Origin of the sequence: Larkinella rosea (assembly GCF_003858635.1) — a bacterium.
GTDB classification, from domain to species: domain Bacteria; phylum Bacteroidota; class Bacteroidia; order Cytophagales; family Spirosomataceae; genus Larkinella; species Larkinella rosea.
In genome coordinates, this window is record NZ_RQJO01000007.1 from 471,968 (window position 1) to 702,653 (window position 230,686).

The 230,686-nt window shown below is 50.9% G+C and carries 198 protein-coding genes (2 of these 198 cut by a window edge); 100 read left to right on the forward strand and 98 right to left on the reverse strand.

Going from position 1 to position 230,686, the window contains the following annotated elements; genetic code table 11:
• Window positions 1–2,401 carry the 3' portion of a putative Ig domain-containing protein gene (locus EHT25_RS02230; protein ID WP_124869991.1) on the forward strand. Its footprint begins 452 nt before the window's first position, so 2,401 of the gene's 2,853 nt are visible here — the last part of the coding sequence; its start codon lies beyond the left edge, outside the window; it ends in the stop codon at window positions 2,399–2,401.
• Window positions 2,402–2,579: 178 nt separating this feature from the next.
• Window positions 2,580–3,335, forward strand: coding sequence for a DUF5602 domain-containing protein (locus tag EHT25_RS02235; protein WP_124869994.1), 756 nt, complete (start codon window positions 2,580–2,582; stop codon window positions 3,333–3,335).
• Window positions 3,336–3,440: 105 nt separating this feature from the next.
• Here EHT25_RS02235 and EHT25_RS02240 read toward each other — a convergent pair whose 3' ends face one another.
• Entirely contained in the window at window positions 3,441–3,755 is a 315-nt protein-coding gene (locus EHT25_RS02240) for a hypothetical protein (RefSeq protein WP_221622233.1), read from the reverse strand.
• Window positions 3,756–3,964: 209 nt separating this feature from the next.
• Between EHT25_RS02240 and EHT25_RS02245 the strand changes: the two genes are divergently transcribed.
• The 3 genes from EHT25_RS02245 (at window position 3,965) to EHT25_RS02255 (ending at window position 6,269) form a co-directional block, all read left to right on the forward strand.
• Complete coding sequence (locus tag EHT25_RS02245) at window positions 3,965–4,174, forward strand: hypervirulence associated TUDOR domain-containing protein (RefSeq protein ID WP_124869997.1); 210 nt, start codon at window positions 3,965–3,967, stop codon at window positions 4,172–4,174.
• A 200-nt stretch (window positions 4,175–4,374) separates the two neighbouring features.
• On the forward strand, window positions 4,375–5,520 hold the full coding sequence (locus tag EHT25_RS02250) for a glycoside hydrolase family 5 protein (protein WP_124870000.1): 1,146 nt from the start codon (window positions 4,375–4,377) through the stop codon (window positions 5,518–5,520).
• Window positions 5,520–6,269, forward strand: a complete 750-nt coding sequence (locus EHT25_RS02255; RefSeq protein ID WP_124870003.1) for a pseudouridine synthase — start codon at window positions 5,520–5,522, stop codon at window positions 6,267–6,269. The genes EHT25_RS02250 and EHT25_RS02255 overlap by 1 nt, the downstream gene beginning before the upstream one ends.
• On the opposite strand, the gene EHT25_RS02260 is transcribed toward EHT25_RS02255, so the two are convergent.
• The 4 genes from EHT25_RS02260 to EHT25_RS02270 all read right to left on the reverse strand — a co-directional run bounded on the left by EHT25_RS02260 (window position 6,253) and on the right by EHT25_RS02270 (window position 10,863).
• Entirely contained in the window at window positions 6,253–7,545 is a 1,293-nt protein-coding gene (locus EHT25_RS02260) for an acetyl-CoA hydrolase/transferase family protein (RefSeq protein WP_124870006.1), read from the reverse strand. The two genes, EHT25_RS02255 and EHT25_RS02260, sit on opposite strands and share 17 nt — an antisense overlap.
• A gap of 156 nt (window positions 7,546–7,701) precedes the next feature.
• A complete protein-coding gene (locus EHT25_RS32555; RefSeq protein ID WP_185731258.1) occupies window positions 7,702–7,848 on the reverse strand; it encodes a hypothetical protein in 147 nt (48 codons plus the stop codon).
• A gap of 5 nt (window positions 7,849–7,853) precedes the next feature.
• Entirely contained in the window at window positions 7,854–8,285 is a 432-nt protein-coding gene (locus tag EHT25_RS02265) for a hypothetical protein (protein WP_124870009.1), read from the reverse strand.
• A gap of 199 nt (window positions 8,286–8,484) precedes the next feature.
• The gene (locus tag EHT25_RS02270) at window positions 8,485–10,863 is read right to left on the reverse strand and encodes a TonB-dependent receptor (protein ID WP_124870012.1); all 2,379 of its coding nucleotides are present in this window, start codon (window positions 10,861–10,863) and stop codon (window positions 8,485–8,487) included.
• 95 nt (window positions 10,864–10,958) lie between these two features.
• Between EHT25_RS02270 and EHT25_RS02275 the strand changes: the two genes are divergently transcribed.
• The 5 genes from EHT25_RS02275 (at window position 10,959) to EHT25_RS02295 (ending at window position 15,174) form a co-directional block, all read left to right on the forward strand.
• The gene (locus tag EHT25_RS02275) at window positions 10,959–11,636 is read left to right on the forward strand and encodes an endonuclease III domain-containing protein (RefSeq protein ID WP_124870015.1); all 678 of its coding nucleotides are present in this window, start codon (window positions 10,959–10,961) and stop codon (window positions 11,634–11,636) included.
• 55 nt (window positions 11,637–11,691) lie between these two features.
• Window positions 11,692–12,765: an endonuclease/exonuclease/phosphatase family protein gene (locus EHT25_RS02280; RefSeq protein WP_124870018.1), complete on the forward strand. Its 1,074-nt coding sequence runs from the start codon at window positions 11,692–11,694 to the stop codon at window positions 12,763–12,765.
• Between the two features lie 96 nt (window positions 12,766–12,861).
• On the forward strand, window positions 12,862–13,890 hold the full coding sequence (locus tag EHT25_RS02285) for a sensor histidine kinase (RefSeq protein ID WP_124870021.1): 1,029 nt from the start codon (window positions 12,862–12,864) through the stop codon (window positions 13,888–13,890).
• Entirely contained in the window at window positions 13,890–14,657 is a 768-nt protein-coding gene (locus tag EHT25_RS02290; protein WP_124870024.1) for a LytR/AlgR family response regulator transcription factor, read from the forward strand. The genes EHT25_RS02285 and EHT25_RS02290 overlap by 1 nt, the downstream gene beginning before the upstream one ends.
• Before the next feature lie 139 nt (window positions 14,658–14,796).
• On the forward strand, window positions 14,797–15,174 hold the full coding sequence (locus EHT25_RS02295) for a DUF4890 domain-containing protein (protein WP_124870026.1): 378 nt from the start codon (window positions 14,797–14,799) through the stop codon (window positions 15,172–15,174).
• A gap of 93 nt (window positions 15,175–15,267) precedes the next feature.
• Here EHT25_RS02295 and EHT25_RS02300 read toward each other — a convergent pair whose 3' ends face one another.
• On the reverse strand, window positions 15,268–16,068 hold the full coding sequence (locus EHT25_RS02300) for a carboxypeptidase-like regulatory domain-containing protein (protein WP_229311408.1): 801 nt from the start codon (window positions 16,066–16,068) through the stop codon (window positions 15,268–15,270).
• A gap of 252 nt (window positions 16,069–16,320) precedes the next feature.
• Between EHT25_RS02300 and EHT25_RS02305 the strand changes: the two genes are divergently transcribed.
• Window positions 16,321–17,556: a DUF4374 domain-containing protein gene (locus tag EHT25_RS02305; protein WP_124870029.1), complete on the forward strand. Its 1,236-nt coding sequence runs from the start codon at window positions 16,321–16,323 to the stop codon at window positions 17,554–17,556.
• 118 nt (window positions 17,557–17,674) lie between these two features.
• Here EHT25_RS02305 and EHT25_RS02310 read toward each other — a convergent pair whose 3' ends face one another.
• The 5 genes from EHT25_RS02310 to EHT25_RS02330 all read right to left on the reverse strand — a co-directional run bounded on the left by EHT25_RS02310 (window position 17,675) and on the right by EHT25_RS02330 (window position 22,983).
• The gene (locus EHT25_RS02310) at window positions 17,675–18,466 is read right to left on the reverse strand and encodes a hypothetical protein (protein ID WP_124870032.1); all 792 of its coding nucleotides are present in this window, start codon (window positions 18,464–18,466) and stop codon (window positions 17,675–17,677) included.
• Between the two features lie 15 nt (window positions 18,467–18,481).
• A complete protein-coding gene (locus tag EHT25_RS02315) occupies window positions 18,482–20,380 on the reverse strand; it encodes a hypothetical protein (protein WP_124870035.1) in 1,899 nt (632 codons plus the stop codon).
• Window positions 20,381–20,473: 93 nt separating this feature from the next.
• Complete coding sequence (locus EHT25_RS02320) at window positions 20,474–20,983, reverse strand: thioredoxin family protein (RefSeq protein ID WP_124870038.1); 510 nt, start codon at window positions 20,981–20,983, stop codon at window positions 20,474–20,476.
• A 57-nt stretch (window positions 20,984–21,040) separates the two neighbouring features.
• Window positions 21,041–22,123 carry a Gfo/Idh/MocA family protein gene (locus tag EHT25_RS02325; protein ID WP_124870041.1) on the reverse strand — a complete coding sequence of 361 codons (1,083 nt, stop codon included), beginning with the start codon at window positions 22,121–22,123 and terminating at the stop codon, window positions 21,041–21,043.
• A 206-nt stretch (window positions 22,124–22,329) separates the two neighbouring features.
• Entirely contained in the window at window positions 22,330–22,983 is a 654-nt protein-coding gene (locus tag EHT25_RS02330; RefSeq protein WP_124870044.1) for a hypothetical protein, read from the reverse strand.
• A gap of 210 nt (window positions 22,984–23,193) precedes the next feature.
• On the opposite strand from EHT25_RS02330, the gene tkt reads away from it, so the two are divergent.
• The 11 genes from tkt (at window position 23,194) to EHT25_RS02385 (ending at window position 35,051) form a co-directional block, all read left to right on the forward strand.
• Window positions 23,194–25,203: a transketolase gene (gene tkt / locus EHT25_RS02335; RefSeq protein ID WP_124870047.1), complete on the forward strand. Its 2,010-nt coding sequence runs from the start codon at window positions 23,194–23,196 to the stop codon at window positions 25,201–25,203.
• 103 nt (window positions 25,204–25,306) lie between these two features.
• Window positions 25,307–25,753, forward strand: a complete 447-nt coding sequence (locus EHT25_RS02340) for an RpiB/LacA/LacB family sugar-phosphate isomerase (RefSeq protein ID WP_124870050.1) — start codon at window positions 25,307–25,309, stop codon at window positions 25,751–25,753.
• A 161-nt stretch (window positions 25,754–25,914) separates the two neighbouring features.
• Window positions 25,915–27,018: a transaldolase gene (tal, locus tag EHT25_RS02345; RefSeq protein ID WP_124870053.1), complete on the forward strand. Its 1,104-nt coding sequence runs from the start codon at window positions 25,915–25,917 to the stop codon at window positions 27,016–27,018.
• 3 nt (window positions 27,019–27,021) lie between these two features.
• The gene (locus EHT25_RS02350; RefSeq protein WP_124870056.1) at window positions 27,022–27,678 is read left to right on the forward strand and encodes an HAD family hydrolase; all 657 of its coding nucleotides are present in this window, start codon (window positions 27,022–27,024) and stop codon (window positions 27,676–27,678) included.
• Complete coding sequence (gene gnd / locus EHT25_RS02355; protein WP_124870059.1) at window positions 27,659–29,086, forward strand: NADP-dependent phosphogluconate dehydrogenase; 1,428 nt, start codon at window positions 27,659–27,661, stop codon at window positions 29,084–29,086. Before EHT25_RS02350 ends, gnd begins: the two co-directional genes overlap by 20 nt.
• The gene (zwf, locus tag EHT25_RS02360; RefSeq protein WP_124870062.1) at window positions 29,083–30,600 is read left to right on the forward strand and encodes a glucose-6-phosphate dehydrogenase; all 1,518 of its coding nucleotides are present in this window, start codon (window positions 29,083–29,085) and stop codon (window positions 30,598–30,600) included. Before gnd ends, zwf begins: the two co-directional genes overlap by 4 nt.
• The gene (gene pgl, locus EHT25_RS02365; RefSeq protein WP_124870065.1) at window positions 30,597–31,325 is read left to right on the forward strand and encodes a 6-phosphogluconolactonase; all 729 of its coding nucleotides are present in this window, start codon (window positions 30,597–30,599) and stop codon (window positions 31,323–31,325) included. The genes zwf and pgl overlap by 4 nt, the downstream gene beginning before the upstream one ends.
• A 197-nt stretch (window positions 31,326–31,522) precedes the next feature.
• Window positions 31,523–32,404 carry an oxidoreductase gene (locus EHT25_RS02370; protein ID WP_124870068.1) on the forward strand — a complete coding sequence of 294 codons (882 nt, stop codon included), beginning with the start codon at window positions 31,523–31,525 and terminating at the stop codon, window positions 32,402–32,404.
• Window positions 32,405–32,426: 22 nt separating this feature from the next.
• Complete coding sequence (locus EHT25_RS02375) at window positions 32,427–33,275, forward strand: SDR family oxidoreductase (RefSeq protein ID WP_229311409.1); 849 nt, start codon at window positions 32,427–32,429, stop codon at window positions 33,273–33,275.
• 70 nt (window positions 33,276–33,345) lie between these two features.
• Window positions 33,346–34,155, forward strand: coding sequence for a helix-turn-helix domain-containing protein (locus tag EHT25_RS02380; RefSeq protein WP_124870071.1), 810 nt, complete (start codon window positions 33,346–33,348; stop codon window positions 34,153–34,155).
• The gene (locus EHT25_RS02385; RefSeq protein WP_124870073.1) at window positions 34,155–35,051 is read left to right on the forward strand and encodes an alpha/beta hydrolase; all 897 of its coding nucleotides are present in this window, start codon (window positions 34,155–34,157) and stop codon (window positions 35,049–35,051) included. The genes EHT25_RS02380 and EHT25_RS02385 overlap by 1 nt, the downstream gene beginning before the upstream one ends.
• Window positions 35,052–35,361: 310 nt before the next feature.
• On the opposite strand, the gene EHT25_RS02390 is transcribed toward EHT25_RS02385, so the two are convergent.
• A complete protein-coding gene (locus tag EHT25_RS02390) occupies window positions 35,362–35,985 on the reverse strand; it encodes a pyridoxamine 5'-phosphate oxidase family protein (protein ID WP_124870076.1) in 624 nt (207 codons plus the stop codon).
• Between the two features lie 216 nt (window positions 35,986–36,201).
• On the opposite strand from EHT25_RS02390, the gene EHT25_RS02395 reads away from it, so the two are divergent.
• Window positions 36,202–37,671, forward strand: a complete 1,470-nt coding sequence (locus EHT25_RS02395; protein WP_124870079.1) for an aminotransferase-like domain-containing protein — start codon at window positions 36,202–36,204, stop codon at window positions 37,669–37,671.
• A gap of 10 nt (window positions 37,672–37,681) precedes the next feature.
• Here EHT25_RS02395 and EHT25_RS02400 read toward each other — a convergent pair whose 3' ends face one another.
• From EHT25_RS02400 to EHT25_RS02410, 4 genes are all read right to left on the reverse strand, one after another.
• Window positions 37,682–38,446, reverse strand: a complete 765-nt coding sequence (locus EHT25_RS02400; protein WP_124870082.1) for a cupin domain-containing protein — start codon at window positions 38,444–38,446, stop codon at window positions 37,682–37,684.
• Between the two features lie 87 nt (window positions 38,447–38,533).
• A complete protein-coding gene (locus EHT25_RS02405) occupies window positions 38,534–39,022 on the reverse strand; it encodes a DUF6169 family protein (RefSeq protein ID WP_124870086.1) in 489 nt (162 codons plus the stop codon).
• Window positions 39,009–39,179 (reverse strand): hypothetical protein, encoded by a 171-nt coding sequence (locus EHT25_RS32560; RefSeq protein WP_185731259.1) that lies wholly within the window; start codon window positions 39,177–39,179, stop codon window positions 39,009–39,011. Before EHT25_RS32560 ends, EHT25_RS02405 begins: the two co-directional genes overlap by 14 nt.
• Before the next feature lie 110 nt (window positions 39,180–39,289).
• Window positions 39,290–40,639: a hypothetical protein gene (locus tag EHT25_RS02410; RefSeq protein ID WP_124870090.1), complete on the reverse strand. Its 1,350-nt coding sequence runs from the start codon at window positions 40,637–40,639 to the stop codon at window positions 39,290–39,292.
• Between the two features lie 634 nt (window positions 40,640–41,273).
• Between EHT25_RS02410 and EHT25_RS02415 the strand changes: the two genes are divergently transcribed.
• The gene (locus EHT25_RS02415) at window positions 41,274–41,990 is read left to right on the forward strand and encodes an SDR family oxidoreductase (protein ID WP_124870093.1); all 717 of its coding nucleotides are present in this window, start codon (window positions 41,274–41,276) and stop codon (window positions 41,988–41,990) included.
• Window positions 41,991–42,074: 84 nt separating this feature from the next.
• On the opposite strand, the gene EHT25_RS02420 is transcribed toward EHT25_RS02415, so the two are convergent.
• On the reverse strand, window positions 42,075–42,470 hold the full coding sequence (locus tag EHT25_RS02420) for a hypothetical protein (protein WP_124870096.1): 396 nt from the start codon (window positions 42,468–42,470) through the stop codon (window positions 42,075–42,077).
• Window positions 42,471–42,661: 191 nt separating this feature from the next.
• On the opposite strand from EHT25_RS02420, the gene EHT25_RS02425 reads away from it, so the two are divergent.
• Complete coding sequence (locus tag EHT25_RS02425) at window positions 42,662–44,221, forward strand: serine hydrolase (protein ID WP_124870099.1); 1,560 nt, start codon at window positions 42,662–42,664, stop codon at window positions 44,219–44,221.
• Between the two features lie 67 nt (window positions 44,222–44,288).
• Here the strand turns inward: EHT25_RS02425 and EHT25_RS02430 are convergent, their stop codons facing one another.
• Window positions 44,289–45,614, reverse strand: a complete 1,326-nt coding sequence (locus tag EHT25_RS02430; protein ID WP_124870102.1) for a DEAD/DEAH box helicase — start codon at window positions 45,612–45,614, stop codon at window positions 44,289–44,291.
• Between the two features lie 192 nt (window positions 45,615–45,806).
• On the opposite strand from EHT25_RS02430, the gene EHT25_RS02435 reads away from it, so the two are divergent.
• From EHT25_RS02435 to EHT25_RS02445, 3 genes are all read left to right on the forward strand, one after another.
• Window positions 45,807–46,202 carry a Dabb family protein gene (locus EHT25_RS02435; RefSeq protein WP_124870105.1) on the forward strand — a complete coding sequence of 132 codons (396 nt, stop codon included), beginning with the start codon at window positions 45,807–45,809 and terminating at the stop codon, window positions 46,200–46,202.
• A 76-nt stretch (window positions 46,203–46,278) separates the two neighbouring features.
• Complete coding sequence (budA, locus tag EHT25_RS02440; RefSeq protein ID WP_124870108.1) at window positions 46,279–47,085, forward strand: acetolactate decarboxylase; 807 nt, start codon at window positions 46,279–46,281, stop codon at window positions 47,083–47,085.
• A 159-nt stretch (window positions 47,086–47,244) separates the two neighbouring features.
• Window positions 47,245–50,049 carry a M14 family metallopeptidase gene (locus tag EHT25_RS02445; RefSeq protein ID WP_124870111.1) on the forward strand — a complete coding sequence of 935 codons (2,805 nt, stop codon included), beginning with the start codon at window positions 47,245–47,247 and terminating at the stop codon, window positions 50,047–50,049.
• Window positions 50,050–50,178: 129 nt separating this feature from the next.
• Here EHT25_RS02445 and EHT25_RS02450 read toward each other — a convergent pair whose 3' ends face one another.
• The gene (locus EHT25_RS02450) at window positions 50,179–50,589 is read right to left on the reverse strand and encodes a DoxX family protein (RefSeq protein ID WP_124870114.1); all 411 of its coding nucleotides are present in this window, start codon (window positions 50,587–50,589) and stop codon (window positions 50,179–50,181) included.
• 129 nt (window positions 50,590–50,718) lie between these two features.
• Between EHT25_RS02450 and EHT25_RS02455 the strand changes: the two genes are divergently transcribed.
• Window positions 50,719–51,057: a winged helix-turn-helix transcriptional regulator gene (locus EHT25_RS02455; protein WP_124870117.1), complete on the forward strand. Its 339-nt coding sequence runs from the start codon at window positions 50,719–50,721 to the stop codon at window positions 51,055–51,057.
• 105 nt (window positions 51,058–51,162) lie between these two features.
• Here the strand turns inward: EHT25_RS02455 and EHT25_RS02460 are convergent, their stop codons facing one another.
• Together EHT25_RS02460 and EHT25_RS02465 are read right to left on the reverse strand one after the other, a co-directional pair.
• Window positions 51,163–51,939, reverse strand: coding sequence for a M90 family metallopeptidase (locus EHT25_RS02460; RefSeq protein ID WP_124870120.1), 777 nt, complete (start codon window positions 51,937–51,939; stop codon window positions 51,163–51,165).
• Window positions 51,940–52,051: 112 nt separating this feature from the next.
• The gene (locus EHT25_RS02465; protein WP_124870123.1) at window positions 52,052–53,923 is read right to left on the reverse strand and encodes a CocE/NonD family hydrolase; all 1,872 of its coding nucleotides are present in this window, start codon (window positions 53,921–53,923) and stop codon (window positions 52,052–52,054) included.
• Window positions 53,924–54,028: 105 nt separating this feature from the next.
• On the opposite strand from EHT25_RS02465, the gene EHT25_RS02470 reads away from it, so the two are divergent.
• The 4 genes from EHT25_RS02470 to EHT25_RS02485 all read left to right on the forward strand — a co-directional run bounded on the left by EHT25_RS02470 (window position 54,029) and on the right by EHT25_RS02485 (window position 59,379).
• The gene (locus tag EHT25_RS02470; RefSeq protein WP_124870126.1) at window positions 54,029–54,703 is read left to right on the forward strand and encodes a response regulator transcription factor; all 675 of its coding nucleotides are present in this window, start codon (window positions 54,029–54,031) and stop codon (window positions 54,701–54,703) included.
• Window positions 54,700–55,974: a sensor histidine kinase gene (locus tag EHT25_RS02475; protein ID WP_185731260.1), complete on the forward strand. Its 1,275-nt coding sequence runs from the start codon at window positions 54,700–54,702 to the stop codon at window positions 55,972–55,974. The genes EHT25_RS02470 and EHT25_RS02475 overlap by 4 nt, the downstream gene beginning before the upstream one ends.
• A 59-nt stretch (window positions 55,975–56,033) precedes the next feature.
• Window positions 56,034–58,439, forward strand: coding sequence for a TonB-dependent receptor (locus tag EHT25_RS02480; RefSeq protein ID WP_124870133.1), 2,406 nt, complete (start codon window positions 56,034–56,036; stop codon window positions 58,437–58,439).
• 70 nt (window positions 58,440–58,509) lie between these two features.
• The gene (locus tag EHT25_RS02485; RefSeq protein ID WP_124870136.1) at window positions 58,510–59,379 is read left to right on the forward strand and encodes an alpha/beta hydrolase; all 870 of its coding nucleotides are present in this window, start codon (window positions 58,510–58,512) and stop codon (window positions 59,377–59,379) included.
• Window positions 59,380–59,382: 3 nt separating this feature from the next.
• Here the strand turns inward: EHT25_RS02485 and EHT25_RS02490 are convergent, their stop codons facing one another.
• The 5 genes from EHT25_RS02490 to EHT25_RS02510 all read right to left on the reverse strand — a co-directional run bounded on the left by EHT25_RS02490 (window position 59,383) and on the right by EHT25_RS02510 (window position 65,154).
• Entirely contained in the window at window positions 59,383–60,768 is a 1,386-nt protein-coding gene (locus EHT25_RS02490; RefSeq protein WP_124870139.1) for a DUF4403 family protein, read from the reverse strand.
• Window positions 60,769–60,896: 128 nt separating this feature from the next.
• Window positions 60,897–61,412 (reverse strand): GreA/GreB family elongation factor, encoded by a 516-nt coding sequence (locus EHT25_RS02495; RefSeq protein WP_124870143.1) that lies wholly within the window; start codon window positions 61,410–61,412, stop codon window positions 60,897–60,899.
• A gap of 142 nt (window positions 61,413–61,554) precedes the next feature.
• Window positions 61,555–62,358, reverse strand: coding sequence for an acetolactate decarboxylase (budA, locus tag EHT25_RS02500; protein WP_124870146.1), 804 nt, complete (start codon window positions 62,356–62,358; stop codon window positions 61,555–61,557).
• A gap of 76 nt (window positions 62,359–62,434) precedes the next feature.
• The gene (locus EHT25_RS02505) at window positions 62,435–64,579 is read right to left on the reverse strand and encodes a xanthine dehydrogenase family protein molybdopterin-binding subunit (protein WP_124870149.1); all 2,145 of its coding nucleotides are present in this window, start codon (window positions 64,577–64,579) and stop codon (window positions 62,435–62,437) included.
• Window positions 64,580–64,695: 116 nt separating this feature from the next.
• Window positions 64,696–65,154, reverse strand: a complete 459-nt coding sequence (locus EHT25_RS02510; RefSeq protein WP_124870151.1) for a (2Fe-2S)-binding protein — start codon at window positions 65,152–65,154, stop codon at window positions 64,696–64,698.
• Between the two features lie 106 nt (window positions 65,155–65,260).
• Between EHT25_RS02510 and EHT25_RS02515 the strand changes: the two genes are divergently transcribed.
• The 3 genes from EHT25_RS02515 (at window position 65,261) to EHT25_RS02525 (ending at window position 67,811) form a co-directional block, all read left to right on the forward strand.
• A complete protein-coding gene (locus tag EHT25_RS02515; RefSeq protein ID WP_221622234.1) occupies window positions 65,261–65,731 on the forward strand; it encodes a GNAT family N-acetyltransferase in 471 nt (156 codons plus the stop codon).
• A gap of 130 nt (window positions 65,732–65,861) precedes the next feature.
• The gene (locus EHT25_RS02520; protein ID WP_124870154.1) at window positions 65,862–66,758 is read left to right on the forward strand and encodes an oxygenase MpaB family protein; all 897 of its coding nucleotides are present in this window, start codon (window positions 65,862–65,864) and stop codon (window positions 66,756–66,758) included.
• Window positions 66,759–66,827: 69 nt separating this feature from the next.
• Window positions 66,828–67,811 (forward strand): 3-keto-disaccharide hydrolase, encoded by a 984-nt coding sequence (locus EHT25_RS02525; protein ID WP_124870158.1) that lies wholly within the window; start codon window positions 66,828–66,830, stop codon window positions 67,809–67,811.
• An 82-nt stretch (window positions 67,812–67,893) separates the two neighbouring features.
• On the opposite strand, the gene EHT25_RS02530 is transcribed toward EHT25_RS02525, so the two are convergent.
• From EHT25_RS02530 to EHT25_RS02545, 4 genes are all read right to left on the reverse strand, one after another.
• Entirely contained in the window at window positions 67,894–70,539 is a 2,646-nt protein-coding gene (locus tag EHT25_RS02530; protein ID WP_221622235.1) for an ABC transporter permease, read from the reverse strand.
• Window positions 70,536–70,871 (reverse strand): PadR family transcriptional regulator, encoded by a 336-nt coding sequence (locus EHT25_RS02535; protein ID WP_124870162.1) that lies wholly within the window; start codon window positions 70,869–70,871, stop codon window positions 70,536–70,538. The genes EHT25_RS02530 and EHT25_RS02535 overlap by 4 nt, the downstream gene beginning before the upstream one ends.
• Window positions 70,872–71,009: 138 nt before the next feature.
• Window positions 71,010–71,750, reverse strand: coding sequence for a LytR/AlgR family response regulator transcription factor (locus EHT25_RS02540; protein ID WP_185731261.1), 741 nt, complete (start codon window positions 71,748–71,750; stop codon window positions 71,010–71,012).
• Window positions 71,728–74,847, reverse strand: coding sequence for a sensor histidine kinase (locus tag EHT25_RS02545; protein WP_124870169.1), 3,120 nt, complete (start codon window positions 74,845–74,847; stop codon window positions 71,728–71,730). Before EHT25_RS02545 ends, EHT25_RS02540 begins: the two co-directional genes overlap by 23 nt.
• A gap of 266 nt (window positions 74,848–75,113) precedes the next feature.
• Here EHT25_RS02545 and EHT25_RS02550 point away from each other — a divergent pair, with 266 nt between their 5' ends.
• The 10 genes from EHT25_RS02550 to EHT25_RS02595 all read left to right on the forward strand — a co-directional run bounded on the left by EHT25_RS02550 (window position 75,114) and on the right by EHT25_RS02595 (window position 85,944).
• A complete protein-coding gene (locus EHT25_RS02550; RefSeq protein WP_124870172.1) occupies window positions 75,114–75,722 on the forward strand; it encodes a cupin domain-containing protein in 609 nt (202 codons plus the stop codon).
• 57 nt (window positions 75,723–75,779) lie between these two features.
• Window positions 75,780–76,076 (forward strand): hypothetical protein, encoded by a 297-nt coding sequence (locus EHT25_RS02555; RefSeq protein WP_124870175.1) that lies wholly within the window; start codon window positions 75,780–75,782, stop codon window positions 76,074–76,076.
• A 36-nt stretch (window positions 76,077–76,112) separates the two neighbouring features.
• Window positions 76,113–76,640: a hypothetical protein gene (locus EHT25_RS02560; RefSeq protein ID WP_124870178.1), complete on the forward strand. Its 528-nt coding sequence runs from the start codon at window positions 76,113–76,115 to the stop codon at window positions 76,638–76,640.
• Window positions 76,641–76,650: 10 nt separating this feature from the next.
• Window positions 76,651–77,337, forward strand: a complete 687-nt coding sequence (locus EHT25_RS02565; protein ID WP_124870194.1) for a hypothetical protein — start codon at window positions 76,651–76,653, stop codon at window positions 77,335–77,337.
• Between the two features lie 12 nt (window positions 77,338–77,349).
• The gene (locus tag EHT25_RS02570; RefSeq protein WP_124870197.1) at window positions 77,350–79,569 is read left to right on the forward strand and encodes a VWD domain-containing protein; all 2,220 of its coding nucleotides are present in this window, start codon (window positions 77,350–77,352) and stop codon (window positions 79,567–79,569) included.
• 126 nt (window positions 79,570–79,695) lie between these two features.
• Window positions 79,696–80,940: an RNA polymerase sigma factor gene (locus EHT25_RS02575; protein ID WP_229311410.1), complete on the forward strand. Its 1,245-nt coding sequence runs from the start codon at window positions 79,696–79,698 to the stop codon at window positions 80,938–80,940.
• Between the two features lie 143 nt (window positions 80,941–81,083).
• Entirely contained in the window at window positions 81,084–82,826 is a 1,743-nt protein-coding gene (locus tag EHT25_RS02580; protein WP_124870200.1) for a GMC oxidoreductase, read from the forward strand.
• 109 nt (window positions 82,827–82,935) lie between these two features.
• Complete coding sequence (locus EHT25_RS02585) at window positions 82,936–83,562, forward strand: gluconate 2-dehydrogenase subunit 3 family protein (protein ID WP_124870203.1); 627 nt, start codon at window positions 82,936–82,938, stop codon at window positions 83,560–83,562.
• Window positions 83,563–83,651: 89 nt separating this feature from the next.
• On the forward strand, window positions 83,652–84,743 hold the full coding sequence (locus EHT25_RS02590; RefSeq protein ID WP_124870206.1) for a Gfo/Idh/MocA family protein: 1,092 nt from the start codon (window positions 83,652–83,654) through the stop codon (window positions 84,741–84,743).
• 16 nt (window positions 84,744–84,759) lie between these two features.
• On the forward strand, window positions 84,760–85,944 hold the full coding sequence (locus EHT25_RS02595) for a T9SS type B sorting domain-containing protein (RefSeq protein ID WP_124870209.1): 1,185 nt from the start codon (window positions 84,760–84,762) through the stop codon (window positions 85,942–85,944).
• Here the strand turns inward: EHT25_RS02595 and EHT25_RS02600 are convergent.
• The 4 genes from EHT25_RS02600 to EHT25_RS02615 form a co-directional block, all read right to left on the reverse strand.
• Complete coding sequence (locus EHT25_RS02600; protein WP_124870212.1) at window positions 85,933–86,505, reverse strand: pyridoxamine 5'-phosphate oxidase family protein; 573 nt, start codon at window positions 86,503–86,505, stop codon at window positions 85,933–85,935. The two genes, EHT25_RS02595 and EHT25_RS02600, sit on opposite strands and share 12 nt — an antisense overlap.
• A 13-nt stretch (window positions 86,506–86,518) precedes the next feature.
• Complete coding sequence (locus tag EHT25_RS02605; protein ID WP_124870215.1) at window positions 86,519–86,746, reverse strand: hypothetical protein; 228 nt, start codon at window positions 86,744–86,746, stop codon at window positions 86,519–86,521.
• Between the two features lie 43 nt (window positions 86,747–86,789).
• A complete protein-coding gene (locus EHT25_RS02610; RefSeq protein WP_124870218.1) occupies window positions 86,790–88,748 on the reverse strand; it encodes a tetratricopeptide repeat protein in 1,959 nt (652 codons plus the stop codon).
• A gap of 93 nt (window positions 88,749–88,841) precedes the next feature.
• On the reverse strand, window positions 88,842–88,958 hold the full coding sequence (locus tag EHT25_RS02615) for a 30S ribosomal protein THX (protein WP_124870221.1): 117 nt from the start codon (window positions 88,956–88,958) through the stop codon (window positions 88,842–88,844).
• Between the two features lie 205 nt (window positions 88,959–89,163).
• On the opposite strand from EHT25_RS02615, the gene EHT25_RS02620 reads away from it, so the two are divergent.
• From EHT25_RS02620 to EHT25_RS02635, 4 genes are all read left to right on the forward strand, one after another.
• A complete protein-coding gene (locus EHT25_RS02620; RefSeq protein ID WP_124870225.1) occupies window positions 89,164–89,955 on the forward strand; it encodes an SRPBCC family protein in 792 nt (263 codons plus the stop codon).
• A gap of 143 nt (window positions 89,956–90,098) precedes the next feature.
• On the forward strand, window positions 90,099–90,926 hold the full coding sequence (locus tag EHT25_RS02625; RefSeq protein ID WP_124870228.1) for a sterol desaturase family protein: 828 nt from the start codon (window positions 90,099–90,101) through the stop codon (window positions 90,924–90,926).
• Window positions 90,927–90,987: 61 nt separating this feature from the next.
• Complete coding sequence (locus tag EHT25_RS02630; RefSeq protein WP_124870232.1) at window positions 90,988–91,782, forward strand: SDR family NAD(P)-dependent oxidoreductase; 795 nt, start codon at window positions 90,988–90,990, stop codon at window positions 91,780–91,782.
• Window positions 91,779–92,759 carry an NAD-dependent epimerase/dehydratase family protein gene (locus EHT25_RS02635; protein ID WP_124870235.1) on the forward strand — a complete coding sequence of 327 codons (981 nt, stop codon included), beginning with the start codon at window positions 91,779–91,781 and terminating at the stop codon, window positions 92,757–92,759. Before EHT25_RS02630 ends, EHT25_RS02635 begins: the two co-directional genes overlap by 4 nt.
• Before the next feature lie 3 nt (window positions 92,760–92,762).
• Here EHT25_RS02635 and EHT25_RS02640 read toward each other — a convergent pair whose 3' ends face one another.
• Together EHT25_RS02640 and EHT25_RS02645 are read right to left on the reverse strand one after the other, a co-directional pair.
• Entirely contained in the window at window positions 92,763–93,473 is a 711-nt protein-coding gene (locus tag EHT25_RS02640) for a LytR/AlgR family response regulator transcription factor (RefSeq protein WP_124870238.1), read from the reverse strand.
• Window positions 93,470–94,507, reverse strand: coding sequence for a sensor histidine kinase (locus tag EHT25_RS02645; protein WP_124870242.1), 1,038 nt, complete (start codon window positions 94,505–94,507; stop codon window positions 93,470–93,472). The genes EHT25_RS02640 and EHT25_RS02645 overlap by 4 nt, the downstream gene beginning before the upstream one ends.
• A gap of 254 nt (window positions 94,508–94,761) precedes the next feature.
• On the opposite strand from EHT25_RS02645, the gene EHT25_RS02650 reads away from it, so the two are divergent.
• The gene (locus EHT25_RS02650; RefSeq protein ID WP_124870246.1) at window positions 94,762–97,206 is read left to right on the forward strand and encodes a TonB-dependent receptor; all 2,445 of its coding nucleotides are present in this window, start codon (window positions 94,762–94,764) and stop codon (window positions 97,204–97,206) included.
• A gap of 105 nt (window positions 97,207–97,311) precedes the next feature.
• On the opposite strand, the gene EHT25_RS02655 is transcribed toward EHT25_RS02650, so the two are convergent.
• Together EHT25_RS02655 and EHT25_RS02660 are read right to left on the reverse strand one after the other, a co-directional pair.
• The gene (locus EHT25_RS02655) at window positions 97,312–98,934 is read right to left on the reverse strand and encodes an ABC-F family ATP-binding cassette domain-containing protein (RefSeq protein ID WP_124870249.1); all 1,623 of its coding nucleotides are present in this window, start codon (window positions 98,932–98,934) and stop codon (window positions 97,312–97,314) included.
• Between the two features lie 204 nt (window positions 98,935–99,138).
• Entirely contained in the window at window positions 99,139–99,891 is a 753-nt protein-coding gene (locus EHT25_RS02660; protein WP_124870252.1) for a head GIN domain-containing protein, read from the reverse strand.
• Window positions 99,892–100,075: 184 nt separating this feature from the next.
• On the opposite strand from EHT25_RS02660, the gene EHT25_RS02665 reads away from it, so the two are divergent.
• Entirely contained in the window at window positions 100,076–101,167 is a 1,092-nt protein-coding gene (locus EHT25_RS02665; RefSeq protein WP_124870256.1) for a glycoside hydrolase family 130 protein, read from the forward strand.
• A gap of 340 nt (window positions 101,168–101,507) precedes the next feature.
• Here EHT25_RS02665 and EHT25_RS02670 read toward each other — a convergent pair whose 3' ends face one another.
• The 3 genes from EHT25_RS02670 to EHT25_RS02680 all read right to left on the reverse strand — a co-directional run bounded on the left by EHT25_RS02670 (window position 101,508) and on the right by EHT25_RS02680 (window position 107,341).
• Window positions 101,508–103,013 carry an ATP-binding cassette domain-containing protein gene (locus tag EHT25_RS02670; RefSeq protein WP_229311411.1) on the reverse strand — a complete coding sequence of 502 codons (1,506 nt, stop codon included), beginning with the start codon at window positions 103,011–103,013 and terminating at the stop codon, window positions 101,508–101,510.
• Between the two features lie 166 nt (window positions 103,014–103,179).
• A complete protein-coding gene (locus EHT25_RS02675) occupies window positions 103,180–103,890 on the reverse strand; it encodes a hypothetical protein (RefSeq protein WP_124870261.1) in 711 nt (236 codons plus the stop codon).
• Between the two features lie 91 nt (window positions 103,891–103,981).
• A complete protein-coding gene (locus tag EHT25_RS02680; protein ID WP_124870264.1) occupies window positions 103,982–107,341 on the reverse strand; it encodes a DEAD/DEAH box helicase in 3,360 nt (1,119 codons plus the stop codon).
• A 159-nt stretch (window positions 107,342–107,500) separates the two neighbouring features.
• Here EHT25_RS02680 and EHT25_RS02685 point away from each other — a divergent pair, with 159 nt between their 5' ends.
• Window positions 107,501–109,471, forward strand: coding sequence for a glycoside hydrolase family 127 protein (locus EHT25_RS02685; protein WP_124870267.1), 1,971 nt, complete (start codon window positions 107,501–107,503; stop codon window positions 109,469–109,471).
• 3 nt (window positions 109,472–109,474) lie between these two features.
• Here EHT25_RS02685 and EHT25_RS02690 read toward each other — a convergent pair whose 3' ends face one another.
• The 5 genes from EHT25_RS02690 to EHT25_RS02710 all read right to left on the reverse strand — a co-directional run bounded on the left by EHT25_RS02690 (window position 109,475) and on the right by EHT25_RS02710 (window position 114,760).
• The gene (locus EHT25_RS02690; protein ID WP_124870270.1) at window positions 109,475–110,773 is read right to left on the reverse strand and encodes a sensor histidine kinase; all 1,299 of its coding nucleotides are present in this window, start codon (window positions 110,771–110,773) and stop codon (window positions 109,475–109,477) included.
• Window positions 110,770–111,441 carry a response regulator transcription factor gene (locus tag EHT25_RS02695; RefSeq protein WP_124870273.1) on the reverse strand — a complete coding sequence of 224 codons (672 nt, stop codon included), beginning with the start codon at window positions 111,439–111,441 and terminating at the stop codon, window positions 110,770–110,772. Before EHT25_RS02695 ends, EHT25_RS02690 begins: the two co-directional genes overlap by 4 nt.
• Before the next feature lie 59 nt (window positions 111,442–111,500).
• On the reverse strand, window positions 111,501–112,352 hold the full coding sequence (locus EHT25_RS02700) for a hypothetical protein (RefSeq protein WP_124870276.1): 852 nt from the start codon (window positions 112,350–112,352) through the stop codon (window positions 111,501–111,503).
• A 107-nt stretch (window positions 112,353–112,459) separates the two neighbouring features.
• Window positions 112,460–113,371, reverse strand: coding sequence for an NAD(P)/FAD-dependent oxidoreductase (locus tag EHT25_RS02705; protein WP_124870280.1), 912 nt, complete (start codon window positions 113,369–113,371; stop codon window positions 112,460–112,462).
• Window positions 113,372–113,545: 174 nt separating this feature from the next.
• Window positions 113,546–114,760, reverse strand: coding sequence for a GTP-binding protein (locus EHT25_RS02710; protein WP_124870284.1), 1,215 nt, complete (start codon window positions 114,758–114,760; stop codon window positions 113,546–113,548).
• Window positions 114,761–115,035: 275 nt separating this feature from the next.
• Here EHT25_RS02710 and EHT25_RS02715 point away from each other — a divergent pair, with 275 nt between their 5' ends.
• The 3 genes from EHT25_RS02715 to EHT25_RS02725 all read left to right on the forward strand — a co-directional run bounded on the left by EHT25_RS02715 (window position 115,036) and on the right by EHT25_RS02725 (window position 119,710).
• On the forward strand, window positions 115,036–115,650 hold the full coding sequence (locus tag EHT25_RS02715; RefSeq protein ID WP_124870287.1) for an HAD family hydrolase: 615 nt from the start codon (window positions 115,036–115,038) through the stop codon (window positions 115,648–115,650).
• Between the two features lie 112 nt (window positions 115,651–115,762).
• A complete protein-coding gene (locus EHT25_RS02720; protein ID WP_124870290.1) occupies window positions 115,763–117,841 on the forward strand; it encodes a CehA/McbA family metallohydrolase domain-containing protein in 2,079 nt (692 codons plus the stop codon).
• A gap of 117 nt (window positions 117,842–117,958) precedes the next feature.
• Window positions 117,959–119,710 (forward strand): alpha-L-rhamnosidase-related protein, encoded by a 1,752-nt coding sequence (locus tag EHT25_RS02725; protein ID WP_124870293.1) that lies wholly within the window; start codon window positions 117,959–117,961, stop codon window positions 119,708–119,710.
• Between the two features lie 201 nt (window positions 119,711–119,911).
• On the opposite strand, the gene EHT25_RS02730 is transcribed toward EHT25_RS02725, so the two are convergent.
• The 4 genes from EHT25_RS02730 to EHT25_RS02745 all read right to left on the reverse strand — a co-directional run bounded on the left by EHT25_RS02730 (window position 119,912) and on the right by EHT25_RS02745 (window position 124,803).
• Window positions 119,912–120,751, reverse strand: coding sequence for a hypothetical protein (locus EHT25_RS02730; protein WP_124870296.1), 840 nt, complete (start codon window positions 120,749–120,751; stop codon window positions 119,912–119,914).
• A gap of 112 nt (window positions 120,752–120,863) precedes the next feature.
• Entirely contained in the window at window positions 120,864–123,101 is a 2,238-nt protein-coding gene (locus tag EHT25_RS02735) for a xanthine dehydrogenase family protein molybdopterin-binding subunit (protein ID WP_124870299.1), read from the reverse strand.
• A gap of 77 nt (window positions 123,102–123,178) precedes the next feature.
• Complete coding sequence (locus tag EHT25_RS02740; protein ID WP_124870302.1) at window positions 123,179–124,177, reverse strand: FAD binding domain-containing protein; 999 nt, start codon at window positions 124,175–124,177, stop codon at window positions 123,179–123,181.
• Window positions 124,174–124,803 (reverse strand): (2Fe-2S)-binding protein, encoded by a 630-nt coding sequence (locus tag EHT25_RS02745; protein ID WP_124870305.1) that lies wholly within the window; start codon window positions 124,801–124,803, stop codon window positions 124,174–124,176. The genes EHT25_RS02740 and EHT25_RS02745 overlap by 4 nt, the downstream gene beginning before the upstream one ends.
• A 237-nt stretch (window positions 124,804–125,040) precedes the next feature.
• Between EHT25_RS02745 and EHT25_RS02750 the strand changes: the two genes are divergently transcribed.
• The 10 genes from EHT25_RS02750 (at window position 125,041) to EHT25_RS02795 (ending at window position 140,398) form a co-directional block, all read left to right on the forward strand.
• Window positions 125,041–126,078 carry a LacI family DNA-binding transcriptional regulator gene (locus tag EHT25_RS02750; protein ID WP_124870308.1) on the forward strand — a complete coding sequence of 346 codons (1,038 nt, stop codon included), beginning with the start codon at window positions 125,041–125,043 and terminating at the stop codon, window positions 126,076–126,078.
• 72 nt (window positions 126,079–126,150) lie between these two features.
• Window positions 126,151–127,392, forward strand: coding sequence for a mandelate racemase/muconate lactonizing enzyme family protein (locus tag EHT25_RS02755; protein WP_124870310.1), 1,242 nt, complete (start codon window positions 126,151–126,153; stop codon window positions 127,390–127,392).
• A 59-nt stretch (window positions 127,393–127,451) separates the two neighbouring features.
• On the forward strand, window positions 127,452–130,583 hold the full coding sequence (locus EHT25_RS02760) for a SusC/RagA family TonB-linked outer membrane protein (protein WP_124870313.1): 3,132 nt from the start codon (window positions 127,452–127,454) through the stop codon (window positions 130,581–130,583).
• Between the two features lie 35 nt (window positions 130,584–130,618).
• Window positions 130,619–132,166, forward strand: coding sequence for a SusD/RagB family nutrient-binding outer membrane lipoprotein (locus tag EHT25_RS02765; protein WP_124870316.1), 1,548 nt, complete (start codon window positions 130,619–130,621; stop codon window positions 132,164–132,166).
• A 136-nt stretch (window positions 132,167–132,302) separates the two neighbouring features.
• Entirely contained in the window at window positions 132,303–133,535 is a 1,233-nt protein-coding gene (dgoD, locus tag EHT25_RS02770) for a galactonate dehydratase (RefSeq protein WP_124870319.1), read from the forward strand.
• Window positions 133,536–133,675: 140 nt separating this feature from the next.
• Complete coding sequence (locus EHT25_RS02775; protein ID WP_124870322.1) at window positions 133,676–134,674, forward strand: 2-dehydro-3-deoxygalactonokinase; 999 nt, start codon at window positions 133,676–133,678, stop codon at window positions 134,672–134,674.
• 11 nt (window positions 134,675–134,685) lie between these two features.
• Window positions 134,686–135,327 carry a bifunctional 4-hydroxy-2-oxoglutarate aldolase/2-dehydro-3-deoxy-phosphogluconate aldolase gene (locus tag EHT25_RS02780; protein WP_124870325.1) on the forward strand — a complete coding sequence of 214 codons (642 nt, stop codon included), beginning with the start codon at window positions 134,686–134,688 and terminating at the stop codon, window positions 135,325–135,327.
• 53 nt (window positions 135,328–135,380) lie between these two features.
• Complete coding sequence (locus EHT25_RS02785) at window positions 135,381–136,685, forward strand: MFS transporter (RefSeq protein ID WP_229311412.1); 1,305 nt, start codon at window positions 135,381–135,383, stop codon at window positions 136,683–136,685.
• A gap of 11 nt (window positions 136,686–136,696) precedes the next feature.
• Window positions 136,697–138,157 (forward strand): sulfatase family protein, encoded by a 1,461-nt coding sequence (locus EHT25_RS02790; protein WP_124870331.1) that lies wholly within the window; start codon window positions 136,697–136,699, stop codon window positions 138,155–138,157.
• A 249-nt stretch (window positions 138,158–138,406) separates the two neighbouring features.
• The gene (locus EHT25_RS02795) at window positions 138,407–140,398 is read left to right on the forward strand and encodes a PDC sensor domain-containing protein (protein WP_124870334.1); all 1,992 of its coding nucleotides are present in this window, start codon (window positions 138,407–138,409) and stop codon (window positions 140,396–140,398) included.
• A gap of 142 nt (window positions 140,399–140,540) precedes the next feature.
• On the opposite strand, the gene EHT25_RS02800 is transcribed toward EHT25_RS02795, so the two are convergent.
• Together EHT25_RS02800 and EHT25_RS02805 are read right to left on the reverse strand one after the other, a co-directional pair.
• Window positions 140,541–140,720, reverse strand: coding sequence for a hypothetical protein (locus EHT25_RS02800; protein WP_124870337.1), 180 nt, complete (start codon window positions 140,718–140,720; stop codon window positions 140,541–140,543).
• Between the two features lie 397 nt (window positions 140,721–141,117).
• A complete protein-coding gene (locus EHT25_RS02805) occupies window positions 141,118–141,525 on the reverse strand; it encodes a T9SS type A sorting domain-containing protein (protein ID WP_124870340.1) in 408 nt (135 codons plus the stop codon).
• A gap of 330 nt (window positions 141,526–141,855) precedes the next feature.
• Between EHT25_RS02805 and EHT25_RS02810 the strand changes: the two genes are divergently transcribed.
• The 3 genes from EHT25_RS02810 (at window position 141,856) to EHT25_RS02820 (ending at window position 145,028) form a co-directional block, all read left to right on the forward strand.
• Complete coding sequence (locus EHT25_RS02810; protein ID WP_124870343.1) at window positions 141,856–142,743, forward strand: YihY/virulence factor BrkB family protein; 888 nt, start codon at window positions 141,856–141,858, stop codon at window positions 142,741–142,743.
• Between the two features lie 330 nt (window positions 142,744–143,073).
• Window positions 143,074–143,865 carry an amidohydrolase family protein gene (locus tag EHT25_RS02815; RefSeq protein ID WP_185731262.1) on the forward strand — a complete coding sequence of 264 codons (792 nt, stop codon included), beginning with the start codon at window positions 143,074–143,076 and terminating at the stop codon, window positions 143,863–143,865.
• Window positions 143,862–145,028 carry a PKD domain-containing protein gene (locus EHT25_RS02820; protein WP_229311414.1) on the forward strand — a complete coding sequence of 389 codons (1,167 nt, stop codon included), beginning with the start codon at window positions 143,862–143,864 and terminating at the stop codon, window positions 145,026–145,028. The genes EHT25_RS02815 and EHT25_RS02820 overlap by 4 nt, the downstream gene beginning before the upstream one ends.
• A gap of 12 nt (window positions 145,029–145,040) precedes the next feature.
• On the opposite strand, the gene EHT25_RS02825 is transcribed toward EHT25_RS02820, so the two are convergent.
• The 10 genes from EHT25_RS02825 to EHT25_RS02870 all read right to left on the reverse strand — a co-directional run bounded on the left by EHT25_RS02825 (window position 145,041) and on the right by EHT25_RS02870 (window position 156,674).
• Window positions 145,041–147,011 (reverse strand): right-handed parallel beta-helix repeat-containing protein, encoded by a 1,971-nt coding sequence (locus EHT25_RS02825; protein ID WP_124870349.1) that lies wholly within the window; start codon window positions 147,009–147,011, stop codon window positions 145,041–145,043.
• Window positions 147,012–147,152: 141 nt separating this feature from the next.
• The gene (locus tag EHT25_RS02830) at window positions 147,153–148,886 is read right to left on the reverse strand and encodes a PQQ-dependent sugar dehydrogenase (protein ID WP_124870352.1); all 1,734 of its coding nucleotides are present in this window, start codon (window positions 148,884–148,886) and stop codon (window positions 147,153–147,155) included.
• Window positions 148,887–149,088: 202 nt separating this feature from the next.
• Window positions 149,089–149,556 (reverse strand): nuclear transport factor 2 family protein, encoded by a 468-nt coding sequence (locus tag EHT25_RS02835; RefSeq protein WP_124870354.1) that lies wholly within the window; start codon window positions 149,554–149,556, stop codon window positions 149,089–149,091.
• A 56-nt stretch (window positions 149,557–149,612) separates the two neighbouring features.
• Window positions 149,613–151,271, reverse strand: a complete 1,659-nt coding sequence (locus EHT25_RS02840; RefSeq protein WP_124870357.1) for an FAD-dependent oxidoreductase — start codon at window positions 151,269–151,271, stop codon at window positions 149,613–149,615.
• Window positions 151,246–152,769, reverse strand: a complete 1,524-nt coding sequence (locus tag EHT25_RS02845) for a polyamine aminopropyltransferase (protein WP_124870360.1) — start codon at window positions 152,767–152,769, stop codon at window positions 151,246–151,248. The genes EHT25_RS02840 and EHT25_RS02845 overlap by 26 nt, the downstream gene beginning before the upstream one ends.
• Complete coding sequence (locus tag EHT25_RS02850) at window positions 152,762–152,977, reverse strand: DUF350 domain-containing protein (protein ID WP_124870363.1); 216 nt, start codon at window positions 152,975–152,977, stop codon at window positions 152,762–152,764. Before EHT25_RS02850 ends, EHT25_RS02845 begins: the two co-directional genes overlap by 8 nt.
• An 11-nt stretch (window positions 152,978–152,988) precedes the next feature.
• Entirely contained in the window at window positions 152,989–153,186 is a 198-nt protein-coding gene (locus EHT25_RS02855; RefSeq protein WP_124870366.1) for a hypothetical protein, read from the reverse strand.
• A 137-nt stretch (window positions 153,187–153,323) separates the two neighbouring features.
• Entirely contained in the window at window positions 153,324–154,589 is a 1,266-nt protein-coding gene (locus EHT25_RS02860) for a DUF4178 domain-containing protein (protein ID WP_124870369.1), read from the reverse strand.
• 12 nt (window positions 154,590–154,601) lie between these two features.
• Window positions 154,602–154,958: an S-adenosylmethionine decarboxylase family protein gene (locus tag EHT25_RS02865; RefSeq protein WP_124870372.1), complete on the reverse strand. Its 357-nt coding sequence runs from the start codon at window positions 154,956–154,958 to the stop codon at window positions 154,602–154,604.
• Window positions 154,959–154,979: 21 nt separating this feature from the next.
• Window positions 154,980–156,674 (reverse strand): tetratricopeptide repeat protein, encoded by a 1,695-nt coding sequence (locus EHT25_RS02870; protein WP_124870375.1) that lies wholly within the window; start codon window positions 156,672–156,674, stop codon window positions 154,980–154,982.
• Between the two features lie 164 nt (window positions 156,675–156,838).
• On the opposite strand from EHT25_RS02870, the gene EHT25_RS02875 reads away from it, so the two are divergent.
• The gene (locus EHT25_RS02875) at window positions 156,839–157,108 is read left to right on the forward strand and encodes a hypothetical protein (protein ID WP_124870378.1); all 270 of its coding nucleotides are present in this window, start codon (window positions 156,839–156,841) and stop codon (window positions 157,106–157,108) included.
• A 118-nt stretch (window positions 157,109–157,226) separates the two neighbouring features.
• Here EHT25_RS02875 and alaS read toward each other — a convergent pair whose 3' ends face one another.
• Entirely contained in the window at window positions 157,227–159,884 is a 2,658-nt protein-coding gene (gene alaS / locus EHT25_RS02880) for an alanine--tRNA ligase (RefSeq protein WP_124870381.1), read from the reverse strand.
• Between the two features lie 150 nt (window positions 159,885–160,034).
• Between alaS and EHT25_RS02885 the strand changes: the two genes are divergently transcribed.
• Window positions 160,035–160,364 carry a MerR family transcriptional regulator gene (locus EHT25_RS02885; protein ID WP_124870384.1) on the forward strand — a complete coding sequence of 110 codons (330 nt, stop codon included), beginning with the start codon at window positions 160,035–160,037 and terminating at the stop codon, window positions 160,362–160,364.
• A 12-nt stretch (window positions 160,365–160,376) separates the two neighbouring features.
• Here EHT25_RS02885 and EHT25_RS02890 read toward each other — a convergent pair whose 3' ends face one another.
• From EHT25_RS02890 to EHT25_RS02905, 4 genes are all read right to left on the reverse strand, one after another.
• Window positions 160,377–161,885, reverse strand: a complete 1,509-nt coding sequence (locus EHT25_RS02890) for a capsule assembly Wzi family protein (protein WP_124870386.1) — start codon at window positions 161,883–161,885, stop codon at window positions 160,377–160,379.
• Complete coding sequence (locus EHT25_RS02895; RefSeq protein WP_124870389.1) at window positions 161,882–162,091, reverse strand: hypothetical protein; 210 nt, start codon at window positions 162,089–162,091, stop codon at window positions 161,882–161,884. The genes EHT25_RS02890 and EHT25_RS02895 overlap by 4 nt, the downstream gene beginning before the upstream one ends.
• A gap of 447 nt (window positions 162,092–162,538) precedes the next feature.
• A complete protein-coding gene (locus EHT25_RS02900) occupies window positions 162,539–164,401 on the reverse strand; it encodes a cytochrome-c peroxidase (protein ID WP_185731263.1) in 1,863 nt (620 codons plus the stop codon).
• Between the two features lie 16 nt (window positions 164,402–164,417).
• Window positions 164,418–165,878: a PhoX family protein gene (locus tag EHT25_RS02905; RefSeq protein WP_124870395.1), complete on the reverse strand. Its 1,461-nt coding sequence runs from the start codon at window positions 165,876–165,878 to the stop codon at window positions 164,418–164,420.
• Window positions 165,879–166,006: 128 nt separating this feature from the next.
• Between EHT25_RS02905 and dprA the strand changes: the two genes are divergently transcribed.
• Window positions 166,007–167,110, forward strand: coding sequence for a DNA-processing protein DprA (gene dprA, locus EHT25_RS02910; protein ID WP_124873463.1), 1,104 nt, complete (start codon window positions 166,007–166,009; stop codon window positions 167,108–167,110).
• A gap of 92 nt (window positions 167,111–167,202) precedes the next feature.
• Here the strand turns inward: dprA and EHT25_RS02915 are convergent, their stop codons facing one another.
• From EHT25_RS02915 to EHT25_RS02930, 4 genes are all read right to left on the reverse strand, one after another.
• The gene (locus tag EHT25_RS02915; protein ID WP_124870398.1) at window positions 167,203–168,774 is read right to left on the reverse strand and encodes a DUF4394 domain-containing protein; all 1,572 of its coding nucleotides are present in this window, start codon (window positions 168,772–168,774) and stop codon (window positions 167,203–167,205) included.
• Between the two features lie 198 nt (window positions 168,775–168,972).
• The gene (locus tag EHT25_RS02920) at window positions 168,973–170,439 is read right to left on the reverse strand and encodes a capsule assembly Wzi family protein (protein WP_124870401.1); all 1,467 of its coding nucleotides are present in this window, start codon (window positions 170,437–170,439) and stop codon (window positions 168,973–168,975) included.
• A gap of 11 nt (window positions 170,440–170,450) precedes the next feature.
• The gene (gene pyrE / locus EHT25_RS02925; RefSeq protein WP_124870404.1) at window positions 170,451–171,077 is read right to left on the reverse strand and encodes an orotate phosphoribosyltransferase; all 627 of its coding nucleotides are present in this window, start codon (window positions 171,075–171,077) and stop codon (window positions 170,451–170,453) included.
• A gap of 74 nt (window positions 171,078–171,151) precedes the next feature.
• Entirely contained in the window at window positions 171,152–172,435 is a 1,284-nt protein-coding gene (locus tag EHT25_RS02930) for a hemolysin family protein (protein ID WP_124870407.1), read from the reverse strand.
• A gap of 145 nt (window positions 172,436–172,580) precedes the next feature.
• Here EHT25_RS02930 and EHT25_RS02935 point away from each other — a divergent pair, with 145 nt between their 5' ends.
• Window positions 172,581–173,279 (forward strand): NUDIX hydrolase, encoded by a 699-nt coding sequence (locus tag EHT25_RS02935; RefSeq protein ID WP_124870410.1) that lies wholly within the window; start codon window positions 172,581–172,583, stop codon window positions 173,277–173,279.
• Window positions 173,280–173,341: 62 nt separating this feature from the next.
• Here EHT25_RS02935 and coaD read toward each other — a convergent pair whose 3' ends face one another.
• From coaD to EHT25_RS02955, 4 genes are all read right to left on the reverse strand, one after another.
• Window positions 173,342–173,809 carry a pantetheine-phosphate adenylyltransferase gene (gene coaD / locus EHT25_RS02940; protein ID WP_124870414.1) on the reverse strand — a complete coding sequence of 156 codons (468 nt, stop codon included), beginning with the start codon at window positions 173,807–173,809 and terminating at the stop codon, window positions 173,342–173,344.
• Window positions 173,810–173,846: 37 nt separating this feature from the next.
• Window positions 173,847–174,743 carry a DUF3822 family protein gene (locus tag EHT25_RS02945; RefSeq protein WP_229311415.1) on the reverse strand — a complete coding sequence of 299 codons (897 nt, stop codon included), beginning with the start codon at window positions 174,741–174,743 and terminating at the stop codon, window positions 173,847–173,849.
• Between the two features lie 102 nt (window positions 174,744–174,845).
• The gene (locus tag EHT25_RS02950; RefSeq protein WP_229311416.1) at window positions 174,846–175,334 is read right to left on the reverse strand and encodes an NUDIX domain-containing protein; all 489 of its coding nucleotides are present in this window, start codon (window positions 175,332–175,334) and stop codon (window positions 174,846–174,848) included.
• Between the two features lie 128 nt (window positions 175,335–175,462).
• Entirely contained in the window at window positions 175,463–175,900 is a 438-nt protein-coding gene (locus tag EHT25_RS02955; RefSeq protein ID WP_124870418.1) for a CBS domain-containing protein, read from the reverse strand.
• Between the two features lie 392 nt (window positions 175,901–176,292).
• Between EHT25_RS02955 and EHT25_RS02960 the strand changes: the two genes are divergently transcribed.
• From EHT25_RS02960 to EHT25_RS02970, 3 genes are read left to right on the forward strand one after another with little or no spacing between them, the layout of a single operon-like run.
• Window positions 176,293–176,634 carry a hypothetical protein gene (locus tag EHT25_RS02960; protein WP_124870421.1) on the forward strand — a complete coding sequence of 114 codons (342 nt, stop codon included), beginning with the start codon at window positions 176,293–176,295 and terminating at the stop codon, window positions 176,632–176,634.
• Between the two features lie 39 nt (window positions 176,635–176,673).
• Complete coding sequence (locus EHT25_RS02965; protein ID WP_124870423.1) at window positions 176,674–178,095, forward strand: ATP-dependent DNA helicase; 1,422 nt, start codon at window positions 176,674–176,676, stop codon at window positions 178,093–178,095.
• A gap of 8 nt (window positions 178,096–178,103) precedes the next feature.
• On the forward strand, window positions 178,104–178,397 hold the full coding sequence (locus EHT25_RS02970) for a hypothetical protein (protein WP_124870426.1): 294 nt from the start codon (window positions 178,104–178,106) through the stop codon (window positions 178,395–178,397).
• Window positions 178,398–178,469: 72 nt separating this feature from the next.
• On the opposite strand, the gene EHT25_RS02975 is transcribed toward EHT25_RS02970, so the two are convergent.
• The 3 genes from EHT25_RS02975 to ald all read right to left on the reverse strand — a co-directional run bounded on the left by EHT25_RS02975 (window position 178,470) and on the right by ald (window position 181,223).
• On the reverse strand, window positions 178,470–178,790 hold the full coding sequence (locus EHT25_RS02975; RefSeq protein ID WP_124870429.1) for a DMT family transporter: 321 nt from the start codon (window positions 178,788–178,790) through the stop codon (window positions 178,470–178,472).
• A 185-nt stretch (window positions 178,791–178,975) separates the two neighbouring features.
• Window positions 178,976–179,686, reverse strand: a complete 711-nt coding sequence (locus EHT25_RS02980) for a GAF domain-containing protein (protein ID WP_124870432.1) — start codon at window positions 179,684–179,686, stop codon at window positions 178,976–178,978.
• Window positions 179,687–180,086: 400 nt separating this feature from the next.
• The gene (gene ald / locus EHT25_RS02985) at window positions 180,087–181,223 is read right to left on the reverse strand and encodes an alanine dehydrogenase (RefSeq protein ID WP_124870435.1); all 1,137 of its coding nucleotides are present in this window, start codon (window positions 181,221–181,223) and stop codon (window positions 180,087–180,089) included.
• Between the two features lie 172 nt (window positions 181,224–181,395).
• Here ald and EHT25_RS02990 point away from each other — a divergent pair, with 172 nt between their 5' ends.
• Window positions 181,396–181,857, forward strand: a complete 462-nt coding sequence (locus EHT25_RS02990) for an Lrp/AsnC family transcriptional regulator (RefSeq protein ID WP_124870438.1) — start codon at window positions 181,396–181,398, stop codon at window positions 181,855–181,857.
• 166 nt (window positions 181,858–182,023) lie between these two features.
• On the opposite strand, the gene EHT25_RS02995 is transcribed toward EHT25_RS02990, so the two are convergent.
• From EHT25_RS02995 to EHT25_RS03005, 3 genes are all read right to left on the reverse strand, one after another.
• A complete protein-coding gene (locus EHT25_RS02995; RefSeq protein WP_124870441.1) occupies window positions 182,024–182,866 on the reverse strand; it encodes a ferritin-like domain-containing protein in 843 nt (280 codons plus the stop codon).
• A gap of 15 nt (window positions 182,867–182,881) precedes the next feature.
• Window positions 182,882–183,664: a ferritin-like domain-containing protein gene (locus tag EHT25_RS03000; RefSeq protein WP_221622236.1), complete on the reverse strand. Its 783-nt coding sequence runs from the start codon at window positions 183,662–183,664 to the stop codon at window positions 182,882–182,884.
• Window positions 183,665–184,041: 377 nt separating this feature from the next.
• Entirely contained in the window at window positions 184,042–185,175 is a 1,134-nt protein-coding gene (locus EHT25_RS03005; RefSeq protein ID WP_124870445.1) for an NAD(P)/FAD-dependent oxidoreductase, read from the reverse strand.
• A gap of 125 nt (window positions 185,176–185,300) precedes the next feature.
• Here EHT25_RS03005 and EHT25_RS03010 point away from each other — a divergent pair, with 125 nt between their 5' ends.
• On the forward strand, window positions 185,301–187,286 hold the full coding sequence (locus EHT25_RS03010) for a hypothetical protein (protein WP_124870448.1): 1,986 nt from the start codon (window positions 185,301–185,303) through the stop codon (window positions 187,284–187,286).
• 29 nt (window positions 187,287–187,315) lie between these two features.
• The gene (locus EHT25_RS03015; RefSeq protein ID WP_124870451.1) at window positions 187,316–188,509 is read left to right on the forward strand and encodes an MFS transporter; all 1,194 of its coding nucleotides are present in this window, start codon (window positions 187,316–187,318) and stop codon (window positions 188,507–188,509) included.
• A gap of 155 nt (window positions 188,510–188,664) precedes the next feature.
• On the opposite strand, the gene EHT25_RS03020 is transcribed toward EHT25_RS03015, so the two are convergent.
• Together EHT25_RS03020 and EHT25_RS03025 are read right to left on the reverse strand one after the other, a co-directional pair.
• Window positions 188,665–189,201, reverse strand: a complete 537-nt coding sequence (locus EHT25_RS03020; protein WP_124870453.1) for a ferritin — start codon at window positions 189,199–189,201, stop codon at window positions 188,665–188,667.
• Window positions 189,202–189,402: 201 nt separating this feature from the next.
• On the reverse strand, window positions 189,403–189,756 hold the full coding sequence (locus EHT25_RS03025) for a hypothetical protein (protein WP_124870456.1): 354 nt from the start codon (window positions 189,754–189,756) through the stop codon (window positions 189,403–189,405).
• A 262-nt stretch (window positions 189,757–190,018) separates the two neighbouring features.
• Here EHT25_RS03025 and EHT25_RS03030 point away from each other — a divergent pair, with 262 nt between their 5' ends.
• The 6 genes from EHT25_RS03030 (at window position 190,019) to lepB (ending at window position 195,700) form a co-directional block, all read left to right on the forward strand.
• On the forward strand, window positions 190,019–191,041 hold the full coding sequence (locus EHT25_RS03030; RefSeq protein WP_124870459.1) for an SPASM domain-containing protein: 1,023 nt from the start codon (window positions 190,019–190,021) through the stop codon (window positions 191,039–191,041).
• A 179-nt stretch (window positions 191,042–191,220) separates the two neighbouring features.
• Window positions 191,221–192,009, forward strand: coding sequence for a ParA family protein (locus EHT25_RS03035; protein WP_124870462.1), 789 nt, complete (start codon window positions 191,221–191,223; stop codon window positions 192,007–192,009).
• A 23-nt stretch (window positions 192,010–192,032) separates the two neighbouring features.
• Complete coding sequence (locus EHT25_RS03040; RefSeq protein ID WP_124870465.1) at window positions 192,033–192,950, forward strand: ParB/RepB/Spo0J family partition protein; 918 nt, start codon at window positions 192,033–192,035, stop codon at window positions 192,948–192,950.
• A 109-nt stretch (window positions 192,951–193,059) separates the two neighbouring features.
• Complete coding sequence (locus tag EHT25_RS03045; RefSeq protein WP_124870468.1) at window positions 193,060–193,707, forward strand: DUF5683 domain-containing protein; 648 nt, start codon at window positions 193,060–193,062, stop codon at window positions 193,705–193,707.
• A 21-nt stretch (window positions 193,708–193,728) separates the two neighbouring features.
• Window positions 193,729–194,451 carry a 4-hydroxy-tetrahydrodipicolinate reductase gene (dapB, locus tag EHT25_RS03050; RefSeq protein WP_124870472.1) on the forward strand — a complete coding sequence of 241 codons (723 nt, stop codon included), beginning with the start codon at window positions 193,729–193,731 and terminating at the stop codon, window positions 194,449–194,451.
• Between the two features lie 112 nt (window positions 194,452–194,563).
• Entirely contained in the window at window positions 194,564–195,700 is a 1,137-nt protein-coding gene (lepB, locus tag EHT25_RS03055; protein ID WP_124870475.1) for a signal peptidase I, read from the forward strand.
• An 88-nt stretch (window positions 195,701–195,788) separates the two neighbouring features.
• Here the strand turns inward: lepB and ung are convergent, their stop codons facing one another.
• On the reverse strand, window positions 195,789–196,454 hold the full coding sequence (ung, locus tag EHT25_RS03060) for a uracil-DNA glycosylase (RefSeq protein ID WP_124870478.1): 666 nt from the start codon (window positions 196,452–196,454) through the stop codon (window positions 195,789–195,791).
• Window positions 196,455–196,635: 181 nt separating this feature from the next.
• On the opposite strand from ung, the gene apaG reads away from it, so the two are divergent.
• The 3 genes from apaG to EHT25_RS03075 all read left to right on the forward strand — a co-directional run bounded on the left by apaG (window position 196,636) and on the right by EHT25_RS03075 (window position 199,299).
• Window positions 196,636–197,022, forward strand: a complete 387-nt coding sequence (apaG, locus tag EHT25_RS03065) for a Co2+/Mg2+ efflux facilitator ApaG/CorD (protein ID WP_124870481.1) — start codon at window positions 196,636–196,638, stop codon at window positions 197,020–197,022.
• Between the two features lie 39 nt (window positions 197,023–197,061).
• Window positions 197,062–197,835 (forward strand): O-methyltransferase, encoded by a 774-nt coding sequence (locus tag EHT25_RS03070; RefSeq protein ID WP_124870484.1) that lies wholly within the window; start codon window positions 197,062–197,064, stop codon window positions 197,833–197,835.
• An 84-nt stretch (window positions 197,836–197,919) separates the two neighbouring features.
• Window positions 197,920–199,299 carry a monooxygenase gene (locus EHT25_RS03075; RefSeq protein WP_124870487.1) on the forward strand — a complete coding sequence of 460 codons (1,380 nt, stop codon included), beginning with the start codon at window positions 197,920–197,922 and terminating at the stop codon, window positions 199,297–199,299.
• A 123-nt stretch (window positions 199,300–199,422) separates the two neighbouring features.
• Here EHT25_RS03075 and EHT25_RS03080 read toward each other — a convergent pair whose 3' ends face one another.
• The 3 genes from EHT25_RS03080 to EHT25_RS03090 form a co-directional block, all read right to left on the reverse strand.
• Window positions 199,423–201,321: a DEAD/DEAH box helicase gene (locus EHT25_RS03080; protein ID WP_124870490.1), complete on the reverse strand. Its 1,899-nt coding sequence runs from the start codon at window positions 201,319–201,321 to the stop codon at window positions 199,423–199,425.
• A 394-nt stretch (window positions 201,322–201,715) separates the two neighbouring features.
• A complete protein-coding gene (locus tag EHT25_RS03085) occupies window positions 201,716–203,059 on the reverse strand; it encodes an anthranilate synthase component I family protein (protein WP_124870494.1) in 1,344 nt (447 codons plus the stop codon).
• Window positions 203,060–204,019, reverse strand: coding sequence for an NYN domain-containing protein (locus EHT25_RS03090; RefSeq protein WP_124870498.1), 960 nt, complete (start codon window positions 204,017–204,019; stop codon window positions 203,060–203,062). It lies immediately after the preceding gene.
• 240 nt (window positions 204,020–204,259) lie between these two features.
• Between EHT25_RS03090 and hisB the strand changes: the two genes are divergently transcribed.
• Together hisB and EHT25_RS03100 are read left to right on the forward strand one after the other, a co-directional pair.
• Window positions 204,260–205,384, forward strand: coding sequence for a bifunctional histidinol-phosphatase/imidazoleglycerol-phosphate dehydratase HisB (gene hisB / locus EHT25_RS03095; protein ID WP_124870501.1), 1,125 nt, complete (start codon window positions 204,260–204,262; stop codon window positions 205,382–205,384).
• Window positions 205,385–205,790: 406 nt separating this feature from the next.
• On the forward strand, window positions 205,791–206,225 hold the full coding sequence (locus EHT25_RS03100; RefSeq protein WP_124870504.1) for a hypothetical protein: 435 nt from the start codon (window positions 205,791–205,793) through the stop codon (window positions 206,223–206,225).
• A 79-nt stretch (window positions 206,226–206,304) separates the two neighbouring features.
• On the opposite strand, the gene radC is transcribed toward EHT25_RS03100, so the two are convergent.
• The 3 genes from radC to EHT25_RS03115 all read right to left on the reverse strand — a co-directional run bounded on the left by radC (window position 206,305) and on the right by EHT25_RS03115 (window position 207,918).
• Complete coding sequence (radC, locus tag EHT25_RS03105) at window positions 206,305–207,000, reverse strand: RadC family protein (protein ID WP_124870507.1); 696 nt, start codon at window positions 206,998–207,000, stop codon at window positions 206,305–206,307.
• A 150-nt stretch (window positions 207,001–207,150) separates the two neighbouring features.
• Window positions 207,151–207,411: a 30S ribosomal protein S20 gene (gene rpsT, locus EHT25_RS03110; protein ID WP_124870511.1), complete on the reverse strand. Its 261-nt coding sequence runs from the start codon at window positions 207,409–207,411 to the stop codon at window positions 207,151–207,153.
• A gap of 105 nt (window positions 207,412–207,516) precedes the next feature.
• Window positions 207,517–207,918 carry a Dabb family protein gene (locus EHT25_RS03115; RefSeq protein ID WP_124870515.1) on the reverse strand — a complete coding sequence of 134 codons (402 nt, stop codon included), beginning with the start codon at window positions 207,916–207,918 and terminating at the stop codon, window positions 207,517–207,519.
• 89 nt (window positions 207,919–208,007) lie between these two features.
• Between EHT25_RS03115 and EHT25_RS03120 the strand changes: the two genes are divergently transcribed.
• From EHT25_RS03120 to EHT25_RS03150, 7 genes are all read left to right on the forward strand, one after another.
• Complete coding sequence (locus EHT25_RS03120) at window positions 208,008–209,012, forward strand: zinc dependent phospholipase C family protein (protein WP_374756147.1); 1,005 nt, start codon at window positions 208,008–208,010, stop codon at window positions 209,010–209,012.
• Window positions 209,013–209,076: 64 nt separating this feature from the next.
• On the forward strand, window positions 209,077–210,264 hold the full coding sequence (locus EHT25_RS03125) for a class I SAM-dependent rRNA methyltransferase (RefSeq protein WP_124870518.1): 1,188 nt from the start codon (window positions 209,077–209,079) through the stop codon (window positions 210,262–210,264).
• A 30-nt stretch (window positions 210,265–210,294) separates the two neighbouring features.
• Window positions 210,295–211,428, forward strand: a complete 1,134-nt coding sequence (locus tag EHT25_RS03130; RefSeq protein ID WP_124870521.1) for an FG-GAP repeat domain-containing protein — start codon at window positions 210,295–210,297, stop codon at window positions 211,426–211,428.
• A 432-nt stretch (window positions 211,429–211,860) separates the two neighbouring features.
• Window positions 211,861–215,385, forward strand: coding sequence for a PVC-type heme-binding CxxCH protein (locus EHT25_RS32565; protein WP_185731264.1), 3,525 nt, complete (start codon window positions 211,861–211,863; stop codon window positions 215,383–215,385).
• A 60-nt stretch (window positions 215,386–215,445) separates the two neighbouring features.
• Window positions 215,446–216,660, forward strand: coding sequence for an FG-GAP repeat domain-containing protein (locus EHT25_RS03140; protein WP_229311418.1), 1,215 nt, complete (start codon window positions 215,446–215,448; stop codon window positions 216,658–216,660).
• 172 nt (window positions 216,661–216,832) lie between these two features.
• On the forward strand, window positions 216,833–219,253 hold the full coding sequence (locus tag EHT25_RS03145; RefSeq protein ID WP_185731265.1) for an ABC transporter permease: 2,421 nt from the start codon (window positions 216,833–216,835) through the stop codon (window positions 219,251–219,253).
• Between the two features lie 112 nt (window positions 219,254–219,365).
• Window positions 219,366–221,231: a CocE/NonD family hydrolase gene (locus tag EHT25_RS03150; protein WP_124870527.1), complete on the forward strand. Its 1,866-nt coding sequence runs from the start codon at window positions 219,366–219,368 to the stop codon at window positions 221,229–221,231.
• Window positions 221,232–221,237: 6 nt separating this feature from the next.
• On the opposite strand, the gene EHT25_RS03155 is transcribed toward EHT25_RS03150, so the two are convergent.
• Both EHT25_RS03155 and EHT25_RS03160 read right to left on the reverse strand, forming a co-directional pair.
• Window positions 221,238–222,308: a hypothetical protein gene (locus EHT25_RS03155; protein ID WP_124870530.1), complete on the reverse strand. Its 1,071-nt coding sequence runs from the start codon at window positions 222,306–222,308 to the stop codon at window positions 221,238–221,240.
• A 209-nt stretch (window positions 222,309–222,517) separates the two neighbouring features.
• Window positions 222,518–222,988 carry a Dps family protein gene (locus tag EHT25_RS03160; RefSeq protein WP_124870532.1) on the reverse strand — a complete coding sequence of 157 codons (471 nt, stop codon included), beginning with the start codon at window positions 222,986–222,988 and terminating at the stop codon, window positions 222,518–222,520.
• A 209-nt stretch (window positions 222,989–223,197) separates the two neighbouring features.
• Here EHT25_RS03160 and EHT25_RS03165 point away from each other — a divergent pair, with 209 nt between their 5' ends.
• Entirely contained in the window at window positions 223,198–224,163 is a 966-nt protein-coding gene (locus EHT25_RS03165; protein WP_124870535.1) for a YihY/virulence factor BrkB family protein, read from the forward strand.
• A 4-nt stretch (window positions 224,164–224,167) separates the two neighbouring features.
• Here the strand turns inward: EHT25_RS03165 and EHT25_RS03170 are convergent, their stop codons facing one another.
• From EHT25_RS03170 to EHT25_RS03195, 6 genes are all read right to left on the reverse strand, one after another.
• Window positions 224,168–224,371, reverse strand: coding sequence for a hypothetical protein (locus EHT25_RS03170; RefSeq protein WP_124870538.1), 204 nt, complete (start codon window positions 224,369–224,371; stop codon window positions 224,168–224,170).
• Between the two features lie 42 nt (window positions 224,372–224,413).
• The gene (locus EHT25_RS03175) at window positions 224,414–224,878 is read right to left on the reverse strand and encodes a hypothetical protein (protein WP_124870541.1); all 465 of its coding nucleotides are present in this window, start codon (window positions 224,876–224,878) and stop codon (window positions 224,414–224,416) included.
• 300 nt (window positions 224,879–225,178) lie between these two features.
• Entirely contained in the window at window positions 225,179–226,912 is a 1,734-nt protein-coding gene (locus tag EHT25_RS03180) for a glutamine--tRNA ligase/YqeY domain fusion protein (RefSeq protein WP_124870544.1), read from the reverse strand.
• A 63-nt stretch (window positions 226,913–226,975) separates the two neighbouring features.
• The gene (locus EHT25_RS03185) at window positions 226,976–227,572 is read right to left on the reverse strand and encodes a bifunctional nuclease family protein (protein WP_124870547.1); all 597 of its coding nucleotides are present in this window, start codon (window positions 227,570–227,572) and stop codon (window positions 226,976–226,978) included.
• 114 nt (window positions 227,573–227,686) lie between these two features.
• Complete coding sequence (locus tag EHT25_RS03190; RefSeq protein ID WP_124870551.1) at window positions 227,687–228,649, reverse strand: electron transfer flavoprotein subunit alpha/FixB family protein; 963 nt, start codon at window positions 228,647–228,649, stop codon at window positions 227,687–227,689.
• 124 nt (window positions 228,650–228,773) lie between these two features.
• Entirely contained in the window at window positions 228,774–229,511 is a 738-nt protein-coding gene (locus EHT25_RS03195) for an electron transfer flavoprotein subunit beta/FixA family protein (protein WP_124870554.1), read from the reverse strand.
• 174 nt (window positions 229,512–229,685) lie between these two features.
• Between EHT25_RS03195 and EHT25_RS03200 the strand changes: the two genes are divergently transcribed.
• A complete protein-coding gene (locus EHT25_RS03200) occupies window positions 229,686–230,015 on the forward strand; it encodes a tetratricopeptide repeat protein (protein WP_124870557.1) in 330 nt (109 codons plus the stop codon).
• A gap of 69 nt (window positions 230,016–230,084) precedes the next feature.
• Window positions 230,085–230,686 carry the 5' portion of a sugar phosphate isomerase/epimerase family protein gene (locus EHT25_RS03205; RefSeq protein WP_124870560.1) on the forward strand. It continues 244 nt past the right edge of the window, so only the first 602 of its 846 coding nucleotides appear in the window; the start codon lies at window positions 230,085–230,087; its stop codon lies beyond the right edge, outside the window.

Here is a 230,686-nt window from a genome sequence, read left to right on the forward strand (position 1 = left end):
TGGCGATATCGGTACGATAGGTACGAGCACGGATAATAGCTATCATATCTTTGACAATCCACCAGGGCTAAGTGCTACATCCGTTCTCGATGGTTTTGTGATTATGCGTGGAGGTAGTTTTAGTGGATTTTACGGAGGGGGGATGAAAAATGATGGTGGCGGGGTTGGCAACTTCTGCAATCCGACCGTCCGCAACTGTGTCTTTCGCGACAACGGCTACGGAATATCCATATATACCTCAGTCAGTGCCGTTTTAAATGTTGCATTTTATGGTGGAAGCGCCAGCCCTCATTTCATCAATTGCCTTTTTTTGAATAATTATGCATTTCAGGGGGCTGCGAGCTATAATTATACGGCTGAAGGGGGAACAGCAAGTCCCCAATATACCAACTGCGCATTTATCGGAAACAGGGCCTATAACGGTGCGGCAATCTATAACAATGATAACACGAATTGCGAAACCAGCCCTATTTTTACCAATTGCTCGTTTCTCGATAATATTTCCGTCGGTGTAAGTGAAGGATACGAGTCAGGTGCGATCAATACGTTTGGTGGAGGGGATCGTAGCCATGTTCAATTAATTAATTGCGTGCTGTTTAACAACATGGGTCCCAAGACCTTCGATACCCGACGGGGCTTGTACAGGTTGACGGTAAGCCACAGTCTGCTGGAAAGCAGTGTAACGGGCTACACCGACGGTGGGGGGAACCGGATTTCGGACGCATCGCCCTTTGTGTCGGCCACCGATATCCGGCTGACGGAATGCGCGCCAGCCATCAACACCGGAACCAACGCGGCCACCGATCTGATGGGGCTCACCACCGACCTGGCGGGCAACCCCCGCTTTTTCGACAACGGAACTGTAGATATGGGAGCAGTCGAGTATCAGGGCACTCCAAAAGTGCTGAGCCTGACAGCCCCCGGTGTCAATACCGCCCTTTATAACCAGCCGTTCAGCCAGTCGTTCACGGTTTCAGGGGGCGCCGAACCCTATAGTTTCACGCAGGTGAGTGGCACGATGCCTCCTGGCCTGACGCTGGCGACTACCGGCGCCTTGTCGGGTACGCTCACCCAAACCGGTAGCTTCGCATTCTCTGTACTGGCAACCGATAACGATGGTTGTTCGGTAACCAGCTCCAGTCCCTACAACCTGACGGTGAATGCGGTTGTAACGGGCAGTTTCGATGGATTCATCTACGGGGCCGATTGTGCTACCTTCCGGGGCTGGGCCTGGGACCGCAACAAACCCAATACGCCTGTCATGGTTGATATTCTCGACGGTGAAACCGTGATTGCCACGCTGCTGGCCGATGCATTCCGTCAGGATCTGGTCGACAATGGCAAGGGGAACGGACGACACGCGTTCCTATGGCCTATTCCCGATGCCTTAAAAGACGGCCAGCCCCACAGCCTCAGGGCGCGAATCACCGGCAATCCTTTCGAGTTGAAAAATGCCCCCAAAACCTTGATTTGTACACCCAACCCCGGCCCGGAGGGCAATAAGCCGCCCCAGCCGCCAGTGCCCACGGTGCTGATTGCTCCGCTGGTGGCCCAGGTTGGCGTACCTTTCTCCGGGACGCTGGTGGCCTTTACCGACCCCGAAAGCGGCACCCTGAGCTACAGCCTGACGGGACTGCCCGAGGGGCTACAACTCCAGATGCCCGAGCGGATCATCGGCGGCATACCCACCCAGGCCGGGACGTTCGTGCTAACCTACCGGGCGACCGACCCACAGGGAGCCGCTAACAGCGTGAGTTTTGCCTTGACGGTCAACCCGATGGAGACGACAACGGTGACGGGCAATTTCGACGGGTATCTGGACAAACTGGACTGTGGCGGAATCCGGGGCTGGGTGTGGGACCGCAATAAGCCGAATACGCCGTTAACCGTTGAGTTTTATACCGAGAGCAGCCCGGGCAATGTGACGGTTTTGGGCAGTACGCTGGCCAACATCTATCGTCAGGATTTGAAGGATGCCGGCAAAGGAAACGGGGCGCATGCCTACAATTTCACCCCGCCGGGAAGTGTCACGAATGGGACAGCAATTCGGGCGCGGGTGCTGGGTTCCAGTTACCTGCTGAAAGGTTCGCCGAAAGCCTTCCAATGCGCTCCGGCGCGGTTATCGGCCGGGATGGATGCGGAGTTGACGGTGACGGTTTTGGGCAATCCGGTCAAGGGTGACGCGGTAGAAGTAGAAATTCAGGGAGCCATTGTTGGCAGGCAGTTATCCCTGGAATTAACAAATGTACTGGGTCAATTGGTTGGTAATAAATCTGTTACGGCAACCGAAGCAACCGAGCGACACCGGATCTCGGTTCCCAATCAAACGCCTGGGCTCCTCCTGTTGCGGGTTAATACGCCCCGGCAGACAAAAACCGTCAAAATTCAACGGACGAATTAAAACCGCCATACGAAGCGGCCAGCTCGTGGCCGCTTCGTATGATAAAAAAGCTTACCGAAAAAGGCCATGTTACTTGCTGACACTAACTGAGCACCTTGAGTTGATTGCATACCCGGAGGTAAGTAATTTTATGTTACTTTTAAATCTTTATTCCCTTCTACATACATAACCAAACTTCATGAAAAAACTTTTTATCTGCCTTTTTGCGGCAACTCTCTTTTTAGGCTGTTCAAAAGACGACGACAAAGTGGCTGAACCACAGCGGATTTACGGACCGTCGCTTCCGATGGGAAACGGAAATGTTAAAACCTGGATTTTGCTGGACGCAGACGGCAATCCGTCGTCCATCGGGTTTACGCGGAGTAAAGAAGCCTTCGATAACCTGCCCGCTACCTTGCCCGAAACCGCTTACATGCTGGCCCTTCCCGATGCCGCGACGAGCAAAACGCCGTTTCAGCACGTGATGATCAACTGGAATCCGCAGGGCCACGAACCGGCCGGCATTTATAACGTACCGCACTTCGACTTCCATTTTTACATCCAGCCGATGACCGAGACCATGGCGATTCCAACCTATGACAAGGCGATGGCCAAGTTTGATAACCTACCGCCGAGCGGGTCTATTCATGCCGATTTTGCCAAAGGACCGGGCGGTGTGCCGATGATGGGCGCGCACTGGTCGGATACCACCAGTCCGGAATTCAAAGGGCAACCGTTTACCGAAACCTTTGTATTCGGCTCGTACGACGGTAAGGTGACATTCTGGGAGCAAATGGTGACGATGAGTTACCTGAAAACCGCTCCGATGCTTGATAAAGCGATCAAACTACCGACCAAATACGAAAAAGCGGGTTATTACCCCACCCGCTACACGATCAAGACCAATACCGACGGCAGTCAGGATATTGCGCTGGAGGGATTCACCAAACGGTAAGCGTGTATAACAAGTGGTGTTAAGCCACCTTCTCACCTTTCTCTTTTCGGGTCGGTGGGAAGGTGGCTTCGTTTTACGTGAAAAATGCCTCTTGGTGTGAATGGGTCAGTCTTTTTTGGACTTCTTTTTCTTTTTGACGGGCGTGTTGACGTGAATGATTTCTTCATCCACGAGATCAGGTTCGTTCAGTGGTTCCGGGTTGCGAATGATCAGCCGATCCACCTCGAGTTCGCCAATGTGGAGTTTTCGGATGGAACCCCGTCCTATGCGCAATTGACCCACAAACAAAGCACCGACCGCCAGCGCGCCCAAAGCCGTTGCGCCGAGTGCTAAAGCCCCCAGCGCCAGTCGCCCGACAGCGGCTTGCCCGATGCTCCGGCTGCCACTACGGAGGGGAAAAGAAAAGGATTTCGTTGACATGACTGTATCGATGTTAAAATGGTCGGAAAATGTTTCCGGGATTAGCGGGAAGACCGCATCCTGTTTTCCAATAAACCACAGCGTTGGGGGAGGGTTCATTTGTTTTAGGCTACGGCAAATTTCGCGTGTACAAAAAACCGCAACGATCATCTTCCGAAACATTTGTTCGCCAGGCGCCGTTAAGGGCTAGGATGTAAAAAAAGCAAGTCATGGTCAGAAAAGGAGATTTGGTGCGGTGGAACTACGCCGGTAGCCATGCCGAAGGAAAGGTAGTGGAAATCCACGACGAGGAGATTGAAAAAACCATCAAAGGCACAAAGGTGAAACGAAATGGAACCGCCGAAAACCCGGCGCTGGTCATTGAACAGGATGATGAACAACAGGTTTTGAAACTGCAAAGTGAGGTAGAAAAAGTGTAAAACAAGGCAGCCATTGGGGAAAGCCGGGGCATAATCCGGAAAAGTGAGTGCTATTTGGTTTTCAGTATACGGTTTTCGATGGCTGATGTGTGCAATTAATCCCGCATGATCTGTCCGAAAACCAAATTCCGACACCCGTAAACTGAGAACGGCACTGTAGCGGTTTTTCAGTAAGTTTGCTGCGAACTATTCCGACCACCATGCAACGTCGTACGTTTCTTCACCATTCCGGTTTGCTGGCTGCGGCCGTCAGCGCGTCCGGGCCTGCGGTTTTGGCATCACCGTCCGTACCGAAGGCCAAAAACAAACTCCCCAAATGGAAAGGCTTTAATCTGCTGGATTTCTTCTCGCCCAATCCAGCTCAGGCCCGAAAAGCCACGCAGGAAGAACAATTCAAATGGATGCGCGACTGGGGCTTCGATTTTGTGCGGATACCGATGGCGTATCCCGCTTACCTCAAATTTGACCGCAGCCGGAATATTACACCCGATGAAGTGTACCAAATTGATGAACAGGCGGTTGAACGAATTGACCGGCTGGTATCGATGGCGCACAAACACAACATTCACGTCAGCCTGAACCTGCACCGGGCACCGGGCTATTGCGTCAATGCCGGTTTTTACGAACCATATAATCTCTGGGCCGATCAGAAAGCCCTCGATGCATTTTGTTTCCACTGGAATTTCTGGGCGAAACAGTATAAAAATGCGTCTGCCGACAAAATCAGCTTCGACCTGCTCAATGAACCGAGCATGCGCGAAGACATGAACGACCAGCTTTCCAAACGCAGCTCGGTGCCGGGAGCGGTTTACCGAAAAGTGGCACTGGCGGCTTCGGAGGCCATTCGGAAGGAAAATCCGAAGCATTTGATCATTGCCGACGGCAACGATGTCGGCTCGTCCGTCATTCCCGAAATCACCGATCTGGATATTGCCCAAAGCTGTCGGGGCTATAATCCGGGCATCATTTCGCATTACAAAGCCCCCTGGGCCAATAAAGATCCCGAGAACCTGCCGACCCCGAAATGGCCGGGGCAGGTGGGTGAAAAATATCTGAGTCGTGCGATGCTGGAAACGTTTTATAAACCGTGGATCGAACTGGTCAACAAGGGCGTGGGCGTGCATTGTGGCGAATGCGGAGCCTGGAATAAAACCCCGCACGACGTTTTTCTGGCCTGGTTTGGTGATGTGCTCGATATTCTGACCAGCAACGGCATCGGTTTTGCGCTCTGGGAGTTCAGTGGCGATTTTGGCGTTCTGGATTCTCGACGGGCCGACGTGGCTTACGAAGATTGGCACGGACACAAACTGGATCGGAAACTGTTGAACCTGATGGCTAGGTATTGATGGGAGACGAGCAACCGGTTTTAGAAGTAATTCAGGAGCGAAAACCGCTCGAAATTCTTTTTCAATCCACTGATCTGGTGGCGATTAACAAACCGCACGGATTACTGGTTCACCGGTCGATGATTGCCAGCGACGCCAGTGAATTTGCCGTGCAGTTGCTGCGCGATCAGTTGGGACAACGCGTGTATCCCGTTCATCGGCTGGACCGAAAAACCGGGGGCGTGCTGCTATTTGCCTTGACCGAAGCCATGAATTCGATCATGCAACAGCGGTTTGCCGAAGGAGATATCCGGAAAACGTATCTGGCCATTGTGCGGGGCTATACCGCCGACGAACTGGAAATCGACTACCCGCTTCGGCGCGACGACGGCATCGTTCAGGAGGCATTTACGAAAGTAAAAACGCTCCGGCGTACCGAAGTGCCCGTTCCGTTTGGGAAACACGCGACTTCCCGCTATTCCCTCGTTGAACTCACGCCCACGACCGGCCGTTTTCATCAGCTCCGGAAGCACATGGCGCACATTTTTCACCCGATCATCGGTGACCGGCCCCACGGCTGCAACAAACAAAACCGGCTGTTTCTGGAACAGTACGCGATGAATACGATGCTGTTACACGCCCATCAGATTCAGTTTCAGCATCCGGTTTCGGGCGAAGAAATTGTGATTACGGCCCCGGTTCAGTCGGAATTTGAACGAATGTTGGCGGTTTTGTTCGGAGAAAAACCGGCGTTTACCCAAATACTTTAAACCGCTCGTAAGCCTGCCGTTCCAGCGACGCACGGTGGTCGGGATGGGCGATGTTGATCAATGCCTGGGCCCGCTGGCGCAGGTTCTTGCCATAAAGGTACGCAACGCCGTATTCGGTCACAATGTAGTGAACATGGGCGCGGGTGGTCGTCACGCCAGCACCTTCTTTCAGGAACGGAACAATTTTGCTTTCACCATACTTGGTGATGGAGGGCAGGGCGATGATCGGTTTACCCCCTTCCGAAAGAGAGGCTCCCCGCACAAAATCCATCTGACCACCTACGCCCGAATATTGATAAGTCCCGATCGTGTCGGCACACACCTGTCCCGTCAGATCCACTTCGATGGCGCTGTTGATGGCGGTGACTTTCGGATTCCGTCGGATGATGGCTGTGTCATTCGTATAAGTCACTTCCTTCATGACGACGCCGGGATTATCGTCAATAAAGTCGTATAACCGCCGGGTTCCCATCGCAAAGCAAGACACCAGTTTGTACGGAATGGCCTTTTTAAGTTCGTTGGTGATCACGCCCCGCTCCACCAGATCGATCACGCCGTCGGAGAACATTTCGGTGTGAATTCCCAGTTTTCGGTGATTTCCTAATTCGGCCAAAACCGCATTTGGAATCCCGCCAATGCCCATTTGCAGCGTCGCACCATCTTCGACCAGTTCGGCCACGTATCGGCCAATCTTCTGCTCGGTGGGCGTGGCGGGTTTCAGCGGCATTTCATACAGCGGATCGTCGCATTCGATGGCTGCATGGAGCGTACTGACGTGAATGATACCGTCGCCGTGGGTCCGGGGCACGTTCGGGTTGATTTGGGCAATGACGTAGTTGGCGGTTTTTACCGCGCTCAGGGAAATGTCCACCGACGGACCGAGGGAGCAAAAACCGTGCTGGTCGGGCGGTGAAACCTGCACCAGCGCAACGTCGAGCGGTAGGATGTTTCGCTGGAACAACAACGGAATTTCACTCAGAAAAATCGGGATGTAATCGGCCATTCCGGCATTGACCTGCTTTCGCATGTTGGCGCCGATGAAGAAGGAATTGGGCTTAAAAATGCCCGCATACTGCTCTTCGCAATAGGGCAGATGCCCCTCCGTGTGCATGTGGCAGACTTCAATGTCGCGCAAATGAAGCGCATTGGCCCGTTCCACCATGGCCGCAATAAGCCGGTGGGGCGTTTGGGCAACGCTGTGAATGAAAACCCGCTGGCCGGACTGAATGACCGCTACGGCCTGTTCCGGATGAACAATGGGAATCTGGTGCATCATAAAGAAACGGAATGACGAATGATCTGTTAAAATGAAAAACAAACCTACTGGCGGAAAAAGTCGGATTTTATGAGTAAAATCAGGATTTCGCCAAACCGTTGTCGTATTGTTTTTCGGGTTTTGCCCGGTTGCTGGCCTGTTGACTGGAAACCGATGTTACAGGTTCGTAGCCACGGCAGGCTGTTTGGAATCAGCCATTGACTCACTTCCGGTCAACACCACGATGGCCAGTAACGTCCACGTAATAGCGCTGTATCCATTGGCGATGTGAAAACCGGCGTCTTTTACCGTAATCGATAACAAGGCCGTTACTGGCAGCCGCAGGCCAGCGGCACAAACCGTTTCCAGCCGGTGAGTCGTCCGGCCCGAACGACGGCAATCCCAACACCAATCATGACGAGGTTACTGATGGGCCAGAACGCGTCCAATAGGCGGTAGAGAAGCGTATTATGGTCGGGCAGAACCATCTCGTAGACGTTCCAGCTGTTGGCCAGGGTCAGCGTGCTCAGAATGAGGGGTGAAATAATTCGTCCGAAGTTATCCGCGCCCGTTGCACCAAGCCGACGCAAGCCAATGATGCTGCACAACCAGCCTGAGATGTACAGAATGCCCAAAAAACCGCTGAGCGGAGTGGTGTGATATACCAGTTGTCCGCCGTGATTCTGGACGTGGAGGTAGGTATTTATGCACAAAAAGGGCGCACCAACGAGCGCCATGATGCCGAGCAGTTTGGTATTCATCCGTAGTTGTTGTTTAAGGGTTGTTGTGTGATTGACGAACCACACAAAGTAAAAGCGTTCGGAAAGCCCTTAAAACAAGCGAGTTACCCGATTGCGGAAAAACCGGGTTGAAGTGTAGCGAAGCAGGATTTAAATGACAAGAGGGTACGGTTAAAAGAAACCAATACCCTCTTGAAAACTCTTCTACGAGCTGAAGCTGTTAAAACTCCCAGCGGTAATTAATCACCGGAATCAAACCCAACTGGTATTTCTGCACCACTTTTCCCTGAAAAGCGTCAAAATAGCTGTAGAATGCATTCTGGGCACTGGTCAGGTTTTGCAAATCGAGAGAGAGGGTCCGGCTGTAGCGGGCTTTGCTCTTTTTCCAGTACACCCGCAGATCCGCCCGGAAATAATTCGGGAACCGTACGCTGAAAATATCGCTGCCGTATACTGTCGTGCCGGCCTGCTTCGACAAAACCGGGTCGATGGGCCGGTCGCGCAAACCGCCCAGGTACGAAAGCCGCCCGTTGACACCCCAAATCCGGCTGCGGGTTCCCCGGCTTTTCGTCCATTCTTTTCCGGCCGTAATCCCACTCGTAAAACCGCCATCGAAGCGCGTGCTGCGCCAGTTTCCATCAGCTAATGCCTTGTATTTGGATTCGTAAACCGAGCCGGACACCAGCACGTAATAATTCTTCGACAAGTACTTCTGGTACGTCAGCTCGACGCCCCGGTTTCGGCCTTTTCCGGCATTGATCAGCGGTTCGCTGACGTAAGCTTCAATCAGGTTTAAAGCCGAAAAGTTACTTCCGTTCAGCGTGCTGACGGGCACATCGAACAGCATTTGGGAATATCCTTCAATCTTCCAGTAGCTGTCGGGAGAGAGCTGATGCGTATAACCCGCAACGATGTGGTGCGCTTTGGTAAATCCGAGCGATTCGTTGTTGTACGTTGGCGGAGTCGGGAAGCGGCTTTTCGACAGGTAAACCTGCGGGAGCTGCTGCTGGCTGTGCAGACCGTAAGCCACCGACAGCGCTTTTCCGGGCAATACTTCCCAGCGGATCGAAGCCCGTGGTTCCAGCGACTGACTCTTGAAGGTAAAGGTATTGTAGAACAAACCGGCATTAACCGTTACATTATCAGCGGGTAACCACTGGTAGTTGATGTACGGTTGAATCATCCAGCCGTGCAGAGAACCTGCAAAAAGGGTGTTGTTGGCCGAACTGGTAATGGGCGGAACCGTGCTGCGTAGAATGTCGACCGAATTATCGGCATAGGTCAGAAACAGACCTGCCTTAACACTGTTATGTTCGTTAATCCGGTAATTCAGTGACGAGGTCAGCGTTGAGCGGGAACCGGCCTGGTTGTCGATTTGGTAGTCGGCCTGAAAACGCGGACTGCCCGGAAATTCCTGATTCCGGTCGCTGCTGTTGGCCGAAACCACCAGGGCGGTTTTCCACAACAACCGGGTTCCAAGCGGCTGGGATAACGTCAGGCCACCGGCGGCCATGCGGGTTTTGTACGTAATGTAGTTCCGGTCTTTATCCTGCTCCTGTTCAGCTTCGGCCAATGGATTAAAAACATTGCTGCTCGTTCCTCCCAGGCCAAAAACCGTAAACCGCCCGCCTTTTTTGGTCGGAAAATTCAGGTTAAAAGACAAATCGTGAAACCGGATGTCTTCCCCTCCGAAGGTAACGCCCAGCGCACCGAGCAAACCCGTGAATGAATACCGGTAATTCACCAGATACGAGGAACCTTTCTGCTTCGAAATCGGGCCTTCGGCCGCGAGGTCGACACCGATCAGACCCGCCTGAGCGATGAATTCATGGCGCTCGTTATTCCCCGGCCGCAGGCTCATGTCCATGACGCTCCCGACCGTGTTCCCGTATTCCGGCGAAAACGCACCGGTCAGAAACCGGGTGGTCCCGAGCAATTGGGCGCTAAGAATATTAACCCCACCGCCCGACGCCGTTGGCCGGTCGCCGATGGTTCCGGCATTGCTCTGATGATTCGGATTGACGATTTCGACGCCTTCCAGTCGCCAGATCAGGCTGTTGGGCGAGTTGCCGCGTACGGAATTGATGTTGGTGCCATCGTTCGTCGTAACCACACCCGCGTAGGCCGTGGCCAGCCGCGCCGGGTCAAGATAACTTGCCGGAAACCGGAGTACCTGTTCGATGGTAATGTGTTCGGCGCTAATGGTCCGGTCGGTTCGCGTACCGACGGCTGTGGCTTCGCCCAGTTGCGTCACGCCCGGTTGCAGGTTCACTTCCAGCACCTGTTCTTTGCCCGATTCGACCAGCACTTCATTGATGATGCTGGTTTCGTAGCCGACAAACGAAACGGTGAGTTGATGGCGACCGATCGGAGTATTGACAAAACGAAACCGCCCCTGATCGTCGGTGACCGTACCCGAATTGGTGTTGCCGGTTTGCAAATTTTTTAAAGTTACCGACGCACCCACCAGCGGTCGACTCTGGCTGGCATCGAATACGGTTCCCCGAAGGGTTTGGGTGGGCGTTTGGGAAAAACCGGCAAAGGCCAGCAACGTCAGTAAAGACAGCCAAAAAGAGGTGCGATAGTAGGTGTTCGTCATTTGGATTCAGGAATTGATCCGTAAAAGTAATACGACAAATAACCAAGTCTATGCACAATCAGTTGTTCCTGGAAAAAACACCTGAACATTTTTTGATGATAGCCATCGATGTCGCCCAAAAAACGGTGCTGGTCCACGAAATCCTGAACCAGCACTACGGCGTTCAAGCCATTTATGGCCGTATGGACCCGATGCATGAATTGATTGCCACGGTGTTGTCGCACCGGACGACGCACGCCAACGAAATGACGGCTTACCGCACGATGATGGAGCGGTTCGGCTCCTGGGAAGCCATTCGGGATGCCCCGGTGGCCGAACTGACCGAGGCCATTCAGACATCGAATTATCCGGAGGTAAAAGCGCCCTGGATCAAGCAGATACTGGCCCGGATCATTGCCGAACGCGGGGAAGCGAACGTTGATTTTCTGCGCGAAATGACCACAGAAGAGGCCATGGCCTGGCTGACATCGCTACCGGGCGTGGGGCTGAAAACCGCGACGCTCCTGCTGCTTTTCAATTTTCAAAAACCGGTTTTGCCGGTCGATACGCACGTCCACCGCGTGACACAGCGCCTGGGAATCATTGGCCCGAAAGTGAGCGCCGAGAAGGCCCACGGTATTTTGCTGGCCTATTTGCCACAGGACGCAACGGTTTTATTCAATTTTCACAAACACTTTTACTGGCACGGGCAGCGGGTTTGTTTCTGGAGTTTCCCTGCCTGCGGACAATGCGTACTGCGGCTGCAGTGCGATTATTTTAAAAAACAAGCCTAAAACCGTTAATTTGCTTCCGAGTGAGTTCCAACGTAACCATAGTTCTGATCTTTGAATGAACCCTGTAGACAATTTCCTGATTGGTTACGCCCTGTTGATTACCACGATTTCCTTTATTCACCTCGTTCGGGTCGATGCCTGGTGGATTCGCATCTGGGATTTTCCCCACCTGCAACTGACGGTGCTGGCGGCTGTTGGGCTGCTCGGATGGGTTGCCCTGAGTCGGAACACCGAGTGGCCGATGTTGCTGGCGGTGGCCGGGTTGGTGGCGGCTTTGGTGTACGAAGGCTGGCTGATTTATCCCTTCACGCCCCTTCACCGCAAGGAGGTCAGTTACTTCCCAAAGTCTAAAAGAGATGAGTCGTCGGAGCTAAACCGCATTCGAATTCTGAACGCCAATGTGTTCATGGAAAACACGAAATGTCCGGATGTGATGGCGCTCGTTGAAAAACATAACCCGGACGTGTTGATGATTCTGGAAGCTAATCTTAGGTGGCAAAAAGCACTGGAACCACTTGAAAGCCAGTTTCCATACCGGATTTTGTACCCGCTCGAAAACACCTACGGCCTGTTGTTTTATTCAAGTTTGCCCATTCGTCACCAGGAAGTGCGGTTTTTGATCCAGGATGATATTCCGTCGATTTATGCCCAACTCCAACTGAAATCCGGGCAACTCGTTCATTTTTACGGGATTCACCCCATGCCACCCAGCCCGACGGAGCATTACCGGTCGACGGAGCGGGATGCCGAATTGCTGGTGGTGGGGAAAGAAGTTCGTACTATGAAGGAGCCGGTGATTGTGGCCGGTGATCTCAACGACGTGGCCTGGTCGCATTCCACGCGGCTTTTTCAGCGCATCAGCGGGCTTTTCGATCCGCGGATTGGCCGTGGTTTGTACAATACGTTCCATGCGAAGTATTTCTTTCTGCGCTGGCCGCTCGATCACATTTTTGTGTCCCACCATTTTCGGTTGCGTTCCATCAAACGATTGCCCAATTGCGGTTCCGACCATTTCCCCATCCTGATTTCACTGGCCTACGCCCCCGAAGCCGTTGCCCGGGCTGTTCCGCAACCTGAAAAAGATGACCTGAAAGAAACCGAAGAAATCATTGAACGGGCGGAAGAGTAGCGGTTTCACCAGCGGGAACGGACGATTGACCGTTGATTTTTCCCGTTTGACTTTGATTCGCACCGCATTCCCCACCGGAGGCTGCATATTTGCTGCATGAACGCCCGCTTTTCGTTTCGCCAGATTGCCGGAATTGCTTCAGTCATTATTGCAATGCTGGTGAATCTGCCGTTGATCCGACTCGCGAACCGGACCCAACTGGCGATTTTCCCCGGTCTGCCGGATACGGTTTTCCTGTTTTTCCGGCTCCTCTTTCACATCGCGTTTACGTTTTTTTTCATTGAGCTAAATCGGTATGTGCTGCTCCAAAAACGGTACAAACCCCGCATGAACCTGCTGGGATGGTACGGAATCAATCTGTTGTTGTTTTCGATTCTTACCGCTCTTTTCGTTGGAATCATGTTGCTCTGGTATCCCGAACGGCCAATTCTGGTGTTGGTCACAACCTACTTTCGGACTTTTTTCGTCTGGGGAACGGCCTTGCTGGTCGCGAATTTTCTGACGGTTTTGCAACAAAACCGGTCGATGCAGGCCGAGAACGAACGGTTGAAACGGGAAAGCCTGCAAGCGCAGCTCGACGGTCTTCGTGCCCAGCTGAATCCGCATTTTCTGTTCAATTCGCTCAATGCACTTAGCTCACTCATCCGGGAGGGAAGCGCCAATACACAGCCGTACCTGGCTAAATTGTCGCAGGTGTTGCGGTATTCGCTGCAGGTGCAGAACCGGGAACTGGTACCCTTTTCGGAAGAAATGCAGTTTACAAATGCCTATTCGTTTCTGCTGACCATGCGGTTTGGGAATAATTTGCAGATTGTGAATGACTTGCCGACCCAGTCACCCTGGTTGATCCCGCCCATGACGCTGCAACTGCTCATCGAAAATGCCGTCAAGCATAACATTGTTTCCGGGGCAAAACCGCTTCGAATTCACCTGGCGGCTGATTCGATCAGCAACACGATTCGGGTAAGCAATGGAAATCAACCCAAACCGGAACCCGCTGACGGAACTGGCACCGGACTGCCGAATCTGGAAAACCGCTTCCGCCTGCTGACCGGAAAAACCATCCGGATTGTGCGTTCGGAAAGCGAATTTAGCGTTTATTTACCCATTATTTCGGCCGTCTGATGCGCGTTCTGATTATTGAAGATGAGGTTACTGCGGCTTCGCACTTGTCCGCTTTGCTGCGCGAAATCGAGCCATCGCTGACGGTTTTGGGCGTTATCGACAGCGTGTCCGAGGGCCGGGAAAAATGGCTGGAATTCCCCGTGCCCGACCTGATTTTTTCGGATATTCAACTGGCTGATGGCCTGTCGTTTACGCTACTGGAGCAAGTGGCGGTTTCCTGCCCGATCATTTTCACGACGGCCTACGATGAATATGCCATTCGGGCATTTCGACACAACAGCATCGACTACTTGCTCAAACCCATCGAACGCGAAGCGCTGGAGACCGCCCTGCAAAAGTACCGGTCGCTAAACCGCCCGGTGGCGGATGATCTGGTGCGGCAGATGCGGGAAATGCTGAGCAGCCGGGCCTTTCAGCCGCGCACGTATCGCACTAACTTTCTGATTCAGTTCCGGGACAAACTGCTGCCTATCAAGGTGAGCGACATTGCCTATTTCGAGATCGAGGGCGGGGTGGTTTCGGCCACGCTCCTGACCAAAATCCGCTATCCGATCGATCTGAAGCTGGATGAGCTGGAAAACCAATTGAATCCGCAGGATTTTTTTCGGGCCAACCGCCAGTTTATCATTTCCCGGAAATGCATTCTGGAAGTGGAGCTGTATTTCAACGGACGCTTACAGGTTCAACTCATTCCGATGCCGGGAGGAGCGGTGGTGATTAGCAAAGACCGCGCTCCGCAGTTTAAAAAATGGCTGGAGGAATTTTAAGGCTTCACGCGCTTCTCCGGCGTTTTGACCGCCGAATCTGGTCCCTTCAATGCGGTTTTTGGAATGAAAACGATTGGATTCACTACGTTTGGTCTGTTAATTATCCAGTTGGTTCCATTCCATTAATATTTGCATTTGTATGAAAACCAAGCTATTAAAAACCGCCTTGTTTCTTATTATTTTAATGAGTGGGACGGCATCGTTCGCCCAGCGCGGAAACCTCGGAACGCCCGAAGAACGGGCTGCCAGCCTAACGACTAAAATGAAGGAAAAACTGAACCTGACCGCCGACCAGGAGGTTCCTGTTGCCGAAATCAACCTGAAATACGCCCGGCAAAACCAGTCGCTGCTCGAAACCGGTGGCCGGAATATGCGGACCGCCCGACAGGTTCAGAACTCCCTGAAGGAAAAAGACCGGGAATTGAAAAACGTATTGAACGCCGATCAATACAAACAGTATCAGGTGCTTAAGGAAGAGATGAAAGCTGAATTGAAGCAACGGCGCAGGCAAAAGTAACACGGATTTTTCTGCCCTTACTGTGATTATCCCCAAACAAATCAAAACCAGTCCCGGATTTCGGGACTGGTTTTGGAGATGATGGAAGTGGCATTATTTTCGATTCGTAAACCCGATTCCCATGCTGTTGGATCGAACGGCGGACTCGGTGCCCAGAAAATCCATCGTAACGGACGGTTTATAAACGTAGTCATCACCCCAGGCATCACATACCTGCAGTTGTTCGCCGGTCGGTTTGTATATGGCCGTAACGGAATAGCGGCCCAGCGGAATATCCTTGATAGCGTACGCCCGTTTTTTGGCCTGGACTTTCAGGGTTTTTCCCGTCGACCCATCGATCAGCGTTCCGACCGGTTTTAGGGTAAATTCGATATTTTCAGTATCATTCAGGTTGATGACGTTCGGATCGCGGAACAACTCCATCGTCCCGCCATAGTACAAATCCAGGCTCAGATCCGGAATGTGACCGGTTAGTTTCCACTGAAAATTGCGGACCGGTTTTTCGTCCTCGGTAAAGCTGTCCGGATTCTCGGGATCAAGCTGGATTTTATACACCTTGCCGTTGTATTGTTTGAGAATATAGCCCCGAACGTTCCACTGTCCCAGGTCTTTTACCAATTGAATTTTATACGTTCCATCCGAACTGCTCGAGGTTTCCACACCCCGTCCTTTAAAGACATCATTTTCGGTGTAAACCGTCGCCCGTGGAAGCGGATTTCCTTGTGGATCAGTTACTTTTCCAAGTAAATAACCTGATTTCCCCTGGCTTGAGCCGCCCGGATTTTCGGCCTCGGGGCCCGGCGAATTTGATTTGCAGGAAGTCATTGAAGTCAGGCAACCCATCAGAATGAGTGCCGCGCAACCCAGGCGGGGGATCACAGTTAACATGTTCATCGTCGTGTCTGTTGTTTGTTATGGATGACACAAAACTAGCTCAGACGAGGTGTATCATTCAAGCAGGAGCAGTATGGGCGGCCACAAGCCGTGTTTGAATTGTACAAATCCGTGCCTGATTTGCGGAAAGACAGGCAGGCAGCCGGGCGATGGAAAGTAGACCGTTTACCCAATAATGAGCAGCTTCAACTGCCTAAATTCGTAGATTCTGACGTTTAATAGGTAAATTAGAAGCTTATAAATCGCATCGTTATGTACAACAAATTACTCTTGGGAATCGCTGTCGCGGGCTGCTGGTTGGGGCTGAGCTCGTGCGGGAAGGACGAGGAACCCGGCACCACTGATCCGCCGGTTACAGTCGGTGGATATGTGGTAGCTATTCGGGATGTGGGCGCCACCAAAGCAACGGATTACCTGTTGCAAACCACTTCGGTCACGAGTGGAACGCTTTCGGTGGCAGGAAAAGGAATCGAACAAAGCGGAAACCGGTCGTACATCCAGGCGGGAAAAACGATTTTTAGCGTGGGCGGCAGTGGAACCAATCAGGGAACACCCTCAGCCATTGGCTATGTGCTCGACGCGACGAACAAGCTGGTTCAGAAAGCCAGTTTTACCTTCGACAAATACTTCGACGTGCTGACTGCGATCGACGATAATACGCTGGGGGGTATTCAGATTCCGCGCACGGCAGCCGAAAACCGGGAAGCCATTTTCTACACGGCCAATGCCGCGAATGCCACGCTGACGGCTCAGGTGAAAAGTTCGCTGGCGCCCTTGTTCAAAGACGATCAGGTCTGGCCTTCGGGCATGCGGATTCGGGATGGCAAAGCGTACGTTTCCTATTACCTCCAAAACCGGACTGATCTGCTGACGCCCAATACGGATACCAACTACGTCGCCATCTACACCTATCCGGCATTTACGCTCGAAAAAATCATCAGGGATGTGCGGACGGGCCCGGCTGGCGCTTCGAACAGCAGCAACGGGTTGATCAAAACCGAAACCGGCGACATTTATACGGTTTCTTCGTTGGGCTACACGTATTCGCGTCGGTCGAAACCGGCGGGTTTTCTGCGGATTAAAAATGGCGAAACAACCTTCGATCCGTCTTATTTCTTCAACATCGACGAGATTTCGAACAACCGGCGAATTTACTTTTGTCAGTATCTGGGGAACGGACTGGTGCTGGCGGAAATGGGTCGCTTCCCATCGTCCGGGGGCCAATGGGCGTACGCAGATGTGAACCAGAACGTCGTCATTATCGATCTGAACGCCAAAACCATCAAGGATGTCGACGGCGGTATTCCGGCCCATGCCGGTCAGGGCGGCATCACGCTTTCTGTTCTGGTCGAAAACGGAAAAGTGTACATGCCGGTATCCAGCTATGCCGAGGGTACTTCCATCTGGGAAATAGACATCGCCACCGCCACCGCCAAACAGGGCGCCCGGGTTGATGCGAAGTATGTGACTGGTATATTTAAGCTGTAGGGACACGGTTTTTGGTTGCCGGTATTCGGTGTACGCCGGGACTTATGCGTACTGAAGATGCGTTTTGGATGCGCGTGTCAACTACCGTAAACCGAATACCGGCAACCAAAAACCGCCCTCATTTTACCTCCGAAACGATCACATAATTGTCATTTCGCGTAATTCCGTACAGAATCACTTTGTCTTTCACACTTCGATCGATGGCGAAAGCCTGGCCTTCGCTGACGGTTGGAATCGTTTTGATGTATTTCAACGTAGAACCGCGATCGGGCAATTGAAGGACGTATAGTTCCGGTTTGTCGTGGCCCGTGCAGTAGATCAAACCGTCTTTTCCCCAGGTGCCGCCCGAGGTGCTTTTGGGCGCAAAGGCCTGTAAAATGTTGGCGGGAAACTGCCAGGATTCCAGCCGCTCCCAGTTTTTCGTGAACTTCACCAGCATCGTCCAGCGGTTGTCACGCCCTTCGGCCGAGGCTTTGTCGGAATAATTGGCAAACGCAACCCACCAATGCCCCTCGTAAAAATCCGCCCAGGTCGCCGAACCGGGAAAAAATCCCAGACTGTGGGTACCAATGTGCCGCAGGGTTTCGGTATCGAAAATTTCAATGGAACTGACCATCGGCACAGCCGGGTAATTGGAATGCACGCAGTAGAGCTTCCGGTCGAGCACCACGCCACTGTTCATGTGTTTTAACAAACCGGTGGTGTCTTTCCAAACCGCGACCTGTCGGGCATTCGCTTTGGCGTGTTTGGTCAGTGACGTGTTGTTGATCACGTAAAAATGCGTTGCATCGACCGCAACGCCCTGTTTTACTTCTTTCAGCTGAAACCGCCGAAGTTCGTGTGCCTGTTGGGCAAAAGCCGTGTGGAGGGGCAGCCAGCTTATTAGCAAGGCCAGGTAAGAAAACCGCATAAGTCGGGTCGGCATTTAGAGCTTTTCAATTTTTACGTTTCCCAGATACACCTTGATTTCCCCCGATTTATCGGTTGTGCTTTTCCAGTTAATGGATTGGATGCGGGTGTTCTCGGGAAAACCGCAGGTGACACAGGGCGCACCGTATTTGAGTTTCCAGTCTTTACTGGTTGATTTTTCCTTGCCGTTGATGAACACGGAGATGGTATTGTTGACCACCCTGACACCGACGTGAATTTTGGTCTTGTTGTTGGTAAATTCCGTCAGCGGAACGTCGCTCACCGCCCCTTCGTTGAAATTTTGCACGTTCTGCGAAGGGCTGGTATTGAGATCAATATCGATCAGGCCCCGGTAATTGCTGGCATGGTTCGCTTCATTTCCGGATATCAGATTGATTGTGACAACGGCACCGGGACCGCTGTTGTTCTCGGCGCCCCGCGTCAGCATTTTGCGGGAGTTGAGCGTCAGCATGGCCGATCCGCCGGTCATGTGGGTGAAATCGCCGTCCGTCGCCAGATCAAATTCCAGCGAAAAATTGGGCGGCAGCGGGTAGGGCATCAGCGTGGGCCATACGGCATTGAAATACCCCAGTTGCAACCAGTTGCCCGACTGACCGGGAACGTTGGTCAGTACGGCGTGTTCGGACTGCTTTCGGAAAAACCAGTTGGGCGGATCTCCACCCACAGTTCCGGCCGAAAAATCATCGAAGAAAACCTGATTACCAGTCAATTTGGCTGCGTTGGAAACCGGTTGCATGGCGGTTTTGCTCCGCTCCCGATAGGCGTTCAGCCGGGCTTTCAACTGGTCTTCATTGGCCGGAACATACGGTTTGCCCTTTACTTTCTCAGGATCGAAAAAATAGTTGTAGACGTACTCGTAGTTGAAGTTTTGCGACAGCGCAGTGTACATTTCGTAGAGCTGATTCCCGTCTTCTTTGGTCTCAGGCGGAAACGCCACCGCAATCCAGAGCGGTTTTTCGTCGCCCAGCTTGCTCTCCAGGGCGGGGTCTATTTTATAGACCGGGTAATAATGCTTCTGTTCGAGTTGCTGTTTATCCGGCACAAAAATATCCGGGTCCGTCCCAAAACTGTACATGCTGACCTGCATGTCCCGCACCACGGCGGGTTCGTTCAGCGTTGCCCGGTGTTTGTCCCGCAAAGTCTGAATCTTGGCCCGGTAGCTGTCAATGTTTTTTTTGCGCGATTCAAAAGCTTCCTCCTGTGCTTTCGGATTCGTGGGCCACTGACTGGCAATCGTCTTTTTTTCTTCGGCGGCAACGCTTTCCAGCGCATCCTCGGCCGCCTGTAGCAGTTCGCCTTTGGTGACGGCAACGATGGGCATTTTGTTACCGGGTGCCAGGTACACGGTATTCCATTCGTTCAGCCAGGTGATGTAATTGTGCGCATTCGCGTGAATGCGTGGGTCGGTGCCCTTGCGTTTTTTTACGACCCAGTCGCCTTTGGCATAGCCGTCGGGCTGCATGGTGAACATGTTTTTGCCACTTTTCTGGATGAATTCGATGGTATAAGCACCAAATACCATGTTGGTTGCCACCCAAAAGGGCGTGTTCTCTTCCGGAATCGGGCGGAAATGACCCTTTTCGTCCAGCCACCGTTTGTCATGGCTGACGTTCCAGACCAGAAAGCTGACTCCGTAACCGGTCTTGCTGATGTATCGACTCGAGGTTCCCAGCCCGGCCACGGGGGTGTAACTTTTTTTCATCCATTCGACAAACCGGTTGAGATTTTCGGTTTTCCGTTTCCCCAGCGCGTCGGCAGCGGGTTTCAACTTATCGTAGCGGGGATTGCTCCACCAGCCGACGACGCTGTCCTGCAGACGTTGTTCTGCCGTGAGCTGAGCCCGGGCGGAAAGGGCCGAAAGCAGTAGCAGGGCCGGGATTACGGCGATCTTCATGGTCATCCGACTTTGGTTGGTATCGAATCGGGAAACACGGTTTTCCGGAATTTTTGTCGTGCTTTGGTTAACTGGAAAAGGATAAAACCGAGGTTATTTACTTTTTTTCGGAGCGTATGAACCCGGATCGAGCGCTTTGGGCGACCAGTCGTTCAGAAAACCGGCCACCACTTTCGGACTGTGTCCTTTGCCTTCTTCCAGATAGCTGGAGTTCTGGGTGTGCAACCGTTTTCCTTTCCCGTCCAGAACCACGAAAACCGGGAAGCCAAACCGTTGCGGATAATCGAGTTGCGCCAGCACCGCTTCGTTTTTGTTTTCGGGACTGTAGTTCACCCGTAACACCACAAAATTTTCGGCCAGTATCCGGCTCAATGTCGTATCACTTTGCGTTAGATTATGAAACCGGATGCACCAGACGCACCAGTTGCCGCCAATTTGCAGCAGAACGTGTTTGCCCTCCTTTCCGGCTTTGGCAACAGCATTTTTAATGTCCTGTTGCGCATCCGCTTTCGGGTCGTAAATGTGGGATTTTGCGGTATCCTGCGCTTTCGCGCTGAATACCAGAAGGATAAATAGCAGGTTGATGAAAAGAAGCTTCTTCATGATAATGGAAGTTGGCTGGTCGTGATTCGTTCAATCCGGAACCACGACCAGCGAATGTTACAGCATCACCGGCTGACCGGTTCGCACCGATTCGTCGCAGGCGAAGGCGATGCGCAGGCTGTTGACCGCATCCTGCAAATGGTCGCTCAGGTCGATGTTCTCCCGAATGGCTTTCAGGAAATACCGCTGTTCGCGGTTACAAAGTTCCTGATGATCGGGTTCGTCCTGCATATCGATCCAGGTATCTTCCTGCACAAACTGATCGTTCTGGTCGAGGGGTGCGTAATGGACGCGCAGCGATTCGGTTTTGGTGTGCGAATCCACATTATCGGATTTTCCGGCGGCTCCGGCGTTTTTGGCCACGATGGAAACGCAGCCTTTTGGCCCGATTACGTCTTTAACGAAAAAGGCGGTTTCGCTCATCATCGGTCCCCAACCGGCTTCGTACCAGCCGACCGACCCGTCTTCAAACCGGATCTGTAACTGGCCGTAATTGTAATTTCCCGACGGAATTTCGTCCGTCAGCCGGGCCCCAATGGCGTTAACCTGCAGCGGTTTCGAGCGCGTCATCTGGCACATGACGTCGATGTAATGCACCCCGCAGTCCACAATCGGGCTGAGGCTTTTCATCAGATTCCGGTGAACGGTCCACATGCCGCCGTGGCTTTGCTGGTTCAGGTTCATGCGCATGACGAGCGGTTTTCCCATTTCGTGGGCCACTTCGATGAACTTTTCCCACGAAGGATGCTGGCGCAGAATATACCCAACCACCACTTTTTTACCGGCTTTTTCGGCTGCGGCCACCACGCGCTCGGAACCTTCGACGGTGTCGGCGAGCGGTTTTTCGATGAATACATGGCAGCCGTGTTCGAGGGCCAGCATGGCGAAGGCTTCGTGCGTGTCGGGATAGGTGGAAATGCAAACCGCATCGGGTTTCGTTTCCTGCAAAGCAGTGGCTACATCAGAAAATAGGGGATACCCACCGCCGAGACGCTCGTTTAAGACTTCCTTGCTTTTCCCGGTTGAAACGATGCCGCAGATTTCAAAACCGTCGAGGGTTGAATACGCTATCGCGTGCGATGCGCCCATGTTGCCGCAGCCGACCACAAGCACCCGCACTGTTGAATTTGGAGTTGACATGAATAAATGGAATTAAGGGCAGCAAGTTGGGGCAGGTTTGGGAATAAAAAAAGCAATAGCCCTACACCTTGTCCGGTTTATGTTGTATTTATCCAAATTAATGAAAAATGTAAAATGGCGAACGCCAGCTGTAAAAGTGTCTGCAAGTCGCTCACTTTTACAGTTGGCGTTCGCCATTTTACATTTTTCATTCCATAATTTAATCTTTATTGCCGCCCCAGCCGGTAATTCAGACCTACAATGCCCTGCAAACCGGGCCAGGAACTTTTCGCATTCAGTAAACCCACACCAGGTTGGTGCGACATGAAGGATTTGAAGAGAATATAATCGGTTCGATTCTGAAACGCGAAGAATTTCTGAAGGCCAATATCGAGGTTCCAGCGGTTCGAAAACCGGATGTTCATGGCGGCTGTCAGCCCAAGCCCCATCAGAAAACCGCTGGCTGATTCCGGTCGATAGGTCATTGTTCCACTGGGAAACGACTCAATGGTGCCTTTCTGCCGGTATTGCGAACCGATCAGATTGACGCCAATCGGCAATCCAACCTTGGTGGTCCGCCCGGACTGTCGGATCGGGTCGAACCGGTAACCGGCTTTGAAGAACGCCCCCGATGTTTTTAGATCTGCTATTCCGCAATCGCACATTAAACCGGAGGGCATGGCGCTCCAGGCGTTTTTATACGAATAACCCGCGTGGAAGGTAAATGCCCATTGGCTCAGGTTGGGGCTCCACGCACTCGTGATTTCCAGGGACTTACCCGGCAAGGTGGCCAGGTTAGTGCCGATCTGGCTTTGCCAGCGTTGGGCATTTGCGATCAATGAACCGAACAGCAGAAGGGTATAAAGGGCCATTTTTTTCATAGGCTTAAAAGTAACAAAGAAGGTGTTATTTCGCGAAGTTGAGCGGAGTAAAGTAGCGTTGCGCTGAGAAAAAATAATAGACTCTGTGTAACTCCCTTTTCTCCGCTCAACTCCGCGAAATAACTTCCCCACATTCGATATAATCAAATCTTAATGAACAAACCGTTTCAGCGACAGGTTAAACCAATTTACAGTTGACTCCACAACTTGATGAAAACCACAACTCAATCGATTGAACAGGTAAGCATCAATACCGTACGCGTATTGGCTGCCGATGCCGTTCAGAAAGCGAACTCCGGCCACCCCGGTTTACCAATGGGCGCAGCGCCGATGGGCCACATTCTCTGGTCGGAAGCGATGAATTACAACCCGAAAAATCCGGATTGGCCCAACCGCGACCGGTTTATTCTGTCGGCGGGTCACGGCTGCATGTTGCAGTATTGCTACCTGTATCTGATGGGTTATGAGTTGAGTATGAACGATCTGAAGCAGTTTCGGCAGCTGGATAGCCAGACGCCGGGCCACCCCGAATACGGTTTGTCGAAAGGCATTGAGATTACGACCGGGCCGCTCGGGCAGGGTTTTGCCAACGGCGTCGGTTTTGCCATCGGGCAATATCATTTAGCGGCCCGCTACAACAAGCCGGATTTTCCGATTTTCGACTATAAAATCTACGCCATTTGTAGTGATGGCGATATGATGGAGGGTATTACGTCTGAAGCGGCATCGCTGGCGGCTCATTTGCAACTGGGCAATCTGATTTATTTCTACGACGACAACCACATTTCCATCGAAGGCAGCACCGATCTGACGTTTACGGAGGACGTGGCGCAGCGGTTTCTGGCGTACGGCTGGCATGTGCAGGTCGTGCCGGACGGCAACGATCTGGAAGCTTTATCGATCGCCGTGAAAGCGGCTCAGGCCGAGACAAAACGTCCTTCGCTGATCAAAGTTCGGACGCACATCGGTTTTGGCAGTCCGAATAAAGAAGATACCGCCGATGCCCACGGTTCGCCATTAGGCCCGGATGAGGTCAAACTGGTGAAGAAAAATTTCGGTTTCGATCCCGAAAAATCGTTTGTGGTGCCCGATGAAGTGCTGGATTATTACCGCAAAATCGGGAAAGAACGGGCGAAAAAGGAGGACGAGTGGAACGACCTTTACAAAGCTTATCAAGCAAAATACCCCGATCTGGCCAAAGAATATGAGTTGACGAGCAACGGGCAATTGCCGGAAGGCTGGGAGCAGAAAATACCGGTTTTTCCGGCGAGTGACGAAAAAATGGCGACCCGCAAGGCTTCCGGAAAAGTCCTGAATGCCATTGCCGATAGCCTGCCGCACCTGATCGGGGGTTCCGCCGATTTGTCGCCCTCGACGGACACGGACCTGAAAAATTACAAATCGTTTTCGCCGGACAATCACGAAGGCCGCATTTTCCACTTTGGCATCCGCGAACACGCGATGGGAGCGGTGTTGAACGGGTTGGCGGTCACGAAAGGAATCATTCCTTATGGTGCCACTTTTCTGGTATTCTCCGACTACATGCGGCCCCCGATTCGGTTGGCGGCTATCATGAAAATTCGACCGGTTTTTATTTTTACCCACGACAGCATCGGTTTGGGAGAAGACGGAACGACGCATCAGCCTATCGAGCAGTTGATGGCGCTGCGGGCCATGCCCAATGTGGTGGTCATTCGCCCGGCCGATGCCAACGAAACCGCTCAGGCGTGGCGCGTTGCCATCCAGCATCCCGGTGGGCCGGTGGTGATTGTGCTGACCCGTCAGGGTTTGCCGGTCATCGATCAGGAAAAATACACCAAAGCGACGGAGCTGGAAAAAGGCGCGTATATTTTGTCAGATTCCGAAAAAGAACCAGATTTGATTCTAGTTGGCACGGGTTCCGAAGTTTCACTGTTGTTGCAGGCACAGGTGCAATTGAAAAAAGAGTCGATTGCCGCCCGCGTAGTCAGCATGCCGTCGTTCGAATTGTTCGATCGACAGAGTGCGGCTTACCAGGAAAAAGTGTTTCCGAAAGCGCTTAGAAAACGCCTGGCCGTCGAAGCGGGTGCGGAGATGGGCTGGTACAAATACATCACCGACGAAGGCGATATTCTGGGCATGACCACTTTTGGCGAATCCGCCCCGGCGGAGGATCTGTTTAAGAAATTCGGTTTTACAGTTGAAAATATCGTGAAGCGGGCGAAAGCGTTGATTGGATAGGAACACGGATTGAACGGATCGAACTGATTAAAACGGATAATTAGTTAAAATCCGTTTCGTCCGTTCAATCCGCTTTCCTAAAAAACCGTAAACTTGAAAAATAATGAAAATAGGTATTGCCGCTGATCATGGTGGCTTCGAACTCAAAGAAACGCTGCATACTTTTCTGACCAATTTAGGCTATGATGTCGTCGATTTCGGGGCTTATCGCCTGGATACTCTGGACGATTATCCTGATCTGATCATTCCGCTGGCGCAAGCCGTGGCCAATCAGGAGGTCGAACGGGGCGTGGCCGTTTGCGGGAGTGGCGTTGGGGCGGCCATTGTCGCCAACAAAATACCGGGTGTGCGGGCGGCTTTGATCAACGATCATTTTTCGGCGCATCAGGGCGTGGAAGACGATGATATGAACTTAATTTGCCTCGGCGGACGTATTACAGGAAACCGGGTCGCCGAAGAATTCGTCCGGGCCTTTCTGGAAGCCCGATTCAGCGGAGCCGAACGGCATTTACGGAGATTGAAGAAAGTAATTAAACTGGAAAGTAAATAAGTTTTCTGTATCGCACGGGCGACCCCGTCGGTTAACGGTAGCGGACGCGTTCTTTTCCTAGCTTGCGTCAGCCTCCGTAAACCGTAAACCGACGGGGTCGCCCGTGCGATACAGAAAACCCCAAGTCACAAAACTCCCATTTTTTAAACCAAAAACCACACATGGCAAACCGCGTCAAACAAATTCACGAGTTTGGTCAGAGCATCTGGCTGGATTTTATCGACCGGAAAATTATGGATTCCGGCGAATTGCAAAAACTGATCGATGAAGATGGCGTACGCGGCATTACATCGAACCCGGCCATTTTCGAGAAAGCCATCAGCAGCAGTTCCGATTACGATGAGGACATCAAAAAACTGGCGAAAGAGGACAAAAGCAACGAGGATATTTTTTACGGTCTGGCCGTCAGCGACATTCAGCGGGCAGCCGATCTTTTCAAACCGGTTTTTGAGGAGGAGGTTCGGGGAGCCGACGGTTACGTGAGCCTGGAAGTGTCGCCGTTTCTGGCGCTCGATACCGAAGGCACGATCAATCAGGCGCGGGAACTCTGGAAAGCCGTGGATCGCGAAAATGTGATGATCAAAATTCCCGGAACCGCTCCCGGTTTGCCCGCCATTCAAACCGCCATCAGCGAAGGCATCAACATCAACGTCACGCTGCTGTTTGGCCTGGATCGCTACGAAGCGGTGACGGATGCCTATATTTCCGGACTGGAAGCCCGCGCAGCGGCTGGACAGCCGATCGACGGTATTGCCTCGGTGGCGAGTTTCTTCCTGAGTCGCATCGACGTCATGGTGGACCCGATTCTGGACGAAAAAGGATTGCCCGAACTGAAAGCGCAGGTAGCCATTGCTTCGGCGCGCAAAGCGTACGAAATCTACAAACGCGTGTTCAGCAGCGAGCGGTTTGCCAAACTGAAGGAAAAAGGCGCAAAACCGCAGCGGTTATTGTGGGCCAGCACGAGCAGCAAAAACCCGGCGATTCCGGATACGAAATACGTCGAAGAACTGATTGGACCCAATACCGTCGATACGATTCCGATGGAAACGCTGGTGGCATTTCGGGATCATGGTGTGGCCGAAAACCGTCTGGAAAATGACCTGGATCAGGCCACTTCGACCCTGGAAAAACTGAAATCGGCGGGCATCGACATCGACCAGATTACGCAAAAGCTGGAAGACGAAGGCATCGACAAGTTCAATAAACCGTACGAAAAACTGCTGGCGGCCATCGAAACGCAGAAAAAAACGCTCGAAACCGCCTGAAAAATGGATTTGGCTCCGCTCAAAATACTTTTTCTGGATGTCGGTGGGGTGCTCCTGACCAACGGTTGGGGGCACGAATCCCGGCAAAAAGCGGCCGAAGAATTTGGCTTCGATTACCTGGAAATGGATGTGTTGCACGATTTTATGTTCAACACCTACGAGATTGGCCGGATTACGCTCGATGAATACCTGGACACGGTGGTCTTCAATCAACCGCGCGATTTTACGCGGGAAGATTTCAAGGCGTTTATGTTCGCCCAATCGCTGGAACTGCCCGAAATGCTGCAATGGCTGATCGCGTGGAAAAATGAAAACCGGAATATTCGGATCATTTCCATCAACAACGAAGGACGGGAACTGAACGAATACCGCATCAAAAAATACAAGCTTCACCGCTGTTTCGACGCCTTCATTTCGTCCTGCGAAGTGGGCATGCGCAAACCGGACCCCGGTATTTTCCGGCTGGCGATGGGCGTTGCGCAGGCGCGTCCGGAACAATGTGTGTATTTCGACGATCGGGTCATGCTGGTCGAAGCCGCCCGCAAACTGGGCATCAATGCCATTCAGCATCAGGGGTTTGAATCGACCAAAGCCGTTCTGGAAAAGCTTAAAAACCAACCGATAAACTTGCACGAGTTCAATGACAGAAGCTACGTATAATTTTGGAATGATCGGCCTCGGTACGATGGGCCGCAACCTGCTGCTGAACATGGCCGACCACGGTTTTCCGGTCGCCGGTTACGACATCAATCCCGATCAGGTCGCCGGTTTTGAAAAGGAAGGCGAAGGAAAACCGGTCAAAGGGTTTACCGATCTAAAAGCCATGACGCAGAGCCTGACCAAACCGCGGGCCATCATGATGCTCGTTCCGGCCGGAAAACCGGTCGATAGCGTGATCGATAATTTGCTGCCATTGCTCGAACCCGGCGACATCATCATCGACGGCGGAAATTCCCACTTTACCGATACGGTTATTCGGGATAAGTTTCTGGATTCCAAAGGGTTTCATTTTTTCGGCATGGGGATTTCCGGTGGCGAAGAAGGCGCCCGCAAGGGGCCGAGCATGATGCCGGGGGGCGATAAGGCGGCTTATTTGACCCTGAAACCGATTTTCGACGCCATTGCCGCCAAAGTCGACGGCGTACCCTGTGTGACCTACATTGGGCCGGGCGCAGCGGGACACTTCGTGAAAATGGTGCACAACGGCATCGAATACGGCTTGATGCAACTCATTGCCGAAACCTACGAAGTGCTGCGCAAAGGCCTTCAACTCAACACGGGCGAACTGCACGCGCTTTTTGCCGAGTGGAACGAAGGCCGGTTGCAGTCGTTTCTGATTGAGGTAACGCGCGATATTTTTGGTTTTAAAGAACCGGGCTCCGATCAATACCTGCTCGATCGCATTAAAGATCAGGCGAAATCGAAGGGAACCGGCAAATGGACGTCGCAGGTGGCGATGGATTTGGAAGTGCCCATTCCAACCATCGATACGGCGGTGGCCATGCGCGATCTTTCCAAATACAAAGTGCTGCGAACCAAAGCTGCCAAAGTATACGACGAACCGATTGCCGTGTTGAATGTCGACAAGGCAGAATTCCTGAAAACCGTCGAGCAGGCGCTTTATTTCAGCACCATTCTGACGTACGCACAAGGGCTGGACCTGCTCTATCGGTCTTCGATTGCCTACGGTTATCAGCTCAATCTGGCCGAAATCTCGAAGATCTGGCGGGGCGGATGCATCATCCGGGCCACTTTTTTAAATGATATTTTTAATGCCTACGAAAAAGCGCCGAGTCTGGAGCATTTGCTGCTCGATGAGTCGGTTGCTGATTTGGTCAATGGAAGTGTTGCGGGCATGCGGTCGGTCGTTTCTCAGGCGGTTTCGGCGGGGATCGCCCTTCCGGCTTTTGCTTCCACACTGACGTATTTTGATGCGTTCCGCAGCGAAAATATGCCTTCCAATCTCATTCAGGCCCAACGTGATTATTTTGGAGCACATACATACGAACTAATTGGTAAAGACGGCGTTTTCCACACCCACTGGACGCCACTACCCGGTAAACCATGAAATCAACCAGTCAACCTCAGCCTACCGTATTTATTATTTTTGGTGGAACCGGCGATCTGGCCTGGCGCAAGCTGGCTCCGGCCTTGTATAATTTATATTTAGACGGCTGGATGCCCGACCATTTTTCGATCATCGGAACCGGTCGCACGAAACTCAGCGATGAGGAGTTTCGGGAAAAATTGCTGGAAGGAATCAACCTGTTTTCGCGGAGCGGAAAAGCCAAAAAAGAGCAGTGGGAAACGTTCAGCAAAAACATTTATTACCAGGTTTCGGATCTGAACGATAGCAAAACGTACCAGGAATTAGGCTCCCGGATTGAATCGTACGAAACCGCCTGGAACGAGAAAGCCGACCTGATCTATTACCTCGCGGTTTCGCCGAATTTCTTCCCGATCATTGCGGATAATATCGCCAAAAAATGCCCGGAAGCCGGTTTGGATCGTACCCGCATCGTGATTGAAAAACCGTTCGGACACGATCTGGAATCGGCCAAAGCCTTGAATAAACAGTTGCAGGGTATTTTTGACGAAAAACAAATCTATCGGATCGACCATTATCTGGGCAAGGAAACCGTACAGAACATCATGGCGTTCCGGTTTGCCAACGCCCTGCTCGAGCCGATCTGGAACCGCAACTACATCGATCACGTCCAGATTTCGGTCACCGAACAACTGGGCGTGGAAGACCGGGGTGGTTACTACGATGGAGCCGGGGCGATGCGCGACATGGTGCAGAACCACATTTTGCAGTTGCTGTGTCTGATTGCGATGGAACCACCGATCAATCTGGACGCCGACGAAATCCGGAATCGCCGGGTCGATGTGCTCAAATCGATGCGCCGGTTCGACGCCGATGCGATCCGGTTTTCGGCCGTTCGCGGGCAATACGGCCACGGCTGGATCGAGGGCAAGGAAGTTCCTGGCTACCGCGATGAGCCCGAAGTGAATCCCGAATCCAACACCGAAACCTTTGCCGCCGTCAAGTTTTTTGTCGATAACTGGCGCTGGCAGGATGTTCCGTTTTACCTCCGGACCGGCAAGCACCTGAGTCAATCGGCCTCGGTGATTTCGATTCAGTTCAAGAACATTCCGCACTCGATTTTTCCGCCCGAAGCTGCCGAAAACTGGCAGCAAAACCGCCTGGTTTTCAGTATTCAGCCCGAAATGAGCATTCGAATGCAGATGCAGGCCAAGCGGCCCGGCCTGGACATGACGCTGAATCCGGTGGATCTGGTGTTCGATTACAGCGGAACTTACCACGGAAAACCGCCCGAAGCGTACGAAACGCTGCTGCTCGACACGATGCTGGGCGACCAGACGCTGTTCATGCGGAGCGATCAGGTGGAAGCCGCCTGGGATTTGATCATGCCGATTCTGCACGCCTGGGAAAGCAAAAAAAGCCTGAGTTTTCCGAATTACCCCGCCGGCTCCTGGGGCCCGGAGAACGCCGAAGCACTCATTGCGCAGGACGGTTTTCACTGGTTTACACTGCCGCTTAACGGAAAACACGGATGAGTCAGCCCAGTCTGCATATTTTTGAAACGGCCGACGCCACGGTGATGGCGTTGGCCGACTTTTTTGTCCGAACCGCCAGGGAATCGATTGCCGAAACCGGGCGGTTTTCCGTCGCCCTTTCGGGTGGCAGTTCGCCCAAAAAACTGTATGAATTGCTTGCTACACCCGAATACAGCACGCAGGTGAATTGGGAAAAGGTCGATTTTTTCTTTGGCGATGAACGCTACGTTCCCGCTGACGACCCGGACAGCAACGCGCTGATGGTGAAAAAAGCCTTATTCGATCCGCTTCGGATTCCGGAATCGAACATTTTTACCGTGGATACGCGCCTATCGCCCGATGAAGCCGCCGGAAAATATACCGAAGCGATTCGAAAACGGTACCAGGCCGAGCAGGTTCGTTTCGATCTGGTTTTGCTGGGTTTGGGCGACAATTCGCACACGGCTTCGCTGTTTCCGCACACACCCATTCTTCACGACACCTCCGTTTCTGTCAAGGCGGTTTTTCTGTCGGATCAGAACGTTTACCGCATTTCGATGACGGCCCCGCTCATCAATCTGGCGCACCATCTGGCGTTTCTGGTTTACGGAAAAGGCAAAGCCGAAGCCGTTGCATCCGTCTTGAACGGTGCCGAAGAAATCGAAAACCACCCCGCCCAACTCATCCGGGCCGCCGAAGGCGATGTGCACTGGTTTTTGGACAAACCGGCCGCATCGCAAATTTGAATGGTTTTAAATGCTTAAAAAGGTTAAAAATGGTTGGCTGACGCGTTCACAAGCGTGCGTCAGCCAACCATTTTTAACCATTTAGCCATTCAACCTTAAATTTATTTCTGAGCTTTTCAACAAACCAACTTTGAGCGTTTCAACAAAGTTGACCGCGTCTTTTGTGCCGACCTTTGTCGCAACTAAAAACAAAGGCAATGACAAAAGTTTGGTTTATTACCGGAAGCTCCCGCGGATTGGGACGCCGTTTGACGGAAGCGGTTTTAGCAAAAGGCGATCGGGTGGCGGCCACGGCCCGCAAGCCCCAAACACTCGACGATCTGGTTGCAAAATACCCCGATCAGATTTATCCCATCAAATTGGATGTGACTCAGTATGAGCAGGTTCATCAGGCCATTGGAGACGCTGTTGCGCATTTTGGACGGATAGATGTCTTGGTGAACAATGCCGGTTTTGGCATTATCGGCGCTGCCGAAGCCTTTACGGCGGAGCAGGTGCGGAGCCAGTTGGAAACAAATTTGTACGCACCAATTGAAATCACCCGGGCGGTTTTGCCCCAGATGCGCAAGCAGCGTTCGGGTCGGATCTTGCAGATTAGCTCCATTGGTGGGCGCGTTGGAAATTCGGGATTGACGATGTATCAGGCCGCTAAATTTGGTCTGGGCGGTTTTAGTGAGGCTCTTGCCAAAGAAGTTGCTCCCCTCGGCATTCACGTTACAAGTGTCGAACCCGGCGGTTTTCGGACCGATTGGGCGGGCGATTCCATGACGTATGCCTTACACGTCGAAGGCTACGAAACGACCGTCGATCAACGGGTCGATTACATTCAGGGCGGCCATTTTGTGCCGGTCGGCGATCCCGAAAAAGCGGCTCAAGTGATGGTCGAGCTGGTGGAACATCCCGAACCGCCGGTGCATTTGGTGTTGGGCAGCGAAGCCGTCGGTATTCTCAAACACGCTGATGCCGAACGGCAGGCAGAGTTCGAAAAATGGATTCCGGTCAGCCTGTCAACCGATCACGACCAATCGGAGAATTTCTTTGCTACTTCCCTGGGACAAACCATTTTAAACGAAAAGTAAAATCACACCAACCAGAATTAACATGTCGATCTTGAATAAAACCATCCTGATTACCGGGGCATCTTCCGGTATTGGAAAAGCGGCTGCGCTGAAGTTTGCGGCTGAGGGCTGGAACGTCATCGCAACGATGCGGAATCCGGAAAAAGTGGAGGGATTAGCCACTTTAAAAAATGCATTGATTACTGAACTGGACGTGCAAAAACCAGATACGATTGAGTCGGCTATTCAGGCAGGAATGGATCGTTTCGGGAAAATAGATGCGGTTATTAATAATGCAGGTTACGGACAAAATGGAATCTTCGAAGCCACGAAGCCGGAGCAAATTTACCAACAGTTTGATGTCAATGTGTTTGGCGTAATGAACGTGATTCGAGCGTTGCTTCCGCATTTTCGTCGGCAGAAATCCGGTTTGATTCTGAACATCAGCTCGGGTGCCGGGCGGTTTACATTGCCGCTGATTTCTTTATATTCAGCTTCTAAATTTGCGCTGGAAGGTTTTTCGGAATCGCTGTCGTTTGAATTGGCACCTTTGAATATTAGGGTAAAAATCATTGAACCGGGCGGTACGGAAACGAATTTTAGTAACGTAACCCGTGAGCAATTTGCCCATGACCCGGCATTGACTGATTACAATGATTTCATCGAAGCTTCGGGACAGCTATTTACAGAACTGATTGCCCATCGGTTGGTGTCGGCCGGCGAGGTGGCGGATGTAATTTATGCCGCAGCAACGGATGATTCGACCACTTTACGTTATGTAGTTGGTAATGAAGATTTTAAAAAGAGACTCGCGGCCAGGGCTACACTACCTGATCAGGAGTATATCGACTTCATCCGTTCGGGTTACGCTAAATTTTTGCCAGCAAATTGATTGAATTTTGGAGCAGGGGTGTTGTACGGGCAGGTAGAACATTCCTGATTCTATTTCTACCGATTGATTTATGGAAAACCGGGAAGCGGTTAAAAGTCCGCAGATTGTCTATAATTGCTATTATACGCGAAGTCGGGAAGGGGAGCAATTTATTCCCGAACATATTTTAAGTTACCAATTGGCCGGCACACTCGTTATGAATGACGGTAACAAAGAATATTTTTTTAAGGAGGGCGATATCCGGTTTTGTAAACGGAATCACCTCGTTAAATTCATTAAAACGCCACCGGCTGATGGCGAATTTAAATCACTTTCGCTGTATCTGGATCAGGAGACCTTGCGCGATTTTAGTTTGGAATACGGCATTAAACCGGAAGAAAACAAAAACGGTGATGCGGTTTTAACCCTTAATTATAATCCGCTTTACCAAAGCTATATGAATTCACTGATGCCGTATTTGCAGGAGAGTGAAAACATACCGACAAGTCTGCAAGCATTGAAATTAAAAGAAGCAATCCTGATTCTATTGCAGGCTAATCCGGAATTAAAGAATGTCTTATTCGATTTCGCGGAACCTGGCAAAATTGATCTGGAACGGTTTATGAACAAAAATTTTCATTTTAATGTCGAATTGAAACGATTTGCGTATTTAACCGGTCGGAGTTTGGCTACTTTTAAGCGCGACTTTGAAAAAATATTTCACTCCTCGCCCAGCCGCTGGTTGCAGCACCGCCGGTTGCAGGAAGCGTATTTCCTGATCAAGGAAAAGGGGCGGGCGCCGTCAGATGTGTACCTGGAGCTGGGGTTCGAGGATCTGTCGCATTTTTCGTTTGCCTTTAAAAAAACATACGGAATGGCTCCCTCAAAACTTCTGGCCTAATGTCGTTTCTCCGGTTACTCTGGCAAATTCCTGCCGCGCTGCTCGTGCTGGCGATGCTGATTTCTCTGATCAATGAATACGCGATTGCCCGACCCAGTGAACGGATCAAAGATATTCCGTACGTAAATGCTCAATCACCGGATTTTGATGTCGAGCGGCATTTGCTCGATGTGTATGCTCCCAAACTGAAAACCGCTCAACCATTTCCGGTCGTGGTTTTTATTCATGGCGGCAATTGGGACAGCGGCAGTAAAAACCTCTATTCATTTATCGGTCGGCGGCTGGCGAAACAGGGCGTGGTGGCCGTCCTGATCAATTACCGGCTTTCTCCGGCGGTTCGGGTGCCCGCCATGGCCGACGATTGCGCCCGGGCGGTTTTGTGGACGACGCAACACATTGGCGAATTCGGTGGCGATCCCAACCGGATTTTTGTCATGGGACATTCCGCCGGAGGTGGTCTGGCGGCTCTGGTCGCTACTGACCATCAATTGGCTGCGAAATGGCAATTGCCCGAACAGGTTATCAAAGGCGCGATTCTCGACGACGCGGCCGGTTTGGATATGTACGATTATTTGCAGAAAATGGAGTTTCCCGGTGATGAGCAATACCTGATTCCGTACAGCCATGATTCGGCGGTCTGGCGGGCTATGTCTGCGCTGTATCAGGTCACCGCCGATAGTCCACCCATCCTGCTCTATAATGGAAGTCGCACGTATCCGGGCATTTTGAGAAGCACGCAGAAATTTCACGAACGCCTGCTGGCGCTTGGTGTGAAACACGAATTCAAAGTTCTTCAAGGCAGGAAACACGTCGGTATGGTGGCGCAATTGTATTGGCAAAACAACCTCATTTACCAGGATTTACTCAAACTTGTCGGAGCTGGAAAGCCCGAATGATTCGTTGAAAACCGCCTAGGCTGCAAGGCTTTTTTTCAAAACCCCCATCGTTTCTTTTTGCCGTTGATTGACCACCTTTTTGCCCGCTAACGCCATGAAACTCATCAGGATGCTGGCCAGTGCAGGAACCTGATTCAGGAAATCTCGTCGGTTTCGGATGGGAAAGGCTTCGTTCCCGGTTGAAGCGTGGTCACTGGAATTCTTACAAAAGAAGCCCGGATGGAAAACCGCCGGACTTCTTTTATACGTCAGAATTTCATATTCCTACTCTACAAATGGAAGTTCAATGGTATTGTTGTTTAACCGGTTCTCAGTGGAGATAGTCGGGCAGGGGAAGCGAAACGCTTGACTCATCGGGAATGGCCGGTCGTCGAACGGTTTCGAGCGGAATAACGCCCGACCAGATCGGTAATTCCTGATCCTCCGGTTCGTCTTTGGGGCCGCCCGTCCGGATTTTGGCGGAAGCCTCTTCGAGCGAAAACGATAAAACGGTCGTCTTGCGAACTTCGCTGGCGGTTTCCTTCCGCAAATCATCCCATCGGTTCGGGATCAATTTATTGGTAATCAGGACAAAGGCGTTTACTTTTTCGTCATACTCTTCCACCTTTTGGGCCTTGCCAAAAACGATTACTGAGCGATAATTGACCGAATGGCTAAAACCAGATTTGGCCAGCACCAATCCATCGAGTAAGGTCACAGAAATGCAAACCGGAATGCCTTTTTCAATTTCCCGGATAAAATGGCTGCCGACCGATCCGTGAATCAGAATCCGGTCGCCCTCCCGCGCAAAAGCCGTCGGGATCGACCAGGGTTGCCCGTCGATGGCGTAGCTGATGGTACAAAAAAGCGCTTCATCCAGGATGGAATAAATGCTTTCGCTATCGTAATGCGCGCGTTTGGCGGAACGACTCGGTGTGGTACGTGCGGTTTGCATGATCAGGTAGTTTACGGTTTTCAGTTTACGGTATTCGGTGGGCTGACGCGCGTTGGCTCGACACAGTATAAAGAATGCGTCAGTCCTGGCGGGGAACCGCACCGTAAACTGAAAACCGCATACCGTAAACCGATATAACTTTTTATTTGCGCTTCAAATTTGCAACTTTGCCGGACTAGGTAAATCATCCAGTTTTGATTAAATAGGTAGTCCGGTATGATCCCATTCAAAACGTTAATCGAGATCGACAAAACCTCCAGCCTGGCGGTTTTTCTGCAACTGGCCGACCAACTCCGGCGGCTGATTAATGACGGGGTTTTGACAGTGGGCCAGAAACTACCCGGAACCCGCCAACTCGCCAGGCTACTTCAGTTACATCGAAAAACGATCATTGCCGCATGTGACGAGTTGCTGGCAGAAGGCTGGCTCGAAACCCGGGCCGGGAGCGGAACCTATGTAGCGACGCAGTTACCCGTCGTTCGACCACAAGCCATTGGCAACGGGATGGATACGCTTGTGATTGAGGGCAAACCCGGTTTTTCATTTACCCCCAAACCGCACCTGATCCGACCGTTGCTGCTGATGTCGGACGGGTTGCGGCTGGATGACGGTTTTCCGGATATACGGCTGGCTCCGATGGACGAACTGGCCCGAGCCTACCGCAGTTATTTTCGCTGGGGAAATCCGCAGCAACATTTCGGCTACGGCGATCCCAAAGGAAACCGGTTTTTGCGGGAAGAATTGTCGATTTTTCTGAACGAAACCCGGGCGCTGCGGACCACTGCGGACAACATTCTCATTTCGCGCGGGAGTATGATGGGGATTCATCTGGCCAGCACGACGGTACTGGAACCGGGCCAGACAGCGGTGGTGGGGGAAACCAACTGGTCGGGTGCTAACATGAATTTTCAGCAGGCCGGGGCGGAGGTGCTGACGGTTCCGGTCGATCAGCACGGCATCAACGTGGACGCACTGGCGACTCTTTGTGAACATCGACCGGTTCGGCTGGTGTACGTAACGCCCCACCATCATTATCCGACAACGGTTACCTTGCCCCCCGATCGTCGGCTGCGCCTGTTGCAACTGAGTCGGCAATACGGTTTTGTGATTCTGGAAGACGATTATGATTACGAGTTTCATTACCTCCGGCGACCGGTTTTGCCGCTGGCCAGCGCCGATCCGCACGGCATGGTGATTTACATTGGTTCCTTATCGAAGTCGGTGGCTCCCGCTTTTCGGATTGGGTATGTGGTGGCTTCGGAAACCGTCATCGACGAAATGGCCCGCGTGCGACGCATCATCGACCGGCAGGGCGATTCGATGCTGGAATTTGCCGTTGGACAATTGTTCCGAAATGGCGATATGCGACGGCATTTAAAAAAAGCTCATCAGACCTATGCCAATCGGTGTGACCACTTTTGTTCGCTGGTAAAAAGCGAACTTGCTGATGTAGTACAGTTTAATCAGCCGGATGGAGGTTTGGCCGTTTGGGCAACGTTTGATTCGCAAATTGATCTGGCACAATTGGCTAAAAAAGCCAAAACCGAGGGGCTGTTGATCGCTGACGGAATCGCCCACAATCCACCCCATAAATTCCTGAACAGCACGCGATTAGGTTTTGCGTCCAGCTCCGAAACGGAATTGGAGCAAAGCGTGTCGATTCTGCGAAAATTAACCCGTGGCTGATTGAAAACCGCTACTCGAATTGAAAGGCGAAATAGGTACACGAGCCTTTGGCGGTGTTGAGAATACCATGTGGCACGTTGGATTCCAGGAAAATAATGTCGCCCACCTGCGCCGATTGCATCTTGCCGTCGATGCTTTCCTGGGCGGTATTTTCGATCAGCATCAGGATTTCGGCGGCCCGGTGGGTGTGGGGCGGGTGACTCCACAAGCCTTCGTTGAGCGTCGTGACGTGCATTTCGAAGCGTTTGCACATGACCGTAGCCCGGTCGAAAATGTTGCGACGGCCGCCATTGGTATTGGGTTTATAAACGACATCTTTCCAGTCGACCCAGAACGAACCGCCTTCCATGCTGGTCAGGTCCAGATCCGGCACTTCTTTGGAGGTATACCGCATGACGTGGTACGTCACCGGTGCCGAACTTTTGTTTTCGAGCCGATGCGCGTCGCCGGGTACGATCAGCACGACGCTCCCCGGCCCCAGGGTTTTGATCCGACTGCCGAGTGAGACCGTTAGCTCACCGGTTTTGATGATAATCACGGCTTCATCTTCCAGTATTGCAACTGGTTGCGAAGGCTGATTCGGTGGGATCGTGATGCCGTGAACACTGAAATTGTTGAAATCCCGCGTGGTACCTTCCACAATCGTCCGATCTTCAAAACCGCCCTTTTTCTCGACCGGCGCCTTTTCCCAGGAATAGACTTTGGAAGGAATGGTTTGGGCGAAGGCGGTTTTGGAAAATAGAAGAATTGCGCAAAATAGGAGTACGAATTTCATCAAAAAAAGGCTCAGTTTCCTGCATTCAAAGCAGCTTTCCTCTGTTAATTACTCTTATGAATGCTGAACAATATCAATACGGCCGGACTATTTATTTTCTTCACCCAATTCAAAAAAAGCTTCTGCAACCTGATTCCGATGAGGATGTTGATCATGAAAAATCATGGAAATGAACGTAAATTTGTCACCATCAGGTATTATTTTGTTCAGCTTAGCAAGATTTGGGCGACTATAGGCATAAAACCAGGAGTCAAATTTTCGTGCACGTGCCGATTGCCTTTTATCAGATGTATCGCACACATAAACCACCACTTGTTCGCGAGTACGAAAAAAGTCGAAGAAGATTGTAGCGATAGTTGATGAAATAAGTGGATCTGCTGGAAGTCGACCTCCGATGCCGTTTTCAGCCACTGAAATACTCATTTCAAACGCTTGAATAGGAAGTTCCGCATGCGAAACAAATAGGTAATCTGACGGAACAAATTTAACCTGATAAGCGATGTCGTGGTTAGTTACGAAGAAATAAGAATTGTGATCGTTTCCAGCCGGTAAAAACTCATAACTATTTTGTGGCACGGCGGTGGGCGTTTCTTCTTTTCAACTCCTCAAAAATAGCTTGTACGTTCGGATCAGATCGGTAGGCTTCCTCGAAAGCTTTTTGCTCCTGTTCTTTTACTTCCACAAGCTTGCGAACCACTTCAATCCCTTTTAGCGGTTTTTCTAAAGTTGCCATCGTCTTTAAATTTAACGTGAATATACAAAAATGAAAGCAAACTTTTCCGACAAGCCCAAAACCAGAGCAGGAGCTTTGCGGGCTCCTGCTTTGGTTTTGGCTGACAAAACTTACCGACGATGGCCACCACCGCCACCGTGAAAACCGCCCCCGCCGTGAAAACTACCTCCCCCGCCGTGGAAACTGCCTCCACCACCGCGGAAACTACCACCACCGCTGTACGTCCGACCTCCCCAATTACCTCCATAGGCTCCAACCCGGCCGCCCGGGCTGTAGGAACGATTGACACCGGCGCCAACGCGGCCGCCGTTAAAACCGCCCCGGCTCATCATGCCGCCCCGGAAGTAAGGTCGGGCCGAGCCCGCGTAGCCGCGATAGCTGGGCACAAACCGATTGCTGAACCGCATGCCCCGGTAATAACCGCCGTACCGATTGTATAAGTACGGATACGAATAATAACCGCGGTTAATGAACCAGGCATTGAAACCAATTGCCGGAAAACCGTACAAGCCAAACCCGCCGAGGCCATAGGAAAGACCAAAGCCGCCCCAGTAAGCGCCGGGATACCAAAGCGGAGATCCGTACCAGTAGGGATAACCAAACCAGTAGGAGTAAGGGTTGGCGTACATCATATTGGCGCCATAGCCTGCCGGTGGCAGAATGTAGCCATTGGTTTGTGCGAATGCCTGGGCTGCCTGATTCAGTTCCCGACCTGCCTGCGGATCGGCGTCGATTTTCCGTTTGTAGTCAGCCACTTCGCGATCGTGCTGAACAGCGAGGTCGTCGTGCAGCGAGGCCAGTTGCTGATTCAGATCACTCGGGTTGGCGGCATATTGTTCGCCCAGCTGCGCAGTCAGATCAATGTTATTTGTCAGGGTTACCAACGCGTCGGGGAAATTCAGCAATTGGCGAAAAGAGGCCCGTGTCGCTCCATCAAAAGGCTCGATCAGCCGATCGAACGATTGGTCCGCCTGTTGATTCAGGTTATCGGCCTTGACCAGATCGCTGTTGTGATTCCGGTACAGATGCCAGGCGGCATCGTGCAGGTTTTCGTCCGAATTCGGCACCATCCGGTCGATCGCGTCGCGGTTCAGGTTGGCCGGCGATTGCGCCAGCTTCCGCAGCAAATCCGGATACCGGGTCAGTTCGTAGAACCAGCCCTGTTTTTTACGATCAAAACCGCTGATCAGATTCTCGAACGAGGAGCGCGTGTCTTCACGAACCTCCTGCAGTTGGGTCAGCACCTGCGGATATTGAGCCGCCATGAGAATCGATTGCCGGATGTCTGCATCATACGTTGCGATGGAATTGAGTAGGCCCTGCCGGGTTTCCAGGCGACTCGACTGGCCAAAAACAGATAGACTCAGCAGGATGAATAAGGTTGTCAAGGCGTTGCTGCGGAAACCGTAGGTCGGGGTTTTCCGGGGAGCAATCCCAATGGCATGAAAAAGCGTTTTCATGACTATTCGATGGATGAAATGAAACTAAATAGGTAAGGCGATGAAATTAAGGAAGTTACCGATTCAACCAAAGGCAAAAGTCGGAATCATTGCCCGGGTAAAATCTTCCAGGCGTGAAAGAGAACAAAGAGTGGAGTTAACCGACAAGTTTTATCAAACGAATCAGAAAGGAAACCGGTCGTCTCTGATTGAAATAACCACTGTCTTCGATTAAAAGACGGTTCGTTGGAAAAACCGCAGGCAGCGGGCTGGTCGTTTCCGGACGAATTATCATCGTTTGGCAATACCCATTCCGAAAATGAAAAATGATCGGCGGGTTGCGCAATCGTGAAATGCGACGGTTTAAATTTGGAAGCCGTTTGATGGTGGGAAATGCCACCGGGAATCGCCGGTTTCGCCTGAATCAGAGATCCAGCACCAACCAAGAGCAACCACACCCATATGACAACCCGTCTGTTCATATTTTCTCCGATGAGAAATCTCAAACCGATACTTCCTAAACGTAGCTATGTACAATTTTGTTCTCTCCGGTTGCGAATAGATAATCCAGCCCAATTGTAAACTTTCCCCGAAATCTCCGGGTTATGAAACCAGCTTATTGAAGCAGATACGTATCCATTTTATTTTCAGAAATATGGCAGAAATTATCAAAACCGCCCTCATCACCGGCGGATCGAAAGGCATTGGCTACGGCATTGCCGAAGTATTGATCAACGACGGCATTCGGGTGGCCATCACCAGCCGCTCGCAGGAAGGGGCCGACGAAGCTGCGGCTTCGCTCAATCAAATCAAGGCCGGTTTTGCGCTCGGCTTTGCCGCCGACGTGCGCGATCTGGCTTCACAGCAACAAGCCGTCGATGCGGTTTTGCAGGAGTGGGGGCGGTTGGATTACGTGATTGCCAATGCCGGAGTCGGCCATTTTGCGCCCATACAGACGTTGACGCCTGAGCAGTGGCAGGAAACCATCGACATCAATTTGACCGGCGTTTTCAACTCCATCAAGGCAAGCTTAACCGCCCTGAAAGAAACCGCCGGTTATTTCATTACGATTTCGAGCTTAGCCGGTACGAACTTTTTCGAAAACGGGACGGCCTATAACGCCAGCAAATTCGGACTGGTCGGTTTTTCTCAGGCGCTGATGCTCGATTTGCGCAGCGAAGGCATCAAGGTGACGACGATCATGCCCGGTTCCGTCGCGTCGTATTTCAACAACCACGAACCGAGCGAAAAAGACGCCTGGAAAATCCAGCCCGAAGACATCGGGCAGATCGTGGTTGACCTGATTCACATGCCCGCGCGGACGCTGCCGAGCAAGATTGAAGTGCGGCCATCGCGACCGGGTGGCAAATAAAGACATTGTCGAATTGGCAGTTCTGGCATAAAAAAAGAAGCCGATTCAAAACCGGCTTCTTTTGTATATCCTCCCAAGGTGGGGTTATTTCATGGCAATGTGACGTTCCGTAGCGACGGTTGGGGCCGTGGTGTGCAGCTTGACCTCTTTCACCTGCTTGTTCCAACCATCGGAAACTTCCACCTGGTAGTTACCGTCTTCCAGTTGACCGAGGTCGAAACGGATGGCGGACGATTCGTCGGCTTTTCTCAGGTGCTCCGTTGCCAGCGTTTCACCGGCTTCGTTCTTCAGGGTGACCAGGATGCGGGCACCTTTTTCCTTATTCACGTTCACCCGGATTTTTGAACTGTTGATAACCGGGTAAACAACGGATTTAAACGTGGATGCTTTTTCGCCAGATTTCGAATTTTCGTTGGCAAAACTGGCGGAAGTTGCAGTTAATGTTAAAGCAATTAAAGCGGATGTGAATAGTGATTTCATGGTATTTGTTGTTTTTAGCGTTGTGTTTTCAGCGTTTTGTGGCTGATTGATGGTTCAAAGGAATAGCGAAACGAGCTACCTTGCTATGCATAGTACTTCGGCGGTTGTGCAGATTTATGAACGGTTTCTTTACATGACGAAGTAAAAAAGCCACTGAATTGATATATTTAGAAGTCATCAACCTTCCCGCTATGAAATCACGGATATACGTCTCTATTTTTCTCCTGTTTTGTTTCCTGCATAATAAACCGGTTTTGGCGCAGGTCATTACCTCGGCCCAAATCGATCAGCTGGTCGAACGGACCTTAAAAACTTTCGAGGTGCCGGGCATTGCGGTGGCTGTCGTGAAAGACGGAAAAGTGATTCATTCCAAAGGTTACGGGGTACGCTCGATCAACTCAACGCAAAAGGTTGACGCCAATACGCTGTTTGGCATTGCCTCCAACAGCAAGGCGTTTACGACCGCCACGCTCGGCATTCTGATTGACGACGGCAAACTGAACTGGGACGATAAAGTCATCGATTATATACCGGAATTCCGGCTGTATCATTCCTACGTGACGGAAGATTTTACCATCCGCGATTTGCTGACCCACCGCAGCGGTTTGGGACTTGGCGCGGGTGACCTGATGTTCTTTCCGGATTCGAGCGATTTTACGTTGAAGGATGTGATTCACAACCTGCGGTATCTGAAACAGGTGTCCGGTTTTCGAACCAAATACGATTACGACAATCTGCTGTATATGGTGGCTGGCGAAGTGGTGAAACGGGCTTCAGGCCTGAGCTGGGAGGAGTTTGTCGAATCCCGAATCATGAAACCGCTCCAGATGGACCACAGTGCCGCGTCTTTTTCGCGGCTGAAAGATAAATCGAATGTGATCGACGCCCACGCAGTAATTGAGGGCAAATTGCGAACCGTTCGGCGGGGCCGACTGGACGTTGGCAATTCGGCCGGGGGCATCAACAGCAGCATCAACGACCTCAGTAAATGGGTGACGATGCAACTCAACGGCGGCAAATACGGCGACGGTTTATCGAAAACGCTGTTCAGTTCGAAAGTGCAGGATGAAATGTGGACACCCCAGACCATTATTCCCGTTCGAAATCCCGGCCCGTACAACACGCACTTCAGTTCATACGGTTTGGGTTGGGGACTGAGCGATGTGAAAGGGTACAAGCAAATTACCCACACCGGCGGATTGCCCGGTATGGTGACACAGGTGACGCTGTTACCGGAATTGAAACTGGGCATTATCGTGCTGACCAACCAGCAAACCGGGGCGGCTTTTACGTCCATCACCAACCAGATCAAGGACAGTTATTTTGGGATTACCGGCACCGATCGGGTGAAAGAATATAGCGAACGATTGCGCGAAAATACGGCCAATGCCGACAAGGCAACCGATGAGGTCTGGAAAGTGGTTGAAGCCCAAAAGGGTGTAGCCAAACCGGATCTCAATTTTTACGCTGGAACCTATCACGACAACTGGCTGGGCGATGTTTCCATTGCCGTCAAAAACGACCGACTCCAGTTTGTGGCCAAACGTTCTCCGCGTTTGACGGGTGAATTGTTTTTCTACAAAGGCAACACGTTTGTCGTGAAATGGAACGACCGCAGCCTGGAAGCCGACGCCTTTGTGATGTTCGGGCTGGATTACGAAGGAAAACCGGTTTCGATGAAAATGAAAGCCATTTCGCCCCTGACCGACTTCAGCTACGATTTCCACGATCTGGAATTTGTGAAAAAGTGACGATTGACCATTGACGATGGTCAATAGACGACCGACGATGGTCAATCGTCAGCCGTCAATCGTCGTTCTACCCCCTCGCCACTTCAACCTTATACTTTTTGCCTTTCATTTTTTCGTCTTTGATTTTTGCCAGCAGGCCGGAGACTTTCGACTTTCGGACGGCTGCGAAGGAGAGGAAATCCTTGACTTCGATCAGGCCTAGATCGCCTTTTTCGAGACCGCCTTTCTGGGAGAAAAAACCGACGATGTCGATTTTGTTAAGTTTGTTTTTCTTGCCACCACTGACGTAAATCGTCTGAAATTGGGGCGGATTGGGGAGTGGTTTGTTGGCGGGAATCTTAAATTCGACGAGTGATTCGGGCAAATACCGGGGGCGTTCTTCGTTGCGATGCAGCAGGATGAATGCGGTTCCGGAAGCGTGCATCCGGGCTGTCCGGCCGTTGCGGTGCAGGAATTCGTGTTCGTGGAGTGGCAGGTGGTAATGAATGACGTACTTCATTTCGGGAATATCCAAACCGCGGGCGGCTAAATCCGTCGTAATCAGGTAACTGACGCTGCCGTTCCGAAACTGAATCAGGGCGCGTTCGCGGTCGTCCTGCTCCATGCCCCCGTGGTAAAACGCCGAATAAATGCCCATTTCATTCAGAATGGCACTGGTTCGTTCGGCGGCATCTCGGTGGTTACAGAAGATCAAAGCAGCCTCGGAATCCAGCGCACAGATCAAACGGAATAAGGTATCGACTTTGTCCTTTTCCTCCGACATGACCACTTGGGTGGTGAGTTGGGTATTCCGGTCGTCGTCCGGTATAAAGTCCAGTTTCGTGGGGGAACGAACGCCCGTAAAATCCGGAATGGAAATACCGGAAGTGGCCGAAACCAGCACCCGTTTGTTCAGGTTCCGCAAATCGCCGATGATAAACGCCATCTGCTCCTGAAAACCCAGTTCCAGGGATTTATCGAATTCGTCGAGCACCAGCGTGTGAATGCCCGATGGGTCAAAGGTGTTGCGATCGAGGTGGTCGGCGATGCGCCCCGGTGTACCAATCAAAACCGCCGGAGGATTGCTCAGATTCTGAATTTCAGTTGCCATCAAATGGCCGCCGTAGCAAACGTTGACTTTGAAACCCGTCCCCATTTTTTTCCAGACCTGCTCAATCTGCAACGCCAGTTCGCGCGAGGGCGCCAGAATGAGACACTGGACTGATTTTTGTTCCGGTTTCAGCAATTGCAGGATTGGTAACAAAAAACCGATTGTTTTCCCGGAACCGGTAGGAGCGAGCAGCAGAACGGCTTTTTCGCGTAAAATAGCTTCCCGCGCTTCGTTTTGCATCGGATTAAAAGCCGAAATTCCCAGGTTTGCCAGAATCGGCGAAAGGTCTTGATTGATTTCCATCCCGCAAAAGTAACGTAAATTACCGGCCACATCAGTACTTCCCGGGGAACCATTGCATTCGTGCGTGTTTTGGCTGGGAAAAGTATTTTACCGAAAAGAGAACTACCCGGTTTTAATTCGGGTATTCTTGTCCATTTTTGTCTTTTACTACACGAACTCACCTCAAAAACCGCCAGACCGGAGCACTAGTCTATGAAAGAACAATCACGTCGGGAATTTGTAAAAAAGGGTGTTGGTGTCGGAATAGGACTCGGTTTATCGGTCAACGCTCCGAAAGAACTATTTGTCCACCACGTTTATTTCTACCTAAAAAATCCGGACAGCATGGCCGATCACGCGAAACTGCTGGAAGGGCTGAACAAGCTGGCGAAAGTGCCGACAATCAAGCTCGTACACATTGGAACTCCCGCGCCCACCAACCGCTCCGTCATCGAGCGATCGTACTCGTTTTCCTGGCTGTGTTTTTTCAATAACCTGATCGAAGAGGAGATTTACCAGACGCACCCGATCCACCTGAAATTCATTGAAGAATATTCGGCCTTGTGGGAGAAGGTGATTGTGTATGATTCGGTCGGACCGAAGCGGTAAAACCCCGTCAGGGGCTTCGACCGTAACGACGGCCCGGCGCTGACGGGGTGTATCCTTCCTAAACCTGCATATAACTATGAAAATTCAATTCGTATCAAAAGCGTTGAAACCACTCTCTATTTCTTTGGCGATCGTTCTCCAGAGCTGCTCCCCCAAACAACCTGCCGAAACCGATAAACCACCGGTTTCGGATTTTATGTATCAATATTCGATCATTGATGCCTTGTTGGGGGGCGTTTTCGATGGAAACCTGACGCTTGGGGCGTTGAAGACCAAAGGTGATTTTGGAATCGGAACGTTCAACCGGGTCGATGGCGAACTGATTGTCGATCAGGGCAAAGTCTATAAAATCAGCTACGACGGCAGCATCCGGGAGGTGCCGGACACGGACAGCACGTCGATTGCGTTTGTGAAATTTTTCAAAGCCGACACCACTTTTACCGTCAAAGGCACCACGCTCGACCAACTGGAAAAGCAACTGCTGGCGGTTTTGCCCGCCAACGAAATGTACGCCATTCGGATGAAAGGCCATTTTGAAAAGCTGACGTCCCGCGCACCCGGCCCTGCCCGAAAACCGTATCCGAGCCTGAAAGATCACCTGGCCAAGCAGCAATATCTGTTCAACCTGAGCAATACGGATGGGGTGGTCGCCGGTTTTTTGTTGCCAGGTTATATCGCCAAGGTTAATGTACCCGGTTTTCACTTTCACTACCTGGCGAACGACCACAAATCCGGTGGACATATCTTCGATTTTACGGCAGCTGAACTCACGGTGGAGATCGATAAAATTCAGGGCTACACCGTTGAGCTAAATACCCACGCTGATTTCGACAAAGTTGGTCTGGATAAAGACCGGCAGGAAGAACTGAAGAAGATAGAATAGCCGGTTTGTGTCAAATGCTTTACAATATGGGTATGGATTCTATATTTAGCCATAAAATATATGGCTTTGATTATAGATGGTGAAATAATATTTTGTAACTGATTCGGAGTAATTAGAAAAATAGCTTATTTCGTCGTATCAACGAACGAACCACTATCTATGAGAAAAATTTTTTTACCAGGAATACTCTTCTTTTTGTTGACCAGCCTGACGACGGGCTGGGCACAGTCGATTCCTTCACCAAAAGAGCATTTTGGTTTTAACATCGGCGATGATTACCAACTCGCAACCTACACCCAAACCGAAGCGTATTTCAAAAAACTGGCCGCTTCGGATCGCACCAAACTGGTTGATATTGGAATGACCGAGGAGGGGCGTCATCAGTACATGATCATTGTGTCGTCGCCGGAAAACCTGAAAAAACTCGACCGGTACAAGGAGATTTCGACCAAAATGGCCCGCGCCGAAGGCATCACGGACGAACAGGCCCGTGCAATGGCCGCTGAAGGAAAAGCCGTGGTTTGGATCGATGGCGGTTTGCACGCAACGGAAACCGTTGGCACGATGCAGCTGATTGAAACCGCCTGGCAACTGGTCAGTCGAAAAGACCCCGAAACGCTGCGGATTCTGGATAATGTCATCATTTTGCTCACACACGCCAACCCCGATGGGCAGGAAATCGTGAGTAGCTGGTACATGCGCGAGCCGAAACCGGAGAAGCGGTTGCTGGAAAATGTTCCGCGTTTGTACCAGAAATACGCGGGTCACGACAACAACCGCGACTTTTTCATCATGAACATGAAAGAGTCGCAAAATATTGGCCGTCAGTTGTTTATCGAATGGTTGCCGCAAATCATGTACAACCACCACCAGCGCGGCCCGGCGGGTTCGGTGCTGGCAGGACCGCCGTATCGCGATCCGTTCAACTACGTATTTGAACCCCTGATGATCACCGGCATCGATGCACTTGGCGCTGCGATGATCAACCGCTTAAATTCGGAAAACAAACCCGGGTTTACGCGCCTGGGTGGTTCCGTTTTCTCGACCTGGTACAACGGCGGTTTGCGGACCACGACGCACTTTCATAACATGATCGGTCTGCTGACGGAAATCATTGGCAACCCAACACCGGAGGATGTGCCGCTGGTGCCAAACCGACTGATTCCCAATGGCAACACGCCCTTTCCTGTGACACCCCAGAAATGGTATTTCAAGCAATCGATCGATTATTCCATTTCGCTCAATTACGCGACGCTCGATTACGCAGCCCGGCACGGCGATCAGTTGCTGTACAACATTTACAAGATGGGCAAAAACGCCATCGAACACGGCAGCGCTGATTACTGGACGCTATCGCCGAAACGAATCGATGCCATTAATCAGAATTACCAGGCTGATCTGAAAAAAACACCGCCGGCGAGCGGAACGGCAACGACGCCCGACCAATACGGTTTGTTACCACGGGGTGGAGGAATTCCGGTGAAATATTACGATGCGGTTTTGAAAGATCCGGCCCTGCGCGATCCGCGTGGTTTCATCATTCCGTCGGATCAACCCGATTTTGCGACAGCCGTCAAGTTCATCAATGCCCTGATCAAAACCGGGATTCAGGTGCAGGAAGCCACGGCGGAGTTTACGGTAGCGGGCAAGAAATACCCATCGGGTTCGTACATTGTGAAAACCGATCAGTCGTTCCGTCCGCACGTGCTGGATATGTTCGAACCCCAGGATCACCCGAACGATTTTCAGTATCCCGGCGGGCCGCCGGTTCGGCCCTACGATGCGGCTGGCTGGACGCTGGCATTTCAGATGGGCGTCAAAGTGGATCGGGTGCTGGACGGTTTCGATGGACCATTTAAAAAGTTGCCGTATGGTGAATTGCAATCACCGAAAGGAAAAATGGATGCAGGAACTGTGGCGGGCTATACGCTGAGCGCACAGGCCAACAACTCCTTCATTGCCGTCAACGATCTGCTGAAATCGGGCGTCGACGTATATCGGTTACCGACCGGCGCGAACGGTAAAGCCGCAGCGGGTGCGTTTTATGTTCCGGCATCCACCAAAGCCAAGTCGTTGCTGGATAAGTCGGCGAAAGAATTGGGGCTGGACATTGCCGGGGTTAGCAAAAAACCGACTGGAGCGCTGGTGAAAGTAGCTCCGATGCGGATTGCTCTGTGGGATGCGTACGGCGGATCGATGCCGTCGGGCTGGGTGCGTTGGCTGATGGAACAATACCGTTTTCCGATGCAGGTGATTTATTCGCAGGACATCGACGCGGGGGATTTGCGGAAGAAATTTGACGTCATCGTATTCGTGACCCGGGCCATTCCGGCCGTTGGCGTTTCAGGAACCGGGGGCGGTGGGGGCGAAGGCGGTTTTTCAAGCCGGGAACCCAAAACGGAGGAGATTCCCGCCGAATACCGTCCGTGGCTCGGCAAAATTACCGCCGACAAATCGATTCCGCAGCTGAAAAAATTCCTGGAAGCGGGCGGCAATGTCGTCACGATTGGCAGCAGCACGAACCTGGCGTATCATCTGGGATTACCGGTGAAAAATGCGCTGGTCGAAATGACCAACGCAGGCACCGAGCGTCCGCTGTCGAACGAGAAATACTACATTCCGGGCAGTATTCTCCGCATCGATCTGGACTCAACCCAGCAGGCCACCTGGGGATTAGCGAACCAGACGGACGTTTATTTTGACGCCAGCCCGGTTTTCAAAATCGCACCGGACGCCGTGGCCAAAGGTCTGGTAAAACCGCTGGCGTGGTTCTCGACCGGCAAACCGCTGCGCAGTGGCTGGGCCTGGGGGCAGGCATATTTGCAGGACGGCGTCGCGGCTTTCATGGCTCCGGTCGGGTCCGGCAAGCTCTACGCGTTTGGCCCGGAAATCACCTTCCGGGCGCAGGCACAGGGAACGTTTAAGCTGTTATTCAATCAGTTGTATTCCACTTCGATGCCGTAAGCATAGCGGTTTTAGAAAATAGACGGGCCGGGAATGAACGCAGAAGCGGATTATTCCCGGCCCGTTTTCGTTAAAACTTGCCCCACTTTTCGATGAGTGCATGCTGTCCAGCGCTATTCCAAAAACCGCTTATTGTGCCCGAATCGGTACTTTCTTCGATCTTCCCCAGGCAATAAAGGCGGCAAGTAAGGCAAACACGATGTTTGGCGCAATCCCGGCCGCTTCTCCCCGGGAAATATGGAAAATACTGGCAGCGATCATTTGAACAATGATGGCAACGGCGGCAATGGGCGTCAGGCCGGGCTTGATTCGGAGCAGGGAAGGCAGAAGAATGCCGACTGCTCCCAGAAAATCGAATACGCCGGTGAGCTTCATGAGTTCAGGAGGAATCTGCGCCGTCCACGGCCACATATGAGAAAGCTCGGTGATCGGTAAAAAGAGTTTCAGGTAAGCTCCCCAGCCAAAACTGGCGGCTATGAGAACCTGGGCAATCCATAAGGCAACCTGGAGAACGATCGATGGTTTTGGGTGTTGGGTCATGAGGTGATCCGGTTTTAAGAACAAATCAAAAGTATTTATATTCGCTGTCCGTTAGAAAGCACTTTCCGGTTGGAAAGCAAATGCCGATGGGTAAGTATCGTCCGAATCACCAAAACAAACTGGAAAACTATGCTGACAGGGGAAGGATGTCCTAAAACGATGCTTTCGATCAAGGATGCGTTGGAAGCACTGGAAGGAAGCTGGAAGTTGCTGATTTTGTTTGCGTTATCGTCCGGTCCCAAGCGGTTTAAACAGATTTCGAAGGAAGTCAGTGGGATTTCGGATAAGGTATTATCGAAAGAACTGAAAAATCTGGAGCAGAATAAGCTGATCACCCGGGAAGTTTACGACACGTATCCGCCGACGGTCGAATACGCCATCACGGCGCACGGCAAATCGCTCGAGAAAGTGATGGAGGAACTTCACTTCTGGGGACTGACGCATCGGAAGGAGATTATCGGCAAGTGATTGAAGAAGCGTTTTAGTTGTATCGCGGAGTTGAGCAGAGGACAGCGGAGGTTTTTATTTCTCTGTTTACCTCCGCTCAACTCCGCGATATAGCTTTATCTCAACTTAATCCCCCAACCGCTGCTGAAAAATCTCTTCCAGCGTGGCAAACAATTCCGGGTGTTTTTCCTTCAGTAAATCCGGGCGTTTGAAGAAGTATTCGGAAACGACGGCGAAAAACTCGGCTTCGTTGGTCGTGCCGTACGGATCGATGTCGGAATGATTGGCTTTGATCTCGTTGATGCTGGCGTGGATCAGTTGCAGCCAGGGTTTGATGTGGGTGCGGTCCAGCAGGTATTCGGGAGCACCGTCGGTGGAGCCGTCGGCTTTGTCGAGGAGGTGCACAAACTCGTGAATACCGGTGTTTTCCTTGCTGGTTTCGTTCGCAAAACCTTCGTGGAGCGCCGGTTTTGACAACACCATCGTGCTTTGCAGCGCCCCGCCTTCGCCCACCATGCCGAGGATGTTGCGGTTTTTGCCACTGGTTTCAAAATCGCTATTGAAGCGGTCGTCGTAGAGCAAAACCGTCGTCAGGCGGTAAAACGACCAGTCCTTGAATCCGAAAATGGTAATCACCGCGCTGCTGGCTACCAGCACTTTATCCAGCTCATCGACCGTCGTGCCGACGCCCTCGACGCGGGTGTGATGCAGGAATTGATCGACTCGCTTTTCAAAAACCGCCTTGTTCTCGTCGCTAAGGGCGCGGTAATAGGGAACGTGTTCCTGCAACAATTTGCGGTACGGGATCGATACGGGCGGGCTATCCGGAGCGCTCCGGCGTAGGTAATTCCAGATCAACCCGCCAAGCAGCAACATCGCCAGAATCACTAGTAAATACGCCATTTGTAAGAGTTTAGGATTTTTAGTTTAGCGTTTATTTGGCACGAATCCGGAGTAGAGTTTGTCGTGAAAGTGCGCCGTAAACCCTACACCTTAAACTAAAAACCACAAACTGTTATTTCGAAACCGGCAACAAAATTCGGCTGGCGGCTTTTCCGCTGTGGTGTATTTTAATCGTCGCTTTCTGAAAATCAGCTTCTTTGGCGTGGTAAATGTCCACAAATTTCTGCGGATTGCGGTCAACCAGCGGAAACCAGCTACTTTGAATCTGCACCATCAGCCGGTGCCCTTTTTTGAAGGTGTGGGCGATGTCCGGCAAAGCGTACTTGACGGTGGTGACCTGCTCCGGTACGAAGGCTACCGGTTTTTCGAAACTATTGCGAAACCGCCCGCGCATCACCTCGCCCCGCACCAGCATCTGGTAACCGTTCATGATGTATTTGTCAGTTTTGCCGTATTCAAAATCATCCGGGAAGACATCGATCAGTTTTACCACAAAATCGGCGTCGGTGCCGCTGATGCTCACCTGCAAATCGGCGGTCAACGCTCCGGCCAGCGTCAGGTCTTCGGTCAGTACATCAGTTTGGAATACTAGCACATCCGGTCGGGTAGCCGCAAACCGCTGATCGTCCGTCATGTACTCCCGCGTGCGGGCCGCTTTGACGCCTTCGGCATACGGCACCGGTTTGGCCGGATCACTCACATAAGCAGAAAACGAATCGGCAGTCGCTGCCGGTTTTGTAAAGTTCAGATTGCCATTGGGTTGCAGATACAAGGCAGTTTCGGTCGTGCTGGCTGGCGGCCATTTGGGTAATTGGTGCCACTTGTTTTCACCGGTGTAAAAAACCGTCGCTTCCTGAATCGGATCGACGCTGCCCTTGCCTTTCAGGTAATAATTGAAAAACGGAATTTCCACGTTCGTCGCGTACCACTCGCTGGTCGGACTGCCGAACTGCACATTCCCAAGCGAAGAACCATCGCTGCCACGCCCGGCCCACTGCCCGTGAAACCACGGCCCCATGATGATCTTGTTGGTATTTTTCGCTTTCCCTTCGATGGCCTTGTACGTGCTCCAGGCGCCGTAGCAATCTTCGGCATCGAACAAACCGCCCACGATCAGCGTAGCGGTTTCGGGCGCAATGTTGCTGACAAAATTGCGGACGTTGCGCGATTGCCAGAACGAGTCGTAGTTGGGATGCGACATCAACTCTTTCCAGAACCGAACGCTATCGCCGGCAAAGGCGGTTAGTTTTGGCAGTGTGCCGTTTCGCAGAAAAAATTCGTAGCTGTCATTCGTGCCAACGGCCATCGATTTCGGGCCAACAGTGGTGGGTTTGGGTCGCGGCATGCCAAAACCGCGCCGGATATAGAAATTGAACGCATCCATCAGCATCAACGCGCCGTTGTGGTGAAAATCGTCGCCCAGAAACCATTCCGTTACGGGGGCTTGCGGACTCACGGCTTTTAGGGCCGGATGCTTGCTCAATGCCGCCATCGTCGCGTAAAAACCGGGATACGAAATTCCGAAAACGCCCACTTTCTGGTTGTTGTTCGGCAGGTTTTTGATCAGCCAATCGATGGTGTCGTAGGTGTCGCTGGCTTCGTCGACATCGGTTTTGGCTTTTTTGGCCGGATTGAACGGGCGGACATCTTCGAACATCCCTTCACTCATCCAGCGGCCGCGCACATCCTGCACCACCAGGATGTAGCCTTCTTTCAAATACTCCTTGTAGTGGTTACTGTAGAAATTCCGGTAGGCGGTTTCGCCATAGGGCGCGCAGGAATACGGCGTGCGGGACATCAGAATCGGGTGTTTCTCCGCGTTGTCTTTGGGTGCATAAATGGAGGTAAAGAGTTTCGTTCCGTCGCGCATCGGAATGTACAATTCCTGTTTGGTGTAATTGGTTCGGAACCAGGTCGAATCGGGCGTTTGGGCGTGCGCAAGTACTGGCAGTAGCGCCAGCAGAATCCGGTAAATGAGTTTCATGGTTGTATTAGGTTTCGAAAGCGATGTACAGCAGGTAAGATAAGCAAGAAACGCAGAAAACCCGAATTCAGAATTTATTCAAAATCGGTTTGCTACCTTCACCCTATGAAAATCCTGATCATCGAGGACGAGCGGGACCTGGCCGTGAGCATCACCGATTATTTGTCGGGTGAGCAGTATCTGTGCGAAACGGCGGCTACGTACCACCAGGCGCTGGACAAGATTTCGTCCTACCAGTACGATTGCATTTTGCTGGACCTGATGTTGCCGGGCGGTGACGGAATTGAAATTCTGGCCGAGCTGAAACGGCAGAACAAACAGGATGGCGTCATTATCATTTCGGCCAAAAATTCGTTTGAAGACAAAATCAAAGGGCTGCAAATTGGGGCCGACGATTACCTGACCAAACCGTTTCACCTGCCCGAACTGGCTGCCCGGATTTATTCGGTGATTCGTCGTCGCCATTTTGGGAATGCCAACCCGATTCTACAACAGGGTTTGGAAATTGATGTGCTGGCGAAAACCGTCTCCGTAAACAACCAGGCGGTTTTGCTGACCAGAAAGGAATTCGATCTGCTGTTGTATTTTATGGGCAATAAGAACCGGGTGATCTCCAAAAGTGCGCTGGCTGAACACCTGTCTGGCGATCTGGCGGACCTATTCGACAACCATGATTTCGTGTACGCCCACATCAAAAACCTCAAAAAGAAACTCACCGAAGCGGGGTACGGGAATTTCCTGAAAACGATTTATGGCACCGGCTACAAATGGGAGGTATGAAAAAACTGCTGAGCCGCACGCTGAAACCGATCCTGCTGTACGCACTGCTGGTATCAGTATTGAGCATTCCGGTTTACTTTTTCATCATCGATTTTATTTGGGTGCGCGAACTCGACAAGCACCATTTCGCGATCAAGCGCAAAATCGAAAACCGCATCAATGCGCTGAATCTGTCGGACAGCACCATTCGGCAGACCGTCGCCATTCTGAACCGAACCGAGCCCGGTTTTGTCCTCACACCAATTGAGCTGGCGGGTCGGGATAGTGTTTACTCCCACATCCGGTTCGACACGTTCATGCAGGACCGGGAGCAGTTTCGCAGTCTGGTTACGTTTATCCGGATCAACAACCGACCGTATCGCCTGCTGATCGAAACCAACATGGAGGAAATCGACGAGACCATTCTCGCCATTTCGGCCGTCAGTCTCGTCTTTTTTGGGCTGCTGCTCGCGGGATTTATCGTCCTAAACCGGCGAATGTCGCTCCGGATCTGGCAACCGTTTTACGTTTCCCTGAAAAAAGTAAAGTCGTTTCATTTGCAGCAAGGACAACCCATTTCGTTTGAAAAAACTGAGATTGTTGAATTTGAAGAACTGAACGAAAGCCTGCGGAAACTGATCGACGGTAACATTGCGACGTATCGGCAGCAAAAGGAATTTACCGAAAATGCGTCGCACGAATTGCAAACGCCCCTGGCGATCGTCCGCTCGAAACTGGATGTTTTACTTCAAAATGAAGATTTGACGGCTCAACAGGGCGAACAGATCGAGCTGGCAAACCGGGCGCTGGCCCGCGTGTCGCGCATCAATAAAAACCTGCTGTTGCTGGCCAAACTGGAAAATCATCAGTTCGCCGACCAGGAACGCATTGATCTGAGCCAACTGGTAACTGATCAGATCGAGCTTTTTCTGGAAAATGTTGTCGATCAAAAACTGGAAATTCGCCAACAGATTCAAACCGGAATCGAACGGGAAGGAAACCGGATTCTGATCGAAATGCTGTTTACCAATCTGTTGCTCAACGCCATTCGGCACAACCACGCAAACGGCGCAATCGATATTCGGCTAACGGCCAACCGGTTTTTGGTTTCCAACGTGGGAAGTGCCGCCCTGCACCCGGACGCCCTGTTCAAACGATTCAGTACGGCTTCTTCCAAAACGCCCGGCAGCGGTTTGGGACTGGCGATCGTGCAGGAAATTAGCAACCGATACGGCTGGGAAATCAGCTACGCTTTCGAAGCGAACCGACACGTTTTTTCGCTGGCGTTCTGAATTCAAAATTTCTTCCAAATCGCTTCGCAGGTTTGTAACACAACGTCTCACAAATCGATATGAAGCGGTTTTTTCTCCTTGTTCTGGTGGTTTTCATCGCCCGTTTTTCGCACGCCCAAACCAGTAAAGTAACGCTGTCGGGTGTTGTGAAAAACAGCCGGGATAAGTCCGGGCTGCCCTTCGTGAATGTGGTACTGAAAGCGGAGAAAGACAGCACCTTTATCACGGGAACCATCACCAACGAAGAAGGGCGTTTTAGCATCGCCGACGTCAGTAGCGGCACCTACGTACTGAGTTATTCATACCTCGGTTTTCAGCCCGAAAACCGGGCGGTGCTGGTCGGGACGCTCAGCCCGTTTCTGGATCTGGGCATCATCGAGCTAACCGAAGATGCGAAGCAACTAACCGAGGTGACCGTTTTGGGTCAACAGGCTGATGGTGTGGATAACCGGATGGACAAGAAAACGTTTTCCATCGCCGACAACATCAGCCAGAGCGGCAGCTCGGTGCTGGAAACGATGAAGAGCCTGCCGGGCGTCACGGTCGGTCAGGACGGCGTCGTGCAGTTGCGCGGCAGCGACCGCGTGGCCGTGTTGATCGACGGTAAACAAACGGCGCTGACCGGTTTTGGCAATCAGACCAGTCTGGACAATATTCCGGCCTCGGCCATCGAAAAAATCGAGATCATCAACAACCCGTCGGCCCGCTACGACGCCAACGGCAATGCCGGAATCATTAACATCATTTACAAGAAAAACAAGCAGGAGGGACTTAACGGCAAGATTGGCCTAACGGCGGGTTTGGGCGCTTTGTGGATCAAAAAAGACAACCTGCCCGGCATTCGTCCGCAGTATCAGCGCACGCCGAAACTCAATCCGTCGCTGTCGCTTAATTACCGAAAAAAAGCCGTCAACCTGTTTTTTCAGGGCGATTATCTGTATACGCCCACGCTCAACAAAAACGAATTTGTGGACCGGTATTATGCCAATGGTGATACGGTGCGGCAGCAGACCAAGCGAAACCGAAGCACCACCATTACTACCGCAAAAGCCGGAATCGACTGGACGATCGACTCACACAATACGCTGACGGTTTCGGGATTATTCAGCAGCGAGAAGATCATCGATCGGGGCGACGAGCCATTTTTCAATGGGTCGCTGACGCAGCGAAACCGCTTGTGGCAGTTTCTGGAAGATGAACTCAAAACCACGGTGACCGCGACGGCGACTTATCAGCACAAATTTCAACAACCGGGCCATTTGCTCAATATCGGCCTGAATTACACATTTCACCGGGAAGACGAGAAGTATTTCTTTACCAATATCCTGCCCGATTTTACGGGTCAGGACGCGTTCAAACTGTTGTCCGATGAAAATGTAACCGACCTGACCGTCGACTACATTCGCCCCTTGAAGTACGGTCGGTTTGAAACCGGTCTGAAACTCCGTCGGCGGTATATTCCGACGAACATGCAATTTTTCCCCGGTCTGCATTCGCCCATCGATTCAGCTGCGGGCGGCTGGGCCACTTACAGCGAAACAATTCCGGCTGTGTACGGAAATTACGTTTTTGAAAACCGGAATTTCGAAGTGGAAGCCGGTTTGCGGATCGAGTATGTCAATTTAAAATACACGGTCAATCCCACGCATCCGACGTACAAAAGCGACGGCTATTCGTATACGCAGCCGTTCCCGAACCTGCGGGTGGTGTACAAACTGGACGATAAAAACCGGGTTTCGTTTTTCTACAACCGACGCGTCGATCGGCCGAACGAAGTAGATATCCGGATTTTTCCCAAATACGACGATGCCGAAATCATCAAGATCGGAAATCCGGCCTTGAAACCGCAGTTTACCAATTCAGTGGAACTGGGCTACAAAACCAACTGGCAACGCGGTTATTTTTATTCGGCGCTGTTCCACCGGGCCACCAACGGCACGATTACGCGGATTGGAACCATTATTCCCGGCAGTACGCTGATTTACAACATTTTCCAGAACGCCGGACGGAGTCGCAACTCGGGGCTGGAGGTGGCCTGGCAGCAAACCGTGACGCCCTGGTTTTCGTTTAACGCAAACGCAACGGTTTACAAAAACACCATCGACGGCTTTTCGGTCGAAAATAAATACCCGGTGCCGACGGTTTTCACCGCCGAACGCGAAACGCTAACCTCCGGAAATGCGAAATTCAACGGGATTGTTAAAGTGCGGAAACAGGTCGAAATGCAATTGACAGCGGTATATCTGGCCCCGGACCTGATTCCTCAGGGAAAAATCGGCTCCCGGTTCTCGGTCGATTTCGGTGCTAAAAAACAACTGCCCAAGGGCGAGATTTTTCTGAATGCCAGCGACATTTTCAACACGCTGCGAATTCGCCGGGAGGTGAATGGAAACGGGTTTCGCTACCTGAGTACGGATTATTATGAAACGCAGGTTGTTCGGCTGGGCTACGGGTATAAATTTTAAAACGGGCCAGAAAACCGGAGACCGGGAAAACCGCTAACTTGCCGTTCTGAACTCTAAATCCTCCTGGTTCATGCGGTTTCTCTGGCTCATTTGCCTCCTGTTTTCCCTGCCCGGTTTGGCGCAGGAAAGTAACGTGTTCGACAATCTGACGGTCAAAAGTGCCATTCTCAAAAAAGACAAGAAGTTTGCGTTGTACCTGCCGCCCGGCTACGAAACCTCCCAGCGCAGCTACCCGGTTTTGTACCTGCTCCACGGCGGGGGCGACGACCAAACGGCCTGGCTTCAACAGGGAAATATGCAGAACATTGTGGATAAAGAGATTCGGGAAGGCCGGATTTCGCCCATGATTGTGGTGATGCCGGACGCGGAAATGACGTTTTACCTGAACAGTGTCGCCGGGAAATACCAGTACGAAGACTTTTTCATCAACGAACTGATTCCACACATCGAGAAAACGTACCGTTGCCGGACGGAGAAACGGTTTCGGGCCGTCGCCGGTTTATCGATGGGCGGTTTTGGCTCCCTGCTTTACGCCATGCATCATCCCGACCTGTTTGGTTCCTGCGTGGCATTTAGCGCCGGAGTGCGCACCGATCAGCAGATTCGGGAAATGCCGCATCAGGAATACCTGCGCCGGTACCGCACGTCGATGGGCGAGTTGAAGGAAACCGATAACCGGATTACGGATTTCTGGAACCAGAACAGCATTCTCTACCTGATTCAGAAGATGCCGGAATCGCAGAAAAAAGCCGTCCGGTTTTACCTGGACTGCGGAGATGATGATCTGCTGTTGTACAAAGGCAACGCCGAAATGCACACGCTGATGCGGGATGTAAACATTCCGCACGAATACCGGGTCCGCAACGGTGGCCATACCTGGGAATACTGGCGCACGGGTTTGCCGGACGCGCTGCAGTTCATCAGTCAGAGCTTTTTGTAAGCGTCACAACTTTTTGACTTTAACCGCGACTTTCGATTGCACGTTGATCAGTGCCTGAATCCCATCGGGCCGAATGGCGATTTTACGGGGTGTAAACCGAAATGATTTAATACCTAGATCGGTTTTTTTACCGGTTTCGCCTTTCTTAAATGATTGGGTGATCTTTTGCGGCAATTGTTCAATTTCACCGCCGAGCGAAATGGTCAGAAAGCTCTCTAAGGCTTTGATCAATCCGTTGTGAACCAGTGAATTGGAAACTTTCGAGAGTTCCTGAACGGTTCCGGCGTCAAAGTCCAGATTTTTGACGGACAGCGTATTGGTAGTGGTATCAAACGTTGGTCGTCCGCGCAGGTAAAGCGTTCCGTTCAGTAAACCGCTAACATCCGTTTTAACGATCAACGACCGTTGTCCGCCGTACACCGAGGCATTTTTAACGGTGATGGTCCCGAACAGCAACATCTTTTTTTCTTTGGCTAATGTCCGGGCAATCATTCGGTTGATGTCTTTGTACGGGATAAAACTCAGCAACCGCAAATCAGATGTTTGAGAAACGGTATCGCGTTTCTGCAACTGGGGCAATTTGACCGGTGAATGTTCCGGTTTGGTGGCTTGCAATACGGTTTTTGATTCCAGCGCAATCCGCAAATGCGTCGTAATTTTTTGCTGATCGCCCGTGATTGGACTGGCGGCAACGCTGATGGGTTTGGGCAACAACCAGAGCCCGTACGATTTGTCAATCAAGAGCGGTTTCTGAATGCTGAGCCAGATGGGACCAACCATCCGGTCGAGCCGTAATTCTTTGTAAACCGCTGAATCAATGGCCGATTCAATCGCCGATTGGTGTTTGTCGAGGAGTTTTTTGGCAAAATTGGTCAGCGAAATTTCCTGTCCCAACAGCTTGATTTCCGGTTCTTTGATCCAGTCAAAATTCGTAAACTGCACTTTACTCGCCAGTCGCCAGTTGGATGTAACCGTCAGCGGACTTTGAAAATTGACGTGTAACGAACAGAACGGTTTTTGATCGGCCATTTTCTCGGCGCTCAGGGGTGAATTGATATAGAGACTCAAAGGTGCCGAAAATTTCACCTGCCTGTCGGCATACTGAATCTGAACTGGCCCCGACCGGACGACCCGAAACGGAAAAATGCCTCCTTTTTTTCCGCCCGCTGAACCTTTGCCCACCAAAACCGGGTCGAGTTCCCGGTTGATTTTATCCTGTAACTCGTTAACTGTAAACGTAATCGGACCCGCCAGGTACGAGGTGTCGCGCGGAATTTCCGGATCAAAACCTTCGGCTTTGGGCGCTTGCGGTTTACTTTTTCCGCAATTCGTCAACGAAAACATCAGAAACAGCCCGAGCGGATATAGAAGTAATTTACGTGGGGTCATTCACAAAAAGACCGTAAGAGTGGCCATTCTATAGTAAACGCAGTTCAATTCCGGATGTTTGTGCTGGAATCCATTTTAGCCTCTTTTGTCGGCTTTTCCGAAAAATCGCACCGGACTTGAGGCTACTTTTACTCATATTGGATTGCCAAAATTTCCATGATTTCTTCCCCACCCACTGTCCGCAAGGTTACCACATCGCCAATTCGTTTTCCCTGCATGGCCCGGGCAATCGGGGCGGTGAAGGCGATAAGTCCCTGAGTAGCATCGGCTTCATCGACTCCAACCACCGTAAACCGGTGCTCAGTGCCCGCCGATTTACCCGCTTTAGTCTTCAAAACGACAGTAGCACCAAAGCGTATTTCATCCTGAGGATGTGAATCAACCACTTTTGCGTTCGAAATCCGCTGGTTAAGATTGGCGATTTTTCCGTTCAGCAATGCCAGTTCCCGGCTTCGTTCATTATCGTCACTTCCTTTAGATGTCTGACGGTAAGAGTGCTCCGTCTCCAGGTCGGCAAGTTCGTTGCGCAGCAGGGTGAGGCCCCGGGGTGTCACGTAATTAGGAACACCTGGAGGTAAGGGTGCCCGGGCCGGGATGACAACCGGCGCATCGGCGGTTTCATTTTTAAGGAATGCACTGCTCATCGTTAACTCGTTCAACCAAAACGACTTTGTTTACCTGGCAAAACACCCAGGAAGCTGAAATGTTTTTAGGTTGGTTGAATACCAATTGTACCTGATCCGGCGCAGGTTGGCTGATCGGTCTAAATCCGTACCGACTAGGGGGTTACAGGGTAACCTTCCCAAAATCGGCATTGGTGTTCAATTCCACATAATACCCTTTGGTTCGATCGATTTCAACGGTAATTTGGGTGACCGTGAAGTCGTATACGTGTCCGCCTGACTTGAGGTCGTCGGAAAGATAGTGAAAGTGAAAACCGGGTACATTCACCTTCTCCATATACGTCGGAATCAGAAAACCGACAGCTACTCCGGTTGTATTGGTCAGGTTGAAAATGACCTGCGTTCTGGCCAGATGATCGTTCAGGGTCGGGTACGGTTTTTGGGCGGGTGCGGGCGCGCGGGTGGTCATTTTCGAAAATTGCCCTTTGAGCCGAATGGCGTAGATTTCGTTGACGGGAAGCGCGGCTGCAATTTTCTTCTGAACCTGATCGAGAGTCATGCCGGCCGTTTGAATGGTGAAGCTGGAGTCGGCTTTGAAGAATTTGACGAACGCCAGCGATGTACTATCACGATCGGATACTTCGGAAACTGTACCATTGGAACGAATCCGGTACATTTTTCCCTGATTGATCACCAACTCGCCATCGACCCGGTTGAAGGTGCCAACGCCAAAATCGCCGTGTTTTTTAACCTCTCCAAACGTCAGGTTACCGTCGAAAACGCCCGCCAGCAGCGCGTTGATGATCGAATACTGGTAGAGAAAATCACTGGGAGAGTTGTCGGTGGATGGCGGAGTTTCTTTGGTGGTGCAGCTTTGCGAGCAAAGGGAAAGAAAAAACGTACAGAGGTACCAACCAAAGCGCTTAACCCATCCGGTTTGCCGGAAGGCAGTTGTCAAATCAGGCATAACGGGAATAGAAGTGCGTAGTAAATCTGATTAGGAACGGGATTCAAACGGTTTCGCTCAAATCCCGTTCCACAAATTACGAAACGCCTTTAAAGACTTCGGTTTCCACAAACGGTTGATTATAAAGTCGTTTGCCGGTGGCTTTGAAGATGGCGTTGGCAACGGCCGCGCCTGCCGGTGGGAGCGACGGTTCGCCCAAACCGGTCGGATCGATTTCATTTTTAACGAAATGCACGTCGATTTCCGGTACCTCATTCATTCGAATCAACTTGTAATCGTTGAAATTCTTCTGATCGGGAATCCCGTCTTTGAACGTAATGTTTCCGTACATCGCGTGCCCAATGCCGTCCACGATGCAACCACGCACCTGCTGCTGCGCCCCGCTCTGGTTGATCACCACGCCACAGTCGGCGGCTGAATACACTTTTTTGAGTACCGGTTTTCCTTTCTCCATCACCACTTCGCCGACCTGCGCGACGTAGGAACGGTGCGAGAAATAGACGCTAAAGCCCTGCGCCACGTTTTTGTTTTTGCCCCAGCCCGATTTTTCGGCGGCCAGTTCAATGACGCCCCGCATGCGATCGATGTCGTACGTGATCTTACCGGTCGGTTTTTGTTTGGCTTTGTCCAGTAATTCCAGCCGGAACTGCACCGGATCTTTTCCGGCAGTATGGGCCACTTCGTCCAGAAACGCCTGTTCGGCAAAGGCCAGAAAGTTGGTAATTGGCGCGCGCCAGGGCCCGGTAGTTATGGGCGATTTGTGGTCGACGCTATCGATGAGGAGGTTTTCAACGGCACCTGACGGGAAATTGTCTTCACGGGTGGCGTTTCCGGCGTTGATGCTGGCACCCCGCAGTTTATACCCGATCATATTTCCTTTATCGTCCAACGCGGCTTCGAAGCGGTAACGAACCGCCGGACGGTAAATGCCGCCGGTCATGTCGTCTTCGCGGGTCCACATCACCTTCACTGGCGCATTGACGGCTTTGGAAACCTGAACCGCTTCGATGGCGAAGTCGGTGTTCAGCCGTCGGCCAAAACCGCCCCCCATGCGGGTCAGTTCAAGGGTTACTTTTTCGGGTGGCAAGCCCAGCAACTTAGCCGCCTGATTGCGAGCCGATTCGGGAGTCTGGCTCGGCCCGGCGAGTTCTGCGCTGTCTGCCTTGACGTGGGCGAAGAAGTTCATCGGCTCCAGCGGATTATGAGGCAGGAACGGGCACTGGTACTCCGCTTTAACGACCTTAGCTGCGTTTTTAAAGGCGGTTTCTACGTCGCCGTCTTTCCGTCGCACCGTCGCGTTCGGGCTGTCCAGCATTTCTTTGAAGATGCGGTTGTGGTCGGACGTACTTTCCAGATTGCCGTCTTTTTCCCATTCAATCTTGAGCGCATCTTTTGCCTTTTTGACCTGCCAGGTTGATTTGCCGACAACGGCCACGCTGTTGTTGATCGTCACGACGTGAAGAATTCCCGGCATGGCTTTGGCCGCGGCCGAATCGACCGACTTGATTTTGTAGCCAAAAGCCGGGCGTTGCAGCATTCCGATCAACATGCCTTCGCGGTGAAAATCCAGACCGAAAAGCGGTTTTCCGGTTACTATTTTAGGATTGTCAACGTTCCTGATCGTTTGACCGATCAGGCTGAAATCCTTGATTTCTTTCAGTTTCACGTCCGTCGGAACCGGAATCGTGGCGGCATCGTTGGCCAACTCGCCGTAGCTAAGTTTGCGTTTACTGGCCGTGTGCATCACGTAACCTTTTTGCGTCGAACAATCGGTGGGCGACACGCTCCAGCGTTTGGCGGCTGCATCGATCAGCATGTGCCGGGCGGTGGCTCCGGCCACGCGCAGGCGTTTCCACGAATGCGGAATGGAACCACTGCCCCCGGCCACCTGCCGTTCAAATTTTTTGGTATCGAGCGGTGCCTGCTCCACCACGACGTTCTTCCAGTCGGCGTCGAGTTCTTCCGCAACAATGATCGGAAAGGCGGTTTTGATGCCCTGCCCAACTTCCGGATTGGGCGACAAAATGGTAATAATGCCCTGCGGATTGATGGACAAATAGCTGTTGAAGTCCACACCGGGCGCGGCCGAAGCCGCATTCACCAGAACGGTTGGCTCAGCCGCTTCCGCTTCCGTCCAGTTGAAGCCCAGCATCAGGCCCCCGCCGGTGGCGGCCGCAAGTTTCAGAAAATTCCGGCGGTTATGATTGAGTAGTTTGGTCATGTCGGTTAAAGGTTTTTTTGGTTTACGGTATTCGGTGGCTGACGCATTGCAAATGAAGAATTAACAATGAATGTAATGTGTCAGCTAGCGTAAACCGAATACCGTAAACCGGTAAACTATTTTTTTGTCGCAGCTACTTTCACGGCTTCCCTGATACGGTGGTAGGTGCCGCAGCGGCAGAGATTACCCGACATCGTGGCTTCGATTTCGGCATCGGTTGGGTTGGGTTTGCGTTTGAGCAGAGCGGCCGCCGTCATGATCTGGCCGGCCTGGCAATACCCGCACTGGGCCACATCGACCTCGTCCCAGGCTTTTTGAACCGGGTGATCGCCATTTTTTGACAAGCCTTCGATCGTCGTAACTTTGGAAGCACCGACGGCAGAAACCGGTAACATGCAGGAGCGCGTGGCTTCGCCATTCAGGTGGACGGTGCAGGCTCCGCATTGGGCAATTCCGCAGCCGTATTTGGTGCCGTACAACCCGAGGTTATCGCGCAGAACCCAGAGTAGCGGGGTGTCGGCTTCGGCTTCGGTCTGGTAGCTTTTGCCGTTGATGAGCAGTTTATACAAGGCCATAGTGAAGAAGTGAGTTTGGAATGGAAGCAAATTACAAAAATTAACTGCTTTCGATGCAGAATTAAATCGGATTTGTGCAGATTAGAGGCAGTGAAGTAGTTATCGCATGATGAATCAATTTTCGCACAAACGAACCACCGCGGCAGATCCGGATTTCCTTTCGCTTATCGCGCAACTGGATCAGGACCTGCGGGGGCGTTACCAACCCTATCAGGCTTTCTACGACGGGTTCAACAAAGTGGATGATTCGGCCCGGGTCGTCGTGATTTTGGAAAATGAAAAACCGGTAGGCTGCGGTTGTTTCCGGCCGACGGACGATCCCTTGTGCGTCGAAATCAAACGGATGTTTGTGGCCCACGACCACCGGCGACAAGGCATTGCCGAACGGGTTTTACGGGAGCTGGAAAACTGGGCCTTGGAAGAACGCTATCCTTTTGCGCGGCTGGAAACCGGTAACATGCAATTGGAAGCGGTTGGGCTTTACCTGAAATCCGGCTACCAGCGCATTGAAAATTACGGCCCCTATGCAGGGATGAGTACCAGTATTTGTATGGAAAAGAGGCTGGTTTTTAGTTAAATTTTTGGTGCCGTTCGTACCCACGGACTTTAGTCCGTGATATCTGGCACAACTTCAATAATCTGAAAGGATTGGCATCTTACGGACTTTAGTCCGTGGGTACGAATGGCACCGAAAACCGTTTTTACCGATGAGCGATATAGTGTATAAACGAGTAGCCGGGGTGTTCCGTAATCCGGCGGTTCGGCGGGAGTTGCAGCAACTGGACCCGGAACGGGATTACCAGCGGATGGTGCAGTTGCTGGTGGGCTACGAATTTCCGTTTGATGTGACGCGCGCGCTCGAACTGGCGTTGTTTCACACCTACGCCAGTCCGCGAACCTCGGCGTTGTTGATGCGGACGGGCGAGTTCGAGCGGCACGGCCAGAAGCGGTACGACGACACGAGTATTTTGATTGCGTGGTTCATGCAATACGGTCTGGACACGGAAACCGGCCAGCGGGCCATCACGCACATGAACCGCATTCACGGTTTTTACCAGATTGAGAATGAGGACTTTTTGATGGTGTTGTCTACTTTCATTTTCTATCCCATCCACTGGATCAATCGCTACGGCTGGCGAAAACTGACGCCGGGCGAGGAGCGGGCCTTCTTTCTCTTTTTCCGGGAAGTGGGGCAGCTGATGAACCTGACGAACATCCCACCGACGCTCGAAGACTTACGGACGTTTACGGACAAGTACGAAGCGGAACATTTCCGGTATGCCGAGAGCAACCGGCGAATCGCCGACGCAACGGTTCGGATTGTGGAAGGCTGGTTTCCAAAACCGCTGCGGTTTGCGGTGCAACCGGTTTTTGCAGCCTTGATCAACGACAAACTCCGGGAAGCATTCGGCTATCAAAAACCGGCGGCCTGGTTCTGCGGACTGCTGGAAGGCTCGTTTTGGCTCCGGAAATGGCCTTTGCGCTGGATCACCTTTAAACCGTATCCGACGCTGGTGGAAAACACCGGACACCGCAGTTACAAAACCGGTCTGCCCGCCGTGGAGGAATTGGGACCAACCAGGCTGATTTCCAAAAAACAGTGACTACTGGAGTGTGAGTAGACTCAAGGCGGTTTTTTCTTATGGCAGCGTCCCCTTTAAGTTTCATAACACATGGCATCGTTCTTTCATAAGTTATTTCGCGGAATCAAGCAGAGAAAAAAAGAGGTTAGCGGAGTCTCTCTGCTAACCTCCGCTAACCTCCGCTTAGCTCTGCGATATAGCCTTTTTTCACTCGTTTTCCACCCCGCTTTTGCCCAGAAGAAGGACCCCAATAAAGAAGAATGGATTTCGCTTTTTAACGGGAAAGACCTGAGTGGCTGGGATATCAAAGTGGCCGGTGAAGACCTGAATGTCAACTACAAAAATACGTTTCGGGCAGAAGACGGCATGATTCGGATCATGTACGACCAGTACAAAACGTTCGATAACAAATACGGCCACATCTATTACAAAGACCCGTATTCCTATTACATTTTGAAATTCGACTACCGGTTTCTGGGTGATCAGGTGCCGGGTGGCGCGTCCTGGAACGTGCGCAACAGCGGAGTCATGATCCATTCCCAATCAGCAAAAAGTTTGACCAAAGACCAGGATTTTCCGATTTCGCTGGAGATTCAGACGCTGGGCGGTTTGGGTAAGGGCGTGCGCCATACGGCCAATCTTTGCACACCCGGGACCATCGTCGAAATGGGTGGAAAAGTGATTCCAGATCACTGCATCGATTCGCAATCGAAAACCTACGACGGCGATCAGTGGGTGAGTGTAACGGCTGTCGTGCTGGGCGACTCCATCATCCACCACATCATCGAAGGGGATACGGTTTTGACGTACGAGAAGACGAAAGTGGGGGGCGGTTACATCAGCAAGCAGAACGATTTTGCCTCCGGCCACGTCGGAAACCCGGATTATTGGCTGAAACGCGACAACACGCCCCTGAAGGAAGGTTACATCGCCCTGCAAAGCGAAAGCCACGCCATCGACTTCAAAAACATCGAACTCCTGAATCTCAAAGGCTGCATGGTGCCAGGTGCCCTGAACTACAAGTCGTACTATCGGGTAGCGGATAACTCGAAATGTGAGTTTAAGAAGAGGTAAAGAGTTAGCGCGGAGTAAAAAAGAGTTAAGCAGAGACTCCGTTTAACTCTTTTTTACTCCGCTCAACTCCGCGAAACCTTTTTTATTCACTCTTCAACACCTTCGCCGGGTTACTTCGTGCAGCTTTCAACGTCTGCGAGCCGATGAGCAGGAACGCCAGCGCCATCACCACCAGCACACTGATTACCAGCTCAATAACGCCTATCGGCTGGTGATACTCGAATTTGGTCAGTACATACTGATCGAAGAAAATGTACGTAACCGGCAGCGCAACCAGTGTCGCGATAAGCAATAGCAGTAGAAATCCTTTGCTCAGGTGGAAAATCAAGCCGCTTTCGGTAGCGCCCAACACCTTCCGGATGCTGATTTCCTTGAGCCGGGTTTCCGTCGTGAAAACCACCATACCGAACAGGCCCATCGACGCAATGCAGATGGCGAGGAAGGTGATGAAACCAATTACTTTCACCATGACCTCAAACTGCTTGTAGGCTTCTTCAATCTGGTCGTCGTAGAACGCGGCTTTGAGCGGATGGATTTTATCGATTTTCTGCCAGGCCGCTTCGATGCTCGACAAAGCCGCCGGGTAATCTTCGGATTTGATGCCCACGTTCAGGTTGCCCCCGGTTTCTTCGGATGAATACCGGAAAACCGTCGGCTCGATTTTATGATCCATCGTTCCGTAATGAAAATCTTTTAAAACCCCCACGATCGTCAGTGGTTTATTGTCCAGAACAACCTGTTTGCCAACGGCTTCGGCCGGGTTGCGCTCGGCAATGTGAAAGCGTTTCAGAACCTGCTCGTTCACAATGACTTCCGTTTCGTTGCCGCTGGTCGGACGGTTTTTGAAATTGGTTCCGGCCAGAAACCGGTGCTTGTGGAGGGGAATGTAGTTTTCATCGACAAAATTGAGCCACACCATCGCCGAATCCTGCACACCATGGCCTTTGTATTTCAACTGCGTTCCGTAAAGACTTCCCAGACTGGTAATCATCCGCGAGGTTGCAATCTGACTCACTGCCGGAATTTCGGCCAGCTCCTTTTTCAGCAGCGAACTTTTGTTGCCCTGCATCCGGATGTTCAGGATGTTTTCGGTGGTAAAACCCAGGTCGAACGAGAGAAAACCGCGGTATTGTTTGTAACCGATCAGCGTAGTTGTGATAAATATTAACGAGAACGTATACTGGACGACAATCAGGGTCTTGCGCATGTTGACATGCCGGAAAACCTTCAAAGAAGATGCGTCTTTCATGGCCTGAATCGCCTGAATCCGGGAATAAAAAAGGGCGGGTAAAAAACCGGCTCCTAACCCCACTACCAACGCCAGCAGCAGAAAATAAAGAATCAGCATCGGCGATAACTCCAGGGAAACGATGTCGGCCAGTTGGGGCGCCAGCGCCATGAACTGACTGCGCAGGATCAGAAACAGAAGAAACGAAAAAACCAGCGCCATAACCGAAATAATAACCGATTCGGCCATAAATTGACCTAAAACGTGGTTTTTCAGTGCACCGATTACTTTACGAATGCCGACTTCCCGCGATCGGCGCATCGACCGCGCAATGGAAAGGTTGGTGTAATTGAAACAGGCCGAAAGGATGACGACGAAAGCGAGTCCAATCAGGATCCAGGCTACCGGTTGGGGAATGTTGACGCCAATCTCATTGGATAACCGTTCGCTGAAAACGATTTTATCCATCGGCTGAAGCGAGAGATCAATTTTCTGGCGATCCAACGTTGCATTTTCGGCGGTGCTGATCCGGTCGAGACCCGCCTGGATGGCGGCTAAGTTGGCATTTTCGGGCAGCGTGAGATACACATAATTCTGGTAAATATTATTCCAGTCCATGACACCGCCGTCCGAATCAGCTTTTTGTCCGAGCATCGACGACAGCGAAACCAGGGCTTCAAACCGGATGTGCGACAGTTTGGGAATGTCTTTCAGAACGCCGGTCACCGTGTAATTGACGGTATCGAAGCGCACGGTTTTTCCCAGCGCTTCCGTTTCACCGAATAATTTGTGGGCGGTTTTTTCGGTAACAACAAGTGAATACGGTTCTTTCAGGGCCGTAGCCGGATTTCCTTTGAGCATCGGGAAGGTAAAAATCTTTAAAAACGACGGATCAGCCCAGGTTGCCTCCAGCGGAATGATGGTTTCATCGTTGACTTTCGCATCGCTGTAAAAACCCCGGCGTATCAGGGTTACATCCTCAACACCCGGAATGGTTTCCCGAATTTTGTAGCCCGCTTTCAGCGAGGTCGAAGCAAAATTCATGATGTTGTGCTCCGCCGACTCATGGCGGGTCAACAGGCGGTAGATTCGGTGTCTCTTTTCGTGGAACAGGTCGTAGGAAAACAGATCGGTCAGGAAGGCGATGACCAGCAGGCCAACGGACATGCTGACGGCCAGCCCGATGATGTTGATGGCCGAGAATAATTTGTTGCGCACCAGACTGCGCCGGGAGGTTTTGAGGTAGCTGCCGAGCATGAGCCAATGAATGAAAAGGTTGATAAATTCAGGTTTGCGGATGGTATAGGGTCGGAAAAACTTCAGGGCGTCGAGCATGTAAATCCAGCGGGCGTGCCGGATGCCTTTGGTTTTCAGATTGCGTTCAAAATATTCGTTCATGTCGCCTTCCAAATCTTCGAGCAGGTCGCGCCGGCAATACCAGCGCAACAGCGTCCGAGCCCAGCGGGGCGGTTGGGGCGGTTTTTGCGCCGATGTTTTCATACCGAGCCTTCCAGATTAAAACCGGGTATGACACGCCACAAGGCTTCGCGAACCTCTTTAGACCGCGTCAGGGCAACTTTCCCCGCGTGCGATACTTCATAAAACCGTTTGCGTTTGCCACCGCGCTCGCTGGTGGCTTCGCCCATGCGGCTTTTCACCAAACCTTTTTCCTCCAGCCGGTTCAAAACCGCATGCACCACGCCCAGCTTGGCCACCCGGCCGGTGTATTTTTCAAGTTCGTCGCAAATGGCCACGCTGTAGGCGTCATTCACCAATGCCGCGATCGTGAGCAACACCAGTTCTTCAAATTCGCCCAGATTCGTTCCTTTCATGGGTTATCAACTACCGGTTTTTGATTTTCATTAATTCATCAAATGTATGTAAAATAGAATTGTTAATTCACTATATGTATGTAAAATAATTTGATGGGCAGCCCGTCGGGCTTTTGCGGTCGATTAGGACTAGAAAGGTTAACCGGGTTTGGAGAAAAACGTCTGGCGGACCCGGCGGGACATCCGAATGGCCGAGCCGCTGGTGAGCTGAACGGTTCCGTCCCGATCGATTTTCTCAACGAACAACATGTTGACGAGGTGGGATTTATGCACCCGCACGAAATCGTGTTCTTTCAACATGATCTCGAATTCCTTGAGCGTTTTGGACGCACAAAACCGGCGGTTGTTGGTCAGGTAAAAGAAGGTATAGTTGTTGTCGGCTTCACAGCGGATAATATCCGCAATGGTCAGTAAATGAACACCTTCCGTTGTTGGGATTGGTAATTTGTGCTGGCTTGGATTCGGCGTTTTGAGGTTGTGGACCAGGTTCCTGATCAGAACACCCGGCGAAATGGATTGCGGCTGACGACGCAGAAACTTGTCGAACGCAATCCGGAGTTCGTCGATGTCGATCGGTTTGAGCAGGTAATCCAGCGCACTGACTTTGATGGCCTGCAAGGCAAACTGGTGATAGGCCGTCGTGAAAATCACTTCAAAATCCCAACTGTCGACGGCATTCAGCACATCAAAACCGTTCAGAACCGGCATTTCCACATCCAGAAAAAGAAGGTGGGGGTGGAACGATTTAATCAGGGTGATTCCTTGTTGCGGACTGTTTGCGGTTCGGAAATCGGTGATTTCGGGCAGGTATTTCTGCACCAGAATTTCCAGCACGTGACAGGCGCGGGGCTCGTCGTCAATGACCAGGGCGCGATACATGGGAGGGCGGAAAAAGTGGATTGGAGCGGACCGCAATCTGGGTGATAATCGGCAATTGGACGCGAACACGGGTTCCGGCGGGTTGCCCGTCGGCATCGACGAGGTCTTCGATTTCCAGGGTTCCGTGTCCGTGACCCGCCGGTTCGAGCAGTTGCAAGCGTTCGGTCACGAGCGCCAGTCCACGAGTGGTTCGGGCGACAAGTTTCTGGGCCGAGAGGCCGGCCGCCCGCTGCCGTCCAACGCCATTGTCTTCGATCAGGCAGGTCAGTGTCTGACTATCAGATTGTTGGATGAATAATCGAAGTTGACGCGAACCGGTTTGGTGGATAAGTCCGTGCCAGATTGCATTTTCGACCAGCGGTTGCAGCAGGAGCGACGGAATTTGCGAGTTGGAGGCTTCAACGCCGGGATCAACATCGATGGAATAATGGAGGGGTTGATCGAACCGCATGGATTCAAGTTCGAGATACAGCCGAATCAGGTCCAGTTCGTGCTGGAGCGCATGAAAATTCCGGGCCGATTCTTCGAGCACCAACCGCAATAAACGCGAAAATTTAGACAAATACCGGTAAGCGGTTTCGGTATTATCGGCCAGAATGCACTCCTGAATCGAATTGAGGCAGTTGAAAATGAAATGCGGATTCATCTGGGCGCGAATGGCGCGGGTTTCCAGTTCGGCGATCAGTTGCGCCAGGCGGTTTTTTTCCACCTCCCGTTTTTTGATCTGCTTTTCCCGGTACCGGATAAATCCCCAGATACTAAGAATCAGGCCCAACAGGGCGAGACCGATGAACCAGCTCTGTTGCCAGAACGGCGGCAAAATTTCAAATGAAAACGTGACGGGTCGACTCCAGGCGCCGTTGTCCGACGCTCCCACCAGCCGGAAGGTATACGAGCCGGGTTTCAAACCGGAATAGGTTACCGATCGATCATTTCCTGAACTCGTACGCCAGCTTTCCCCGCTGCCGTCGAGCCGAAACCGGTAGCGGTTGAACGACGGATTGGTTAAACTGGGCAGGGCAAATGCAAACGTCAACGCGTTTCGGGAAGGGGGTAACTGGCAACCAACCGGCAGGCCGGTTCGGACGTCTTTTGAGGCCGCATACTGGAAAATATCTCCTTTTTCTTCCCGCAACCGGACTTGCGAAATTAATACGGAAGGAGGTTTCGGTTGGCGTTCGAGTTGCTTCATCGAAAACCGCAGGAGTCCTTCTGAACTGCTGATCCATAGCGTGTCGGTCGGGTATTCGAACAATCGCGGATTCTGGAAGGATTCGCCGAAAAAACCGTCCCTATAATCAAAATTGCGGATTTGAGGAGCCGCCGTTTCGGGGATCAGGCAGCTTAAGGCCGTTGAACCGCCCGCCCAGATCCGGCCTTTGTGGTCGATCAGGACGTCATTGAATGTATTGGAAGGCAATCCGTCGCGCGTGGTGTACTGACGCAGGAGTTGAAAGCGGTTTTGCTGAAAACGGCCGAATAACAAACCTTGTCCTTCCGTTGCCAGCCAGGCGTTACCGCGCCGGTCGAGGGCAATTTTGCGAATGGATCGAACCGTTACCGGTCCAATGGTGATGCGGTGATTGTGAAATTTCCCGGCCCGGAACGATACCAAACCATAGTCGCTGGCGAGCCAGAGCGTGTGGTCGGGGGTTTCAATGCCGGTATAAAAAATCGTGAATTTATAGCGATTGGTCACGTGTTCATAAAACCGCAGGCGGTAGGGGCGGGTAGGCTCAGCATCGGGCAGAATCTGGGTAATACCGATATCGCCAACAGCCCACAGATTTCCGGATCGGTCCGGAAAAATGTCGTTAAATCCCTCATCGCCAAGTCCATCGGCGGGCGTATATTTTCGAATACGCCGGTTAGTCATTGAAAATAATCCCTGGTAGGTAGTGCTTAACCAGAGCGTTCCGCGCCGATCCTGCCGAATTCCGTTGATGCCCGCAATCGAAGTCAGGTCGTTGCCAAGTTTCCGAAGGTGATCACCGTCCCGAACGAACAACCGGCCGTGGGGAGCCCCCATCACCAATTGACCATTATAGCGGCCGAATCCGGTGATTTCATTGCCGCCGACCAGCTTCGGGAGTTTTAGCCGGTCAAACTGCGACGGTCGAATTTTGAGCAGGCCTTCGTTGGTGGCAATCCAGAAAATGCCTTCAAAGTCCAAAAGCATTTTGTAAAAAGTGCCGCTGGTTTTCTGGTACAAATCCAGTAGCCGTTCCGGGGCCGCCCCGTCGGGTGTTTGCCGGTAAATACCGTAGGCGAGGTGCCAGAACTGCCCCTGCTGCCAGAATACATCACCGGGAGCCTGGTTCGGGAAGAGCCGTTCCTCTTTTCCGTTTCGCAGCCGGATGACGCAAAACAGGTTCTGGGCGGTAAACAGCAGATCGTCGGCGGAACGGACGGCGAGGGACTGAATCTCCACCTTGGGTCCCGGACTTTGCCAGATTCGTTCCAGCGGCAAACCGGGTGTATACCGCAGGAGGTCGTATTTCCCGCCGATGTATAACCGCTGCTGTTCGTCAAAGGCCAGCGAAAAAACGCGCCGGTGGGAACGATTCGGAACCATTTTTTCGTATCCCGGCAACGCAACCGGCCGGATGTTGGCGGTGGGTTGAACGCTCACCGTCTGTAAATCTGGTGCCGTAAGTTGATAAACCCCACTGGCCGTCGCACACCAGAGGTTTTGCTGCTGATCGAACAGTAAGCTGTTCATGCGCACATAGTGGCCGGTTTGCAGACTGCGGATTGCGTGGGCGGTTCCGTGCCGAACCAGAAATAACCCATCTTCGGTACCCACCCACAACCGGCCGTTCCGATCCTCGACAATGGTATTGACCAGCCCCAGCCAGCGGCCTTCCGCCGACACACTAATGGTTTCAAAACCGTAGCCGTCATAGCGCACCAGACCGATGTCGGTGCCGAGCCAGAGAAAACCGCTGGAATCGCGAAAAATCGTATGAATATCCGACGTTGGCAGACCCTGCCGCAACCCGATGGTTTCGACCACAAATGACCCGCCGGTTTGCCCCGCACCTCGAATCGGCAACAGATTCATCAACAGACCGATACACACAAGGAGAATGCGCATGAGCAGGGAGAAGGCTTTCGGCCACAAGGTACGCCCGGAATTCTACGTTGTCAACGGCTGGCCGAACCGTTCCCTCAGGCGCTAAAACCGTTCCTTCATCCGATTGGATTTTCTCTGTCAGTGCGGTGACTTTTAGTCATCGATTGCAACAAATGGGTAACCGTCATGAACCAGATTCTATTCCCTGCGCTTGTACCGGTCGGTCAGCGGATTAGCAGGGCGTTGCGGTACGCCAGTAATCAGGCAGGTAAATAAGTAAAAATCATATGGAACGCCGAGATTTTCTTGCCGGGACCGTCGCAGCCAGTTTGTTTTCGCTCCCGCAACCGGTAGTCGCAGGAACCCGGATTGGGGACCTGCTGCCGTTTTATTTACCGCCGGCCACTGAGCCTTTGTTGCCCGGTTCACGCGGAATCGACATCCGAACCCGGGTGCGGCACCACCAGACCAATGGCCAGTTTTCGTGCGTCGAATTTGTGGTAGGCCCGAACGTAATGGGGCCGGCTCCCCACCTCCACGAAGCCCTTGACGAACTGATGTTTGTGCTGGAGGGCACCGTCAGTGTACTCGTGGGCGAGGAGGTGTTTCAGGTTCAGGCCGGTGGCTGGCATCTGCGGCCCAGGGGTATCGTCCATACGTTCTGGAATGCGACCGATCAGATCGCCCGCGCCATCGACATGTATTTTCAGCAACCGTTTGAAGAGTACCTGGAAGCGTCGTTCCACACACTCCCGAAAGAAGCCCAGGCGAAAGGGCTGTCGATGGATTCTCCCGAAATGCGGATCAAACACCGGCAACTGGCCGAAAAATTCGGGATGAAGGGATTTCCCGAAAAACGGCAGCCCCTGATTGAAAAATACGGTTTGAAAGGCTGAGCCGGGTTTTTGAGGTCGGAGAAATCACGCTGAGCGACTTCAACCTGAAACGTATCAATGACAAAGGGCCTAAAAATACTGCTGTTGCTGTTCATGCTGGCGGGCATTAGCTGGGGTGTTTATGAATGCCGGTTTTACCTCAGTTACCAACAGGATCTGGCCGAGCGGCCGTGGGCCTACAGCGAAGATAAAACCGCCAAACGGCTCGCCGGAAACTGGGCGGGCGAGTTTCGGGACCCCGATGGTGTGCATAAGAACCTTCATCTCGAAATTCTGGAGCCGGTTTCCAGTCAAACTTACGTACACCACCGAAACCGGTTCAATTGGTTCGAGCAGTGCCGAGCCCCGGTATGACAAAACCGCAACACTTCACCTTTCACGAACAAAACCATGAGAAAAATCCTGTCCTTTTACTTGCTGCTGGCCGTTTTTGTGATCAATTCGGGAGCAGGCTGCGGTGGCCGTACAACCGACGAGCCCGAGTCATCCGCGCAGGCGTTTCTTCGAATGAAAATCAACGGCAAAACCTGGGCAGCCACCGGCAAAATTTCGGGTGTTGCGGGAAAAGTGCCCGGAATTGCCACTCAGGGCATTATTTCTTTCAGTGGCGACTCGGGCAAAGATAACCTGACGGTCAATATTTACGGCACCACAAGCCCCGGCACCTACACCATTTTGCCACAGAACGCCAACAACAGTGTGGCGGCCTTATCGTTGAGCGATGGCTCTGTGAACGGCAATTACCTCAGCACCAAAGCGCCCGGCAGTAGCCTGACCGTCAAAGTCACCCAGGCCAGTGATACACGCGTGTCCGGAACGTTTAGCGGTACGCTGAACCTGGAATATGCGCTGGGCACCGGAACCGCCGGGCCAACGACGGTGACCATTACCGATGGGGAGTTTTCAACCATTGATTGACAAACCGGCCATGAAGACCGCATTGTGGATGGTTTTGGGACTGGTACTGGCCGTGTTGTCCTGCCAGCAAAAAGGAGACGATCCCAAACCGGAAAATCCGGTCATGGGTACGTATTGGTACGGTTTGATTTCGTATCCGGGCGAAACGATCAGCCGGGTGTTTTCGCTCCATTTTGACCAGGGAAGCGATTTTTACTGGCAGGACATCAGCGGCACCTACACCGGCAAATGGAAGTACGCCAACGATGAAGTGACCATTACGTTCAACACCAACGGGATTCAGACCACGTTTAAAATTCAGGACGGAAATCAGATGGTGAGTTATAAGAACCTGAATCACAGTGCCTGGACGATCCGGCAGTTCAACAAAATTGAAGACGAAATTTTGTTGAAAGAAGGTCCAAAACTGCCCCAAACGAATTGGAAGGGAAGTTTAATTTTATCCTTCGATTTCGATAAACCGGGATGGGTATTCTATAAACCCGGCACCACGTATCACACTGGTCGGGCCGAATCCTATGCCGCGTCAGGCGTTGGGCTATGGATTGAAAAATCGTTCTGGGATGCCTCCCACGACGTGCAGTTTTACGGGGTTTTTCTGAACGGGAAAACCCTGATCGGTAATTTTCAATACCGCCCGTTTGGTACAAAGGATTATACAACCCTGACCAGTGATCAATTCCTCAAGACTCCTTAAAACCGCCCGAAAATGAATCAATATGTGAAGCGATTAGGCGGATTGCGGTCAATCCCGGCGACTTTGCTGGTCGGCCTGTTGCTGCTTCCTCAGGGCTGTAAGCAGAAAGGAAGCGATCCGACCGAACCGTCTTCCACCGGCCCGGTCGAAATCCGGTACCACCAGCTCCTCATTGAATGTACCGAAGCGGCCAGTAAAAACAAGGGTGTTGCCATTCTCGATTTCCGGTTCGACGTGTACGCGGACAAGCAGGTGGCCGGTTTTATGGCGGGGAAATACCTGGCGTTTCAAACCACCGGTTTTGATGCCATTGATGCCGCCATTCAAACCGCTAACGCCGACATCGCGGCCAAAACCGCCGAGGTGAAAGCGGCTGCGACGATGACCGATTTCATGGTGAGCCGCCTGACAAAAGTGGCCAGCTTCGGCAGTATGAAGAACAACTTAACCGACAATGCCATCTGGGGTATTCTGGCGAACGAAGCGACAACGATCGCCAAACTGCACCGGAAACCGTCGGGTGTTGATCTGGGGGAAATGCTGGCGGCATTGCTGGCAGCCCCGGCCCAGGCCCAGGTTCTGGGGCAAAACGGGAATGGAGCCACCACGTATCATAACGGCTACGTCAACAGTGCACCCCCGCAATCGGGCTCGTTACCCGAATACCGGATGAAGAACAACGCGCCCGAACTTCAAATGCCCACCACGGCCGCCCCGGTTCAACGCGATTCGCGCGGGGAAACACCCGCCGAGCGCGCAGCCCGGGAAGAAGCCGCCCGGCAAGCCGCCCAGGCCGGCCGCACCAACCGCGGGCCGCGCGATCTTTCGGATGCGTTCAACGGTATTTTTGACCGATTGGGGGACAAAGGAGCGGCCGCAGCCGCTGCATTGGGCCGGGCAATGGGCGATCCTCACGTCCGGACGCACGACGGTTTCAGTTATCCCTTTCAAACCGTGGGTGAATTTATTGCCACCAAAGGCGAAAACCTTGAGGTGCAATCGCGGCAGGAAGATGCCTACAAGACCAACGGAGCCACGGTTACGACCGGGGTGGCCGCCCGTCTGGGAGCCGATGAAATCTGTTTTCTGGTGAATCCGGCGGCATTGGCGGCCCCGCGCCTGTTCGTCAATCAAAAAGAAACCGCACTTGCTTCCCTGGCGCAGGTGTCGCTGGCGACGGGAAACCGGCTTCAGCTGGTCGCAAACGAAAAGCTGGTGTTTACCAATGCGCAGGGCGAAGGCGTTACGATTTACTGGAATACGCCCTACCTGGATTACGCGATCTCGTTGAACACCAGCCGCAAAGGAAACGTGAGCGGTTTGATGGGCAATTACGATGAAGATCCCAAAAATGACCTGAAGCTGGCGAACGGTACCCTCGTTACTTACACCTTTCCGATTATCCACACCACTTTTGCCGATAGCTGGCGGATTACCAGCCAAAGCTCGTTGTTTGTGTACGATGCCGGTAAAAATACGGATTCGTACCAGGATCGGGCGTTTCCCAAAACCTTTCCGGTGGTCGATCCCGAGAAATTAAAATGGGCCGAAACGGTTTGCCAGGCCGCTGGAGTCACCCGTCAGCCGGAATTGGGGCAATGCATTTTCGATGTTGGAATTACGGGCGACGAACGGCTGACCCGTTCGTCGTTGTTGGCGCAAAAGGAATTTCCGGCCAGCCCGGACGTCGCGGTTTTTTCCGGTCTCAAGCTGGATCTGAAAGAAGGGCAGTCGAACGACCCGCAAACCCGCAATTTGCTGGACCTGGACAATGGCACGCTCTACAAATTTGCCGATGGAGCTTCGGTTGCCTTCGACATCGATGTGATTTTCGATTATTATTCAGGACCCTGGTTTGCGGGTCCGCGCGCCGTTAAAAACTGTGGCGTTTCGTGCGGAGCCTACACCATCTGGCCCCTGATCGATCAGCAGAAATGGCCGTTTTTCGCCAGTACATTTTTGCGATATACCACCATCCCGGCCGGTGACTGGAATACGTTCAGCACGGCGGCAGATTTACGCAGGACCTGGACGTTCGATGCGGGAGCCGATGAAAAAACGGAGCTGGTGCAGCCATTGACCAATCTGACGACTTCTACCCCGCAGACGCAGTATTTATGGTCGTTCAGAACCCAACAGGGCAAAAAAGGCCTGATCCGGTTTACGCAGGGACAAGTCAATAAAACCGCCGGAACTGCTACGTTTACGTTTGACGTGAAAATTGAACGGTAACTGCTTGCGCGGTTTTCAAACTGCGGGACCGATTCCTTGCAAAACCGCCCGGCCTCGCGTAGATTTCGGCAGAAAGCCCGGCGGAACTTTTGAACCCTACGGCGGGCTGGATGACCCGTAAATTCCGTGTCCCAATCCGATTCCAGTCAACTTGTTGCGCATCTTTTCCGGCACGAAGCGGGCCGTATGGTTTCCGTACTGGCGTCGATGCTGGGTTTCGACCGGATCGAACTGGCGGAGGACATTGTGCAGGATGCGATGGTGCAGGCCCTGCGGAGCTGGCCGTTTCAGGGTATACCGGAAAATCCGTCGGCCTGGCTCTACCGGGTTGCCAAAAACAAGGCGCTGGATGTGGTTAGGCGCGAAAAGCTCTTTCGGCAAATCAGTGGCGAGTTCCTTCTGGAGGGTCAGGAAGAAGAACGGGTAGAGCGGTTTTTTTTCGAAGATGAAATCAAAGACAGTCAGTTACGCATGTTGTTTGCCTGCTGTCATCCGTCGCTGCCGTTTGAGTCGCAGGTGGCAATGTGCCTGAAAATTCTGTGCGGCCTGAATGTGCGGGAAATTGCCAACGCCTTTCTGACCAGTGAAGAAACCACCAGCAAACGGATTTACCGGGCTAAAGAAAAGATTCGCGCGGGCGACATTCGGCTGGAAGTGCCAACGGGGCCACGGTTACCCATCCGGTTGAATGCGGTTTTAAAAAGCATTTACCTGCTGTTCAACGAAGGCTACAATTCGTCGCACCCCAACACGCTGATCCGGCAGGATTTGTGCGAGGAGGCCATGCGATTGGCATTGTTGCTAACGCAAAACGACCAGACTGGAAAACCGTCCGTTCACGCCTTGCTGGCACTGATGTGTTTTCAGGTAGCCCGTTTCGACGCCCGTACGGATACCAACGGCGAAATCATTTTGGTGAAAGATCAGGACCGGACCAAATGGAATCGGCCGTTGATTGCGCAGGGAAAACAGGAGCTGGTAAAATCGTCGGAAGGCAACGCATTGACGGAATATCACCTCGAAGCCCTCATTGCAATGCAGCATTGCATCGCGCCATCGTACGAAGCGACCAGTTGGGCCGACATTCTCTGGTATTACGATTTGCTTTTTGAGCGGAAACCCACTTCGATCGTTGCGTTGAATCGGGCGGTGGCGCTGGCCGAAGTTGACGGTCCGTCAAAAGCACTCGAAGCGGTTTTGAAAATCACCGGGCTGGACGGGAATCAATACTATCACGCCATTCTGGGCGACCTATATACGCAGATCCGGAACAGCGACCAGGCCCGTCAACACTATACGCAGGCCATTCGACTGACCACATCCGAGGCTGAAAAGCGATTACTTCAGAAAAAAAACGAACAGCTTCCGTAGTCTTCCTCATTGGCTTAGAAGTAATTACTAAAGAGATTATTTGCTTTTCGGTTAAAAAAATGGATATTTAACCCATTCAGTATTACTTTTAGCAGCTTATTTACGTAAACATTACAGTGACCTACTCACTAAACCAAAATTCAATGGATGTTCCACAAATAAAAAAGGCAGCGAAAGTTTACGACGTTGTCATTGTTGGCTCAGGAGCCGGGGGCGGGATGGCCGCTTACCAACTTTCTAAAGCGGGAGCCACAGTTGCCCTGCTGGAAGCTGGTGGCTATTTTGATCCGGCTGACCCTAAGTATATTAACCAGCTGAAATGGCCGTATGAATCGCCCCGTCGTGGTGCCGGAACAACCCGCGCGTTTGGTGATTTCGATGCTGCCTGGGGTGGTTGGGAAATTGAAGGTGAACCGTATTCCGCCGTAAAAGGCACCGAGTTTCACTGGTTCCGTTCGCGGATGCTCGGTGGCAGAACAAACCACTGGGGCCGTATTTCGTTGCGGATGGGTCCGGATGATTTCAAACGGAGAAGCTTAACGGGAATTGGGGAAGACTGGCCACTCGGCTATGAGGATTTTGCCCCTTATTACGACAAAGTTGACGATTTGATTGGGGTTTTTGGCTCCAAGGAAGGTCTGCGGGACGCTCCGGATGGCCGGTTTTTGCCGCCACCGAAAATGCGTCTTCACGAAATGATGATCAAGAAGGCCGGGAAGAGCATTGGCGTACCGGTTATCCCGTCGCGTCTGTCGATCCTGACCAAGCCCATTCATGATCGGGGCGGTTGTTTCTACTGTTCGCAGTGTGGCCGGGCCTGTCAGGCTTATGCCGACTTCTCTTCGTCGTCGGTATTGTGTATTCCCGCCGTAAAAACCGGTCGGGTTACGCTGATCAACGGTGCCATGTGCCGGGAAGTATTGACCGATGCCAAAACCGGTCTGGCAAACGGCGTATCCTACGTTGATGTCCCCACCATGACGGAACAGTCGGTGATGGGCAAAGTAGTCGTTCTGGCGGCCAGTACCTGCGAAACCGCCCGATTGCTGCTCAATTCCAAGTCGGCCCGTTTTGCCAATGGTCTGGCCAATTCCAGCGGTGTGGTTGGTAAATACCTCAACGATTCGACGGGTGCGTCGCGCGGAGCGTTTATTCCGGCGCTGATGGATCGCAAACGCTACAACGAAGACGGCGTGGGCGGTGCGCACGTATACTCGCCCTGGTGGCTCGATAATAAAAAACTGGATTTCCCACGCGGTTACCACATCGAATACGGTGGCGGTATGGGAATGCCGATGTACGGGTTTGGTTTCGGGATGGAAGGGCGTAACAGCCTCGTGCCGGGTCGCGATGGCAAACCGAAAGAAGCGGGTGGCTACGGTGCCAGCCTGAAAGACGACTTCCGCCGGTTCTACGGGGCGAACATCGGGATGGCCGGTCGTGGTGAACCCGTTCCGCTGGAAAGCAACTACTGCGAAATTGACCCGAACACGGTTGATAAATACGGGATTCCAACCCTGCGTTTCAACTACAAATGGGCCGACGCCGAAATCAAACAGGCGAAGCACATGCAGGATACGTTCGAGGAAATCATCCACGCGATGGGCGGTATTCCGCTGGGTAAAAAACCGGGTCCGGAAAGCAACTACGGTCTGGAAGCCCCCGGTAAAATTATCCACGAAATTGGAACGGCGCGGATGGGTAACGACCCGAAAAACTCGGTGCTGAACAAATATTCACAGGCACACGACGTGAAAAACCTGTTCATCGTGGATGCCGCGGCTTTCCCGTCGCAAGGCGATAAAAACGTTACCTGGACGATCCTGGCCAACTCCTGGCGGACTTCCGACTACATCATCGATCAGGTAAAACAGAAGAATATCTAAACCTCTGCTTAACTCCTTTTTCTCCGCTCAACTCTGCGAAACAATTTTTAAAGCTGTTTCGCAGAGTTAAGCAGAGAAAATAAGAGGTAAGCGGAGAAAATCTTAGACCATGAAACGCAGAGATTCTCTCAAAGCCATAACCTTGAGTAGCCTTGGATTTGCCGGGATGAACCCGCAGATTGCCGCTGCCGAGTCGATTACCCCGCCCGATGTCAAACCGTTGAAAGTTCCGGGTGGTCGGCAGAAGTTTGAAGCAGAACGGGACGCCAAACTGAATGCGGACAAGTTTTTTACTCCCCACGAGCTGAAAACCGTCACGATTCTGGGCGACATCATCATTCCGGCCGATGCCAAATCCGGCAGCGCTTCACAGGCCGGAACCCCGGCATTCATCGAGTTCATGATGAAAGACCAACCCCAGTGGCAGACGCCAATCCGCGGTGGTTTGCGGTGGCTCGACAATGTATGCATGAAGCGGTTCGACAAGAAATTTGCCGATTGCCTAAAAGCCCAGCAAATCGAAATCATCGACGAAATCGCCTACCCGGGAAAAGCAAAACCGGAAATGTCGCAAGGCGTGGCGTTTTTCAATTCGATGCGCGGACTGGTTGCAACCGGTTTTTTCACCAGCCAGATGGGCATCAAAGACCTCGGCTACGTCGGGAACACGCCCAACCAGTGGGAAGGCGTTCCCGCCGATGTGTTGAAGCAATACAATCTGAGTTACGACGAGTAAACGAATTAACAATTAATAATGAACAATTAATAATGAAAGGCTGACGATCACGTTCATTTTTCATTGTTAATTGTTCATTTACAACGATTATGGGTTCTCGACGTTATTTTCTGCAACAATCCGGTTTGATCGCGTCTTCGCTGGCTTTTTCGCCGTTGGCGATTGCTCAGTCACAGAAAAAAGAGCGGCTGGGCGTTGCGCTGGTTGGGCTGGGCTATTACAGCACGGATTTGGTGGCTCCGGCCTTGCAGCTGACCAAGAATTGTTATCTGGCCGGAATCGTCACCGGCACGCCCGCCAAAGCCGAAACCTGGATGAAGAAGTACAACATTCCCGAAAAGAATGTGTACAACTACGGGAATTTCGACAAAATTGCCAATAATCCGGACATTGACGTCGTCTACGTGGTGTTGCCGCCGTCGATGCACCGTGAGTATGTGGTGCGGGCGGCCAAGGCCGGCAAACATGTCTGGGTGGAAAAACCGATGGCCATCACGGAGAAAGAATGCCAGGCGATGATCGATGCCTGTAAGCAGAACAAGCGGCTGCTGGCCGTTGGCTATCGGCTTAAGCATGAGCCCAATACGCAGGAGTATATCAAGTTTTTGCGGGAAGGCAGAATTGGAAAAATCAAAATGGTGAGCTGTTCAGCGGGGTATTACGACGCGCGGACGAATCACTGGAAGCAGAAAAAAGAACTGGGTGGGGGCGTAATGTACGACATGGGCGTTTACGTGTTGCAGGGCGCACGGCTGGCAACCGGCGAAGAACCCATTTCGCTGACGGCCCAGCAATATACCACCCGGCCGGATGTATACAAGGACGGTTTGGACGAGACGACGATGGCCCAATTGGTGTTTCCGAGCGGGGCACGGGCGGCTGTACAAACCAGCTTTGGCATGAACATGAATTTTCTCCACGTCACGGGCGAAAAAGGGTTTCTGAAAATGGAACCGTATTCGGCCTACAATGGTCAGAACGGCGAAGCGACGGGCGGAGTCAAAATTCAGCATCCGTATGACGTACCCCGGCAACAGGCTATGCAAATGGACGACGATGCCAATGCGATCATGAACAACAAACCCTTGATTGCTCCCGGCGAAGAAGGATTGCGCGATATTCGGATTGTGGAAGCGATTTACCGGGCGGCAAAATCCGGTCAATCCGTGAAGTTGACTTAATGTAACCTCCTGATCGATGAATCTCGCAAAAGCCGTAAAGCATTTTTCCGGGATTTCATGCGTAACCTTTCTTATTTTCCTATCGCTGACCGGTTGGGGTCAGGATCTGTGTAATCTGACGTCCACGCAGTTTACCGGGTCTTTCCAGGTTAACATCAGTGTGGGCTGTCTTCCGCTGAAAATCAAGGCGGCCAGTAGTTTAACGAATGTTAAAAATGTTCGTTACGTCTATGATTATCAGGGAGGAGCCGTAAAAGACGCTGATTTTACGTCTGATTCGGTTCATATCTACCAGAAACCGGGCTTATTCCGGATCCTTCAATTTTCGGAACAGGATAATCGCCAGCTTCGGGCTTGTGTCGTCATTCAGGTTTACGACACGATTCAGCCCCAAATTGTGCTGGAGCCTTGCCTGACCCGCGTTCTGCTTAAAATACCCAAAGCCTCTGACTATCAATATGATTTCTACACGGTAACCTGGGGAGATGGTACTTACGAACAACTGGACGGAAAAAACCCGGTGGGCGTTCATACGTTTCCCGATGACAGCCAGCGCCAGATTGAAGTAAAAGGCGTGCATCTGTACGGATACTGTGGCGGTACGACGCGGGTGACTTTCAAGCCGAATACCCAACCAATCGCTCCTTCCATCGACCGACTCCGCGCGGTCAGCGCCAATTCCATTGACCTGACGATTCGAAATCCCGGCGGGAATCGCTTCTGGATTGAACAGCGGCCACCGGGGGGCACTTACGTGCGAACATCGCCTTATTCGGACGCCCTAACGTCGACCATTGCCGTCGAAGCCGATACCACGCAGGCGATTTGCTTCCGCCTGGTTCTGGCCGACACCTGCCTGCAAACGGCTCCCATATCCGATGTGTGTTTTGACCCCCAAAAACCGCTTGACCCGACACCGGTGCCGGATTCTACGGTGTTCATGCCCGACGCTTTCAGCCCCAACGCCGACGGCATCAACGACCGGTTCCAGCTTCAGGGGTTACTTTCCGGTACGGCCCAACTGACGGTTTACAACCGGTGGGGAGAGGTTGTTTTTCGGACGGACGATGCCATTACGGGTTGGGATGGCCGCCAGAGGGACCAGTCTCTGCCGCCCGGAACGTATTCTTATTTGCTGGATATGGCAAAGCCGGATGGCGTGCGGCTGCAAAAAAGAGGAGCGGTGGTCTTAGTGAGATAGGCTATTCTCTTTGCGCAAACCCAGATCGGTGGGTAACCCATCGAGACTCGTCAGGTTTTTCTCGACGATGTAATCCTGTAGTCCTTCTTCGCCCTTTTTTTCGGCCCAATCGAAGTGAATGTCGCGCTCACCGGTGTATTCAAACAGCGGAACACCAAAACCGCAGGAGGTCTGAACCAGATCAATTTCGGCAATAATGAGTTGACGGGTACTCGGATAAATTGTGAAGTGGGGAGCAAATGTTGTCCAATCTTCCGTTCCCGGCAAAACCGTACGCCCTTTTCCGTATAACCGTAAAATGAGTGGAGCACCTGCAAAAGAGCAAAACATGAACGTGATGCGACCGTTTTCCAGCGTGTGCGCAGAGGTTTCATTACCGCTGCTGATCAGGTCCATGTAGCCCACCCGGTTTTCGGACAGCACCCGGAAGCAGTCCAGCCCTTTGGGCGATAAATTGACCCGACCTTCTGCACGTAGCGGAGCCGTGCTAACGAAGAATATATGCTGTTTTTTGATAAAAACCCGGTGCGGAGATTTGATGGCGTCGTGAAATTTGCCCATATAGATAATAAAATCAAGCGTTCAGATTTTTGAATACTTCGGCAACCGAAAACGCCATGTCGGGCAAAACGGGGGCGGCTTGAATCAGGTCGTCGTCGGTGCATATGGTTCCATTTTTGGGAGAAGTGTAAACCGAAACCGCCTTGATATCGGGAATGATCAAGTCGGTTTTGCTCATCGAAAGGCCGGCATGTTTCGGTAATTGCTTTTTTGCCTTATTCGGCACATCAATCGTTTCCATCGCTCGTTGAATCGTGTTGGTAAGTAAAGATACCAAAAAAAGACTATTGGGCCTGTTCCAGTTGCCGCAGGTTGTTCTTCGCTTCTTCGTAATCCGGCTTCAGCGCAACAGCCCGGCGGATGTCGGCAAGGGCTCCGGCGCGGTCGCCGAGGTAAAACCGGTCGACGCCCCGGTTGTGCAACGCGGTTGGATCGTTGGGTTTTACGCGCAGAAACCGGTCGTAATCCGCCAGCGATTCCTTGTATTGTTTGAGTTGCAGGTACGTGAAACCCCGGGCGGGCAAGACGGTGGTGTCCTTTCCGGGAACGAGTTGCAACGCCCGGTTAAAATCCCGAAGCGCTTCCGGAAACCGGTTAACTTTGTTGTAGGTCAGCCCGCGGTTGTAGTAAACATCGCTTTTGGTCGAATCCATTCGGATGGCCTGATCATACATTTCCAGTGCTTTCGGAAAATCATTCTTCAAACCGTACGCATTCCCCAGTCCTTCGAAACAGTGATAGCGGCTGCTGCCGTTCTGAACAGCCGCCTGAAACTGCTGCATGGCCTCGTCGATGCGGTTATTTTTTCCGTAATAATCGCCCAGCCCTTCGTGCATCTGGTCGTTTTCGGGATAGAATTGCAGGGCGTTCAGCCAGAGTGTTTCGGTGTTTTTCCAGACTCTAACCTGTCGGGCGGTCAGGTAAAAACACAAAACCGCAAAACCGCTCAGGCCCATAGTTGACAGCCGAAGCGCGGAGGCTGACTGACCGGTCAGCAGGTATAAACCATACACAATCAGGAAGATCAGCCCAAAGTAGGAGAGGTAGCTATATCGGTCGGCCATGATAGCAGCCCCGACGGTCATAAACTGCAATACCAGTAAAATGGTAATCAGGAAAAAGCCCATGCCAAAAACCAGAAGCCGTTGCCGTTCGGTTTTGGCGGTAACGAATTGCCAGACGGCAAAACCGGTCACCAGCAGGAAGACAATCGGCCCCAGCCAGTGTTGCGGCTCGATATTTTTGACGTTTTCGGGGTAGGGATAAAAAGCGGCCAGACGGAACGGAGCCACGAGTTTGACCAGGTACATCATAAAACCGTAACTCCCGTAAACGAACCAGCGCGCGGCAAATGGTTCCTGTCCAACGGCGTCTTTTTTCTCCGCAATCCGAGCCAGCCAGCCGTGAAAATCACCGCCAGCCTGAACATTGGTCGCCACCAGTCCAACCAGAACCGCTACCAGTAGAAAAGGTAATTTGGGGAGCAGCACCGCAGGCTTCAACAGGTTTTTAACGTCCTGATTCCCGGTTTCCCAGTAGTCGATCAGCAGCAAAACAAAGGGCAGCACAACCGCCATTGCTTTTGACAGGCAGGATAAAATAAACAATAGAAAGGTGACAGTCAACCAGCTGAATGCACCGGTTTTTCGATACCGCAGGTAGGTCAGGCAAGCAGACAAAAAGAAAAAAGTATAGAGCACGTCCTTGCGCTCCGAAACCCAGATGACTGATTCGACGTGCATCGGATGCAAGCCCCAAAGTGCAGCGACAAAAAGCCCCACCCACTGGTTTCGATGGCTTAACTGATAAGCAAAGAAGAAAACCAGAACCGTATTGAGCAGATGGAGGAGCGTATTGGTAACAATGAACGACGTGGCTCCGGGGCCAAAAAAAGCTGAATTGGCCGCCAGCGATGCCATCGTGAGCGGATGGAAATTCAAGGCGACTACCGACTTCAGGAGGGTTTGAACGTGGGCAGCAGTGGGTTCGAGAACGTACGGATTGCCAAATACATATTCCGAATCGTCCCAATCGACGAAGTCATTCTTAAAGCCCAGTGCATAAATGACAAAAATCGCCAGCAATGCCAGTCCGAGCCACAAATACATTGTATACCCCGGCCGTTCTGCCGACTTAGGGTTTGACTGAATGGGTTTTCCCGTTGCGGAAACCGGTTGTTCGGAATGCTGGGTGGTAAACGGCCGTTGAACGGATCGTTGCCTGGTGGATTTGTGTTTTGCCATACAAGAAAGATGTATTACAGGTAATCCACAAAAGACATACCATAAAAAAGCCCCGCCAGAGGAAATGCGGGGCTTTTTTATGGAAAGAGCGGTTTATTCTTTGACAACCTTCTCGACTTTCCCTTGTTGATCTTTCAATTTTGGACGTTTTACGCCGTAGGAACCGCGCCAGATTTTACCGCGCCTGGTTTTAACATCTCCTTTTCCCATGTTCAAGTAGTTAGTTACACAGTCTTAACAGACTCATTAAACCGATTAAAAATCAATAAGAAATCATAATTAATCATTTAATCGCAATAATCAAAGGTCGTAAGCGCTATTCTTCGTTTCTGAATTGTTGTTCCGCTACCTCATATTTCCAAACATCTGTCTGAAACGGCGGTTTACCGGTACAGGAATTAACGCAAAAAGAGTCATGACAACTAAGAACACACCGGTTTGGGACAAACCCGGAATCGGACAGCTGGAACCGGAAATCAGCGGCTCGAGCCGTATTAATGTAGGAGAAGAAGAGCGGGTTTGGTCGACCGTTGGCGGAGGGCTGCTGCTGACGTACGGCCTGAAAAGAGCTTCCATTGGCGGTATGTTGATTGCTGCAGTGGGGAGTTATCTGACGTATCGGGGCATGTCGGGCAACTGTCCCATCAGCGAGGCCATCGGGCGCAATACGGCGGACGGCGAAACGACGGCCATCAAACCGATCGAAATTTCGGTTAGTCAAATTGTGTATAAACCCCGGAATGAAGTGTATCAGTACTGGCGTCAACTGGAAAACCTGCCCCGGTTTATGTCACATCTGAAGGAAGTCCGTCAACTCGATTCGACGCACTCGCACTGGATTGCCCAGCTTTCGGACGGTGCCGTAGCCGAAGCCATTGGCGCGGTGGAGTGGGACGCGCAGATCATTCACGAGGTTCCGAACGAGCGACTGGTCTGGAAGTCGGTGGAAAACGCCCGGATCGATAACGCCGGCGAAGTTCAGTTTTCGGATTCGCCGGACGGTTTTGGTACGCAGATTCACGCGACGATTCAATACCGCCCGCCCGTCGGACATTTGGGCAATGCGGTTATGAAACTATTCAATTCAACGTTTACGCAACTGATCGAAAAAGACCTGCATCGGTTTAAAGAAGTCATGGAAACGGACGAATCGAAAGCAGTTCAGGGCTTACTTCCGGCCGCTTCATCCGAAACCGCACAGCTTTAATACAGTGAAGAATGAACAGTTCATCCTGAACTGGTAGTGGATCAGCTTTCATTGTTCATTGTGAATTGTTCATTTTTTTAAAAGAGAAGTAGGGGGAAAGCTGTCGATGAATGTCATTAGTCCGAACAGTAAACAACGAACTAATGGATTTGCAACAGCTGGAGCGGGAATTACTCCCCTTGACTGCCTATGCCGCCCCGGTGGTGTTGGGCTCCGTACTTCTGGAATTTTGGCTGACCCGTCACGATGAAGAACACCGGTACCAAAGCCGGGATTTCTGGTCGTCGGTCGGAATTGGCGCGGGCAGTTTGCTCATCAATGCCATTCTTAAAACCGGTGTTTTTGGAATGGCATTGTTTTTTTACCGAATCATTCCCTGGCGCATCGAAACGCAGTGGTGGACGTGGCTGATAGCCTATGCGCTGATCGATTTCTGCAATTATTTTGCGCACTTTATTGCCCACAAACAAAGGGTCTGGTGGGCAACACACGTGACGCATCACTCGTCCGAACACCTTAATTTCACGACGGCTTTCCGCAATTCGTGGACGCAACACCTCAAGCTGGTGTTCTTCATTCCGGCCTGGCTAACGGGCATTAATCCGGTGGTTATCCTGACCTGCTATCAGATTGACCTGCTGTATCAGTTCTGGATACACACGGAAATGATCTACAAATTGCCGCGCTGGTTTGAGTTTTTCTTCGTTACGCCCTCTCACCACCGGGTCCATCATGGCAGCAACGACCGGTATCTCGACAAAAATTTCGGCTCGTCGCTCATCATCTGGGACCGAATTTTCGGTACGTTCCAGGAAGAGGACGAACCCCCGGTATACGGCCTGACCAAACCGGTCGAATCTTTCAATCCGGTGTACCTGAACTTCCACGTCTGGGTCGATATTGGCCGGGATTTACGAAAAGCAAAATCCGTAAAGGAGGTTTGGTCCATTCTGTTTGGCCCCCCGGTTTAGCTCCCAAAGTCTGAGCATTCGAAGCCCGATACGAGTAACAACTCATTCTGTCTATAGTATCATGAAAAAGTACGTTTTGATTACCGGTGCCAGCGCCGGATTAGGGAAAGCCATGGCCATTGAACTGGCGCGGCAGGGCCATCATTTGATTCTGGTGTCGTTGCCCAACGAAAATCTAGGCGACCTCGCCCATCAGATTCGGATTTCCTGCAATGTTCAGGTGGCTTATTACGAAACTGATTTGTGCGAACGACCCAATATTGAAGCCTTGATTGCCTGGATTCAGACCTCGCAGCTCGCGGTTTTTTATTTAATCAACAATGCGGGAATTGGCGGTTCGCAGGCTTTTGAGCAGTCTGACACCGGCCACATCGAGCGGATTATTCAACTGAATATCATCGGAACGGCATTGCTGACCCGATTGCTGCTGCCTTTTTTGTTGAAATTTCCGCAATCCTATATCCTGAATGTATCGAGCATGGCGGCTTTTTCTCCGTTTCCGTATAAAACCGTCTATCCGGCATCCAAAGCATTTATTTACTCCTTTTCGCTGGGGCTGCGCGCCGAACTCCGGGCGTTTGGCGTCCAGGTGAGTGTGGTTCATCCCGGCCCGATGCCGCACACCCCCGAAAATCAGGCCCGGTTGCAAAAACACGGCCGCCTGGGTCGCATGCTGACGGTTCCGCTCGAATTCATTGCCCAAACCGCGCTTGAACGTGTTGAGCAGGGGCAGTCGGTTATCATTCCGGGCTGGACGAATAAGATGGGTTACTGGGTTTCGCGCTGGGTTCCGTGGTCGTGGCGCCGACCGTTGATGGTGTCGATGCTGCGGAAAGAAGTAACTCCAACGCTATGAAAGTGCTATTAACGGGTGCAACGGGTTTACTGGGCGTTCATCTGGCCGGAGAATTGCTGAATCAGGGATACGACGTAAGAGCCATGTACCGTTCGTTGCCGCATCAGTTCAACCAACTGCCGTGGTTCAGGGAAATCGATTGGATAAAGGCGGCCATTACAGAACCGGCTGATTGTGTGCGGGCAATGAAAGGGTGTCAGGCCGTGATTCACGCGGCTTCGCGCACGGAGCCGTATCCCACCCAACTGGCGGCTTATTACGAAGCCAATATTGCCGGTACGGATCACATTCTGGCGGCCGTTCGGCGCTGTGACGTTTCGCGCCTGGTTTACGTCAGTACCGCTTCGGTTTTCAGACCGGGAACGCTGGAAAATCCCGCGACAGAAGAAAGTCCCTACGCCTTTCACCTCATGAGTTCGGGCTACATCGCCAGTAAATACGAAGCCCAGCAACGGGTTTTATCGGCTGTTGATCAGGGTGTTAATGCCGTCATTGTCAATCCGGCGTTTATGTTGGGGCCTTATGATTTCAAACCGAGTTCGGGGGCAGTGATCAAGTACGCCATGAAAAACCGCTTGCTGTTTTACCCCGGTTCGGGCGGAAAAAGCTTCATCGATGTCCGCGATGCGGCCCGGGCCACGGTCAAGGCATTGCGTTTGGGACAACCCGGAGCGAGTTATTTGCTGGCGAACGAGCACTTACCTTATGAGCGGTTTTTCCAGATGCTGGCCCGCTTGTCCGGAAAAAGGAAGACGCTGGTTCCGATTCCCGCTCCCTTGATTCGAATGGCTGGAACGCTGAGTTCAGCGGGCGAATGGCTGTTTCGAAAACCGGTGCCACTCAACCGCATCAATGCGACTTTATTGACGCAGGACAATTACTATTCCGGCGAAAAAGCTAGAAGGGAGTTGAGGATGCCGGTTTCGCCCGTGAGTCGGGCTATTGAAGAGGCTATGGAATGGTTTGATAACCGTTAAATGTTACAATCCCAACGCCTTCAAAAAGCCCTCGCGGTAATTACTGCCGATCGGTATTTCCGTCGTACCGATGAAAACCCGATTGCCTTCGATGTGGTTGATTCTGGATTTGTTGACGATAAACGATCGGTGGATGCGCAGGAAAACTGATTTGGGAAGCAGTTCTTCAAAACTGGAAAACGTCATGCCGGGCAGGAGGGTGTTCTGGGTGGTTACAATTTTGGTGTAATTGCCACTGGCTTCGGCGAAAAGCAGGTCGGAATGCTGAATTTTAAAAATTTTTCCGTCGGTTTTGATGAATAAAAAATCTTCCGGATTTGATTCAGTAACTGGATAAAGACGGATTGGGGACGGTTTTAGTCGATCCAGTGCTTTGTCGACGGCAATGATAAACCGTTCGAGCGAAAAAGGTTTTACTAAGTAATCGATTGCGGATAATTCAAAGGCATCGAGTGCGTATTCTTTGTACGCCGTTGTGAAAATAACCTGTGGTTTAGGGTTAACTGTTTTTAAAAATGAAATACCGTTTAAAACCGGCATATTGATGTCCAGAAAAAGAATATCGATCCGGCTTTTTTGAAACTCGGCTTTGGCTTCGAGCGCATTTCCACAGGAGGCCACCACGTTTAGGTCCGGCAAATGTCCGCAATAGGTTTGGATAATTTCCCGGGCAATAGGTTCATCATCCACTATCAGGCAATTGTATTGGTTCATTTTACTTTGAGTTGAAGCATGACCTTGTATTCCTGTTCGTGATCCTGAATGTTTAAATCGTGGGCGTTTGGGTATAAAAGATCCAGTCTTTTTTTTACATTTTCCAAACCAAAACCGCTGTTGTTTTCCAGCTTATTCGTTTCATCGTTTTCGCTCCCGCGTGAATTTTTTACCGAAAACAGGATGAAATTTCCCCAGGTCCTCAAGCTAATGTCGATCAGGATACGATGCTCAAGGCTGTTTTTGGCGTGCTTAAAGGCATTTTCAATAAATACAATCAACAACATCGGCGCAATCCGGATGTTGGTATGACTTAGATCCTCAATGGAGGTTGTCAAAAATAACCGGTTGCCAATCCGTATTTTCTCAAAGTCGATGTAATTGTGAATATACGCCAGTTCGTCTTTTAAAGGAACAAATAATTCCTTGGCGTCATAGACCGAATATCGCAATAAATCAGAAAGTTTCAGTAATAAGATCGGGATTTTATCGTGTTGCGTGATCGATATTCCGTATAGGTTATTGAGGGTGTTAAACAAAAAATGAGGGCTCAACTGGGATTGCAGTAAATGCAGTTCGCTCTGACTTTGTACGGCCTGGGCTTTCGCTTCCTGCACCTGATTTGCGACAGATAAACGTCCCAATTTAATCAACATGCCGATGGCTACGCTGACAATAAATAGCGGAAGATAAAAGAGCAATAGATTGAGGAAAATCCGGCTTTCCTGAAGCGGAAAATCGGCATGGAAAAAGATCCAGATAATGCAAAGGATACTGACAGCCGATAAAACCGCGAATAGCCAGCCCGGAATGTTTTTTGACACCCACAATTGAGCAATATACCGGCCAATATAAACTCCTCCTAAAAAGAAAACAGTGGCAGCAAGGGCCGCTTCTTCATCGTCTTTTGAAACAATGGTTTTGGTGTACAAGGCCGAAGCGAGGTAGATCGGTAGTGCGGCCAATAGACCGATGAGAAGGTGTTTGGTCGTGCCGGATAAGCCATCCCAACCGGTTTTCTGATCCTTTTTCATACTGCTTTATTCCGTCGTGTATCGATTCAACTGACAAAACTGAGCAATCAAAACCACATCGCCACACGACGCGGACGAATACCCCAAAACCACTGACGGAAAACCGCTCAGCCGTTACGAACTCGTTTGACCGCCCGAAACGTCATTCTGTCACCCAAATCGCCGGGTACGACCTGATTTGTTGCCAGCTCTTTCTTACAAATCCACATTTGTGCATAAAGTATTGAAAAGGTCGTTGACAACCGCTGAAAATCATGAAATCATTTTTTGGTATTGCCTTGCTGGCGGTGTTTCATGCCCCGGTTTTCGCCCAGACACTTCACAAAACCATTACCGGAGTGGTGAAAGACAGTCAGAACGAAACCATTCCGGGCGCTACGGTTACCTTATTGAAATCGACAGATTCTACGCTCATTGCGGGGGAACAGACCAACGGCAATGGGAAATTTGAATTGAAAAATCTGGGTGACAATTCCTATATTCTCCGGGTGTCGAGTGTCGGATGCGTTCCTTATGTGAGCGCGAAACTGACCATCGATGATCAACATCCGCTTATTTCCTTACCAGTGATTATTCTAAGCCCTTCAAAAACAACGCTTAAGGAAGTTGTTGTAGTGGCCAAAAAACCGTTGCTGGAGCAGGATATCGACAAAACCATCGTAAATGTGGACGCCATGTTGGGGAGCGCGGGCAGCAATACACTGGAAGTGCTGGAAAAAACGCCGGGTGTTACCGTTGACATCAACGGCGAGATCAGTTTGAACGGGAAAGGTGGGGTGCTGGTGCTGATCGATGGTCGGCCCACATATCTGTCGGGTCAGGACCTGGCGGCTTACCTGAAATCGTTGCCCGGTGGCTCGCTCGACAAATTGGAATTGATGACCAATCCACCGGCCCGCTACGACGCGGCTGGTACGTCGATTATCAACATTCGGCTGAAAAAGAACCGGATACAAGGCTTTACCGGGGATGTTTCCGTGAGTTATAACCAGGGCGTTACTGCGCGAAGCAATGACGTTGTTAACGTAAATTACAACCGTAGAAAAGTGAATCTTTTCGGGAGCTTTGGTTATAATAAAGATGCAAATTATTCGAATGATACGTATAACCGGACGTTTTATACTGAAAATCAGGCAATAAATTCGTCGGTTTTTTTGGATAATCGGTATCGAAATAACAACCATGGCCTCCTGACCCGATTGGGAATGGATTATGCGGTTTCCCCCAAAACAACCTACGGTTTTGTGATTAACTTACAGAGCAGGCCCCGCACCGATAAACTGGATTACCTGAGCCGGAATTTTAATAAAGGGTATGCATTGGATTCGATTGGCAGGGGCCAAACCGTTGGCGATTACACCTGGAAAAGCGCGGGCGCCAATTTTAATTACCTCCACAAGTTCAATCCTACGGGTCGGGAATTAACGGCCGATCTGAATTACATCAATTACCGCTCAGACGGAAGCCAGACGTTACTGAATCGCATTACGTTACCAGATGGTGCATTGGTTAGACGGACCGATTTCTTGTACAGTATCCCGTCTGATATTTCCATTTACAGCGCAAAAGCAGATTACGTTCATCCATTTAAAAACAAGGCGAGTCTGGAAGCCGGGTTTAAATCCAGTCTGGTTAATACGGATAACAAGGCTGATTATTTCACCCTAAACGGGTCTGTCCAGCTCCCGGATTTTGGCAAATCCAACCATTTCATTTACCGGGAGAACATCAATGCTGCCTATGTCAACTCCCGGAAGCAATGGAAGCGGTTGGGAGCCCAACTTGGTTTGCGTCTGGAAAATACGTTGGCGGATGGCCATCAATTGGGAAATTCGGAGGTGAAAGCAACCTCGTTTACCAGAAAGTATACGCGTTTCTTTCCGTCAGCTTTTGTGAATTATAAACTGGATAGCTCGGGAAATAATACGTTGACAATCAGCGTTGCCCGACGCATCAACCGACCCAATTACCAATTGCTAAATCCCTTTTTATTTTTCCGGGATACCTATTCGTACACTTCGGGAAATCCGCTGCTGAAACCGCAATTTCACGTTCAGTATGAGCTAAAATACCAGTATAAAAATCAATTGGGGCTGGCCTTGCAATACAACCGGTTTACTGATGTGATCTTCCAGACTACGCAGGCTGTGGGCAATCTTTTTATCACCAGTCCGAACAACGTTGCCCGCGGTTATATTCTGGCGCTTGCAACCAATCTGTCTCTTGCACCGGCCAGGTGGTGGCGGTTAAATGCCAACATAACACTGGCGAAACTGGGCCTGATGGGGATGGCTTATTCAGAAAAATTAAACCCGAGTATTGTCCATTCCCGACTCAACGTAATGAACCAATTTACTTTTGCCCGAAAATGGAATGGCGAATTATCCGGCTATTTCGCTACGAAAGATCTCGCTGGGCAGACAATTACGAACCCACGGTATCGAATCAATGCGGGAATTCAAAAGAAGGTGTTAAACGACAAAGGAACCGTTCGTTTTACGATTGAAGATGCATTTCACTCCTGGAAACCGACCGATAAAACCGTCAGTCTGAACCGGGCGGATGCTTTTCATACCAACGTGACGGACAGCCGCCGGATTGGCGTGGCTTTCACCTACCGGTTTGGCAAAGAAACGTTCGCCCGCAAACGTCGCCATTCCGACAACGCAGCCGATGCGGAGAAGGGGAGAGTGGATTGAGGCATGCGGTTTTCGGTATACGGTTTTCAGTTTACGGTGACTAACGCGTTCTTTCCATCATTCTGAATAGCGTGCGCCAGCCACCGTAAATCGTATACCGAAAACTTATTTATAAAGTCCCGCCCGCTGGGCTTTCACTTTGTCATCGGTCAGGTACTCATCGTAGGTCATCAACTTGTCGAGGTGGCCGTACGGAGCGATTTCGATGATGCGGTTGGCGATGGTTTCGCCGAACTGGTGGTCATGCGACGTAAACAAAACCGGGCCTTTGAAATCGATCAGGCCGTTGTTGAGGGCCGTAATGGATTCCAGGTCGAGGTGGTTGGTCGGTTCGTCCAGCGTCAGGAGGTTGGCGCCCGAAAGCATCACTTTGGAAAGCATGCAGCGGACTTTTTCACCCCCGGACAAAACCGTCGATTTTTTCAGGGATTCTTCCCCCGAGAACAACATCCGGCCCAGAAAACCACGGATGAAACTCTCGTCCTTTTCGGTGGAAAACTGGCGCAGCCAGTCGACCAGGTTCAGGTCATTCTGGAAAAATTTGTCGCGTCCCGTGTCGTTGGGGAAGTAAGAGGGCGTAATCGTAACACCCCACTTGAACTCACCCGAATCGGCTTTGCGTTCGCCCGCCAGAATGTCGAACAGGGCCGTAACGGCCAGACCGTCGCGGCTGAAGAAGAAAATCTTATCGCTTTTGCGCATCGAAAACGACAGATTCGTAAACAATCGGGCACCGTCATCGCTCGTATACGTCAGGTTTTCAACCGTCAGAATCTGGTCGCCCGGCTCACGTTCCGGTTTGAAATTGATGTACGGATATTTCCGTGAGGAAGGCGCAATGTCGTCGAGGGTGAGCTTCTCGAGCAATTTGGCCCGGCTGGTGGCTTGTTTCGATTTGGAGGCATTGGCCGAAAACCGCCGGATAAACTCTTCCAGTTCCTTGCGTTTGTCTTCCGTCCGCTTGTTCTGATCCTGCCGTTGTTTCAGGGCAAGCTGGCTCGATTCATACCAGAACGTGTAGTTTCCGGCAAATAACCGGACTTTCGAAAAGTCGATATCGACCACCTGCGTACAAACCTGATCAAGAAAGTGACGGTCGTGGGAAACCACGATCACGGTATTCTTGAAATTGGCCAGGAAGTTTTCCAGCCAAAGGCTCGATTCCACGTCGAGGTTGTTGGTCGGTTCATCCAGCAGCAGAATGTCCGGATTGCCAAAAAGCGCCTGGGCCAGCAAGACCCGCACTTTTTCGGACCCGTTCAGGTCCGCCATCTGGCTGTAATGCAAATCTTCCTTGATGCCCAAACCACTGAGTAAGGTTGCGGCATCCGATTCCGCATCCCAGCCGTTCATTTCGGCAAATTCGGCTTCCAGATTGGCCGCCCGCTCACCATCTGCATCCGTAAAGTCGGTTTTGGCGTAGAGTTCGTCCTTCTCCTGCATGATGTCATACAGGCGTTTGTTGCCCATAATGACGGTCTGCAAAACCGGAAACTCATCGTAGGCAAACTGGTTTTGGCTCAGAACCGACAGCCGTTCGCCCGGCGTGATGATGACCGAGCCCGTCTGGGCTTCAATTTCGCCCGACAGAATTTTCAAAAACGTTGATTTTCCCGCCCCATTGGCTCCTATTACGCCGTAACAGTTGCCTGCGGTAAACTTTATATTGACGTCGTCGAATAAAACCCGCTTACCGTAGCGAAGGGAGACGTTCTGAACTGAAATCATTCGAGTGCTTTCCTGATTGAAATGAAGGTGCAAAGGTACGGAAATTTGGCTTTTTTTGCCACTTTAAAAATGAAAACCCTGACAGCGGCCTTCAGGCCCTGTCAGGGTTTGTACACATTCCCCTCATTAATGAAGCAGACGGAAACAACTTACGCTATTACTTGCGATAACGTTGAAAACCGCTGACCGGGTCTTCGACCGCTGTCAGGGTTCATTTCGCTCAATTTTGCTGCCTCCCGATGCACGCTGGTTGACCTGGGTCGGATTGCCCTTGTAATTGATCTTGCTGGCACCGCTGGCGTCGGCGGTCAGGGATTTCCGGGCGGTTATTTCGGCGTGGCTCGCACCCGATGCTTTTACATTGACGTCATTGGCCGCGTAGTCAAAGGCTTCGACATGAGCGCCACCGGAAACGTCGAGGGTGAGCTGGTTGATCAAACCGGCGATTGAATCGTCATTGGTAGTTGCTTTGGATTCAATCAGTTGCAGTTTTGATCCACCGGACACCACGGCGTTGGTATGGGTGGCAATCACGTCCCAGGTTCCGTGCGTGCCGCCGGACAGCTCAATGTTCAGATCGGACAGGTTGGTGAATCCTTTGACGCTGGCGTGAACTCCGCCCGAAAAATTAGCGGCCCGGAGTGTAGGCATTGTAATGGTAAAACCCGTGGTATACTTCCGGTTTTTGTGCGTGCGGTAACTGGCGGTAAGCGTGCCGTTACGGACGGCAACATCCAATTCATCGAGGTTGCGTTGATCCCCTTTGGCCATAATTTTGAAACCCGGTCCGGCTTCAACGGTGATGTCAAAACCGCTGCCCATTTCCAGCCGGTCGAATCCGGTGAGTAGGAACGCTTTCTCTCCCTCCTGAATCGGGCCGATGTCCTCCCGGTTACAACTGGTTAAAAAGGGCAGTACAGCCGTTAATGCGGCCAATAAAATCACAAAACGTTTCATCAGTTCTCGTTGTTTAATTCGCAGCAAAGGTGGGCCGGGTCCGGCGATTGATCAATGAAGAATCGTTTCAACTGGAGATTTTGGGTTCTGAAGCGTACAATAGTAGTTCTTAAAACAAATTCGCTTAAGTTGGTAGTAAATTGAAAATTGATTTATAGAAAGAATTTATATGACCCGGAAAACCATGTCGCGTCGCTACCTTCTACTGATTGCCGTCTTATTCTTCAGTTTTAATGCCGGGGCACAGTCGCCCTACAAACCGTGGATGATTGGCGAATTTTCCAAACAAAATGCCGCCAACCCGGTTTTGAACGCCAAAAACACGACGACATTCAACTGTCCGGTGCGGGGCGAATCGGTGCGCTGGGAAGAGAAAGACGTCTTTAATCCGGCGGTGGTGGTTCGCAACGGCAAAATTTGCCTCATCTACCGGGCGGAGGACACCGTTGGAAAACACGCCGGCACCTCGCGGCTCGGACTGGCTACCAGCACCGACGGGATTCACTTCAAGCGGTTACCTAAACCGGTTTTTTACCCCGACAACGACGCCATGAAAACGTATGAATGGGAGGGCGGTTGCGAAGATCCGCGGATTGTGGAAAGCCCGAATCGCGTGTATGTCATGACCTATACCTCCTACGACGGCGACAAAGCCCGCCTTTGTGTGGCAACTTCCAAAAATCTGGTGAACTGGCAGAAGCAGGGACTGGCGTTCGATGATTTAAAATACCGCAACGGATGGTCGAAATCGGGTTCGATTGTCTGCAAACGGGTTGGCAGCCGGATTGTGGCGCAAAAAATCAACGGGAAGTACTGGATGTATTGGGGTGATCAGCCGCAGCTTTACTGCGCGTCGTCGCCGGATCTGATTCACTGGACGCCCGTGGAAACCGCCGACGGCAAGCTGTTTGCCGCGGCCGAATACCGAAAGGGCAAACACGATTTCCGTTTACTGGAACCCGGCCCACCCGCTCTTTTAACCAGAAACGGGATTGTGCTGTTGTATAATGGGATGAACAACGGCAAGGATGGCGACCCGGATTTGCCGGACGGAACCTATGCAGCCGGTCAGTTGCTGTTCGACGCCAGCGACCCCACCAAATTGCTCGATCGATCAGAAACATATTTCATGAAACCGGATCAGCCGTACGAGATAGTCGGGCAGGTCAATAATGTTTGCTTTATCGAAGGGATGGTTCCATACAAAGGCAAGTGGTTTTTGTATTACGGAACTGCCGATTCCAAAATTGCGGTGGCCACAGCCCCTGCGAAGTAACTTGAGCCGGTTACCGGTTACAGCGGTCATCACGTAAATTCAAGACCCAAAGCGTTACGCTCTCTATCTGATTTTAAACCTTATCCAATGACTTTTCGAGGTGGGAGTGAAAATCCGGGTGATAGCTGCCAAAATGAATTTCCCGGGTGTTGGAAAAAAGATCGTGGCCGACAACTCCTCCCGGTCATTTTCGTCGTTCAGCAAATCCATCTGCCGATGCAGTGGCTCTTTAATTCGGCTAAAACAAGCGGTTTTCAAGTATTCTTTCCCGGCGTAATACCCCCACATGAAGTCTGAAATGGTATTCTCCGCTTAACTCTTTTGTGTTCCGCGAAACAACTTAGTACCTATTCTCAATCGTACCTTTCCCCGCATCCAGCCGCAAAACCTGCGTTACACAGGCCGGAATTTCTTCGGCATAGTGGGAAACATACAACAGCGTTCGCTCGGACGACTGACACAATTCATCGACCAGATCCCGAAAGCGGGCGATGTGGGGCGGGTCCAGATTCTGGCAGGGTTCATCCAGCACCAGTAGGGGCGGGTTTTTGGTCAATGCCCGGGCCAGCAGCACCCAGCGTTGTTCGCCCGTAGAAAGTTGCGCCAGGCGTTTGTCGCGGAGGTGCTGGATGCGCAGCAAATCCAGCATGAAATTCAGCTGGTCGGCTTGTTCCGTCGTCAGTTTCCGAAACAAACCTGCCGTATCGAACAGCCCGGACGCGACGACTTTCCACACCGGTTGCTCACGCGGGAAATACAGATGAAGTTCCGGCGACACAAAACCGATGTTGCGTTTGATGTCCCAGATGCTCTCGCCGGTTCCGCGTTTTCGGTCAAACAGCACGAAATCATTGCGGTAACTCTGCGGATTGTCCGCCGTAATCAAGCTCAGCAGGGTCGATTTGCCCGAACCGTTGGGTCCCAAAACCGCCCATTTTTCGCCCCGCCGAACCGCCCAGTCGATCGAATCGAGCACCACTTTTTCGCCGTAACTGACCGTCACATCCTGCATTCGAACCGCATATTCAAACGGAATGGCGGAGGTGTTCAGCCAGCGTTGGAGCAGGGTTGGGTCAGTCAGGGTTTCCGGCGCGGATTCGGGTCCGGAAGGCCTCTCGTCCCTGGCGCCCTGCCAGCTGATCTGTCCGTCGGTCAGTTCAACCACGTGCGTGATGCAATCCGGTAGTTCACGGGGCGTCGTCACCAGCACCAGTGTGGTATCTTCGGCTGCAATCCGGTTTAAAATGCCGTGGAGACGTTCGCGGCTGCTGGTGTCCAGACCGCCAAAGGGGTTATCGAGTAATAGGATTTTGGGTCGGCGCAGCAACGAACGCGCCAGCAGCGTCCGCCGGGTTTCGCCGTTGGAAAGTGAAGTAAGGTGGCGATCCAGCAAGTGCGTAATGTGCACCCAGCCCGCCACTTCGGCCAGCCATTCTTCCGAATAGGCCGGAGGAGGGAGGGAAACCGAATGCTCATTGACGGTTCCGGTGGGTTTGATCCGGTGCTGCAAAACTTCCCAAACCGTCGGGGATTCCCCGGCCGAATCGGCGTTGAACCGTTGCTGGTAATACCGGGCCGACGAAGCCACCTGACGATCAAACTGGTAGTCGTTGGCCACCTGCTCAACCATGTCGCGCAACACGCCGACGGGATGGGTATAGTGTCCGCCCGAAACCGGCAGCCGACCGCTTAAGGTATCGAGAAACGAGCTTTTTCCGGAACTGGTGGGTCCTAAAACCGCCCAGTGTTCACCCGTTTTCAGGGTCCAGTCAATGTGTTGGAGAACAAGGCCGGTGGGTCGGCGAACCGTGGCATTTTGTAAGGTAAGCAGGGGAACAATTGACATTTGCATGCGGTTTTGGTCCCCAAACTTACAAAGACTGGCACAATATGCGGTTTTCAGTTTACGGTTTTTGGTATTCGGTTTTCAGCGTGCAATCCAATTCATAAGGAGACCCCATAATCGGTTATACCGAAAACCGTAAACCGTATATCAAAAAACCGCACACCGTCTACACTTCCGCTTTTGCTGGCTTTTTCTTCTTTCGGGAACTCCGTTTGGCCGAAACCGCAGCCCGTTGCAGGCCCCGGGTCAGGGCAAAGGCTACCGGAACCGGCAGCGCCGACAGCAGAACTTCGTCGAATCGGCGGGCAATATCGGCAATGGTTTGGGCTTTATCCGTGCCGTTGATGATGCCGCGCGCTTTTTCGTATTCCGGCGGGAGGTTGTCTTTAATGAATTGACCGAGCCGTTTGCCGGTAAACCAGCCTTCCTTCATGCCCTGTACCGCAATCCGGTACGCCAGATCCGGTTTTTTAGCCAGATCCGGATGGGCAATCAGATCGACATGGAGAAACTGACTGGCCCGCGCGTAATTGGTGCGCCCGGTCAGCTGCACGTAGCCCCGGCCCTTGAAGCGGGCGCCGTCGCCGGGCTGCGTATTGCCCAGAACTTTCCCGACGGTGGTTCCCGGCCCGTAGAGTTTATTGAAACGGTCGTCGGTGCCAAATTCGTCGATGGGTTCCATTGTGTGGGCGGTTTCCCATTTGAAAGTGGCCAGGCAGTACGCCAACTGCCGACGGTCTTTCTCGGAATCGGTAAAGCGATCGTCCTGTTCAATCTGGTCGATCAGGAAGTCGATGGCATCGACCAGCGGCTGCGTTAATTTGCCGAAACGGGTGCGGTAAGCGTCGAAGAATTTTTTGCGATTGAAGGGTTGCATGAGTCAAAATCAATTGAGAGTGAGTCAAACGAATACCCCCCTAAGTTGACGCAAATTCAACGGATTACGGCAAGATTTTTATTTAACGGTTTTACTGCAAAAGTCGAAGTAAGTCGTTCTTAGTCAATGATTTCAACAGGGCCGTATCGGTTTTGACGAGATGATCGGCCAGTTCTTTTTTGGAATCCTGCAACGCCAGAATTTTCTCTTCAATCGTATCGGGACAAATCAGGCGCACCGCCACTACGTTTTTCTTCTGGCCAATGCGGTAACTCCGGTCGATGGCCTGGTTTTCCACCGCCGGATTCCACCACGGATCGACCAGATAGACGTAGTCTGCCTGCGTCAGATTCAGACCCGTACCACCGGCTTTCAGGCTGATTAAAAACACCCGAACCGAGCTGTCTTCCTGAAACCGATTCACGCTGGTGGCCCGATGCGTGGTTTGTCCAGTGAGGTATTCGAAGCGGATGTTCCTGAACTCCAGTTCTTTCCGGATCAGGTCGAGCATGGAAACGAACTGCGAAAAAACCAGGATTTTGTGCTGGGGCGATTTGCTTTCGATCTGTTCCACCAGCATCTCGATTTTCGCTGACGCATTGCCATAGAATTCGTCGTCGTTGAGCAAAACCGGGGAGTTGCAGATTTGCCGGAGCTTGGTAAGTCCCTGGAGTACGTGCAAACGGGACCGGGGAATGTCGCCTTCTTTCGTGCTCAGTAGAAAATTGCGAAATTCCTGTTCGTACGCGTCGTAAACTTTGCGCTGTTCCGGGCCCATTTCGCAATGAATGATCATCTCGGTTTTGTCGGGCAATTCGGTGGCTACCTGAGCCTTGGTCCGCCGTAACAGGAATGGCCTGATTTTCTGCTGGAGTTCGCGGGCGCGTTTCCGATCATCAAACTTGTCGATCGGTGTCGAATAATGCGCCCGGAAATGGTGGAAATTTCCCAGCAAACCGGGGCAGGCAAACGAGAGCTGACCGAACAAATCGAAGGTATTGTTTTCAATCGGCGTTCCCGTCAGCACCAGTTTGTTGCGCGACTGGAGCAGCCGGGCGGCATGATACCGCTGGGATTCCGGATTTTTAATGGCCTGCGATTCGTCCAGAATAATGTAGTTAAAGGTGCATTCTTTCAAAAAACGCACACTGGAAACCAGCGTACCGTATGACGTCAGGATGATGTCGAACGAATCGAGATCCGTTTCTTTCAGGATGCGATTGGCGCCGTGGAAGGTATACAACCGGAGCGTTGGCGCAAACTTCGCGACTTCGGCCTGCCAGTTGAACAATAGCGAGGTCGGCACGATAATCAGGTTGGCACCGGAGCGGTTTTTGGCTTTCTGAATCAATAGAAACGCGATGATCTGAAGCGTTTTGCCCAGCCCCATGTCATCGGCCAGGCAGCCGCCAAAACCGATTTCGTCCAGAAAATTGAGCCAGTTCAAACCCTCTTTCTGGTAGTCGCGCAGGGTCGCCCGTAACTCGGCCGGTATTTCCACCGGGCGGATGGATTGAAAATCAGCAAATTGAGTCGTTAGGGTCTGCAACTGGTTTTTCGCATCGGAGCTGAGCTGGCCTTCGTCGTACAATTCCTGCATTTGTGAAAAACCGATGCGGGGTGTTCGAATCCGCTCTTCTACAACCTCACCCGCCAGAAAATAGCCGGAAAACCGTTCCAGCCACTCGACGGGCAATACGCCCAGGGTGCCGTCGTCGAGCGGCACAAACCGGCTCTTGTTTTTTACGGCTTTGTGCAGGTGTTTCAGCGTGACTTTCTGCTTGCCGAACGACAGCCCGAGTTCCGTTTCGAACCAGTTCAAACCGCTGTTCACCACGACGGAAACCTTCGCTTTGTACGGATTCAGGCGGTTATTTTGCAGAGAATTAAAGCCCAGAATCCGAATGTCCTGATTGTGCCAGGCTTCAAACGCGTTCAAAAACCAATCTTCATCCAGCACGTGCTTCCGGTGTAAATAAAAATAGGTCTGGCCGAGCTGGTTCTGAAAATCAGGATGTTGAGCCGCCACGGCCATGGTGAACTGGATTTCGGCGGCATCGTCGCGGGCTACCGAAAACGGTTTTCCCCGGCTATCAGTCGAATAAATCGGTTTTTTGGACATCACCGGCACTTCCACTTTTCCGTATTTCATCACCGGCGTCAGAATGACGTAATCTTCGGACGCGCTCAGGTAAAGAAGCCGCTCGTATTGCTGATGAAAACCGCCCTCTTCGAGTTGCGCGGGCGTTGCCGGTTGCAGGTGTGCGTAGTCGATTCGGATCGTGTCCTCCAAGGGGGCTAAAACCGCCTGCCGGAAGTCTTCAAACTTCGACTCATGAATAACAATTTTATCGTTTTTCCGGCTGAAATAATCGATAACGCGCAGGGAATCAGGTTTGTTGATTAGATGTAACTCGTCGTTGAGGAAGATGAAATAATCGTATTTCAGAACGAGGTTGTGGATCGACTGCGGTTTTTCGATGGTTAGATGGCCTTCGAGCTCATAGAAATGATGAACCGGACGGACCAATAAATGCAGGTCGGTCGAGAGCGTTTTCACCGACACCGGCACAAGTGAATGGGACGTAATGTTTTCGGAAACGCGGGTGTCGTGGTAATAAAATGCCAGTTTGGCGGGATTTTCGACCACCAGCTGCAAATCTTTCAGATCGGTTTCTTCCTTTTTCGTTCGATGCGGATTCTGGAATTTCGCCAGTGCCGAATAAAACTTCAGTTCGCTCACTTGGTCCAGTTGGGTGAGCAATTCGAGTGGTTGCAGGGGCGTCAGCGGGCTCTTGATTTTGCCATCCCGGGCCGTTGGGGCCTCAAACAGTTCCAGTGAGAAATTGTCGTTGTACCGGTGTTTGGTAAAAACAACAATGCGTTTTTGCGGGGACGGTTGTCCATCCGAAACCGGAACTAGCGACCGGGGCTTCGCGATCAGTTGGGTAGTCAGGGCCTCTTTATCGCCTGAAGTCAACCGAAGCAGGCCGGGTTGTCTGGGCCGGATGGTGAACGACCGGGGCTCGTAGTCGACACGGAAATAATCGTCCAGACAAGGTTCATTTTCCAGACCGTAATCCCGCGCAACCGATTTGATCGCTTCCTGCCGGAGCTTGGGGTCGAAGAAAATCCGGAATTCTTTTCGTCGCATAATCGCCGACAACACCAGGGCCTGATGCTCGCACAAGCGGTTTTTGGGCGACAAACAGGGGCAGCTGATCCACAGACTCTGATCGGATTGTCTGACACTGACCGGCGGAAAATCCAGGTCGCGGGTTGCGCTCGAAAAAATGCCCTGATCGACGGCAATATCGAGCACGTGGATGTTCGAATAGCTGGCGGTTGGGTAGGCCGACGCGAAACTATGCTTTAACAGAAGCGCGTCGGTCAGGGTGGGAATTGTGATCATTTCCAGACAATACTCCTCAGGAGTAAGCGGATTCGGCATGGGCTTCGTGATGACTATTGCGTTGAAAATTCTCCCGCAATTTACGTCATAACCCTTGCTTACGCTACTCGGAGCGAAGCCGGATCGATTGAATTAAGGAGATAAGACGCTATTTTTGGAATGCATGTACCCATACTAAACCCCATTCGCAACCCACTGATGAACTTCCGATTTTTGGGCCTTGCTGCGGTAGCCGCAGGAGCGCTTTCACTTGACGTCGACGCGCAGATTCCGGTCAGGCGGTTTGAGCCGGTGAGCTTTTCTCAGGTCGATATTACCGACCACTTCTGGCGCCCGAAGCTCGATAAAGTGGCCACCACCACCTTGCAGGCCTGTATTTACCAGACCGAAGAAAAGACGGGGCGTATCCGGAATTTTGAAAAAGTAAAGCGCGGGCAACACGAGAAACACGAGGGCATTTACTACGACGACAGCGATGTGTACAAAGCGCTGGAAGCCATCGCGTATTCCCTCAAAAACCGCCCCGATGCCGAACTGGAAAAGAAGGCAGATGACTGGATTGATAAGATTGCAGCGGCCCAACAGCCTGATGGTTACCTGAATACGTATTATTCGCTGGTTGGTTTGGACAAACGCTGGACCGACATGGAGAAGCACGAAGATTACTGCGCCGGTCACCTCATCGAAGCGGCTGTGGCCTATTACAACACCACCGGGAAACGGAAATTACTGGACGTGGCCATCCGGTTTGCCGATCACATCGATGCGACATTTCGGCTCCCGAACCGCCCGTGGGTCAGCGGGCATCAGGAAATTGAACTGGCGCTGATGAAACTCTATCACCAGACAAAGAACGACCGGTATCTGAAACTGGCCGACTGGTTTCTGGACCAGCGCGGGCGGGGATTTGGCAAAGGAAAAATCTGGGATGACTGGAAGAATCCGGCGTATTGCCAGGATGCCGAGCCGGTGAAGGCCCAGAAGGAGATTACCGGACACGCGGTTCGGGCCATGTATCAGTATACCGGTGCGGCCGATGTGGCCGCCAGCACCGGCGACGCGGGATACATGACCGCCATGAAAACCGTTTGGGAAGACGTCGTTTACCGGAACATGTACATCACGGGCGGTATCGGATCGTCGGGGCAAAATGAAGGATTTTCCATCGATTACGACTTGCCGAACGAAACCGCCTACTGCGAAACCTGTGCGTCGGTCGGGATGGTGTTCTGGAATCAGCGTATGAACCTGCTTACGGGCGAGGCCAAGTACGTCGATGTGCTGGAGCGGAGTCTGTACAATGGCGCGCTGGACGGCCTGAGTTTGAGTGGCGACCGGTTTTTTTACGGTAATCCGCTGGCTTCCAGCGGGAAGAACGCCCGAAGCGAGTGGTTCGGAACCGCCTGCTGCCCATCGAATATTGCCCGGCTGGTGGCGTCGCTCGGGGATTATATTTACGGAAAAAACGACTCCGGCATCTGGGTGAATCTCTACATCGGAAGCAATACAACGCTGAAAATTGGCAAAACCGAGGTGCCGGTCAAACTGGAAACCAATTATCCCTGGGAAGGCAGCGTACGATTGACGGTGAATCCGGCCAAAAAAACACCTTATGCCCTTCATTTGCGGATACCGGGTTGGGTCAGTAATGTGCCGGTCCCCGGAGATTTATACCACTTTACGGAAGCCGGAAAAACCACCCCAATTTTGAAGCTAAACGGAAAACCGGTTGCGTACCGGGAAGAAAATGGATACGCAGTTCTGGCACGGACCTGGCAAAAAGGCGATGTGGTTGAATTGGAATTACCGATGGAAGTGAAACGGGTTGTCGCCAAAAAAGAACTGGTGGCGGCCAACGATCGGGTGGCTATTCAACGCGGACCGCTGGTCTACTGCGTGGAAGGTATTGACAATAACGGCCAGGCCTGGAATCTGTTAGTGCCTGATCAAACGATATTTACAACGCAATCGTATCAGGTGAGCACCGAACCGGTAGTAGCCGTTCAGGCCGATTTGCCGGTCATTGGACCGTCTGCCGATGGATCGAGTGTGGTGACGGAAAAGAAAAAAGTAACGGCCATTCCGTATTACGTCTGGGCCAATCGGGGCAAAAGCCCCATGCAGGTCTGGTTACCGACCAAAGCCAAACAGGTGAAGCTCGTCGATTAACGATCAGTAAACCGGGTCGGTGGGCAAAATCAGCTCACTGGTGAATGTACACGATTGCCAATTTAAATGGAGAGTTCCGCCCAGCAGACTAGTTAACCGGTGGGTGATCCAGAGGCCCAGTCCGTGGCCTTCCTTGAGCGGATCGGCGCGGAAGTACGGTTGTCGTAAGTCGATCGTTGGGCCACTTTCGTGCAGGGTACGGTTTTGAATCTGAATGATCCAGTTTTCCTCCTGGAGCAGTTTTACCGTAACTACGCTGCCGGAAACGGCGTATTTTACTGCATTTTCGATCAGATTCAGAAGAATGTGTTCCAGTTTGAGCGCGTCAGTTGTCAGGGGCGATTCGGAAAAAACCGCTCGCTCAAACGTGGTCGTAACGTTGTAATCGGTAGTGAGTGACGCGAGTTGCGCCAGGCATTTCGCAATCAGATCCGATAAAATGACCTGGCTTTTTTTCAACACCGGCGTCAGGTTGTCGGGTTGGCTCAGGGTCAGAAACTCGTTGATCAGTCGGGTCAGGCGGCTGACGTCTTCGAGTTGCCCCGTCAGAAATTGATGCGTTTGCGGGTCTGCCTGCCCCCGGTGGAGCGTCACTTCAAGACCGGTTTTCATGACCGTCAGTGGGGTGCGAAGTTCGTGCGCGGCTGCCCCGAAAAAATGCCGCTGGCCCTCGGCACTTTCCCGAATTCGCGCCAGCATGCGGTTCAGGGTTTCGGTCAGCCGATACAATTCATCCCGGGTTTTCGGTAAGGCAATTGGTTCTGCATGTTCGGCGGTTTTGATGGCTTCAGCTTGATTGACAATGTGTTGAATCGGTCGCAACAGCCAACCCGCTATGCCGTAACCCGCGCCAAAAGCCAACAACAAACTCAGCAGCCAGCTCAACCCGAATACGTTGCGCAGGTTCTCGATATCCGTGCGCAGACTTTTGTCGGGAACCGCCAGCGTGAGGCTCAGCTGTCCGCTGGGGTATTGCTCGGGCGACGACTGAACGGTGATCGACCGGTAGGAGGGCGTTTGGTTACCTTCCGGATTGGGAAAACCGGGGCTGCGGAAAAGCTCGCGCGTTTGACCGTAACTTTGGTAGGTTACAAGCATCCGCTCGGTTCCGTTGGGGAGCGGAATAATGATCGGATCGACGCTGACGAGGGTCAGCAACCAGCCCGCCCGTACCTGCGTGGCCCGGTCGAAGGCCTGCTGTAGACCGGTTTCGGCCCGCAGTAGCATCAGGTAGCCTGCCAACCCGCTCACGACGGCGAAAACCGCCAGCACCGCCAGCACGATGCGGCTCCGCAGACTCATTGGATTTTCAGCCGGTAGCCCCGACCGACCAGCGTTTCAATCAGCCCGGTTTGGCCGGTGGCATCCAGCTTTTTGCGCAGTTGGTAAATGTGGACTTCAATGACATTGCTGCCCATGTCGTAGTCGGCCGACCAGACTTTTTCCGCGATTTCATTTTTGGTAACCAGTTGTCCGGCCCGGCGCATCAACAGTTCGAGCAGGGCAAATTCGCGGTTGGTCAGGTTCAGTGTCGTTCCGCTTTTGATTATTTCGTGCGAAATCAGTTGCATTTCCAGATCGGCCACGCGCAACACCACACTGTCGCCGGTGGCGGTCCGGCGTTGCAGAATCCGGATTCTGGCCAGCAATTCGTCGAAATCGAAGGGTTTGCGAAGGTAATCCACCGCGCCCAGATCCAGCCCTTGCACCACCGTGGCCGGATCGCTCAGGGCCGAAAGAATCATGACCGGTACCGCCAGTCGAAAGGCCCGCAGGTTTTTCAGCACGTCGAAACCGGTTTGGCCCGGCAGCATCAGATCGAGCAGCACCAGGTCGTAAAGACCACCGGCGAGCTGGTCAAGCCCTTCGGAGCCGGAATGGGTCAGATCGGCGACGTGGCCGTGCTGTTCGAGGCCCTGTTTGATAAAACGGCCCAGTTTACGCTCGTCTTCGATCACTAGAATTTTCATACATTGATGACAAAACCGCTCCGGATCGGTCAAAATCCGGAGCGGTTGTTGGCAGGTGATTACCGGATCAGGTATTGCTGACCGTTGATAGTCAGAATCGTCGGACGCAAGATATTCACTTTTTCGAGTTGAACCTGCCCTTCCCGCAGGATTTTGGGATAGCCCTGCACGGTAATGGTGCTGCCTTTGGTCGCCAGATTTGTCAGCTGGTAGGCCACATGGGCCGGAATGCGGACAATTGTTTTGGCGTCACCGGAACCCGTAAGCGTAAATCCATTAACGCGACCCTCGCGATCGAGCTGATAATCGGCTATTTTCCCGGTCAGGGTCGAGGCCACCGGAGCGGATGGTGGTGTGGATGGCAGAATTGGCGGGGCATCCAGAATGGTTGTTTTGCCCGCTGTCAAGCTGGTCATCCGGAAAATAGTTTCACCGCCCCGTCCGGTATCTGAAATACCGCTCACGCTCACCGAATTGCCGGCTTTAACGGCCTGCTGAACCGATTGTCCGAGGTGAGCCGGAAACTTGACAAGGGTGGTTGACCCGGCAGCGGTTTTCAGCGTGAAACCATCCAGAATAAAATCGTCGTTGCCTTTTAACTCACCGACTGTTCCGGTCAGGGTCGTCAGGGCAGTTAAACCACCGCGATTGTGCGGGCCGCGTGGTTCGCGGGGGGGGCGCGGTTCCTGCAGCCCATCCCGCCGATCCGAAGAATGTCTGAAGTCACGGAACGGACCGCCGGGACGGTCACCCCGATGACCGCGGTCAGCCCGTAATTCGATAGGGGGAGCGGGTGCTGCCGCATCCGGGGCGCTGGCAGGAGGAGTCGGGGCGGTTTGGGCGTGAATCCGGGGCGTAATCAGGCTACCCATCAGCAACAGGCCGGTCATCAATTTTGCGTTGGTTTTCATTAGCAGTGTCATTTACTGTTGATTATGAAACAAAAGTAGAAACACGTTCTGAGCCCGGCCTGAAACTGAAATTAATTTTTCTTCATACGGATAGGAGCCGGTGTTGATCAGAATTCCTCGCTGAGTAGTTCCCGAAAAATCCCCAGAGCCGCTTTCATTCCGTTGGAGGCCGCAATCACCACCTGGCGCATCATCGTTTGCGTGTCCCCAGCCGCGTAAACGCCGTCGACGCTGGTTTTACCCAAGCCGTCGGTGATCACAAAGCCTTTTTCGTCCAGCTGGCAACCTAATTGCGCGGCCAGATCACCGGTCTGACTGAGTGTCGAGTGGCTGTATAGGGCATCGATGGGAACGGTTTGCTGGTCGGCAAGTTGCAACGCTTTCAGCTGCCCATGCTGGTGTTGAAGAGCCCGAATTGGTGTTTCAATCATCGGAATACCGTGTTGCCGCAATTTCGCGGTTTGTTCGTCCGTCAATGTAGATGGGCCATTGGTGTACAACGTCATACCCGGACTCCAGTGGTGAATGAGTTTGGTCATTTCAAAGCCGGTTTCTCCATTCGCTAAAACGCCCACCACCTTATCTTTTACTTCGTAACCGTGACAAAATGGGCAATGCAACACCGAAATGCCCCAGCATTCGGCAAAACCGGGCAGGGGCGGAAAACCGTCGGTCAGACCCGTTGCCAGGATGATGCGTTTGGCAAAGAAAGTCTCCCCAGCCTGCGTTGCTACGCGAAAACCGGTTTCATCACGCGACGCCGTTGTTGCCGTCGCCGTTAAAAACCGCACGGTAGGATACGCCAGCGCCTGTTCGCGGGCAATCGCCGACAGATTGGCGGGCGTTTCACCGTCACGGGTCAGGAAACTGTGGGAGTGGGGCGTTTGCCGGTTGGCGGGCTGGCCGCTGTCGAGCACCAGAACCGTTCGCAGGGCACGGCCCAGCAGCAGGGCCGCGCTAAGTCCGGCATAACTGCCGCCAATAATAATAACATCGTAAAAATTCTCAGAGGTTGCCATGCTAATCAGCGTTGTACAGTTAAATTCTTCTCATTCAAAAAGCGGTCGCTGCTTAAAAAGTTCCTAATTTTGCAACAACGTTGCAAAATTAAAATAGATAATGTTAAAGTTCAAAAAGCCGGTTCGCCGATTTAAAACCGACGAGAGAACAGGAAAATTGTTCCTGCCCGTAGCCTATTCCCAAACCGGAAATGGATCGTAAAACCGCCCACCACCGTTCAGGTGTTGCAGTTCCGGCTCCGTGCACAGGCATTCCCGTAATTCGCCGGTGATTATTTCCGGATTCAGATCCTGACCGATTACAACCAGTTCATTCTGCCGGTCGCCAAATCGGGGGTGCCAGCGCGCTTCAATGGAAGCCTGATTCTCAACAAAACCGGCGTAACCAATGCGTCTGCTAAATGGCATCGACGCCCACCAGACACCCGCCCGTTCAGCCCGCAAACTCCCTCCGGCCTGACTGAAATTCAGCGCATCGTTGGGGCGGGATGCGAGCCAGAACAGACCTTTACTTCGAATGATCGTTGCCGGAAAATTCTCACTCAGGTAGGTCCAGAACCGGGCCGGATGAAACGGTCGGCGGTCGCGGAAGACGAACGAGCCAATCCCGTACGTTTCCGTTTCGGGCGTGTGACCCAACCCGTTTTTATGATTTTGTAACTCCTGAATCCAGCCCGCCGATTGCGAAACTTCATCGAAATTGAAACGTTTGGTATTCAATATATGCACCGGATCGATCCGGCCAAACTGGCTTTCAAGCAAGATTGCTTTTGGGTTGAGTTTTTGCAGAATGGCCTTCAGTTCCCCCACCTGGTTGTGGCTCAGCTGATCGGTTTTGTTCAGAACCAGTACATTGGCAAATTCGATCTGATCGATCAGCAGGTTGACAATGGTACGCGAATCGGCCGCATCTTCGTTCAGTTTCCGACCATAAACGGTATCAATACTGCCAAAATCACGACCGAAATTCAGGCCGTCAACGACTGTTACCAATGTATCCAGCCGGGAAAATCGGGACAAGTCGATACCATCAGGCAAGTCGGACCGGAAGGTAAACGTTTGGGCGACCGGCAGTGGCTCCGAAATACCCGACGATTCGATGAGCAGGTAATCGAACCGGTTTTCGGTCGCCAGCCGTTCCACTTCCAGCATGAGATCTTCGCGCAGCGTGCAGCAAATACAGCCATTGGAAAGTTCGACCAGTTTTTCTTCTGTTCGGGATAACGTGTTTTCGGCGCGTACCCATTGGGCGTCGATGTTAACCTCACTCATGTCGTTGACAATGACGGCAACTTTTAACCCGGCTTTGTTGTGCAGGATATGGTTAAGCAATGTGGTTTTGCCGGCTCCCAGAAAACCGCTCAAAACCGTAACGGGAAGTTTTTTCATGCTGGTAAGAAGGAAAATTGTTCAGTAAGCGAAGCGGTGGGGGCGTTTGAAGTTGCCATAAGCGAGGGGTTATAGGGCGTTTATTGGGAGCAAAAGTAACTTGAAAATCAGTAAATGCAACAATGTTGCAAAAATAAAACTCGCTGTCATTTTTCTCAAAATTGAGCTGGTTTAGCTACCGGAAAGAGGTGCTGGCCGAAAGTACGGGAAGGTTAAACCACTATTTTTAAGTAACTCGGGCAGCAATTCACAACTCGCTAATTTTAGTTGATAGCATGATTACAACCATCATTTTTGATCTCGGTGCGGTTTTAATTGACTGGAGTCCCAACTATTTGTACAGTAAAGTCTTTCGGGAAGAAGAGATGCGGTTTTTTCTGGAAACCATCTGTACACCTGCCTGGAATGAAGAACAGGATGCCGGGCGACCTTTGCAGGAAGCGACGGATTTATTGGTGGCCCAATTTCCCGAGCACGAAGCCAATATCCGGCTGTTTTATGATCGCTGGTCGGAAATGCTGCAGGGCGAAATTCCCGGAATGATTGATCTGCTTCGGGTGATTAAAGCCAGCGGTAACTACAAGTTATACGCACTGACGAACTGGTCGGCCGAAACGTTTCCCATTGCGCAGGAGCGGTTTGAGTTTCTGGGCTGGTTCGATGGAATTGTCGTTTCCGGCGTTGAAAAAGACCGGAAACCGTTTCCTTCCTTTTACAACACCTTGTTGAATCGGTATGCCATAAAACCGGACGAAGCCCTGTTCATCGACGACAACCTGCGGAATATCAGGGCCGCCGAGCAACTGGGGATTAACGCCATTCATTTTACCCATGTCGATGCGTTAAAACCGCAGTTGATCGACTACGGTATTCCGGTTGGAACGGTTTAAAAAGGAGGCTTCCGGTGGGTAGATGTGCATGAGGCCAGTGCTTATAACGATCAATTCTGTCAAGTCCTTCATTGTACCCACGGTTTAATCCACAGCCCTATTCCACGCAAATATGAAAAAATACCTCTTCTGTCTGATTGCTTTTGCGGGGTCGGTTGCTCAGGCACAAATGCGGGTAAATCTGACCGGTTTTCAGAAACAAAACGGCACCACCGTCGTCAGCCAGGGCCATAATCTGGTGGTGAACTGGCCGGCAACTGCGACGGAAAAAGGGAAGCTGGTGATTAATCTGGAAAAAGAAAAACCGCTTTTCAACAGCATTCAGCTCTCGCAGCAGGGGGCGTTCAAAGAGATCGCCAAAGCGCTCGACCCGGCGTTTGTGCTGACCGTAGGCAAACGGGATTTGATTTCCCAGAATGGCTGGAACATCTTTTTCGACAAGACGAACAAGCTGCCCCACAAGTCGTACGCCGTTGCGTTGGACAAACGGAGCGCGAGCGTCACGACCGTCGGAACCCGCACCGTCGTCCGGATTTCCGAAGTTCAGGCAGCTACGTTCAAGGGCGACATTGAAATTACAGTGTACAACGGTAGCCCGCTGTTCAACGTGGCCGCCGTAATGGCGACAGAGGTGGATTCGACGGCCATTTTGTACGACGCCGGTCTGGTTACGAAAGTGCCGGTCTGGAAAAATATCGCGTGGTCGGATACTGAAAATAAGTTACAAAGTATTCCGGCCGATTTAAAAGAACCCAATAAGGCGCAGACGGTCAAATACCGCACCATCATCGGCGTCAGCAATCAGGGTAGCCTGGCGGTTTTTCCGGCGCCCCACCAGTATTTCTATCCGCTGGACGAAGCGTATAACCTGGATTTTACCTGGCACGGTTCGGGGTATCGCAGCCTCGTTCCGGATTTCGGGATCGGGATTCGGCAGGATCTGATGGGCGACCGGCGCTGGGTTCCCTGGGTCAATGCTCCGCCGAAAACCCGCCAGCGGCTCAACTTCTTCTGTCTGTTAAGCACCGGCGACCCAGGCAAAACGCTGGACGAAGTCAAGAAATTTACGCACAACGACAAGTACCCGACGGTGGCCGGTTACAAAACCATGTCGAGCCATTTTCACAATGAGTTCACGATGAGCGTGGTACTGGCAAACAAACCGATTCCCGAAAAACCGGCATTCGTAGATGTGTTCAAAAACGCGGGGGTCGACATCGTGCACCTGGCGGAATTCCACGGCCCCGGCCACCCCAAAGGTCCGGACAGCTTGCGACTGCGGGAATTGAAAGCCCTGTTTGAACAGTGTAAACGATTGTCTACCAAAGACTTTTTGTTGTTACCGGGCGAGGAGCCCAACAACTTTTTCGGTGGTCACTGGCTGGAGTTTTTCCCCAAACCGGTCTACTGGATCATGGCCCGAAAAGCGGAAATGCCCTTTGTGACGCAAGACCCGACCTATGGAAAAGTGTACCGGATTGCCGACAAAAACGATATGCTGAAGTTGCTGCAGCTGGAAAACGGCCTGGCCTGGACGGCCCACGCCCGCACGAAAGGCTCGACCGGGTATCCGGATAAATACAAGGAAGAGGAGTTTTTTAAATCCGATCATTTCTTCGGGGCCGCCTGGAAAAACATTCCGGCCGATTTGTCGGAACCGCGCCTAAGCCGCCGGGTGCTGGATTTGATGGACGATATGGCGAATTGGGGCCACAAAAAACACGTCATCGCCGAGTCGGATATTTTTACAATGGAACCGGAAAATGAAACCTACGCCCACCTCAACGTCAACTATTTGCAGTTGGATAAATTGCCGGATTTCAGTCAGGGCTGGCAGCCGATTCTGGATGCAATGAAGCAGGGTAAATTTTTCGTGACCACCGGCGAGGTGCTGTTCCCGGCGTTTTCAGTGAACGGAAAAGGTGCCGGTGAAACCATAAAACTGCCGGAAGACGGAAAAACCGCCATCGCGCTGGACGTGGACTGGACCTTCCCGCTGACGTTTGCCGAAATCGTTTCCGGCGACGGCAAAGCGGTTTTCCGCGAGCGAATCGACCTGACCAAAACGCTGCCGTTTGGCAAGCAGAAATTCACGTTCAACACCAACCTGAAAGGCAAAAAATGGGTGCGCGTGGAAGTCTGGGATGCCGCTGTGAATGGCGCGTTTACGCAGCAGGTGTGGTTGGAGTGAATGACCATTGACGATGGACCATTGACGATGGTCGGCGATCGATGGTCAGCCGCCCATCGTCCATGTTTACCAATTATTTTTGTTCCTTAATTTGAAAAATGCCCTTAAGTAAGTACCATGAAAAAAACGTATACCTTCCTTTTCCTTTTTTGCTTTATTCTGAAAGGGTTTTCGCAGGCCCAGCTTCCGCCCATTTTTGAAACCGCGCGCGCCCAGCAGGCGCAGTCGGAAGCCACGGTTCGGCGGTTTTTGTCGCCCGTTCGCATTTTGTGGCAAACCGGAACCATTCGCAATGCCGAACGACTGCTGAAAACCGGGAACGGTCAGGCCGATCTGTCGGGGAAAGACCTGTGTTCGCTGAAAAGCGACGGGAATGGCAAACCGAGTCTGCTGCTCGATTTTGGGCGGGAATTGCACGGCGGTTTGCAGATCGTGACGGGGCAGTGGAAAGAAAGCAAACCGATTACGGTGCGCATCCGGTTCGGCGAATCGGCCAGTGAAGCCATGTCGACCATCGAACCAAAACAGAACGCGACCAACGACCACGCCATTCGGGATCTGACGGTGCAGGTACCGTGGCTGGGCAAACTCGAAATCGGGAATACCGGTTTTCGTTTCGTACGCATCGATCTCGTGGATGGCGATACGGAACTGTTATTGAAAGAGTTACGCGCGATTTTTGTTTTTCGGGATATTCCGTACCTTGGCTCGTTTCACTCCAGCGACGACCTACTGAACAAAATCTGGGCGACCGGAGCCTACACCGTGCACCTCAACATGCAGGACTACCTCTGGGACGGCATCAAGCGCGACCGGCTGGTGTGGGTAGGGGATATGCACCCCGAAGTCGCGACCATCAATGCGGTTTTTGGGTACAACGAAGTGGTGCCGAAAAGCCTGGATCTGGCGCGCGACATCACGCCCTTGCCCGGTTGGATGAACGGCATCAGTACGTATTCGATGTGGTGGATTCTGATTCAGAAAGACTGGTATCAGCACAATGGGAAGCTCGATTACCTGAAACAGCAGCAGCCGTATCTGGTGAAACTGGTGGATCTGCTGGTTCAGAAAATTGACGATAAAAATAGCGAAAAACTGGACGGAACGCGGTTTCTGGATTGGCCGTCGAGCGAAAATCCGAAGGGGATTCACGCCGGTTTGCAGGCGATGATGGTGCTTTCGCTGAATGCCGCCGGGGAGTTGAGCCGCATGTTGAACGATCCGGCAACGGCCAAAAAATGCACGGACGCCGTTGCCCGGCTGAAGCAATACGTTCCTGACCCGAACAACTCCAAGCAGGGCGCAGCATTGCTTGCGCTATCGGGTCTGGTGCCCGCCGAAAAAGCCAACAGAGAAGTGCTGGCCGTTAACGGTGCCCACAACTTTTCGACCTTTTACGGTTATTACATGCTGCAGGCGCAGGCCCAGGCCGGAGAATACAAAACCGCTCTGGCTAACATCCGCGAGTTCTGGGGCGGCATGCTCAAGCTGGGTGCTACCACGTTCTGGGAGGACTTTAACCTGGATTGGGTGAAGAATTCGGGTCGTATCGATGAGCTGGTGAAGGAAGGGCAGAAAGACATCCACGGCGATTGCGGGGCCTACTGTTACGTCGGTTTCCGGCACAGTCTGGCACACGGCTGGGCGTCCGGCCCGACACCCTGGCTGACGGAACACGTGCTGGGCATCAAGGTGGTGGAGCCTGGTTGCAAAGCCATCAAAATTGAGCCGCATCTCGAAGATTTGACGTTTGCCGAAGGCACCTTTCCGACGCCGTACGGAATCGTCAAAGTGAAACACACCAAACTGGCCAGCGGTAAAATTCAGTCGGAGGTGTCGGGGCCGAAGGAGGTTCGGATTATTCGCTGAGGGGAAATTTGACAGAATCGTTCCTTTCTGCCATTTAAAGTAGGTTCTAACCGTGATTAGCCGCGTAGCGACAGAATGTTTGTAGCCCATAGTCAATGCATCCCACAATTTAGATCGCTACGCGACCATTGTAAAATAAATAGACTTTATTTTCTACAAACATTCTGTCGCCACGCGGCTAAAAAGATTCTTTGCAAGATATCAATCGCAGTCCGCCAGCATAAACGTATTCACGCGTTTGTTGCTTCCTTCTTCAATCGTCTGGGAGGTGACAATATTATGCTTGTTTTTAACGAGGTTGGTGATCTGATACGATTTGGCTAAAACCGGTTTGCCGGTTTTGTCGAAGGAATAGGAGTCGTATTTTTTTAGATTGTACGTCCGCCAGGGAATCAGGTTGAAGAAGTCGAAAACAAGCCCCCGGTTAGCCAGAAGCGATTCGGCACTTTGGCTGGTTTTATCGACGGAAATGTTATCATAATCCAGTTTTACGCCGTCGTCCAAGTAATAATACTTGAAATTTTCGTCGGCATCGTACGTATACGTTTTTTCAAACGAAGTCTGACTCCGATCGGCTGGTTCACAAAGTAGTCGGGTGATTCGTCCCGCGGCATCGTACGTGAGCGAGGTGGTAAAATAGACTTCCTCGCCAACCATATCCCGAACCTGAGTCAGTTTGCCGTTCGTCCAGCGGCATTCCATTCTGTTCCCGATTGACCATTTGCTTATCTCGTCAGGGGATTTCCCGTCAATTGTAATTTTTGCTCCCGTAATCTGCTGGTTGCTATTGTACTCGGGCTGATAGATAATAGTGTGTTTTCCAGTGGATTCTGTAAAGTTGATCGTCCATTTACTGACAAACCCGGCCGCGTTGTATTCGTATAGCTGCCTGGTGCCGTTGCCCCGGTCGACTTCCGTTAGTTTGCAACTCGTAGCCGGATCGGGCGGGCCAATTTCGGTTTTTTTGCAGTTGGTAACGCTCAGTGCCGCAAGGCCGATCAGCAGGCTGGCGACTGCTTTTTTTAGGGAATACATTCGCATGGATGGTGTGAGTTGTGTTGGTGAACACAAACCTACATCCCGTCATGTGAACCCGTCGAACCCGTTTATGCGAACGGCCAAAACCGTTATTTGAATGAGCTGATCGCTGATGTCACACCAGCTTATCCACTGTGATTGGCAATTGCCGAACCCGCTTTCCCGTCGCGTGAAAAACCGCGTTGGCCACCGCAGCCGCCACCCCAACAATGGCGATTTCGCCCAGCCCTTTGGAGCCAATCGGGTTCACGTACACATCCGGCTGGTCGACGTAATACACTTCAATTTGTGGAATGTCGGCGTGAACGGGGATGTGGTAACCGGCAAAATCGGTATTGATATATCGCCCAAACCGGTGATCCATCACGGATTCTTCCATCAATGCCATGCCGATTCCGCCCACAATGCCGCCGATGGACTGGCTGCGGGCGGTTTTGTAATTGATGATTTTGCCAACGTCCGCACAGGTCACTACCCGCGAAACGCGCACCTCATCCGTCAGCGGATTCACCTGTACCTCCACGAAATGACAGCCAAACGAATACATGGAGTACTGGTCGCGCTCCGGCCCCGGTTTTGATTCTTCCGTAACCTCCACCTGCGGAAGCTGGTGGTATTTTAAAATATCCGCGTAAGAAATACTCGCTGAAGGATTCGCTGTCGGAAAAATCCGACCGGTTTTTGCGGTGATGTCTTCAAAACGGCTATTGGCCAGTGGCGAATTGGGCATTGCAGCTGCCAGCGTCAGCAGCTTTTTCTTCAGGGCTTCACAGGCTACGTGAACGGCGGAACCGACGCTCGTGATGGTCGCCGAACCATTCTGGCCGGGTGCGTCGGGCAAGCTGGAATCGCCCAGGTCAAACCGGATTTTGTTCGGACTCACGCCCAGCATTTTCGCGGCAATCTGCGTCATGGCCGTACCAGTCCCGGGCCCAATGTCCATCGTGGCACTCTGCATCACTACCGAACCGTCGGTCCGCATCACGGCTTTTGCTTTGGAAGGATGGCGGTGAAAACCGTACAGACTCGACGCCATACCGTAACCCACCAACAGGCCATTGGCTTGCATCGAACGCGGTTCGGATGTCCGTTTATCCCAGCCGAATCGTTCGGCACCGGTGCGGTAGCATTCCTTCAGCGTTTTGGCCGACCACGGCAAATTTCGCTCGGGATCGGTGTCGGCATGGTTCCGGATCCGGAACTCCAGCGGGTCGATTTTAAGTTCGTGGGCCATTTCGTCGAGGGCCGACTCCAGGGCAAACATGCCCGTCGCATCGCCGGGGCCGCGCATCCAGGTCGGCGTGTTGACATCCAGGTTGAGCAGGCGGTAACGGGTCGACACATTGGGGCAGGCATACATTGCCCGCGTCGCCAGAATTGTGCGTTCCAGGTGTTCTTCGTAGGTGGACGTCTGACCGATTCCTTCGTGTGTAATGGCTGTTAACTTACCGTCGCTGGAAGCGCCAATTGCTATTTTTTGTACCGTAAAGGGGCGGGACCCAACCGACATTTGCATCAATTCACGGCCTAGAACCAATTTCACGGGCCGTTTTACTTTTTTTGCCGCCAGAACAGCAGCAATGGTGTGTGGCCAAACCCGGATGCCCGATCCGAAGGCCCCGCCAATAAACGGTGAATTGACCTGCACATTTTCGCGCGGTAGCTTAAACGCCGATGCCAGGTTTCCTTGTGCCGATTTAACCCCCTGATTTTTATCGTAAATCGTCAGTTTGTCGTCGGTTTCCCAAACCGCAATGATCGCGTGGGGCTCCAATGGCTGGTGATGCTGCGTCGGAAAAACGTAGGTGGATTCGAGTTTAACGTCAGCGGTTTTGATCGCGTCGGGATTGCCCCGGTCATAGTCCTGAAAAGGCGACGTTTTGTTGCGCTGAACACTCAGCGCAACGGCGGCTTTCGATACGTTCGCTTCGAAATCCGTTTGGTGTTTCTCTGTCTGGTAATTGACCTGGGCCAGCGAAGCAGCATGCCGGGCCTGCTCCAGCGTTTGGGCAACCACCACCGCAACGGGCTGGCCGCTGAAATAAACGAAATCGTCGTAAAACACCCGAAGAGCCGTTCCGATGGGCGCCCGTTCGGCCGGTTGTTTGACGGGCGGGTAGCCTGGGACGCCGGGAGAGTTCAAATGACTGATGACGGCAAGCACACCCGGCACCGACTCGGCTAATTTAAAATCCAACCCGGTAATTCGACCTTTGGCAATCGTGCTCGTGACCAAAACCGCATGCGCCAGATTCTCCAACGGATATTCCGCCGAATAGGTAGCGGTTCCCGTCACTTTCAGTCGGCCATCGACGCGATCTAAGGAGGGCTCGGGTAATTTGGCGTTGAACATGAAAGTTAGATTTACGGTTTAAATGTTCTTGGTTGTAATGGTCTTGAATTCAATCTGTTATCAGCGATTTTCTGACTTTAAACCAGAGCTGCCGCAGATTTTAGGGCCTGAACGATGGCGTTTGGGACTAATTTCAACTTATAAGCATTGTGTGCAAACGCTTTCGCGCTTGGCATGGCCAGTTCGGCGGCTTTCTGAAAGGTGGTTTCGGAAACCGGCTGGCCAACCAGCGCTTTTTCGGCTTCGAACAACCGCCAGGGTTTATGAGCAACCCCACCCAGGGCGAGTCGCGCGGCTTTGATGCGGTTATTTTCGAGGTCGAGGGCGGCCGCCACGGAAACCAGGGCAAAGGCGTACGACGCCCGGTCACGGATCTTCAAATAATGGACGTGTTTCGTGAAAACCGCATCCGGTATTTCAACTGCAAGAATCAACTCGTCTTTTTCGAGGTTCGCATCCAGGTCGGGGCTGTTGCCTGGCAGCCGATGAAAGTCACCAAATGCAATCCGACGTTCCCCTTTCGTACCGACGACCAAAACCGTTGCATCCAACGCCGATAGCGCGACGCAAAAATCACTCGGATGAACGGCAATACAGCTTTGAGCCGGGTCGTTTTCGCTAAGGCCAAAAATGGCGTGCGTGCGGTTGATGCCTTCCAGTGCCCCGCAACCCGTTCCCGGTTTTCGCTTGTTACACGGGAAAACCGGGTCATAAAAATAGGGGCAGCGCGTTCGCTGGAGAATGTTGCCGCCAACGGTCGCCATATTGCGCAGTTGACCCGATGCGCCCGCGTTCAGGGCCTGAGCCAGCAACGGGTGGTTTTCGAGAACCAACCTGTGCTGAGCGACTTCGCTGTTAAGCGCCAGGGCACCGATGCGGAGAAAACCGGTTTTTTTCTCAATCTTTTTGAGCGGTAACCCATTAATATCGACCAGTTTTTCGGGACTGACGATGCCACGCTTCATCAAATCGATGAGGTTGGTGCCACCCGCTATATAGCGGGCGTTGGGGTTGGAAGCCACGGCTTCGATGGCGTCCTTCAACCGGGTGGGGCGGATATACTGGAACGGTTTCATACAGGATCACCACCGGTTTTGACGTCCAGAATGGCTTTCACGATGTTTGGATAAGCCCCACACCGGCACAGGTTGCCGCTCATGTATTCCTGAATTTCCGCTTCGGAACTGGCATGTCCTTCGCGGATGCACGAAACCGCCGACATTAGCTGGCCGGGGGTGCAATACCCGCATTGAAAACCGTCGTGTTTGATGAAGGCTTCCTGCAGGGGATGCAGTTGAGTGCCGTTCGAAAGCCCTTCCACCGTGGTGATTTTTCTACCCTGTTGCATGACCGCAAAACTTAGGCAGGACAACGTCCGCTGCCCGTCGATGTGAACGGTGCAGGCACCACACTGGCCAAAATCGCAGCCTTTTTTAGTGCCCGTGAGGCCGAGTTGTTCGCGGAGTAAATCAAGAAGTGTGCTCCGGGGATCAATGGAAAGCCGCCGTTGGGTACCGTTGATGGTGAGCGCTATTTTTACTTTGTCCGCCGGATCGATGGGCGTATCCAATTCCGCAGCTTGTAGAAAGGAGACGGGCGCAAAAGTTAATCCGGCAATGGCCAGCGATTGCTTCAGAAAAAAACGACGGTCTTCCTGGTGATCGTCGCCCGGGCGAGAGACTCCGTCTGGAAATTCGTCCATCCTCAATTTCAGGTTTAGGAAAAAGTGTGATTAACCAAAGGTAGCAACAAACTTGATGGGAACACGGATTGAACGGATGAAAAGGATCAGAACGGATTTTAACGTACGAATCCGTTGCATCCGTTCAATCCGCATTTCGATCCAAATTCAAATAATAAAACTAAATAAAAAAAATATACCATTTTGTTTTTTGTTTAATCGATTAAACATACATTTGAAACACCCGTAACTGCACGCATGAACAAGAAGAAAGTTTCCCTGAAGGACATCGCTGAAAAAGCCCAGGTTTCTACGGCCCTGGTATCCTATGTGCTGAACGGGAAAGAAAAAGAAAGTCGGGTGGGGCACGAGATTGCCGTCAAGATCAAGCAGATTGCCAAGGAACTGAATTACCAGCCGAATTACCTGGCGAAAAGCCTGCGGAGTGGAAAAACCCAAACGATCGGGTTGATCATTGCCGATATTTCGAACCCGTTTTTTGCCAATATTGCCCGAATCGTGGAAGACGAAGCCAAGAAAAATGGCTACACGGTGATCATCGGGAGTTCGGACGAGACGGCTGAGAAATCCTGGGATTTGATTACGGTTTTTCTGAACCGGCAGGTTGACGGTTTTATCATCGTTTCGTCGGAAAATACGGAAGAACAGATTCAGTACCTGCTGGAGCGAAATGTGCCGTTTGTGTTGCTGGACCGGCATTTTCCCGAAATACCCACGGATTTTGTCTCATTGAATAGTTTCAAAGCGGCTTATGATGCGGGTTCGCATCTGGTCCGGGGCGGATATAAAAACATCGGGCTGATTGCCTATAAATCACAGCTTTTTCACATGCAGGAGCGAATCCGGGGCTACCGGTTTTCGCTGGAAGATAACCAGATTCCGTTTCGCCCGGAATGGCTGAAAGAAGTCGGGTTCAACACCATTGAAGAGGAAATAAAAGTCGGCATCGACGACATGCTGGCTTCCGGATTTGCCGTGGACGCCCTGATTTTTGCGACGTATCGATTGGCTATAACGGGTTTGAAATACATCAATTCATTGGGCCTGAAAGTTCCGGATGATCTGGCTATTGTCAGTTTTGGTCAGGCCGAAGCATTCGATTTATACTATTGCCCGATTACGTATGTGTTGCAACCCATGGAAGAGTTGGGGAAAACCGCGGTCGAAATTCTCATTCAAAAACTGAAAAAACCGGATAGCAATAAGAAACAAATTCTGATGGAAGCGAAGCTGATGGCCCGGAATTCGTCCCGACCCAAAGCATCGGTTTTCTAATGGTTATTATTTTTACCAAGTGCTTAATCGTTTAAACAAGTCCCATTCCCTTTCCACTTTAACCTGGATTCTATGTTACGACGAAATTTTCTAAAATCTGCGGTGCTTGGCTCCGGGGCCGTGCTAACCGGTTTTCCATTTTTGAGTGAAGCGGCTATTCCTAAACTGAAGATTACCAAAATCCGGTATTACGCGGCTCCCGGCTACAACAAACCGCTTTTCAATCAGGCCCGGGGGATTGTTGAAATTGAAACCGACGGCGGGATTGTCGGTGTTGGCGAGGGTGGTTCGAAAGACATGATCGAGCAATGCGCCCAAATGATGATTGGTGAAAACCCGTTCCGCATCGAGCACATCTGGCAGAATCTGTACCGGGGGATGTTTTACCCGCCCGGCCGCGAGAAACTGCACGCGCAGGGCGCGCTGGACATGGCGCTCTGGGACCTGAAAGGCAAGGCAATGGGGGTTCCGGTGTACGAATTACTCGGGGGAGCTACCCGCGATTATGTCGAATGTTACGCGACCGGTTTTCGGGCGTCGAAAGCGACCACGGAAGAAGGCCGGGCGCAGGATTGCATCAAGGCGGGATTGCGAGCCTACCGGATCGGGCCCACCGGCGGAAACGGTCCTGAACCGTTTGATTTTTACGATAACGCCAAGAAAACCATTGAGTTGTGCAAGCGCATCGATGGCGCGGTGGGCGGTGGCGGCAAGTGGGCCATCGATTTACACACCCGGTTTGACACGACGGAGGGCATCAAAATCTGCAAGGCACTCGAATCACTGGAACCGTATTTTGTGGAAGACATTGTGCGTTCCGAAAACCCGGATGTGTACAAAACCGTACGCCAGATGACCAACGTGCCGATTGCCGTGGGCGAACAATTCGGCGACCGCTGGGACAGCAACACCTTCATCGAGCAGCACCTGATCGATTACACCCGCTTCACGATTCCGAATACCGGCGGTATTTCCGAGTTCAAGAAACTGGCTTCGATGTGTGAAACGCATTACGTGGGCATGATTCCGCATTTTACCGGTCCGCTGGCTACGGCGACGCTGGTTCACGTACTCGGTTCGAGCAGCCCGATGCGCTGTCTGATGGAACTCGGTGGAGGAGAACCCGAACGACCGCCCTACTTCAACGACGATTACATCAATTTCAAGAACGGCAAATTATACCTCAATCCGGAACCGGGGCTGGGCGTCAAATTTGATCCGAAGAAAGCCACATTTGTCCTGGAAGTCGCGGAAAAAACGAAGTTTCCGCACCCGATCCTGAAAGCACCGGATGGCTCGATCCATAACTGGTAATTCAGGTGCGTTTGCTTGTATTGTCCATCTCTCACTTCATAAATCATCCTATTCCCGACATGAAAAAACTTGTAAAAATCCTTGTACTGCTGTTAGTAGGGCATGGCTTCGGCTTTGCCCAGAATAACCGAATAACCGGTAAGGTTACGGGTTCCGACAACAAAGCCCTGCCCGGCGTGAACGTACTGGTGAGCGGTTCCACGCTGGGCACGGTGGCCGACGCCGACGGTAATTACGCGATCAATGCACCGGCAAATGCGTCGCTGGTGTTTTCCTACATCAGCTACATCAGCCAAACCGTGGCGGTTAACGGTCGTTCGGTGATCAATGTGCAGTTACTGGAAGATACCAAGAACCTGAACGAAGTGGTCGTAACGGCGCTCGGGATCAAACGCGAATCCAAAACGCTGGGGTATGCCACGGCGACGGTCAACGCCGACCAGATTTCGACCAACCGCAGCCCGAACCTGATGACCGGTTTACAGGGTAAAATGGCGGGGGTCAACATTTCCACGATGTCGACCGGGCCGGGCGGAAGTTCTAAAATCCGGATTCGCGGGCAGTCGTCGTTCAGCGGGCAGAACAATCCGCTGATTGTGATCAACGGGGTGCCGGTCGATAACTCCAACTACGCCATCGGCGGAAATTACGGTGCGCGTTCGGCCAACAACTCCGACGGGGGCGACGGTTTGTCCAGCATCAACCCCGACGACATTGAAACCATGACGGTTTTGAAAGGGGCCACGGCGGCAGCCTTGTACGGTTCGCGCGCGAAGGACGGCGTGGTGATGATCACGACTAAAAACCGGGGTGCGGGCAAAGGATTCGGCGTGGAATACAACACCAACTTCACGACCGACACACCCCTGGATTTCACGGATTTTCAGTATGAATACGGACAGGGCGAAGGAGGCATTCGGCCAACTGCGCCCAACCCGACCTCGGGGGTCTGGAGTTTTGGAGAGAAATTCCAGCCAGGCATGACGCAGGTTCTGTTTGGTGGAGAAACGTATCCGTACGAGCCGGTGCGCAACCGCGTTCGGCAGTTCTACAACGTTGGAACCAACTTCACGAATACGCTAACCGTCTCTAATAACGGCGATAACGGCGGTTTCAGCTTGTCGTTTTCGAACACCGACAACAAAGCCATCACGCCCAATTCGGACTTTAACCGCAAAACGATCAACATTGGGTTTACGCAGAATATCAATAAAAACCTGGTGGCATCGGGGAATGTCAATTACTCCAACGAATATAACCGCAACCCGACGCAGCTCAATGCCCAGGATTTTGCGACGCCAACGGTGGTGATGACGCTGGCCAATTCGATGCCGTTTGAAGCGCTGAAGAAGAATCAGGTGCTGCCCAATGGCGATGAATTTGTATTCTCCCGGTTTCTGGTGCGGAACAACCCGTATTATTCCGTCAATTACCACTTTGAAAACATCAAGCGCGACCGGCTGTTTGGCAACGTGGCGCTGAAATACCAGTTCACGAAATGGCTGTATTTGCAGGGACGACTGGCGCAGGATTTGTATACCCGGAATCAGGATTACAACATTCCGAACGGCTACGCGCCGATTGCCAAAGCGCCGGCAGGTTACGTAAACGGGTCGTATACGCAGGATGTCCGGAAGTTTGTGGAGCGAAATTATGACTTCATCCTGGGCGGAAATCACACCTTCGGAAACATTGGGGTCGATGTGACACTGGGTGGAAATCAGCGGTTTGTGCGCATGGACTACAACAGCGTAACGGTGCAGGATTTTGTGCAACCGGGCCTGTATACGGTTATGAACGGCCGCGTGAAAAACCCGCTGTACAGCTTATCGGAACGGAAAATCAATTCGTTGTACGCAGCTGCGACCATCTCCTACAAAGAGTTTTTATACCTGAACGCGACGGCCCGGAACGACTGGTTTTCAACGCTTTCACCCGAAAACCGGAGTATTCTCTACCCGTCCGTTACCGGAAGTTTTGTGTTCTCGCAAGCCTTCAGCAACCTGCCCACCTGGCTGACATTTGGTAAAATCCGGGCGGCTTACGCGCAGGTGGGCGACGACAACGTGAGTCCATACTCGAACGCATTGTTTTACGCGGTCAACAACAACAACTTCCCGACGCCTACGGGCCAGCTGGTTCCGGTAGGTGGGATCAACGCGTCGTCGGTGCCTAACCGCAACCTGCGACCCCTGCGGGTTTCGGAAGCTGAAGCGGGCGTCGAACTGAAGTTCTTCAATAACCGTCTGGGCTTGGACTTTACCTATTACCGGAAAATTACGGAAGACCAGATTCTGGCGACGCAGGTTTCGGATGCATCGGCGTATACCAACAAACTGATCAACGTCGGCAAAAGTATGAACAAAGGGATCGAGTTGTTGCTGACCGGTTCTCCGGTGAACACGGCAAATTTCCGGTGGGATGTCAGCGCAAACGTTGCCTATAACACCTCCGAAGTGTTGACCCTGGGGCTGGGCGTGGCGGATACAATGATTACCGTCGGCGGATCGGGCGGGAGTACGCTGCGGCAGGTGGTCGGCAAACCGATCGGTCAATTGTTCACCTTCAACTACTTACGTGATGCCCAGGGTCGGCAGGTGTTCGACAAGGGCAGCGGACGGCCCTTGCGCAACGACACGCCGGTGAACGTTGGCAATGCATTGCCCAAATATTTTGGCGGTTTTACCAATACCTTCAATTACAAAGGAATAACCCTTTCGGCGCTGATCGATTTCAAACTGGGTTTCAAGATGATCGGTGGGCAGAACATGAATTATTTGCGCCACGGTTTGCACAAAAAGACACTGGACGGTCGGGCAGAAGGATACGTCATCGGCAAAGGTGTCAATCCGGACGGCGAAGTAAACACCACGCGGTCGGCGGTTCAGCCCTTTTACGAAACGCCCAACGTGCTCGGTATTTACGAGGACTTTATCTACAACGCCGGTTTCTGGAAACTGCGCCAGATTACGCTCGGGTACGATTTTACGAAGCTGTTGCCGCAGAAGTTTTTCATCAAGGGCATTCGCCTGAGCGCGGTAGCCAACAACGTGGCGGTTTTGAAAAAATGGACCGAAAACATGGACCCGGAAATGGTGAACAATGCGTCGGATAATGCCGCCGGTCTGGATTTCTGGCCGAGCTTGCCACCGACCCGCAGCATGGGTTTCAACCTGAACATCAAGTTTTAGTCTGTTGAACTTTCCTTAAAAGACAACAATCAGTCATGAAAACGAAACTGAAATATATCCTCGGTTTGCTGACAACCTTCAGTCTGTTAACCGGTTGCGACGATAAATTCGACGAAATCAATACCAATAAAGTGGATCCCACTTCGTTGGCACCTTCGTTTGTAATGAACAAAGCGATCATCGATGCTACCTACCTCGACGGTTTTGGAACGCTCGAAATGCTGTGTTACGAGTTCGGCATTGTGCAGCAGATCATTACGCCGTACGGAAGTTCGCTGGCCGGGGCCAATTACAACCAGAACAACGTGAGCAACACGCCCCTGGTCTGGCAAAATTTCTACCGGAACGTCCTCAAACAGATTGTCGATGTGGTAGAAAAAACGAAAAGTGACGCCAACCGGACCAATCTTTACCACTCGGCCCGTATCTGGAAAGCCTATTCGTTCATGATTCTGACGGATACCTACGGCGATATTCCGTATACCGAAGCGGCTAAAGGCTACATCAGCGAAATTACGTCGCCGAAATACGATTCGCAGGAGGTGATTTACAAGGATTTGCTGAAAGAACTGGACGAAGCTTCGGCCGCTCTGGATGCGACGAAAGCCATTGAGACTACCGATATTTTATACGGCGGTAATATCACAAAGTGGAAGCGGCTGGGCTATTCCCTGATGCTCCGGGCAGCCATGCGCCTGACCAAAGTTGATCCGACAACCGCCAAAAATTACGTCACCAAAGCGGTTGCGGGTGGCGTCATGCAATCCAACGACGACAACTCGGTGATGCGCCACACGGCACTGTATAACAACTGGATTGCCAACCACTTGCAGGCTCGCGAAAAAACGAATTTCTACCTGACAGCGCCGTTTGTCAATTACCTGAAAACCAACAACGACCCGCGATTGGGCTCGATCGCGGTGCGGTATGTAGGCGCTAAAGGCGGCCCGGAGCAGGTCGCTTCCCGCGCGTCAACCGATCCGAAAGTGCAGATTGGAATGCCAATGGGCTACGACAACGTGACGGTTTCAACGCCAGCGGTTTTGGCTCAAAATGGCGTGGTCAGTCTCTGGGATTTTACGCAGGTCAACCTCAATACGGTTTTGAAACTCGACGCGCCTGAATTTCACGTCACGCATTCGCAGACGCAATTGCTGCTGGCCGAAGCGGCTTTTCGGGGTTGGGTGACAGGCAGTGCCGCGGATTATTTTACGAAAGGCGTCCGGGCCAACCTGGAACAAATGGCGGCTTATGACCCCGCAGCCGCGATCAAAGAAGATGCCATTGTGGCTTACCTGGCAGCTCATCCGCTCACGGCCGGGAAAGAACTGGATCTGATCAATACCCAATACTGGGTGTCGTCGTTCCTGAACGGCCCCGAATTGTTCGCTAATTTCCGCCGAAGCGGCTTTCCGACTTTATCCAAAAACCCGTATCCCGCTTCCGAAATCACGGAGGACTTTATCCGCCGGATGCCGTACCCGGACAGCGAAAAAGTAGTCAACCTGCAAAACGTCAACGAAGCCATCGCCCGGCAAGGCCCGAATACGTTGAGCACGCGGGTTTGGTGGGATAAGAAGTAATTAATACGTATTATTTCGCGGAGTTAAGCGGAGTAAAATAGAGTTACGCGGAGATTAACGTAAAAAACTTCGCTTAACTCTTTACTTCTCCGCTTAACTCCGCGAAATAACCCTCTTAAACTCTTGACCAATCCATATGAAATCATCGAAAATTTCCCGACGCAATGTCATCCAGTCCGTTTTGGGGGTGGCAGGCACCGGGCTTCTGTTACCGCAAACATCCTACGCCAGCAATCCCGGCCAGTTTCGGGATTACAGCAAAGTGAAAATCACCAAACTGGAAACCTTTCTGGTCAAACCGCGCTGGATTTTCCTTAAAATACACACCGACGTTGGCGTGGTCGGCTTGGGCGAGCCACTGCTCGAAGGCCGCGCGTTGACGATACAAACCGCCATCAAGGAAGTCGAGCCGTATCTGATTGGCAAAGACCCCCGTGCGGTTGTACACCACTGGCAGGCCATTTACCGCCACGCTTTTTACCGCGGTGGCCCGATTTTAACGAGTGCATTGAGCGGCATCGACCACGCGCTGTGGGACATCAAAGGCAAATTGCTGAACGTACCGGTTTATGAATTGCTCGGAGGCCCGACCCGCGACCGGGTGCGGATTTACGGGCGGGCCAGCAACGCGGAGGACATGAAAAAACGCAAGGCGGAAGGGTATACGGTGATCAAAACCGGGGTTGCTAAAAAAAATCCGGCCAATATTGTCGAGAACCCGAAGTTTATCCAGTACGCGATCGATAATTTTGCTTCGTTGCGGGAAGCCGGTGGCCCCGATATGGACATTGCCATCGACTTTCATGGCGCCATTGCTCCACAGACGTCCAAGCTGCTGATTAAGGAATTGGAACCGTATAAACCGATGTTTGTGGAGGAGCCGGTGCAGGCTCAGAATGTGGACGTGCTGGTGGACATTGCGCGGGGAACGCATTTGCCCATTGCCACCGGCGAACGGATTTTTACGAAATGGGGTTTCCGCGAAATTCTGGAGAAAAGGGCCGCCAGCATCATTCAGCCGGATTTGTGCCACGCGGGCGGAATTACCGAAGGGCGCCTGATCGCGGGAATGGCCGAAGCGTATTACGTGCCGATTGCTCCGCACAATCCGATGGGTCCGATTTCGCTTGCGGTGGGTTTGCACCTGGCCGCCAGTGTGCCCAATTTTCTGGTACAGGAGCAGGTTTCGTTGGGCGAGGGCTACCTCAAAAAACCGTTCAAGCTCGAAAAAGACGGTACGGTTTTGATTCCGACGGGGCCAGGGCTTGGCATCGAACTGGATGAAGCGCAGATGAAAGATAAAATCGGTCACGACTGGAAAAACCCGGAGTCTTACAATGCGCTGGATGGCTCCGTTGTTGATTGGTAACTGAATGAAGGTATACGGTTATTGGTATACGGTTTTCGGTGGCTGATGCGCGCTTTCGCAAAACGAATAGGATGCCATTCACCGAAAACCGTATACAAAAAGCCGTATACCCTACACCTAAACTTAAACCGCCTTGGTGAATGAGTAACTATTTATTATGCTGTGACTGGGGGACATCTTTTTTTCGATTGCGTTTGGTGAATAGCGCCGATTATCGATTGATTGAGGAAGTTACTTCGCAGCAAGGTATCGCAAGTATTTTTAATGCCTGGAAGGCGAACGGCGAACGGGCCGGGGTTGCCCGGGAGCAGTTCTTTCGGGAAGAACTCATCAAACAGATTGAACTGGTAGCCCACAAAGCCGCCATTAAGCTGGATCAGGTACCCATTGCGGTTTCCGGCATGGCCTCATCTTCCATCGGCATGGACGAAGTTCCGTATGCGACCTTACCGTTTGCGATGGACGGGAGCCGGGCAAGTTTCCGCCATTTTGACGCCAGCGAATCGTTTCCGCACGAATTGATTCTCATTTCCGGGGTCAAAAGCGAAGAGGATGTGATGCGCGGGGAAGAAACGCAACTAATCGGATTGAGCGCCCTGCTCGATTCGGCAGGAAACCGGCCGGATGAAGCGATCTATATTTTCCCCGGAACACATTCCAAACACATGTACGTTCAGGCCGGGCAACTCCTGAATTTTGAAACGCATATGACCGGCGAGGTTTTCAATCTGATGGCTTCGACCAGTATTTTAAGAGATTCGGTCGATGTCAGTGCTTTCAGCGATTTTTCAACTGAAAATCTGTCGGCGTTTAAACTGGGATTAAAAGAAGCTAACTTCCCTCTTTTGAATCGGCTGTTTACGGTTCGGACCAATCAATTGTTCGGGAATTTGACCAGGCAGCAAAATGCTTTCTTTTTAAGCGGGTTACTGATTGGTGCCGAATTAAAACCGCTGCTGGAAAAGGCTCAATGGCACCTGGTATTGTGCAGCGGGAGCAATCTGTTTCCCTTCTATCAACAGGCGATTGAAGATCTGGATCTGTCGAACCGAACGACGATCATTCCGGCCGGATTGATTGATAAAGCCGCCATTGCAGGGCAGATTATCTTGTTTCAAAATCAGAATTTAAAAGTATAAGTCGTTGGAATATGTCAAGTACGAATTTTTCGTGGGAATTATTTAAAAAAGCGCCGATCATTGGAATTATCAGAAATCTGGCGGTTGATGATGTGATTCAAATTCTGCCCGTATACCGGGCGGCCGGGCTGACAACGATTGAAATAACCCTGAATACGCCCGGTGCCGAAGACCTCATTCAACATGCAATAACGAACGAAAATACGGGATTGAACATTGGAGCCGGAACGGTTTGTACGGAAAAAGATCTGGAAAAAGCACTTTCAGCCGGTGCGCAGTTTATCGTTACACCGATCATCAACGAAAAGGTGATTAAGACCTGCGTGGATCGCGGGATTCCCATTTTTCCGGGCGCATTTACCCCTTCCGAAATCTACAATGCCTGGTCGTTGGGCGCGACAATGGTCAAGGTTTTTCCGGCAGCTTCATTGGGGGTCAATTACATCAAAGAAGTCAAAGGACCGCTGGATCAGGTTAAACTGGTGCCAACGGGCGGAGTCGGCCTTGCCAACATGGTTGACTTCTTAAAAGCGGGTGCCGACGGATTGGGCGTTGGGGGACACCTGTTTGATAAAAGCTTCATCGAACAAAAAGATTGGCCCGGTTTAAAAGCACATTTTGAAAAATTTGTCGCCCAATTACCAGCGGTTTGATGACCATAACCCGATTAAATTCCTGCAACTATTCACCGAAGACCCTTACCCTTGTGTTTGATTATAAAATTAAGTACTACCGCTGGATTGTTGTTGCACTGGTTTTTTTAGCGACGACGATTAATTACCTCGATCGCCAGATTATTGGTCTTTTAAAGCCCATTCTCGAACTGGAATTTAACTGGACCGAAACCGATTATGCCCGCATTGTGATGGCATTTACGGCGGCCTATGCCATCGGTTTAATTCTATCCGGCTGGCTGATTGATAAAGTAGGTACCAAACTGGGTTATACCATCACCATTGTTTTCTGGAGTGTGGCCGGGATGTTGCACGCGGTGGCTCGTGGCGTGTTAGGCTTTGCCGTGGCGCGTGTTGGTTTGGGTTTGGGCGAAGCCGGTAATTTTCCGGCTGCCGTCAAAACCGTGGCCGAATGGTTTCCCAAGAAGGAGCGGGGGCTGGCGACCGGTATATTCAATTCCGGCACCAGTGTTGGTGTCGTTCTGGCGTTGATGATTGTACCCTGGATTTTACGGAATTACGGCTGGCAGGAAGTGTTCTGGATCACCGGCGGACTGGGTTTTGTCTGGTTGATTTTTTGGTTGATTTTTTACGACGTTCCGGCAAAACAGAAGCGACTGACAAATCAGGAATTTGAATTCATTACCAGCGGTCAGGAGAAGACCGAAACGGCTGTCGAAGATACGGTTTCGATCAACTGGTTTAAATTATTTGCATTGCCCCAAACCTGGGCGTTTATAACCGGAAAAGCGCTCATTGATCCAATTTTCTGGTTTTTTTTATTCTGGCTGCCATCCTATTTTTCGTCGACCTATCACCTGAATTTAAAGATAATGAGTCCGGAATTATTGATTATTTATACGGCAACTACAGTAGGTAGTATTGCAGGAGGATTCTTTTCTTCCTTCTTAATTAAAAGTGGCTGGCCAACGTTAAAAGCCCGAAAAACCGTGCTTTTTATTTTTGCTATTTTAGAAATTTCGATCATTCTGGTGCAGTTTGCTTCCAATGTCTGGATGGTGGTTGCGCTGATGAGTCTGGCGGTTGCGGTGCATCAGGCCTGGGCAACGAATGTCTTTACGATTGCTTCCGATCTGTTTCCTAAACAGGCTGTCAGCTCGGTGGTGGGCATCGGCGGCATGGCCGGAGCGGTTGGCGGTATTTTTTTTCCGATGCTGGTGGGGTATTTACTGGATACCTACAAAGCCGCCGGAAACTTGCCGGGGGGCTATAATCTCCTGTTCACCATTTGCGGTTTTACGTATTTATTTGTCTGGACCATTATTCATTTGTTAACCAGAAACTCTAAATTGGTCGATCTTAATCAATTGACTTAATTCAGACGGTGATGACCCGGTTTCGTACGCGTACGTTCTCAAAAATTATCTTTTCAATCGCATTTTTTGCTGGTATCTGGTTCGCACTCAGCGGATGGGTGAGTAAACCCAAAGCCTCCCCACCCAATGTCGTCCTTTTTTTTATCGATGACATGGGCTACGGAGATTTATCCTGCAATGGAGCCGCTGGTTACACCACTGCCAACCTCGACCGCATGGCCGCCGAGGGCACCCGGTTTACGAGTTTTCTGGCCGCTCAGGCGGTTTGCAGTGCTTCGCGGGCGGCTTTGTTGACGGGTTGTTACCCCAATCGGCTTGGCATTTCTGGCGCGTTCGGCCCCAATTCACCCATTGGGTTGAATCCTGACGAAGAAACCATTGCCGAATTGTTGAAAGAAAAAGGGTATGCTACGGGCATTTTCGGCAAGTGGCATTTGGGCAGTCAGAAGGCGTTTCTGCCTCAACAACAGGGATTTGACGAATATTTTGGCGTTCCGTATTCGCACGACATGTGGCCGCTGCACCCCAATCAGACCAAAGCCAACTATCCCCCTTTGTATCTGATTGAAGGCAACACACCCGGTAAAGAAGTGAAAACGCTGGAGGATGCGAGCCAGTTGACCCCCGCCATCACCGAACGCGCCGTCGGTTTTATCCGGAAACACAAAAAAGAACCGTTTTTCCTGTATGTGCCTCATCCATTGCCACACGTTCCGCTGGCAGCTTCGAGCCGGTTTCGGGGCAAAAGCGGAGCCGGTTTGCTCGGCGACGTGATGCTGGAACTGGACTGGTCGGTGGGTCAGATTTTGCAGGAACTGAAGCAGCAGGGGCTCGACAAAAATACCATTGTAATCTTCACCAGTGACAACGGCCCCTGGCTGAATTACGGCAATCATGCTGGTTCGGCGGGCGGTTTTCGCGAAGGGAAAGGCACATCCTTCGAAGGGGGGCACCGCGTTCCGTGCATCATTCGCTGGCCGGGCGTGGTTCCGGCGGGTCGGGTGTGTAATAAGCTGCTGACGACGATGGACATTCTGCCCACATTATCGAAACTCACCGGCGCTCGCTTACCGAAAAAACCGATCGACGGAGTAGACCTGGTGGCGTTGTTGAAGGGGGATGATACCGTAAATCCCCGCGATCATTTCTATTATTATTACCGCCAAAACAGCCTCGAAGCCGTACGGAAGGGTGACTGGAAACTGGTGTTTCCGCATCCGGGACGCACGTACGAGGGGTTTCTGCCGGGCGTAGATGGAAAACCGGGACCGAGTACCGAAAACCACGATTTTCCCCAAGCGTTGTATAACCTCCGCCGTGATCCGGGCGAACGGTATGACGTTCGTGAGCAAAACCCGGACATCGTAGCGGTTTTGGAAAAATTAGCCGAAGAAGCCCGCGCCGATCTAGGTGACGATTTGCAGAAACGAACCGGAAGCAATGTGCGTCCGGCAGGACGGGTTGAGAAGTGAAAAGGACAATTTAGTTTTTATTAGATGTAGAGTAAATAAAACGTTATACTTTTTTCGAATAGATTGCCGTGGCATCTAAAAATGGTATAAATCCACTACAATTAATGATGTGAAACTTGTAAAAACGGGATTTTTCCCGTTTTTATTTGCTTAAGCAATCCATAAATTGCTAAATATAAAGTTTAGCATCTAATTCGTTTGTACGCTAAAGCTCCTTTTGTTTTTTCTCAACCTTAAATTTAATTAATAATGGTTACAGGTTTTACATCATGGTTATTAGTTTCATTTGACTGGTTCAGAGATAATTCAAAGACGATTGGTATATTCTTGGAGGCCTTAGTGAAAAGAAAACCAATGGTTATCGCTATAATCATTTTATTGTTAATTGGAACAATAGTTTTTGGTAAGATTTATTGGGATTTAAATAATAAATACCAGGAAGTTTTTCTAAATACTTTAAAATCTGAATCTGAACCTACACCTCAGAGCTACAAAGGAATGGAATCATTCATTCTTTCACATTTAAATTCTAGGATTGATAGCACGTTAAAAAGCTCGAAATTAAGAGATTCGTTCGTAGACGAATGGCATCTATTGGAGGCTGAGATAGTAAGAATGGCTTTTAAGGCGAAATCTCCTCTACCTAATATAAAAATCGCAAAAACGACAACTAAAAAACAGCAGGGCGAAGTATTAACTGACGGGCATCGACCCGGGTTTCTGTTTTTACCTGTTAACATATTGGGAAAATCGTTAAGCAAAGATGAAAAAGATGCCTTTAAAAATTTAGATTATAGGAAAAGTGCGAGTATTTTAAAAGAAATATTCAAATCGGAAAATGGTATGAATAGAGATATTGAATTTACAAAGGGTATTTCATCGGTTTTGAAAAATTTTATGAATATTAGATTTTGGGAAAATAATATTGATTACTTATATAATACTCCTTTTCAAGTATACATTGTAACACATAATGGCATAAATAGAATATTTAATAATGATTTAGAAAAGAGCAACAAGATAGAAGAATACTATGCAACGCAATTTCCTTCTACGACTTTTTTTCCATCAAGACCTTATTTTTGGTCTCCATTAGAAAAACCAGAATTGACAGAACGATTCATTATCAGCAACGGCAAGATTAATCGTGAAAGATTAGATAAAGAGAATGTAACAGTCCAATCTAAAGTTGAAGATATTTTTTATGTTTCAAAGCCATATATGGATTTAGCAGGCGGTGGTTTTGTAATTACAGTATCAAGAGGAATAGAAATAGATGGGCAAATAAAAGCTGTAGTGTGTTTTGATTTTCAGCTTACTAAAGGGATAAATAAAGATAATAGCAATACTTTTATTCAGTTTATTAAAAGTAAATTTTTTGATATGGATGATATTTACCCCAATGAAGATAAGTTCTCAATTAATTCGGTATTAAAGCATATAGAACATGATGTTGATGGAATTCAATCCGAATTATTGGATTGTGAACTAAAGGCTGGGGGATTACTTAACGATGATTGTTATAAAGGTAATATGATAAAAGAAGAATTTGAAAAATACTATGATAAAAGGAAAGATAAAAGATCTGATGTTTTAGGTAACATTCAAGTTTATTCTGAAAATAAATCTGCTTTACAGGTCTCGATACCTTTAGGTAATAGCTATAATTCTGGGTCCCAAGAAAATCAGGTAAAACTGAAGTTAATTAAAATTGATATTGAAAACTTTCGGAAGAAGATATTTTTTGTCGCACTATTAGCCTTTTTTTGTTTAGGCTGTATGCTGTCTGTCTTGTTCTATTCATGGAATGAAACAATTCGGAAATCGAAAGATTATGAAGAGGCATTAAATGTTATTGATTTAATTTTAAATAAAGCCTCTATTCCCTATTGTCGGCTGGATACGGAAGATTATATCAAAGATTCAAATCCTAAATTTAGAGAATTATTCACCAAATCTACTGTTGATAAAATTCCTCATAAATCTTTATCATTTAATAGTTTGTGTACCTCTGATTATCTTGAAAAATATGATCAGATTCAAGATAATAGAAAAAAGAATAAGAAGGTAAATCCATATACTCTGAAAATGCGCACGGAATATGGTGACAAACTTTTCTTTGTCGTCAGCGGTTATAGCCCTGCGAGCACCTCAGATAGTTTTCCGGAAACATTTGGAATACTCATTGATACGGAAGATGAAAATCAAATGAAATACTTCGAATTAGGTAGAAATATTTAAGCTAAAATAAAGTTAGAACATAAAAGCGCTCCAATTGAATACTGATAGCATTAAGGCTGCCACCCAGGTGAAGATGCAGTAGGCTGGAAGCCGGAAAATTAAAGCAGGGGCGAGGAGTAAAGGAAACGATGTCAAATGGTACTTACCGCGCATGAGTTAATTTTCTCCGTACGGTTTCGGCCGTTCGCAAATCCTTCAAGCTGACCTTCGTCCGATCCCGCAACACCTTGCTTGCGTAGAACTGATCAGTCGCCGTATGCAATAGGAATGCAATCATTTCTGCTTCGCTTTCGGTGAGTTCGAGGGCAAATTTCTTTTTCACGGTATCTGTTGTTGACAAGGTTGAGCGTAACCAACACCTGACCCTGGCTCAAAAACCGCATCCGCACTGAGGCAATTCAGGAAGGCCAGTCACCATTGGAGGTTACTACAGAATAACAAAATAATGCCACATTTAGATCGCGAATGAACCGGCTTTGCTGCAAATAATACTATTTTTCTGGCAACCGGCAGGAGGGAGGTAACACCGGTTTTTGAAGTTGCATTTTAAAAAAACGGGTCCTAATCGAGGGCATCATTATCAATGAAATTGCAGGATGGGAAACCGGTTGCGCACCATCGGAAAAATCGTTCTTCCAATAAAAAGCGGCCAACTCAAGTAAGAGTTGGCCGCTGCCGGTGGATACAATCGGAGGTAGCTATGGAGGTAGTGGGTATGATTAGTTAACAGCGACAAGTCGAACCGGTGCTACCGGTTTTGACTGTTGGGTGGCCAGCGTCAATTCCTGGGTAGCGGTATCAACGCCGTTGGAAATGGCAACTTGATAAACACCATCCGGCAGTGAGCTAACATCCAACCGGAAACGGGCAGCTTCCTGGCGTTTGCCAACCTGTTGAACAAAGAACGCCTGACCGGCATGATTGGTCAATCGAATTTCAACAGTACCACCGGTTTCCTTCTGCACCGCAATCTGAACCTTTCCGTCGATCGTAGTGAACAGGCTACTTTGAAAAGCCGCAGCATTTTTGGGTTTTCTGGCGGGATTGCTGGTTTCAGCGACTGAAGCGGAGAAGGTAACGGCCGTTAATGTAAATGCAACGAGCAGGGATTTGATGAGCGTTTTCATAGCGTATGACGTTTGATGTGTGTGTCTGTTTGAATGAATCAAAGGTCGGGGTCATCCGCTGGAATGGCTGTCACAAATGAGTCAATCGCTGACACTTTTGGGAAATGATGCTGGAAACGACCTTGTAGGCTTCTGATTTTCTCAATCAGACATTCGATTCAGTCAGGAAATGATTTGAGAACACCACTCTGCACGCAGGAGAAAAAAGTACCTGTTATATCGTAGTTAACTGACATTATTCCAGAATAAGGGCAGGGAAAGTGCCTGATCAATTGGACCTTGTAAACTTTACTGCCTGAAAAGGGTTGTGATCAGATACTTGCTCAGACTTTGAAAAATATCTTTCCTTTTTTTAAATTATTCAGCCAGGCCTTTACCAACCTGAAGGACAATGATCCGATACGAATGGCTGCCGCAACCGCATTCTTCACTTTTTTTGCTTTACCACCGATTGTGATCATCTTAGGAACGGTTTTCAGCCCTGTTTTTAACCAGCAGCAGGTACGCGGTCAGGTCTTCCAAGAATTGGGTCAATTGTTTGGAAATCAGAGTGCTAAACAGTTAAAAGATATTTCAACTCAATTGCAACCTGACCGTTCGCATCTCCTTTGGACCGTTTTAGGTAGTGCTTTGTTACTGATCGCTTCCACCGCTTTATTTATGGTCATCAAAAATTCACTCAATCAACTCTGGAATGTCAAAGCAGCAGCTGACCGAACGATTCTCAATACGCTCAAAGACCGGGCAATAGCCTTCGGCCTCATTGTCTTTTCTGGTCTGTTGATGACTGGTTCTCTGGCGCTGGATCAGGTGATGACACCCTATAGTAGCATTGGGATTCTCAATTGGACACTGGATCAGCTTTCGTCGACGGTATTCATTGCGATTTGGTTTTCCACCCTATTCAAATTCCTGCCTGACCTGCGGATTTCCTGGAAAGCGGTCTGCGTAGGCGCTGTCGTTACCAGCCTGCTGTATGAACTTGGAGAAGCAATTCTAAGCCGGTTGCTCATTCACGGCCTGATCAGTTCCCGATATGGCACATCGGGGGCATTTATTCTCATTCTGCTGTTTGTGTTTTACGCGTCCCTGATTTTCTATTACGGAGCTGCGTTTACCTGGCAGTATGCCCATTGGATCCACCTGGACGCAAAACCCAAAAAAAGCGCGGTTCTTTACGAGATTACCGAAGTAGACGACCCTAAAGGAGAAGCATAACAGCATATCAACAGCCCACCTGTTTACGGTAAGCGAAAGGATTCCGGAACATAGAACGCACCAGCTTTCAGCCGTATACGTTCAATCTTTCTTCGTTGGATAGGTACTTTGGAAGGCCGCTTTCAGTAGTTGAAAGTTGCCGGATTCTTTTCTAGCCAAACTGATCAACTTTCCCTGAACCGACCCATGAACCGAAGAACATTCTCCAGTAACCTCCTCAGTGTTTCAACCGGTTTGCTCTGTATTCCCAATGCAATAGGGTCTTCCGAAAATGCGGATGACCGATCCGGGAAAATACCCAAAACGGATACACACGTACATTTATTCGATTTGAAAAATTTATCCTACGGTTGGTTAAAAAACTCACCCACAATCAACCGTACTTTTGATTTACAGGATTACAAAGAGGCAACGAAAAGTTCGAACATCGGAAAAATGGTTTTCATGGAAAGCGGAGCGGACGCCCATTTAGGGCTCAAGGAAGCTACCCTGGTAAGTCAGTTGGCCCGATCCGAACCAAAAATCAAGGGAATCGTGGCCAAGGCGGATCTTACGCAGGGATCCGGTACCGAAAAATCCTTGGAGCAGCTTTGTGAACTCCCCTTGGTGAAGGGCATACGGGCAGATTTTCCGAAAAATGAGGTCACTTCCAGCGGTTTTTTAGCGGGCTTCAAAGCCTTGGCTAATCGCAAGTTGAGTTTTGACCTGTTGATCTCTCCGCCATTGATGGCCGAAGCAGTCAAGTTGGCCAAAAAATTTCCAAATACGATTTTTATCCTTGATCACCTGGGAAATCCAAACGTTGGGGAGGTAGATTCAACGCAATGGCGGAATGGAATCGAGAAATTAGCGGAACTGCCCAACGTAAACTGTAAAATTTCGGGTATTATTACCCGTTTCGGGAAGGATTGGTCGGTCGAAAAAATCAGGCCCTATATTCTATATGTCATCGAAAAATTCGGGATGGACCGTTTGGTCTTCGCCGGAGATTGGCCCGTAGTCCTGCTGGCCGACTCCTACAAAAGCTGGTCTGAGGCTTTTGAAAAAATTACCGCCCAATTTTCCGATGAAGAATTACACAAGATCTACCATAAAAATGCCGATCACATTTATAGATTATGAAAAGCAAAAACGACATGAATTTTCGGGAAGGTCATCGGGCCTGGTTGTTTTTCCTTTGCTATTGGTTGCTCCATACGTCGATTGCAACCGGCCAGTCAACCCCAGTCTACAAAACGGCCAGAAACGGGCGGGTATTTCAGATTTTTCAATTCCCCAGAACTCAAATGCCGCGCATCGATGGGAACAAAAGCGATTGGGCAATCGTACCTGAAAAGTATACCTACGGTACGGATCTCCTAAGCGATACCGAAGACGGTAAGGGTACTAACATCGACCCCAAAGACCTGGATGTAAAAGTGACCATCGGATGGGTCAAAGGGATGAATCGTCTTTATTTTCTCTACGAAGCCTACGACGATTTCTGGGATTTTGGCCGTTTCAACCCCGAGGGGTATATGAACGATATCTTTGAGCTCGTGGTCGATGGCGATCTTTCAGGAGGTCCTTTTATTCAAAACCCCTTGTATGATCCCGAGCAGATGAAGTGGCAACCGCAGACCGCTGCTTATATCGAAAACCATTTTAATTTTAGTGGCGTACACGCACAGAACTACCACATCTATACCCCGCCGGTCAACAATGCATGGGCATTGGTGTGGGGATGCCAGCCCTGGGTAGCGGAGTTTCCGCACGCAAACTATGCCTATGATTATCATTTTAAACACGGAGAAAGCGGCACCTTGATTTTGGAAGGCTGGATCACCCCCTATGACTACGCGCCCCATGAAGGGCCGCAAAAGGCCGTGGAATCGGAACTAAAGGAAAATAAGGTGATCGGCCTCGCTTGGTCGATTTTAGATTTCGACGGGGGGAAACGGGAGGGCCATATCAACCTCGCCCACAACACCAAAATGGTCAGCAATGCCTCGTATCTCTGTGCCTTTCAACTGATGCCGTTGGAAAAAAAGTTTTTGGAGCCTATTAAAGCCGCCTGGTCGTTCAAGGTGGTGGACGAAGAAAAAGGAACTGTGGCCTTCAACGATGAATCCATTGGAGTGATCACAAAATGGACCTGGGATTTCGGCAATGGGGATACCTCGACGGAACAAAATCCGATTTACCGGTTTACGGCTAAAGGGGTACGTACGGTCATTACCTTAACGGTTGAAGGGCCCGAAGGCCGTTCCAAACGCACCCGGTATTGGGAAGTGATGATCCGGTAAGGCAATCCCTGATCAGCGGTAGAACTCCTGACCCTGCTTGAGGCCGCGCACGCCGTAGATCACGGAAGGACCACCTACCTCGAGTGCCCCCAAATCCGGCGCTTTTCCGGTAAAATTATCATTTACATTTGGGATGAAAACGCCTGCATCGACCGCTTTCCCCTTCGGATTAAGTTTAAAATTAAGATCGACTGCGTGATAAACGGGACCCGGCATATTCCCCAACGGTGTACCGGACTTTGCTTGAACCGGTTTTTGAAGATCTTCAAAAACATCATAATCGACTGTTCTGCCATGGGCTTCAAGACCACTCGCCTTGGTCAGGCTCGTCAAGTTCTTAAATCCCGCCAGCTTCCCATTGGGTGACAACCAACTGAATTGATTTTCAGGACTTTCAGGACCTTGATTGGGGCGATACCCGTTATAATCAGCCACGGAATAGGCGGTGGTAAAGGGGAAAGCAGCCACGTTTACCGGCCCGTCCGTACCCAGAATCAAATTATTTCGGTAGTTTGAGTTTGGGTAACTGGCACCCGCGTTACTTTCCGTAATGAACGTGTTATGATACGCGGTGAGACCCGGTACCCCCCCGTGAATTTTAAGCGCCCCTCCCTGGGGTACATTGTAGAGGATATTCCTGATATAGTAGGCTGGCCCACCAAACACGGGTTGGGCACTTATGCCATTCTCGGCAGCGTTCACACCCCGATTCCGCATGATGCGAATGTTGTGTACACCGCCGTCAGCCTCAATAAAGTCATCGACCATCAGGTGGAGATCGTTGTTGTAAATATCGATCGACACCGCTTTTAGCTCCTGTTCTTTCTCAGGAGTGCCGTAGGTTGAGATACCAATGGCATCGTGGAAGAAGGCAATGGAATTATGGGCAATTACATGTCCGGGACCATACACTTTGATGCCATAGTAAGAATCCAGTAGATGCGTCCCGTACGGAATCAGGCCTTCCCGGTGAGCCGACCAACCGTACAATCGATACCGATCATCCCGGCCAAGCAGGACGTTATCCTGAATAAGAAAGTTTTTTGAACCGGCGTATTCGGTCACAATACCTTCACCCACATTCTCAAACCGACAATTCCGTATGGTCAAATCACTTGCTCCGGCCAAATGCTTCCGGCCGGCATCGAAAACTCGGCCGGCATTCCGAAAGGTAAGCCCCTGAAAAATATGATGTTCGGTGGCCATGACATTAAACAGAATAGCGGCTCCTGCGCCATCAAAAATGACCTCGCCATCCCCGGCTGCTTCGATGACAATCGGGCGCTCCGCCGTGCCTTTTGCCGTGAAAAAATAAGTGCCGTCGAAGGGGATGTTATGCCAATCGGGATAGTTAAGAAGCACTCCCTGATAGAGCCCTCCGTGTATTTTAATAATATCGCCGGGCTGCACCACATCCTCAGCGACCACGTTCCAGTCTCCCTTTGTATTTTCAGAACCGCCGTAGGCAGAAACCAGACCGGGGTAATTCGGCTTTTCTTTCTCACCCGTATAATACTGGGAATAGACATGCCGTACCCTTCCTCCACGGGCAGCCTGTGGCTCGGTACGGGTGGAAACGTTAATTACCTTGACCGCTTCCCCTTCGACCCCATCCGGATCTTCTAATGTAAAACGAGCTTCATACCTGGTACCGGGCTTAACGTCCAATATGCTTCCGGCAAACATCGGGGGCGTTGTGTAATCAATTCCCGCCCGTTCGATATGCTCCCCCCCAATTCGGAGGAGCGGCATTCCCTTTTTCCATTCATTGCCCGATCCCGCGATTCGGTACTCGACCTTTACGGTGGCATTCCGGTTTGCGTCACCATCGATGTACCATTCAAACCCCAAATTTTCAAGGGTTGGGGGTTCAACGATAAATTTTTGGCCCTGAACCTTGTTTTGGGCGGCTGAAAGGTGCGGGAGGAGAAAGAGTAGGACGACAAACCCTCCGATCAGGGTCTGTAACCCGTTTCCTTTCAAGTAGGCGGTTTTTCTGACGTCTTCCCGTTGGAAATAATACGTTTGCATTCTTTTTTATTTTAAATAGGCGTATGTCTAACTAATTTCTCCACGTCGTGAAAAACCGCTTGTTTTCCAGTCAATCCATTCTAAACCAATTTATTAAGGTTTGCCCTTCAGTTGATTCCGCACATTAGCTACCTCTTTTTCAAGGATGGCGCCTGCGTTATTGTTGAAATTTAACCGGATGTAGGAGGTTACTTTGGAAATATCGGCATCGCTCAAAAAATCATGCTTGGGCATTTCGCCATTGAAGAGCTTGCCATTGACTCGAATCGGCCCCTTAAGACCCTCTAATAATACGGTGATTAGCCTCTTTTTATCGCCGGTTACCCAGTCCGATCCTTCTAGGGGAGGAAAACGACTCCCGTCTCCCTTGCCGTTTTCCTGATGGCAGGAAATACAATAAACCGTATAGATTCTCCGACCGTCATCCGCTATGCCTTTGACCAGGTTATCTTTGACTTTATCCGGAGTCTTCAGGTGGGTTAGCATCTTACGATTTTCCATTTTTGCCAACTGATCCCTTCCGAAATTATCTTTGTTTCCCTTAAACATGATTCGCCATATCTTTCCCGTAGTAATATCGCTTACGTACAGGGAGCCATCAGGGCCCATTGCAATTCCCATCGGGCGATGAGCCGCTTCCGATGAACTTACAATCGTTTCAAGCTCCGCAAATCCATCGGCAAATACTTCCCAGGAACCTGACGGCGCACCGTTTTTGAACGGAACAAAACCAATAAAAAAACCGGATTGCGGGTAGGGGGCCCGGTTACTGGATCCGTGAAAAGCGATAAACGCGCCATTTTTATAATGGTCAGGGAATTGGTCGCCCGTATAAAAGAAAAGATCATTCGGTGCCCAATGCCCCGGGAAGCCCATAATCGGATCGGCAGGTTTATCCACCGCTTTTAAATCGACCCCACGGTATTCGGGAGCAACCATTTTTTTATTTTGCAGCTGGTCATAATAATAGTACGGCCACCCACCGTTCATTCCTTTTTTCACTTCAAAAAATTCTTCAGACGGTAATACGGTACTTTCCCATTCTGAATAAAGGGAAGGCCAGGTTTGATGTAAACCGTCCCGGCCGTGTTCTACAGCGAATAACGTATGCGTGGCATGATTCCAGTCCATCGCAATCCCGTCCCGGAGTCCGGTGGCATACCGAACGCCGTCCTTTTGAGTCTGATTAAGTTTATTCGCGTCAAACATCCAGATACCGGCGTGTTCAGCGAGTTCAGCGCACGGATATTGACCCGGGCTTCCGGGAATCCGGTTATCAATCTGACAATTATTGCTTATGGAGCCAAAATTGACGTACATGTGTCCATCGTCGTCAAAAGCAAGTGATTTGCCAATGTGCTCAGTGAGGTAATTGTCGGTAAGCACAAGTTCAATTTTGCTGTCGGGAAGTAGTTTATCCGGACTTAGTTTCTGCCGATAGACAGCCCCCTTCGTACTAAAATATAGATAATCCTTATAAATTCTCATGCCGGTGGGGCCATAACCGCTCTCCGCTTTGTAGTCTCCAAAATAAGCGATCTGGTCAGCCTTACCGTCGTTGTTGCCGTCCCTGATCGCAACATTTCCGGAATCTTGCTTCGCGTAGGTAAGTTTTACATAAATGTCTCCGTTTTTATTCACGGCCAGATGCCGGGCATGGCCAATGCTATCCGCAACAACCACCGCTTCAAAGCCAGCGGGTAAGAAAAGACCGCCATTGTTACGATCTCCTGCCGGAAGATTTGATTTTTGAACACATCGGGAGAGGAAGGCACTGGGTATAAAAATCAATAATAGTAGAGAAAAACACGTTTTCGATAAATTCATTTTACATCATCGGATAAAAAGATTTTTCCATGCATTCGGGTAAAATTACCAAGGGTTTTATAAAATCCTACGTTTTCCTCGAATCTAACCATTTTGTATCCGTTCCCAGGCGAAATACGTTCACACTTTGCTGACAATAAATCAGTTATTTATAAGCGATCCGGGTTTGGATTCTGATCTGAATGATTTTTAGAGAATTTATTCAGAACGGATTCTGGAGGATAAAACCGTTCCAGTCGAGCGCGGATTGGTAGAAATATTCCCGCCAGTTGCCGATCAGGCCTTCCCGGATTTTGACACTGACCATGCCGTGCGTCGTGGAACCGTAGGTCATCGAAAATTCGCCGGAACCGACCTGCGTTTGCTCGTCGAAGGTGAGGTGATGCCAGACCATTTGCACCACTTTCGGTCGCCCTTTCCAGCCACCGAAAAACTCGAAAATCCGGTCGCGACCCCGGTAAATCTGCTTATTGGGTGGTTCGGAATAGATGGCGTCCAGCGTAAAACAGTCAGCGGCTTTGCGACCGTTGTTTTCGTTCAAGCCGGCCGCAACCGTCTGCATCAGATGAATAAACTCTGCTCGATTGATCGGTTTTCGGTTGGATAACTGCGCTCGGGAATCGATCAGAAAACCCAAAAAGAAAGTCAGAACAAGTACGGTTTTTTTCATTTCAACGAACGGAAAGCGCTATAGATGGAGCAACGACGCGCTGCAAAAATACATTGTCAGGCGGCATCATTTTGTTCGAGTATTTCTTTAGCCGCCCGAATGCCCTGGTAAAATGCTTCTTCAAAAATCGAAATACCGCTGAGGTCGGAATGGGCAAAAAAGAGCTTGCCGTTGATTGGCTGAGCGGCTTTCCGACGCGACTCGCCCCAGATAAAACCGGGTGCAGGTACAATCATGCCGTGTCCCCAAATCCAGCAATCGACGGCGTGAATGTAGGGCATTACGCCCGGATGAGCCGTTTCCAGCTCGGTCAGTAGCTGCTGAACCCAGGTTTCGTAGGCCGTCTCGTACGCTTTTTGCCGGGCCGTCGCGGGCGGTCCCTGAACGAGCGGCCAGTAAACCGTGATCACTTTCTGAGGCTCCGCAATATTTAAATGCTGGTGAGTAGCGGTAACGTAACCGACCGACGGGCTTCCGTAAATAACATTATCCCAGCACAACGGCAAACCGCGTCCCTGCGGTAAACCACTGACGGTCAGATTCGCTACGAGCCAGGGTGAATACTGAAAATCGGCTGAAACCCGATTTTTAAGCAGATTCTGGGTAATGAACTGGGGAGTGGCCAGCAGAACCTTCCGGGCTTGAATCGAAACCGTTTCCTTATTCAGGACATCATAACACAAAACCTGAACCCCGCGCTCGTTTTCCTGAACCGAAAAGACCAGCCTATTTGAATGAACGGGTGATTGTGCCTGCTGTTCCAACTGCCTGACCAGAAAGTTGTTGCCTTCGGGCCAGGTCAGCACCGCGTTCGGTTCGGCATTGGCCGCAACGCCTTTTCGGGAGGCAAAATAATGCAGTCCCGCCCAGGCCGAGGTATTCTCCAGCGTGCTGCCGTAATCATCCTTGCAGCCGTATTCCAGAAACCAACGCAAATACGTTGAGGTAAATTGCTGCTCGTTCAGGTAGGTTTCAAAGGAAACCGCATCCCACTTTCGGTAGTTCTCGTCGGTTGAGGAGTTGCCGAGTGGGATGGCAAATGCATCTTTGCCGTCACTCCCTCTGGCATGTTTCAGTTGTTCGATCAGTTTGAAAAACCGGGTGATTTGCTGTTTGTCGGCTTCCGGGACACCTACTTCAGGCACCAGACCCGCCTGCCAGTGGCCGTTGATAAAAAGCCGTTCTTCGGGATCGTGGCATAGGTAGTACTCATTGTAAATCGGCAAACCGGCCGGATCAAAACCGGTAATGGCATGGCATTCTTTCAGAAAATCAAGCAGTTCCCGATTACGCAGGTCTGGAATGGGCAGGTAATGCGCGCCCCAGGGATAGGCCGAAATCGCATTCTGACCACTGACGGAGTTGCCGCCGGTCTGATTGTCCATTTCGACCAGCAAAACATCGCGCAACCCGTGTTGCCACAACCACCGCCGGGCCGACAACCCGGCGATTCCACCTCCCACAATCAGGACTTCCGTTTCCAGCGATCGGCTCGGTAAAGGCAGTTTTTCGGGATTTCGCAGCAAATGCCCGGTCTGGTGATTGGCACCGGCCATGCCACCTTGAATGTGGTTATGGGAATTTATTGAATGGCAGGCGTTTAAGCCAGTTGAGGTGGCCAGCAAGGCGGTAAATCCCAAACCGGCGGCCTGTTCGAGAAACTGCCGGCGTCCGGGTGATTCCGGCGAATCAGTGGGCGTAGGGGGTCCAGTCATCTTCGAAATAATGCACCAGCACCTGGTTGTTGAGTTTGTTGATTTCGGTCGGAACCTCGGCCATGTCGGGCGGAAAATTCAGCATGTCGTGAATTGTTTTCGACGTAATAAACCGCAGACCGGGCGGCAACGGCCCGTCGCCCCGCCAGTGGCGGTTGCGCAAAAGCATCACGTACCCCCATTCGCCAAACGAGGGGATATAGGCGTGGTACGGAATGGTTTGAAAACCGCAAGCTGCAATGGTGTTTCGAATGCACCAGAATGATTGCCGGGCAATGTAGGGCGAGGTCGATTGCACCACCGCCAGCCCCCCGGTTTTTAGCAGGCGGTTTAACTCCTGATAAAACGAGGTACTGTATAATTTGCCGATGGAATAATTCGATGGGTCGGGAAAGTCCACCACGATCAAATCATACTGACTGGTGTCCTGACGGACAAAATTGTAGGCATCGGTATTGATTATCTGTACGTTAGGCGACAGTAACGAGCGGTGATTGAGCTTCAGCAGCAGTTCATTTTCCCGAAAAAGCGTGGTCATACCCGGGTCGAGATCAACCAGCGTGACCGACTGAACGGTTTTGTACTTCAGGATTTCACGAACCGCCAAACCGTCGCCACCGCCCAGAACGAGCACCCGGTTTGCGTTGGGAAGCGCCTGCATCGCGGGGTGGACGAGGGCTTCGTGGTAGCGGTATTCGTCGGCCGAACTAAACTGAAGGTTGCCGTTCAGGAACAACCGAAACTCGCGGTTGCTGGCCGTCAGAACAATTCGCTGGTACGACGTACTTTTGCTATAAATCACCTTGTCCTGAAACGTCAGGTTTTCGGTGTAAGTCATGATTTGTTCCGCGTAAACAAAACCGCCGATGAGGAGAACGGAAGAAAGGAGAATGGCGGTGAGGAGCGAACGTCGATACGGTTTTGTCTCGGGAAATTGATGGAGCAGAAAACCGGCCACGCCGATGTTCATCAGTCCGAAAAACAATGACGTTCGGATGAGTCCCAGATACGGAACCAGCACCAGCGGAAAGATCAGCGAAGCCAGCAGGGCGCCAATGTAATCGAAGGTAAAAACTCTGGAAACCAGATCTTTAAAGCTGAGCTGGTTTTCAAGAATCCGCATCAGCAACGGGATTTCGAGCCCGACTAGAATCCCGGTCAAACTCACTAACGTATAGAGAATGAGCCGGAAGGAGGCCGCGTATTCGAACAGCGCGAAAAGGAGGGGAGCACTGCAGCCACCTACGATTCCGACCAGAATTTCGATGCGGATAAACCACTTCAGCAGGTTTCCGTCGAGGTATTTGGACAGCCATGAACCGATTCCCATCGAAAATAAATAGACCCCGATGATGGTCGAAAACTGCGTAACCGAATCGCCCAGAAGGTAACTGGCCAGCGTTCCGGCCACCAGCTCATAGATGAGTCCGCAGGTGGCAATGACAAAAACCGACAACAGCAACAGCAGATGCCGGTGCCGATTCTGCGCTTTACTCATGTATGGCCGAACTGATGATGATGGACACCGCAATCATGAAAGCGGCCGCCAGAATGGAAAGCGCGACGTTTTCCTCATCGACGATTTTTTTCCAGAGGTTTTCGGGGGCAATTTTTTCGATGATTACGAAGCTGATGACCAGAATCAGAATGCCAACGAGCGAATAAACGACGGAAGGAACGATGTACTTCAAGGTAGACAAGTCCATGTGAAAAGGGGTTATTTGTGGTAAAAACCGGTCCGATGGCCACTGCGCCGGCCCGAGCCATGTTGATAAGAGTTATTATCCATTTTTTCGACGCTTTCCAGATCGTCGCCCAGCAGCCGGGTTCCGTACATTCCCGCCCAGGCAAACCCCGCCGTCAACAAACCGCCCGCCAGAACAACGTATTTGATTTTCAGGAGTTTTTCGAGCATAGTTGGGTTTTCAGTTTTCGGTTTCCAGTATTCGGTTTATGGTTTTCAGTTTACGGTGGGTTTCTATTTCGGGCCTGATGCTAGCCTCTGGCACGCGTCAGCCACCGTAAACTGAAAACCGTAAACCGAATACCAATCTAAGGTCCAAAATCACTTTCTTCCCAGCGTTTGTGTTCAAATACATTTTGCTGGATAAACAGGACGATTGGGTAAATGGCAATGAGGATCAGCATCAGAAACAGATTGGAATACAGAATGGGGTTCTGCACAACGGTGACATGAACTGAAAACCGGTTTTTGCCTTCGGAATTGGGGTACAAATTGAGGTGGTATTGACCGGACGGAATGTGTGACAGGATAGCCTCGTCCTTCTGCGCGCCCTCTTCCCAACTTTCCCCGCTGTCGATGCCGTGGTAATATTCCACCGTTCGTGTAAACTCGTACGATTGCCCGGAAGTCTCGTTGATCAGGCTGATCGGTACTTCCACCCAATTGTTATCGACGTTGGCTTTCAATTTAATCGCCATCGCCGATGGCCCGGCAAAGGCAAATGAAGACGTCACGATGGGCTGGTTCGAGCCTGGCAGCGTTGAATCCGAATTCCAGGAATACGATTGATCGAAAAGGGTTTTTTGCGGTTTTATAATGTAAAAAAGCACTTGAATCACGACGACCAGCAACGCCAGGCGGGTAGCCAGCCACGTGACGGTCGGGCGTTTCTGACCCGCGGAAGACGGTTGAATGGCACCGATACCCAGCGGTTTTGGCAGGGGAGATGGCAATCCGAAGGCGGTCGTGATTTCCTGGGGAGTTTTGTAAACCGCTTTATACCACTCGGTTCCCTGGAGGCCCACTTCGCGACTCAGCAAATAAGGCGGATGAATGTATTCGGAAATATTCAGTTTCGAATCTTCCAGGACATCCCAATAAAACTCCCCAACGGCGTTCAGCACCCGGCAGTTATACCGGTTATAAAGGGTATATTCACGATCTTCGTCCGTAACGTTCTTGCCTTTTTCCTCCTGGTAATTTCCTTCCGCCGGTCGCATGACCATCCAGTGGCCGTTGAATTCAGACAATACCTGATAACCGCTTTCTTTGGTCATCAGGACATACTCCAGCCAGGGATCGGCGTATTTTTCTTCCCGTTTTTTGATGATTCCCGTCACCCGAACCCATTTTCCGTCAATGTAACCCTCCGAACCAACTGCCAAAGGGGTCGGTTCCAGCCGGGTTGGAAACGTTGTTTTTCGATCAATGGGGCCGGTATCACCATAGTAGAAGTAAGTCTGACATTGGGCGCAGCCGAAATAACTACTCTCCGTTAGGTCGTATCCCGGAATGGGCGTGTTGCAAACCGGACAGTCGAACGATGTGGGGGCGGAAGACTCGTTGAAGGGCATGGCTTGGTACAATCAGCGGGTTATTTCCTGTTCATGAATGACCGAGGTTACCTCAAACAAACGCAATGATTCTTCATAAAACCGGCGGACTTTCAGGGTGTTATCGTGTTGGAAATTAGACAGGAAAACGTCAAATGTCGCCAAACCACTTTCGGGCCAGGTGTGAATCGACACGTGGGATTCGGTGAGGCAGAGCACCGCCGTAAAACCGTGGTTTGGAAAGGAATGATAGACTTCTCCAACCTTCGAAAGCCCCAGTTCCTGAATCAGCCGGTCAAAACCCGAACGGCACCGCTCAATGTCCGTCAACGCGGTCATTGGGGCTTCAAACGTTGCGAGTATGTGCAGGCCGGGGCGGTAGGAGGTCATGGCCCGCAAGATAGGATTTCGTCAGTTATTTTTGGGAAAATTTTGCGCTAAAAATCCAGCATCAGCTTTCAACCAGCCTTTCCGGGCCAATTGGCGCTCGTTTTCGGCTGTGACTTTGTCACCTTTCAGGTCGGCAATCCGGGCAAGGACGAAATGCGTACCGGGATAATACGGGTCATGTTCAGCCAAAACCTTGGTGGATTCCTCCGCGAACTCGGTCAGTTTCAACTGCGTAGCCACTTGTGCAATCATTTCCAGTTGAAACAACGCTTCGATCCACGGATCCGGACCGGTTTGGTCGCGGGCGCTGGCCTGGAACTTGCGAATGTCGGCCAGGCCTTTTTCACGCGCTGCAGGATCATGCAGTCCAATCAAACTGGCTAAAAATTTCGGATGCGGATCGAGCCAGGCATTCAGCCAGTCGGTTTGGGCTTCTTTTTTGGCTTCCACCAGTTCGGTTTGAGCGGTTTTCAACGAAGCCTTCGCCTGATCGAGCTGGTTCTTTTTCAGCGCAATCATGCCCAGCAAATAATGACCGATCACGCGCTCACCAGGGGTTTTGCCTTTTGTCATTTCGACGGCGATTGGGGCGGCCTCGGCATCCCGGTTTTGCGTAATCAGCAAAGTCGGATAACCCATTTTATTGTAGAACGTCCGCTCCAGATTGATGGGGCGTTTGATCTCAAACCGCTCTTTTACCAATTTTTCGGCCTCCTGAATCCGGCCCTGGTACTGGTAGCAAAGCGCCAGCAACGAAATGTTGTGAATGTGGTGCCAGTCGTACATCGGATCGTATTTTTCGCTCGTATACAAACCACGTTCGATGGCGTCCGTCTGTTTCATTTCCGCAATGGCATTGTCGACATCACCGGTTTTCATCAAATCGTGCGCATACATGTGCAGTGCGTGGGCCAGATTTGGTGCCAACCGCGCGTAGGCTTTGCCGTGTTTCAACGCTTCGGTGTAATCGCCCATTCCCTCATACGCGTGAATCAGGTAATGATGAGCCGCCGGGTGTTCGGGTGCAAACTGGAGAATTTTTTCGTAAATGGCGATGCTGCCGGTCGACGACCCCTGCCCACGACCGGTGGCGAATTTTTCGTACGAGTTGCCGGACAACAGCCACAACTCCGGGTCAGTCGGAAATTTCTTGACGATCCCGTTTACTTTCGTCCGGTAGTCGTTCAATAGTTTCTGGTTGCTGAGCGAATCGACGGCTTTCAGTTGGGCAAACCGCAATTCGATGTGGCCTTTTTCCCGATCTGATGCATACTTTGAAAACGATCTGGCGGTTTCGGCAGCTTTTAAAGCGGCTTTATTATCTTCCAGTTGAATATACAGGCGGCTCAATCCGACATGTGCCATCACGAATGTCGAGTCCAGTTTGATCGCTTCGTGAAAGGAGCGGGCGGCTTCAACCAGCGCATAGCCGTGTAAATAGGCCATTCCCTGTTCGAAATAAGCCTGTGCTTTCGGGCTTTTGGTAGAGGTTGGCGTCGGGTATTGCCCGACATTCGGGCGCAGGGCAACGGATTGTTGCAGCAGTGAATACGGTATGCCACCAATGTGAGACATGCCGCAAATGGGCGCATAAGGAACCTCAATATGAGCGAGTTCTGGCTCAGGTTGAAGTTGCTTTTTCGTTGATACGAATTCACCGACCAGCAAAGCTGCCAGTAGTATGGGAAGAAAAGAGTAGGTATAAAGCCGTTTCATAGCACATACCTTCGGGCAAAATAGAACCGACCGCAGGTACGTAAATATAAGAATTTCTGAATGAATCGATTAACCGTTCCCTAAATGGGTTGGATGAAAGAAAGGATTCCAATTCCACAACTTTTACCTGCGTGGCTTGTTTAGTACAGAAAACCACAACTTGTATGGAAAAGATGTTTGTTGTTCGAGCCGTAGGAACGGATGAATTAGGCGTTGAAACCCCCACTACGATTCCGATGAAACTGGCCGCAAAGCCCGAAGTTGAAACCATTGAACACGACCTGGATGCACAATACCCACACCTGAAACACCGGGTGGTCGAAATCGAAGAGTTAAAAACACCCGGCCAGGTCGAAGACTGGCAACATTCGTACCTGGGCTCGGTGTTCGGTTCGGAACACCAGGTGAATGAGAATGAGGAAAAGGTAGATTAGGAAAATAGGTATACGGTTCTCGGTATTCCGTTTACGGTGGCTGTCGCGTTCTATTTCAAGTTGTAATCTAAACGCGTCAGCCACCGTAAACGGAATACCGAAAGCCGTACATCATCCATCACTGCAATAACAACTCCCGACCTTTTTCCAACGCCCGGTCAAGGCCGCTGGCGTCGGTGCCGCCTGCCGTGGCAAAGAAAGGTTGCCCACCACCGCCACCACGGATTTCCTTCGCCAGTTCTTTCACCAGATTTCCCGCATGTAAATTTTTATCTTTGATCAATGCTTCGGGGAGCATCACCGCCAGTTGCGGTTTTCCGTTGATGTCGGAACCGAGTACCAGCGCGAGATTATCGACTTTTGCTTTCAGATCGTACGCCAGTTGTTTCAACGCATCCGCCGAAGGAACTTCCACGCGCTCGACCAGCACCGAGTGGCCGTTGCTGGCCTGCACTTTGGTCAGCAAACCGGTTTTCACCTGCTGCAATTTCTCCGACTCCAGCGCATCGATTTTTTTCTGCAACTGCTGACGTTCGTCGATCAAACTTTGAACGGCTTTCAGAACGTCTTTCGGCGCTTTCAGCAATTCTTTCAATTGGTCCAGTGTGGCCTGCTGTTCGTTCAGGAGAGAAAGGGCTTTCTCGGCCGTAACGGCTTCGATCCGGCGAATTCCGGTCGAAACCGAGCCTTCGGATGTGAACTTGAAAAGCCCGATTTGTCCCGTTGCCGGAACGTGAGTTCCTCCGCAAAGCTCGACCGAATAGTTCGGATCGAAGGTAATGACACGGACAAAATCGCCGTATTTTTCACCGAACAACGCCATCGCCCCCAGGCTCCGGGCCTCGTCGATCGGGACATTCCGGCGTTCGTTCAGGGGGATGTTTTCGCGGATTTTTTCGTTGACAATCTGCTCAACCTTAGCGAGTTCGGCATCCGTAACTTTAGTAAAGTGTGAGAAGTCAAACCGCAGGGCGTCGGGCCCAACGTAGGAGCCTTTTTGTCCGACATGCTTGCCTAACACCTCGCGCAAAGCTGCGTGTAATAAGTGGGTTGCAGAGTGGTTGTCTTCGATGGCGATTCGACGCGCCGTATCGATTTTTGCCAAAACCGGTGCATGACCGTCCAACAGCTCTTCCAGATTCTTATCGTTGGAAATATGGATGATCAGGTCGTTTTCTTTTTTGGTATCGGCAATGCGAATTACGGTGGTTTTGTCGCCCGACTGCAATTCCAGAACTCCGGTGTCGCCAATCTGACCGCCGGATTCGGCGTAGAACGGCGTCCGATCCAGCACAATCTGGTACTGCGTTCCCTGCTTATTCTGGACTTTCCGGTATTTGGCAATCCGGGCTTCCGCTTCGGTCTGATCGTAACCTAAAAACTCGACGCCGTCGATGTCGTGCAGTTCCGTCCAGTCGCCGGTGGCCGACGACGCATCTTTTCGCGACCGTTCTTTTTGCAGTTGTAACGATTTCTGAAAACCGCTCTCATCGATCGAAAAGCCCTTTTCCCGGGCAATTAACGCTGTTAGATCGACCGGGAAACCGAAGGTGTCGTTCAATTCGAACACGGTTTCGCCGTCAATGACTTTCCCGCCCGACTTCTCTAAATCGCCGGTGATTTTATCCAGCAGCTTCAGGCCGTTTTCGAGCGTCCGCAGAAAAGCCGCTTCCTCTTCCCGAATCACCGTCGCCACAAAATCGCGCTGGGCGTTCAATTCCGGAAAAACGTCGGCAAACTGCATTGCCAGCGTGGGCACGAGTTTGGTCAGGAACGGTTCGGTAAAACCCAGGTACGAATACCCGTAGCGAACGGCCCGGCGCAGAATCCGACGAATGACGTAACCAGCCCGCGCATTCGACGGTACCAGGCCATCGGCAATGGCGAACGAAACCGCCCGAATGTGGTCGGCGATCACCCGCATGGCCACATCCGGATACTCGCGCTGCGAACCGGTGTAGGTGATGCCCGACAATTCTTCAATAACTTTAATTGTATGCGTAAAAACGTCGGTGTCGTAGTTCGACATTTTGCTCTGAATCGCCATGCAAAGCCGCTCGAAACCCATGCCGGTATCGACGTGCCGGGCGGGCAGCGGGTCCAGGGAGCCGTCGGCTTTCCGGTTGAACTGCATGAAAACCAGGTTCCAGATTTCGACCACCTGCGGGTGATCGGCGTTCACGAGTTCCTTACCCGATTTCAGATCGACCTCCGACTGCGGCCGTAAATCGACGTGAATTTCGGAGCAGGGACCACACGGACCCGTATCGCCCATTTCCCAGAAATTATCTTTTTTATTGCCGAGAATAATCCGGTCTTCGCCAACAATCGGTTTCCACAAATCCCAGGCTTCCTGATCGAAGGGGACATTATCTTTGGTATCGCCCTCAAAAACAGATACATACAGCCGGTCTTTCGGTAGTTTATAGACGTCCGTCAGCAACTCCCACGCCCAGGTAATGGCTTCTTTTTTGAAATAATCACCAAATGACCAGTTGCCGAGCATCTCGAACATGGTGTGGTGGTAGGTATCGAAACCGACATCTTCGAGGTCGTTGTGCTTTCCCGAAACGCGCAAACATTTTTGCGTATCCGCAACCCGTTTGGCGGGCGGTGTTCCATTGCCCAGAAAAAAATCTTTAAATTGAGCCATCCCCGAATTGTTGAACATCAGCGTGGGGTCGTTTTTGGCAACCAATGGCGCTGACTGAACAATCAGGTGGTTTTTACTGCGGAAAAAATCTAAAAAATGCTGGCGAATTTCACTTGAGGTCATGTTGCTTTCTGTTTGACGTTTCGATGTTGAAGCGAAATGCAAGCCATTTGGCCATCCTAAACGTCCCATTTTTTTGCAAATTTAAGCTATTTTCGCCGGTTACATTCTATTCACTCAGTTACTAATTCGTTCAATTGCGAGGAATAAACTATGGAGGAGTTAACCAAACGCTATTATGGCATTCGGGAAGTGGCCGATATGCTGGGGGTGAATATTTCCAAATTGCGGTTTTACGAAAAAGAATTTCCGACGCTCAAACCCCGAAAAAACCGCGCCGGTGACCGGATTTATACCAAAGACGACATCGAACACCTGCGGGGAATCCTGGAATTGGTCGAGGAAAAAAAACTGACACTTGAAGGCGCCCGCCAGCATTTAAAGAGCAGTACTTCCCGGCAGAATGAGATCAAACAGATGATCAATCGCTTGCAGGAAATCCGGAAATTTCTGGTAGCAACGCGGGATCAGCTGGAGGCATAAAAACGGCACTGTTTATATTCGGCGGGCGCGGTATTTGTAATAATCCCACGTTTTTCGGACCCCGGCGTAAACGCCATTGCTAACGGGAAATAAACCGCCCTGATCGGATGCGGCCGCAACGGTCAGGAGCAGACCGGTTTGATTCAGCGGCAAACCAAATTGCAGCAGCGATGAGAACTGCTCAACGGTCGTGGAAAACGGCATTTCGTAGGTGCCGTAATTCTGGCTGTAGGATACTTTCACCTGAAAGGTGCAATTCCGGGCGAATCCACCTTGCAATCCGGTGTGGAAAGCACGGACCCGGTTGTTGACAAAAAAACCGTATCGAGGGAGTTCCGGCCGGGTATCATCCATCGGCGTAATGAACGGCGTGCCAATGGTATTCCCGAAATACGACCAGCCGTTCCGGTATTGACTGTGATTGAAATAATTATCCCGGCCCCGCAGCTTATTCTGCGCTTCAAATTGGCGACCTCCCTGGCTTTTGGTGTAAAGTAACTCCGCTACGGCGCCGGTGATTCGAAAACCGGACGAAGCCGGGTTCCGATTTCGGAAACGGATGCCATGGAGACCATCTTCGAGGTTGGTGCCGTAATACAGGGAGCCGTCTTCGTATATATTCTGTCGGTAGAGCAGGATGGACAGGTTTCGGGTACTGATTTCCACGCCTATATCAATGCTGCCCAGGTGATTGCCTACCCGGTTTTCCCGGTCAAATCGGCTGTAATACGTTGTATCGATGGAACGATTATAGCCCAGGCTACTCCCCGTGACCAGGTACGTATAAGCCTGAAAACTGGCGGGTAATCGATTATTTTTGATCAGTCCGTCCGAAAGTTCGCCGGTGGTGCCACCCCATTCTACCTGATGGTTAAAACCTCCGTAGAGTTTGACGGGCCAGTTTGGTTTGCCGATTCGGACATACAGCGCCTTCTGGTGCAGGTAGGCATGTTGAATAATTCCCCGGTTGTCGAACCAGCCGTGTGCATAAAATCCGGTGACCGACACGAGGCCGTGTGTAAACGGTATTGGCGTGTAACGGGAAAGGCCAATTTGAATTTTAGGGATCGGCAGCGCATTGCCAGACCAACTGTAGGAGCCCGAACTGAGTGTTGAGTCCACCAGACCGATCACTTCCCGCCGTCGGCCAACGACCAGTTCAAAGGCCCCCGCCCGGCCTTTTGCATAGAGTTCCGGCGCAATCAGGACGGTTTTTCCTCCCAGAGCGGTATTGCCAACGAGTTCTGCGCCGTAGCCAAAACCAAAACGATCGTGCCGTTTGGTCGGGACGCGATCGTCCACGGGAGTAAAACGAAAATCCCGGTGAAGCCCGGTCCGGAAGGTAGCCAGGGGCAGGGTCGTCGGCACGATACCGTACTGATTCGATCGCAGCCAGAATGGCGTTTGTTTGGCGGTTCCGTAAAAACCGCCGATCTCGGCAAAAAGTTGGACCGACTTTATTTCGATCCGGTTCTGACAAATTCCAATGATAGGACAGAGAAAAAGTAGAAATATTCTCATTTAGACCGGATTGGAAAAAATGAGCTACCCAAATAATACATTACATAAAAACCGATACCGGCCGATCCGAGGGTAATGAAGCTTTCACGCGTTAATTCATACGCCATGTAGCCGCTGCCGAAGGCCAGAAAACCGCTGGCCAGTACAAGGGAGAAAAAAGCGCACCAATAACGGAATGTGCGGTTGGCAAAATTTACTTTGGGCATTGTGACGTCGGTTAAGAAAGATTGAACAGCCACTATTTGGATCGATGACCAGGCTGGCCATTCGTCCCAAAAGGCAAAACAGGATCGCGAAAATTCAGCTTTGACCTACCCCGAAATGGGTTTTGAAAATAGCCGTACTGGCCTCCTCTGCGCAACTGCTGTTTAGTTATTCATTCTTAACTTTCGGTTACAAAATATGTTTAGGCAAATCGCATAAATTGAGTAATTTATAAGCAGTCTATCTGTAAAATAACTATGAATTTTTCTTCGCATGTGTGATCAGGTGTCTTATAACTAGGCCTAATTATCAGAATGAGCTTGCTATTGGTAATTATTGTCAATTGAGCTTCTTTTTTCTGGTAAATGCCTTATAAAGTCAAATTGAGTATTTCTTACCTATTGGAAATGGTAAAAAATAACCGCCTGGTTGGAGGAGAAAGACTAGAATTACCGATTCGCGCTAGAGAAAGGAACCGGCGAATCGGAATCTGACAATGCTTTCATGAAAGCGATTAAGGCGGTTTTTTCCCGGGGAGATAAATTTAATTTTTCGGCTGGGAGGGTTTGCTGATCGAGTTGAATTCCCAGGCCTTTGCCACCGCCTTCGTTGTAGAAATCGATTACCTCTTCCAGCGTTTGGAATGCGCCGTTGTGCATGTACGGAGCGGTTTTCGCAATGTTCCGAACGGTTGGCGTTTTGAAGGCATATTTCAGCTGTGCAAGTGCAAAGAGGGAATATCGGCCCAAATCCGGATCGATCTGCTTGCGATTTGGCTTGATCGGTACGCCGATAACTTCTGATTCGGTTTGGGTGAAAACCGGTGGAACCGTTCCGTTAAACAACGGCAGAAAGTGGCAGGTGCCGCATTTGGCTTTTCCCATGAACAAATTAAAACCGGCGATTTCCTCGGTCGTTAAAACCGGTTTTCCCGTCGAATCCCCTTCATTCCGCATGAATCGGTCAAACCGGGAATTCAGGCTGATCAATGATCGTTCGTAGGCTGCCAGCGCATTCTGGATATGAATGGGCTCGATTCGGTTAGAGAAATTTGGAAAAGCCTTTTTAAATGCTTCGAGGTACCTTTTATTTTTCTGCAAAAGCAAAGCCGCCCGTTCGAGTGAACCGTGCATCTCGTCTTTGTTGTGAATCACATCCGAGGACTGGTTTTCCAGCGTTTCCGAGCGTAAATCATAGAACTGAGCACTTTGCAAACTTACATTCAGCAAAGTTGGTGTGTTTCGCCGAATGAAATTCCGGCCATTTAGCGTGGCGTTTTTGGACAAACCGTCGGTGAAGGCCCGATCGGGCTGGTGGCAACTGGCACACGACCGTTTGCCGCCAGCCGGATTATCGCCCGCAGACAAAATGGGATCAGAAAATAACTTTTTACCCAGCAAAACCTTTATCGGATTGGAGCGAAGGCTGGTGTTTGGGGTGTAGAAATCCGGATTAAATGCGTTGCGATCGAATAGCGTTTTGGCATCCGTCCGCAACGCACGAACTTCGTTAAACGGCTGAATGCGAATTTGTTGCTGATAGGCCAACAGCTGCGACGACAGCGGATTGGCAAATGCGGAAATGAAATACGCCCGGTCGAATGCGTTAAAATCGCTTTGTGTGGTCAGGTAGTTTTCAGACTGCTGAAATAACCGGTCTAATGCTGCAAAACCTTCGGTTTTTGAACTTCCGTAGAATGAAAGGTACGTTCGAAGGGTTGATAGCGAAACCGCAGCTTCGGGAATGGCAGTCTGGCAATTGGGCGTGTCGAAACCGCTGATTCCGAGGGTAATGATTCGAAAAATCTGTAACCTGAGCGCATCAAAAACATGTGCGTTGGTCAATTCGGTATCCTGCCAGAAATCGGTATACCGGAGCAATTCCCGTTGCAGTTTTTTAATTTCCCGCACCAAATCCGAACGTCGCGCCGGGTCGAATGCCGGATAAACCAGTTCTTCAATCACCTGCAAACCGCCCGGTTCGAAAACCGCTCCGTCTTCGGCTTCCACTTCGGGCAGCGCCGGACCATTCACCAGACGGGTTGTCGCCGGAAAATAATAAGCCGCGAACGGTTCCAGCTTTTTATACGCTTGCCGGCACGCCAGAAAGGCGGTTTTCAACGAATCCGGCGAATTGCTTTTTTCGGCAAACGGTAAAAACCGCTCGCGAATCAACGAATTAAAGGCAGCTAAATCATTCGAAAACTGACGTTTAACGCGCTGAACGGCGGTTTTGGCGTTAGAAGATGGCGAATGCCATTGCCTAAGTACAACAACAAAAAAGGCAGTTGCTCCCAGGAATAGAAGCAGCACATTTCGGGATTTCAGGTTATTTCGGAACACCACGCACAATGACAATCTGACCGCCTTCGCCCATGTTTCCAATTGCTGGATCGTAAATATTGACGTCTTTGGTTACCGCACTGCCGTCGGCGTTGATGAACTTGGTATCGCGCCAGGTGTGGGATTGCAGATTGATCAAAAACGTATTGGGAACGCCCACCAGATCCGAAATGTCGGTCATTGCGCCGTATTCCCAGGTGCTGATGCCCTGATGCCCGATGAGGTTGTATTTTTTCTGAAACTCGGGATCGTTGCGGTGGTGATCCATTTCCAGAAACGGCTTCAACTGTTTGGTGGCAATTCCGTATTGCCAGATGCGTCCGTCGTGATCCGGAACCGAAATCGGCGCGTCGCCGTCTTCTCCAATATACACGTAATTCTCGGTCACACAGATGTTATCCGGATTGACAAGGCTCTTGCCGGGATTGGAATAGCCTTCGGCGACAAACGACAATTTGCCTTTCAACGGATTCGCGGCATCCAGCTCCAGCCGGTATACACGGCCCCATTGCACGCGATCGCTGGCGAACGAACCGGTCACGGCAAAATACAATTCCCGTCCGTTGGCCGCGCTGCCTTTCCGATAATCGATGTCCTCGACGCGGGCAAACTGAATCGCGTTTTTCTCCAGTTGCTGCGCGGCAATCTGGGCTCCCGTAGCGGTTTTTGCGTTCTCAATCTCCACAAATTCGACGTCATAACTCTGGTCGGCTTTGATGTTTAGCTCGACCGGGTCGCTGTTGGTTCGGCGCAGGGCGTACAATTTCCCGTTTTGCAGGTCGCCAACGGTATTGGAAACATACATGGTTACCTGGCCATTTCCTTCGTCTTCTGTCAACAGAATGACGGTTTTATTCAGGTAGGAATCTTTCGGTAGCGGGAGCGCATTCTCGAACGAGGCTTTTCCGAGCGCGGGCAACGTCCGGTTTCCGTTCTTTTTGTCGGCTGCCCCCAACGGATCGATTGCGTGAACCCGGCCTTCCGCATCACTTTCACCCGCTGTCAGAAAAACCGGCCCAAAACCGTGTTCGGCCGGTGTGGCCAGCGTTGCAGAACATAACCGCCAGATGCCACCTTCGGCGTCGACAATGTACTCGCCCTTGACCGGTTTGAAGGTTTTATCGAGGTAAATTCGGGAGATGGAGCGAATGATTTCGTGGTTGGTGATCAACACATAACCGTCGCCTGTCGGATTTTTCAATAGGGCCGCTCCGTCGGGCTGTCCGGCCATGACAAAATTCGGCGACTGTTCCAGTTTGTCTTCACTGCTTACCAGCGGAAAGATTTCAAGGCCTTCAAAACCGGCCAGCTTTTTCACCAACGGTGGAGTGATCGAATGGGTTTTCAGAACTACATCGGTTTGGGTCGTTACCGTACTTCCTCCTTTTTTTTCTTTCTTACAACCAGCCAGAATCAGTGCTGAAAGAAGCAGGATTTTTGGATTCAAATTGAAAGGAGTGGAAAGCATCGACATCAATAAGGGCTATTTAACAAAGATATTAATTTTTATTTTGCTTCTCAGCGTTACTCCGACGATCTGCTTACGTCTTGATAGAAACCTCCCCGCAGCCTGTGATTCACTCTGAATTATTCTATCAGTCAGCCTTAACCTCGGTTCCCGGCGTTGGCGACGTTTTGATCCGTCAATTGATCAGTTATTGTGGCTCGGCTTCCGACGTCTTCCGGTCGTCTCTGTCAAAATTACTAAAAACGCCGGGCGTAGGCGAAGTGACGGCCCGCGCTATTTTAAACCCGGACGTGTTGCTGGAAGCCGAAAAAACGCAGCGGCAGTGTGAAAAACTGGGCGTCCGGCAATTCTTTTATACGGAGAAAAATTATCCGGCGCGGTTGAAATCCTTTTATGACTCGCCCGCGATGCTCTATTTTCAGGGTGGTGCCGATTTGAATGCGGTTCGCACCATCGGCATTGTCGGAACCCGGCAGGCGACGGATTATGGACGTCGGATTACCGAAGAGATTATTCAGGCTTTGCAACCATATCACCCATTGATCATCAGCGGTTTGGCGTATGGGATCGACATTGCGGCTCACCGGGCCAGTTTAGCGAACAGCCTGCCGACGATTGGCGTAATGGCAAGCGGAGTCGATATTGTTTATCCATATGTACACAAAAAAACAGCGCAGGAAATGCTGCTGCTCGGGGGACTGCTAACCGAAAACCGCCCAGGCATCAAGCCGGATGCCCGCCTGTTTCCGGCCCGAAACCGGATCATTGCCGGATTGAGCGATGTGATTGTCGTGGTGGAAGCGGCTGCAAAAGGAGGGGCATTGATTACGGCGGAATATGCGAACAATTACCACCGCGAAGTTTTTGCCGTTCCGGGCCATCTGAACCAGACCTTTTCGCAGGGCTGCAACAAACTGATTCGGGACAACAAAGCCCAGATTTATACGAAGCCCGAAGATTTGATCGAATCGTTGAACTGGGATCAGCCGTTGGGCGAACCCACGTTGGTTGATAAAACCGCCCGGGCGCTGGAATTTACTGAAGAGGAAAGCCAGATTCTGGCGCTGTTTCGGCAGCAACCGGAATGGCACGTCGACGAGATCAGTTGGCGAACGCAGATTCATGTCGGCAAACTGGCGTCACTGCTGCTGAATCTGGAATTTAAAGGCGTCGTTCGGACCTTGCCGGGCAAAAAAATTCAACTGAATTAACGTACCCACGACTTCAGTCCGTGACATCCTTGTCAAATAGTACCATTTTTACTAAGGAGGATCTCACGGACTAAAGTCCGTGGGTACGTTAATTAGAAGCCTAATCCAATGGCGAAACCGCGAACCGTGGTCGTGAATTTGCCCAGATCGGTGAGCGCGCCATTGTTCAGGTTTACTTCGTATAGATTGGTTGAACCACCGGCGGTGAGGAGGGCAAACGCTTTGTTACTGCGTCCGCCAATGTCGAATCCGTTGGTGCCGGTTACATCGATGCTGAGGGGCCGGCCACCGACAACCAGACCATCATTTGGTGGAGCCTGCGTATATAAACGGTTATCCACATCATCAATGTCATAGAGCACCGTCGTGGTTGCTCCCGCGAAATTATTGGAGTAAGCAGCCGCACGAACCGAAGGTTTATCGACGGCAGTTGGTCCGAAATTGAGCGGTTTGTCGACCGCAACCGCCCCCGAAACCGGGTCGATCCGAAGGTTCTGACCTGAATTACTGATGACCCGAATCCGGTCGACGGTTGGGTTAAAGTCAAATCCATAATCACTGCCGGTCAGCTCGGGTGTAAATGGTCCCGAACCCACCTGCGTCAATTGCGCATTCATGGTTCCGGCCGGGTAGCTGATCGCGTAAATGCGGCTGGAGTTCCCCAGGGCGTACAATTGACCCGTTGCCGGACGCATGTCGATTCCCCGAATGGTTTCGCCCGGTTGCAGCCCGACGATGTTTCGCTGGGTTGGAATACCTAAATCATACGGGTTAAAAATGAGCAGGTCGTTGCCGCTCACCGCGTAGGCAACGGCATCGGTTGGAATTGCCAGCCCAATGATGGTTTTTGAGCCAAGATCACCCAGCTTTTGTATCGCTCCTTTGGTCAGATCCACCTTGCCCAATTCCGATTTACCACCGATCTGGTACGCGAGCAGAGCGTGGCTGTTGTCGGAAGAAATGTCAAAACCGGCGCTGCCCGTGATGTCTTTCTCCAGCGAACCCACATTCACCAGCGTGCCATTGTTGGGCGGGTTCTGGATATACAATCGATCCGATTCGGGGTCGATGTCGTACAAGGTTGTGCTGCTGGCAATGCCCCGGCTGTTGGTGTACGCAACGGCCGAAATTTTCGGACTGGTTCCACCGTTGATGTTGCCATCCTGGCCACCGGTTTGCAGCAGTCCGGTGTTGGGATTAAGCCGCAGATTTTGACCGGTATTCGTCACCACGCGAATCAGGTCGACGGTTGGGTTAAAGTCAAAACCGGCCACATCGCCCGCTAAAGCAGGAGCAAACGGGTCAGTGCTCAACGCGCGGGCTTTCCCCGATTCCTGATCGATTACATACACGCGGCTGCTGCTACCCAAACCGTACAACTGTCCGGTTGCTGGCCGGAAGTCGATGGCCAGGATTTTTTCGCCACCTTGCAAACCGGTAATTTCGCGGTCGGAGAGGTTGGCCGCCGGATTCGAGATGCCCTTTTTGTTCAGGTGGTTGTCGCTCGTTAGTACGAAAAACTGGAGTTCTGCGGCTTCGCGTGCGCCACTGAATTTAGGCACATCCGGACTCAACGATTTTTCGGAGTCCGTACAGGCGTTCAGGCCGACCAATAGCGCAATCATTCCTGCACCCGCAATTCGGCGAAGTTGAAAAGTACTCATCTTTCAAATTTGTTTAGAATGGTTAACTGTAGATAGGATTATTGACAGTCATACGAATGAGGAGCCGCTTTTGGATTGGCGGGGATTGAAAATATTAGGATGTGGTTCTGGAAGATTGATATTGCTGATTGATAATGAGGTGATTATGTAGCCAGAAGACCGCAAAAGATAATATAGGTATGAAACCGGAAAATAAGGCTACCAGCTCTTTTTAACAGACAGAAAAGCGCCGGTTTGGGCAGGATATAAGGCACCGTGGTCGAGGGCCAGGCTGGCCGATAAAACCGTGTGCGCCAAACGGGGTAGGGGAATCTGAGCAGAAAATGAGGCTGAAAATTGCTCAAAACGGGGATAATAGGGCTGAATATAGGTGCCGTAATTGCGACTGTACGATGCCCGGGCATTGAGCTGAACCCGGTACAGAATTCCTTCCAGACCTAAATACCAGACATTGACCCGGTTATTCGGGAAAAAACCGCCCCCGGTCAGTTTCTGTACGCTGGCTGTATAATCGGCGCGGGGAGCAATGAAGGGCGTACCGATGGTTCGGCCGCGATACGACCAGCCTTCGCGGTATTGCCCGTGATTGAAGTAGTTGTCGGCGCCCTGATATTGAGCAGTCTGGTCGAAAACCGGTCCGCTCTGGTTGGTCATCGATAGCCATTCCACCACGGCGCCATTCCAGCGAAACCGGGGATTGGGATCGGCTTCCCGGTTGCGAACGCGCAGTCCCCACAAACCATCGGGGAAGTTGAGGTGGACGATTCCGCTGACGTCTTCGTAAAAATGCTGGTAATACAGCAGGGTATTCAAGCGGGACGTAGTCCATTCAACGGCGTAATCGATGGAGCCAATGTGATTGCCAATGCGGTTTTCGCCGTCAAAACCGGTTTGGTTACTGCTCGATTTTGGATAAAGACCAAAAATCAACGACAGATAATCCTGGAACGAAGAAGGTAATTGGCCGTTGACGGCGACCGGGCTGCCAATCAGGTAATCGGCGTGACCACCCCACTGCACCTGGTGGTTCATTCCGGCGTAGAGTTTCACTTTCCAGTGCGGTTTTCCGAAACGACCATAGAGGTATTTCTGATGGAAAAACGCGCCCTTGATGTATGGCGCATTGAACCAGCCGTGGGCGTAACCCAGCCGAAAAGCCAGGATTTTTTTAAGGAAATTGAGCGGGACAAAATCCGGGGTGTGCAGTTGAATTTTCGGGAAGGGCATTGAATTACCCGACCAGGTCACGAAACCGGAGGTCAATGTCGTGTCGCCAATGCCGTACACCTCCCGGTGACGGCCACCCCAGAGTTCGAACTGCCCGAACCGCACTTTAGCAAACCATTCCGGCGCCAAAAACTGAGTGGTTTTGCCCACATTTACGACGCCGTAGCCCCCAAATCCCCAATCAAACCGTCTCCGTTTGAGCGAATCAGAATCGGCATGGTAATCACGCTGCACACTTCCGCGCAGGGTTCCGAACGGCCCCTGCAAGGGAACAATGCCGTATTGATTGGTTCGGAGCCAGAAAGGCAGCTGGCTCGTGGAAGCACCCATGACGCCGAGCTCCAGCCCGGAATGAACCGGACTTATGCCCCGATCGGATTGCGCCCAAACGGAGGTCGTCAGCAGGCAACTGACCGCCCAAGTGATTAGCCGTCTCATCGGCTATCAGGCTAATTGTTCCATTCCGCCGGATTTTGTCGCCAGGCGGCTAATGATTCCGTGGCATCTGCGGCAATGTAATTCAATTCACGGGCTTCACCGACCAGCGTTTCGTAGTCGCTCAAACAGACTAATTTGACGTTTTTATCCGCAAAATTTTGCCCGGCGATCGGAAAACCGTAGGTGAAAATAGCTCCCATTCCGAGTACGTCGGCTCCGGCCTGACGCAACACATCGACCACTTTGAGCGAACTGCCGCCGGTCGAAATCAGATCTTCGATGACCACCACGCGCTGGCCTTCTTCCAATCGTCCTTCAATCTGGTTGCCCATCCCGTGCTTTTTTGGCTCCGGCCGAACGTAGAGAAACGGCAGATTGAGCACATCGGCTACCAGCGCACCCTGGGCGATTCCGGCCGTTGCTACGCCCGCAATGGCCTGAACATCCGGGAATTCCCGTTGAATGGCGGCCGCTAATTCATTCCGGATATACGTCCGGGCTTCGGGGTACGAAAGAGCGATTCGGTTATCGCAATAAATCGGTGATTTCCAACCAGAACTCCACGTAAAAGGCTCTTCGGGCCGTAACCGAACTGCTTTCACTTCCAATAACAATTGGGCAATTTTTGCTGCACTCATGGGACTTAAATTGATAAATGACCATTGACCATCGACGATTGACCATTGACAGTGGACGATGGTCAATCATCATGCTACTCTTCCGTTCGCTTCGTTACCAGAATCTTGTCGATGCGGCTTTTGTCCATGTCGATGATTTCGAACTGATAATCCTGCCAGTTGAATGTTTCGCCGGTTTTTGGTATATCCTGGATAATCTGCAGGGCAAAACCGCCTAAGGTATCAAAACCGGTCAATTCGCGCCGGTTCTGGATGATGATGTTAAAGTAATCCAGAAAATCGTCGAATGGAATCTGGGCGTCGACGAGAAAACTGCCGTCACCCCGGTCTACAATTTCAAACTCGAATTCGTTGGTGTCGGAAATATCGCCCACCAGTGCATCCACGATGTCGTTGAGTGTCACCATTCCTAAAACGCCCCCGTATTCATCAACGATAATTCCAACGTATTGCCGCCGTTCCCGAAACCGTTCCAGCACCTGATAGGCCATGTTACTTTCCGGGATATACAGGATGTCGCGCTTCAGTTCTTCCAGCCGGGTCAGTTGGTCGTCCAGGTCTTTGCCCAGAAAATCTTTACTGTGAATCAGCCCGATCATCTCATCGACTCCACCTTGGCAGAGCGGATAATGCGAATGCCGGTGTTCGATAATATACTGGCGGTTTTCTTCGACGGTGGCTTCCAGGTCCAGGAAAACCATTTCCTGCCGGTTGGTCATCAGGGAGGTAATCCGGCGATCGCCGAGTTGAAAAACGTTCTGCACAATTTCCTGTTCGATCTCCTCAATGACCCCGCCCGACGTTCCTTCCTGAATCAGGCTCTTTATTTCTTCCTCCGTAACGGCGCTGGCATTCGGTTTGATGTTCAGTATTTTGATGATGAGATCGCTGGAAAAGGCGAGGAGGCTGATGAACGGCGCCGTAATTTTGGAGAGCATATTCATCGGCCCGGCCATAAATTTGGCAATGCCTTCGGGGTTCGACAAACCGATTCGTTTCGGAACCAGTTCGCCCAGTACCAGCGACAGGTAGGTGATTAGGATAACCGTCAGCGTTACGGCAATACTGTTGGCATAAGGTTGCAGAAGCGGAAACTTGGAAACAAAAGCCGAAATCTGGTCGGTGAGGCTGTCGCCACTGAAAATACCGGTCAGGATGCCAATCAGCGTAATTCCAATTTGAACGGTTGCCAGAAAGCGGTTTGGCGATTCGGCCAGTTTAAGGGCTTCTTCGGCCCGGCGGTCGCCGTTGCGGGCGTCGGTTTCGAGTCGGGCTTTGCGGGAGGACACGAGTGCGATCTCCGATAAGGAAAAAACACCGTTCAGAATGACTAAAAAGAGAATTATTGCAAGTTCCACACGGGGGAAAGTTGGCGTTTTGCAAAAATAGTGGTTTTAGTTTCTCTTCAAAGATGAATGGTTTATCTAAATTTGTTTTCTGATTCACGGTTTTCGGTACGTCGACGATTCGACGGTCTATTCATCCAGCAGTCCAACTACACGCATGACCATTTTTATTGATGACCGGCCTATTCATTTGAAGAGTTCCAAAAAGGCCGAAAAGTTGCAGAATGCTGCCCTGGCGAATCACGTGGACTACGACCGGATTATTGACGCCCGACTCGATGGCCTGAAGCTGGGCATGCTAAAGGGGCATTTACTGGTGCTCAATGCCACGCCGATGACGATCGAAAAACTGGTCAATTTACTCAACAACTACGAGATGAGCGATCTAAACTCCGTCACACTGGTTGCCGCCGATAAAAAAGCCGTTGAAGAAAAGTTTAAAAGTCTGTTCCGGATCGTTAAAGCTGCGGGGGGCGTGGTGTTCAAGGCGGATAAAATGCTGTTGATGTTCCGTCGGGGCAAGTGGGATCTGCCAAAAGGGAAACTGGACGCCGACGAATCATCGCGGGTGGCGGCCCTCCGGGAGGTTCAGGAAGAAACCGGGGTGGTAGCTGCGCTCGAAAACCGCATCTGTACTACCTGGCACACCTACACGCTCAACGGAAACCGCATCCTGAAACGGACGAAATGGTATCAGATGAGCTGCATCGACGACTCCCGCATGCAACCTCAGGTCGACGAAGACATCGAGCGGCTGGAATGGATGGATCAAAAGAAAACCGCTATCGCGTTAACCAATTCCTTCAGTTCCATCCGCTATGTGATTGATACGGTGAAGGAGAATGTAAATAATTAATTACCAATGAAAAATGAACAATTAACAATGAATTCTGCGATTGCAATTTCATTATTAATTGTTCATTTTTCATTGGTAATTAACTGATAAGGCAAAAACTCGTCGATTGTTTTACCATAGCGGTGGAGTTCCCGGATGATGCTCGAACTGATGGGAGCGAGGTGGGGTGAGGTGATCAGAAAGACGGTTTCGACGTCTTCGTACACATAGCGGTTGACCTGAGAAATGCTGTTCTCATACTCGAAATCTGTCGTGTTTCGCAACCCACGCAGTAAAAACCGGGCGCCCAAACTGCGGGCTACATTCGCCGTCAGGTCGTCGTAAGTGACTACTTTTACCGCCGGATACTCCGCAAAAGTAGACTCGATCAGGCCGGACATTACCTCCAGCGGAAAATACCGTTGCTTGGAGGTGTTGCGGCCAATACCGATAATAATCTCATCGAACAATTTGAGTCCGCGTAAAACAATATCCTCATGCCCCTTCGTAAATGGATCGAAGGAGCCGGGAAAAAGCGCAATTCGTTGCATAGCAGGTTAGGACAGGAAGGGGAGAAAGGTTGCTTCGTCAATCGATTAAGGTGTTTCCGTACAAACTGAAATAGCGGTGTTCCGGCAAATCATCAAATGCGGGCGTTACCTGCACGCCGGACGGTGTCGATCCGAATTTGATATGGGGCAGAAACGATTCTAAGGACGCATACATCTCGGCAAACGGCGTAATCTCACCGAATAAAACGACTTCCAGATCCTTCGGTTCGGTTTTTAATTCATTGATCACGTACAGGATATAATACAGCAGGTCCGTTGCGTTCTTAAAGCTAAACCGGTTGCAGTATTGGAACACCCCGGCTTTTCGGAAAATGATCGTAACCGATTCATCTTCAAAGTTTAACGATAGTTTTTGGGAGGAGTTCAACACCGAATCGACGGAGGCCGTTGCCTGAATCAGGGCGCTGGACTGATGAACAACCGTGATTTGCTGGAGTGGATAGGTCGCCGAGAGCCAGTCGGTCAACGCATTATCGATGCTAAAAACGGCATGAAACCCTTCCTTTTTATGGGCATAAACCAGCGCGTGTTCCGACAACGACAGCGGATTTCCCCGCATCAACTGCAAGTATTGGGCGGCATATTCCTTGCGGAACAACCCCGAAGGAACCAGTGTAAATGACGGCGAATTAACCGACACCTGAATGCTTTTCCAGTAAGACGACTGAAGAATCGGGTGATTCTGGTAAATGGATCGGATGGATGGTAAAAGCGGGTTTTCGGTCAATAACGTGGGAAACGTGTAATCTTCGAGCCAGATGCACTGGTGGTTATCGGGCTCGATTACGCAAAACCGAAAACGTTCTTTCCCCATTTCCAGACAAAGCTGGTGGGAGTCGGTCATCGAAACATCAAAAGAATCTTCCCGAATGGCAACGGTTGGGGTCACAGTAGCAATGGTGTCGATACGCACAAATAATTCGTTTAGGATTGTGTACGGTAGGAAGTTATATGTTTCCAATTTTCGGTAACATATATTACTGTTAAAAGTACAAAAATACCCGACAGACCATCATTATTGTTTCAAATAACCTTTTAAGTGGAATACCTCATCCATTGATTGACACATCCGGAACATGCGATGGACCTCGTTTTCGGGGTAGCTTTTGATTTCATCGAACGTCATCAGCCGCACTTCGGTAATAATCTGCCGATCGGCCTCCATTTCCGGATCGAATCCCTGGCGGAGGTGTCCTCCCACAATTCGAACCGCAAAAAACAGCTCCATCGCGTGCAGCGGAGTTTGCATAAATTCGTTGACGAACAGCAAATCGCCAACCTCAATGTCGAGACCGGTTTCTTCGAGAAATTCCCGGATAAGTGCTACATAGGCGGTTTCTCCGTATTGCGGCCCACCGCCGGGCGGGCACCAGAAGGTATCGGTCGGGCCGATGCCCCGGTGCCGGACCATCAGCAATTTCCCGTCAATCAGGCATAAACCGCATACCCGCAACCGCAGGCGATTGCCGTATAGCCGCATTACTTCTTCGCGTGCAATATCCAAGTGTTTAAGTCGTTTTTGGCAGCGCAAAGGTAGGAATTAATGGATAATGAAAAATGAACAATTACTAATGAAAGTCGGTGCCAGCGTGTTGCCACCCCTTCATTGTACCTTATTCATTTTTCATTCCCTTAATAAGGGCTTCCGGAGATGTAGCTTTCCAGGGAATCGATGCGGGCTTTCTGGTCGCGGATAATGGCCGAAACGACGTCATTGATGGAGATGATGCCAATGAGTTGTCCTTCGTCGACAACGGGCAGGTGGCGGATGTGTTTATCGGACATGATGATCATGGCTTCTTCCAGCTTTTGACCACTGCTGATGGTAATCAAATTGGCCGTCATCACTTCCCGGATTAGGGTGTCTTTCGAGGCCCGGCCTTTCAAAATCCCTTTCCGGGCGTAGTCACGTTCTGAGAAGATTCCGGACAGATTACTGTCATCGATCACCAGAACGGCACCGATGTTTTTCTGTGCCATCGTTTCCAGCGCTTCGTAAACCGTCGTGTCGGACGTTACGGAGTAAATGGTATTGATGGTTTTGCCTTGCAAAATCTGACGGATTTTCATGAGTTTGGAGAGGTTTTGGTAGTTGGGTTGGGATCAAAATACAAAATCCGTATAATAAAAGCAATTCATTATTGTATTCCCATGTTCAAACTGGCGTATTTTCTTTGAATAGTGAAAGTATATTTTACACTCATCCCTTTTCACAAAACGATTTAAGCGCTGACCGGCAAACAGCGTATGAAATCTCTCCATGAATTCGCATACGCTGTTTGCCGATCAAACGAATCAGGTATGGACCAGTGGAATACGGAGATGGGTAGGGCGGTTCTCCGGTTTGTCGACGATTCGTTTCTTAATTGTCTTTGCGATTGAGACACGGTTTATCTAGGTTTGAGAAAAAGTATATGCAGATGCTTAAACGGGGGGTAATCAGATTTGTAATTGGTTTGACAATGATCAGTCCGGTTGAGTCGGCGTGTCGCCGGCAACCGGTTAAGGACGTATCCGCCGAAACGAATGTTTTGATCGGTTCCTGGGAGAAAGTGAGCGGGTTAAAATGCAGTGAGGTGTACCCGAACGTCATCGAGTTCAGTGCGAACGGTATTTACCAAACGCAGTCGGAAGTTACCTCCGCAACGATGGCCTGGGATGCGGGGACGTATGCAGTCGACCGGCAAATCGTGACGATTTCGAATACGCAGGAAGTTTCGAAGCACTATCGGTTTGTAATCAAAAAAGAAATGGTTACGTTTGAAGACGATCAGGGCTGTAAATTTCCGTATCGTCGAATGTAAAACCGGCAAAAACCGGGCGTTTTTTCGTATATTAGTCCAATGAATGAAACTCTCACGCCCGCGCAGTTGCTGGCGAAACGCTTCCCTTTCAAGCCCACCTCCGGACAGCAGCATTTCTTCGAGCAGATGAATCAGTTCATGGTTCGGACTGAACACGAACATTACCGGGACTGCTTTTTATTGAAAGGATACGCCGGTACCGGTAAAACCACGCTGATCAGTACGCTGATCAAAGTATTGCCCAAGTTTGGATTCAAATCGGTTTTGCTGGCTCCAACCGGCCGGGCGGCCAAGGTCATGTCGAACTACTCGAAGCGCATGGCCCAGACGATTCACCGGAAAATTTACCGCCAGGTGGCCGACGCCAGTTCCGGCAGTCTGGTGTTTCAGCGGCAGAAAAACTACCACGAAGACACGGTTTTTATCGTCGATGAAGCCTCGATGATCAGCGATGATTCGGAAGTTGGGATGAACGGTTTACTGGCCGATCTGGTCGATTTTATTTTTGAAAACCCCGGAAACCGCCTGATGCTGGTAGGCGATGTGGCGCAGCTACCGCCCGTGGGCAAGGAACTGAGCCCGGCGCTGGACAAAGGTTACCTGGAGCGGCATTTCGATATGGTGGTCGTGGAACAGGAGTTGATGGAGGTCATGCGGCAGGACGAAAATTCGGGTATTCTGCTGAATGCGACCAATTTGCGGGATGTTCTGAATGACCCAAACCCGCGAATCGGACTCAACGTCCGGAAATACCGCGACATATATAAGATGACCGGCGAAAAACTGGAAGACGGCATTCGGTATTGTTACGATAAATACGGCCGGGAAAATACCATCATCATTACCCGTTCGAACAAAATGGCCGTGCAGTATAACCAGTACATCCGCCGGGTGATCAACCAGTGCGAAGAAGAACTGGATACGGGCGATATGCTGATGATTGTCAAGAACAATTATACGGTTTTGGAGGACGATTCGCCCGCCGGTTTTCTGGCCAACGGCGACTTTGTGGAAGTGATGAAAATCCGCAAGCGGGAGGAGCAGCACGGATTCAAGTTTGCGACGGTCACGCTGCGGCTCGTCGATCTGGATGAACAACCCGAATTCGAGAGCAAAATTTTACTCGATACGCTCTATTCTCCGCAACCGTCGCTCGGACGCGAAGAAAACAAGCAATTGTATGAGCGGGTGCAGCAGGATTATTTTTACATCAAATCAAAAAAGGAACGGTCCGAAGCCATTCGTCGTGACCCATACCTGAGTGCCTTGCAGGTGAAGTTTGCGTACGCGCTCACCTGTCACAAAGCCCAGGGGGGGCAGTGGCCCGCGGTTTTTGTGGATCAGGGGTATCTGCCTGATGGTCAGGTGAATCAGGATTTTGTGCGCTGGCTGTATACGGCTATCACGCGGGCTACCGATGAAGCATTTTTGATGAATTTTATGCCACAGTTTTTTGAATAACCGACGAAATGACGCTGAACGACTTTAACGCTTCTTTGGCAAACGCTCAACCGCCTTCCGGTTTACATCCCGTGGTGGAAGCGCTTTGGTACGATGCCAACGGAAACTGGGAGCGGGCCCATAACATTGCCCAAAGCCGGGAAGGCACCCGCGACTATGACCGGTTACACGCCTACCTTCACCGCAAGGAAGGAGACGAATGGAATGCGGGTTATTGGTATCGCCGGGCCGGAGCAACGGTTTTTTCCGGCACACTCGATGAAGAGTGGCGCCACTTGACCGCATCTTTTCTGGCAAAATAACGTGTTTTGACAGACGCGGTTTTCATGACGCCACGTCCAGGATTTCTCCGGCAGATTCCGTTCTACAACGCCTTAACCGGGAGTCGATACCTTCATGAGAATCAGGCCGGCGACAATCAACACGGCGGCCAGAATGCGCAGGTTATTAACTGGTTCGCCGAGGATCATCATGCCAACCAGAAAGGCACCGACTGCGCCGATCCCGGTCCACATGGGATAGGCCGTGCCTAACGGAAGCGCGCGCATGGAAAGGGATAGCAAACCAAAACTGGCCGCCATTGCGATAAATGTGATAACGGAAGGAATCAGCCGCGTAAAACCGGCGGACTGTTTCATTGAATAGGCCCATACAACTTCCAGCAGACCCGCTACGATTAAATAAATCCAAGCCATAACGCCCGATCGTTGAAAAATGCCGGGTCGTCCCGACGGTGTTTCCCACTACGGGGGAGGCCGTTCCTCCTGCTTCTTCACGGAACACAGGTTATCATGGAAATGTTTCCAGCCGCAAAATTCAGCCGGTTTTGGGAGTGGATATGTTTCATCCGTTCGGCAAACCACCGCATCGCGCGGATGGTCTAGCGACCATTCAGTTTCAGCAACGATTGTCCGGTTTGCCAGAGGGTCTTCAATTCGTCGATCTGATCGGCGCGGGGAGCCTTGTCGAGTAAGGATTCGCTTGTGTGAAGCACTTCCTGGGCCAGTGGAAGGACGCCCGACACAAGTGCGTTTTTTGCCTTCATCATCTCCAGACGAGCGGTTTCCAGATTATGTTGACTTTTTTCCAGATCCGCTTTGGCCTTCCGAAGTTCAAACTCAGAGGCCACCCATTTGGCGAGCGCTTTAAGGGAAATGATCTGGTTATCGGTCAGAATTCGCGGACGCCGGTCGATCACACAAAGGGTGCCCAGCGGATAGCCGTCGAGATTGACCAGGGGAACACCGGCGTAAAAAACAACATGGGGGTCTTTGAGGGTAAACGGATTGTCGTGAAAACGGTCGTCCAGCCGGGCATCCGGCACAATAAATGCCTCATCCGGATTGAGAATGGCGTGGGAGCAAAAGGTGAGTTCCCGGGGCGTCTCGCTTCCTTTCATACCACGTTGCGCCTTGAACCATTGGCGGTCTTTTTCGATTAATCCAATCAGCGACATCGGTGTCCGGCATATTTCCGAAGCCAGGTGCGTAATGTTTTCGTAGACCGACTCCGGTATGGAATCGATTAAGTGGTAGGATTCTAACGCCTGTAAGCGTTCCGTTTCATTGGCGGGTAAAGGGGCGGTTTTCATAAACAGGTTTGTAGGGGATACCTCCACGAAATCATTACTAAAGATAAGCGTTCAACCTGGTCAATGAAAACACCTGCCGACTTTGGCCATATTCCATCAACCTTCCTTGAGTCGATTTTGGAAATCATGACAATGCGCCTTTTCAGGAGTGTTATGTAAAAGCCGTTGAATGATTTGTTCTTCAATGTCTTGCTAAATCAAGGGTGAATTTTCAATTATATGATTGAAGTCTTTTTGGGTAAGAATAGATTTAAAGTAAATCAACTAATGGATATTTAATCAAATAAAAAGACACGGCTCATTCTGGCCGTGTCTTTGTTGTTTCTATTCCTAAACCCTTAATTAAAATTGTGTTGATGAAGTATAATCTTAACGGAGTCGGAATATATACGATCGTAGCTTAATAGCCGATTTCTTCTTCTTTTTGCAGCAATTCGTTCACATCTTCCAGCGGCAACCCAAATGCATCGGCAACGCCCTGGTAAACAACTTTGCCATTGACCACATTCAGACCCCGTTTCAGCTCTTCATTGTCCCGGCAGGCTTTCTGCCAGCCTTTGTTGGCCAGTTGCAGTGCGTACGAAAGCGTCGCGTTGGTCAGGGCCACGGTTGAGGTATAGGGAACGGCACCCGGCATGTTGGCCACGCAATAATGCACTACATTATCAATAATATACGTCGGATTTTCGTGCGTGGTGGGCGTACAGGTTTCAATGCAGCCACCCTGATCAACCGCCACATCCACCAGAACCGTTCCGGCCCGCATCAGCTTCAGCATATCGCGGGTAATCAGGTGAGGTGCTTTCGCCCCCGGAATCAAAACCGCTCCAATGATCAAATCCGATGTCTTGACGGCTTCCCGAATTTCGTACTCGTTCGACATCATGGTGTCGACATTCGGCGGCATGATGTCCGATAAATACCGCAAACGACTCAGGCTGATGTCCATGATCGTGACGTGGGCACCCAAACCAGCCGCCATTTTAGCCGCCTGCGTTCCGACGATGCCACCCCCCAGAATCAGTACATTGGCCGGCTTTACGCCCGGAACTCCACCCAGCAGGATACCCCGGCCTTTCTGCGGTTTTTCCAGGTATTTAGCGCCTTCCTGAATCGCCATCCGTCCGGCAACCTCCGACATCGGAATCAATAAGGGCAAACTTCGATCGGCTTTTTCCACTGTCTCGTAGGCCAGACAAACGGATTTACGGTCGATCATGGCGTGCGTGAGGGCTTCGGAAGAAGCAAAATGGAAATAGGTAAAGAGCAATTGATCTTCTTTAATCAGTTCGTATTCCGAAGCAATCGGCTCTTTTACTTTCATAATCATCTCAGAAATACCGTAGATTTCCTCAATGGTTGGCAGCATAATGCCGCCGGCATCTATGTACTCCTCGTCCTCAAATCCGCTTTCCACACCCGCATTGACCTGTACATAAACCGTATGACCGGCTCTCCGAAATTCGGCAACACCGGCGGGAGTCAGCGCAACCCGGTTTTCGTTATTTTTAATTTCTTTAGGAACACCAATGACCATTTGAGTGGGTGGTTGTGATGGATGGCGAATCGAATGCACAAAGGTATCAATTGCCAAACTTATTTCTGATTCTATAACTCAATTCGGGAAATACTGTTTTAATATCGTAGGATGGAAGGAAATAATTTGGTAACATAGCCAATGAATGGCTCTGTAAAGAAAAAAATCCGTTATGATTCTGGTAGACAAGATAGACCGGCAAATTCTGGCTCTTATGCAGGAGAACGCGCAACTTACCATTCACGAAATTGGTCAGCGCATTCATCTCTCCAAATCGCCCATCCACGAACGAATCAAGCGGCTTGAACGGGAGGGAGTTATTGAGAAGTATGTCACGCTCCTGAACAAGAAAAAACTAGGGAATTTGCTGGTGGTTTTTTGCCATGTCACCCTCGACAAACAGACCCGCGACACTTTTGTGGAGTTTGACCGGGCCATCGCCCAACTGCCGGAAATTATGGAATGCAATCTGGTTTCAGGCTCGTTCGATTACCTGCTGAAAATTATTGTTCACGATATGGAAAATTACAACCGGTTTTACCAGGAACGGCTATCGGTCATTCCCGGCATTCTGAACATCAGCAGCTTCTTTGTCATGTCGGAAGTGAAAAATACAACGGTGATCCCGGTCTGAAAACGGTTTCAATTTTTCTCAGGCTCCTGCCTATTAACGGGTCATGTCCCCGACATCCTATATATATACAGGTACGGTTTATCCGGTTAATTCAATGAACGATTGTAAACAATGAAAGCCGCCCAGCAAACGCTGAACGGCTTCAAGAGAATCACCCCAAATTTAATTACATCGGAGCAGAAGGAGCAAAGAATGGTCCGGCGATGGCCAGTACCTGGTCTTTCGTCAGCGGCTCATCAAAAGCTTCGTAAACCGAGCGGGCTGCTTTATCGGGCGTATACAACTTCATCTTGTTGGCATCCATATTGAAATAACCAACCAGATCAGCGCCCCCCTGTGATCCCATGTCTTCGTTTGCGTAGATTTTTGGATCAGGCTCCATTCCGTTTTCACCCATCGACGGCCAAACGCGCAGGCCCCGCATGTACCGTACCGCAGCTGCGTGACGGGCTTCTACCGAGTGAATCCGCAAAGCGACTGGAAGGGCGGTTTTTGACAGGGAAGAATTTTCTTCCAGCAAACAGGCCGCCTGTCCTTTGTAGGCCCGAACGCCGGTATCCTCCAATGCCTGGGCATAGGTCAGGAAAGTTGGGAAGTCTGCCGTAGCGGCAGCCAGCGTAGCCATATTGTATTTAGGCTGCATCTGATTCGGTTTATACCCTAAAAATCCTTCCAGTAAATCAACGTGCTGGGCTTCGTGTTTGGCAATCTGCACCACGTAAGGCCGTGCGCCCGGTGGAATAAGACCGCTTTTGAATTGACCGGCCCGGTAAAAATCGCGTTCCAGGTATTCGAGTGTCAGGGCATAATTCAGAATGGCCACGGTATCACCGGCACAGCCAACACTGTCCGCAGCCCAGGCTTTGTTGACCACCGAAGCAAAGAACAGAGAAGTGGTTGCGGCAGCTGCCGAAGTGGTTTTCAACATTTTCCGACGTGAGTGCGCAAACTTATCAGCGGCTTCCGGATCGGCTTTTTCGATTTGAGAGAATATTCCAAAGAGATTCATAGTAGCTTCAAGGGGTTACATGGTTAATGAGATCAAACTAGATGGGTCAATCTTGGTTTTGATGTATTTGCCGGCCCGGCCCAACACTTCCATGATGGTGAGCGACGCTTCCAATCCCATGTTATTAACCACATAATCACCGGCAAACAAACCACCATTTGGCTGGAGAATTGAGCTGATCAACGATGCGTGTCGGGCTTCAACCGAAACAATTTTTCCGGCCAGATTCAGATAAAGCAAAGCAGCAGCTTTTGACTCCGGAGTCGAGCCCAACTGGATATATGGCCCAACACCGTTGTAAGCAGCCACGCCGGTATCCTCCAGAACGCGGGCGATGTTCAATACTTCGCGCTGATTTTTGAAGTCGATGCTGCTCACGTCGAATTCCAGTTCTCCGATGGCATTACCGCCCAGCGCTACTTTGAAAAATTCGCGGTGAACCAGCTCGTGATCGTGAATATCCTTGAAAATTTTCTCCGTTGTCGGATCATTTTTGAATGTGCCTTTTTCAACTACCGTGTAGTAAAAAGCGGTTTCCAACTGCTCCAACGCGTAGGCATAATTCAAAATAGCAATGTTGCCCATTCCAAAACTGACGGCGCCGTCTGCGCCAACCCGCGCACCGGAATTGGCAGCCGGAGACATGTCATTTATTGAGTTTTGGCAAGCGGTCATAAAAGCTGCCGCCGAAACTGTGGTCAACCCTAATGCACGCAGAAACATCCGGCGTTCAACCGATGGAATTGCGGGTACACTCGGTCCTTTTTTGGGGGTAGAGGTACTTGTTAATTCTTTCATAAGAAAAGTGAATTTGTTAATAGGGTGTATAAATGAATTTTCATTCAAGACACCCATACGAACGACGCATCCCGGTTTTTGGATTTCAGAAAGGTGAAAAAATATTGATTAAGGCCGATATTCGAGGGAACGGGATACCTAAAGGCCTGATTTGAAGCGTAGAAGCCAATTTTGGCAAAAAAATAGTTTGAATGGCGATGCGGAAAACCGTCCGGCCAGGCAGTTGCAGGATACGGAAAAATTTTACTCCTCCCAACCTTTTGGCTTTATCCGCAAATCAGGTGGGGAACATGGCGGATAATAATGGCTGTGGAAGGCAGTTCTGTACGATTTGCGGCAGGTTGTAACTAATTTTTCAGGAAGATCAGAATTTTTAGCTACTCAGGAATGGATGGTGTGCTGGTCAAAACCGGTCCGTGTGTTTGTTGAATAACACCGCGCAGCAACGGTTTAAAAGCACCAAAAGCCAAAACCGCCATTTCCGAAAGCCACTTGTCACCGAAAAGCCGCTGCACGCTCCGGCCCACCCAAAGACGACGGGCAAACCGGCTTTTCCATTCTTTTTCGTAGCGTTGTTCCAGTTGCTCACGGGTTCGTTTGTTTCTCAAATAACTGGAAGACAGCTGGCCTAACAGTTTGCCACTGTGAATGGCCATCGCCATGCCGTTTCCGCAGAGCGGAGTGATCAAGCCCGCCGAATCTCCGGCCATCAGGACGTGCTGTTCGACGGCGCGTTTGTTGGCGAACGAAAATTCGTTGATGACCTCCGGCTTTTCATACAGAAAATCCGCGTTTTCATAAATCCGCTTCAGATGCGGATTTTGGAATAAAACCGCTCGTTCCAACGCCGGAATGGTGCCAAACGCCCGCAGATCAGCGCGTGTCGTCAGGTAGCAGAGGCAGAATTTGTCGTCTTCGATGGACGATAACCCGCAGTAGCCATTCCTGAAATTATGAAGCGAGATGGTGTTGGCAGGAGCATCGATTCGGATGTGGTATTTGACGCCGACGTAAGGCGATGCATTTTGCAGAAACGACCGTTGCAATTGCTTGTCAATTTTTGACCGTTTTCCATAAGAACCAATTACTAGCCGGCTGGTAATCGACTGACCATCATTGAGTTCAACCGAAAACGTATTGTTCGTAAATAGTACATTTTCAGCTTGTTTCCCCAGTAAAAACCGAACCCCCGCCGATTGAGCCAATTGATAAAGACTGGCATCGAGGGTATACCGGCTGAGACCAAAACCGCCCATATCCAGTTGGGTTTCGAGCAAACGGCCCGATGGAGCGGAAAACTGAAACCGGTCAATGTGCGTCGCGCCCAGCGTTTGCAGGTCAACGCCCAGCGATTCGAGGTAAGGTCGCACTTCATTCGAAACGTATTCACCGCAGACTTTGTGAAACGGGTAGGTTTTCCGCTCGATTACCGTCACCGAATGCCCGGCCCGCGCCAGTTCCAGTCCGCTGATCAATCCGGCCAAACCGCCCCCAATGATGATAGCATCCATGCTGACGGACCAGTTACAGTCGCTAAGTTTAAAGGGAATTTGGTAAATGTAGCGAAACTTCACGGTTGGATAAACAAAAACGAGCAACCGGCGGACAGTTGGAAAAACCGTCCTACCTTTGCGACATGTCGACAACGTTTCAAGATTTCCAGAACGACTGGCAGCAGAATTTTGCCGCGTATATCGACGATTATCAATCCGGTCGACAGTCGTTCATTCCCCATTTGTTGCCCGGGCACGCGGTTCGGTTTCCGGTGTATCAGACGCTGGACATTCTGGCGGGGCGCTTTGGATTTGCCACCGTTCAGCAGGCACTCGATCCAACCTATACGGTGACGAGCCCGGTTGCGGGCCAGATGAACGGTAACTGGCTGAAAAAGACCCGAATGGCGGGAGTTAATGTCCGCACGATCGGGACGTTCTGGAATGTCGTCAACTACGTTTTGACGCTTCCTGCCGTTCACAACAGCATCCATTTACTGCCGATCTGGGAACCCGGCGTGGTGGGGAGTCTGTACGGCATGATCAGCTGGAACATCAATCCGGAGTTTTTTAGTGATGACTTGTATCAGGTGCTCACCCATCTGGATACACCCGAAAAACAACTGAAAATCGTTGTCAATCTGCTGCACCTGATGGGTCGTACAGTAGGGATGGACGTGATTCCGCACACGGACCGGTTTTCGGAAATGGTGCTTTGTGAACCCGAACTTTTCGAGTGGGTTCGTCGCGAAGGTCCGGTGCTGGTCGATACCTCCGAAGCGGTTTGCGGCCAGGTGAAACAGGCCATTCGGCAGTGGGGAGAAAAATACTGGCATTTTAGCGGTGACATCCCGTTTACGCCCGAAACCCTTTTTGGCGAAGTTCGTGACTACGACGGTCGGCTCAAACGCAGGCTGTCGCTGATTAAATACCTGGTGGAACTCGGTTTTGAAACCGTACCGATGACCATGGGGCCGCCTTACCGGGGACTGTACAGCAAACCGGATCGGTTCGTGGTCGATGAATACGGCCAGAAATGGTATGAATACGGTTTTTCGGAGCCGCAGCCCATGTCACGGGTGTTCGGTCCGCTGACCCGTTATAAGTTCTACCACACCCAATCCGACGATCATACCGGCCCCCTGGATTTCGACGAACCCAATTCGGAAGCCTGGGCGTACGTTTGCCAGCATTATTTCGAGTGCCAGCAACGGTATCATTTTGATTTTATGCGGGGCGATATGGCGCACGTTCAAATGCGCCCCGATGGCGTTCCCGAGCAGATTGTCGATTTTTATGATCCCTTGCGGACCATCAAACGGTATATTCAGACGCAGGGCGTTCTCTACTTCGGTTTTTTTGCCGAGACTTTTCTGGCTCCACCTGACACGATGGGGTACGGCGATGAAATAGCGCATCTGGAAGCGATTGAAGCCGACACCACACTGGGCGATTTGCAGTCGACAGTTGTTAACTCGTCCGAGTTTCTGGCGCGCTTCCAATCGTATCTTGAACTGGCTCAAAACCGCCGGTTTTCGCCCAGTTTCACGGTCATGACGGCGGATAAGGACGATCCGCGCTTCGACGTATTTTATCGAACCGGGAACATTACCCGGTACTTTATTGCCTTATTTCTGAGCGCTTTACCGAGTTATGTGGGGCTCGGGTTTGAGGTCCGTAACCGGCATGAAGGGCGGGGAAAGAATGAAGAATACAGCAAATTATACGTGTTCAGCATTCAGAACGATTCCGAAACCGATAAGGTGACGCACGGCCCATTCCGTTGGGGGCAAAACGGCGAACAATTCCGGACGGTGTTACAACTGCGGTTTTTGGCGGATACAATTGGGTCGGAAATGCTGGAAGAACCCGTTCGCTGGCTGATTCCGCTCGATCCGACCGGTTTTCAGCCGGTTATCGCCTGGACCCAGCAAGCCAACCCGAGGTACGTTTTTATGGTTAATCTGAATCAGGAAGAGTCCGTTCAACCTGTTTTGCTACCGACTGAGGTGGCAGATCGTCTGGAATTGGTGCTCGACACCAGTAGGGATTCACTAACTGGTCAGGATGAAGTTGATCGGCTGCCGATTTTAGATCCCGGCGTCTGTCGGGTTTACCAGGTTTTATAGATGGAATGAGTTACGGAAATCAACAAAAGATGGGAATAGCCGCCCCTTCAGCGCAGGCCGTAGCCAAAGCGCGAATAGCCACTCAGCTGATTTTTCTGGTTTGTGGCCTGGGCATGGCGAGTTGGGCTCCGATGGTGCCCTACGCAAAAGACCGTTTGGGGCTGAATGACGCCAACCTGGGTTTTTTACTGCTGTTATTGGGCGGTGGAGCTATGTTGATGATGCCGATTTCGGGCTGGCTGGTGGGCCGATTTGGCAGCCGCATCGTCATGGCCAGTGCCGCAGTCGTTTTAGCCATTGCGCTGCCCCTGCTACTCATCCTGCCCTCGACTCCGGCCATGGCGGTGGCGCTTTTTATATTCGGGTCGTGTGTCGGAACCATCGACGTAGCCATGAATGCGCATGGCGTTCAGGTGCAAAATTTGTACGGAAAGCCCATCATGTCGTCGATGCACGGACTGTTTAGCGTGGGAGGGCTGCTCGGTTCCCTGGGTTTGGGTTTTTTGATCAAACTGGGGCTCAATCCCGTGCATGCCGCAGTCAGTATCGCGGTGCTGATGATTGGCATCACGTTAACTCAATTCAAATTCTTGTTTCCGCCTTCCGTTGAGCAGCAGGCGATTGTCCGGTTTTCGGGGTCAGAAAAACCGGCGCAGACTAACCAGCGGTTTCATTGGTTGCAGGGGAGTGTTTTGTTTCTGGGCATCATGTGCTTTGCGGTTTTTCTGGCGGAAGGAGCGATCCTCGACTGGAGTGCCATCTACCTGCGCGACATCAAAGGCATTGAACCGGAGTTTGCGGGAGCAGGGTATGCGGCTTTTTCAGTAGCCATGGCCGTGATGCGGTTGGTCGGCGATCGGCTTGTGGCCCGGTTAAACAGCAAATCGGTGGTGGTGGGCGGGAGTTTGATTGGGGCTGCCGGTTTGGGAATCGCGGTTTTAAGCCCCTGGGTAATCGGAGCGCTGGCTGGTTTTGTGCTGCTAGGCATCGGAGCAGCCAATATTGTGCCCATTTTTTTCAGCGAAGCCGGCCGTCTCCCCGGTATTTCACCGACGGTGAGCATTTCGGCCATTACGACAATTGGGTACACCGGCATGCTGGCAGGCCCGGCCATGCTGGGTTACATCGCCCAACAGTTTTCACTTTCCATCGCTTTAGGATTTCTGGCGTTGCTCCTGGTGCTGGTTGCGCTGAGCTATGGTGTCAAGGGGAAAACCAATTAAATTCCTTTTTATTTCTCGCCCTAATTTCGGTTAACAGAAAGAATGATTCAACTTAATTTCGGCTTCAACAGCCGTATAAAAAGAAAACCCGGATGGTTTAAATCCGGGTTTTTTCAGTCAATATAGTAAGCTATAATGAGTAATGAGTTCTTCAATTACTGGGCTTCCACATCGCCATAGGTAATTTTCGGAATGGCTTTGTCGATCATGTAACGACCGACGCCTTCTTCGCCAATCACATCGAATAATTCGATGGCGCGACGGGCCACATATTCTTCTTCAATTTGCTCCTTCACAAACCACTGCATGAATTGATCCGTGGCGAAATCGTTCAGCTGACGGGCAGTTCCAACAATGCGGTTGATGGAGTTACTAACGGCAATTTCCTGTTGAAGAGCCAGTTCAAATACATCCCGGAAACCGTCGAAATCTTGGGGAACGTTGGTTATTTCGGGCGAAATGGCGTGGCCACCCATGTCGGAAACGTAATTGAACAGTTTCAGCATGTGGTTCCGTTCTTCGTTTGATTGCTTATAGAAATAACCAGCGCTAAAGTCAAAACCGTTGCGGTCGCACCAGGCAGCCATTGCCAGATAAATAGCTGAAGAGTGGGCTTCCATTTTTATTTGTTCGTTGAGGATTCGCTCGATTTCTTCCTTGAGCGAGGTTCTCATTCTAACCAAGTCTTTCATCGTTTTATCAGTTTTTGGTTCTTGACCAGATGGGCGGATTATTTCCTTTTCTGTTACAAGAATACTGAATTCAACCGAAAAAAGTTTTGAGCCTCAGAAATTTGGAAACAGTCTAATTGCAGTGATTCAATCGATTGCAGGTTTGATAAAAACGAACCCGAAGCGGTTTTTGGGAAAAGAATAGACTGACTACACGGTTAACTAGAAAACCAGCGTGCTGTAAAGCCGTTCGTTCAGGAGGGTATTCAGGTCGAGCACAAACCGGGTACCGGCCAGCAGGTCGCGCAGGGCGATGAGATCACACAGACCCAGCACAAAAAGATGGCCCGTGCGGGGCGCATCGATCACTTCAACGTCGTAGGCGTCGTCGGTGTTGAAAATCATGGTATGAATATCCACTGAATCAACCCGCTTTTTGAACGTCAGAAAATCGGAAATCCGGAGCGAAACCCGTGTTTCTCCGAACTGAATGATAATCCGATTGGTTGTATCGCATTGATAGGTCGTGCCTTTGGTGTTGGCAAACAATTCAGTTAAACGATGGGTATTCGACACGGATGATACAAAATAGAAACAGTGAACAACAAACCAGTACGCGTTTGACTCCGTAAAAGTACAATTGGAATGCAAACGTGTCAAGATTAATTTGAAACTATTCTAAATAAATTTATTTGAATAACGTATTGAAAGTAGTGAATAGTGTCTGAACGTCAGCGAACTGGAAAATGCCGGGCGGTTTGTTCGCATTTTTCAGACCGAACGTTGTTCAATCCGTGGTGGTTTCGGCTACCTTTGTTCCATATCTTGATGAATCCGCATGAATCGTAATCTGGTAGATGGCCTGAATTTTTTCTCGAAAGTGACGCCGAAGCGTGCCTGGAATGCGTTAAAAGTATTGTCGAGTTACTACGAGTCGAAGTGGACCGGAAAGGCGGTTCACCGGGGTTCGCCCATTGCCATTTCGTTTGAGCCAACCACTTCCTGCAACCTCCGCTGCCCCGAATGTCCGAGCGGTTTGCGGTCGTTTACACGCCCGACGGGTATGTTGCCCGCCGATCTGTTCAAGCAGACGATTGACGAAATTGCCGACACCCTGTTATACCTGACGTTTTATTTTCAGGGCGAACCGTATTTGCATCCGGACTTTTTAACGCTGGTCGGTTACGCATCCCAAAAAGGAATTTATACCGGCACCTCCACCAATGCTCATTACCTGACCGATGCGAACGCGAAAAAAACCGTGGAATCGGGATTGGACCGGCTGATCATTTCGATCGACGGCACCACGCAGGAGACCTACCAGCAATACCGCGTGGGAGGGAAGCTGCACAAGGTGATTGAAGGAACGAAGAACATCATCAAGTGGAAAAAAGCGCTGAAGTCGAAAACGCCCCACGTCATTTTCCAGTTTCTGGTGGTCAAACCGAACGAGCACCAGATCGCCGACGTCTATCAACTGGCCAGGGAACTGGGCGTGGATGAGGTTGGATTGAAAACCGCCCAGATTTACGACTTCGAACACGGCTCCGACCTGATGCCGACCATCGATAAATATTCCCGGTACGAAAAGACCAGCGATGGGACGTACGCCATTAAAAACGCATTGGATGGCCATTGCTGGAAAATGTGGCATTCCTGCGTCATTACCTGGGACGGTCTGGTGGTGCCCTGCTGTTTCGACAAGGACGCTCATTACCGGCTGGGTGATCTGAAAGAACAAACGTTTGCGCAATTGTGGGACAGCGGCCCGTATCAGCAATTTCGGCAAACCCTCATTCAGTCGCGCTCCGGAATCGAAATGTGTAAAAACTGCACGGAGGGAACGCAGGTCTGGGCCTGATAACAAATAAATAATATATCCGGAAACCGCAGCAGGTAACGGTATAGACACTCAGATGGTTAGCCCAAGAATTGGTGGCTGCGTTTTTTTATCCGTGAAACATTTTCAAAAAAACCGTGAAACGTTCCTTGCTTTAGAATAAGCATCTGCGGATATTTGGGTCTGTAACAAACAAACCCATGGGTAAAGTTATTGCCATTGCTAACCAAAAGGGGGGCGTCGGGAAAACCACCACAACGATCAATCTGGCCGCCAGTCTGGCCGCTCTCGAGTTTCGAACGTTGATTGTCGATGCTGATCCTCAGGCCAACTCCACGTCGGGTCTGGGTTATAATCCGAAAGAAATTGAGAACAGCATTTACGAGTGCATGATCGAAGACATTCGCACCCGTGATGCCATCATTCAAACCGATTTTCCCAACCTGGATTTGCTGCCTTCCCACATTGATCTGGTGGGGGCGGAAATTGAGATGATCAATCTCAAAAACCGGGAGGAGAAAATGAAAGAGGCTTTGCACGATGTGAAAGAAGAATACGATTTCGTCATCATCGACTGCTCACCCTCCCTCGGCCTGATTACCATCAATAGCCTGACGGCCGCCGATTCGGTCATTATTCCGGTTCAGTGCGAGTATTTCGCCCTCGAAGGTCTCGGTAAGTTGCTGAATACCATCAAGATCATTCAGTCGCGGTTGAACACGTCGCTGGCCATTGAAGGAATTCTGCTGACGATGTACGACTTACGGGTTCGGTTATCCAATCAGGTGGTGGGTGAAGTAACGGCCCACTTCCAGCAGATGGTTTTCAACACCATTATTCCGCGCAACATTCGTCTGAGTGAATCACCCAGTTTCGGATTACCGGTTTTGGCGCAGGACGCCGACAGCAAAGGCGCCATCAGCTATTTGAATCTCGCCCGCGAAATTCTCATTAAAAATGGCCGGTTGCCACAGGATCAGACCGTATAATATCCAACACGAATCAAGCAGCCATGGATAATACGAACGCAAAAAGTAATCCGAAGAAAATGATAGGTTTGGGCCGGGGATTGGGAGCCTTATTGCACGACAGCGACCAGGTCAACCGACCCAGTAAACCGTCGCCGTATGAGTCCATTTCGACGATGACGGAAATCAGCGTCAACCACGTTGAAACCAATCCGTTTCAGCCCCGGACCCGGTTCGACGAGGAAGCATTGATGGAACTGGCGGAGTCGATCCGTGTGCAGGGAATCATTCAGCCCATTACGGTTCGGCAACTGGGCCGTGACCAATACCAGCTGATTGCCGGTGAACGGCGCTTGCAGGCATCGAAACTGATCGGGTTGACGCACGTTCCGGCGTATGTTCGGCAGGCCAACGACCAGCAAATGCTGGAAATGGCGCTGATCGAGAACATTCAGCGCGAAAACCTGAATTCGATCGAAATTGCCCTCAGCTACCAGCGGCTGATTACCGAGTGTAGTCTGAAACAAGAGGAACTGGGCGCGCGCGTTGGTAAAAACCGCACGACGGTGAATAATTACATCCGGTTGCTGAAACTGCCGCCGGTTATTCAGGCGGCATTGCGTGATACCAAAATTTCGATGGGCCACGCCCGGGCTATCATCAATGTCGACAATCCGGACATTCAGATTCGGCTTTTCAACAAACTGATCGACGAAGACTGGTCGGTTCGACGGGTGGAAGAAGCGGTTCGGTCGCTGTCGACAACGCCCGAACAGGAGCCTGAACGCCGTTCGACGCCGTATAAGCAGGAAATCCGGGGACTTCAGTTTAAGCTGTCGTCGATGTTCGGAACCAAGGTTTCGATCAAGGCAGACGACAAGCACAAAGGCGAGATCAAAATCCCGTTTACGTCGCAGGATGAGATGAACCGGATTTTGGAAGTACTGAACTACAAGGCATAAAAAATGTTAATTACCCGGCTTTCTGTTGTTTCACTGGCAAACCGTTCGTTGTTAAACTAGCGTTTGTATTGCATTCAGCAGAATTATGACAGCATACCGGATAATTAATGTGAAAAAGTGGAGAAACTTTGTTGGGGTTAGTGCCTTTGTTTTGCTGGCGGGTATGTCGATGGGACAGACGCCATCAGCTTCACCGGTTGGTAAAACCGAACTGATTACGACGGATACGACCAGCAAAGTAGTTGCGGCTGATACCGTTCCGTTGACGGCCAAACAGAATGCGGCAATTCGCAAAATTGTTCCCCGACAGTCCACCATTCGGTCGGCGCTGGTGCCGGGTTGGGGCCAGATCAGCAACGGGCACTGGTGGAAAGTGCCGATCATCTATGCCGGTTTTGGAACGATGATTTACTTTTCCCGCCAATACAGTAAGGATTACAAGTTTTACCGGAAATACGGAATTATTGCCAATTACAGCCCGGGTCAGGTCACGCAGGTACCGGGTTATTCAGTAGACATCGGAGTGGCGCAACTGGAACGGGCCGCCCGGGCCGTGGCCCGGTACCGCGATTATAATTTGCTCGGTTGTGGGCTCTTGTGGGGTGTCAATGTGATTGAAGCCAATGTTACCGCTCACCTGAAAACATTCGATATTTCGGAAGATTTAACGATGCAGGTGAAACCCGGTTTATTGATGCCCGTTATCGGTCCATTGCCGGTGCCGGGCATTCGAATTGCTTTTCAGTTTAAAAACTAATTAATGATTCACAGCTAATTAATGAAAATATTATTACTCGGATACGGTAAGATGGGCAAAACCATCGAACAGATTGCACTGGACCGGGGGCACGAAATTGCGGGTCGGATCGATATCAACAACCGCGCCGATCTGGAAACACTAAGGAAAGACGATGTCGATGTGGCCATTGAATTCAGCGCACCGGAAGCCGCCGTCGACAACATCCGGGATTGCCTGAAACGCGGCTGGCCGGTGGTTAGCGGTACAACCGGCTGGCTCGAACACCGCCTTGAAATTGAAGCATTGTGTCGCGAGACGCAGGGCGGTTTTTTTTACGCATCGAACTACAGTATCGGAGTCAATCTGTTTTTTCGGCTCAACAAAATACTGGCCCGGTTTATGAAAGGGTATCCGTCTTACCACGTCTCGATGACCGAAATCCACCATACGGAGAAAAAAGACGCACCGAGTGGAACGGCCATTACGTTGGCCGAAGGGATCATTGACCAGTTGCCAGACAAAACGCGTTGGATCAATGACGCGGAAGAACAGCCCGATGCGGTTTTGATCGAATCCCTGCGGGAAGGGACGGTTCCGGGAACGCACGTTGTCCGGTACGATTCAGATGTCGATACAATTGAGATCAAACACGTTGCCTACAGCCGCCAGGGCTTTGCCCTCGGAGCGCTCACCGCCGGCGAATGGCTCGTTGGCAAACAGGGCATTTTCGGTATGGAAGATCTGTTGGGGGAAAGTATTTAATAAAGTTGCTATTAATGAACATCGAATAGTGAATAACGAATAACGAAATTGACTCTGCCGTGTGGCTCAATATTCCTTATTCATTGTTCATTATTCATTATTTTACAAGAGCATGTCAGTTGTTAAAAACCAGGAAACCGCCACCAAACGCAGTGAAAAGAAAAAATCGCCGTTCCGTGAGTGGATTGATTCCATTGTATTTGCGGTTGTTGCGGCTACGCTGATTCGCTGGCTGTTTATGGAAGCGTTTACAATTCCGACGCCTTCCATGGAGAAGAGCCTGCTGGTAGGCGATTTCCTGTTTGTAAGTAAACTACATTACGGAACCCGGACGCCCAAAACACCGTTGCAGGTGCCGTTGACGCACCAGAAAATCTGGGGAACCGAAATCCCTTCCTACCTCGACTGGATTCAACTGCCGCAATTCCGGTTGCCCGGTTTCTCGTCGGTCAAACAAGGCGATGTGGTCGTGTTCAACTACCCGCCTGAAGAGTATCCGACGGATCTGAAAACAAACTACATCAAACGTTGCATTGCCGTTGGCGGTGATGTGCTGGAAGTGCGGGATCGGAAAGTATTCGTCAATGGGCAGGTTTTCCCGGATCCGGTAAAATCGGAAACGGAATACTTCCTGAAAACCAATTCGGTGATCAGCGCTAAAGTCTTCAAGCGGTACGACATTACGGATTTTGAGCAAAGTACGGAAACATACGGCGACACGATTGCGGCCAATGACGCATCCGGCTACCGGATTCATACTACCCCTGAAACGGCGGCCCTCCTGAAACAGCAGGATTTTGTGCAGGGCATCGACGCGATCAGTTCCGCCAAAGGTATGGTCAATCCGTTCCAGCCGGTTTATCCGCAGTCGTCCCTGTTTCCCTGGAATGTCGACAATTACGGTCCGATCACGGTTCCGAAAGAGGGTGCAACCATTCAGCTGGATGAGAAAAATATTGCGCTTTACGGCCCGGTAATTCAGAAATACGAAGACAACGAAAAAGTTGAGCTGGACGGAAAATCGGTCAAAATCGACGGCAAGGTCATTACCTCCTACACCTTCAAGCAGAATTATTATTTCATGATGGGCGATAACCGCCACAACTCCGCTGACTCCCGGTACTGGGGCTTTGTTCCGGCCGATCACATCGTGGGCAAGGCGGTTTTCATCTGGATGTCCATTGATCCCAATCCGGAAAGTGTTCTGAAGAAAATCCGCTGGAATCGCTTGTTCCGGATTATCGAATAAAACACACCTATCGACGGATTTTAGTCCGTGTTTTAGCAAGCTAGACCAAGTAGCAGGAATAAAACGGACTAAAGTCCGTCGGTACGGGTCACCACTCGATTTCGGTCAATCCTTTCTTTTTCAAATACGCATTGGTTTGGCTGAAGTGCCGGGTGCCAAACCAGCCGCCCCATTGGGCCGCCATGGGTGATGGATGTTTAGCTTTGAGAATCAGGTGTTTGCTGGCGTCAATAACCGCACCTTTCTTTTGGGCATAAGCGCCCCACAACAGAAAAACCAGGTTTTCTTTTTCGGAGGAAAGATGCTGGATGGCCGCGTCGGTAAAGGTTTCCCAGCCTTTGTTCTGGTGCGAACCAGCCTGATTGGCCCGTACGGTCAGGGTAGCATTGAGCAACAAAACGCCCTGAACCGCCCAACGTTCGAGGTTCCCGGATTTGGGAATGGGCGTACCCAGATCGGTCTCAATTTCTTTAAAAATATTAACGAGTGAAGGTGGTTTGGTGATGCCATCGTTCACCGAAAACGCCAGCCCATTGGCCTGGCCTTCGCCGTGATAGGGATCCTGCCCTAAAATAACCACCTTGGTTTGATCGAACGGGCATTTATCAAACGCGTTGAAAATGAGCTTGCCCGGCGGATAACACCGTTGCGTTGTATATTCCGATCGGACAAATTCGGTCAATTGGGTGAAATACGGTTTTTCAAATTCTGCCTGCAGACGTTGCTGCCAGGAGGGTTCAATCGCAACCTTCATGAAGATAGGGTTTGAAATGTCGAGGTAAACAATAAACACAATTCCGGTCAAACCCGGGCTGTTTTATTTCAATCAATCGGGCAAAATTAGGCGAAACCTAAAATATTTGATGACCCTTTTTGGAATTATAAACTCTAAAATTTAATTTTCGTTTTAAGGTTTATAAACAACAGATCAATAAATGATATCGGCAGTAACCGACGGCGTCAAGGTCAGCGTCATGACGGAATACCAACCGGAATATTCCAGTCCGATGCAAGCTCATTTTGTTTTTACGTACCGGATTACCATCGAAAATAAAGGAACCTCAACCGTTCAGCTGCTGCGCCGTCACTGGGTTATTTACGATGGGAACGGCATGGCGCGCGAAGTGGAAGGGGAGGGCGTTGTAGGCCAGCAACCCATTCTTGAACCGGGCGAAACGCACGAATACGTGTCGGGCTGCAACCTGCGGTCGAGTCTGGGCAAAATGAGCGGAACCTATTTGATGGAGCGGATTATTGATGGAAAGCAATTTCGGGTCAATATTCCGGAGTTTATGATGGTGGTTCCGTATCGGTTAAATTAATTTCATGCAGTAAAAGTCCGCCTGAGCGGTTTTCATTTCTTGATTCGTGCTTATATAAAGTATCTTCTGAAAGCGCGGGATGCGCATTCCCTGCATTCGCCTTTCGTTTTTGATCTCTATTCCACCATCATCCGACCCGATAATCCGGAGGAGCAGGCATTTGTTCCTATCCATGCCTTGCAGCAGGAGCTGTTAAAGGATGACCACCGGATTCAGATCACCGATTTTGGAGCGGGTTCCCGCATCAATTCAGCGCGGGAGCGGGCCATTCGGGATATTGCAAAAAATTCGCAAAAACCGGAGCGGTTTGGCCGGTTGATGTATCGGCTCATTCGGCGGTTTGGTTCTCAGGTCATCGTTGATTTGGGGACTTCACTTGGCATCACCACATTGCACGAAGCCGCAGCCGCTCCTAGCGCCCAAATCCTGACATTTGAAGGATGTCCGCAAACCGCAGCCGTGGCTGCCCGCAATTTTCAGAAACTGAATCGGACGAATGTTGAAATTATAACGGGAAATATTGATCAGACATTACCAGAACGATTGAAGACCGTCCCGAAGGTTGATTTTGCGTTTTTTGACGCCAATCACCGCTACGAACCAACCGTACGGTATTTTGAAACCTGTCTTTCAAAAGCGCATAATGATACCTGTTTTATTTTTGACGATATTCACTGGTCGGAAGAAATGGAACAAGCCTGGGCGACGATTAAAGCGCATCCTTCGGTGACGGTTTCGATCGATTTATTTTACATCGGTCTCGTGTTTTTCCGAAGTCAGCAACCCAAACAGGACTTCATATTAACGTTCTGAATGCGGGTCCACGCCGGGAAATAAACCAGTCATTGTTCTCGTTTTCAATACGATTCATCCCATTCACTGTAGAATTTCTGTCCTATGCAACGGCATTTACATCCTTTTAAACTGAGTTTGTTGGGAGCCTTAGGGTTGGGTCTTTTGGTCGCATCCTGTCAAAAATCCGGGGAAGACCCGGACGCTCAGCCCAAACCCGTTGCGTCCAGTCTGGACCAATTACAACGACGGATTCTGACGCCGACCTGTGCCGTGTCGGGCTGCCATTCTTCCGAAAGTGATCCGACCTTTAATCAGCATCATTTAGTGCTGACCGCCAACGTGGCCTACAAAAACCTGGTCAGTGCAGAACCTTCCAACAGTACTGCCAAAGCCAATGGGTTGTTGCGCGTGAAGCCGTTTGCTGCGCTGGAAAGTTTGCTGTACCACAAATTGAATACCGCAGCCAGTCACCACAGCGGAGCCAATTACGGGAATCCGATGCCGTTGGGGAAAGAGCCGCTGACCGTTGGGCAGATTGAGTTTGTTCGGCGCTGGATCGAAGCCGGAGCACCCAAGGAAGGGGCCGTTGTCGATTCGACCCTGCTGGACGACAAAACCCCGAGTACGCCGGTGACGGGCAATTTTGAAGGCTTGCCGGTCCCGGCGGCCGGAACCGGTCTACAGATGAAACTGGATCCGTTTACGATCATTCCCAATTTCGAGCGGGAGTTGTTTATTCGGAAAACGATTGGCAATACGCAGGATATGTACGTAAACCGGTTTGAAGTAAAAATGCGGCCCAACAGTCATCATTTTGTGCTCTATAATTTCCGCAATAACCAGAATCTGCCCGCCATGAACGAGGTTCGGGACTTGCGTAATTCCGACAATACGCTGAATCTGCTGACGGCGCTATCGATGCAAAACCACGTTTATTTTATTGGTGTACAGGCACCTTACATCGACTATGCTTTTCCGGAAGGTACGGCGTTATTAATTCCGGCTAATGCCACGATGGACATGAATTCGCATTACGTGAATAAAACGACGGCTTCCATTACCGGTGAAGTTTTTGTGAATTTATATACCACTGAAAAGGCAAAAGTGAAGAGCGTCGTCAAAACGATGGATTTTAATAACACGGACCTGCCTATTCCGGCCAAAACCCGCGTAACGCTTTCCAAAACGTTTGTGATGTCGAAACCGGTCAAAGTGCTGGTTCTGACTTCTCATACGCACAAATTGGGCGAAAAATTTGTGGTGAAGATCAAAGGTGGAGCCCGGGATGGGGAAGTGATTTATACCTCAACGGATTGGGAGCATCCGGATATTAAAACCTTTACAACGCCCATTCTTCTGGCAAAAGGCGACGCGCTGGTATCCGAAATTACGTACAACAATACCACCAGCAAAGACGTAAATTTCGGGCTGACCAGCGATGATGAAATGGGAATTATTTTTGGCTATTATTTGGAAGAGTAGAAGTGAGAAGATAGACAAGAGACAATAGAAATACCAAGTCTTTCATCTCTTGTCTCACTTCTATCTTCTCAAGCACAAAAAAACCGCTCAAGCTACTTGAGCGGTTTTTTTGTGCTTGTTCAATTATCGCGCTACTTCGACCTGAACACGTTTGCCTTTGATGGTATTTCCTTCCATCACGTCGACAACCTTGTTGGCAAATTCGCGGGGAACGTCAACGTAGGTGTGTTTGTCGAAGATGTCGATATGGCCGATGCTGCTGCCCGGGATGTTCGCTTCGCCGGCAATGGCACCCACAATGTCGCCCGGACGGATGAAGTCACGGCGACCCACACTGACAAAGATCCGGGTCATGTTGGCTTCCTGTTCGCGGGGAGCGCGGTTGTCGTCGCGTTCAAACCGGCGACCTTCACCCCGGCTGTCTTCGCGACCGCCAAAACGGGGTGCCCGATCCCGATCACCAAAGCGGCTTTCGCCACGGGTACCACGTTCGCTAAAGCGTGTACCGCCATCACGGCCACCACGATCGCCGAAACGTGAACCGCCATCGCGGCCACCACGATCGCCGAAACGACCGCTGCTTTCACGGCCCCCGCGATCCCGATCACCGAAGCGTGAACCACCTTCCCGGCGTTCCCGACGATCGTCGTCGTGACCCAGGTTCTGGTCGGAGAATTCGTTTTTCTCGATGCCCATCCCGCGTTTGACGAGGGCCGAAACGATTTGCTCCGTCGAAAAACCGGAGTGATGCAGGGCCGTCAGCAGATCATCGTACAGATTCAGATCGGTGCTGCTTTCGATGGTTTGTTTTACCTGGTCGATAAACCGCGCTTTGCGCAGACCGACGATGTCTTCGAAAGAAGGAATAACACCTTTTTCAATCCGAACTTTGGTGTAATTCTGGATTTCGCGCAGGCGGTATTTTTCGTCTTTGCCGACCAGCGAGAATGCTTTTCCGGATTTCCCGGCGCGGCCCGTCCGACCGATGCGGTGTACGTAATATTCTTCGTCGAGGGGAATATCGAAGTTGATAACGGCGTCAACATTGTCAACGTCGATGCCCCGGGCGGCTACGTCGGTAGCGACCAGAATGTTGGTGACACCCGAGCGGAATTTCGACATCACGTTGTTTCGTTGCGCCTGACGCAGATCGCCGTGCAAGCCTTCGGCCTGATAGCCACGGATTTGCAGATCTTCGACGATTTCGTCAACCCGTTTTTTCTGGTTACAGAAAACCAGCAGCAGGTTCAGGTTGTGCATGTCGATCAAACGACACATCACTTCCACTTTGGCCTTCGGTTTTACTTCGAAGAAAACCTGCTCGATGTTCTGGGCGGTCAATTCGTTTCGCACCACTTTTACCAGAACGGGATCTTTCTGGAAACGCTGGGTGATCGTCATGATCGGTTTCGACATCGTGGCCGAGAACAGAATCGTCTGACGGTCTTCCGGCATATCTTCCAGAATGCTTTCGATGTCTTCCCGGAAACCCATGTCGAGCATTTCGTCGGCTTCGTCCAGAATCATCATCCGGACGTTATCCAGTTTCAGGGTCCGACGCTCCATGTGGTCCATGACACGACCGGGCGTACCGATGACGATATGCACACCACTTTTCAGTGATTTGATCTGGCGTTCGATTGAATCGCCACCGTAGATGGCTTCAATCCGAATGCCTCTTTTAAATTTGGATAATTTCCGAATTTCTTCGGCTACCTGTACGGCCAGCTCGCGGGTTGGGCACAGCACCAGTACCTGCGGGTGACGTTCGGTTACATCGACCAGATTGACGGCCGGAATCCCAAAGGCAGCGGTTTTTCCGGTACCGGTCTGAGCCTGACCAATCACGTCGCGGCCTTGAAAAATGGGAGGGATGGCTTCGGCCTGAATAGGTGAGGGATGTGTAAATCCCATTTCAGTAACCGCCTGCAACAATTCGTCTGGCAGGTTCAGATCGGCAAATGTCCGTTGGTGATTGCCAGGGACAACAATAATTTCCTGTTCAGTGATTTCAGGAGTCATACTTGTAAGAGTTTTTAAAAATGAAACTTATACAAGCGTTAATCGGCAGAAGTGCTCGCTCTGCACGGCCATGCAGTGCCGATTGCGAAAAATCGGCAAACGATACGTAAAATTTGTGAGATACAGTCGTGAAGGAATACCCGAAAATGCCCAGCTTAGCCCAAAGTGAATGATGTCACCAATGCAATTGCCCCAACAGATGCGCCCAACGAATGTTAAACCCCTAACCGGTTGACATCCGTGCTGCTCTGTGGAAATAGAAAAAAGCTCATGAAGAGTATCTTTTACAGAGGTCGGACGGATGTCCGCTTGAAAACTGTTGCAAAAGTAAGAAGATTTTTTGAAAAGAGCAAATCTGATTTGGTATTAATTGCATTATTTTACGAAATCGTCGTTAAAAGACCGACATGATGGCGTTGGCTTTTAACAGACACTCTTCGTATTCTTCCTGAGGGTCGGCATCGTAGGTAATGGCACTGCCCACCGAAAAAGAAACGGAGCGGTTTTGGTGATTGTAAAAAATACTGCGGATCATAACATTAAAGTCGAAATCGCCTTCGGGCGTGATAAAACCGGCGGCACCCGCATACAAGCCCCGGCGACTGGCTTCGTACTGATCGATCAGCTCCATGGCCCGGACTTTGGGGGCGCCCGTCATGCTGCCCATCGGAAATGCATTCCGGATGGCGTCGGTAAAGGGCACATCCGACCGGAGCGTCGCCGAAACCGTCGAAATCATCTGAAACAGCGGCTGAAATTCGTAAATCCCGAAGAGTTCATCCACCTGAACCGTACCGGTTTCGGCCGAGCGGGCCAGGTCATTCCGGACCAGATCGACGATCATCAGGTTTTCGGCCTGTTCTTTTTCACTGTTGCGCAACTGGTCGCGGAGCTGCCGGTTTTCATCGGCGGTTTGGCCGCGCCGGATGGTGCCTTTAATTGGCTGGGAAATCAGCCGGTTGCCTTCCTTTTTCAGAAACCGCTCGGGTGACGCTCCAATAACGTATTGATGACCAATGCGTTGGAAATGGGAGAATGGCATGGGCGACTGTTTCGACAGTGCGCTATAAACCGCGAGGGGATCAAGTTCGGTCTTTTCGAGGAAAAATTCGATGCAGTAGTTGAGTTCATAAACTGTCCCTTCCACAATATCCTGCTTGATCTGTCGAACGGTTTCGCGGTATTCGTCCGGCGTAACCCGACATTGGACAGTATCGCCTTTTTTATGCGCCAGAGAACGATCCGCTCGGTGCGAATCACTTTGAAAAGAACCGATGGCGTCCATGACTTCCTGCGGATTTTCATGGGAACGAACCGTGACCCGATCGTTCTCAAAATCAATGACGTGAAGTGGTTCAAAAAAGTAGATTTCCGGGAAGTGGAGCGTATCGGCATGCCGGCTTTGCAGGGGCTCAATGCGGTTTTTAAGGTCGTACCCCAAATAACCGATCAAAAAATCCGGATGTTGCCGGTGGTACTGGAATAAGGTACTGAACGGATCCAAATCCGGTGGAAAAGCGACGGTTTTATAGACGCCCGCAGCTAACCGGCTCGGAAAACTGCCGTACGGGAGCGAAAAATCCGGAAGCTGGGATTGATTATTCGTAAAAAAAACGACGTGGTCAAACCGACTCGATGCCCATTCCAGCGCCTTTGTTTGCCAGAAATCAACGGGTTGGCCGGAACCCGTTGATTCGAGCAATACTGTATACGTTTGTCGACTGCGGGCGGCAATCATTTAGTTACTTTCCAGATGAACGTCGATCGCGATGTCTTTGCTCTCCGCATTTTTTCCAATCCGGAACTTCACCTCATCGTCGACCTGCAATTCGTTGAAGTCAATATCATTCAGACTCGTGTAATGAAAAAACAGGTTGTTGGGGGGATAATTAATAAAACCGTACCCGTTTTTGAGACTCCGAATGGTGCTGATTTTGTAGTCGGAAGGGTCGGAGTCATCGTCCGAACCATTGGAATAGCTATCGAATCCATTGCCGACCGAAACCGGCGCATTGTTTCCGATCAACATCCGCGCCGATTGTTTGACAAACAGATTCTGAATCAACGGATCGTTTTTCCGGAGTCGGGTATCGATCATTTCGTGCATGGCAACCGGATACGACACTTCGGCCAGCAGGTCCTGAGACGTGCGCGTCACCATTTTCTCACCCTCGTCATTGTAATACTCAAAATCCCAGCTCAATACCATCAACCGGGTGCCGAGGGTGTTGAGTTTTCGGATCAGTGGAACATAATCGCCGTCGGCCGTGATGAGAACAACCACATCGAATTTTTTAGAAATGGTTAACTCGAAGGTTTCCAGCGCCAGCCAGACGTCGATTCCTTTTTCCTGGCGGGATCCCTGAAATGTTTTAACCGGTAAATAATGGGTAACAACGCCTTCCGACATTAGAATGTCGTCGAACAAACGATCGTAAAACAATTGATTCCCGCGCTGACTGGCTTCGTGGGCGTTCAATCGGCCCCGAAAGTAGTGTGCGTCAACGATCTGGCACAGGCGAAAATCGGTATCTTCTTCCTGCGCTACCTGCGACCGTATGAATTCGTGTAAACCCGATATGCTGATGCGGCTTCGCCTTTCGTGTGAATAATTGTAATAATTGCTTACATGTAAAAAATAATTGCCATCATAAATTACTGCAATACGGGTTAGTTTAGTGGATTTGTCTGCTTGCATTTTTGTGCGAAATGGAAAAATAAAAACTAGGTTGTAACGAAATGATATGGGGCGTTTCCGGTTAATCGGTATGCAATTTATATACTAACCTGAAAGAGTGTTAGTTACGTATTTCCAAGCTTATTTTTATTTTTTGCAGAGAAGGGTAGGATGATGTATATAATGCAATACTACAAAAAAATATTAGCATTGCTGTTCCAGTGGATCATTCGCTACCTTTGCAGACCACTAAATAGCCTTATGAAGAAAGTTTTGTTCATCGACCGGGACGGCACCATTATCTTCGAACCCCAGCCTGATCAACAGGTCGATTCGCTCGAAAAATTGGAGTATATTCCGAAAGTCCTTTCCAACCTGCGGAAGATTGCCGAAGAAACCGACTTTGAATTGGTGATGGTAACCAATCAGGATGGTTTGGGTACAGCGGTTTTTCCGGAGGATACCTTCTGGCCCGCTCACCACAAAATGATGAAGACCCTGGAAGGGGAAAATATCCATTTCGAAGCCGTTCATATCGATCGTACCTATCCCCACGACGGCGCCCCAACCCGAAAACCGGGTATCGGTATGTTGACCGAATACCTGACCGATTCGTATAATCTGCCGGAAAGCTACGTGATCGGTGACCGGCTGACCGACATCCAGATGGCGGTTAATCTGGGCTCAAAAGCGATTCTGATCGCTCCCAACGACCCAATCGAGGGCATGACCGAAGCCATGCACGATGCGTTGGTATTAACGACCGACAATTGGGATTTGATCTATGAGCGCTTGAAATTACCCGCGCGGACGGCGGTTGTCGATCGCAACACGAACGAGACCCAAATTCACGTTGAACTCAACCTGGATGGACGCGGGCGGGCAGCGATCGAAACCGGTATCGGTTTTTTTGATCATATGCTCGATCAGGTGGCCCGTCATTCCGGTTCCGATCTGACCATTCGCGTGAAAGGCGACCTGCACATCGACGAGCACCACACCATTGAAGACACGGCGCTGGCGCTGGGGGAAGCTTTTCGCAAGGCGCTGGGAACCAAACGGGGCATCAGCCGGTACGGTTTTTTGCTGCCGATGGATGAAGCACTGGCCCAGGTTGGCATTGACTTTTCCGGTCGGCCGTGGCTGGTATGGGACGCCGAATTCCGGCGGGAGAAAATCGGGGAAATGCCAACGGAAATGTTTTTCCACTTTTTCAAATCATTCTCGGATGCCGCCCTCTGCAACCTGAATATCAAGGTGGAGGGCGATAATGAGCACCACAAAATTGAATCCATTTTCAAGGCATTTGCCAAGTCGATTAAAATGGCGGTGAAACGTGATTTGAAAGAACTGGATACGTTGCCGAGCACTAAAGGCGTTCTGTAATAAAACCGGCCCGAAGATTAATCCGGTTATTTATGTGGTCTCAAAGCAGTTTTTTATATTTTTGCGTTAACAACCAATAAAACGGGCTTTCTTATGTTCTCAACAATCGCTACTATCATTTTCTACATTGTTCTTTTGACTGCGGCATTTATTGCGGGTCGTTGGCTGGAAAACCACGAGCGGAACTATTAATTGAACGTACATCGGGGCGGTTTTTGAATAGTCCACTGATAATCAATACCATACTGAATGAAAAGGGGCCATTGGTCCCTTTTTGTTTTTGTACCTGAGCGTTAAAGCCGGGTTTAAGACTTCAAATTCGGGATTTTGAAAAAAATAAAAACCGTTCCAACGGTCAACCTGTCAGGTGGGTCATTAAAGGCAGTAACAACACTGAACAACGAAAATGACACCATTTAAAAGCTTGTATGGATTATTGCTGGTCGGTTTGCTGGCCGTTGGTTGCGAGAAAGACAAAACGGTTACACCTGCTGAAGAAAGCAAACCGGTGACGGTCAAAATTAATCAGTCGGCGCGGGTGCAGCAGGATGTGACCCTGAACGTCGAAAGCATTTCCGACAGCCGTTGCCCGGCCAATGCGCTTTGCGTCTGGCTTGGGAATGCGACGGTGAAATTTACGCTGAAAAAAGACGCTCAAACGCAATCCGGCGAATTGTGCCTCGGGCAATGCGGGCAGCAATTGAAAAACCGCGATGTGGTCACGGTGCAACTAGGGGGTGAAAGTTACGATGTCGCTTTGTCCGAAGTTAAACCGTTTCCGGGTACGCAGCCGGACGGTACGCCCAAAGAAGCCGTCATCACAGTGAATCAGAAAAAATAATTGCTAAAGTGAGGTAAGAGTTGACCTGCAGGATGTGTTTAGAATCCTGCAGGTCTTTTTTTTTCCAGCGGTTTCCGGATCACAAAATGCCCTGATCGGCGAAACTCATGTAAGACCGATCAGTAAAGATCAGGTGATCGAGTACCGGAATATCCAGCAATCGACCCGCATCTTTCAGCTTTCGCGTCAAGTCCTTATCCGCTTGAGAAGCCGCCAGATTACCGGAAGGGTGATTATGAACCAGTATGATGGCGCTGGCCAGCTGCTCCAGCGCGTGTTTGAAAATCAGTTTCGGGTCAGCCACCGTACCCGAAACCCCGCCGGAACTGATTTGCACCGGGCGAATGACCTCGTTGGCGCGATTGAGCAGCAAAATCCAGAATTCCTCATGCTGTTTATCCAGCAAATGCGGTTTTATTTCTTCGTACGCGTCCCGCGAACTGGTAATGCGAAGACGTAACGGCCGCTCTTCTTCCTTTCGCCGACGCCCCAGTTCCAGGGCTGCCACAATGCTGATCGCTTTGGCTTCCCCAATGCCTTTAAACTTCGATAAGTCTTTAACGCTCAGTTTAGCCAGGTCGTTGAGGTTGTTGCCAACGCTTTGCAAAATGACTTTCGATAGATCAACGGCGGTTAAATCCCGCGTGCCGGAGCCAATCAAAATGGCGATCAACTCGGCATCGGACAGAGCCGCCCGGCCTTTGAGCATGAGTTTTTCGCGGGGGCGGTCTTCTTCGGCCCAGCTCAGAATTTTGCGGGAGGTTTCGTATGTCATGGCGGTGGGATCGTATCAATAAAAAAACCTTACCTGAATGAATCAGATAAGGTTTTTCTAACGTTTTGTGAAGTACCCACGGACTTTAGTCCGTGAATTAACTAATTAAAATACGGACTAAACGGGATCGCCCGCCGGTCCGTAGGTACATTACGCAACAGCCAGTCCGTTGACGAGTTTCGCCAATTTCGACTTGTTGTTAGACGCTTTGTTTTTGTGAATGATGTTACGCTTTGCCAGTTTATCCAGCAGCGACGATACCGCTTTATACAATTCAGTCGCAGCCACCTTGTCGGTTGTTAGCCGCAAACGCTTGATCATCGAACGGGTCGTTTTGTGTTGGAAACGGTTCAACAAACGTTTCTTTTCGTTTGCCCGGACCCGCTTCAATGCCGACTTATGATTTGCCATTGCTTATTAGTACAGAATACAGTTTCTCTGAAATATCCGCAAAAGTAGGTATTCAGGAGAAACTATGCAAATTTATCTTTAAACGCCGATGCGTTAACCGGGCTTTTACTGCCGAATATCGGAGTTGATGATAAACACCTTCTCCCAGCTTCCCCGATTATTTTTTAGAAACTGCCGTTGCTTTTCATTCTTGTTAAACGTCTCAATATCGGCTTCGCTCTGAAACGTGAGGTAGTGCATCACGTCATATTCGGACGAAACACCGCCGTCACCGCTCAAAGTCTTGCCGGAGGTGTAAGAAATGATCTGTGGAATTTCATGCTTTAAAGCGGCAAACTCACGCATATGTTGTTCAATCGCTTCATTTTTAGTGCCTTCTTTGAATTTAAAGCAGACAATTCGCTGTTTCTGGGCTTTTCTTGCAGGAGAGTAGGCACCGTAGATAACTAAGCCAAAAACACCGAAGAATAAAAGAATCAGGCCGTAGCCAAAGGATTTGCGTTTCATGATTTTGTCAAATTGATGTTATTCCAAATATTATTCCGAATAACATAGTCTATTATAAATAAAGTCTTAACTTTTCTTATTAAAGTACCATGTTTGAACAAAGGTATCTTATAAATATTTCGAACCAAGTGATTTTATTGTTTTTTTTTGCAACGGTTGCTTTTTCGCATCCGGTCGGCAGACCGCAGTGGGGCTTCTTTGCCCACAAACGAATAAATCGGCTGGCCGTATTTACGTTACCGCCGGAGATGGTGGGGTTCTATAAAAAACACATCGAATACCTGACGGAAAATGCCGTTAACCCCGATCGACGCCGGTATGCGGTGGTGGGAGAAGCACCGCGGCACTTCATCGATCTGGACGCCTACCCGGATACGTCGAAAACCGCGTTGCCGCGTTCGTGGAATCAAGCGGCTGCACAATACGGCGCAGACACGCTGGCTTTGCACGGCATTGTTCCCTGGCATATTCAGTTGGCTAAATTTCAACTGACGGAAGCATTCAAAGCCCGGAATGCCCGACGCATCCTGAAAATTTCGGCGGATTTGGGCCATTACATTGCCGATGCCAATGTTCCGTTGCATACCACCCGCAATTACAACGGACAACTGACCGGACAGCAGGGCATACACGGTTTTTGGGAGTCACGTTTACCCGAATTATTCAGCACGGATTACGATTTTTTTGTCGGCGCGGCCCAGTACGTAAATTCGCCCCAGAAAGCGGCCTGGCGGGCGGTTTTTGACGCCCATATGGCTCTGGACTCGGTTTTGCGGTTTGAACAGGAGCTAACCGATCAATGGGGTCAAAACCGGAAATACGGTTTTGAAGAACGGAATGGCGTAACCACAAAAGTATATTCCGACGAGTTTTCCCGGAAATACCACGATCGGTTGCGCGGTCAGGTCGAACGGCAAATGCGGGCATCGGTGAAGATGGTGGGCGATTTCTGGTACACCTGTTGGGTGGACGCCGGTCAGCCGGACCTGACAAAACTGGCCGATTTCGACGAAACCGCCGATGATCAAAAGGCCGAAACCGAAGAAAAACGGAGTTGGCTCAAACGCTTGTTTAACGTCCGATCGGAGGATTGAAAGGTCCGGAAATTGTCATGGGCCCGGTGAATTTTGTAGTTTCGCCGATCAAAAGAGCGAAACCATGCAATTCCCCCAACTATTTCTGCGTTCCGGACGTGACGAGGCCATTCGCCGATTTCATCCCTGGGTTTTTTCCGGAGCCGTGGCCCGAACCGATGGCGAGCCCGTCGACGGCGATGTGGTGGAAGTACGGGACAAAAAAGGCAACTACCTGGCTACCGGTCATTTTCACAATGGCAGTATTCTGGTCCGGATTTTTTCGTTTACGCCGGTTATACCCGACGTGGCGTATTGGACTTCGAAACTGACTACTATCCGAAACATCCGAACGGCGATTCTACCGCCCCAAACCAATTGCTACCGGCTCGTACACGGCGAGGGTGATGGTTGTACCGGTTTGATTATCGATATGTACAACGGCGTGGCGGTTCTGCAGGCGCATTCCATAGGGATGCACCGCGAGCGGAACCTGATTACCGAAGCGCTGAAAAACGTGTTTGGCGATCAGTTAATCGCGGTGTACGACAAAAGCGCCGAAACGCTTCCCGACGACTATGCCGCAACCGTTCAGAATGCCTACCGGTATGGCCGGGCGGATGTCCCGCATGAAGTGCTGGAAAATAACCACCGGTTTCTGGTGGACTGGATCAGTGGTCAGAAAACCGGTTTTTTCCTCGATCAGCGGGAAAACCGGAAGTTACTGGCCCGGTATGCTGCCGGGAAAAAAGTGCTGAATGCCTTCTGTTATTCGGGCGGTTTTTCGGTGTATGCGCTGAAAGCCGGTGCCGCCCTGGTGCATTCCGTCGATGCGTCCCAGAAAGCCATTGATCTGACCAACCGGAATGTGGCGCTCAATTTTGGCGAAACGGAGGTCGAAAACCACCACGAAGCCTACGTCGATGATGTGTTAAAGTTCCTGCACGCGCACGACCACACCTACGAGGTGGTGGTGCTCGATCCTCCGGCTTACGCCAAAAGTATGTCGGCTCGTCACCGGGCGGTGCAGGGCTACAAACGATTGAATGCAGAAGGTTTACGACGGGTTGCCAAAGGCGGGGTTCTGTTTACGTTTTCGTGTTCGCAGGTGATCGACCGCGAATTGTTTTACAACACCATCGTGGCCGCAGCCATCGAAGCTGGTCGGCAGGTGCGGGTCCTGCACCACCTGAGCCAGCCCGCCGATCATCCGGTCAATTTATTTCATCCCGAAGGCGGTTATTTGAAAGGTTTGGTTTTATGGGTGGAATAATTAAGCGGGATTATTTATAAACTTGCGAATATGAAAATAAGCCTCTTCTCCATCGGATTGGCCGGTTTGGTATCGCTGGCAACCGATTCAAAAGACATTCAGTTTAGCCGGTATTTTGTGGCTGCCGAAAGCTACGAGTCGGTTGGCGTCATGGATGTCAACAAAGATGGTCGCCCGGATCTGGTTTCCGGGGATTTCTGGTACGAAAATTCCGCTGATCCGAAAGCCCTTTTTCGCAAGCGGTACCTGATCGGGAATCAGAAGCGGTACGACCAGTATTACGACGATTTTTCGTCCATTCCGCTGGACGTCAATGCCGATGGACATATCGATGTGGTGACGGGGGGCTGGTTTGGCGAAGACTTGAAATGGCTCGAGAACCCGGGTGTCGGCAAAAAAGACCTGTGGCCGGTTCACCAGATCGGGAAGGTTGGCAACGTCGAAACCACCCGGGCGTGGGACGTTGACGGCGACGGAACGGTTGAAATCGTGCCGAATAATCCGAAACATCCGCTGAAATACTTTAAACTGGAAAAAGGAGGGACGTTCAGGCAGGTGAATGTGGCGCCAACCCAGGATCACGGCCTGGGTCTGGGTGACGTGAATGGCGATGGTCGCAGTGATTTTATCGTCAGCAAAGGCTGGCTTGAGGCTCCGGTGGATCGCGAAAAAGGCCCGTGGACGCTGCATTCGGAATTTGAGCTGGGAACCGCCAGCGTTCCCATTCTGGTCGTCGATGTCAACGGCGACAAACGCAACGACCTCATTGTGGGGCAGGGCCACGGCTACGGCTTGCACTGGTACGAACAAACGTTGGAAGGCGGAAAACGCGGCTGGAAGAAACATGCCATCGACGAAAAAGCCTCGCAGTACCACGTGCTCGAGTGGGCCGACCTCGACGGTGACAAAAAGCCCGAACTCATTACCGGCAAACGCTACCGCGCCCATAACGATGGCGATGCCGGTGCGTATGACGACGTAGGCCTTTATTATTTCACCTGGAACGGCAAGGAATTTATTAAACACACGATTGCTTACGGGCAACCGGGCAAAGGAAAAGGAACCGGAATTTACTTCGCGCTCGCCGACCTCCGCGGCACCGGCCGGCCGGATATCATTGTTGCCGGTAAAGATGGCCTGGAAATCTTCTTCAATGAAAAATAAAACGGGCACCTGTTAACAAAAAACCGGTTTGTAGGAAAGCATAAAAAACGGAATGCCAGGTGGTTGGGTGAATAAATGAGACGCCCTCCAGCTGGCATTCCGTTTTTACAGGACCAGCTTTCTAACAACCTGTCGTTTGTCCCGAACCTGAAATTAAATCCAATAGTAGATTTTCGAGGAAAACTGTTTATAATAAGTGTTGGTAAACGGACCCGTTTTTAGCACGAATACGTATCTTTCGTGAATCGGAAAAGAAAAGAACCGCTCTTTCAACATCCATTCGGCCACCGTTCAGGTGATTGAATAAAAGCATTAAAAAATGGCAAAATAGTACTGGTGTATTCCAACTAAATCGACCTATTTTCGTGAAAATAACGGCCGGTTTTTCGAAATTCTTCTTCCATCAATTCCAATTAAAAAGCTAAACCTAAAATGAATCGATTGCTGAACAACAAACTGATGGTCTGCTGCACCGGCTTGTTGTTGCTGTATGCACAGGGTTGTAATCCGCCCCGGAAAGGAAATGAGCAGGCGAACGAGAAAGCTAAATTTGCCAACAACGTCCGAACGACGGAATTCCGCACACCCGAAGAGGAACGCCTGGGATTTACGTTACCGGAAGGTTTTGAAGTCACTCTCTTTGCTTCTGAACCCGATATTACAAAACCGATGAATATGGAGTTCGACGATCGGGGCCGCCTGTGGGTCACCCAATCGTCGGAATATCCGCTGCCCGCTGCGCCCGGCGACGGTAAAGACCGGATTACGATCCTGGAAGATACCAATGGGGATGGCAAAGCCGACCGGTTTACGCCGTTTAACAACAAACTCAACATTCCCATTGGCATTTTGCCGGTCACCGACGGGGCAATTGCGTTCAGCATTCCAAACCTGACCCATTTCAAGGACACGAACGGCGACGATAAATCCGATCAGCAGACGAAGATTCTGGGCGAATTTGGCCACAAGGATACACACGGTATGGTCAACAACCTGACGCGCGGCTTTGATGGCTGGGTGTATGCCTGTCACGGGTTTACGAACACGTCCAGCATTGCCGGAACAGACGGCGATTCGATTACAATGGTATCAGGAAACACCTTCCGGTTTAAAACGGACGGTAGCCGGGTTGAGCAAACTACCTTTGGCCGGGTGAATCCGTTCGGCTATGCCTACGATGAATCCGGGTATTTATATTCGGTCGATTGCCATTCCAAGCCCATTTACCAGTTAATCTTTGGTGCGGAATACCCGCACTTTGGCAAGAAAGCGCCCGCGATCGGTTTTGCGCCGGAAATGATGAGTTACGAACTGGGTTCCACCGCCATTGCCGGATTGGTGTATTACACCGGTTTGCAGTTCCCGGAAGAGTACCGCCACAGTTTTTTTACCGGCGATGTGGTGACCTGCCAGATTAACCGCAACACCATTACGCACAAAGGCTCGACGCCAGTTTCAAAACGCGAAGCTGATTTTTTGCGGAGCGACGATCCCTGGTTCCGGCCCGTCGACATAAAAGTGGGCCCCGATGGGGCGCTTTATGTAGCCGATTTTTACAACCGGATTATTGGTCACTACGAAGTCTCATTGAGCCATCCCGGACGCGACCGGGTGAGCGGGCGCATCTGGAAAATCAAATACACCGGCAAAAAACCGCACGAAAATTTGGCGGTCAGAGATTGGTCGAAAGCCCCTTTGCCGGAACTGGTGGCCGGGCTGAACCATCCGCAGTTGAACGTTCGTCTGAAAATTGCCGATCGATTGGTGGATGTCTGGCAATCGAAGGCTATCGAGCCGGTGCGGCAGATGATAAAAACCGCTACAAATGAGCCCAAAATGGTGGTCCAGGGACTTTGGATTCTGAACCGCTTGAATGCCCTGACAGACAATGAGTTGAGCAGCGCGTTGACCAGTGCCGATCCGTTAATCCAGATTCACGCGCTACGGATTGCGATGGAACGGAAAACATTGAGCGCTCCAAATCGGGTGTTGGTGGCCCAGGCGTTGGCCAGCCCGAATCCGGATGTTCAGCGGACGGCAGCCGCGGTACTGGGCACTTTCCCGGAAACCGCCGACCTGGTGCAGTTGTGTAATTTGTACGAGAAAATAAATGCGGACGATTCGCATTTGCGGTATACGACGATCATTGCCATCCGCAATTCCCTGCGGAATAAAAACGTGCTGTCGGAAGTGGCCGGACGCAATTGGACCAATCCACAACGGGCGTTGCTGGCGAAAGCCATGACGGATGTGCCCAAGCCGGAGGGGGCGGTTTTTGTGCTGAACGAATTGCAGAATGATCGGTTGCCAGCCGCGCAGCTGACGGATTATGTGGCGTATATCAGTCGCTATTTGCCCGCTTCGCGACTGGAAGAAGTAATTCGGGTCGTTCGGAAAAAGTTTGCCAACGACTATGACGACCAGTTTGCCCTGCACCGAACCATGCTCGGCGGAATAGCACAAAGCGGTTCGGCAGTGAGTCCGCTGATGAAGGAATGGGGAAGCGAACTGGCGCAAAAATCCCTTTCGGGCATTTCGGAATCCTCCGATACCTGGAAAATCCAGGCGCTGGATAAATCGGGAGAAACCGGACAGTGGTTTATCATAAAAGACCTGTCGACCGATGCGTTTCCGGCCGTGCCGATGCTGATTGGCCAGCGTGCACCGATTGCGCAGGTATTTTCCGCCGTGTTTGAACTCCCGCAATCGCTGCAAATGAACGTCTACGACAATGATTTAGTGAACAGTGATGCCAAAACCGGTACATCAAAAAATGGGATTCGCGTTCGGTTATCTGGCTCGGGTAAGGTGATTGCCGAATACCGGGTGCAGCAGAAAAAAGACGCCGGAAAAAACGACCTGATAAAACGGGCGGTTTTGGACTTGAGTGCTTACAAAGGGCAACGTGGGTTTCTGGAAATATTGGATAGTTCAAGAACCGGTAACATTGGTATCGGAAATCTGACACCAGCGGTTCTTCCCCTGACCAAAAGCCCGACGGATCTGGCGGACCAGCGAGTGCAGGCGGCAGAAATGGCCGGGAAATACAAGATTACGTCGCTGGAACCGGTTTTGCAAAAGCTGGTGCGGTCCAATTGGGTGGATCCCCGGGTGCGAATGGCGTCGGCAGATGCCCTGATGAACATCAACCCGAACCAGAATGCCCCTTTGCTCACGGCGGTTTTTGCGGACCGGTCCGAATCGCTGGCGTTGCGTCAGAAGCTGGCCATGTCGTTGAATCGGGTACCCTCGGCGGCCGTTTACGAGTCCCTGGAAAAAGGACTGATGGGCGGTGCGCGCCCCTTGCAGGTAGCGATTGCGTCGGTATTAGCGAATTCGGAGGAAGGAATCAATCACCTGATCCGTGCTTTGAAAGAAGAGCAGGTTGGGGTCGATATTCTTTCCGAAACGTCCGTCAGTGAGCGCATTTCGGCCAAAGCCCGGCCCGAGCAGCAAAAACTGCTGAGCGAAATTCAGGCCAGCGGAGCCAGCGAGCGCGAAGAACGCGAAAAACTGATCAAGGCCCGGCTCACCGGATTCAATGAGGTTGTGAACTCGCCCGCAGCGGGTCGGGAAGTGTTTCAGCTCAACTGCAGCATGTGCCACCAGATCAAAGGCACAGGCGGTTTGGTGGGACCGCAACTCGACGGAATCGGCAACTGGGGCCAAAAGGCGTTGACCGAAAAAATTCTGGACCCCAACCGGAGTATTTCCGAAGCCTTCCGGACGTACAACATCGTTCTTAAAAACGGCCAGACCCAGACCGGTTTATACCGCCGGACCGAGGGCGAAGTGATGGTTTTCGCCAGTCCGGACGGGAAAGAGTTTTCGGTGGCTAAAAACGATATGAAGGAATACAAAGCCTCGAAATTTACGCTCATGCCCGATCAGTTCCGGCACACTATTCCCGAGAAAGATTTTTATGCCCTGGTGGCCTATTTACTGAGCGTTAAGTAGCTTTTTCCAACTTTCCGCTTTCAAAACCGTAGTGTATCGGATACCTTTCAACCTAACAAGATGAGACAACGTACCAAAAAATCGGACGTAATGAGTAAACTGGGCGTGATCCTGTGCGGTGGTCTGGCACTGGGCGTACTGGTCAGCAATGTCCCGAATAAAGAAAAAAAAGCCGCTGATCTGAAATTTAAGCGATCGGTTTTGACCCAGGATTTCATTGCGGAAGGCGCCACCGTTGGAGACGTCAATAAAGATGGAAAAAAAGATGTGATGGCGGGTGCCTACTGGTTTGAAGCGCCCAACTGGACTCCGCACGAGCTGGCCCAACCCCAAAAGTTTTCGTACATGACCGGTTACAGCAACTCGTTCCTGAGTTTTGCACTGGACGTCAACAAGGATGGCTGGGTTGATCTGATCCGGATTGATTTTCCCGGAAAAGCCGCCGTTTGGCACGAGAATCCTAAAAACCAGCCCGGCATCTGGAAAGTACACCCCATTCATTCATCGGTCGGAAATGAATCCCCGCTGTTTGTCGATGTGGATGGCGACGGACGGCAGGATTTGCTGTGCAACGATCCGACGGCCAAGGAAATCATCTGGCTGAAGTCACCCGCTAAAAACTTCGACGAAGAATGGGAGAAGTTCGTGATCAGTAAAGGAGAAGGAACGATGGGAACCCACCAGTATACCCACGGTCTTGGACTGGGCGACATCAATGGCGACAAAAAACTGGATGTGATCATTCATACCGGCTGGTGGGAAGGCCAAACCGATCCGAAACGCAGTAACTGGACCTTTCACCCCGCCAAACTGGGCGAAGAATGTTCACAAATGTACATTTACGACGTCAATGGCGATGGCCTGAACGACGTGATCAGTTCGTCGGCGCACAAGTATGGCATCTGGTGGCATGAGCAGGGCAAAGACGGACAGGGCAATCCAACCTGGACGACCCACGAAATTGACAAGTCGATTTCCCAAACCCACGGCCTGGCGTTTGTCGATATGAACGGGGATAAAAAACCGGATCTGGTAACCGGGAAGCGGTATTATGCCCACAACAACACCGACAACGATCCCGGGCGCGATGAGCCTTCGGTTTTGTACTGGTTTGAATTTAAGCCCGGCAAAAACCCCAGTTGGACTCCGCACGAAATCGACAACAATTCAGGAGTCGGTCTGCAGGTTACCGTTGAGGACATGAACGGCGACAAAAAACCGGACGTTACGATTGGCAACAAAAAAGGAGTGTATGTTTTCGAGCAGCAAAAGTGAGCTGATATAACCAGTCGATTGGTCAGCCTGCTGGCTTCATTCCGTCTCCGGTCCGTTCAAAATGACTCTTATTTTGAACGGACCGGAGACTTTTTTAATTTATGCGTATTTTACGGAATCAATCAGCCAGCGCTCAAAACCGCTCGGTTTCCATCCTCCCCAACTTCAGGTCATGCTCAGACATTACTGTACCGTCGTTTTTCGAAACATTCTTCGCCATAAAATCTACACCGGTATTGTCCTCATCGGCCTGGCATTTGGCATGGCGGCTTTCCTGTTGATTTCCGGCTATGTGCGTTTTGAACAAAGTTACGACCGCATTCACCCGGACGGCGACCGGATTTACCGGGTCGAAAGTGTCTTCTACAAAAACAATGTTCAAACCGATCACTGGGCTACGAGCAGCAATGGTTATGTTCCGGCAATGAAACAGGCATTTCCGGAGATTGAAGCCTTCACGCGCATTGCCTGGCGCGGGTCAACCCGGGTTGTTCGGTACCAGGAAACCAAGTTCCGGGAAGATCACGTGTGTTTTGCGGACTCCAATTTCTTTACCTTTTTCGGCTATCCGGTTCGGAAAGGCGATCGGCGGACATTCCTGACGGCACCGAATACCGTAGTCATTTCGGAATCAGCCGCCCGGCGGTACTTCGGTACTGCGAATCCGGTAGGCAAATACCTGGATATCAGCACCATTGCGAGTTCTTATCATTGTGAGGTGACGGGTGTCTTTGCGGATTTGCCGGTCAATTCGACCATGCAATTCAGTATGCTGATGTCGTTTGCTACATCGAACCGGCGCAACTGGGATTTCTGGTACCAGCACGAAAGTTATTCGTTTGTCCGGCTTCGTCCGCAAACCGATCCGGCAAAACTGATCGCCAAATTTCCGGCTTTATCGGAAAAGTATAAAACCGCCGAAGCCCTGCGCGACCACGTCTGGAGCATCGATCTGGTTCCGCTGCACGATATTCACCTGAATCCGGCCACCCAAAACGAAATCGAGATCAAGGGCAATCGCCGGGCGGTTCAGTTTCTGTCGGTCATCGCATTTGTCATTCTGATCATTGGCTGGGTCAACTACATCAATTTATCGACCGCCCGGGCCATGGATCGGGCAAAAGAAATTGGGATTCGAAAAGCCGTTGGATCGCACAAATCGCTGCTGGTGTTTCAGTTTTTATTCGAATCGCTGCTGCTCAATGGAATGGCGTTGGTCCTGGCCGCCGTGTTGATACTGGTCGCTCATTTCATTTTGCCGGACTTTCTGGACATTCCGACGTCGTCCTTCGACTGGCAGGAAACGGCTCAATACGCGAGCTTTGCGGCTATTTTTCTGACGGGAATCGTCGTTTCCGGAATTTATCCGGCCCTGGTTTTATCCCGGGTAAAACCGGCATTGGCGTTGAAAGGACAATACCGGTTTACGGGCAGCGGAGCGGTTTTGCGCAAAGGGCTGGTTGTATTCCAGTTTACGGCGTCGATGATTCTGATTGTCGCAACGTTTGTCGCCGGGCGGCAGTTGGCCTTCATGTTGGATCAAAATCTGGGAATTCGGGTCGATCAGGTACTGGTGTTGAAAGCGCCGGTGAAAACCGATCAGTATCAGCAGAAAACCCGTACCCTGAAAAATGAACTCCGGTCCATTCCGGGCGTTACCGAGGTAACGGGATCGGGGGCGGTTCCGGGTAAGGAAGTGGGCCAGATGCTGGCCAACCGTCGACTGCATGAGGGCCCGGAATCTGATCGCTTGTATGAGAGCCTGATGATCGATTTTGATTTTCTGAAAACCTATGACCTGAAACTGGTTGCCGGTCGCGCTTTCGACCGCAGCCGCCCGGCCGATTCGACGGGGCTGATCCTGAACGAATCGGCAGTGAAACAGTTTGGTTTCAAATCGAATGAGGAGGCCATCGGTGAAAAAATTCTGCTGGAAGTGACCCATGACCGCACGAACGAAATCATTGGCGTCGTTAAAGATTATCACCAGCAGGGGCTACAGAAGCAGTTTACGCCCCTGATTTTGTTCATGGATCCCGAATATAGCTGGCTGCCGACCGATTTTTATTCCCTGAAATTGAACACGAATCAGGTAGATGGACTGGTCAAAAAAGTGGAAACCGTCTGGGGGCGGTTTTTCCCGGAATCGTCGATGGATTACTTTTTTCTGGATGATTTTTTCAACCGGCAATACCGGCAGGATCGCCAGTTCGGCCGTACCTTTATGCTGTTCTCGTCGCTGGCGATTCTGATTGCCTGCATGGGCCTGTTCGGAATGACTTCGTACAGCACGGCCCGGCGGACGAAAGAAATTGGCGTTCGGAAAGTGTTGGGTGCATCCGTGACGAGTGTGCTGGGCTTGCTGGCCTGGGACTCTATGCGGTTGTTGCTGGTTGCGGGTTTGCTGGCAATCCCGGTTTCGTGGTATCTGATTAATCAGTGGCTGTCGGTGTATGCCTTCCGGATTGAACTCAATCCCATTCACTGGCTGGTTCCGATGCTGATCCTGGTCCTGATTTCACTGGCAACCATCAGTTACCAGACGATCAAGGCGGCTTTGAGTAATCCAACCCAATCGCTGCAAAGTGAGTAACGTACCCACGGACTTCAGTCCGTGTATCTCCGTTTTGGCCATGATTTTTTGCCTGAATTTACATCACAAACCGCTATTTAAAAAGCACGGACTAAAGTCCGTGGGTACGTTTATGAAAATCCAATTTCTGGTTATTTGTTTTCTGGCTGTTGCCTTTCAAAGTTTGGCACAGGCTCCGGCGGCCAATCCGTTCATCAAAGAAAATTATAACAAGTTCGAATACCAGATTCCGATGCGCGACGGGATCAAACTGTTCACGGCGGTTTATGTTCCGAAGGACATTTCGGCAGAAAAGAAATACCCGATTCTGATGCAGCGCACGCCGTATTCCTGCCAGCCATACGGTGCCGACCAGTTTCCCCGACGCCGGTTTGGCCCTTCGGAATTTATCATGAAAGATAAGTATGTCATTGTCTATCAGGACGTTCGCGGTCGCTGGATGAGCGAGGGCGTTTTTCAGGAAATGACGCCACAGATTCCCAATAAGAAGTCCAAAACCGACGTCGACGAAAGCACGGATACGTATGATACCGTCGACTGGCTCATCAAAAACATTCCCAACAACAACGGGAAAGTCGGGCAGTGGGGCATTAGTTACCCCGGTTTTTACGCGTCGGTGGGGGCGTTAAGCGGTCATCCGGCCTTGGTGGCGTCTTCACCGCAAGCCCCGATGGCCGACCTCTGGCGCGACGACAGCTACCACAACGGCGCTTTTCTGATTCCGCATAACTTCAATTTTTACCCGTATTTCACCAATCGGACCGATGGAACGCCGACCAAAACGCCTTCCGGCAAGGAATTTAAGTACGGCACGGAAGACGGCTACGAGTTTTTCCTGAACCTCGGCCCGATGAAAAATTCGCAGAAAACCGGTTTGTACGAAGGCAAAGATCCGTATTGGAATGGCAATCTGGCCCACCCGAATTACGACCAGTTCTGGCAGTCGCGGAACATTTTGCCGCATCTGAAAGGCATCAAACACGCAGTGATGATAGTCGGCGGCTGGTACGACGCCGAGGATTTGCACGGTATTTTCAAGACATACGGAGCCATTGAAAAACAGAACCCCGGCATTTATAACATACTGGTGGCGGGTCCGTGGACGCACGGCGGCTGGAATGACACCGGCGATCAGCTGGGCAGCGTGAACTTCGGCGAAAAAACCGGACCGTATTTTCAGGAGAACATTGAACGGAAGTTTTTTGCGTATTTTCTGAAAGGGGAGGGCGATGCGAAATTTCCCGAAGCGCAGCTTTTTGAAACCGGTACGAATAAATGGCGGAGCTTCGATGCCTGGCCGCCCAAAGCCGCCGTCGAAAAGAATCTATACCTGTTGCCGAATGGAAAACTTTCGTTCGATGCCCCAACCGCCAGCACCGGTTTTGCGGAGTTTGTATCCGATCCGAAAAAACCGGTGCCATTTACCGAAACCATTTCGCTCGACATGAACCGCGATTACATGGTGGAAGATCAGCGGTTTGCCGCCCGCCGTCCCGACGTTTTGGTGTTCCAAACCGAGGTGCTTGACAAAGACGTCACGCTGGCTGGTAACATTCTGGCGAATTTGAAAGTCTCCACCACTGGCACCGACGCCGACTGGATGGTGAAGCTCATCGATGTCTATCCCGGCGATGCGAAGGACAATGCCAATACCGCTAAAAACGAGAAAATGAGTGGTTTTCAGCAAATGATCCGGCATGACGCCTTCCGGGGGAAATTTCGGGACGATAAAACCAATCCGAAACCGTTCAAGCCGGGCGAAGTGACCAACGTCAATTATGAACTGATTGATATTCTGCACACCTTCAAAAAAGGCCACCGCATTATGGTGCAGGTTCAGAGCACGATGTTCCCGCTCTACGACCGGAATCCGCAGAAATTTGTCCCGAATATCCACAACGCCAGCGAATCCGACTACCAAAAAGCAACCCACCGCGTCTACGGTGGGAGCTTGTTGAAAGTTCGGGTGATGGATTAAGCGGTTTTACAGACAGCCGCCGGGTGCGCCGTTCAGGTTAAACCGGAAACGGTCTTCGGCATAATGCTGCATCGTATTCGGGGTCGCACAACCGCCTTTGGCCACAATGGCATCGAAGGTAGCGTTGTTGACGACGAAAAAATCTTTCGGTCCAATGGCCATTGGAAGCAGCCACGAAAGCTGGAATTCAACCAGTTGGGTGGAACCCACCGCCAGCGTTGCCAGACTTGACAAGTCCACTGGTACCAGGTGAGAAGCTTCCAGGCGCGAAGGCAGCGAGGAATTGGAATAACGAAACGAGTAAGTCGGAGCCGGGCCCGCCGGAGCCGCTTTTAACCGTTTGACGTACGCCCTAACTTTAAAAGTTGCCGAAGGTCCCGAGGTCAGGAAAGCCTGGGCTGCCGTCAATGAGATGGCGCAATCGGCCGAGGTGAGCGTTTTGATGATGGCGGGACCTGAATTAGCCAGGATTTCAATGCTTTCGAAGTTGAATTCCGGCGGGTATTTCAGACACCGTTCGAGCTCGCAGGGCGTTTCTTTGGTCACAAAACAATAGATATACCTGGAAATCGGGAGAACGAGTCGGGCGTAGGCTGTCCACGGGCGATTGATCAGATCTTCCTTCTTGATAATCATTGGAAATGTCAGGGGGATGGGAGCGTCCAGAAGTTGATAATCCCATTGAAACGCTTTCGCCGTTATGAGCTGTTCGCCCGGAAGTGTGATCACGTTCTCGTTCAGGTACTGCGCAATCGGGTAGGCTTCGCCCATCAGGAATTGGTTTTTTTCGTCGTAAAGTAACCGGAGAACCGCCGGGTTTTTGGATTTCTTCATTTGGCTTAACTGATCCGGTGTCAGCGTCAGCCGCGAACCGTAGTAAACCCCCTTGTCGTCCCTGCGAACGGGGTAAAGCGGAGAGGACGCATCGGCTTTTTCATTGAGCACGAGCGTGTTGCCATCTATACCCACCAATGCGACGTTGAGCGAGTTGCTGGAAACCTTTTTTGGATCAATCTGGCAACTGCTAACGGCCAGAAAAAGGAGAGTTGAAGCGACGGGAGCGAGATGTTTCCACATGACTTTGAAGGAGTTAGGATAGGTGCAAATCAATTGATCAGGCTAAACTAACTCATTTGCAGACTGGCAAATCGCTATAATTAGGCAACGGTAAAACCTTTAATGGAATGGTAATAGGTAAGTTACACGATGTAATCGGTACCCATTTCATCTAAAATCAAAAAACCGGCATCGAGTCGAATGCCGGTTTTTTAATCGGGAAATGGAATCTATGACAAATACTTCCGAAGCATCCACGCCATTTTCTCGTGGTCTTCCATCAGATTAGTCAGGAAGTCGGCGGTTCCGGCATCCTCCAGTTCTTCGCATTTGCTGACATCTTCACGCAGTTCCCGAATCGATTGTTCGTGGTCGTCGAGCAGGCGTTTGAACATGTCTGGGGTCTTAATCTCATCACTTTTGTCTTCCTTCAGGCTCGTCAGTTTCAGGAAATCTTCCATCGTTGAAACCGGGCGTCCCCCCAGGGTTCGGATGCGCTCGGCTACTTCGTCGATGGCCGCTTCGAGCTGGGTATACTGTTTTTCAAAAAATTCGTGGTATTCCAGAAAACTTGGCCCGCTCACGTTCCAGTGGTATTTGCGGGTTTTAATGTATAAAACGTGTTGGTCGGCCAGTAGGGCGTTCAATAGTTCGTTGACTTGTTTCAGGGTGTCTTGATCAAGACCGATGTTGAGTTTCATGTCTTTTGTGTCTTAAAATGAGCAACAGCTTGTGTAAGCCGATCTAATTTTTAAACCACTGAAACTTCGGTTTGTTTTACTGGAATTACAAAACAACACTCTATCATTCTAGTTTAGCCATAGACAAGAGAAGTAGGACAAGTGAGTAGAGAGCGGTGTGGGATCTTTTGTCTCACCTCTTATCGCGCTTGTCTTAAAAAATCAACGGTATGAAGCAATCGAAAACAAAGCGGTTTTTCTCGGATGCCTGGACGCTTCTCGTAGGATCCTTCAACGGATTTTCCGACGATCGGGGATTAAAACTAAGTGCCGCGCTGGCCTATTATACGGTTTTTTCGTTGGCCCCTCTTCTGGTTTTGCTGATTTCCATAACGAGTATTTTTTATGGCGAAGAGGCCATTCGGGGGCAGGTTTTTTCGCAAATCAACGGGTTGGTTGGCAATCAGGCGGCTGGCCAGATTCAGGAAATGATCAAGAGCGTGGAGCTTTCGGGGAAAACCAACGTTGCCCTGATCACCGGTATTTTCACCCTGATTCTGGGTGCAACCAGTATTTTCGTTGAAATTCAGGATTCGATCAACCTGATCTGGCGGGTGAAAGCCAAGCCCAAGAGGGGTTGGGTCAAGATATTGAAAGACAGACTTTTATCGTCCTCACTAATCGTCAGCCTGGGTTTTCTGCTCGTGGTATCGCTAATTGTCAATGGGATTATTCTGGCGCTGAGTGATCGATTGACCCGGCATTTTCCTGATCTGGCCGTCATTTTTGTCGAAGCACTTAATTTCCTGATTAGCTTCGGGGTCATTACGGTTTTATTTGGCGTCATTTTTAAAGTGCTTCCTGATGCTAAAATAGCCTGGAAGGACATTCGATGGGGTGCCATTTTTACCGCCTTGCTCTTTATGCTCGGTCGATACCTGATCGGTTTATACATCGAAACCTCCAGCACCGGTTCGACCTACGGAGCCGCAGGTTCGCTGATCGTTATTCTGGTCTGGATTTATTACACGGCGGCCATTCTGTATTTCGGTGCGGAATTTACGCAGGTCTACGCCGAGCATTACGGGATTAAAATCGAGCCAGCCGACTATGCGGTTTATGTCGAGCAACAGGAAAAAGAGCGGAATATTCGTACGCTGCCGCCCCAAAAAAACACGGAAACGGTGAAGGAATAGGCGGTTATTTCAGGTGCGAATAACCGTATTCCTTGCGTAGAATTTCTTTCAGAATCGTCTCCTCTTCATCGTCCAGTCCGGCAACGGTCAGCTGAGATGCATCGGGTTCAACGGTGATGGTATGTGCGTTGTCTTTATTCAAAAAGGGCATTCGTTTGGCAAGAACTTCAATAGCGTCCTGCTGTAGTTTTTCCTGTTGGGGAGTCATTTTGAGAAAGGAATTGGTTGAATTTAGTTTTACTTTCAGACGTTACTTATCACGAATAAATGTTTGGATTCTTTCTTCTAATTCCTCGGCGTATGGATTTGCTTCTCTGAAAATTGCTGAGCTGAAGAAACTTTCACCGTCATTATAATCTAATTTTCGGTACCCTGCTTTAAATTGTTGATACAATTTTTCGAACAATGTATTTCTTACTTGTTGCAGTCCGTTGGCCTGACTACAGACATAAACAACGATCAAATCAGGCTGTTTTTGAAAAGCAAGGTAAAGGACTTTGACAACAGTTGGTAGAATTCTTGGGTCAAATCCAGAACGGCTACGTACCCGATGTTTGCGTTCAAAACCAAACATCAAAACGAAAGTTGAGAAGGAAGCGTCGGGTAAATAATTTGAACCGTCGGTGAAATAAACACTGTAGATGCTACCATTTTCGGTAGTAAAAAGAATGTCATCGTTGTCCTCAACGAGAGGATAACTTAAAAGGTTTGACAAATTTAATTCCGGCCGGTTTGTTGGATTTGTCTCCACTCTTGATGTACTCTTCTATTTTCTTTTGATCCTCAGTCATCTTCTTGATGACATCTTTGGGTCTCACTATTACTTCTGCCATATCTAATTCCAGTTTTGATATGCGGCTTGTACGTTGTGAAACATACATCTTGTTTTAAGAATTCATTTAATTCTCATTTAGTAATATTACTGGAATCGTTGCTTATATCCAAATGCATAAACGCCACAAAAAAACCGCCTAAGCGTAAAGGCGGTTTTTTTGTTGGGTTGGTTTTAATTGGCTTACGATTTGCGCTGCTCTTTCGCCCAGGTGTCTTTCAGCGTAACCGTGCGGTTAAAGACCAGTTTTTCATCCGTCGAATCTTGATCGATGCAGAAATAGCCTTTGCGGATGAACTGGAATCGATCACCTGCCCGGGCGGTTTTCAGGCCCGGCTCCACGAAAGCCTGAATGGTTTCCAGCGATTTGGGATTGATAAAGTCTTTAAAATCACCTTCTTCCGATGAAGGATCTTCAACCGTCAGCAAGCGATCATACAACCGAACTTCCGCCGGAACCGCATGAGCCACCGAAACCCAATGGATGGTTCCTTTCACATTGATACCCGACGTATCCGAACCGCTCCGGCTTTCCGGAATGTAAACGCACCGGAGTTCGGTTACCTCACCTGCTTCATTTTTGACGACTTCCTCGCATTTAATGATATAAGCACCTTTCAGCCGAACCATGCCGCCGGGCGACAACCGAAAGTACTTTTTCGGTGGATTTTCCAGAAAATCGTCGTGCTCAATGTAGAGTTCCCGCGAAAAAGGCACCAGACGATGACCGCTTTCGGCGTCTTCCGGGTTATTTTCAATCGCTACTTCATCGACCTGACCTTCGGGATAATTGGTCAAAACCACCTTGATCGGTTTTTCGTCGACCACCGCCATCACCCGCGTCGTGGTTTTGTTCAACTCTTCCCGAATGCAAAATTCGAGCAAACCGACATCGATCAGGTTATCGCGCCGGGCAATCCCGATGCGGTCGGCAAACTCCCGAATGCTCGCCGGGGTGTAGCCGCGACGGCGCAAACCGGCAATCGTCGGCATGCGTGGGTCGTCCCAACCGCTTACGTGGCCTTCGTTCACCAGTTGCAGCAGTTTCCGTTTGCTCATGACGGTGTAAGTCAGGTTCAAACGGGCGAATTCGATTTGCCGGGAGGGAAATATAGCGAGCTTGTTGATGTACCAGTCGTAAACCGGGCGATGCACTTCAAATTCCAGCGTACAAAGCGAGTGTGTGATCTGTTCGATGGAATCCGACTGCCCGTGGGCGAAATCGTACATCGGGTAGATACACCATTTGTTGCTCGTGCGATGGTGATGAATGTGCCGGATGCGGTACATAATCGGGTCGCGAAAGTGCATGTTGGGCGACGCCATGTCAATTTTAGCGCGCAGCACTTTGGCACCGTCCGAAAATTCGCCCGCTTTCATGCGCCGGAATAAATCCAGGTTTTCATCGACCGAACGCGTCCGGTATTGGCTTTCTTTTCCGGGTTCGGTGGGTGTGCCTTTTTCCGAGGCAATCACTTCCGCCGTCGAATCGTCGACGTAAGCGTAGCCTTTCTGAATCAGATTTTCGGCAAACGTGTAGAGCTGATCGAAATAATCGGACGCATAAAACTCGTTTTCCCATTCGAAACCGAGCCAGCGCACATCCGCTTTGATCGAATCGACGTATTCGGTATCCTCCGTAACCGGGTTCGTATCGTCGAAGCGGAGATTGGTTTTTCCACCGTATTTATCCGCCAGTCCAAAATTCAGGCAAATGGATTTGGCGTGGCCGATGTGCAAATAGCCGTTGGGTTCGGGCGGAAAGCGCGTGTGGACGCGACCGCCGTTTTTGCCGCCGGCGATATCCTCTTCAACAATTTGCTCAATGAAATTCAGCGAACGTTCCGCTGGCGCATCGTTCCGGCGTTCCGATTCGTCAGACGTACGAATATGGGTATCTTTGGGTACTTCAGGCATACCACATTAATCAGGTGATGAATGTACTAAATTACAGCCTAAGTTGGCTTTGACAAGGGAAGTCTAATTCCGACGGCTCATTTCGTCCCGAATTTTGGCGGCTTTTTCATATTCCTCCTTTTTCAGGGCTTCGTCCAGCGATTGCTGGAGTTCGTCGTACGTCATGTCTTTCAACTGTTCGGTCAGGGACCGCGACGAGCGGGACGTCGTCTGGGGAACGAGTTCTTCCTGTTCCTCGGCTTCGTCGGTCGCGCTGGCGGTAATACCGGCTTCGGAAAGAATGGATTCGTAGGTGTAAATCTGAACGTTAAACCGGATTCCAATCGCAATGGCATCGGAGGGGCGGGCGTCCACAACGGTTTCGCGCGTGCCGTCGGTACAAACGATCCGGGCAAAGAAAATGCCTTCCCGCAGGTCAGAAATGACGATTTCACGAACCGTAAAGCCGAATTTATCGGCAAAGGATTTGAAGAGGTCGTGGGTCATCGGGCGGTTGGGCACAATCTTCTCGATCTCGATGGCGATGGCCTGTGCTTCAAACATACCGATGATGATCGGCAACCGGCGGTTCCCGTATTCTTCTCCCAATACCAGTGCAAACGAACCCGACTGCGATTGGCTGGGCGACAAACCTAAGATTTCAAGTCTAATCTTCTCCACGACGCAAAGTTAATAGAGTTTGGGAGTTTAGCGGTTTGCAGGTTTAGGAGTTTTTTCACCAGAAACTAAAAAAATCCTAAAACCGCAAACCACTAAATGCCCAAACACAAAAGTTTAAAGTTCTTTCACCGCTTTCGTCAGCCGGGGCAACACGTCGAACACGTCGCCGACGATGCCGTAATCCGCGGATTTGAAAAACGGCGCTTCCGAATCTTTGTTGATAACTACAATGACCTTCGATGAGTTCACGCCCGCCAAATGTTGAATGGCGCCGGAAATTCCGCAGGCAATGTACAGGTTCGGGCTGATTTTGATGCCTGTCTGGCCAACGTGTTCGTGGTGAGGTCGCCAGTCGAGGTCCGAAACCGGTTTGGAGCAGGCGGTAGCCGCGTGCAGTGCTTTGGCCAGATTTTCCACAATACCCCAGTTTTCCGGGCCTTTTAATCCCCGGCCCGCCGAAACAACCAAATCCGCTTCGGGCAGGAGAACGTCGCCGGTCGCTTTTTCCACATTGGTCACTTTAACGGTAAAATCGGAGTCGTTCAAGGCCGGTTTGAAGGCTTCAACGGGAGCCACCGCGTCGGTTTCTTCGGGCGTAATCGTATTTTTCTTGATCGTCAGAATTTTCTTCTCCGCCGTCAATTCCGTGATCGCAAACGCTTTTCCGGTGAAGATGCTGCGTTTCACCCGAAAACCGCTGGATAAATCCGGTAATTCGATGACATTGGCGGCCAAACCCGCTTTTAGCTTTCCGGCCAGACGAGCCGCCATTGAATCGGCCAGCGACGATTTTGCGAGCACAATGATGGTCGCACCTTCCTGATGGACGGCTTCGGCCACGGCGCTGGCGTACGCCAGTGCATTGCCTTCGTTCAACCGGGTTTCGCTGGCATGCAACACCTTCGCGGCCCCAAACCGACCGGCTTTCGCTAATTCATCGGCGCTTCCTTCGCCCAGCACGAGGGCCGTGGCGGTGGTGCCGGTTTGTTCAGCGACTTTTGAACCGTAATATATTGCTTCGAGCGACGATTTCTTGATTGCTCCTTCTTCTAATTCAGCAAATATTAAAACTGACATGGATTTTTAGGGTTATAAAGGTTCGAAATTTGTTGTTACACAGGGTTTATCAGAGGAAATCAGGGTTAATCAAAGTTTCTCTGATCACCCTGATTTCCTCTGACAAACCCTGTGTAACAACTCTCTATATCACTTTAGCCTCCGTACGCAGCAACTTGATCAGCGTTTCGGCTTCTGACGCGGGGATCATCTTGCAGGCTCCGCGGGCGGGCGGCAGTTCGTAGCTGGAAATCTGGGTGAGCGTATCATTTCCCGAAGGTTCAACGACGGTCAGCTTTTTGGTCCGGGCCGTCATGATGCCGCGCATGTTCGGAATTTTCCACTCGGCGATTGGTTCCTGACAGCCTAAGACCAACGGCAAACCGGCTTCCAGATCTTCGTGACCACCCTCGATTTCGCGGGTGATTTTTGCGGTGGTTCCTTCAATGGCGAGTTTCATCACCGGCGAGATCGACGGAATACCGAGCATTTCGCCCACGATGCCGTGAACCTGACCGCCGTTGTAGTCGATGGATTCGCGGCCCATCAGGATTAAATCGTAGTTATTCTCTTTCGCAATGGCGGCAATCTGTTCGGCGACAAAATAGGCGTCGGTCGGTTCGGCATTCACCCGGATCGCGTCGTCGGCACCAATGGCGAGACACTTCCGGATTACCGGTTCCGCGTCGGCTTCCCCGACATTCAGCACCGTAACTGTTCCGCCCAGTTGCTCCTTTAACTCGACCGCCCGTGAGAGCGCGTAATCGTCGTAAGGGCCGGTAATGAATTGCACGCCTGCTTTATTAAGTTTGGTATTGTTATCCGTGAGCGTAATTTTGGTGATGGTGTCCGGCACACTCGTGACACACACTAAAATCTTCATGTTGTCTGTGGTTTAGATGTGATACGGGCAAAAATACAAACTTGCCGGAAATAAAACGTATGCTTGCATACTAATTATCTGTCTCGGTGTTCAGTTTCCGGTTTTCGGTGGCTGACGCCTACTTACAATTTACGCGTCAGCCGCGGAAAACGAATACTGTAAACCTAAAAAACTGTGAACAATACCCGAATTCAGCTTCTCCTCCAATTTATAGAAGAACAACCGGACGATCCGTTCAATGTGTATGCGTTGGCAATGGAATACCGGGATGAACAGCCCGCACAGGCTTTGCAGTATCTGGAGAAATTACTCGACCAGCATCCCACGTATTTGCCGACCTATTATAAGGCGGCTGAGCTTCTTACCGAACGGAACAACCGGACCGAAGCGGAGACTGTTTATCTGCGGGGAATTGAACTTGCCCGGGAGCAGAAAAACGAGAAGGCCTTTCAGGAGTTGAACCGGGCGTACCGGTCATTTCAGGATGAGGAGGATGATTATTGAAACCGTTGGGATTGGTTACAGTAGGCGATGCGGTTTCTGTTCTTATTACGATAAACCTAATTAACGATCATGAAAAAATACGTTCTGCTGACTTCGATTGCCTTTCTGCTGACTGCGACGACATTCGGTCAACGGTTTGGTAAAACGTTGAAAGACACGCCCGGTATGGTGTCGTACACCATGCGTAATGAATTTGCGAAAGACATGCCCGCCACACTCGACAAAATTAAGTCGATGGGCATCACCAACATCGAATTTTCCAGCCTTTTCGGAAAAACCGCAGCCGAAATTCGCGCCGAACTCGATAAACGCGGTATGGTCTGCACCAGCCACGGTGTTGGATACGACGACCTGATGAAAAAGATGGACATGGTGATTGAGAATGCCAAAACGCTGGGTGCCAAATACGTCCGACTGGCCTGGATTCCGCATCAGGGAAAATTTACGCTGGAGGCTGCCCAAAAAACCGTCAGCGAGTTTAACACGATCGGGAAACAGTTGAAAGACAAAGGGTTGATGTTCGTATATCATAACCACGGTTTCGAGTTCGAACCGTACGAAAATGGCACGCTGTTCGATTACATCGTTCAGAAAACGAACCCGGAAGATGTGAGCTTTGAAATGGACGTTCTGTGGGTTTATTTTCCGGGTCAGGACCCCGCCAAACTGCT

What these genes read in the sequence shown, in the direction of transcription:
- EHT25_RS02835 (WP_124870354.1), bottom strand. Translation starts at nt 149,556, where the DNA reads ATGAAAAAAACCGTACTTGTTCTGACTTTCTTTTTGGGTTTTCTGATC.
- pgl (WP_124870065.1), top strand. Translation starts at nt 30,597, where the DNA reads ATGAGTCAGCCCAGTCTGCATATTTTTGAAACGGCCGACGCCACGGTG.
- EHT25_RS02385 (WP_124870073.1), top strand. Translation starts at nt 34,155, where the DNA reads ATGTCGTTTCTCCGGTTACTCTGGCAAATTCCTGCCGCGCTGCTCGTG.
- EHT25_RS02710 (WP_124870284.1), bottom strand. Translation starts at nt 114,760, where the DNA reads ATGAAAAAACTTCCCGTTACGGTTTTGAGCGGTTTTCTGGGAGCCGGC.
- EHT25_RS02870 (WP_124870375.1), bottom strand. Translation starts at nt 156,674, where the DNA reads ATGAAACGGCTTTATACCTACTCTTTTCTTCCCATACTACTGGCAGCT.
- EHT25_RS02595 (WP_124870209.1), top strand. Translation starts at nt 84,760, where the DNA reads ATGAATCTCGCAAAAGCCGTAAAGCATTTTTCCGGGATTTCATGCGTA.
- EHT25_RS02475 (WP_185731260.1), top strand. Translation starts at nt 54,700, where the DNA reads ATGAAAAAACTGCTGAGCCGCACGCTGAAACCGATCCTGCTGTACGCA.
- EHT25_RS02295 (WP_124870026.1), top strand. Translation starts at nt 14,797, where the DNA reads ATGAAAACCAAGCTATTAAAAACCGCCTTGTTTCTTATTATTTTAATG.
- EHT25_RS03020 (WP_124870453.1), bottom strand. Translation starts at nt 189,201, where the DNA reads ATGAAAGACTTGGTTAGAATGAGAACCTCGCTCAAGGAAGAAATCGAG.
- EHT25_RS02980 (WP_124870432.1), bottom strand. Translation starts at nt 179,686, where the DNA reads ATGAAAACCGCCCCTTTACCCGCCAATGAAACGGAACGCTTACAGGCG.
- pyrE (WP_124870404.1), bottom strand. Translation starts at nt 171,077, where the DNA reads ATGAGTGCAGCAAAAATTGCCCAATTGTTATTGGAAGTGAAAGCAGTT.
- EHT25_RS02265 (WP_124870009.1), bottom strand. Translation starts at nt 8,285, where the DNA reads ATGAATACCAAACTGCTCGGCATCATGGCGCTCGTTGGTGCGCCCTTT.
- EHT25_RS02520 (WP_124870154.1), top strand. Translation starts at nt 65,862, where the DNA reads ATGAGCGATATAGTGTATAAACGAGTAGCCGGGGTGTTCCGTAATCCG.
- EHT25_RS02610 (WP_124870218.1), bottom strand. Translation starts at nt 88,748, where the DNA reads ATGGCAAAACACAAATCCACCAGGCAACGATCCGTTCAACGGCCGTTT.
- EHT25_RS02885 (WP_124870384.1), top strand. Translation starts at nt 160,035, where the DNA reads ATGGAGGAGTTAACCAAACGCTATTATGGCATTCGGGAAGTGGCCGAT.
- EHT25_RS03130 (WP_124870521.1), top strand. Translation starts at nt 210,295, where the DNA reads ATGAAAATAAGCCTCTTCTCCATCGGATTGGCCGGTTTGGTATCGCTG.
- EHT25_RS02855 (WP_124870366.1), bottom strand. Translation starts at nt 153,186, where the DNA reads ATGCTCGAAAAACTCCTGAAAATCAAATACGTTGTTCTGGCGGGCGGT.
- EHT25_RS03080 (WP_124870490.1), bottom strand. Translation starts at nt 201,321, where the DNA reads ATGACTCCTGAAATCACTGAACAGGAAATTATTGTTGTCCCTGGCAAT.
- EHT25_RS02400 (WP_124870082.1), bottom strand. Translation starts at nt 38,446, where the DNA reads ATGAAATTCGTACTCCTATTTTGCGCAATTCTTCTATTTTCCAAAACC.
- EHT25_RS02690 (WP_124870270.1), bottom strand. Translation starts at nt 110,773, where the DNA reads ATGAGTCTGCGGAGCCGCATCGTGCTGGCGGTGCTGGCGGTTTTCGCC.
- EHT25_RS02290 (WP_124870024.1), top strand. Translation starts at nt 13,890, where the DNA reads ATGCGCGTTCTGATTATTGAAGATGAGGTTACTGCGGCTTCGCACTTG.
- EHT25_RS02395 (WP_124870079.1), top strand. Translation starts at nt 36,202, where the DNA reads ATGATCCCATTCAAAACGTTAATCGAGATCGACAAAACCTCCAGCCTG.
- EHT25_RS02470 (WP_124870126.1), top strand. Translation starts at nt 54,029, where the DNA reads ATGAAAATCCTGATCATCGAGGACGAGCGGGACCTGGCCGTGAGCATC.
- EHT25_RS02875 (WP_124870378.1), top strand. Translation starts at nt 156,839, where the DNA reads ATGGAAAAGATGTTTGTTGTTCGAGCCGTAGGAACGGATGAATTAGGC.
- EHT25_RS02975 (WP_124870429.1), bottom strand. Translation starts at nt 178,790, where the DNA reads ATGGCTTGGATTTATTTAATCGTAGCGGGTCTGCTGGAAGTTGTATGG.
- EHT25_RS02720 (WP_124870290.1), top strand. Translation starts at nt 115,763, where the DNA reads ATGAAAAAATACCTCTTCTGTCTGATTGCTTTTGCGGGGTCGGTTGCT.
- EHT25_RS02840 (WP_124870357.1), bottom strand. Translation starts at nt 151,271, where the DNA reads ATGACTGGACCCCCTACGCCCACTGATTCGCCGGAATCACCCGGACGC.
- EHT25_RS03015 (WP_124870451.1), top strand. Translation starts at nt 187,316, where the DNA reads ATGGGAATAGCCGCCCCTTCAGCGCAGGCCGTAGCCAAAGCGCGAATA.
- EHT25_RS03030 (WP_124870459.1), top strand. Translation starts at nt 190,019, where the DNA reads ATGAATCGTAATCTGGTAGATGGCCTGAATTTTTTCTCGAAAGTGACG.
- EHT25_RS02350 (WP_124870056.1), top strand. Translation starts at nt 27,022, where the DNA reads ATGGATTTGGCTCCGCTCAAAATACTTTTTCTGGATGTCGGTGGGGTG.
- EHT25_RS02695 (WP_124870273.1), bottom strand. Translation starts at nt 111,441, where the DNA reads ATGAAAATTCTAGTGATCGAAGACGAGCGTAAACTGGGCCGTTTTATC.
- EHT25_RS02250 (WP_124870000.1), top strand. Translation starts at nt 4,375, where the DNA reads ATGCAACGTCGTACGTTTCTTCACCATTCCGGTTTGCTGGCTGCGGCC.
- EHT25_RS02580 (WP_124870200.1), top strand. Translation starts at nt 81,084, where the DNA reads ATGGATGTTCCACAAATAAAAAAGGCAGCGAAAGTTTACGACGTTGTC.
- EHT25_RS02430 (WP_124870102.1), bottom strand. Translation starts at nt 45,614, where the DNA reads ATGGAAATCAATCAAGACCTTTCGCCGATTCTGGCAAACCTGGGAATT.
- lepB (WP_124870475.1), top strand. Translation starts at nt 194,564, where the DNA reads ATGTCAGTTGTTAAAAACCAGGAAACCGCCACCAAACGCAGTGAAAAG.
- EHT25_RS02670 (WP_229311411.1), bottom strand. Translation starts at nt 103,013, where the DNA reads ATGTCAATTGTTCCCCTGCTTACCTTACAAAATGCCACGGTTCGCCGA.
- EHT25_RS02680 (WP_124870264.1), bottom strand. Translation starts at nt 107,341, where the DNA reads ATGCCGAATCCGCTTACTCCTGAGGAGTATTGTCTGGAAATGATCACA.
- EHT25_RS02865 (WP_124870372.1), bottom strand. Translation starts at nt 154,958, where the DNA reads ATGACCTCCTACCGCCCCGGCCTGCACATACTCGCAACGTTTGAAGCC.
- EHT25_RS03160 (WP_124870532.1), bottom strand. Translation starts at nt 222,988, where the DNA reads ATGAAACTCAACATCGGTCTTGATCAAGACACCCTGAAACAAGTCAAC.
- EHT25_RS02310 (WP_124870032.1), bottom strand. Translation starts at nt 18,466, where the DNA reads ATGCGGTTTTCTTACCTGGCCTTGCTAATAAGCTGGCTGCCCCTCCAC.
- EHT25_RS02625 (WP_124870228.1), top strand. Translation starts at nt 90,099, where the DNA reads ATGGATTTGCAACAGCTGGAGCGGGAATTACTCCCCTTGACTGCCTAT.
- tal (WP_124870053.1), top strand. Translation starts at nt 25,915, where the DNA reads ATGGCAAACCGCGTCAAACAAATTCACGAGTTTGGTCAGAGCATCTGG.
- dapB (WP_124870472.1), top strand. Translation starts at nt 193,729, where the DNA reads ATGAAAATATTATTACTCGGATACGGTAAGATGGGCAAAACCATCGAA.
- EHT25_RS02480 (WP_124870133.1), top strand. Translation starts at nt 56,034, where the DNA reads ATGAAGCGGTTTTTTCTCCTTGTTCTGGTGGTTTTCATCGCCCGTTTT.
- EHT25_RS02565 (WP_124870194.1), top strand. Translation starts at nt 76,651, where the DNA reads ATGAAGACCGCATTGTGGATGGTTTTGGGACTGGTACTGGCCGTGTTG.
- alaS (WP_124870381.1), bottom strand. Translation starts at nt 159,884, where the DNA reads ATGACCTCAAGTGAAATTCGCCAGCATTTTTTAGATTTTTTCCGCAGT.
- budA (WP_124870146.1), bottom strand. Translation starts at nt 62,358, where the DNA reads ATGCCTGATTTGACAACTGCCTTCCGGCAAACCGGATGGGTTAAGCGC.
- EHT25_RS02920 (WP_124870401.1), bottom strand. Translation starts at nt 170,439, where the DNA reads ATGAGACGGCTAATCACTTGGGCGGTCAGTTGCCTGCTGACGACCTCC.
- EHT25_RS02435 (WP_124870105.1), top strand. Translation starts at nt 45,807, where the DNA reads ATGAAAGAACAATCACGTCGGGAATTTGTAAAAAAGGGTGTTGGTGTC.
- EHT25_RS03180 (WP_124870544.1), bottom strand. Translation starts at nt 226,912, where the DNA reads ATGCCTGAAGTACCCAAAGATACCCATATTCGTACGTCTGACGAATCG.
- EHT25_RS03115 (WP_124870515.1), bottom strand. Translation starts at nt 207,918, where the DNA reads ATGAAACGCAAATCCTTTGGCTACGGCCTGATTCTTTTATTCTTCGGT.
- EHT25_RS02935 (WP_124870410.1), top strand. Translation starts at nt 172,581, where the DNA reads ATGACCATTTTTATTGATGACCGGCCTATTCATTTGAAGAGTTCCAAA.
- EHT25_RS02340 (WP_124870050.1), top strand. Translation starts at nt 25,307, where the DNA reads ATGAAAATAGGTATTGCCGCTGATCATGGTGGCTTCGAACTCAAAGAA.
- EHT25_RS02745 (WP_124870305.1), bottom strand. Translation starts at nt 124,803, where the DNA reads ATGGACGAATTTCCAGACGGAGTCTCTCGCCCGGGCGACGATCACCAG.
- dgoD (WP_124870319.1), top strand. Translation starts at nt 132,303, where the DNA reads ATGAAATCATCGAAAATTTCCCGACGCAATGTCATCCAGTCCGTTTTG.
- EHT25_RS03120 (WP_374756147.1), top strand. Translation starts at nt 208,008, where the DNA reads ATGTTTGAACAAAGGTATCTTATAAATATTTCGAACCAAGTGATTTTA.
- EHT25_RS02960 (WP_124870421.1), top strand. Translation starts at nt 176,293, where the DNA reads ATGATCAGTCCGGTTGAGTCGGCGTGTCGCCGGCAACCGGTTAAGGAC.
- EHT25_RS02450 (WP_124870114.1), bottom strand. Translation starts at nt 50,589, where the DNA reads ATGACCCAACACCCAAAACCATCGATCGTTCTCCAGGTTGCCTTATGG.
- EHT25_RS03085 (WP_124870494.1), bottom strand. Translation starts at nt 203,059, where the DNA reads ATGATTGCCGCCCGCAGTCGACAAACGTATACAGTATTGCTCGAATCA.
- EHT25_RS02715 (WP_124870287.1), top strand. Translation starts at nt 115,036, where the DNA reads ATGATTACAACCATCATTTTTGATCTCGGTGCGGTTTTAATTGACTGG.
- EHT25_RS02425 (WP_124870099.1), top strand. Translation starts at nt 42,662, where the DNA reads ATGAAATCACGGATATACGTCTCTATTTTTCTCCTGTTTTGTTTCCTG.
- EHT25_RS02570 (WP_124870197.1), top strand. Translation starts at nt 77,350, where the DNA reads ATGAATCAATATGTGAAGCGATTAGGCGGATTGCGGTCAATCCCGGCG.
- EHT25_RS02560 (WP_124870178.1), top strand. Translation starts at nt 76,113, where the DNA reads ATGAGAAAAATCCTGTCCTTTTACTTGCTGCTGGCCGTTTTTGTGATC.
- EHT25_RS03145 (WP_185731265.1), top strand. Translation starts at nt 216,833, where the DNA reads ATGCTCAGACATTACTGTACCGTCGTTTTTCGAAACATTCTTCGCCAT.
- EHT25_RS02280 (WP_124870018.1), top strand. Translation starts at nt 11,692, where the DNA reads ATGAACCCTGTAGACAATTTCCTGATTGGTTACGCCCTGTTGATTACC.
- EHT25_RS02895 (WP_124870389.1), bottom strand. Translation starts at nt 162,091, where the DNA reads ATGCCCAAAGTAAATTTTGCCAACCGCACATTCCGTTATTGGTGCGCT.
- EHT25_RS02455 (WP_124870117.1), top strand. Translation starts at nt 50,719, where the DNA reads ATGCTGACAGGGGAAGGATGTCCTAAAACGATGCTTTCGATCAAGGAT.
- EHT25_RS02660 (WP_124870252.1), bottom strand. Translation starts at nt 99,891, where the DNA reads ATGAAACGTTTTGTGATTTTATTGGCCGCATTAACGGCTGTACTGCCC.
- EHT25_RS02380 (WP_124870071.1), top strand. Translation starts at nt 33,346, where the DNA reads ATGGAAAACCGGGAAGCGGTTAAAAGTCCGCAGATTGTCTATAATTGC.
- EHT25_RS03040 (WP_124870465.1), top strand. Translation starts at nt 192,033, where the DNA reads ATGGATAATACGAACGCAAAAAGTAATCCGAAGAAAATGATAGGTTTG.
- EHT25_RS02530 (WP_221622235.1), bottom strand. Translation starts at nt 70,539, where the DNA reads ATGAAAACATCGGCGCAAAAACCGCCCCAACCGCCCCGCTGGGCTCGG.
- EHT25_RS03000 (WP_221622236.1), bottom strand. Translation starts at nt 183,664, where the DNA reads ATGAAAGAATTAACAAGTACCTCTACCCCCAAAAAAGGACCGAGTGTA.
- EHT25_RS02845 (WP_124870360.1), bottom strand. Translation starts at nt 152,769, where the DNA reads ATGAGTAAAGCGCAGAATCGGCACCGGCATCTGCTGTTGCTGTTGTCG.
- EHT25_RS02300 (WP_229311408.1), bottom strand. Translation starts at nt 16,068, where the DNA reads ATGAACATGTTAACTGTGATCCCCCGCCTGGGTTGCGCGGCACTCATT.
- EHT25_RS03075 (WP_124870487.1), top strand. Translation starts at nt 197,920, where the DNA reads ATGCAACGGCATTTACATCCTTTTAAACTGAGTTTGTTGGGAGCCTTA.
- EHT25_RS02545 (WP_124870169.1), bottom strand. Translation starts at nt 74,847, where the DNA reads ATGCGCATTCTCCTTGTGTGTATCGGTCTGTTGATGAATCTGTTGCCG.
- EHT25_RS02775 (WP_124870322.1), top strand. Translation starts at nt 133,676, where the DNA reads ATGAGTAACTATTTATTATGCTGTGACTGGGGGACATCTTTTTTTCGA.
- EHT25_RS02285 (WP_124870021.1), top strand. Translation starts at nt 12,862, where the DNA reads ATGAACGCCCGCTTTTCGTTTCGCCAGATTGCCGGAATTGCTTCAGTC.
- EHT25_RS02620 (WP_124870225.1), top strand. Translation starts at nt 89,164, where the DNA reads ATGACAACTAAGAACACACCGGTTTGGGACAAACCCGGAATCGGACAG.
- EHT25_RS02860 (WP_124870369.1), bottom strand. Translation starts at nt 154,589, where the DNA reads ATGCCCTTCAACGAGTCTTCCGCCCCCACATCGTTCGACTGTCCGGTT.
- EHT25_RS02850 (WP_124870363.1), bottom strand. Translation starts at nt 152,977, where the DNA reads ATGGACTTGTCTACCTTGAAGTACATCGTTCCTTCCGTCGTTTATTCG.
- EHT25_RS02235 (WP_124869994.1), top strand. Translation starts at nt 2,580, where the DNA reads ATGAAAAAACTTTTTATCTGCCTTTTTGCGGCAACTCTCTTTTTAGGC.
- EHT25_RS03165 (WP_124870535.1), top strand. Translation starts at nt 223,198, where the DNA reads ATGAAGCAATCGAAAACAAAGCGGTTTTTCTCGGATGCCTGGACGCTT.
- EHT25_RS02320 (WP_124870038.1), bottom strand. Translation starts at nt 20,983, where the DNA reads ATGAAGAAGCTTCTTTTCATCAACCTGCTATTTATCCTTCTGGTATTC.
- tkt (WP_124870047.1), top strand. Translation starts at nt 23,194, where the DNA reads ATGAAAACCACAACTCAATCGATTGAACAGGTAAGCATCAATACCGTA.
- EHT25_RS02505 (WP_124870149.1), bottom strand. Translation starts at nt 64,579, where the DNA reads ATGACCAAACTACTCAATCATAACCGCCGGAATTTTCTGAAACTTGCG.
- radC (WP_124870507.1), bottom strand. Translation starts at nt 207,000, where the DNA reads ATGACATACGAAACCTCCCGCAAAATTCTGAGCTGGGCCGAAGAAGAC.
- EHT25_RS02555 (WP_124870175.1), top strand. Translation starts at nt 75,780, where the DNA reads ATGACAAAGGGCCTAAAAATACTGCTGTTGCTGTTCATGCTGGCGGGC.
- coaD (WP_124870414.1), bottom strand. Translation starts at nt 173,809, where the DNA reads ATGCAACGAATTGCGCTTTTTCCCGGCTCCTTCGATCCATTTACGAAG.
- EHT25_RS02965 (WP_124870423.1), top strand. Translation starts at nt 176,674, where the DNA reads ATGAATGAAACTCTCACGCCCGCGCAGTTGCTGGCGAAACGCTTCCCT.
- EHT25_RS02675 (WP_124870261.1), bottom strand. Translation starts at nt 103,890, where the DNA reads ATGCAACCCTTCAATCGCAAAAAATTCTTCGACGCTTACCGCACCCGT.
- EHT25_RS02890 (WP_124870386.1), bottom strand. Translation starts at nt 161,885, where the DNA reads ATGAGAATATTTCTACTTTTTCTCTGTCCTATCATTGGAATTTGTCAG.
- EHT25_RS02245 (WP_124869997.1), top strand. Translation starts at nt 3,965, where the DNA reads ATGGTCAGAAAAGGAGATTTGGTGCGGTGGAACTACGCCGGTAGCCAT.
- EHT25_RS02410 (WP_124870090.1), bottom strand. Translation starts at nt 40,639, where the DNA reads ATGAAAACGCTTTTTCATGCCATTGGGATTGCTCCCCGGAAAACCCCG.
- EHT25_RS02465 (WP_124870123.1), bottom strand. Translation starts at nt 53,923, where the DNA reads ATGAAACTCATTTACCGGATTCTGCTGGCGCTACTGCCAGTACTTGCG.
- budA (WP_124870108.1), top strand. Translation starts at nt 46,279, where the DNA reads ATGAAAATTCAATTCGTATCAAAAGCGTTGAAACCACTCTCTATTTCT.
- EHT25_RS03125 (WP_124870518.1), top strand. Translation starts at nt 209,077, where the DNA reads ATGCAATTCCCCCAACTATTTCTGCGTTCCGGACGTGACGAGGCCATT.
- EHT25_RS03035 (WP_124870462.1), top strand. Translation starts at nt 191,221, where the DNA reads ATGGGTAAAGTTATTGCCATTGCTAACCAAAAGGGGGGCGTCGGGAAA.
- EHT25_RS02915 (WP_124870398.1), bottom strand. Translation starts at nt 168,774, where the DNA reads ATGAGTACTTTTCAACTTCGCCGAATTGCGGGTGCAGGAATGATTGCG.
- EHT25_RS02995 (WP_124870441.1), bottom strand. Translation starts at nt 182,866, where the DNA reads ATGAATCTCTTTGGAATATTCTCTCAAATCGAAAAAGCCGATCCGGAA.
- EHT25_RS02305 (WP_124870029.1), top strand. Translation starts at nt 16,321, where the DNA reads ATGTACAACAAATTACTCTTGGGAATCGCTGTCGCGGGCTGCTGGTTG.
- ung (WP_124870478.1), bottom strand. Translation starts at nt 196,454, where the DNA reads ATGAAGGTTGCGATTGAACCCTCCTGGCAGCAACGTCTGCAGGCAGAA.
- EHT25_RS03170 (WP_124870538.1), bottom strand. Translation starts at nt 224,371, where the DNA reads ATGACTCCCCAACAGGAAAAACTACAGCAGGACGCTATTGAAGTTCTT.
- EHT25_RS02420 (WP_124870096.1), bottom strand. Translation starts at nt 42,470, where the DNA reads ATGAAATCACTATTCACATCCGCTTTAATTGCTTTAACATTAACTGCA.
- EHT25_RS02760 (WP_124870313.1), top strand. Translation starts at nt 127,452, where the DNA reads ATGAAAAAACTTGTAAAAATCCTTGTACTGCTGTTAGTAGGGCATGGC.
- EHT25_RS02750 (WP_124870308.1), top strand. Translation starts at nt 125,041, where the DNA reads ATGAACAAGAAGAAAGTTTCCCTGAAGGACATCGCTGAAAAAGCCCAG.
- EHT25_RS02375 (WP_229311409.1), top strand. Translation starts at nt 32,427, where the DNA reads ATGTCGATCTTGAATAAAACCATCCTGATTACCGGGGCATCTTCCGGT.
- EHT25_RS02600 (WP_124870212.1), bottom strand. Translation starts at nt 86,505, where the DNA reads ATGGGCAAATTTCACGACGCCATCAAATCTCCGCACCGGGTTTTTATC.
- EHT25_RS32560 (WP_185731259.1), bottom strand. Translation starts at nt 39,179, where the DNA reads ATGGCAACTTTAGAAAAACCGCTAAAAGGGATTGAAGTGGTTCGCAAG.
- ald (WP_124870435.1), bottom strand. Translation starts at nt 181,223, where the DNA reads ATGGTCATTGGTGTTCCTAAAGAAATTAAAAATAACGAAAACCGGGTT.
- EHT25_RS02490 (WP_124870139.1), bottom strand. Translation starts at nt 60,768, where the DNA reads ATGACCCCACGTAAATTACTTCTATATCCGCTCGGGCTGTTTCTGATG.
- EHT25_RS02370 (WP_124870068.1), top strand. Translation starts at nt 31,523, where the DNA reads ATGACAAAAGTTTGGTTTATTACCGGAAGCTCCCGCGGATTGGGACGC.
- EHT25_RS02705 (WP_124870280.1), bottom strand. Translation starts at nt 113,371, where the DNA reads ATGGCAACCTCTGAGAATTTTTACGATGTTATTATTATTGGCGGCAGT.
- zwf (WP_124870062.1), top strand. Translation starts at nt 29,083, where the DNA reads ATGAAATCAACCAGTCAACCTCAGCCTACCGTATTTATTATTTTTGGT.
- EHT25_RS02830 (WP_124870352.1), bottom strand. Translation starts at nt 148,886, where the DNA reads ATGAATTTATCGAAAACGTGTTTTTCTCTACTATTATTGATTTTTATA.
- EHT25_RS02415 (WP_124870093.1), top strand. Translation starts at nt 41,274, where the DNA reads ATGGCAGAAATTATCAAAACCGCCCTCATCACCGGCGGATCGAAAGGC.
- EHT25_RS02635 (WP_124870235.1), top strand. Translation starts at nt 91,779, where the DNA reads ATGAAAGTGCTATTAACGGGTGCAACGGGTTTACTGGGCGTTCATCTG.
- EHT25_RS02740 (WP_124870302.1), bottom strand. Translation starts at nt 124,177, where the DNA reads ATGAAACCGTTCCAGTATATCCGCCCCACCCGGTTGAAGGACGCCATC.
- EHT25_RS02260 (WP_124870006.1), bottom strand. Translation starts at nt 7,545, where the DNA reads ATGATGCACCAGATTCCCATTGTTCATCCGGAACAGGCCGTAGCGGTC.
- EHT25_RS02685 (WP_124870267.1), top strand. Translation starts at nt 107,501, where the DNA reads ATGAACTTCCGATTTTTGGGCCTTGCTGCGGTAGCCGCAGGAGCGCTT.
- EHT25_RS02640 (WP_124870238.1), bottom strand. Translation starts at nt 93,473, where the DNA reads ATGAACCAATACAATTGCCTGATAGTGGATGATGAACCTATTGCCCGG.
- hisB (WP_124870501.1), top strand. Translation starts at nt 204,260, where the DNA reads ATGAAGAAAGTTTTGTTCATCGACCGGGACGGCACCATTATCTTCGAA.
- EHT25_RS02735 (WP_124870299.1), bottom strand. Translation starts at nt 123,101, where the DNA reads ATGTTCAACGCCAAATTACCCGAGCCCTCCTTAGATCGCGTCGATGGC.
- EHT25_RS02615 (WP_124870221.1), bottom strand. Translation starts at nt 88,958, where the DNA reads ATGGGAAAAGGAGATGTTAAAACCAGGCGCGGTAAAATCTGGCGCGGT.
- EHT25_RS02655 (WP_124870249.1), bottom strand. Translation starts at nt 98,934, where the DNA reads ATGATTTCAGTTCAGAACGTCTCCCTTCGCTACGGTAAGCGGGTTTTA.
- EHT25_RS02495 (WP_124870143.1), bottom strand. Translation starts at nt 61,412, where the DNA reads ATGAGCAGTGCATTCCTTAAAAATGAAACCGCCGATGCGCCGGTTGTC.
- EHT25_RS02485 (WP_124870136.1), top strand. Translation starts at nt 58,510, where the DNA reads ATGCGGTTTCTCTGGCTCATTTGCCTCCTGTTTTCCCTGCCCGGTTTG.
- EHT25_RS03140 (WP_229311418.1), top strand. Translation starts at nt 215,446, where the DNA reads ATGAGACAACGTACCAAAAAATCGGACGTAATGAGTAAACTGGGCGTG.
- EHT25_RS03090 (WP_124870498.1), bottom strand. Translation starts at nt 204,019, where the DNA reads ATGCAAGCAGACAAATCCACTAAACTAACCCGTATTGCAGTAATTTAT.
- EHT25_RS02820 (WP_229311414.1), top strand. Translation starts at nt 143,862, where the DNA reads ATGAAAAGCAAAAACGACATGAATTTTCGGGAAGGTCATCGGGCCTGG.
- EHT25_RS02240 (WP_221622233.1), bottom strand. Translation starts at nt 3,755, where the DNA reads ATGTCAACGAAATCCTTTTCTTTTCCCCTCCGTAGTGGCAGCCGGAGC.
- EHT25_RS02330 (WP_124870044.1), bottom strand. Translation starts at nt 22,983, where the DNA reads ATGAAAAAAATGGCCCTTTATACCCTTCTGCTGTTCGGTTCATTGATC.
- EHT25_RS02765 (WP_124870316.1), top strand. Translation starts at nt 130,619, where the DNA reads ATGAAAACGAAACTGAAATATATCCTCGGTTTGCTGACAACCTTCAGT.
- EHT25_RS02605 (WP_124870215.1), bottom strand. Translation starts at nt 86,746, where the DNA reads ATGGAAACGATTGATGTGCCGAATAAGGCAAAAAAGCAATTACCGAAA.
- EHT25_RS02315 (WP_124870035.1), bottom strand. Translation starts at nt 20,380, where the DNA reads ATGAAGATCGCCGTAATCCCGGCCCTGCTACTGCTTTCGGCCCTTTCC.
- EHT25_RS02445 (WP_124870111.1), top strand. Translation starts at nt 47,245, where the DNA reads ATGAGAAAAATTTTTTTACCAGGAATACTCTTCTTTTTGTTGACCAGC.
- EHT25_RS03150 (WP_124870527.1), top strand. Translation starts at nt 219,366, where the DNA reads ATGAAAATCCAATTTCTGGTTATTTGTTTTCTGGCTGTTGCCTTTCAA.
- EHT25_RS02535 (WP_124870162.1), bottom strand. Translation starts at nt 70,871, where the DNA reads ATGAAAGGAACGAATCTGGGCGAATTTGAAGAACTGGTGTTGCTCACG.
- gnd (WP_124870059.1), top strand. Translation starts at nt 27,659, where the DNA reads ATGACAGAAGCTACGTATAATTTTGGAATGATCGGCCTCGGTACGATG.
- EHT25_RS02590 (WP_124870206.1), top strand. Translation starts at nt 83,652, where the DNA reads ATGGGTTCTCGACGTTATTTTCTGCAACAATCCGGTTTGATCGCGTCT.
- EHT25_RS02805 (WP_124870340.1), bottom strand. Translation starts at nt 141,525, where the DNA reads ATGAAAACGCTCATCAAATCCCTGCTCGTTGCATTTACATTAACGGCC.
- EHT25_RS02325 (WP_124870041.1), bottom strand. Translation starts at nt 22,123, where the DNA reads ATGTCAACTCCAAATTCAACAGTGCGGGTGCTTGTGGTCGGCTGCGGC.
- EHT25_RS03190 (WP_124870551.1), bottom strand. Translation starts at nt 228,649, where the DNA reads ATGTCAGTTTTAATATTTGCTGAATTAGAAGAAGGAGCAATCAAGAAA.
- EHT25_RS02275 (WP_124870015.1), top strand. Translation starts at nt 10,959, where the DNA reads ATGATAGCCATCGATGTCGCCCAAAAAACGGTGCTGGTCCACGAAATC.
- EHT25_RS03195 (WP_124870554.1), bottom strand. Translation starts at nt 229,511, where the DNA reads ATGAAGATTTTAGTGTGTGTCACGAGTGTGCCGGACACCATCACCAAA.
- EHT25_RS02525 (WP_124870158.1), top strand. Translation starts at nt 66,828, where the DNA reads ATGGCATCGTTCTTTCATAAGTTATTTCGCGGAATCAAGCAGAGAAAA.
- EHT25_RS02665 (WP_124870256.1), top strand. Translation starts at nt 100,076, where the DNA reads ATGTCGCGTCGCTACCTTCTACTGATTGCCGTCTTATTCTTCAGTTTT.
- EHT25_RS32565 (WP_185731264.1), top strand. Translation starts at nt 211,861, where the DNA reads ATGAATCGATTGCTGAACAACAAACTGATGGTCTGCTGCACCGGCTTG.
- EHT25_RS02390 (WP_124870076.1), bottom strand. Translation starts at nt 35,985, where the DNA reads ATGCAAACCGCACGTACCACACCGAGTCGTTCCGCCAAACGCGCGCAT.
- EHT25_RS03005 (WP_124870445.1), bottom strand. Translation starts at nt 185,175, where the DNA reads ATGGATGCTATCATCATTGGGGGCGGTTTGGCCGGATTGATCAGCGGA.
- EHT25_RS02650 (WP_124870246.1), top strand. Translation starts at nt 94,762, where the DNA reads ATGAAATCATTTTTTGGTATTGCCTTGCTGGCGGTGTTTCATGCCCCG.
- rpsT (WP_124870511.1), bottom strand. Translation starts at nt 207,411, where the DNA reads ATGGCAAATCATAAGTCGGCATTGAAGCGGGTCCGGGCAAACGAAAAG.
- EHT25_RS02585 (WP_124870203.1), top strand. Translation starts at nt 82,936, where the DNA reads ATGAAACGCAGAGATTCTCTCAAAGCCATAACCTTGAGTAGCCTTGGA.
- EHT25_RS03010 (WP_124870448.1), top strand. Translation starts at nt 185,301, where the DNA reads ATGTCGACAACGTTTCAAGATTTCCAGAACGACTGGCAGCAGAATTTT.
- EHT25_RS02700 (WP_124870276.1), bottom strand. Translation starts at nt 112,352, where the DNA reads ATGAAAACCAACGCAAAATTGATGACCGGCCTGTTGCTGATGGGTAGC.
- EHT25_RS02645 (WP_124870242.1), bottom strand. Translation starts at nt 94,507, where the DNA reads ATGAAAAAGGATCAGAAAACCGGTTGGGATGGCTTATCCGGCACGACC.
- EHT25_RS02725 (WP_124870293.1), top strand. Translation starts at nt 117,959, where the DNA reads ATGAAAAAAACGTATACCTTCCTTTTCCTTTTTTGCTTTATTCTGAAA.
- EHT25_RS02730 (WP_124870296.1), bottom strand. Translation starts at nt 120,751, where the DNA reads ATGCGAATGTATTCCCTAAAAAAAGCAGTCGCCAGCCTGCTGATCGGC.
- EHT25_RS02550 (WP_124870172.1), top strand. Translation starts at nt 75,114, where the DNA reads ATGGAACGCCGAGATTTTCTTGCCGGGACCGTCGCAGCCAGTTTGTTT.
- EHT25_RS02790 (WP_124870331.1), top strand. Translation starts at nt 136,697, where the DNA reads ATGACCCGGTTTCGTACGCGTACGTTCTCAAAAATTATCTTTTCAATC.
- EHT25_RS02630 (WP_124870232.1), top strand. Translation starts at nt 90,988, where the DNA reads ATGAAAAAGTACGTTTTGATTACCGGTGCCAGCGCCGGATTAGGGAAA.
- EHT25_RS02255 (WP_124870003.1), top strand. Translation starts at nt 5,520, where the DNA reads ATGGGAGACGAGCAACCGGTTTTAGAAGTAATTCAGGAGCGAAAACCG.
- EHT25_RS02990 (WP_124870438.1), top strand. Translation starts at nt 181,396, where the DNA reads ATGATTCTGGTAGACAAGATAGACCGGCAAATTCTGGCTCTTATGCAG.
- EHT25_RS02460 (WP_124870120.1), bottom strand. Translation starts at nt 51,939, where the DNA reads ATGGCGTATTTACTAGTGATTCTGGCGATGTTGCTGCTTGGCGGGTTG.
- apaG (WP_124870481.1), top strand. Translation starts at nt 196,636, where the DNA reads ATGATATCGGCAGTAACCGACGGCGTCAAGGTCAGCGTCATGACGGAA.
- EHT25_RS02515 (WP_221622234.1), top strand. Translation starts at nt 65,261, where the DNA reads ATGATGAATCAATTTTCGCACAAACGAACCACCGCGGCAGATCCGGAT.
- EHT25_RS02780 (WP_124870325.1), top strand. Translation starts at nt 134,686, where the DNA reads ATGTCAAGTACGAATTTTTCGTGGGAATTATTTAAAAAAGCGCCGATC.
- EHT25_RS02755 (WP_124870310.1), top strand. Translation starts at nt 126,151, where the DNA reads ATGTTACGACGAAATTTTCTAAAATCTGCGGTGCTTGGCTCCGGGGCC.
- EHT25_RS02270 (WP_124870012.1), bottom strand. Translation starts at nt 10,863, where the DNA reads ATGACGAACACCTACTATCGCACCTCTTTTTGGCTGTCTTTACTGACG.
- EHT25_RS03100 (WP_124870504.1), top strand. Translation starts at nt 205,791, where the DNA reads ATGACACCATTTAAAAGCTTGTATGGATTATTGCTGGTCGGTTTGCTG.
- EHT25_RS02955 (WP_124870418.1), bottom strand. Translation starts at nt 175,900, where the DNA reads ATGAAAATCCGTCAGATTTTGCAAGGCAAAACCATCAATACCATTTAC.
- EHT25_RS02795 (WP_124870334.1), top strand. Translation starts at nt 138,407, where the DNA reads ATGGTTACAGGTTTTACATCATGGTTATTAGTTTCATTTGACTGGTTC.
- EHT25_RS02510 (WP_124870151.1), bottom strand. Translation starts at nt 65,154, where the DNA reads ATGGCCTTGTATAAACTGCTCATCAACGGCAAAAGCTACCAGACCGAA.
- EHT25_RS03155 (WP_124870530.1), bottom strand. Translation starts at nt 222,308, where the DNA reads ATGTGGAAACATCTCGCTCCCGTCGCTTCAACTCTCCTTTTTCTGGCC.
- EHT25_RS02540 (WP_185731261.1), bottom strand. Translation starts at nt 71,750, where the DNA reads ATGTATCGCGCCCTGGTCATTGACGACGAGCCCCGCGCCTGTCACGTG.
- EHT25_RS02970 (WP_124870426.1), top strand. Translation starts at nt 178,104, where the DNA reads ATGACGCTGAACGACTTTAACGCTTCTTTGGCAAACGCTCAACCGCCT.